This window comes from Pasteurellaceae bacterium RH1A, assembly GCA_012221805.1.
Taxonomy (GTDB): domain Bacteria; phylum Pseudomonadota; class Gammaproteobacteria; order Enterobacterales; family Pasteurellaceae; genus RH1A.
Window position 1 is genome coordinate 803,828 of the sequence record CP015195.1, and the last position, 230,686, is coordinate 1,034,513.

Below are 230,686 nucleotides of genomic sequence, written 5' to 3' on the forward strand. Positions count from 1 at the left end.
CTGGAACATCTTTGGTTTTGAAATCGAAAAAGTAGGCTACCAAGGCACCGTTATCCCAACCCTGGTTTCTGCCTGGGTACTGGCCACCCTTGAAAAGGGCTTCCGCAAGTTCGTACCAAGCTACTTAGATAACCTGGTTACCCCGCTTTGCTCCCTCTTTATTGCAGGTGTGCTCGCCTTTACCGTAATTGGCCCTATCGGCCGTGAAGCAGGCTCCCTCATTTCAGCCGGCCTCACCTGGTTATACGACAGCATGGGCTTTGTGGGCGGTGCGATTTTTGGTACCTTCTATGCCCCAATCGTGATTACTGGTATGCACCAAACCTTTATTGCGGTGGAAACCCAGCTTCTTGCAGAAGTGGCCAACACGGGCGGCACCTTTATCTTCCCAATCGCTGCTATGTCTAACATTGCCCAGGGTGCGGCCTGTTTAGGTGTAGCCTTTGCCCTTAAAGATGCTAAGGTGCGTGGTTTGGCCATTCCATCTGGTGTGTCTGCCCTCCTTGGTATTACTGAACCTGCCATGTTCGGGGTCAACCTCCGCTACCGCAGCCCGTTTATCGCCGCCATGATTGGTGCAGGTACAGCCTCTGCCTTTATCGCCTTCTTCAACGTGAAAGCAATTGCCCTTGGTGCAGCAGGCCTCATCGGTATTCCGTCTATCAAACCAGACAGCCTGGCCATGTACTCTGTGGGTATGGTGATTTCCTTTGTAATTGCCTTTAGCCTTTCAGTTATCCTAACCAAGCGTTCAGCCAATAAGGCCTAAGACTTGTCAAAAGTACGCCCCAGCTTGTAAAATCTGGGGCGTTTTTTTATGGGTGATTTATGCGACAAGCCAAACTTTATTCCTACTCCATCCCCTTTCAAAGCAGTCTTATTCTAAGAGGGCGGGAAATCAGCCACCGCCAGGGCCTGATCCTGCATCTGGAGCAGGGTAATTTGCAAGGATGGGGCGAAATTGCCCCGCTTGTCGGTTTTAGTCAAGAAAGTCTAGAAGAGGCGACAGAACAGGCCATAGATTGGTGCCGGGCCTGGCAGACAGGGCAGGCCGAAGGCGATTTGGATAGGCTGGTTCCCTCTGTGGCCTTTGGAATTAGCTGTGCCTTGGCTGAACTTGACCAAAGCTTGGGGCTTGAGGCCGATTTTGGCACCGTTCCCCTCTGCTTGTCTGAACTGGATTTTCCTAAATTAGAACAGGCAAGACTGGCCAAAATTAAGGTCGGCCTGCAAGCGGTAGAAAAAGAAGGAAAATTTGCAAATGATCTCCTCAACCGCCTGCCCCAGCTAAAACTGCGTTTAGATGCCAACCGCAAATGGAGCCTAGAGCAGGCTCTGGCCTTTGCCCAAGAAATTGAGGCCCATAACCGTACTCGCTTTGATTTTATTGAAGAACCTTGCCCCAGCCCTGATCTCTCCCGCAATTTTGCCCAACAAACAGGCCTCCCACTAGCCTGGGATGAAAGTGTCAGGGAGCCTGGTTTTATTGTGCGGGCAGAGCCTCACTTATCCGCCCTGGTGCTTAAGCCTAGCCTGATAGGTTCTCTTGATAGATGTATCCATTTAATTCAGCAAGCTCATCAAGCAGGCTTGCAGGCCGTGATAAGCTCTAGCCTTGAAAGCTCCTTGGGCCTGACCCAACTGGCCCGTATAGCCAAGCAATACACGCCTGAAACCCTTGCAGGCTTAGATACCTTAAATTTGATGGGCTGCCAAATAATCAGAGGCTGGCAGGGGAGGGGGTTGCCGATTGTGGGAGTGGATGGGTTAATTAGGCTCTTCTAATGAGCCAAGCCCCTCTCCTGTTAGCAAGAGAGGGGCTTGAAGGCTGGCTATTGGGCATAAATATCCCTGCCATCCCGCTGGGTTTTAAGCAGGCGCAGGATCCAAACATATTGTTCAGGATGTTTGGTAACAAAATACTCAATAGCCTCATTCATTTGGCGGGCTGATTGCTCGGGGCTGCCGTCAAATTCCATAGGGGGCAGGATTTCAATCAGGTATTTTCCACGTTCTGCATCATAAATGGGAAACATGGGAATAACAACTGCATTGGTAACCCGTGCCATTTTATTGAGGCCTGGCAGGGTGGCTTTTTCCGTGGCGAAGAAGGGGACATAAACGCTTAGCGCCTCGCCATAGTCTTCGTCAGGCAGGAAATAACCGAGCTCGCCCTTTTTAACATCCGCTAAAAAAGGTTTGATACCATTTTGGCGGGCGTGCATTTTGCCGCCAAAGCGTTCACGGGTACGGTTCCAAAGCCAATCGACCAGCGGATTGCGGTGGGGATTGTACATGGAGGTCATGGCCATGCCATGGGTATGCATAATGATGCCAGAGGCGTCAATAGACCAGGTATGCGGCACCAACAAGATAACATTCTTGCCTGCCTGGCGGGCTTTTCTCACATGATCCAACCCAATAAACTCCGAGCGGGCTTGCAGACGTTTGGTGGGTCGCACCGCAATTTCGCCAATAGACAGCATGGTTTGGGCCACGGTAACAAACATCTTTTCAATCACCTCAGCCCGTTTTTCTGCCGACCACTCAGGAAAGCAGTAACGCAGATTGATATCAGCACGGTGGGTTTGTTTTTTGGCAAAACAAGCGGTACGTTTTCCGATAAAAGCTGCAAATTTATCCCGCAGGCGGAAGGGGACATAGGCTAAGATAATCAAGGCCAAAATCCCCAGCCACACACCCCAATATTTGGGGTGGAGGAAGGCCTTGGAAAAGCCGTGCTGGTAGCCCACTTGGGCAGTTAAACGTGACATCGCTTATTTATACTGATGAATGGCGTTGGCAATTTCGTTGTCTTGGTAGATGGCCTGTACTGCATCGGCATAGGCCTGGCCTAGCACATTTTGGATTTCTTCATTGCCTGCACCAAAGGCACCTTCATAGCCACGGGTGGTGTTGAAGTTCTTGCTGTAGGTGCCGCGGCTGCCTTGAACGACCACCTCAATCCCAACATTGGCATTGATTTTATAGCGTAGGTTGCCCTGGGTCACATCTGCAAAGAAGGTTTTGACATTAACCGCTACATTGGCATTGGCCGGGCCTTGTACAAGGGTAAAGCCCTTGCCGTTGAGATTTTGCTGCATAACCTGTTGGAAGAGCTGGGTCACAGCTGGTTGAGCGTTAAGGCGGATGGCTTCGCCATTTTTGGTGTAGTTAGCGATTTCAGTTGATGGGCGCAGATCATAGGCCGCAACATTGACCGTTGCAGTTTGATTGGCCGTGTTGAACATCACATTGGGTGCAGGGGTGTTAAATGAAATCGTGTTGGAGGTGGAGGCTTGACAGCCTGCAAGCAGGGCAGCGGCCAAGGTTGTGGTAACAAGGACAGTTTTCTTAACGAATTTCATAAAAGCTCCTTTGGAATGAAAAACTGGTGTATTATACCCCGTCATTTTTCAAATAGGGGAATAAAATGTCTGTTGAACAAACAATTATTGCCAAATTGACGGCAGAATTTGCACCTAGTGTATTAAATATTGAGAACGAAAGCCATATGCACAGCTCTGGTCGGGGTTCAGAATCTCATTTTAAGGTGACTCTTGTCACTGAACAATTTAGTGCCATGCGGACGGTTGCCCGCCATCGGGCGGTTTATGCCTGCCTGGCTCATGAGCTGGAAAATGGGGTACACGCCCTGGCCTTGCACACTTATTCGCCACAAGAATGGCAGGAAATGGGCGGCCTTGTGCCTAAATCGCCTAATTGCTTGGGAATTGGTCAGTAAATCGTGGCTTTGTGCTAAAAAGGCTTGCGTGTTGGTAAGGAAATCGCTAATATAGCCAACCTGTTAGGCCTGAGGCCTAAAACAAAATTTAGGTGAGATGTCCGAGTGGTTGAAGGAGCACGCCTGGAAAGCGTGTATATGGGAAACCGTATCGGGGGTTCGAATCCCCCTCTCACCGCCATGATTTCATGTTTTTCATAGATTTCCTTATTAAGATTAGTTTAAGTAATGTATCCCCAAACCTACTTGGTTTAGGGATTTTTTTATGTCGGCATATAGGACAGGCTTTAGCCTGCCACTAACTTTTGGCATATAGGACAAAATAGTTGGTCTTTTTGCACTTTATGCCTCTATAGGACAAAAAAGTTGGTAAAGATTATTTTAACAGATCCTTACCAACTCTTTTTGTTCAAAAAGTCCTGTATAAACAAGATCTTATGCTTTCTTGTTAAACCGCTGTGCGGACGTAATTTGTCTTTTAGTTCCTTAAATAAACCTTCAATCCTATTTGTTGTCTTTTCAATATTTAATTCAGGATATTTCTCATAAGTAAAAATATATTCATAATAACGCTTAATACTCGCAGCAGCACTTCTTACACTTCGATGTTTATAAGGGTATTTCCCTTTTTCATTTGGTTTATCTGACCGTTCACTTAAAAACTCCTGGTGTTTTCTCTTCCATTCATATATTTTTAAATAAAATTCATTTTTAGAGCTGGTTTTAAGCGTCTTAATAATACTTTTTAATTCTCTTCCTGCATGTGATTGATGTTTCTTTCTCAATGCCCTCATTACGATTGCTACAAGATGAAACTGACACATCTGTGTTGGTGTATTGAACAAATCTTTTAAGAGGCCTCTACGCCCATCACAGGTAACTGATTGAATAATATAATTTCTTTCCCTTAAACGGTTCATGGCCTTCTTGTAATAGATATCTTTTTCTGTTTTGACTATTTGGTGATAAACCACCTTTTTTGTAGAGCTATCAATAAACACCATTACACCAAAATCTCGGTGAAAGAATGTTGTATCAATAATTAAGTTCAAGTATGTATTTTGAGGTTTATTTAAGGAGGATTTAGGGTGCTTCTCTAAATATCTTCGAATAGTTCGAGAAGAGCAAGAATATTTTTCTGCTAACTGTACTTGTGTTTGTTTTCCAGATGAATAATCAAGCCAAATTTTTTCAGGATCTAATTTATTCTTAAAGGTAAATGTTTTATTACAGCTAAGACATTTGTAACGCTGTACATTATTTTGTTTGCCATACTTCTGGATCGGGGAATGTTGGCAGAAAGGACAGTTTTTTGTGCATATTTCAAAAAGAGGGCTTAAAGCCTTGTACTATAAGGCTTTAAGCCACTTTTTACCAACTATTTTGTCCTATATGCCTAACTTTTAGGCAAGAAAAAGGACAGCGGGTTTTCCTCGCTGTCCTTTTTGTTGTTACAGATAAGCCTTATTTGGCGAATTCTTTGCTGTCATCCACATAAGCATCTTCATCACGGTTGCCCATTGGTTTGAGCAGGGTGAAGAAGGCGATGAGGCAGGCTGCGGTAATGCCTAGGCCGATGTAAACAGAAAGTTGGTAGTCTAAGCCGAAACCAATTTTGTTGTAGGCCAGATAGGTAAAGCAGACTGTGCTGATGAAGGTGGCTGGCACGGTGCATACCCAGTGGAACTTGTTATAGCGGTAGAGGTAGGCTGCTGCCGTCCATAACATCACCATAGCTGTGGTTTGGTTGGCCCAGGTGAAGTAGCGCCAAAGGATTGAGAAGTCGATTTTTGACACAATAAAGCCAATCGCAAATAATGGAATCGCAATCATCAGACGTTTAGCCAGGGTGCGTTGTTCAACCTTGAAGAACTCTGCAATAATTAGGCGGGCTGCACGGAAGGCTGTGTCACCTGAGGTGATTGGGAGCACCACAACACCTAGTACGGCGAAGATACCACCGATAAAGCCTAAGAAGTGCATGGAAGAGTCGTAAACCACTTTAGATGGTGAACCTGCTTTGATGGCTTCTAAAAGACCTGTGAGGTCATCGTAGAAGCTCAAACCAACCGCACACCATACAAGGGCAATCACACCTTCAGTGATCATGGCACCATAGAAAATGAAGCGACCTTCTTTTTCGTTTTCTGCACAACGAGCCATGAGTGGGGTTTGAGTGGCGTGGAAGCCTGACAATGCACCACAAGAGATGGTTAAGAAGAGCAGTGGCCAAAGTGGTAACTCTGGGCGAGTTTCAAAGTTCATAAAGAATTTTTCAAAGCTCATGCCATCGACTGAACGGTAGAAGGAAATTGGATCAGCAGAGTTTAAATCAGCAGTCACCAAGCCATAAACCATACCTACAGACATAAAGAGTAGGAGGGCACCGAAGATTGGGTAGATGCGGCCAATGATTTTATCAATCGGAAGCAGGGTGGCTAAGATGTAGTAGCAGAAGATAATGGTTGTCCAAAGTACAATCACCGTTGGCTTGTCCATGCCCCATACAGTAATGTTGCTGGCAGCAACGGCTTGATGCACTTCTTCTGCATTGTTAAGAGAAAGGCCAGTTGAGGCAGCACCGAAAACGTCCATGGTGATGGTGCTTAATAATTGTGCTGGGCTGGCAACGAATACCACACCCACTAAGAGTAGAAGTACAACGGCAAGCAGGTTGATAAAGGCTTTAACAGGCGCACCTAAGTATTTGCCCGCAAGGTTTGGCATGGAAGCCCCGCCGTTACGCACACTTAACATCCCGCAGAAGTAGTCGTGCACTGCACCTGCGAAGATACAGCCGAGAACGATCCACAACATGGCAACAGGGCCATAAAGGGCACCAAGGATTGGGCCGAAAATCGGGCCGGTGCCAGCAATGTTGAGTAATTGAATGAGCCAAATCCGAGTTTTGGACATTGGCATATAGTCCACTCCATCACGCATGGCGTAAGCTGGTGTGGTCTTGTTCGGGTTGATAACGAAGATTTTTTCGATGATTTTACCGTACACGAAATAACCGAGTACCAGTAAACCAACGCAGAAGAAAAACCATAACATAGTGACGTTTCCTAAAATGAGTAATTTGATATTAGCCTGAGCCTGAGCTTAAAAGGCGTGTCATTCTAGTAGCTAATGTAAATAAAGTAAATCAGCTCTTACAAATTATGTAGAGAAATGTGACCTTGTTCACAAAAAAGACAGGTTTGGCTCTATTCTTGGGCATTTTCTTGAGGTGTTTTTTGTAAATTTATTAAAAATTCACTTCTTTTGCATATTTCATTTTGTGCCTCTCTTGTGTAAGATAAGGGCTTTACAACTTTACACAATCGCCAGTATGAGCCAAGCCCTTATGAATGAATTTTCCCTACTTTGCCGCCTCTTTGGCAACCTTTTTTACCGCCAGCCAACCGATCCGATTTTAGCTGGCACTTTTGCTTGGTTAAAAGCGGGCAACCTAGCCCAACATTGGCCGCTGGCGACAGACAGCCAAAGCGAAAAAGTCCTTGAACACCTGGCCCAGGGGGCAGAGCCTCAAGCCCTAGAGGCAGCCTATCAGGCCTTATTCGGCCAGGCGGGTTCGGTGGATAGCCGCTTGTCTTCCTATGGTGGCGAGCTGGATGCCTTTATTGATTTCCGCAGCCAGCGGGGGATGCCCGCCCTGGAAGAGGCCGATCATGTGGCTCTCTTGCTCCTCACGGCTTCTTGGATTGAAGATAACCTAGACTCCCTCTCTGCCCAGCAGGACTTCTTTGCCCACTTCTTATTACCACTTATGGGCAAATTTTTAGGCAAGGTAGAGGCCTTTGACATGGGCTTTTACAAGGCTCTAGCCCAGCTGACCCGAGATGCTCTAGCCGCCATGGCCGATGAGTTAGAAGAAACAACAGAAACCATTTAATAAGCAAACACAAGAATAAGGATTACCTATGTTAAAAAATAAAACCCTCGGCAGTGCCTTGATGATTGCAGGCACAACCATTGGTGCCGGCATGTTGGCCATGCCGCTAACCTCCGCAGGTATGGGCTTCGGCTTCACCGCCTTTTTGTTGGTGCTGATTTGGCTGGTGCTGACCTTTAGTGGCCTGCTCTTTGCCGAAGTCTATCAAACCGCCAAACAGAAAGACGATGGCGTGGCTAGCCTGGCCGAACAATATTTCGGCATGGGCGGCCGGGCCATTTCTACCATCAGCCTTTTGGTCTTGCTCTATGCCCTTTCAGCAGCCTATATCACGGGCGGCGGCTCCCTCTTATCAGGCCTCCTGCCCGATTTTGAATACAAACTGGAAACAGCCATCATCTTATTTACGGCCATTCTCGGTGCTTTTGTGGTCTTGGGGACTAGCTCGGTGGATGGCATTACCCGTGTGCTCTTTATGGGTAAGATTGCTGCCTTTGCCTTCGTGCTCTTTATGCTCCTGCCTAAGGCTTCTGTGGATAACCTCATGGCCCTGCCGCTGGATTACGCCTTTGTTTTGTCCGCCGCCCCTGTTTTTGTGACCTCCTTTGGCTACCACATCATTATGGGCAGTGTGAACAATTATCTTGATGGCGACACCAAACGCTTCCGCACCGCCATTATCTTGGGCACCTCTATTCCGCTGACTGCCTACCTACTTTGGCAATTAGCCACCCATGGGGTGCTGAGCCAGTCTGAATTCGTGGTATTACTGCAAGATGATCCAACCCTCAACGGCCTGGTCAATGCCACCCGCCAAATTACCGGCAGTAACCTCATGGGCGAAGTGGTGCGAATCTTCTCCTCCCTGGCCTTGATTACCTCTTTCTTGGGCGTAATGTTGGGTGTGTTTGAGGGTTTAAGAGATCTCTTTAAACGTTTTGGCATGGCCAACAACCGTTTGGTTATTAGCATTGCTGCCTTTACGCCGCCGCTGGCCTTTGCCCTCTTTTACCCACAAGGCTTTATCTTCGCCCTGGGCTTTGCAGGCATTATTTGTGCCTTCTACCTAATTATGTTGCCGATTGGCCTGGCCTACCGCACCCGTAAAGCCCATCCAAACCTGCCTTATCGGGTAGCAGGCGGCAACCTTTCTCTAATTTTGGGGATGATTTTTGCCTTTGCGGTTATTATTATTCCTTTCTTAAGTGAGGCAGGGATTTTGCCTAAAGTGGCAGGCTAACAAGCGGTCAATATTTTTCCTTTTTTTGCAAATTGAGATCAGGGTATGACAAGTCAATATCAGAACAAAACCATTACCATCATTGGGCTAGGCAAAACAGGCCTGTCTTGTGTCACTTACTTGGCCGATAAAGGCGCCAAGTTACAGGTTATCGACACTCGGGAAAACCCAGCAGGAGCCGATCAGCTGCCTGCCCATATTCCCTTGCACACAGGCGGCCTCAACCTAGATTGGCTTTTAGCCTCCGATCTGATTGTGATTAGCCCCGGCTTGGCTGTGGCCACGCCTGAAATCCAGCAAGCTATTGCTCAGGGCGTGGAAGTGGTGGGTGATATTGAACTTTTCTGCCGAGAAGCCGAGGCCCCCATCATTGCCATTACGGGGTCTAACGGCAAGAGTACGGTGACCAGCCTGACGGCGGACATGGCCCAGCAGGCCGGCCTCAAGGTCGGTATGGGGGGCAACATTGGCGTGCCAGCTCTCAGCCTTTTGGAAGAAGACTACGATCTCTATGTTTTGGAGCTGTCTAGTTTCCAACTGGAAACCACCTATTCCCTCAAGGCCAAGGCTGCCACCGTGCTTAATATCAGCGAAGATCACATGGATCGCTACGACAGCTTAGAACACTACCGCCAGGCCAAGTTGCGGATTTACCAAAATGCCGAACATATCATCGTAAACGGCGAAGACAGCCAAACCTACCCTGATCAAGCGGTCAAAAATCTTATTCGTTTTGCAGAACATAATGCAGAATATACCCTGCGTAATGGCCAGCTCTTTGCTGGCGAAACCGCCATCATTGGCTGCAAGCAGATGAAGCTGACCGGCCGCCATAACCAGATGAACGCCCTGGCTGCCCTTGCCTTGGCGGAAGCGGCGGGTGTGCCAAGAGAAGGCATTATCAAGGCCCTGCAAACCTACGGTGGCCTGGATCACCGCTTCCAACCTGTGCCAACTCAAGATGGCGTGAGTTGGATCAACGACTCCAAGGCCACCAATGTGGGCAGCACCGTGGCTGCCCTCAACGGCTTACAGGTGGCCGGCACCCTCTATCTCCTCCTAGGTGGTGATGGAAAGGATGCCGATTTCACCGAGCTCAAACCCCTTATCAACAAGCCCAATATCATTTGCTATTGCTTCGGCCAAGATGGGGCCAAATTGGCCCAATTAAGCAGCCAAAGTGTGCTGGTAGAAACTATGCAGGAGGCAGTAGAGCAGATCCGCCCTCGCCTCAAAGCAGGCGATATGGTCTTGCTCTCGCCCGCCTGTGCAAGTCTAGATCAGTTCCCGAATTTTGAAGTGCGGGGCAAGGTCTTTAGCCAATTAGCCCAAGGAGTTTGCTGATGTTAGCTGCCCTTAAACAAGAATGGGAAAAATGGACTCACCTGACACCCAGCAATGCCCTTTACGACCGCAGCCTAATCTGGCTATTTATCGGCCTTCTAACCATCGGCTTTGTTATGGTTAGCTCAGCCTCCATTCCTGTTAGTACCCGCTTATTTAACGACCCCTTCCACTTTGCGGTGCGTGATGGGGTCTATGTCCTGATCTCGCTCTTGGCCTGCATCTTCTTTGTGCAGGTGCCTATTGAGAGCTGGGAAAAATATAATATCGTGCTCTTTGGCCTTTCTCTCTGCCTCTTAGGGGCGGTGCTAGTGATAGGCAAAGAGGTGAATGGCTCGGTGCGTTGGATCCCCATTGGGCCGATTAACTTCCAGCCCGCAGAATTAGCCAAGCTGGCCATTATCAGCTATTTTGCCGGCTTCTATGTAAGACGCTTTGACACTATTCGTACAAGGGCTATGAGCTTCTGGCGGCCGTCGGCTATTTTAGCCATTTTTGCTGGTTTACTCTTATGGCAGCCTGATATGGGGAGTACCTTTGTACTCTTTATTCTAACTTTTGCCATGCTCTTTGTTGTAGGGGCGAAAGTTATCCAATTTATCTTGGTCATTGGTGTCGGCGTGCTGGCCTTTGTCTTCTTGGTGCTGACCTCGGAATACCGCCTGAAACGGGTCACCTCCTTTATGGATCCCTTTGCGGATGCCTATGGCGATGGCTTCCAGCTCTCCAATTCCCAAATGGCCTTTGGCCAAGGGCAATTCTGGGGACAAGGCCTGGGCAATTCGGTGCAAAAATTAGAATACCTGCCCGAAGCCCATACCGACTTTGTCATGGCGGTGATTGGGGAAGAATTCGGCTTCTTGGGCATTATGGTGGTTATTAGCTTGCTGGTGGCGCTTTCTTTGAGAGCCTTAAAAATCAGCCGAGAGGCTCTTATCTTAGAAGAACGTTTCAAAGGTTTCTTTGCCTTCGGCATCGCCATGTGGATCTTCCTGCAAGGCTTTGTAAACCTGGGCGTAGCCTCTGGCCTCCTGCCAACCAAGGGCTTGACCTTCCCGCTCATTAGTTACGGCGGCTCCAGCCTCATCATTATGTCCATTGCCATAGCCATTCTGATTCGGATCGACTATGAAAACCGCCTCAGCCGTATGGGTAGTGTCCGACCTAAGAAGGAACAACCACCTGTGGCAGGTTAGTTTGCAAAAAATCCCTAAAAAATAACCGCTTGTTGTGATGACAAGCGGTTTATTTTCCCTTCTTTTTAACAAATCTGGCCTGTCGAAATAGCCAAATCTTCGTCCACTTTAAGGGCGGTTTCAATGGCCACCTTCAGGCCCTTTTCTAAGCTCTCTAGCGACATGCTGGGCATATTGGCCTGGCTAGCCACTTGTTCTGGCAGATAAGGAATATGAATAAAGCCGCCCTTGCAGCGGGGGTAGTGTAGGGCCAGGTGGTGGAGCAGGCCGAACATTACATGGTTGCAGACATAAGAGCCAGCCGAGAGCGAGAGGGAGGCGGGCAGGCCGGCTTCTTGCATGGCTTTGACCATGGCCTTACAGGGCAAGCTGGTAAAATAGGCCAGCGGGGCGTTTTCAACTACGGCTGTGTCAATGGGCTGGTTTTGTTGGTTGTCGGGAATGCGGGCATCGTTCCAGTTGATGGCCACCTTTTCTACCGAAATGCTGGCTCGCCCGCCGGCTTGGCCCAGGCAGATGACCAGATCAGGCTGAATTTCATCAATTTTTTCATAGAGCTTTTCCAAGGACAGGCCGAAAACGCAGGGCAGTTGCGTGATAAAAATAGTCTGATCCGACCTGTGGCCTTCAAGTCTTTTCACAACCTCCCAAGAAGGGTTGATGGCCTCTCCACCAAAGGCTTCAAAGCCTGTTAGAAGAATTTTTTTCATGATTTACTTTTCCTTTACATAAAATTAACATTTGTGGTAGTTTATTGCACAAACTAACCAGATACAAGGGAAGACCATGAAAAAACGCCAATTCTTACTGACCGCACTTGCCACCCTACTCTTTGCCCAATTTCCCAGCCAGGCCCTGGCTCAAGCCCAGGCCCAGGCCGAGAAACTGCGGGCAGTGCAGGAAATCCGTATCAATAATGGGGTGGAACCCGTTTCTTTAGACCCACACAAGGTGGAGGGAATTGCCGAGGCGGTCATTATTCGCCAGATTTTTGAAGGCCTGGTGGTGCGTGATCAAACCGGCCAAATTGAGCCAGCCGTGGCCACCGAGTGGAGCAGCAATGAAGATTTCACCCAGTGGACTTTCAAGCTGCGGGAGGCTAAATGGTCTGATGGTTCGCCTTTGACTGCTCATGATTTTGTGTATGCCTGGCAGCGTTTGGCCGACCCTAAAACGGCCTCGCCTTATGCCAGCTACCTGGATAAGATGAAATTAAAGGGGGCAGCAGAGATTATTGAGGGCAAAAAGCCAAGCTCAGACTTGGGTGTCAAGGCACTTGATGATCATACCCTGCATTTAAATTTAAGCTCGCCAGTTCCCTACCTGCCTGCTATGCTGGTTTCCCATTCCCTCGTACCCCTGCACAAGGCCACCATTGAGCAATTTGGTGACAGGTGGACATCGGTCAAAACCTTTGTGGGCAACGGCGCCTATGATTTGGCTGAACATGTTCCCAATGAAAAGCTGGTCTTCAAGCGTAATAAGGCCTATTGGAACGATGCCAAAACCATCATCAACAAGGCAACCCTCTTGACCATTAGCTCACCGAATGCCGATGTGGCCCGCTACCGTGCCAATGATTTGGAGATGACCAATTCCACCATTTCGCCAGAGCTTTATCCAAAACTCAAGCAGGAAATCCCTAAGGAACTGCACACCACCCGCACCATCGCCACCTATTATTATGCCTTTAATAATGAAAAATTCACTGATATTCGGGTGCGTAAGGCGCTCAATCTTGCCCTTGATCGCAGTGTGATTACCGATAAGGTCATGGGCATGGGGCAAACCCCAACCTACACTTATACGCCAAACTATGTGGGCGGCGGGGAGAAAATTGTTAATCCTGATTATGCAGCTCTGCCACAGACCGAGCGCAATAAAGAGGCCATTGCCCTCTTAAAAGAAGCTGGTTTTAGCAAGAGCAAGCCCTTGAAATTTACCCTCTTGTACAACACCTCTGAAAACCATAAGAAAGTTGCCATTGCGGCTGCTTCTGTGTGGAAGGCCAATACCCAAGGCTTGGTTGAAGTGGAGTTGAAAAACCAAGAATGGAAGGCCTTTTTAGACGCCCGCAACCAGGGCAACTATGAAGTGGCTCGGGCAGGTTGGCAGGGCGAGTACAACAACCCAACTGCCTTTCAAAATAACTTCTTGAGCAACAGTTCCAATAACGATGCAAGGGTCAAAAATGCCCAGTTTGATGACTTGATTGCCCAGTCCTATCATGCCAAAACCGAGGACGAGCGGGCCAGCATTTATGCCCAAGCAGAAAAGGCCTTTATGGATCAATACCCGATTGTGCCCATCTATAACTATGTCAATGTGCGCCTAGTCAAGCCTTATGTCAGGGGCTTTAGTACCCAGGATCCGCAGGATTACTTCTATATTCGTAACCTCTATTTGGTGGAATAAGTAAAAAATAACCGCTTGTTACACAACAAGCGGTTTATTTTTAGAGGTTTTCTGCAAACTTAAGCAGCAACCATCACCATAGCAGGGCGTAACACACGGCCTTGGAGGGTGTAGCCTTTTTGTAATACCTGGCTGAGGTGGTTGGCTTCCACACCTTCTGCTGGCTGCATGGAAATGGCTTGATGGAGTTCAGGGTTAAAGGCTTCACCCACCACACCAACGGCTTCCACACCAAAGCGGGCCAGGGTGGACACCAATTCCTTATGGGTGAGTTCCACGCCTTCTGCCAAGGCCTTGACGCTGTCATCGGCATTTTCCAAGGCATTTAAGCCACGTTCTAGATTATCTACCACATTTAAGAGATCTTTGGCGAACTTCTCCAAGGCGAACTTGTGGGCCTTTTCCACATCTTGCTCGGCACGGCGGCGGATATTTTCCACCTCAGCACGGGCGCGCAGTTGAATGTCTTGTTCACGCTTGTCAGCCTCGGCAATGTAGGCCTCTAAATCTTGCACACGGGCAATGGCATCGGCCAGTGGGTCGAGGGCGTCTTCATTTGCAGGTTCTGGCTGATTTTCTACCGCTTGTGCTTCCGCTGTTTGTGCTGCGGCGTCTTGTTCTAATTCGGCTTGGGTGTTTTGTTCGGTTTGATTGGTCATCTTGAATCCTCATTAACAAAAAAATCTTGGCTAATATAATAACATATTTGGGTAAATCAAGGCGAAATGCTACAATTCGCCCAATTTTTCCCAATTTTAGCGAAATAATGAAAACAGAACGTCAATTTAACACCATTGCCATCGTGGGCAAGCCCCGCCATGAGATTGCCTTGGAAACCCATTTTGCGGTCTATAATTGGCTTAAGGACAGGGACTACGATGTCTTGGTAGAAGCCAGTATTGCCAAGCAGCTCCACCTTCCCAGCGGCAAGAGCTTGGAGGAAATTGGCGAAACCGCCCATTTGGTCATCGTCATTGGCGGCGATGGCAATATGCTGGGAATGGCCCGCCAACTGGCCAAGTATAAGGTGCCGCTGATTGGCATCAACCGTGGTAACTTGGGCTTTTTGACCGACATCGCCCCCCAAACCGCCTTTGAACAGCTCTATAACTGCCTGGAGCGGGGCGAGTTTATGATTGAAGAGCGCTTTTTGCTGGAAGCCCAGGTGGAACGCAACGGCAAGATCATCTCCGCCAATAATGCCCTTAATGAGGTGGTTATTCATTCCAGTCAGATTGTCAAAACCATTGATTTTGAGGTGGCCATTGACGGGAAATTTGCCTTTGCTCAGCGGGCAGACGGCCTGATTATTTCCACCCCAACCGGCTCGACAGCCTATTCCTTGTCAGCAGGTGGGCCGATCTTAACTCCCAATATGAATGCCATGGCACTTGTGCCTATGTACCCGCACAGCCTGTCATCCCGCCCCCTGGTGATTGATGGCGACAGTCAGATATCTCTGCGTTTTGCCCAGCATAATCTGCGTAATTTACAGGTCAGCTGCGACAGCCAAATTTACCTGCCCTTTTTACCAGAAGACCGGATTATTGTGCAAAAAAGCAGTGATAAACTCCACCTCTTGCATTTAAACGATTACAACTATTTCACGGTTTTAGGCTCCAAATTGGGTTGGTTGAATAAGTTATTTTAATTGCTAAAAATGAGTGCTAAGGCTTGCATCAAAGCCCTAAATCCGCTAGAATTTTAGCCGTTTTGCTCAAGTTGGAGCAAGGAAAAAACATCTGCGGAATGCAGAAGAGAAAGACAAATTACAAGAGGAAAAAATTATTAAACCTGCAAAACGTGTTCAGACTAACCGTGAACATCGCTTAAATGATGAAATCCGTGTTAAAGAGGTTCGCTTAACCAATCAGGATGGTGAACAACTGGGTATTATGCCAATTAAAGAGGCCTTGGCCCTGGCAGAAGAAGCAGAATTAGACTTGGTGGAAATCAGCCCGAATGCCGTGCCACCAGTCTGCCGTATTATGAACTACGGTAAATTTATTTACGAAAAAACCAAGTCTGCCAAAGAACAAAAGAAAAAGCAGAAAGTGGTTCAGGTTAAGGAAATCAAATTCCGCCCAGGGACTGACGATGGCGACTATCAGGTCAAACTTCGCAGCATTGTCCGCTTCTTAGAAGATGGCGATAAAGTGAAAATCACGGTTCGCTTCCGTGGCCGTGAAATGGCCCACCAAGACATCGGTTTAGATGTGCTTGAACGTGTGAAGGCCGACACAGCCGAGCTTTCTGTGGTGGAATCAGCACCAGGTAAGCTAGAAGGCCGTCAGGCGGTGATGGTTATTGCGCCGAAGAAGAAATAATCTAAAAATGCAATCGACTTTTAAAGGTTGATTGCATTTTTTATTGGGGATATGCTCTAGGGGTTGTTGATAATTTAATTAAAGTTAGCTAAATCCCCCTAGCCCCCTTTTTCAAAGGGGGGAATGATTAAATGTTTGCGAAGTATCGTGCTCTAACACCTTCTACGATCAGTTCCCCTCTTTGAAAAAGAGGGGGTAGGGGAGATTTTTAATGATATTAACAAACAGAAATTGCTAATTTAACACTCGTTTATGAATTATCAACAGCCCCTAGCCAAAATGAGCAATTAAATCCAATCAGCTTGGCTGGTGGCATTTTTTTATGTAAGAGTACAAGTTAGGTTATTTTAACCATTTCTTTTTGTGGAATGGTCATAAATCATTTTCAGACAAGTAGGAGTATAATGATGGCTATAGACCGTATGGATTGGCATTATGACGCAGAAGATTTCCCCAAGGATATTCCCACAGAAAACGCTGGTGTTCACATTGGTTTTTTCTTGGCATGGGCATTTGAACAGGGTATGGCAGGCGAACTTCATATTGAAGATGATCAAGAAGCTCTTGAACAGTTGGCCAAGCGTGAAATCACAGGTGTCGATTTTTTGATAAAATGTTGTGATGAAAAGCTTTGGGGCGAAGATTTTAATGAAGAAGGCGAAGCCTTTGCTGTGGATTATTATGAAAATGACGACAGTGATTTTGCCCAATCTTTTGGTAACTATTTGTCTGATTTTAATGAAGTTTTCAGTGAATATGATGCTTATCGTGTCCCCAATGATTGGGAACATTTTGAAAGGATTAAGCCAATTTTGAACGAGCGTTTTGTGCAATGGCAAAATTTTCAGGCGACTTAAAACAGACTAATTTATTTCCTTGCCAAAAACGAGCAATTCCTGTAGAATTCGCTCGTTTTTCTTTATGGAAAACCCAAAACACATCAGGCAGACTCAGCAGCCTGATGTTTTTGTGCAACTAACCTTGAGTTGGTTTATCTCACGATATTCAGTGCTTCCAAGTAGGGCCGCAAGGCTTTCGCCTGGCTATCTATCTTTAACAAAACAATGCGGAGTTTATTAAACAATGCCTAAAATTAAAACAGTACGTGGTGCTGCTAAGCGTTTCAAGAAAACAGCTTCTGGCGGTTTCAAACGTAAACAATCTCACTTACGTCATATTTTGACTAAAAAGACAACTAAGCGTAAACGTCACCTACGTCACAAATCTATGGTAGCGAAAGCTGACCAAGTTTTAGTAGTCGCATGCTTACCATACGCATAAGCGTTGCACAGTCGTACGATTAGTTATTTTAGTATTTAAATTAGACAACAGGAGATTAAATAATGGCTCGTGTAAAACGTGGTGTTATTGCAAGAGCACGCCATAAGAAAGTTCTTAAGGCTGCTAAAGGTTATTATGGTGCGCGTTCACGTGTTTATCGCGTTGCGTTCCAAGCAGTGATTAAAGCTGGTCAATATGCTTACCGTGACCGTCGTCAGCGTAAACGTCAATTCCGTCAATTATGGATTGCTCGTATCAACGCTGCCGCCCGTCAAAACGGCTTATCTTACAGCAAATTCATCAATGGCTTGAAAAAAGCCTCTGTTGAAATCGACCGTAAGATTTTGGCTGACATCGCTGTATTCGACAAAGTGGCTTTCGCAGCCTTAGTTGCTAAAGCTAAATCTGTACTTTAATCAGTAGAGATAAGAAAGGACGCCCTCGGGCGTCCTTTTGCTTTTTAGGGGTGCTTATCTAGCACCAGTTGTCCAGGGTCTTGCTGGCAGTTTAGTTCAGCAATCACAGCTGTTTCAAAATGTACATGGGCCTGGCCAGCACTTAGACCTTGAGCCAGGCGATAAACCAGCGGCATATGGCTGACGATAAGCAGGTTCTTGGCGCCTTCTTCCCGCAGGAAATGAAGGTAGTTCATGGCATTTTGCGGGTCGCCATCTGGGGTGATGCCCTCCCAAAGCTCAATAAGGGAGGATAAATTTGCAAATTTTTGTCCCTTATCCACCGCTTGCATGCCTTCAAAGACCCTGGCCCAGGTTTGCTGGGTGCGGACATAGGGGCTGACGATAATTTTATCAAAGCAAAGGCCTCTTTCTAGTAGGCTTTGGCCCAGCCATTTTCCCTGGTTAAAGGCATCTTGGCGGCCTTTTTCGGTTAAGGTTCGTTCAATGTCTGTGGGCGTATAAGGGCCAGCCTCACCGTGGCGCATGATCCATACATTCATCGCTCTTATTCCTATTCTGTCAAATAAGGCGTATAATGCACCTCGTTTTTGAATGATTCAAGCCCTGAATCGAAAAGATTTCACATAAATTTACCAAATCAAGATATGGAGTAAAACCAATGGCTAAACTTAGAAGAACGAAGATTGTTTGTACGATGGGTCCTGCGACCGACCGTGGCGACAATTTAGAAAAAATTATCGCAGCGGGCGCAAACATGGTGCGTATGAACTTCTCGCACGGTACACCTGAAGATCATATCGGTCGTGCTGAGCGTGTTCGTGAAGTCGCTGCTAAATTAGGCAGAACCGTGGCTATTTTAGGCGACCTACAAGGCCCTAAAATCCGTGTTTCTACCTTTAAAGACGGCAAAATTTTCTTAAACGTTGGCGATAAATTCATCTTAGATGCTGAAATGCCAAAAGGCGAAGGCAACCAAGATGCTGTTGGTTTAGACTATAAAAACCTACCAAACGATGTGGTGCCAGGCGACATTTTGCTCTTAGACGATGGCCGTGTGCAACTGCGTGTATTAGAAAGCCAAGGGGCAAAAGTCTTCACCGAAGTTACCATCGGTGGCCCACTTTCTAACAACAAGGGGATTAATAAATTAGGTGGAGGCTTATCTGCTGACGCCCTAACCGAAAAAGATAAGGAAGACATCAAACTAGCCGCCCGCATTGGCGTGGACTACTTGGCTGTGTCCTTCCCTCGTTCAAGTGCAGACCTCCACTATGCTCGTCAGCTAGCCCAAGAAGCCGGCCTTGAAGCCAAAATCGTGGCCAAGGTTGAGCGTGCTGAAACGGTAGCAACCGAAGAAGCCATGAACGACATTATCCTTGCTTCTGATGTTATCATGGTAGCCCGTGGTGACTTGGGTGTGGAAATTGGTGATGCTGAGTTGGTTGGCGTACAGAAAAAACTGATCCGCCGCTCCCGCCGCCTCAACCGTGTGGTCATCACAGCAACCCAGATGATGGAATCTATGATCAACAACCCAATGCCAACCCGTGCAGAAGTGATGGACGTGGCCAATGCGGTCTTAGATGGTACAGATGCGGTGATGCTTTCTGGCGAAACGGCAGCAGGCCAATACCCAGCTGAAACCGTGCGGGCCATGGCTGAAGTGTGTGCAGGGGCTGAAAAAATGCCAAGCATTAACATCTCTCGCCACCGTGAAAACCAAGGCTTCACCACACCTGAAGAAGCCATCGCTATGTCAGCCATGTATGCGGCCAACAAAATGGAAGGCGTTGCGGCCATTATCGCCCTTACTCAATCTGGCGAAACCGCAAAACTCATGAGCCGTATCAGCTCTGGCCTGCCAATTTTCGCCCTTTCACGCAACCCGAAAGCCCTCAACCTGGCGGCGCTTTACCGTGGTGTTACCCCTGTTTTCTGTGAAGAAGTCAGCCGCACCATTGAAGGCGCTAAAAAAGCCCTTGCCCTCTTAAAAGAGCAAGGCTACCTCATGCGTGGTGACCTAGTGCTTTTAACTCATGGCGATGAAATGAAAGAAGGTGGCACCAACACCTGCCGTATTTTACGGGTTGAATAATCCCCGAAAATCTTGCAAAATCCACGCATCTGCGTGGATTTTTTATTTCGAGAACCCCTATGTCTAAACCGCTTTCTATCTGTATCCTCCGCCTGTCTGCCATTGGCGATGTCTGCCACACCCTGGCCGTGGTGCAAGCCATTTTAGGCCACTACCCCAATGCTCAAATCGACTGGATCATCGGCAAAACCGAAGCCAGCTTGTTGCAGGGAGTGCCTAATATCAATTTTATTCCCTATGATAAAAAATCAGGCTGGAAAGGTATCTTTACACTTTGGCAACAGCTCAAGCACAAGCGGTATGATTTCCTCCTCAATCTGCAAACCGCTTTTCGAGCCTCCATCCTCTCTTTGGGGATTAAGGCAGACAAGAAAATCGGCTTTAATAAGGATCGTGCCAGGGAAGGCCAGTGGCTCTTTACCAACCAAAAGGTGGAACAAACAGCTTCGCCCCATGTTTTAGATGGCCAGATGATGTTCGCCAAGGCCATAGGTGTGACCGATCTGACCCCTAGCTGGCATTTACCTATTTCAGAGGAAGATTTAGCCGTGGGGGCAGGTTTTATTGATAAAAGCCGTCAAAACGTGGTTATCGCCCCTTGCTCCAGCAAGAAGGAAAAGGACTGGCTGCCAGAGCGTTATGCAGAAATCGCCAATTTTCTGACCGCTTGTGGGGTAAATGTTATTATTGCAGGTTCACCCTCCGCTTACGAAATGCAAACTGCGGCTAAAATTCAGGAACTGGCGCCGAATTGCTTAAATTGTGCAGGAAAAACCACGCTGAAACAGTTGGCTGGGCTTATTCAACAAGCCGATCTGGTTATTTCTTCCGATTCTGGCCCGGCCCATATTGCCACCACCCAGCATACCCCTGTGATTGGGCTTTATGCCATTCACAACCCCCGCCGCACAGGCCCTTATCAGGACTTGGACAAGGTGGTTTCAGTCTATGATGAAGCCATCTTGCAAACCTACGGCAAGCCTTGGCAGGAATTGCCTTGGGCCACCAAGGCCAAGGGGGAAAATTTGATGGCCAATATTTCAGTTGATATGGTCAAGCAAAAAGTGCTTGCAAGCTTGGGGCTAAATGTGTAAAGTTCGTCGTATCAAAAATTTTACACAACAGGAAAGAAAAATGAACAATGTAGTTAATCAAGACAGCGTCCACAACGTTAATATTTGCGATGAAAAGGTCTTACTTACCCCTAAAGAACTCAAGACAGAGTTTCCCCTAACCGATGACTTACGCCAGCAAATTGAAGCCTCTCGCAAGGTAGTTTCGGATATTATTCACAAGCGTGACCCACGAAAACTGATTGTAGTCGGCCCTTGCTCCATTCACGACCCTCAAGCGGCCTTGGAATACGGCCAAAAACTCAAGGCCCTTAGTGAAAAAGTGTCAAATAAACTTTACATCGTTATGCGGGTTTATTTTGAAAAGCCCCGCACCACCGTGGGCTGGAAGGGCCTGATTAACGACCCACAGCTCAACGGCTCCTTTGATGTGGAAAGAGGCTTACGCATCGCCCGTAAATTACTCTTAGATCTAGCCCAAATGGGTTTACCCCTGGCTACCGAAGCCCTTGATCCGATTAGCCCCCAATACCTAGCCGATCTCTTTAGCTGGTCGGCTATCGGGGCCAGAACCACCGAATCCCAAACCCACCGAGAAATGGCCTCGGGCCTATCTATGGCGGTTGGCTTTAAAAACGGCACAGACGGCAATTTGGCTGTTGCGCTTAATGCCATGCAGGCCGCGGCCCAAGGCCATAGCTTTATCGGTATTAACCAAAAAGGTCAGGTCAATTTGCTTCACACCAAGGGCAACCCAGACGGCCATGTGATTTTACGGGGCGGCAAGCAGCCGAATTTCGAGGCCCAATACGTTCAAGAATGTGAAGAGGCCTTACGCAAGGCGGGGTTAGCTGAGGCCATTATGATCGATTGCAGCCACGGCAACTCCAACAAGGACTACCGCCGCCAGCCCCTGGTCGCTCAAAATGCCCTGGAGCAGATCTTGGCCGGCAACCAGTCCATTATCGGCCTCATGCTAGAAAGCCACCTCAAGGCCGGCAACCAATCTTCTGAACAACCTTTTGAGCAAATGGAATACGGTCAATCCATTACCGATGCCTGTATTGACTGGCAAACGACAGAGGATTTGTTGGTGGATTTTGCAGAAAAATTATACTAACACTTGAATATATCCCAAATTGGGATATCATAAGCAGCATAGATAGATATGGATGAGCAATGCGAATAATATCAACCGCCAAAATTATTGAATACTATACAAAGCACCCGGAAACAGAGCAGCCCTTAAAGGCTTGGGTTGCAGAGGTAAAAAGGGCGAATTGGCAAACTGCTAATGATGTCAAGGCCCAATATCGAAATGCTAGCATACTGAAAAATCGGCGAGTTGTATTCAATATTAAAGGAAATGATCACCGCCTTGTTGTGGCTATTGCTTACAAAATGGGGGCTGTTTACATCAAATTTATTGGTACTCATCAAGAATATGACAAAATCAATGCGAATACAGTGGAAGGCTGTTAGGGGGAATAATGGATATTAAACCAATTAAGACTGAAGAAGACTATCAAAAAGCCCTGCAAATCATAGAACCTTATTTTGATCGTGAAAATTTAAGTGAAGATGAGGCAGATTATTTTGAGGTAATGCTAACTCTTATTGAAAAATATGAAGCGAGGCATTTTCCCATTGATCCACCTAACCCTATCGAAGCGATTAAATTTAGAATGGAGCAAGAAGGCCTTGAAATTAAGGATCTTGAAGGGATTATTGGCAAGCCTAACCGAGTTTATGAAGTCTTTAATAAAACTCGTCCACTAACCTTGAATATGATTAGAAATATTCATCAAAAAATGGGGATTAGTGCAGATGTACTTATCCAGCTTGCATAAAAATTAAAGGCGGACTGATTTATGAACCCTCTCACCCCCATTCGAGAACAGATCGACACTATCGATCAGCAACTGATTAACCTGCTTACCCAGCGCCTGGAGCTGGTGGCTGAGGTTGGGCGAATTAAGCACCAGCACGGCCTGCCTATTTATGCCCCTGACCGAGAACAGGCCATGATCAAGGCCCGCCGTGAGGAGGCCGAAAAACAGGGCCTGACTGCTGATTTGATTGAAGATGTCCTGCGCCGTGTTATGCGGGAGTCCTATATCAGCGAGAACCAACACGGCTTTAAGCAGGTCAATCCCGAGATTGAAAAAATGGTTATCGTGGGCGGCCTGGGTAAGCTGGGTGGTTTGTTCGCCCGTTATTTCCGCAATTCAGGCTACAGGGTTGAGGTGCTGGATCGGGACGATTGGGGGGAGGCTGAAAGCATTTTAAGCGGGGCCAATGTGGTGATTGTATCCGTGCCTATTAACCATACCCTGGAAACCCTTGAGCGACTCAAGCCCTACTTGCGGGAAGACATGATCTTGGCTGATCTGACCTCGGTCAAAGCCCAACCCCTGGCCAAGATGCTGGAGGTGCACCAAGGGGCGGTGGTCGGCTTACACCCTATGTTTGGTAGCGATATTGCCAGCTTCGCCAAGCAAGTGGTGGCCTGCTGCCACGGCCGCTTTGCCCAGCGTTACCAATGGCTGCTAGACCAAATCCAAATCTGGGGGGCGAAAATTGAGGTGATTGATGCGGCCGAACACGATCATGCCATGACCTACATTCAGGCCTTACGCCATTTTTCCACCTTTGCCTTTGGCCTGCATTTGTCGCAACAACCGGTCAAACTCTCCCAGCTCTTAGCCCTGTCCTCGCCCATTTATCGCTTAGAACTGGCCATGATCGGCCGGCTCTTTGCCCAAGATGCTGGGCTTTATGCCGATATTATTGCCGATAAACCTGAAAATTTAGCGGTGATTGAGTCCCTTAAAAATAGCTTTGAACAGAGTTTAGCCTTTTTTGAGCAGGGCGATCGGGCTGGCTTTATCCAAGCCTTTGAACAGGTTCACCACTGGTTCGGCGATTATTCGGAGCAGTTCCTGCAAGAAAGCCGCAACCTGCTGCAACAGGCCAACGATTTGCGAAAATAGGTAAAAAATAACCCGCTTGCGTAAACAAGCGGGTTTCTTTTTCACAAAATTTGCAAATCCTTAGAAGGAATATTTGACCGTAGCGTAGTAGGCGCGGCCTGGTTCGTTGTAGGAGGCGGCAGAGCCTGACTCACGGTAAACACGTTTATTAAAGAGATTGCTCACCCCAACACGCACACCGATGGTATCACGCCAGTTGTAGCCTGCATTGAGGCCGAAGACGGCGTAAGAGCCTAGTTCGGTGCGGTTCATATTGGTAATGGTGTAATTGGTTACGTTGCCTTGGCGATCTCTTTCAGCCCCGCGTTCCAAATTGGTGAAAGGAACTTGGCTTGGTTTTTGACGGCCGTATTGGGTATAAACCAAGTTAGCATCTAGGCTTTCGGTAATATTCCAGTTGAGGCTAGAGTTCCAAGTATAACGAGGAATCACGCTCAATGGGTTGCCTGTATCCTTGTTGATAGACTTGATCATATAGGTAAAGTTATTTACTAAACGTAACTTTTCAGGCACAAGTGGAATAGTTAAGTTTCCTTCTACCCCTTCAACTAAGGCACGTTTGGCATTTTCCCAACGGTAAAGGGCTGGATTTTTGCTTGGTGCATAGTTGATCATCCCTGTCGCAATCTTGTTGCGGTAGTCATTGTGGAAGTAGGCGATGGAGGCTGACCATTCATCCTTGCTATATTCCAAACCGATTTCCTTGTTCCAGCTGATTTCTGGCTTGAGGTTCTCATTCCCGATCACGTTACATTGGGCATCACCGTCATAGCAACCGTTGCCACGGCTGCCTACAATGTAGTTGGGGTTCATTTGGTAGAGGTTTGGTGCTTTATAAGCACGGGCTAGGCCACCTCGAACCAAGAGGCCATCTTGGATTTCATAAGAAGCATTAAGACTACCACTGACATTGGATTTAGACTTGCTATTGGCATCAAACCGAACGGTTGGGGTTAAGAAGAATTTATCCGTTACAGCAATATTGTCTTCCACAAACACAGCCCAGGTATTTTGAACAGCCTTGGTTGGGCGGTTTGTGGCCGCAATGCCAGCTTCATCGGTTAATGAGGCTGGGAGTTCAGCCCTCAAGGAGCTTGGGTCGTCAAGGCTGCTACGAGTGGCTTCAAGGCCAATGGTCAGCATTTGATCAAAGCCTAGGCGGAAAGGCACATAGAACTCGGTGCTAAAGCGGGTGTTTTTAAGCACGCTGTCTCGAATCCCTGAATCAGCCCCTGAAATAGGTGAACCTTCTGGGCCGCCTGCTAAACCTTCAGCATAGCGGCTATTCACTGTTTTATCCCACATAAAGTAGGTGCGGCTTTCCCCCCAGCGGTATTTGCCTTGGTGGGTCAGTGCATAGTTTTGACGGTATAGACGGGCAGTTTCAGCCTTGGCGTTGGCTAAATTGGTGGTTTGGTTAGGCACTTGTGAAGCGGCTGGGCAGGTTTGTCCTCGGCCAACAGTAACCAAGCAATCAGTTAAATTATATTGATTGCTGTTTTGGGTGTCGCCATTATAGATATTGCCCTGGCGGCTAAAACCTGCATCGACTGTCCAAGTGTGATTTTCGCCCGCTTTTAATTTGATTTGGCCATTGATATCCTTGTTACGCACACCCTCACGGCCTGCCACGGCGTTTGAACCATTATTGGCTCTGGCATTGAGATCTAAAGCATCTGCCTGGGTTTTATTGTAGTTACCATAGAGACGGAAACTCAGCACATCATTAATCATTGGGCCACTCAAGTTAAAGCCCACACGGTTGGTTGCCCCTTCCTTGCTATTTTCTGGTTGATTGGTGTAGTAGGTGATATGGCCGTGGAATTCATTGGTAGCAGGCTTGGTTTTAATATTGACCACCCCGCCCATGGCACCTGAGCCATAACGGGCTGCCGCTGGGCCACGGATAACCTCAATCGACTCAATCATTTCCACCGGCACCCAGTTGGAATCGCCACGGGTATTACGTTCGCCCCGCATGCTGTAACGCTCTGCATTACGAGAGGTAACTGGCTTGCCATCAATAAGAATGAGGGTATTTTCAGGCCCCATACCACGCAGGTCGATCTGGCGTTTATTGCCCCGCTGGCCTGTAGCCGAGTTACCTGTCAAGTTTACCCCTGGCATGGTACGCACCAATTCTGACACATCGTTGGCCACAGGGCGTTTTTCCAAGTCTTCCTTGCTGATTTTGGATACACCCAGGGATTGTTTAACCTGTTCTTCGGCCGTTACGGTCACAGTGTCCAGCACAAGCGTGTCTTGGGCATAGGCAGAAAATGTCAGGAGGAGGCTTGCACTTAGCAGGCTAAGGTGGGGAGTTTTACGCATAAATGAGTTCCTTAAGTGAGTTGTATGATTTGTAAATTGCGAATAATTTACATTTGTTAGTTAGTCTTGTAAATAGGAACTATTGTTATTTGTAAAGATTGGGCAGGCTGATTTTTCTTATTCCTATCAGGCAAACAAAGGCATTGGCAGGGAAGAATAGAGCCAAGTGATCCGACAAGCGGCCTAAAAATCACAAAAATTTGCAAATATTTACAAAACTTTCCCCGCTTGCTTAAAGAATACCTTTAGCGCCTTGATATTTTTGTTGAGAAGTCCAACGCTTTAGGTCAAAATAGTCACAAATTTTTCACATTTCTTGGATTAAAATAAATAATGAATAGCATCGCAGATAACAACTGTATCGTCATTTTCGGCGCCTCTGGCGACTTAACCCACCGCAAACTGATTCCTGCCCTCTATAACCTTTACAAAATCGGCAAACTTACCGAGCATTTTTCCGTCTTGGGCGTGGCCCGTTCGGAGCTAACAGACGAGAGCTTCCGTGAAAAAATGCGTGAAGCCCTGATCAAGCACGAAAAAGCAAGCGGGGAAAGTTTAGATAATTTCTGCAAACACCTTTATTACCAAGCCATCAACACCTCAGATGCGGTGGACTACGGCAAGTTGGTTCCCCGCTTGGACGAGCTGCATGATGCCTACCAAACTGGCGGCAACACCCTCTATTACCTCTCCACCCCGCCAAGTCTTTATGGGGTCATCCCAGAATGCCTGGCTGCCCACGGTCTCAATACTGAGGAATTTGGTTGGAAGCGGATCATTGTGGAAAAGCCTTTCGGTTACGACATGAAAACCGCCAAGGAGCTGGACGTGCAGATCCACCGCTTCTTTGAAGAACACCAGATCTACCGTATCGACCACTACTTGGGCAAGGAAACCGTGCAAAACCTCTTGGTGCTACGCTTCTCCAATGGCCTCTTTGAACCCCTTTGGAACCGCAATTTTATTGACTATGTGGAAATCACTGGGGCGGAATCCATTGGCGTGGAAGATCGTGGCGGTTACTATGATGGTTCAGGGGCCATGCGGGATATGTTCCAAAACCACCTGCTCCAAGTGCTGGCTATGGTGGCTATGGAGCCGCCGGCCATTATTAATGCTGATTCCATGCGGGATGAGGTGGCCAAGGTGCTTTACTGTCTGCACCCTTTGAGTGCGGAAGACGTGAAAAACAACCTGGTCTTGGGCCAATATGCCCCAGGCAAGGTGGATGGAGAAGAGGTCAAGGGCTACTTGGAAGAAAAGGGCGTACCGGCTGATTCCTTAACCGAAACCTATATGGCTCTGCGTTGTGAAATCGACAACTGGCGTTGGGCGGGCGTGCCTTTCTATGTGCGTTCAGGCAAACGCCTGCCAACCCGGGTGACCGAAGTTGTGATTCACTTTAAAACCACCCCGCACCCAGTTTTCAGCCAAAATGCCCCAGAGAACAAGCTCATTATCCGCATTCAGCCAGACGAAGGCATTTCCATGCGTTTTGGCCTCAAAAAACCAGGGGCAGGCTTTGAGGCCAAGGAAGTTTCCATGGACTTCCGCTATGCAGACTTAGCCTCCCCAAGTCTCTTGACCGCCTATGAACGCTTGCTACTGGATGCCATGAAGGGCGATGCCACCCTCTTTGCCCGCACAGATGCGGTACACGCCTGCTGGAAGTTCGTTCAACCGATTTTGGACTACAAGGCTGCCCGAGGCCGTGTTTATGAATACGAGGCCGGCACCTGGGGGCCAACCGAGGCCGACAAACTGATTGCCAAGCACGGCCGAGTCTGGCGTAAGCCGACTGGGGTGATGAAGAAGAAAACTTAAATCTTTTTTGATCCCCTCCCCCGCTTGCGGGGGAGGGTTAGGGTGGGGGGATTGCCTTTAGGTAACAAGCGGAAAGCAAAATACGAAAATTTGCAAAAATTCTCAAAAAATCATCCGCTTGTATCTTGAGCTTCGCTCAATCCCCCACCCCCGCCCTCCCCCGTAAACGGGGGAGGGAGTTTAAACATACATAGGAAGCAAACATGAACACCAAAATTTTCCCAACCGCCCAAGCAGCCGTTGAACAAATAGCCCAAGAATTTAAGGCCCTTAGCCAAGAAAACCGCCCTGTGCATATCTCCCTTTCAGGCGGTTCAACCCCAAAACTTTTATTTAAAACCCTGGCCCAAGCCCCTTTTAATACTGAAATCCAGTGGAAGAACCTGCATTTCTGGTGGGGGGATGACCGTATGGTGGAACCGGCAAGCCCCGAAAGCAACTATGGCGAAGTCCAAAAGCTCCTTTTCGACCACATTCAAATTCCTGCGGAAAACATCCACCGCATTCGGGAGAAAACGAAGTAGAAGCCGAACTTGCAAGATTTTCGCAAGAATTGACCGCTTGCTTGCCAAATCTCTCCTTTGACTGGATTATTTTAGGCATGGGCACAGACGGCCACACCGCATCCCTCTTCCCCCATCAAACCAACTTTGCTGATGAAAATGTCGCTGTGATCGCTAAACACCCTGAAACAGGGCAGATCCGCATTTCCAAAACGGCTAAGTTGATTGAAGGTGCTAAACGTATTACCTATTTGGTAACAGGTAGCTCCAAGGCGGAGATCCTCAAAGAAATCCAAACCCAACCTGCGGAAGATTTACCTTACCCAGCGGCCAAGATTAAGGCTAAAAATGGACTGACGGATTGGTATTTGGATCAGGAAGCGGGGGCTTTGCTTAATCTTTAAGGTCACAAATTGTGATCTTAAACAGGGATAGGTCATTTTGAGGTCACAATTTGTGATCTCAAACTAACCATAAAATGATAATGTGTACTTTTTTATTCCACGCACGGCAAGCCGTACGTGGTTACGTATAAGTGAGGGGCCTTGCCCCTCCAAGATGCAACAGGGGCAAAGCCCCTGACTTATTCGTAACCGATTGCGACGAAGTCGCTGTCGGACAGAAACTTAAGGAACCCCAATGAACCTCAGACAAAAAATTGATAACAGCCCAATGGGCGCTTACCAGTGGGCCATTGTGATGATGGCCGCAGTGATGAACTTTTTAGACGGCTTTGATGTACTGGCCATTGCCTTTACGGCCACCAATATCACCAAGGAATTTGGCCTTAGCAAGACCGAGTTTGGTATGTTGGTGAGTGCGGGCCTTGTCGGAATGGTAATGGGATCGATGATTCTGGCCCCCCTTGCCGACAAATTCGGCCGCCGCCCGATTTTACTTTTATCGGTTGCCTTTTCTGGCATTGGTTTAACCATTTCGGGCTTCTCCGCCTCAGCCGAAATCATGGCCTTTTCTCGCCTTATTACAGGCCTGGGCGTGGGTGGCATTTTGGTGGGCACCAATGTGATTACCAGCGAATACTCCTCCAAAAAATGGCGGAGCTTTGCCATCAGCGTCTATGCCGCAGGCTTTGGTATTGGGGCAATGGTGGGTGGCCAAATCGCCAAATCCCTGCAAGCAGCCTATACCTGGCATTCGGTCTATTTTGCGGGAGCGGCCATGACCGCCGTCATTTTTGTGGTCTTATGGATCTGGTTGCCTGAATCCATCGACTACCTCTCTTCCAAACAGCCGAAAAATGCTAAAGAACGCCTAAATAAAATTGCCCATAAATTAGGCTTTGAGGGCCGCTGGGAGCTGCCAGAACAAGTGCAAAACACTCAAGCAAAACTACCGATTTCCCAACTCTTTGGCGAAAAATACCTGCGTGCCACCCTGCTCTTATGGCTTTCTTTCTTTGCCATTATGTTCTGCTTCTACTTTATCAGCTCCTGGACACCAGCCCTCCTCAAAGAAGCTGGAATGACCGTGGAAGAAAGTATCAATGTAGGGATGATGATTTCCCTAGGCGGTGCCGGTGGCTCGCTGGTTTACGGCCTGATCGCCAGCCGCTGGTCGGCCAAAAGCGTGCTCATGCTCTTCACCGTGGCTTCATCCGCGGCCATTGTGGTCTTTATTCTTTCGGCCAATAACTTAGGCGTAGCCATGATTTTAGGCGTGGTGGTCGGCGCCCTCATTAACGGCTGTATCAGCGGCCTTTACACCATCAACCCTGCCACCTACGATGCCGACATCCGCAACACCGGCGTGGGCTGGGCCATTGGTGCCGGTCGTGCAGGTTCCGTTTTAGCCCCAACTGTGGCGGGTATGCTCCTAGATTCAGGCTGGGAAAAACAAACCCTTTATATTGCAGTAGCAGGCGTGATGCTTTTAGCAACCGTGGCCTTGGCTTTTAAGAAGTCTAGAACCGAAATCCGAGCCGCCTAACAAGCGGCCTTAAAGAGGGAAAATGCCATGCCTTATGTTAATATCAAGCTCACGGGCGGAAAAGAGGCCCCAACGGTGGAGCAAAAAGCCCAATTAATTGCAGGTGTAACCGATCTTTTGGCTCGTGTGCTCAATAAGAACCCAGCAACCACCGTGGTCATTATTGATGAAATTGATATGGATAACTACGGTCTGGGCGGTAAGTCCATCACCGAAAAACGTAAGGAGCAGGCATGAAAACCCTAGGCATTTTGGGCGGAATGAGCCCTGAAAGTACAGCCACCTACTATTTGGAAATCAATCGAGCAGTTAATCAAGCCCTAGGCGGCAACCACAGTGCCAAGCTCTTACTGGCCAGTGTTGATTTTGAGGAAATTGCCACTTGCCAACGCTCAGGCGACTGGCAGCAAGCGGGCCAAATTTTGGCAAAACTTGCAAAAGACTTAGAGCAGAGTGGAGCAGAGGGCATTTTGCTTGCCACCAACACCATGCACAAGGTTGCCTCACAAATTATAGAGGCCATTAATGTGCCCTTCCTGCATATTTTGGATGTGGTCGCCAACCGTATCAAGGCCCAGGGCTTCAGCCAAGTTGCCCTACTGGGTACGCAATTTACCATGAGCGATGCCTTCTATAAATACGGCCTATTGGAGCGGGGCATCAAGCCACTTGTTCCCTCTAGTGAGGTGCAGGCTGAAATCCACCGCATTATTTTTGAAGAGCTGTGTGTGGGCAAGATCTTACCCGCCTCCAAGGACTTCTACCTGCAAACCATTGCCGATTTACAGGCCCAAGGGGCAGAGGGCGTGATTTTAGGCTGTACGGAAATTGGCCTGCTGATTGAACAAGGCGATTCTGCCCTGCCTTTCTTTGATACTGCCAAGCTCCATTCAGACATGGCCGTTGATTTTATTTTAAGTAAATAGAGGAAAAAGAGATGAAACCGATTGTTTACTACGCCTCTTGGTGTCCGGATACCGCCCCTTTTTTGGCTGAATTAGAGGCTTTAGGGGTAGAATATGAAGCCTTGGATATGGTTAATGATCGTCTAAATTTTAAGGCTTTTTTGAAATTAAGAGATACACACCCCGCCTTTGATGATGCCAAGCAAAAGGGCTATATTGGTATTCCTGCTTTGGTCTTGGAGAGTGGAGAGGTGATCTTGGATAAGGATGAATTGAAAAAACTTTTAAACAAGATAAAATGAAAAAATGTCTATATAAATTTCTGATGCTAGGTTTAGTGATATCATTATTATATTTATTCAATGAAAATTATAATCAAAACTTATTGCTAAACTATAAATTGCGAGCAGAACATCTTATTTCAATACTTGAAGAGTATAAGCTGAAGAATGGCAATTATCCAGAAAACTTAAAAAATATTCTGATAAGGTATGATATATCCAACAATGAAATGTATATTGTTAAAGAGCCAAAATTATCAGGAAGGGGAAATGTAGATTATGCATTTTATAGTGAAAATAATAGTTATTTTTTGACTATTGGTGATTATTATCCGCCAAATTTGACATATCGTTCAGATTCTAAATACTTTGAATATAATGATAATACTTTAGATTAAATTTTATTGATAGGCATATCTGATTTAGCATTGAAAACGTCCTTTCTCCGTTTTCACTACTGCCAAATCTCCCCTAACCCCTCTTTGCTAAAGAGGGGGATCAGATTGCGAGTATTTATGTTTTATCTTTCTAAATATAGATCTTAATGAAGAAAGATGAGTTCAAATTTTGCATAATATAATTCCCCTCTTTGAGCCTTGAGGGGTTAGGGGAGATTTGGCAGAAGAGATAACGTAGTGAGGGAGCTATTAAACGAAGATAAGATTGGAGATAAAATGGATCGCACATTGATTGTTTTTGATATGGATACACATTGTTTAGAACGGAACGACCACAATCCCAGCTGGCGGAATGCCTATGCGGATATTCAGCGTATTCTGAAAAAACACGGCTTCAATAACATTCAAGGCACAGTTTATCTAAGCGAGGTCGGGATAAAACAAGCCCACGGTACACTGGCCCTACAAGAAGTCGCTGCCCGTTTTGAGTGGTTTGCCCTCTGTGCCTCTAATATCCAATTTTATGAACTAAAAGACGATTTTAACGCCCAATTTATTGTCGAAGGCGTACAACAAGCCCGCCAAGCCTTTTATCGCTCTTTGGATAATTTACGAAAGGAATTGTTAGAAGCAGGATTAACAGAAGACAAAGTTGAGGAAATTGTCAATAAACGGCAGTTTTCTTTGCAGTATGTACAGTAAATAATACTATGAGATAAGAAATGATGAAAGATGATATTTATATATATTTTGATTCAAATATTTTTCAGTATATGAAAAACCAACCAGCAGATATTTTCTGGAGTGATTTCATAAGAGTTTTTAATACATTGAAAAGAAAATATAAATTTCCTTTATCCTATGCTCACTTAAGAGATCTAGCATTATCGCCTATACCGAGTTTTGATACAGGAGACATAGTGCATTTAAATAATATAACTGAACATAATTATATATTAGAGGATTTGAGTATAATTCAACAGGATCTTAATGCTTTTTATGATAAAGAAGAAATCAAAGGAACCTTTTTCAAAAGGCAAGATGATAATAAAACAAATAGCATTAAGGAAATAATTAATAAAAATAAATCATCTGATATGCTCTTAAAAGAGTTAATATATTTTTTACCATTAAACATTTCCAATCCAAATGTATATAAAGAATTTAGAGTTATAATTCAAAAAATGAAAAAGGATTTTAATAAGAATTCGACTATTGATGTTGGTGGCGATCTTTTTAAAAATCTTTTGCCTTTATTAGATTTTCTGATTTCTCAAGATGTATCTTGCTCTTCCTTTAAAGATGCTTTAAATATAATTATGTCTTTTAATGAAGCAAATAAGGAAATTGATTATAAACAAATAGAAGCTGGATACTTTTTGTTAGATTTTAATCAAAAAATGAGAGATAAGATAACTAATGGAAACACTATTAATAATATGTTGGTTGATGTAGCTCATTTATGTTATGCCAGAAAGGCAAAATATTATGTTACTGCCGATAAAAAACATTTTGAAAAATCAAAATTTTTATTTGAATGTTTAGATATTAAGGTGCAAGTAATTAGCCCAAAAGAATTTTTAAGTAAATTTAATGTTTTATAAAACAGGAGAAAACAATATGTCAGTAAAAGGTGATATCGGCCTTATCGGTTTAGCGGTAATGGGTCAGAACCTGATTTTAAATATGAACGACAAGGGCTTTAAGGTAGTGGCTTATAACCGTACTACCTCTAAAGTCGATGAGTTCTTAGAAGGGCCAGCCAAGGGCACCAATGTGATTGGGGCTTATTCTTTAGAAGATTTGGCTGCCAAATTGGAAAAACCTCGCAAGGTTATGTTGATGGTGCGGGCTGGTGAAGTGGTCGATCAGTTTATCGAGGCACTTTTACCGCACTTGGAAGAGGGCGACATCATTATTGATGGCGGTAACTCCAACTATCCAGACACCAACCGCCGTGTTAAGGCCTTGGCTGAGAAGGGCATTCGCTTTATCGGTTCTGGTGTGTCGGGCGGTGAAGAAGGCGCACGCCACGGGCCGTCCATTATGCCAGGCGGTAACCAAGAGGCCTGGGAATTTGTGAAACCTATCTTCCAAGCTATTTCCGCCAAAACCGAGCAGGGTGAGCCTTGCTGTGACTGGGTGGGCGGCGAAGGGGCTGGCCACTTTGTCAAGATGGTGCATAACGGCATTGAATACGGCGATATGCAGCTTATTTGCGAAGCCTACCAGTTCCTTAAAGAGGGCTTGGGCCTCAGCTATGATGAAATGCAGGCCATTTTCCAAGATTGGAAAAAGACCGAGCTAGACAGCTACCTGATTGACATCACCACCGACATCTTGGGCTATAAGGATGAAGATGGTCAGCCGCTGGTTGAAAAAATTCTCGACACCGCTGGCCAAAAGGGCACGGGTAAATGGACAGGTATTAACGCCTTAGACTTCGGTATTCCTTTAACCTTGATTACCGAATCTGTTTTCGCCCGTTGCGTTTCGTCCTTCAAAGATCAACGTGTGGCCGCTTCCAAGCTCTTTAACAAGACCATCAGCCCAGTGGAAGGCGACAAGCAAGTCTGGATTGAAGCAGTGCGTAAGGCACTCTTGGCTTCAAAAATCATCTCTTACGCCCAAGGCTTTATGCTTATTCGTGAGGCCTCTGAACAGTTCGGTTGGAATATCAACTACGGTGCCACCGCCCTCTTATGGCGTGAAGGCTGTATTATCCGCAGCCGCTTCCTCGGCAACATCCGTGATGCCTATGAAACCAACCCAGATTTGGTTTTCTTGGGGTCAGACCCATACTTCAAGGGCATTTTAGAAAATGCACTTGGCGACTGGCGTAAGGTGGTGGCTAAATCGATTGAAGTGGGCATTCCAATGCCGTGTATGGCCTCTGCCATCACCTTCTTAGACGGCTACACCTCAGAACGTGTGCCAGCTAACCTGCTCCAGGCCCAGCGTGACTACTTCGGTGCGCATACTTACGAACGCACCGACAAACCACGCGGCGAGTTCTTCCACACCAACTGGACAGGCCGTGGCGGTAACACTGCTTCAACCACCTATGATGTCTAGCTAAAACAAGCGGTCAGAAATTTGCAGGTTTTTGCAAAAAACTGACCGCTTGTGGGTGCAAAAAGCAGGCCTGGCCTGCTTTTTTGCTTTATCCAGACTGCTTGAGCAAGGCCCTGGCCACCGGTCCAAAACTCTTGCGGTGAAAGGGTGTCGCCCCAAATTCTGCCAGTTTTTCTAGGTGGAGTTTGGTTGGGTAGCCCTTGTGTTGGGCGAAGGCATAGTGTGGAAAGTCCTTATCTAAGGCCTCCATTTCGGCATCTCGGGCCACCTTGGCCAAAATCGAAGCCGCACTGATTTCAGCCACCAAACTATCGCCCTTGACCACAGCCTGGGCAGGCATGGCCAATTCTGGCACTCGATTGCCATCCACCAAGACAAAATCAGGCTGAATGGCAAGGCCTGCAACTGCTCGCTGCATGGCCAGCAGGGTGGCCTGTAGAATGTTAAGCTCATCAATTTCCTCAGGTTCAGCCCTGCCCAGGCTCCAGGCCAGGGCCTTGTCCTTGATTTCTTGGGCCAGCAGTTGGCGTTTTTTATCCGACAGCTTTTTGGAATCGGCCAAGCCCTCAATGGGCTGATTAGGGTCTAAGATAACAGCAGCCGTAACCACAGCCCCCACCAGGGGGCCTCGTCCGACCTCATCCACGCCCGCAATCAAATGGGCATGAGGGTAAATAAAAGGAGTGATCATTTGTTCTTTCCTATCAATAAGGGGCTTATTCAGCTATTTTTTTAGCGACTGTCAGCATAGCAGAAGCAGGGCTGGGGGATGGCAAAACTTTACAAAAAAATCTGAAAAAAAACTATCTGATCTTTCAAACACTTACTACGAGCGAATCGCAAAGGGTGATTTGTCAAGGGCTTGAAAGACAAAAAAATATGGCTAGAATACTGACCCAATTATAGCAATTTACCTTAAATCCCGAAGCATTATGTCCAGAAATCTATTCGAAAAACGCATTCAAATTAAGCCTTACGAATACCCTGAACTGCTTGAATTTAAAGATGCCATCCGCCATTCCTACTGGCTGCATACCGAATTCAATTTCACAGGCGATATTCAAGACTACCGCACAAATATCAACGATCACGAACGCCATGTGCTGACCCGTGCCATGTTGGCCATTTCCCAGGTAGAGGTGAACGTGAAGCGTTTCTGGGGCGAGCTTTATCGCTACTTCCCTAAACCAGAAATGGACGATGTGGGCGGCACCTTCGCTGAAAGTGAGGTTCGCCATAAGGATGCCTATTCCTTCTTGCTGGAAAAATTGGGCCTAAACGAGATGTTTACCCAAATCCACGACATTGAGCCGCTTATGAACCGTATTCGTTATATGGAAGACTTCATGCGGGAAAAAGATGCCGGCAAGGGCCAGTTTGTGCTTTCCTTGGTCTTGTTCTCTCTCTTTGTGGAGCATATTTCCCTCTTCGGCCAGTTCATTATTATGATGTCCTTCAACAAGCACAGAAACCTCTTTAAGGGGATTTCCAATGCGGTTGAAGCTACCTCAAAAGAGGAAGAAATCCACGGCCGTTTCGGGATTGCCCTCTATGAGATTTTGCGTGATGAACACAGTGAGTTGTTTACGCCAGAATTTTATGTGGAATTAGAGCAACTTTCCAGCCAGGCCTTTGAGGCAGAACGCTCCATCCTAGACTGGATTTTTGAGGAAGGTGACTTGAGCTTTATCAGCAAGGCCACAGTGGAAAACTACATTAAGAGCCGTTATAACAATTCCTTAATGGCCTTGGGCTTAGAGCCTCCACACAATATTGATCCTGACTTGCTCAAGGAAACAGAGTGGTTTGATATTGAAATCCTTTCCACCAAAGAAACCGATTTCTTTAACAAACGTAGTACCGATTACAGTAAAAAAATGAAACAGATTACCGCCGATGACTTATTCTAATACCGACCGCCCAGATTTTGCTTGGCTGAACGAAGACAGCCGTTTATTTTTACAACGTGGCTACCTGCTTGAAGGCACAACTGCCCATGATCGTATCCGCTTTATTGCTGAACACGCTGAACGTAAGCTCGGCCTGGTGGGCTATGCGGATAAGTTCTTCCACTATATGGCCCGGGGCTATTTTTCCCTTTCCTCCCCAATTTGGTCTAACTTTGGCTTAGATCGTGGCCTGCCTATTTCTTGTTTTGGGAGCTACATTGGCGATTCCATCCACGAAATCATGGTCACCACTGCTGAAGTGGGCATGATGAGCAAGATTGGCGGCGGTACTTCGGCCTATTTTGGCGACATCCGTCCACGGGGTTCAGCCATTAAAAATAACGGCAAATCAGACGGCTCTTTTAACTTTAGCAAGCTCTTTGACACCGTGATTGATGTTATTTCCCAAGGCACATCACGCAAGGGCCAGTTTGCTGGCTATATCGACATTGAACATGGCGACATTGATGAATGGTTGGATATTCACACCGAAGGCAACCCTATCCAGCTTATGTACTATGGCGTGTGTGTAGGCCACGATTGGTTGCAGTCTATGAAGGCCGGCGACCCTTACAAGCGGCAGCTTTGGGCCAAACTTTTGCAACGCAAGACCGAAACGGGTATTCCTTACCTCTTCTTTAAGGACAATGCCAACGCAGGCCGCCCAGATGTTTATAAGGATTTGAACATGACCATTCATGCTTCAAACCTCTGTACCGAAATCATGTTGCCATCTAACGAAGATGAGAGCTTCGTCTGCTGTCTGTCTTCTATGAACCTGCTCTATTTTGATGAGTGGAAGGATACCGATGCCCCAGAAGTGCTAACCTACTTCTTGGACGTGGTCATGAGCGAATTTATTGAGAAGAGTGAAGAAATTCCTTTCCTCCACCGTGCCAACCGCTTTGCCAAACGCCACCGTGCCCTAGGTCTTGGTGTCCTAGGCTGGCACAGCTACTTACAGGCCAACAACATTGCCTTTGACAGCTTCCAGGCCATGCAGAAAAACAATGAGATCTTCAAAACCTTGCAGGAAAAGACCCTCAAGGCCTCTCAAGAGCTGGCACAACGCTTTGGCGAACCTGAAATCTTAAAAGGTTACGGCCGCCGGAATACCACCTTATTATCGGTTGCCCCAACCAAGTCCAGCAGCTTTATTTTGGGCAGCGTTTCGCCATCGGTCGAGCCATTTAAGTCCAACTACTATGTGAAAGACCTAGCCAAGATCAAAACGGTTTATAAAAATCCTTTCTTGGAAAAACTCCTCCAAGAAAAAGGCCTAGACACGGAAGAAACCTGGGAAAGCATCTTACTTAACGATGGTTCCGTCCAGCACCTAGAAGCCTTAAATGAGCATGAAAAAGAAGTCTTCAAAACCTTCTCAGAAATCAGCCAATTAAGCGTGATTCAGCAGGCCGCCCAGCGTCAAAAATACATCGACCAGGGCCAGAGTATCAACATCATGGTTCACCCCGCCACCCCGGCCAAGGATTTGAACCAGTTATACCTCACCGCTGAAGAACTAGGGCTTAAGTCCATTTACTACCAATACTCCATGAGTGCGGCCCAGGTCTTTAACCGCAATCTCTTAAGTTGTAGTAGTTGTGAAGGGTAATTTGTAGAGAGTAAAAAACCGCTTGTTTTTAACAAGCGGTTTTTTATGGGGCATATAGGCCAAAATAGCCGTATTCTCAAATCAATGGGTTAGCTATTCTAGGTAAAAAATGAATTTACTCTCCTGAGTTTAGATTAGATGTAATTTGCATTTTGCCCCAGGGCTGGCAATATTAGATGGAAGGATATCCAAAATATATTGAAGGAAAATGGTATTGTGCAAAGTATGTTGAGAAAGGGAAATTGCTTGGATAATGAGGGTAATGGAAAGTTTGACAGGGGATTAAAGACGAAATGTTAATTTGGCAAGCGTTTTGAGAACTTGGGTGAGCTCGAAAAGGTGATTCACGAGTACATTTATTATTGCAATCATAAGTGTAGAGTAGAACTAAAAGGACTGAGCTCTGTGGAGTACAGAACTCAGTCCTTGAATTGAGTCAATCTAAGTTTTTTGGGGCATATCAAGGGCAATTTTTTTAGGAAAATATAATGGCAGAAATATTGATAAAATACGTTACTTCATTTTTTGTAATATTTTTATTAGTTAATGAGGTTTCTTTTGTCACTATTATTCTTGGGGCACTAGTTTTAGTTGTTCTTTATGTCCCAATATTAAATCTGATAAAAAAGGTGAAAATTACTTTTTCAAGTATGGTCGTATTGATTATTTTCTCTGAGCTTATCTTCTTTTTTACGAGTTATTTTTTTACAAAAAATATAGAAGGTATAGAGACTATTACACAAGCGATTGCCTTATATACAATCCCTATCTTAATAAATATTCTTATTCTCTATACATTGTCTAACCATAAAATAAACAATAGGGTATTGATTACTCTAATCTATTCTACAATAATAACTATTGGTTATTATTTTTACTATTTGATTCCTAATGATATTGTCAGAATAACTCAGATTGGAACCTATATATTTTCTGACTTATATCAGCTTATCATTTCCTTCCTCTTTTTCTTATTTTTACTTGCTTTAGTTCTTGCAGGCTTTCTTCCATTAACGATAATTCTAAGCTATATGAATCTAACTTCTAGTTTAGTTTATCCTAAAGAGGTTAAATATAAGATTAGATGGAAAAAGAAAATTGGTGTTATCCCTGTATTATGTTCAGTTTCTTTTGGTATTAATGTTCTATTACTAGAACATGAAATAGATAAGATGAGGACAGATTATTATATTGCTAATATGTTAGTTTACCTGTTTTATATGGATAAGTTACCAGTTAGATGTGATCAAAATGTTTTATACTATCCAGAGGAAGATAAGTTTATGTTTGTTGATATAAATAATATATCTCTTGCATATAAGAAAGGGGATAGTTACGAATTTGGAATAGGTCAATGCCAAGTGGACTTTAAACCATAGGCATTTACAGTACAAACTTTTAAAAAGGGCATAGTAGACAAAATAGTTGCTAAAAAGTGGCTTAAAGCCTTATAGTACAAGGCTTTAAGCCCTCTTTTTGAAAAATGAACAAAAAACTGCCCTTTCTGCCAAAGCACGAATATCAAGAAACATGGCAAACAAAATAATATTCAGCGTTATTATTGTAATCAATGTAATAAAACCTTTACCCATCATAAGAAATTAGATCCAATAAAGATCTGGGGTGATTACACTTCAGGAAAACAAACCTATCAACAGCTTGCCAATAAGTATCATTGTTCGGTTAGAACAATCCAAAGATATATTGATAAAGCCCCTAAAACATTATTACATCCACCTCAAAGCACATCGCTTAATATAATTATGGACACTACCTTTTTTAAGCGTAATTTCGGCGTATTAGTGTTAATGGATTCTCATACAAAGAAAGTGGTATTTCACTGTTTTGTAAGAACAGAAAAAGACGTTTACTATAAGCTGGCACTTAATAGATTGAGAGAAAAAAGCTATATAATACAATCCATTACTTGTGATGGTAGGCGAGGCCTGATGAAGGACTTGTTCAATGCACCTGTACAGATGTGTCAATTCCATATGGTTGCAATAGTGATGAGAAAACTCAGGAAGAAGCATCAATCACAAGCGGGAAAAGAATTAAAAATTATTGCAAAAACACTGGTAGAGAGTTCAAAAAATGAATTTTACAAACGCCTTCATTATTGGCATTTAAAACATGAAGAGTATTTAAAAGAAAGAAGTGATAAGCCAAATGAAAAGGGATATTTACCTTATAAGCATCGTAGTGTTAGAGGGGCTTATGCAAGCCTTAAATGGTATATGAAATATTTATTTACTTTTGAAGAATGGTCAGATTTAAATATAGAAAGGACAACAAATAGGCTTGAAGGGCTATTTAAACATATGGAGCGACAGTTAAATAATCATAATGGATTAAGCAAAAAACATAAAGCCATGTTTATAAAGGATTTTTTGAATAAAAATAGCTGCTAACATTTTAGAAAATAAACATTAGCAACTATTTTGTCCACTTGGCATAGTTTTTGACGAATCAGCAACTATTTTGTCTACTATGCCTCCAAAAAACATATCTTTAGGCAAAAAAAGATGCCGTTAAGCATCTTTTCTTCAGCACTTGTGGTAGCTTACGCCTTTAAGCAATATAGTTTTTTTATAATTGAGTACAAGTGTCTAAGTAAAATGATTTCTGATGGAGCCACCTTTTTACCAAAAGCCGACTACGTCACAATCGGTTAAACAGGGTTGAGTGGCTTTTCTGCTCTGGATTTCACAGCCCCAGATAGAGCCAGCGGGGTTGTAGGGACGAATCACATTCGCCCTGATGGTTTTGGATTGATTAGAGGCGGGTAATTTGTCCCTACTTGTCCCTCTGATAGTGCAAGAAAACTAAAGGAATCCTTGCAAGTTTTTATAAAAATTTAGCCGCTTGTGATATATTGGAGGTGGTCTTAAAGTAGCCGTTTTAATACAAGGCCTTTTCTAAACAGGCCGATAAGAGCCTAAATCAATTTCTTCATCTGCTAAAGCAGCCAATTCCTCTTGGTGGGAAATATAAACCACACTCGCCTGCGGTAATTCCTCTTTCAATAACTGCATTAAAGCAAGGGCTGAATCCTTATCTAAATTAGACGTTACCTCATCTAAATAAATAACTTCAGGTTTATTTAAGAGAATACGGGCAAAGGCAATCCGTTGTTGTTCGCCTCCAGAAAAAATATGTTGCCAATTATGGACTTCATCTAAGCGATTTACCCATTGGTTTAATTTTACTTTTTCCAAGCAGGCATTTAATTCCGCCTCGCTATATGTATTACAATTAGGATAACTTAATAGCTCAGCCAGGCTCCCATCATTTAAATAAGGACGTTGAGGAATAAGCAGGCCTTGTTTTTTAGGCAAGCGGTAGGAACCTTGATAAAAATCCCAGATGCCACTTAAAACCCGTAAAAAAGTTGATTTGCCTAAACCACTTTGGCCCTTTAAACGCACCCATTTATTTGGTGCAAGGCTAAGGGAAATATCTGCCAATAGTCGCTTATTTTCTGGCGTAAAAACAGTGAGCTTTTGTGTATCTACTATATTTTCCGTCAGTTCAACTTCGGCCTTTAATTCTTTCTCAAGGGCTTCCATTTCAGCCTTCAATTGACTTAAACGGGAAATAGCCGCCGACCATTTAGGCAAAATAGAATAGGCAAAAATAAACCAGCTAAAGGTATTCAGCACCACCCCAAAGGCACTGCGAATCTGCATTAGGCCACCAAAGGTAGCAATTTTGGCAATGAGAAGCGGAATGGAAAAGAGCACCGGCAAAATGAGCGAGAAACGATCATACCAAACCGTAAAGAAGCCCAGGTTACGTTCCCGGTTCATCAAAAGTCGCCAGTTGCCGACAATCTGCTTAAATTCATTGGCCAGGCTGGCCTTTTCGGTTTCCTGGCCCTTGTAGAGGGCGATTTGCTCTGCATTATCCTGCTTGTGAATCAGGCTGGTACGGAAGTTGGCCTCAAAGACCTGTTGCCTATAGTTTAAGTGATGGAGCTTATTCCCGATTAGGTGGGTAATAATTGTTCCAAAGATAGAATAAATCAGGGCCACCCAAACCAAATATCCCTTAACCACAAAGGTATGGCCGAAAAAGGTAAATTCTGGCTGCCCTGATAAATTCCACAAGATCATGAGGAAGGAATAGAGCTGAATTAAGTTAAAGATTAAGGAAATGGTTAATTCAATGCTGTATTCCACAAATAAGCGAATATCCTCTGCAATCCGCTGATCGGGGTTGTCCATTTGCTTACGCTGGGCCAGCTTATAGAAAATATTATTGGCCAGCCATTGGCCAATAAATTGTTCGGTCATGGATTCCCGCCAGCGGATAATCAATAACTTGCGTAACCAGGTGCGATAGACGTTAATCACCACAAAAATGGCAATATAAATAAAATATTCGGTTAAGAGGGAATAGATTAAATTGATGTCAATATCGCCAATTTTGGCCAAGGCATCGTAAAAACCCTTCTGCCATTCGTTAATTCTGACATTGATATAGGCAATGCCCGAGCCAATGCCAATCACGACAGCAAAAATAAGCCAGGACAGCCAGTTGGCCTTATTGCCCCAAAAGGGCTTAATCAGTGAATAAAGTCGTTTAAGAAATTGTTTCATGATTTTTCCTATTTCTTTTGCCCCACCACAAAGACCTTCTGATTTTCCGCATTGAAGATCTTGGCTGCCATGGCCCTGGCATTTTCCAGGGTGATATTATCGGTCAAGCCCTGCATATCCGTCAGGTAACGGGGATCGCCATATTGGTTTTCGCTAAGAATCAAGCGATTAAACCAGGTATCAACCGACTTCAGTCTCTCCCCTTCCGCCCGCTTAAAGCTGGCCTGGGCGGATTTAATATCGGCCTCGGTGATCTGGTTAGGCAGATCCCTTAAGACCGCCTTGGCCTGGGCAATCAGTTTCTCTGTATTGGCTGGATTGGCGGTAAATTTTAGCTCACTTTCCACCCGATTAGTGTCTGGATTAAGGGTGCTTTCCAGTCTCAGGCTGTACACACCTAAGGACTGATCCCGCAGGCTTAACTTGAGCTTGTCGGCCGCAATCTGGCGGAGGATGGCCACCATGGCTGCATCCTTGCCCTGCCACGCATGCTCACTAAAGAGCCACAAACGCACATCATCTTTGGGTTCAGGATGGCGATCAAAACGGGCCTGGCCTAGGCCCTTGACTGGTAAATTTTGCTCAAACTCAACCCGCTTGTCATTGCGTGGAATAGGGGCCAGGTACTGGCTCACCAGTGCTTTTAGGCTGGCCTCATCTTGGTTGCTGGCAATAAAATAGGTGGTTGGAAGGGTCGTCATCTGCTGCCAAATTTGGTTGAGATCCTGATCCAAAATTGGCCCTAAACTGGCCTTGGTCGGCAGGCTATCATCTGCCTCCTTGCCAAAACGCAGTTTGGCGACCATCTGCATTTGCAGGTTGTCATCATTCTTTTCATTTTGCAGATCAATGCTACGGCCCATGGCCTCTTTGGCCTCATCTAAACCATCCTTGACAGTCGTTTCCAACTGATAGGCATAATAGAGACGGAAGAGATCGGCAAGCTTGTCGCTCTCCACTGTGCCCTTAAAGAGGAGCTTATTGGCCTTCTGATCTAGGGATAAATTGACCTTATTGATCTTTTTCCATTGGTTTAACTGCTCAATTTCCCAATCCAGTGGGGCATTTTGGGCAATCATCTGGGTGGCCAGCTGGCTCTGCCACTTGCCTAGGCCCTGCAACATAAAGCCTGCCTGGCTCTGGGCCTGGAAGTAGGTTTTGTCTTCAGCAAGCGGAGTTTTGAGCCAAACCACCTTATCACCGTTAGAAAGTGTCCAATGCTGCACATTTTGCTCTGGAAAGACTTGGGTGGAGACAATTTTGCCCTGGCCTTTCACATTCTCCAAGGCCATCGGCACAATCTCTTTTTCAGCCTGTGGGGCAGCAATCTAGGCTTGAGCCGTTTCTGCTAGCAGTTTTTCTACTGTAGCCAGGCTGATGTCTAACTGGGTATCTCTCGGTGGTTGGTACTGCACCAGCCGATCCAGCTGGCTAAACCAATGATTCAGGCGGGCGTTAATTTCCTCAACCCTAATGTTGGCTAAGAGCGGTTCGGTTGTTTTGCCTAATTCTTGTTGGCTCTTATAGGGCTTGTCCAGCAAGACAGTATTGACCATGGCCTGCATCCAGCCAGAAAAATCCCGATCTTCTGTCCGCTTCTTGGCGGCTTCAATCTGTTCTTGAATTGGGACCTTTTGCTTGTCTAGCTCCTTTTGTGTAATGGGGAAGCGTTTGACTCGCTCAATTTCGGTCAAGACCTGCTTAAGACCTAGCTCATGCTCAGTTGAACTGACACTAGCATAGATGGCCAGAGCCACGGTATTTTTGCCGATGTCAGACTTACGCACCCCTACATGGCTCACGCCCTTGGGTAACAACTCTTTTTGATTGCGTAAGCGTTGGTTGAGGGCAGCCAGAGCCAGCCTGTCCACCAGGCGTTCATATCTGCCCTGCTCGGTTTGCTCCCGCTGACGGCTTTCATCAAAGCGGAAAATATAGGCAATTTGGCTCACGCCACTGCGTGGATCCTGAATTTTGCGGATTTTCAGATTTTGATTTAAGGCAGGTTCATAATAATCCCGCTTAGGCAGTGCCTTGGCTTGTGCCTTGCCAAAATAATCGGCAATTAGCTGCTTGGTCTGCTCTGGTTCAATATCGCCCACCACCAAAAGCTGCATATTATTGGGCACATACCAATTCTGGTAATAGGCCTGCAATTCGGTGGCAGGCATAAGGTTAATGCTGTCCATAGTGCCAATCACCGGATTGCGGGCATAGCGGGAATCGGCTCGCAGACTCTCAATCCGCAGGCGGTTCATGGTGTTCCCCACCCCCTGGCCCTGCCGCCATTCTTCCAGAATAATCTTGCGTTCCTTGTCTAGGTCGGCCTGGGTCAGCTTGGCATGAAAGAGCATTTGCGACAGGGCCTCAAAGGCCTGATCCAGTTTGGCGGTTTGCGGCGGAGTCATCATATAGGTGGTATGCTCGGCCGTGGTGACAGCATTATAGTTCCTACCCCTCCCCCATTTTTGGGCGTGGAGATGCTCCATCACGCTGGCATATTTGTCAGTCGCTCGAAAGACCAGGTGCTCGACCATGTGGGCCACGCCGGCTTGGCTGTCTGTTTCGTCCACCGCCCCAGCATCCACCTTCATCCGCAGCTCAACCCGGCCCTTTTCTTTATGAAGAGGGACAAGAGTATAACGCAGGCCATTGGCGAGTTCGCCCTGAATAGGCTGGCTCACTTCCGCCCAGCTTGAGCCAGCAAAGGCGAGGATAGAAAGGGAAAAAATAAATCGTTTTATCATGAAATTTGCTTGTCCGTAAAAATAGCAACAAGCGGTAGGATTTTTGCAAAAATTTGCAAATTTCTTACCGCTTGGAAAAGGGTTGAGGCTTACCAGTTGTAGCTTGCACCTAGCCAGAAGTTACGGCCTAAGGTATATTCACGTCTTACCGTGCTACCAGATCCTTTACGAGTGCTTTTAGCTTTAGCATTAAGAACATTATTAACATCTAACGTTAATTCTAAATACTGGCTTTTGAAAGTTGGTTGCTTATAGGTAAAACGCCAATCTAAGGTTAATAACTTGGCCTTCTCATAGTCACGATAGACACGGGCTTTTTTCTTATAATCACCACAAATGGCTGCATAACTAGCGTAAGAACAGTCTACTGTTGAATCGTCAGTGGCAATAAATCGTGTTTTACCTGTATATTTAATAATATGATCCCATTGCAAACGCAGTGCTGGGAATTCTGTATTAATATTTAAAAAGGCAGTATATTTATTATTGAAATCATTTGGGGAAGATTCCAAATATCCAATAATTGGTCACGATAAATTGCTTTTGATATATCATCTTCAGGGTCATCATTATAGGATGAATAGTTGGTTTTATTTTTAGCATAAGCTAAACCTAATTTCCAATTAAGATTCATAAAACCAAGTTTATACTCGTTCAAATTAGACACATCTAGAGTCACAGTGTTGGCTTTTGTCCAACCTCCATTTGTCATAATCCGTTCAATGCCTTGACCTTTTTCGCGTGTAAATTGATCCTTACCATGGCGATGAACCCATTTAACTGTCCATTGAGTCCCCAGTAACTTCTGTGAAAGGCCTAAAACAGATTCATCATTATAAGGGGTTTTAAGATCACTTTTTACTGAGAAATTATTACCTAAGGTTGATTCTCTATCTAGATACCAGTCAGCTGTTGTGCTGCGTTTATAAATATAATTTCCACCAATATTCGCTCTTAAAGCATAGGCCAACATGGAATTGGAATAATAACGACTTAGGCCACCAAATAGACGAGTATTTTGATTACCAAAAACATCATATGAAGCAGAAAATCTTGGTGAGAAATTCAGATTCTTTAAATATGCACTATAGTCTAAACGACCACCAAGGTTAATATCTAGATTTTTCCAGCTAATATTATCTTCAATATAAGCAGAATAGGAATCATCTTTTACCTTAACTTGGCGTTGTGGATAAAGCCGTGCCTCATAAGCATATTGCTGGCCATCAATACATTCATTTGCACCATTACAAGTCAGACTTGAAGAACCAGGTGTGTAAAGATATTGGTATACATTTTGGTAGCGTTTATATCTGGCTTGTGCAAGATTGGCATCCCAGCCAAAAATAATTTTATGCTCGCTTTGTCCCCAATCAAAATGAAGACCACTAAAATTTTGTTTAAGGGTATAGGTAGCTTTTTCAGTCTTATATTTACCAAAACCACCACGGAGTGCAAAGCTATTATTTGTATTGAACCATTCTAATAGCTCTGAAGCCTCATAACGACGGTAGCTATCTTCTTCATGCTCAACCGTATCGCCTGTGCGTTTATAGCTAAATGCAGTAGTCATTTTTAGGAGATCAAACTGTTTTTCCCATTCTAGTAGGCCGCTGACTCCGCCGCCTGTGCTGTCCATCTGGCCTTTATAGAAATTATTTTTAACAACACGTGACTGGTGTGGCGAATAAATAACCGTTCCTTTAAAGGTATTACCATGATCGCCAAAATAGATCCCTTTTAAAAGGAAGATTTCATTGCTTCGATCATTTAGGCGAGTGACGGTTTTGGTTGGATCAGCACGATAACGAAGACCTGAGTGATTGCTTAATAGATCAGATGTTTCTTTAGAATAAGAGAAAAGAATACCAAAGCGATCACTTAATGGCTGATTTAATACCACATCATAATATTCTTTTTTAAATTGTGGCTGGGCACTATAAGAAGTTGCGGCTTCAAAGGAGGCGCGATCTTCATCATTGATATTATATTTTGCCCAGGCACTGCGGGTTGTACGATAAGAAATAGAACCACTGGCTTTTTCTAAATCGGGATCTTTTAATTCTGCATTGATGACCCCGCCCATAAAGTTACCGTATTTGGCAGAAATATTACTGTCAAACACCTCAACATTTTTGAGCAATTTGGTATTAATCCATAAGGATTGTGTCCCTCCAGCAGGTAAATCATAAGCATTGGTTCCTGCAATGAGTTCGCCTGCACCTGCACGAGCTAAGTCACCTGGGTTGAGGTTATCATTATTTGAAATTCCATCGATCATAAAGTTATTTTCATAAAACTTTTGACCATGAAAAGACACTTCATCAGGTCGAATTTCCCCAGCAGTACTGGCAGAATTGACTGTGTTTGAGAAATTCACATTTGGATTCAGTTTAAGTAATTCTGTGATTTTGCCATTGGTACTTGGCAAGCGTTTGATTTGGTCTGCTGAAATTTTTTGTGTGCCAACCTGTTGGCTAAAAGCAGTTTCTTTAACGATAACTTCATCTAATACTAGGTTTTCATTTTCTTCTGCAACGGAATAGCCTGCAATAAGCAAAACATTGCAAAAAATAGCAATCTGTGTCTTTTTCATATGATTTCCTTGATGGCGCCTGAAATTAGGAAGAGGGGATGATCTTCATCCCCCTAAAATATTTATTGTTTTGTTCCGCTAAATGCACCTTGTCCAGAAGCACCATCAGCTTTTTCTGTCGTAGTAAATGTACCCACCACTTCTTCTGCATTTGCCCCTGCAAATTGACCTTGGTAAGTGCCTGCTTCAGTACCAAAGAAAGTAGTATTAAATGTAGCCGAACCATTAAATGTAACTGCATTATTTTCCGCAGCAATAGTACCTTCGTTAAAGGTTACAACAGCCTGGCCTTCAGGATACTTATTACTTGGAGCAGTCACAACCTTACCTGCCACAGCATTATCTTTAACTGTTAAGGTAAAGTTATCTTGTAAACGTAAAGTTGTCACCGCGGCTAAGTTTTTAGCCGTATACGTTGCCTGCCCTTTATAGGTTGCATCCACTACCATCGCTTTATCTGTCGTTGGCGTTGTTACAATAGCAACATAACTGTTTGCTGGGTTAGCTTTGTTTGCTGCATCATAGGCCTCACGAATTACCGCGTAGCTTGAGTAGCTTTTTTTATGTGAGGCCATAATGGTTCCTTGAGCAACCGTGGAACCACTAAAAGTAGAGGCTTTTGCCTCTGAAATATCCGCTTGATCTTTAACAGTATTCAATAACTCTGCATATTTTTCACTATTCGTCACATAGTTATAGCCAAGCGTGCCATCTGTTGCTGTGGTGCTTGAAGCCAGTACTTTTACTATTTGAGGTACTGGTGTTGCAGGTGTTGGCTCTACAGCGGGTGCAGCATTATTCGATGAACCACCAGAAGAAGAGCAAGCCCCCAAACCCAATGAGATCATAATAGCCAATAGAACAGAAACATTTTTTTTCATAAAGAAGCCCTTAATAAGGTTGATAAATAAAAGCCATCACAATTAAATTGTGATGAGCCAAGAAATTATTTAGTTGCAGAAAATGCACCTTGAACAGAGGTTGCTGAAACACTCGGATCCGTTTCAAAGGTTCCGACCACTTCTTCAGCATTCGTGCCTGCAAATGCACCTTTATACGTGCCTGCGACCGTTCCCATATTATCTTCTGCTGACGTATTAAAATAACGATTTAAGAAATTAGCTGTTCCTGAGAAGGTAGCTCCTGTATCAGAAACAGTAATATCAGCAGTATTAAAGGTAATAGCGTCATAGGTTACGACATTGGTGTTCCCTTGTGTTCTTGTCGCCACGCCACTAACTTGACCATTTTTAACAGTCATGGTCAAGCTATCATAGGTATTGATAGCAGGGCCGTTACCCCTAGTCCAAGACACCTGCCCCTTGTAGGTCGCATCTAAAATAGCTGCATTATTTGTGGTTGGCGTATCCACATAATAGGCAAAAGCATTGGTTGGAATGCCCTGATCTGCCAGTCCATGGGTTTCACGAATGGCTGCATAACCTGAATAGCTGTTGTTTTTACCACCAATTACTGTACCAACTTCAACCGTACCTGCCCGACATCTACTGGTTCCAGCATTACTACAAATTGCTGGTAGGGCTTCAGCTGCTTTAGCCTTAGATACGAACTCATTATATTGAATCGCATCTGTTAAATATTTATAGCTGGCAGAATCTACTTTATCGGCAAAGTAGCTTGTTACTTGTGCTGTTTTATTAAAGATCTCAGGCTCAGGATCTGGGGTTGGCGTCGGGGTTGGCGTCGGAGTAAGGTCAGTACTCATACTTCCACCTGATGGCGGTGCAACAGGGTTATTATCGCTGCTGCCATTAGAGGAACAAGCAGACAATCCCATAGAAAAAAGAATGGCGATTGCAAGAGGCATTTTTTTCATAAAGAGTCCTTTAAGAGAGATTAAAACGATTTTTCAAAAATAAGTTAAAACTTTTATCCGTGTAGGAATAAAGCGTGTCGAAATTGCTTTGCTGTTGCTTCCACATAAACCCAAGTTTCGGTGTAATGCCCCAATAATGCCAATCTCTTTTCCACAAGCTTAAATTTGCGGAATAAATTTTATCTTCCCGTTTTTTATCAAAACGAAAAACATTACCCAAGACAAGATTGTCTTGGTAGTTACGTTTAGACAGGGAAAGGTTCAAGCGAGAAGAAATCCCCCAGCCCCATTCCTGGCCCCAGCCCAAACGCAGAGTTTTGAGCACATAGCCATACTGCTTGACCTGTGCCTGTTCTCGGCTCACGTCACCGCCGACATACCAAAACTGTCTTGCGTTTGGCTGCCAAAGGAGGGTGGCCGAGGCTAATTTATGGTTGCCCTTTAGATAAGTGCGCTCGTGGTAATCCTGTTTGGCATATTCGCCTGCCAAAGAAAGTTGCCAGTTGGTATTAAGCCAACGATTGTAAGCCAAACGCAGGCCTATTGCCTTTTTGTAGCGGTGATTACCATACCATTGGCGCTCATAAAAGGGCAGGATCTGCCAATTTTGGCGAGCACTTTTGTAGGCATAGCCCAAATAGGTACGATTACTAATGTCGTCGTAGTCATGATTGGTCCAATAGGTCTTGCCATAAAGCTGATTGGAAAAATGCAAATAGTGGGCATTGACTAGGTTAAAGTCACGGCTAAGGCCCACTGAATAGCCTACTCCCTTGGCCTTTTGAGGCAACATACTTTCGTTTTTGACAAAGGCTGTGTTTTCGATTTTGGGTGCTGAAGACACATTATTGACATTGCTTTCATTGAGGTAACGTAGACCAAAATCGACATTCCAGCCCTCACGTTGCTCAAGGGCTTGGAGGTATTGGTCGATCACATAGGCAATATCTGGTGGGAGATCGGCTTCAGCACGGGCCTTTTTGAACTGCTCTACTGCTGCCTTATTTTGTTGTTCTAAGAAAAACACCATGGCCAGCTCAATCCGCACCGTGTTAAGCGAAGGGTTTTGAGCCAAGATCTCACGGAAATAGGCAATGCTTTGGGCATAATTTCCCTGGCTCTTGGCCAGTTTTGCCTTGGCAAAGAGAACGAGGATAGGATCTTGCTGGGAAAAGGTTTGATAGATCTTGAGCAGTTGCTCAATGGCCTTGGGCTGGTTTTTGATAATGGCCTGATCAAGCAAAGCACGGGTTAAAGGCTCATTATTAGCCAATTCTGCTTGAGAATAGCCAAACTCAAGGGCTTCTGGCTTACCTAATTCAGGTAGAGCTTCTGGCGCCTCAAGCACTTGTGCGCTAACAACTTTCTGCTCAGGTTCTGCTGCGAAAAGATTTTTAGAATAGGTTATGCTTGCTAGCAAGGCAAGGCAAGGCAAGGCAAGGCAAGGCAGTTATTTTGGCGCATGACATTAAAAGAACCCAAGAAATAAGAACAATTATTGTTTAATTATAAATCGGATTTCTTAAAAAGTATGCAGCTAAAACGTTTTAGCAGTTCAATCGAACATTTTTTGACCTATCAATGAATCATTCAAGGAACTTTTAAAAACCTACCGAGAAAAAGCGAAATGGACTCCAAATGCCCCGTCTGTGGGAACATATCAATCATTGCAGATTTTTCCAGTTTATAGCCCGCTTGTATAAGTTTTTGGGCATCCCGCACCAGGGTGGCGGGGTTGCAGGAGACATAGACAATCCGCTCGGGCTGGAGTTGGCAGAGGTGATCCAGGGCGAAATAGGCCCCGTTGCGGGCGGGATCCAGCAAGATCTTGTTAAAGGCTTCCCTGGCCCAGGGCTGGGTGTGGAAGGGTTCATCTAGGTTGGTTTGGTAGAAGGCGACATTTTCTAACTGGTTGAAGGCCGCATTGGCCTGGGCCTGTTCCACCATAGGGGCAACGCCCTCAACGCCCACCACAAAACCTGCCTTTTGGGCCAGGGGCAGGCTGAAGTTGCCCATGCCACAGAAGAGATCCAGCACCCGGTCTTGCGGGCTTAGCTCCAGCCAGTTGAGAGCGGTTTGCACCATCTTTTGGTTGAGCTCTCGGTTGATTTGGATAAAGTCCCGAATGGAGAAATGCAGGCGTAGGTCGCCCAGGGAATAAAAGGGTTGAGCACCTGCCCACAGGTCAATCTGATCCTCACCCAACATCACAAATAAATTCAGGGCATGAGCCTCTGCAAAGGCTCGCAGGGCGGTTTCGTCCTTGTCAGTCAGTTTGCCCAAGTGGCGGAGCAGGAGGGCGACCCCGTTATCCGCATGAACCAGTTCAATATGGCCCAGGGCCTTTTTATTCTGCCAGCTGGCCAGCAGGGTTTGAAGAGGTTGAAGCAGGACTTCTAACGCTTTTTCCAAAACCTCACAATGCTCCAAGGGGATAATCTGTTGGGAGGCCGCCTGGCGAAAACCGACCACTAGCTGGTTCTTCTGTAGGGCTATACTGAGCTTGGCCCGGCGGCGGTAGGCCTTGCTCTCGCCCACCAGCATGGATTGGAAGTCGATAGGGTCGGCCTGTAATTTTTGCAGGCGTTGAAAGAGGGCATCCTGCTTGGCCTGGCGTTGCATATCCAGCGGGATATGCTGCATTTGGCAGCCGCCGCAACGGCCGTAATAGGCACAAGAAGCTGTTTGACGATGTGCAGATTTTTGCAGGATCTTGACCGCTTGGGCCCGGCCGTACTGACGTTTTTCCTCCAGCACCTGGACTTCTACCCGCTCCTCCGGCAGGGCGTTTTCCACAAACCAGGTCTTGCCCTCCCGTTTGGCCACGCCCAAGCCCTGATAGTCTAGGGATTGGATCTGGAGCGGGAAGCGGGTTTGCGTTTTTTTGGCGAGCTTGGTCGCCTTTTCTGAATAAAAAAGTGCCATAGGGTCTAAAATTTGCAGTCAAATAGGGGTATTATAGCCAAAATTGCCTGTAACCATAAGGAGATTCTATGCTCAAGCCCTGGACAGACCGTTACCAAGCCGATCCGCTTCGCCCCAATGATCACCGCTCCCCCTTCCAACGAGATCGGGGCCGGGTCTTGCATTCGGAAGCCTTCCGCTGTTTACAGGCTAAGACCCAGATCCATGCCGTGGGCGAGGACGATTTCTACCGCACCCGCCTGACCCATTCCCTGGAGGTGGCCCAAATTGGCAGCAGCCTACGGGCAAAATTAGTGGAAGATGTGGCCGGCTTTCAAGTGGCTGCCCCTGAGCCAGAATTTGCAAATTTCCGGCAAAATCTTACCGCTTTACTGCCCTCCAGAAGCCTGATTGAAACCCTCTGTTTCGCCCACGACATCGGCCATCCGCCCTTTGGCCATGGGGGCGAAATGGCCCTTAATTACAAAATGCGGGAGCATGGCGGCTTTGAGGGCAATGCCCAGTCCTTCCGTATTGTGACCCAGTTAGAACCCTATACGCCCAAGTTAGGCATGAACCTGACCCGCCGCACCCTCTTGGGCATTATCAAGTACCCTGCCCTGCTCTCCCAAACCCAGCCGCAGGCAAGGCAAATCTTGCCTGAAAATCGCTATATTAACCTCCACCATTTCCCAACGGCCAAGGGGATTTATAATAGTGATGCCCGCTTTTTTGACTGGGTCTTGGAACCGCTTTCTGTCAGTGATAGGGAGGAATTTTGTCAGGTAGTACAGGCCAATCAGCCGCAAGATCCTAACAAGACCTGCTATAAATCCCTAGACTGTAGCATTATGGAACTGGCAGACGACATCGCCTACGGGGTGCATGATTTGGAAGATGCTATTGCCGGCGGCATGATCAGCCCTCAAACCTGGCAGGTGGCTGAAGAGCGACTCAGAAATTGTGCCTCAGACTGGATTCGGAGCAAGCTGCCCGAGCTTTCCCACAAGCTCTTCTCCCACCACCGCTATGAACGCAAGGATGTGATTGGCTCCTTGGTCAATTTCTTTATTACTAACGTGCAGTGGAAGGTGCTTCCCCAATTTGAAAGCCCGCTTCTACGTTTTAATGCCTATCTGCCTGATGAGGTCAAGTGCGTGCTTAATATTCTCAAAACCTTTGTGTATGAGTATGTGATCTGCGATGCCAAGACCCAGCAAGTAGAGTTTCGCGGCCAGCGGATTCTGATGGATTTATTTGATATTCTAACCTGCGATCCCCTCCGCCTCCTGCCCCAAGCCGTGCGGGAAAGCTGGAGGGAGGCCGATGAATACGGCCGCCCACGGGTGATTTCGGATTACCTGGCCAGCCAGTCGGACAGGCAGGCTTTTAAGTTGTATGAAAGACTTTAACCCCCTCCGCCTTCGGCACCTCCCCCCGCAAGCGGGTGGAGGGAAGTATTTAATAAAAATCGAAGACAGCCTGCCAATCCTGAGCTTTATTGGCCACCATCACAAAGTGAGGGTTGATAAAGCTCTCCCTTTGGTTGTAGGTCAGTGGTTGGAAGTTGAGATCAAAAATCTGCCCGCCTGTTTCGGCCAGCAAAACCTCGGCCACGGCCGTGTCCCATTCGCCCGTGTCACCAAAGCGGATATAGCAATCAGCCTTGCCCTCGGCCACTAGGCCAGCCTTGAGGCTGCTGGAGCCATATTTCATCAGCTCTGCCTGATAGGGGGCTTGAAGGCTGGCAGCAATTCTTTGTGGATTAGGCGTGCCCATGGCGATTAAAAATTGTTCTTTTGGCTGAGTAGCTCTTCTTACAAGCGGGCGAATTTGGCCCTTTTCTTGCAAAAAGGCGCCAGCACCTGCCAGGGCATAATAGGTCTTGCCCAAAATGGGAGCGTGGATCACGCCCAGCACAGGACGATTGTTCTGCACCAAGCCAATAACCACAGCAAACTGATCGGTTCTGTCGATAAATTGCTGGGTGCCATCCAGGGGATCGACAATCCAATATTCCTGCCAATTCTGCCGTTCACTTAAGGGGATCTTGCAACTTTCTTCCGATAAAACTGGCACCTCAGGCGTAAGGGCCTTGAGCTGCTCCACCACGAACTGGCTGATAAAGAGATCGGCCTCGGTTACTGGGGTTTGATCGGCCTTGATATGGACGGCGACAGATTGGGCGTAAAAGTTGGTCAGATGTTGGCCTGCTTGGTGGGCAAGGTCGAGAACGGCTTGAAGCAGGGAGGAATTGAGGGTTTGCATAATGATTTGGTCTGGGCTATGAATGGTGAAATTTTAGCAAGAATTTGCGGGCGAAAAAAGCCAAAAGGGCACCCAAGTGCCCTTTATTTTACCTATTTTAGGTTAATTTCTGCGGCCATAATGGCTTCAGCAATCCGCTGTGGATTAACCCCGCCCTTGGCTGCCCGTTTGTTGAGGCAGGATTCCAGGGCCAGGATTGGGTAAACATCTCGATCAATCACGGCATGGAACTGCTTAAACTCGGCAATGGTTAGCTCTTCCAGGGCCTTTTGTTGCTTGATGGCATAGACCACGGTCGCCCCCACAATATGATGAGCCTCACGGAATGGAATACCTTTTTGCACCAGGTAATCGGCCAATTCTGTGGCATTGGCGTAGCCCTGTTGGGCTGCCTCACGGGTGCGTTTGGTATTAACCTGAATATCCTCTAGCACCAGGCTGGCCATATCCAAGCAGGCATGCCAGGTGTCCACCGCATCAAAAATCCCTTCCTTGTCTTCCTGCATATCCTTGTTATAGGCCAGCGGCAGGCCCTTGATGGTGGTCAGCAAGCCGGTCAAAGCCCCAAAGACTCGGCCAGTTTTACCCCGAATCAGCTCACAAGCATCGGGGTTTTTCTTCTGTGGCATAAGGGAAGAGCCAGACGTTACCCGATCAGAGAGCTCCAAGAAACCGGCCTCGCCGCTATTGAAGATGATCAGGTCTTCGGCAAAGCGGGAAAGGTGGGCCATGCTGATGGAGGCGGCTGAGAGCAGTTCAAGCACATGGTCACGGTCAGACACGCTGTCTAGGCTGTTGCGGGTGGCAGTTTCAAAGCCTAGATCACGGGCTAACTGATCCCGATCGATTGGGTAGGCCGTACCAGCCAAGGCACCCACGCCCAGCGGGCAGGTGTTCATGCGGTTGAAGGCATCGGTCAAGCGGCTGTGATCCCGCTCTAGCATTTCATAATAGGCCAGGCACCAGTGGGCAAAGGTGACCGGTTGGGCCCGTTGCAGGTGGGTATAGCCCGGCATAACGGCTAATTGATGGATCTTGGCGGTTTCAACCAGCTTGGTCTGCAAGTAGCGGATAGATTCCTGGAGCATTTTGACCTGGGCCTTGCACCAGAGTTTGATGTCTAGGGCCACTTGGTCGTTACGGCTCCGGCCGGTATGGAGCTTCTTGCCCAGATCGCCCAGTTTTTTAATCAGTTGGGTTTCCACCCAGCTGTGGATGTCTTCGGCATCGTCTTGCAGAATGATGGCCAGGTCAAGCTCCACCTCTTGGCGAAGCTCTTTTAAAGCCTTGATGAGATCTTGTAATTCCTCATCATTGATAATCCCGACCGAATGAATGGCCTTGGCCCAGCCCACTGAGCCGTCAATGTCTTGCAAGGCCAGGCGATAGTCAAAGGCCAAGGAATCGTTAAATAGTTTAAATCTTAAGTCCGCAGAATCGGTAAAGCGTCCGCCCCAAAGTGCCATAGTAATGTTCCAGTTATTTAAAAATGCGGTTATTTTGCATAATTATGCAAAATAATGCAAGTTTTTTGTTTTGCTTGCCCTAAAAGATAGCGCCAGCCTCCAGGCTGGTGCTTATATATCTAGGTATAAGGCACCAGCGAGGACGCTGGCGCCATCACAGATGTAAATTATAGGTTTGAAGCCTCAATCAATCGCTTGGTATAGGCTTCTTGCGGGTTTTGGAAAATCTGCTTCACATCGCCCGCTTCCACCACTTCGCCCTTGCTCATCACGATTACCTTGTTACTCAAGGCCCGTACCACGGCCAAGTCGTGGCTGATAAAGAGATAACTTAGCCCGTATTTTTGCTGGAGTTTATTGAGCAGATCAATCACCGTGAGCTGGGTTGAGCGGTCAAGGGCGGAGGTTGGTTCGTCCAATAGCACGAATTTCGGCTCTAAAATCATGGCACGAGCAATGGCAATCCTCTGGCGTTGGCCGCCTGAAAATTCGTGCGGGTAGCGGTTGATCATGGCAGGCGATAAATTGACCTCTTCCAACATCTTCATCACCTTGGCCCGGCGTTCGTTCTTGCTTAATTGTGGAAAATGCACGGTCAAGCCTTCGCCGATAATTTCGCCCACGGTTAAACGAGGGGAAAGAGAGTTGAAGGGGTCTTGGAAAACCATTTGCATATTGCGTTTAAGCAGTTGGCGGTCGGCTCTAGACAATTTGCTGATTTCCAAATCATCAAACTTAATGGAACCACGGCTTTCTAAAATCTGCATCACCGCACGGCCCAAAGTAGATTTGCCCGAGCCAGATTCGCCCACAATCCCAAGCGTTTCGCCCTCTTTAAGATCAAAAGAGATATTTTTGACCGCATTAAAGACCTTTTTCGGCTTACCAAAGAGGGTGCGTTTTAGCACATAGTCCACATCAACATTATTAGCCTTAATCAGGGTTGGCACGCTGTCTGGGATTTCTGGCTTAATTTGATCAGTAATCGGGGTCAGCAATTCCACGGTGTAAGGGTGTTGTGGATTATGGAAGACGGTTTCCGTGTCGCCCCGTTCGATGATCTGGCCGTTTTGCATCACACAAACGTAATCACTGTATTTCTTGACCAAACGTAAATCATGCGAGATCAAGATAATGGCCATGCCCATTTCGGCTTGGAGGGCCAACATCAGATCCAAAATTTCGGCCTGGGTGGTGACGTCTAAGGCTGTGGTCGGTTCGTCCGCAATGAGGAGATCAGGCTTGTTGATAATGGCCATGGCAATCATGATCCGCTGTAATTGGCCGCCTGAGAACTCGTGCGGGTAGCAGACCATTTTCTTTTCTACATCCGGGATTTTAACCTTTTGCAGGGTGCTAAGGGCCAGGGCTTCTGCCTCTTTTTGGGAGATTTGCGGGTTGTGGGTCATCACCGCCTCGACAATTTGCTCACCAATCCGCAGGTAAGGATTAAGCGAGGTCATGGGCTCTTGGAAGATCATGCCGATACGGTCACCCCGTAGCTCACGCAGCTGCACCTCGTTGAGTTTTAAGATCTCTTTTTCCTCAAAGAGAATGGAAGAATCTGGGGCGTAGGACACAATGTTCTTTGGCAGTAACTGCATAACGGCCATAGAGGTTACAGACTTGCCCGAACCTGACTCGCCCACCAAGGCGATGGTTTGGCCCTTTTCCACTTCAAAGGACACGCCACGGACGGCGTGAACATTTTCTTCATCGGTTTTGAGATAAACGTGTAGGTTTTTTACTTCTAGTAATTTGCTCATAAATTTATTCCTATCAATTATTTATCTTTCGGGTCTAAGGCATCACGCAAGCCGTCGCCGATAAAGTTAAAGCAGAACAAGGTTAAACAGAGGAAGAAGGCAGGGAAGCCAAGCAACCAAGGCGAGGTTTCCATTTGGGCTGCACCGTCACTTAAAAGCGCACCCCAGCTACTCATTGGCTCTTGGGTACCTAATCCCAAGAAGCTCAAGAAGGATTCAAAGAGAATCAGGGCTGGCACTTCTAAAGAAGCATAAACCACCACAATGCCTAACACGTTTGGAATAATGTGTCGCCAGATGATTTGACGGCGGGAAACCCCACAAACAATGGCGGCTTCCACAAATTCCTTGTTTTTCAAGCTCAAGGTTTGGCCCCGCACGATACGGGCAAGGCTGAGCCAGGCAATCATCCCGATGGCCACAAAAATCAGGAAGATATTTTGGCCGAAGAAGGTGACCAAGAGGATAACGAAGAACATGAAAGGGAAGGAGCCTAGGATTTCAACCAAGCGCATCATGATCATATCCACCTTGCCACCAAAGTAGCCTGAAATGGCCCCGTAGGCTGTACCAATAAGCACAGCAATAATGGCACCAGCCACCCCTACCATAAGGGAAATGCGGCCACCAATGGCAGTACGCACCAGCAGATCTCGGCCTGAGGAGTCGGTACCAAAGTAGTGGCCCGATTCAAAACTCGGGGCCGCACTCATCATGTTCCAGTCGGTGTCCTCATAGCTAAAAGGCATGAGCATTGGGGCAAAGGTAATGAACAGTACCACTAAAAAAAGCACAATTAGGCTGGCCACGGCCGCCTTGTTGCGGAAGAAACGACGGCGGGCATCCTGCCATAAACTTCTGCCCTCAAGCACCGCTTCACGGCTGTTTTCCGCTAAACGGTCGGAAAGTTCTTGGGTGTTTTTGTTGTCTATTAACATAATATTTCCTTACGAATAACGAATCTTCGGATCAATCACCGCATATAAAATATCGACAATCGCATTAAAGACGATGGTCAGGGTGCCGACCAAAATGGTCAGGCTAAGCACCAAGGAATAGTCACGGTTAAGGGCGCCATTTACAAAGAGCTGGCCTAGGCCTGGCAAGCCAAAGACGCTTTCAATCACCATGGAACCGGTAATAATCCCCACAAAGGCAGGGCCTAGGTAGGTAATCACAGGCAGGAGGGCCGGACGCAGGGCGTGTTTAAAGATAATTTTGCGGGTGGAGAGCCCCTTGGCCTTGGCAGTGCGGATAAAGTTGGAATGCAGCACCTCAATCATGGAGCCACGGGTAATACGGGCAATCCCTGCGGTATAGGCGATGGTTAAGGACAGGACTGGCAAGACCATATAATAGAGCTGGCCGCCGTTCCAGCCACCTGCTGGCAACCATTTGAGATAGATGGCGAAAATAAGGACGAGGAGCGGAGCAAAGACGAAACTTGGCATAATGATCCCCGTCATGGCAAAGCCCATCACGATATAGTCCCATCGGCTATTTTGCTTGAGGGCAGCAATGGTACCTGCCGACACGCCCAAAATCACCGAGAAGATAAAGGCCACAATCCCCAATTTAAGGGAAACGGGGAAGGCCGAGGCCACCAAGTCGTTTACGGTTTGATCCTTATATTTGAAGGAAGGGCCAAAATCGCCCTTGGCCAGGTTTTCCATATAAAGGAAATACTGCTTATAGAGCGGTTCGTTGAGGTGGTATTTGGCCTCAATGTTGGCCATCACTTCAGGCGGATAGGCCTTTTCAGAGGTGAAAGGGCTACCTGGTGCCAGACGCATCAGGAAAAAAGAAAAAGTAATTAAAATAAACAGGGTTGGAAGGGCTTCCAAAATCCGTTTAAAAATAAACTTCAACATAGGGACTCCAAGTTCGAGTTTATAGGAATAGGCAAGCGGGGGAAACTTTGCAAGTTTTTGCAAAAACGGCCCCGCTTGTTTCTTATTGCTTAATGATATAGAGGTTGCGGATTAAGATGTCATCTCGTGGATCTTTACCTGAATACCCCTTCACAAAAGGCTTAACCAAACGTGGGTTCACATAGTTGTAGATAGGTAGCACGGCTGAATCTTTGGCCAGGATTTCCTCTGCCTTGGCATAGGCTGCCTCACGCACGTTCACATCATCGCTGTAGGAAGAGGCAATGGCCTCGTCATATTCCTTACTTGCGTAGTAAGCAGTGTTGTTGCTTGAGGTGGATAAGAAAGTATTGGCAAAGGTGGAAGCCTGGTTGTAGTCGCCTGTCCAGCCTGCACGGGCTAGCTCGTAGTTCTTGTTACGGCGGCTTTCAAGGTAGGTTTTCCATTCTTGGTTTTCCAATTTGACCTCAACCAAGCCACCTGTATTGGCCTTCCAGATAGAAGCGGCCGCAATGGCAATTTTCTTGTGGCTTTCATTGGTGTTGTAAAGCAGGCTGAATTTAAGCGGGTTAGACTTGCTAAAGCCAGCTTCTTGAAGGAGCTTGATAGCTTCTTCGTTACGGGCCTTTTGATCTAACTTGGCATAGTCAGGCTGTTGGATCTTGCCGCCCTCTTGAATGTAGTCTGGGGTGAAGACATAGGTTGGGGTTTGGCCTTGGCCAAGCACCTTGTCGGTAATGATGTTGCGGTCTAAGGCTAAGTTAAGGGCCTTACGCAAGCGTACATCATTAAATGGCGGTTTGGTGTGGTTAAATTCATAGAAGTAGGTGGCCAGGGTTCTGGCGGTGAACACCTCATCAGGGATTTCTGCCTTGAGTTTCGGGAACTGTTCAGGCGGAATGGCATAGTTGGTGATATGCACATCGTTGGCACGGTAACGAGAGACATCTGTGGTTGGATTAACAATGGCCAAGAAGGTGGCACGGTTGATCACAGTTTCCTTATCGTTCCAGTACATTGGGTTGCGTTCAAAGACAATTTTTTCATTGATCACATGCTGGGCCAGGGTATAGGCGCCATTGCCCACAAAACTTTCTTTCACCCAGGCATCGCCAAATTTTTCTAAGACATTTTTATTTAATGGCGAAAGAACAGGGTGGACGGTCAGGCTCACTGCATAAGGCATTGGGTTAGACAATTGCACCACAAAGGTGTGATCGTCAAGGGCTTTTACGCCTAGTTCTTCAGGCTTTTTCTTGCCTTCAATAATGTCTTGGGCATTTTCAACCTGGAGGTAGTTGAGGTAGCTGGCATAAGGAGAGGCGGTCATCGGGTTGGCTAGACGCTGCCAGGTGTAAACGAAATCGTGGGCGGTCACTGGCTCGCCATTAGACCATTTGGCATCCTTACGCAGGTGGAAGGTCCAGGTTTTGAAATCGGGCGTATTTTCCCAGCGTTCTGCCACGCCTGGCTCTGGATTGCCATCGCTGTCCTTGGTTACTAAGCCTTCAAAGAGCTGGAGAGTGATTTTGGCTTCAGGCGCCCCCTCTGCCTTGTGGGGGTCAAAACTTTGTGGCTCTGCACCATTGTTGATAATAACTTCTTGTTTTTCGGCCAAAACCGTGCCTTCTGGCACCTTGGCAGCAAAAGCAGAAAAGGACAAGCCTAAGGCAAGGCTGGCTGCAATCACAGACGGGGAAAAAATGGTTTTCATACAATTTCCTTAATAAATTTACTTCAACCGCTAATTAGTAACTGAAAAACGACCTTTTGTAAAGAGTTGTAACAAATCGGTTGCTAAAAGTATGAACTAGCTCTCATTATTGGCTCACAACCGCTTGTTTTTCATACACTTCAACCACATAAAAAATGGGAGCTAACCCTTTTGAATTAGCTCCCATTTTTGCTGGTTTAGGCCTGATATTTTTGGAAGACCAGGCAGGCATTTGTGCCGCCGAAACCAAAGCTGTTGGACATCACGGTGGTCAATTGCTTGTCTTGACGCTCGGTCACAATATTAAGCCCCTTGGCCTGCTCGTCCAGCTCTTCAATGTTGATGCTTGGGGCAATAAAATCATTGTCTAACATAAGCAGGGAATAAATGGCCTCATGCGCACCTGCCGCCCCGAGAGAGTGGCCTGTCATGGACTTGGTGGAAGAAATGGCCGGGCTTTTCTCGCCAAAGACATTCTTAATGGCGCCCAGTTCTTTGACATCGCCCACTGGGGTGGATGTACCGTGTACGTTGATATACTCCACCTCACCTTGAACGGTAGCCAAAGCCTGTTTCATACAACGCTCAGCACCTTCGCCACTTGGGGCCACCATATCATAACCATCTGAAGTGGCACCATAGCCCACGATTTCGGCATAGATTTTGGCACCACGAGCTAGGGCGTGTTCGAGTTCTTCAACCACCACAACCGCACCACCACCTGCAATCACGAAGCCATCACGGTTGGCATCATAGGCACGGCTGGCCTTGGTTGGGGTGTCGTTGTACTTGGTTGAAACGGCACCCATGGCATCAAATTCTGTGGCACATTCCCAAGAAAGCTCTTCTGCCCCGCCGGCAAAAACGATGTCTTGCTTGCCTAATTGGATAAGCTCCATAGCGTGTCCAATACAGTGGGCAGAGGTGGCACAGGCTGAACTGATGGAATAGTTTACCCCACGGATCTTATAAGGGGTGGCCAAGCAGGCTGACACGCTCGAGGCCATGGTTTTGGTTACGGCATAAGGGCCGATGGCTTTTACACCACGTGGGCCACGCACGGCATCACAGGCAATCAACTGGTTGTGGGCAGAACCTGTACCTGCGCCGATCACCAAGCCTGTGCGGTCGTTAGAAACCTGATCTTCGCTGAGTCCCGCATCTTCAATGGCTTCTTTCATAGAAAGGTAGGCATAGGCTGCGGCATCGCCCATAAAGCGGTAAACCTTACGGTCAATCAATTCCGCTGGGTTTAATTTAATGGTGCCGGCAATGTGGCTACGCATACCCATTTCAACAAACTCTGGCACTAATTCAATGCCTGATTTCCCCGCCTTGAGGGACTCAAGCACTTCTTCTTTGTTGTTACCAATACTGGAGATAACACCTAAACCTGTAATTACAACTCTTTTCATTCGGATTCCCTTTTAAGTGGAGATAAAAAAATCTTGGCTATTCTACACAATTTTGCCCCTGGGCTGAACCTTTGTACGCCAACAAGCGGCCTGATCCGAGCTGTTTTTTGCAAAAATTGTGTTTTTTCCAACCGCTTGTCACGGTCTATTTTGCCTCTTCTGGCAATTTATATAAGCGGTTTTGATATAAGTAAGAGCCTAAAAGCGCATGGGCCAGGGCCTCTTTTTTCAGGGCTTCTGGCACTTGGGCCTCAATCAAACTCTCCGTCTTTTTATCATAACGGTAGCCCTTGGCCACAACTTTAGGGGCTTGAATCACCACCTCTGTGCCCTTCATCATGGCCTGAACCTGATCATACTGCATAAAGGCACGATTGGGGTCGACAGGCTGGGTTAGGTCAAAGCCTATCATGGGGTAAGCCCCACTCACACCCGCCAAGGACAGCAAAGTGGTTGGCATATCAATCTGGCTGACCAAGCGGCTATCTCGCCGAGCTTCAATGCCCTGGCCCAGCAAGAGGGCGGGAATATGGAAGTGCTTAATCGGCACCAAGCTGGCCCCTGCCACACGGGAGTCGTGATCGGCTATAATCAGGAAAACCGTATCCTGCCAATAGTCGGCCTGCTTGGCCAGGCGGAAGAAGTGGCCCAGGGCATAATCGGCATATTTGGCCGCATTATTGCGGGTTTGTTTAGGTTCTTCATACAGCGTAATCTTACCATCAGGGAATTCAAATGGATCGTGGTTGCTGGAGCTAAAGACCAGGCTAAAGAAGGGCTTGCCCTCCTTATGGAGCTGGCTAAAGGTTTCATGAGCCTTGTCGAACAAGTCCTCATCGCTTACCCCCCAGGTGGCGGTAAATTTAGGGGATTTGTAGTCGCCTTGGTCAATAATTTGCTGGAAGCCGTTACCATAGAAAAAGCTGGCCATGTTGTCAAAATGCTTTTCCCCACCATAAATAAAGGAAGTGTGATAGCCCTGTTGAGAAAGCAGATGAGCCAGGGTAAAAAAGCCTGTTTGGCTGTTGTTGAGCTTGACCACCGCACGGGCAGGCGTTGGGGTGAAACCCGCTGTCACGGCCTCAATGCCCCGCACCGAACGGGTGCCTGTGGCATAAAGATTATCAAAGAGCCAGCCCTCTTGGGCGAGTTTATCAAATTCAGGCGAAAGCGGCTTGCCGCCTAAGCTGCCAACAAATTGGGCGCCAAAACTTTCTTCCAACACAATCACGATATTTTTGGGCTTGCCCTGGTAGCTGGCCTGGTTTTGGGTCAGGGTTGGTAAGTCTTGAGAGATATAGTCACTGTCAGGCCGGCCTCGGCTTTGTTTGACGATGCGGAGCATCTCCTCAACTGGCATCTTGCCGTACATTTGGGAAGACTTGCCCTCATCCTTAAACTGTTGGGCTGCATAGATGACCGAATAGCCCGAGTTAAGCACCAGGGAATTGACCAAGCCATCCGAGGAAAAGGCCACCATAGCCGGGTTAATGCCCCGATGTTGCAGGCTGGAGCGAGCGCCCACAAAGCTGACTGCAATCACAAGCAAGGCCACCACAGGCCGCCATTTCCAGCTCATGGGCCGTAAATCCTTGACCAGGCAAGCGGTGATTTTCCAGAAGAAAATTGCAAATCCTGCGGTAATGGCCAGGCTCAAAACCGAGGCCAACAAATGCCCTTCTATGAGCATGGAAAAGACTTCTTTAGGATAGATGAGGTATTCAATAAAGAGGCGGTTGGGGCGGAAATCGTAGGTTTCAATAAAGGCAGGGGTGGACAGCTCCATAAAAACAATAAAGGTGCTAGTGAGGGTAAACCAAACCCTTAAGAAGCCCAGCCAAGCCTTGCCCAAGGCATTTTTATGATAGAGCAAGACAGTTAAGAGGGCGGGCAAGCCCAAGAGGTAGCAAAGGGCCACAATATCAATGCGTAGGCCCTGTAAAAAGAGATCCAGCCAGCCATTTACGGCACTCACCCGCTCGGCCTGCCAAAGGGCCAGGCCCAGGCGTGAAAGGGTGAAAATGATGAGATTGATGAAAATAAATACAAAGAAGGGAAATAGCACGGGGCGACTTCTGTCCTTGGCTAAATTAGCCATGATGTCTCCTTAAAAATCATAAAAATAAATAAATGCGCTCTTTGGACAAGTGGCTTACAGAATAATTGCGGCAGGTTGGAAATATTTTTGTAAACTTTATTCTTATTTTACCGACAGCGACTGCATCGCAATCGGTTAAGCATAATTCAGGGGCTTTGCCCCTGTCTGTTCACAGAGGAGCAAAGCCCTTCAAACGCTTACCTCTCCACCTTCTCCTTCTCCGCCACCTTGCTAAAAACCTGCTCCTTGAGCGTGCCTAACAATTCTTGGCGGATAACCGACAGCTTCGGCCGTTCTTGGGCACTAAAGGCCACAGGGCGACAGAATTCCATGGCTTTAATACCAAGCCGTGCCGTCAGCAGGCCCACGCCAATGCCTTGAGCAGCCCGAATGGACAGGCGGGCAGTCAGGTTTTGAGAGAAAAAGTCCATGCCCACATCGCTGGCAATTTCAGTTGCTCCGGCAAAGGCCATATTGGTCAGCACCATCTTAAAGAGCTTGAGGCGGCTGAAATAACCTAGTTCCATGCCATATAAGCGACTGATTTTATTGACCAAGGCAATATTTCGCCAGGCCACCATAAGCACATCAACAATAGCCAGAGGGCTGACGGCCACGATAATGGCGTTTTCCGTAGCACTTTTACTAATCAGTTTCTTGACCTGCTTGTCCAGCGGTTTGAGCACATTCTCGCCAAAGAGGAAAAGCACCTCTTGGCCATTGTAGGCTTCATCCAGCTGCTTGTGCCATTGTTCCTGATAAACCGCTGGCAGGTTGTGCATATTGGCCAAGACATCCTTGCAAAATTGAGTGGCTTCAGCCCCGCTTGTGGAGGACTTATCATCCAGTAAGGCTTGGCTGCGGGCCTGTTCCTGCTGGTGCTTACGCAACTTGCGAAGCTTTCGCCATTCCGAACCCAGCACGCCCAGGCCTGCCAGGCTCATGCCAAAAAAGGCGATAGAGAAGGCAAAATAGATCCACTGCTTGGCCTGCCAGGTGTCAATCAGCCATTGAATGCTTTGGGCAAAGACGGCCACTCCAAACAAGACCATGGCCACCAAGAGTAGGCGGATCCAAAAGCGGGGCGGCTTGAGGCTTTCTTCAATAATCAGCTCGGCCTCTACCTCTCGTGGGCTTTCTTGCTCCAGCTCAATATGAGCCGCTTCATCAAATTCTTGTTTGGGCTGAAAGGCCTGCTGACTCTCTAGCTCCTGCGTGTCAAAAATACGTTTTTCCATAACAAGCGGCCTAGTTTTTCAATAAATTTGCAATTAATCCCTCAAAACGCACCGCTTGCGAGGCCTGCTTGAGGCGTTCAGCCGTTAAAATACTTTTGAGTTCATTCAATGCTGTTTGGAAATCATCATTAACAATCACATAGTCAAATTCATCATAGTGGCTCATTTCTGACACGGCCTCCGCCATACGCTTGGCGATGGTTTCAGCCGAATCCTGGCCACGGCCAATCAGGCGTTTTTCCAATTCCTCACGGCTGGGCGGGAGGATAAAGACGGTTTTGACATTATCCAATTTTGCCCGAATTTGCTGGGCGCCCTGCCAGTCGATATCCAAGAAGACATCAATGCCCTTTTCTAGGCTCTGTTCAATCATAGGCAGGGAGGTGCCGTAGTAGTTACCAAAGACCTCTGCCCATTCCAGAAAATGGCCCTTTTCAATCAGGGCTTCAAATTCGGTATGGTTGGTAAAATAGTAATGCACGCCGTTTTCCTCACCAGGGCGAGGGGCACGAGTGGTATGGGAGATGGATAATTGCACCTCTGTGCGAGGGAGATCCTTTAAAAGGGCGTTGATTAGGGAGGACTTGCCCGCCCCACTGGGGGCGGAGATGATATAGAGATTGCCTAAGTTCATAAATTCTTCCTCTTACTCGGGCTTGCCGCCCAAGGGTATGATTAACCTAAATATTTTTTGGCCACTTCCTGATCGGAAAAGTGGTACTTCTTGGTGCCGATGATTTGGTAGTCTTCATGGCCCTTGCCGGCGATAAGGATTACGTCTTTGGCCTGGGCTTGCTTAATGGCCTCTTCAATGGCATATTCTCGGATATGAACGACTTTCACAGCCTCTGGTTTTGCAAAGCCGGCCAGAATGTCGGCCATAATGGCGGAAGGTTCTTCGGTGCGGGGGTTGTCGTCTGTGGCAATCACCTTGTCCGCCAGTTTTTCTGCCACTTGAGCCATTAGTGGGCGTTTGCCCCGATCTCGGTCGCCACCACAACCGAAGATACACCAAAGCTCGCCTTCACAGTGTAGGCGGGCAGCCTCAAGAGCCTTTTCAAGGGCATCTGGCGTGTGGGCATAATCAACAATCACCATGGGTTTATCATCAGCTGTAATGCATTCCATTCGGCCACAAACCCCACTTAAAAGCGGTGCGGTTTCGACCAATTTTTGCAAATCTACGCCTAAGGCCAAAAGGCCTGCAAGGGCAGTTAAAAGGTTGCTCACATTGAAAGCCCCGATTAAACGGCTCTTTAACTCGCCCTTGCCCCAGCTGGAATCAAAGGCTATGGTTGCCCCTTGCAGGGTAAATTTAACCTCTGTGGCCTTGAGCCATTTTTCGTTGGTCGGCTCATAGTCAGGTTTGGTGCTAACCGCAATCGCATTTGGCAGCTGGGATAGCCACTGGTGGCCAGTTTCATCATCTGCGTTAATCACCTGAGCCTTAGCTTTTAGCTCACTAAAGAGACGGAACTTAGCCTGGGCGTATTCTTCCATGGTCTTGTGATAGTCCAGGTGATCACGGCTGAGGTTGGTAAAGATGGCCACATCAAAGTCCAAGGCCTCGGCCCGGTATTGGGCCAGGCCGTGAGAGGAGACCTCCATGGCACAGAAGTCCGCCCCCTGCTCAACAAAGGAGGCCAGATTAGCCTGGATTTCAACCGCAGAACCTGTGGTATTAACCGCCTCAGTCACCTGGCCATATAAGCCATTACCAATAGTGCCCATTACGGCTGATTTACCGCCCAAGAGATTATGCCACTGGGCCAAGAGCTGGGCAGTGGTGGTTTTGCCGTTGGTGCCGGTAATGCCGACTAACGTGAGTTTTTCGGCAGGCTGGCCGTAAAACAATCCTGCCAGTTCAGAAAGGATTTGATGTAAATGAGGAACAGAGGCCACAATAGGAGCGTTTGGATCTAAATTATATTTTTCATAGCCCGCTAGAAATTCGGCTTCAACCTGGCCCTCATCTGCTTCTGCTAAAATCAGGCTGGCGCCTTGTTCAAGGGCCTTGGGAATAAAGGTTCGGCCATCGACATTGTGGCCCTTGAGCGCAATAAAGACATCGCCTTTTTCAACGGCACGGCTGTCTAGGGTCATCTTGTTAAGAGCTGGGAGTTTTTGCCAGCTCCAGACGGCAAGTTCGGGAAGGAGGGGGAGTAAACGGTTCATGGTAACCTCTTGTATTTCATGTAGGGGCGAATCACATTCGCCCTGATAATAAGAGAGGGCGAATGTGATTCGCCCCTACAATAACAGGGAATTATTCAACCCCTAAATTATCAGGCTTGATGTTTTTGGCCTTGAGGGTATAGCCCATAATGCTGGAAAAAAGCGGGGCGGAAACCGCACCACCATAGTAGTTGCCAGCAGTTGGTTCGTTGATGAGCACCACTAAGGCAAAGCGTGGATCGCTAGCAGGGGCCAGGCCTGCAGTGTAGGCAATGTATTTTTCTACATATTTGCCCTTTTCTAACTTTCGTGCCGTACCCGTTTTAATGGCCACACGGTAACCATCCACAGCCGCCCGATGGCCGCCCTCGCCCTTGTGGGCCACGGTTTCCATCATCTGCACCACATCCTTGGTAATTTTTTCAGGCAAAACTCGCTCACCAATCACAGGTGGATCAACCTTGGTAATGGAAAGCGGGCGGTAGATCCCGAAGCTGCCGATGGTGGCATAGGCCCGCGCCAGTTGCAGCGGGGTCACATTCAAACCGTAGCCATAGGCTAGGGTTGCACGTTCAATTTCCGACCAACGTTTGCGATCACCATTGGAGCCTCGCTGCTCACCCAGGCCCAGGCCCGTATCCTTGCCGAAGCCCACCTTGCTGTAGGTATCGACCAAGGCGGTATGTGGCATTCTAAGAGCCAAACGGCTAACCCCGATGTTACTGGATTTCTGCAAGATCCCTGTTAGGCTCAAGCTCTCACGAGGGGCTACGTCCTTGATGGTGTGGCCATTGACGGTAAAAGGCCGGGTGTTGATAACCTCATCTCGGTAGGTAACGCCATTTTGCAGGGCAGTTAGCACCACAAGGGGCTTAACGGTGGAACCTGGCTCAAAAGTATCGGTAATGGCACGATTACGGGCCAGTTCCGCCTTAAAATCCTTACGGTTATTGGGGTTGAATGAAGGGGCGTTGGCCATGGCCAGAATTTCGCCCGTTTGCACATCCACCAAAACCGCCGTGCCTGATTCGGCCTTATTATCCACCACAGCTTTTTTGATTTCACGGTAAACCATGGATTGCAATTCTTCGTCAATACTAAGCAGAACATCTTGCGGATCGTATTGTTTTTCATCCCGCACATTTTCAATCACATTGCCACGGGCATCCTTACGAATTACCTGTTTGCCTGACTTGCCCACCAAGAGGGAGTCAAAGCTACGCTCCAAGCCCTCTGTCCCCTTTTTGCCATCAGTATCGGTAAAGCCCACCAGCTGGGAAACCTCCTCCGCCATAGGGTAAAAACGGCGTGGCTCAGCCCGCAGAACCAGGCCATAAATATTGAGGGCTTTGGCATAATCAGCGATGGTTTCTGACTCGTGGCGGGAGATATACATAAAGCGTTGCTTGGCCGCCTTATAGAGATTGTTCATCAGATCGCTGTGCTTAAGCTCCACACTCTTGGCCAGGGCTTTCATCTTCTCCTGCTCCTGCTCGTGGGCCTGTTGTTCCAGCAAGAGAAACTCGGAACTCGGATTATTTCGCACCTTGGTGATTAAATCCTGATAATCTAAGCCTGTGATTTGAGCTAATTGGGTCCAGTAGCCCTCGGTCTTGCTGTTAAGGCTATCCCGTGGATCGTATTTTTTCTCCTTGTCCTTCAAGAAGTTACTCACATTTTTCTCAATTTTACTGGCCGAACTGCCCATAGCCATGGCCAATTTACGCCAGCGTTCCTTATTGCGGCGAACCTGGGCATCGAAATACTCTTTGGGGTCAATGGTAATCGAATACATAGGCACACTAACCGCCAGCACCCGCCCATCACGATCTAGGATCTTACCCCGTGTAAAGGGCACTTCCTTGGTTCGCAGGGAACGGTTATTGGCCTCACCAATCAAACGGTCAGAGTCCACCAGTTGGATATAAGCGGCCATGCCCACCAAGCCGGCCACCATCACAAATAAGAGGGCATAAACCAGCCCAAAACGCCAGGGGATAAAGCTCTTAACGGGTTTATCATCCTGGGATGCGGTGCGTTTTTTTACTTTTTTTGCAGATACCATTATTCTTCCAAAATCACTTCTTGTTCTTTACTAATTGGTGCCAGGCCAAACTTTTTCGACACGGCTTCTACTCGGGTCTTTTCACTCTTGGAATTTTCCTCCAGCTGCAAATGAACATACTGGTTTTGCAGCTTCTGGATAACATAGGTCAGCTTGCCCTGCTCGGCCGTCAAAAGACGGGTTTGATGGGTCACCCAAATGGTGCCTAAAGCCGTGATAATCACAGCAAGCAGCAGGATCAGAGCCACCTTATTATGGGCAAAGAGATCATCTAAGATGACCTGTCTTAGGGGGAATTTTTCGTTAGACATTATCTTTTCTCCGCTAAACGTAAGACCGCAGATCGAGAGCGTGGGTTGGCGGCAATTTCGGCCTCACTGGGCATAATGGCCTTGCCAATGGCTTTAAGGGGAATATTCTTGGTCAGTTCACTCTCTAAAATCGGCAGGCCCTTTGGCACGCTCTCGCCCTTGGAGTGCTTTTTAATGAACTGCTTGACCATTCGGTCTTCCAATGAATGGAAACTAATAATAGACAAACGCCCTTGAGGAGCCAGCACGCTCAGGGCTGAATTGAGAGCCTTTTCCAGCTCGTCTAATTCGCTGTTGATGAAAATCCGAATGGCCTGAAAGGAGCGGGTGGCCGGGTGCTTGTGCTTATCCTTAAAGGGCACGGCTTGGGCAATGATTTCAGCCAGTTGCAGGGTGCGGGAAATCTTCTCACTTGCAGATTTATTGTAAGAAACGACCGCTTGTGCAATTCGTTTGGCAAAGCGTTCCTCACCAAACTCCTTGAGCACCCAGGCCAAATCCTCCACTGAAACCTGAGCCAGCCAGTCGGCTGCCGACAGGCCCTTGGTGGTGTCCATCCGCATATCCAACGGCCCATCCCGCATAAAGCTAAAGCCCCGCTCGGCCTCGTCTAATTGAGGTGAAGATACGCCCAGATCCAGCAAAATACCGTCAATTTTTCCCATTAAACCTTCTTCTTCACAAATTTCAGGCAGGGCGGAAAAGGCTGAATGGAAAATTTGAAAACGGGGATCGGTAATGGTCTTGGCCTCGGCAATGGCACGAGGGTCGCGGTCGGTAGCAAGCAAACGCCCCTCTGGCCCCAGTTGGCTTAAGATCAAACGTGAGTGCCCGCCCCGCCCGAAGGTGCCATCAATATAGGTGCCGTTGGGCTTGAGATTCAGCCCCTCAACGGCTTCATGAAGGAGGACGGTAATATGTGCAGGTGGGGTTGTCATGGCCTTGCCTTTAAAGAGTAATAATAGCCGTAAATTCTAGCGATTTAGCCCTGCTACATCAAGCGGTTTTATTGTACATTTATCCTCTTTTGGGCTAAAATCTTCTGCTTTAAGTTTTGGGAAAAAGGGAAAGTAGTGAAGCAGGCACAATTCTATATCTTACAGGCTGAACAAGCGGGTGAATTAAGTACCGCTGAAGCACTTGCCTGCGATTTAGCCGCTCAACTTTGGCGGGCCAACAAGCGGGTGCTGATTGTCTGCGAGAACGAAGCACAAGCCCTCACGATTGATGAAGCCCTCTGGGCTAGAGATCCCGATTCCTTTGTGCCCCATAACCTTTCAGGCGAAACCACTACCTTTGCCACCCCGATTGAAATCTCTTGGGCTGGAAAACGTAACGCCCAAAGGCGGGATGTGCTGATTAACCTGCAAAATCAGTTGCCTGATTTTATTAGCAGTTTTAACCAGATTATTGACTTTGTGCCGACAGAAGAAGTCCAGAAGGCCGCCGCACGGGAACGCTATAAGCAGCTCCGCCAATTAGGCTGGCAACTGGCCACCCAACAAGCGGCTTAAAATCGGCAAATTTTTACAAAAAGAGGATATATGAAACTGGCTCAAGCCCTAATGGAACGAGCAGACGCCCAACGCAAGCTAGCCCAACTGGCCCACCGCCTGCAACAAAACGCCAAATATCAAGAAGGCGAGCTGCCCGCAGAAGATCCAGAGGCCCTGCTAACCGAATATCGGGCCACCGCAGACAGCCTTGAAAAACTGGTGGTGCAAATCAACCAGGCCAACCAACAAATCCGCCTGGCCAATGGGCTAAGTATGCTGGAAGCCCTGGCCAAACGGGACAGGCTCAAAGAAGAACACGCTACCCTGCTGGCCTTGGCCGACAGTGCCCTGCCTGAACAGGCACGTTATAGCCGCAGCGAAATAAAAATGGTCGCCGCCGTGGACATCAAGGCCCTTCGCAAGCAAGCAGATTTGGTTGCCAAGCAGCACCGAGAACTGGATTTGCTGGTGCAAGAGGCGAATTGGCTCTTTGAGCTATAAGATTTAGGTATTTTATTCAGAGGCGAACACAAAATCTCAACCTAGGGGACGAAGAGCCGTCATTCCGACACAGCTTCCGCTCCGTACAAGTGATTGAGAACCGTTTATAAAGCACATATTACGACCAAGTGTTGATCTGAATAAAATGGGTGGGATGGGGGATATAAGCGGTAAAATTTACTGCAATTTTTGCAAAAGGTGTGATTATGACCAAAGAAGAAATCATTAAACAACAATCAATGCTACAAGCCTTATGGAAAGCATTTATTGCTGAAAAGCAGAAAACAGAAGTGCTGACTTTTGGGAAACAAGATGGGCGAATTGTAGAGTCCTATCCTGATGGTACGGAAAAAGTAGTGGGTTATGCAAAATAAATTTACAACAGAAGGATTGATTATGGAATATTCAGCTGAGGAAATATTTAAAAATGCTCTTATAATAGGTGGCATGTTTGCTATTTTTGTATGTTTATATTTAGTTTATATCTTTTTAAAAGACAAGGAGAGAAAGAAGGCAAAATTAAAGATTGATACAATGGGAGTTATTAATAAAATAAATTACCCTAATAAAAAAAAGCTGTTGCAAAAGCAATAGCAGAAGCAGAAGCAACAAATATACCTATTGAAGAGTTTTATATGTTTGAAAATGAAAGAGAAAGAAAAGCATATGAGTATATTTATTCAAAATTCTTTATTGTATCAATATCACTATCATTAATCACATTATCATTAGCTGCGATAATTCAGTGTCTTGATTTTTTTAAAGAGTATAAGGTAATTATTGAAAATATTGGATTATGGGCTGGAAAATATGTAATATTTAACTCAATTTTGGCAGGTTTAGATATATTTGTAATAGGACCCGTAATAGAATCATTTAAAAACTGGAATAAAAAGAGAAAAACCAATGACAAAAACCTTTGAAATGGCAGATCGTTTCACGCCGTCGGCAGTGGAACAGGCACTTTATCAACACTGGGAATCGCAGGGTTATTTTAAACCGAGCGAAGATATCAACGCACCGAGCTATTCGATTGCGATTCCGCCACCGAATGTAACAGGCTCGCTCCATATGGGGCACGCCTTCCAGCAAACCCTGATGGACACGCTGATTCGCTTTAACCGTATGGAAGGGCATAACACCCTTTGGCAGGCGGGGACTGACCACGCCGGGATTGCCACCCAAATGGTGGTGGAGCGTAAAATCGCTGCTGAAGAAGACAAAACTCGCCACGACTACGGGCGTGAAGCCTTTATCGACAAGATTTGGCAGTGGAAGGAATATTCTGGTGGCACCATTAGCCAACAAATGCGTCGCCTAGGCAACTCCATTGACTGGGATCGTGAGCGTTTTACTATGGACGATGGCTTGTCGGAAGCGGTCAAAGAAGTCTTTGTTCGCTTGCACGAAGAAGGCTTGATTTACCGTGGCAAACGCCTGGTAAACTGGGATCCAAAACTCCACACGGCTATTTCGGATTTAGAAGTGGAAAATAAAGAGAGCAAGGGCTCGCTTTGGCATTTCCGTTATCCGCTTGCAAACGGGGCAAAAACCGCTGAAGGCAAGGATTACTTGGTAGTAGCGACCACTCGTCCTGAAACCGTGCTAGGCGATACGGCGGTGGCGGTTCACCCTGAAGATGAACGCTATCAATCTCTCATTGGCAAGAGCGTGATTTTACCGCTTGCTAACCGTGAAATCCCGATTGTAGCGGACGACTATGTGGATCGTGAGTTCGGTACAGGTGTAGTAAAAATCACTCCAGCCCACGACTTTAACGACTACGAAGTAGGTAAACGCCATAGCCTGCCGATGGTCAATGTGATGACCTTAAACGCCGATATTCGTGAACAAGCGGAAGTGGTCGGTTCAGACGGCAAACCATTAACCACCTACGATGCCCAAATTCCAGCCGACTACCAGGGCTTAGAGCGTTTCGCTGCCCGTAAAAAAGTGGTGGCAGACTTTGAAGCCCTAGGCTTGTTGGACGAAATCAAACCCCACGATCTGAAAGTGCCTTACGGCGACCGTGGTGGCGTGCCGATTGAGCCAATGCTGACCGATCAATGGTATGTAAGCGTGAAACCACTTGCCGAAGTGGCGGTAAAAGCGGTGGAAGACGGCGAAATCCAATTCGTGCCGAAACAGTATGAAAATCTCTACTTCTCTTGGATGCGTGACATTCAAGACTGGTGTATTTCTCGCCAACTTTGGTGGGGGCACCGCATTCCAGCCTGGTATGACGAAGCAGGCAATGTTTATGTGGCTCGTGATGAAGCCGAAGTGCGGTCAAAATATGGCTTAAATGCGGACGTGGTACTCAAGCAAGATGAAGATGTGCTCGACACCTGGTTCTCATCAGGCTTGTGGACTTTCTCCACCTTAGGTTGGCCGAAACAAACGCCAGATCTGAAAATGTTCCATTCCACGGACGTGCTGATTACGGGCTTTGACATCATCTTCTTTTGGGTGGCTCGGATGATTATGTTCACCATGCACTTTGTCAAAGATGAAAACGGCAAGCCGCAAGTGCCGTTCAAAACTGTCTATGTCACGGGCTTGATTCGGGACGAACAAGGTCAAAAAATGTCCAAATCCAAAGGTAACGTGTTAGACCCGATTGATATGATTGACGGCATTTCCCTTGAAGATCTCTTGGATAAACGCACGGGTAATATGATGCAGCCGCAACTGGCTGAGAAGATCGCCAAGGCAACACGCAAGGAATTTGCTGACGGCATTTCCGCCCACGGTACGGACGCATTGCGTTTCACCTTGGCAGCACTGGCCAGCAACGGCCGTGACATCAACTGGGATATGAAACGTCTGGAAGGCTACCGTAACTTCTGTAATAAATTGTGGAATGCCAGCCGCTTTGTGCTGACCAATGACAAGTTAGACCTAGGCGAAGGCGAGGTGGAATTATCCCTTGCCGACCGTTGGATTCAGTCCGAATTTAACCGCACGGTGGAAACCTTCCGCAGTTCGCTTGCTCAGTTCCGTTTTGACTTATGTGCTAACGCCTTGTATGAATTTACTTGGAACCAGTTCTGCGACTGGTATTTGGAGCTGACCAAGCCTGTGTTTGCCAACGGCACAGACGTACAAAAACGTGGCGCAAGCCGCACCTTGATTTCCGTGCTTGAGGCTCTCTTACGTTTAGCCCACCCAGTGATTCCATTTATCACTGAAGAAATCTGGCAGAAGGTCAAAGGCTTTGCCGGCATTGATGGCGACACCATTATGTTGCAACCTTTCCCGAAAGTGGATGCAACCAAGCTAGACGAGCAAGCCGAAGCTCAAATCAACTGGCTCAAAGACGTGATTATTGCAGTGCGTAACATCCGTGCAGAATCCAACATCGCCCCAAGTAAGGGCTTGGATTTACTCTTGCGTAATCTTTCCGAGCAAGATTGCAAAATCTTAGCCGAAAATGACCGCTTGCTGAAAACAATGGCCAAGTTGGATAGCGTGAAGGTGCTAGCAGACGGCGAAACAGCCCCACTTGCAGTAGCGAAGTTGGTCGGCAATAGCGAATTGCTTGTGCCAATGGCAGGCTTTATCAACAAAGATGCAGAACTAGCTCGCTTGACCAAGGAAATGGAAAAATACCAAAATGAAGTCAAACGCATTGAAGGCAAACTTTCCAACGAATCCTTCGTCGCCAAGGCTCCACCAGCCGTGATTGAAAAAGAACGGGAAAAAATGGCGGAGTATCAGGCTGGGCTTGAGAAGATTCAGAGTCAGTATAAGGCGATTGAGGCTTTGTAATTTTTACATCTAACTGCCCCGCTTAATTATTATTAAGCGGGACTTTTTAAGGCATAGTAGACAAAATAGTTGCTGATTCGTCAAAAACTATGCCAAGTGGACAAAATAGTTGCTAATGTTTATTTTCTAAAATGTTAGCAGCTATTTTTATTCAAAAAATCCTTTATAAACATGGCTTTATGTTTTTTGCTTAATCCATTATGATTATTTAACTGTCGCTTCATATGTTTAAATAGCCCTTCAAGCCTATTTGTTGTCCTTTCTATATTTAAATCTGACCGTTCTTCAAAAGTAAAATAAATATTTCATATACCATTTAAGGCTTGCATAAGCCCCTCTAACACTACGATGCTTATAAGGTAAATATCCCTTTTCATTTGGCTTATCACTTCTTTCTTTTAAATACTCTTCATGTTTTAAATACCAATAATGAAGGCGTTTATAAAATTCATTTTTTGAACTCTCTACCAGTGTTTTTGCAATAATTTTTAATTCTTTTCCCGCTTGTGATTGATGCTTCTTCCTGAGTTTTCTCATCACTATTGCAACCATATGGAATTGACACATCTGTACAGGTGCATTGAACAAGTCCTTCATCAGGCCTCGCCTACCATCACAAGTAATGGATTGTATTATATAGCTTTTTTCTCTCAATCTATTAAGTGCCAGCTTATAGTAAACGTCTTTTTCTGTTCTTACAAAACAGTGAAATACCACTTTCTTTGTATGAGAATCCATTAACACTAATACGCCGAAATTACGCTTAAAAAAGGTAGTGTCCATAATTATATTAAGCGATGTGCTTTGAGGTGGATGTAATAATGTTTTAGGGGCTTTATCAATATATCTTTGGATTGTTCTAACCGAACAATGATACTTATTGGCAAGCTGTTGATAGGTTTGTTTTCCTGAAGTGTAATCATCCCAGAACTTTATTGGATCTAATTTCTTATGATGGGTAAAGGTTTTATTACATTGATTACAATAATAACGCTGAATATTATTTTGTTTGCCATGTTTCTTGATATTCGTGCTTTGGCAGAAAGGGCAGTTTTTTGTTCATTTTTCAAAAAGAGGGCTTAAAGCCTTGTACTATAAGGCTTTAAGCCACTTTTTAGCAACTATTTTGTCTACTATGCCTTTTTGGAAAAGAATAATGAGTGACAAATTAAAACTATATCGAATAAAAGAACATTATCTTGATTTTTTAAGAGAAGTAGAGCCAAAAATCCCAATGAATAAGGATAATGGAAAGGGAGGGCCCTTTGTTGGTATTGTACTTTCTATTAATGGCGTAAAATATATAGCCTCCTTATCTTCTAAAAAAGAAAGGGGCAGAGTGATTTTTAAAGTGAAAATTGGTGATGAACAAAAAGCGACTATTCGGTTTGCTTATATGTTCCCAATTGTAGCAGATGCTTTAATTGAAATAGATTATACAGAAGAATTTAAACTTGATTTTAAGTACACCGCTTTACTCATCAATGAAGATTTATACATCAATCAGTATTGGGAGCGGATTTACGAAATTGCCACTAAAACCTATACCAATGCAGTGACCAAACGCTTTGGGTTTGATGGATTTTGCTGTGATTTTGTTGCATTAGAAGAAAGGCATATGTCTTAATGTAGCAGCGCCTTAGATCGTCCTCTTCCCCAGAGGGGACGGTTGGTAACCGTGGGTAATTCGTTACCCACGTTAACAAGGGCCCGCTGGCGCTATCTGGGGCTGTGAAATCCAGAGCAGCAAAGCTGCTCAACCATGCTTAACCCAGTACGGGTTTGCCGTGCTGGGGATAAAAGATTTGATACCCACCCCCATCAACCCAAAACCATCAAGGCGAATGTGATTCGCCCCTACAATCTCGCTGGTGCTATCTGTACGTTCTAGGTTAGCTATTTATGTTCGCTAATGCGGTAAGCTACATAAGCAAAACCGACCATAATACAGGCGAAGATGGCGAGTCCGAAAGTTGCTTGCATTATTGAGCCTCCTCATTTTTGGCTTTTCTGAAATATCTTGTAGCACATAAGCCTGCATAAGCAGCAAGGCCAAGTAAAGCAGAGTTGATGATTTAGTTGATGATTTTAATATAAAGAGGATCTTTATTATAAAGCATAACAGGTATCGCCAAAATTGCAACTTTTGCAATATCAGCCGTAATTTTTGCCCAGTCGTCTAGGGTTTCCTTTTCAAAAGGGTGTTTAAATATATTCCACATAGTTATTCCTCTTCTATATGTATTTAATCCTATGTTGGGAAGAGAAAAATGTCAATTTTTCTTGCCCCCTCGCTGGTGCCTTATATATCAACAAGTTACCAACACCAGCCTAGAGGCTGGCCCTATTCTTAGCTTGAGTAAGCTCACCAATCTTTCGAGCAATTTCTGATTTTGTGATCCCGATCACAGACCTTTTTTACCAAATATGCTTTAATAAACCTTAGAACATCAGTATTAAGGTTTAATCTATGTTATCTCAACAACACGTCTTTTTCTTCCCAAACCCTAATATTCCATCCTCGCTAAATGGCTTAATGTAGCAATACAGTAAGTTGATGTTATTTTTGTCCCATTTACTTAATTTAGGAGTTCCTATGATCTTAGGGTTATTTTGCGGCATCTTATTGGGCTTTGTAATGCAACGTGGCCGTTTTTGCATTACAGGCGCTTTCCGAGATATGTATCTGACCAAAAGCAGCAAAATGTTTGTTGCCTTTTTAATTGTTATTTGCGTACAAACAGTTGGCCTACTTTCTTTGCAAGAAATGCGCATACTGGCCCCTAAAGTGAAAAATTTTGCTTGGCTGGCCACCCTCATCGGTGCCTTTATTTTTGGTGTGGGGATTGTTTTAGCGGGTGGCTGCTCAGCGGGTAGTCTATATCGTGCGGGTGAGGGCCTGATTGGTAGTTGGATTGCCTTTGTAGTTTATGCCATTTTTAGTGCCCTTTTCCGTGTTGGCCCCTTAAAAGAGGTAACCAATTCACTACGAGGAATTCAAGTCGAGCAAACCACCCTATATGGAAGCCTAGGGCTTTCCCCTTGGGTGCTTGCTGGAATCTTGGTGCTTGTCACCTCATATTTGGTCTATCGATTTAATCAAAAATCAGGCAAGCCCATCAGCCTTCCAGCCAAGAAGACAGGACTGGCCCACCTCCTCTTTGAAAAACGCTGGCATCCTTTTATAACCGCCCTTTTGATTGGCCTGATTGCAATTTTAGCTTGGGTAACCAGTGTACAAACTGGACGAAATGGCGGCTTGGGGGTAACAGGCCCATCAGTCCAGGCTCTGCAATATATCACAACAGGTGAAAGCAAATTCGTCAATTGGGGAACCTTACTGATTTTAGGGATCTTTATCGGCGGTTTTATTGCGGCTAAATTCAGTAATGAATTCCGCTTGCGTGTTCCCACGGCCAAAGATGCCATCAACAGTGTCTATGGTGGTGCCCTGATGGGAGTAGGTGCAAGCCTAGCAGGTGGTTGCTCCATTGGCAATGGTTTAGTTGAAACCTCTCTTTTTTCTTGGCAGGGCTGGGTGGCCTTGCCGCTGATGATCCTGGGCACCTGGGTGACAGCATATTTTCTTTTTATTCGTTCAACCAACTAAGGAGTACTTATGCACATTGAATTAGATACTGTCGGGCACCTCTGTCCCTTCCCCCTTGTTGAGGGCAAAAAAGCAATGGCCAAGCTCAATAAGGGCGACTCGCTAACCATCCACTTTGACTGCGCTCAAGCAACCGAAAATTTGCCGAACTGGGCGGCTGAAGAGAACTATCAGGTCAGCCACTTTGAGCAAACGGGTGAAGCCCAGTGGACAATTACTCTGATTAAGTAAGCTAGGACACACTGATGGCGCCAGCGTCCTCGCTGGTGCCTTATATATCAACAAGTTACCAGCACCAGCCTGGAGGCTGGCGCTATCTTTGCCAAAAAAGGCCTCGTTATCACGAGGCCTTTCTTTTCTCTCTATCCCACCCAAACAAACTTGGCGATAAAGAGCAGGGAAACCACTGCAACGGGGGCGTTGATTTCCTTCCAACGGCCGGTGCAGAGCTTCATCACACAGTAGCTAATAAAACCAAAGGCGATGCCCTCTGTAATAGAATAGGTGAAGGGCATCATGGCCGTGGTGATAAAGGCGGGCGTGGCTTCGGTTAAATCGTCCCATTTGACCTCAATCAGGCTGGAGGCCATAAGAATACCCACGAAGACCAAGGCACCTGCTGTGGCATAAGGAGGCACAACCGCAGCCAGGGGCGAGAAGAAGATGGTCAATAAGAAGAGCAAGCCAACAACAACCGCCGTTAAACCTGTGCGGCCACCCACAGACACGCCAGAGCCACTTTCAATATAGGTTGAAATGGCCGAGGTGCCCATGTAAGAACCGGCCATGGCGCTGACACTGTCCACATAAAGGGCCTGTTTCATTTTAGGGAAGCGGCCTTTTTCATCGGTAATGCCGGCCTTGTCGGTCACGGCCAAAAGGGTGCCTGAGGAGTCAAAGAGATTGACCAACATAAAGGAGAAGATAATCCCTAGAAGTGCGGTATCCAGTGCGCCGGCCACATCCACCTGGCCAACCACGGCCTCTAGGCTTGGCGGGGCAGAAATCACGCCCGTGAATTTGACATCAGGGTCGAAAACCAAGGCCAGGCCTGTCACCACCACGATAGAAATCAAGACGCCTGAGTGGAAGCCCTTGGCAGCCAAGGCTACGATGATAAAGAAGCCTAAGATCCCCATCAGGACTTTGGGATCGTGCAGTTCGCCCAAGGTCACCAGTGTTTCAGGGTTAGCCACCACCAGCCCCATATTCTTAAAGCCAATTAAGGCAATAAAGAGGCCGATACCCGCCCCGATGCCCACTCGCAGGCCTAGCGGAATGGAGGACATAAGCCAGTAACGCACTTGGAAGAGGGTAAAGAGGAAGAGGCCAACCGACTCCCAGAAAATGGCGCCCATACCGACCTGCCAGGAGTAGCCCAATTTTTGCACCACCACAAAGGCAAAGAAGGCGTTCAGCCCCATGGCAGGGGCAAGGGCAATGGGCAGGTTACTGAAAAGCCCCATGGCGATGGTGCCAAAGGCGGCAATTAAACAGGTGGTCACAAAGACCACTTGGGTGTCCATGCCAGCCACGCCTAGAATAGACGGGTTCACGAAGACGATATAGACCATGGTAAAGAAGGTGGTAATGCCTGCCACAATTTCTGTTTTGACATTAGAACCCTTGGCCTTGAGTTGGAAGAGTTTTTCTAACATAGTTTGTCCTTTAAAGAAGGGAGAGGAGAACGGAAAAAAGACCGCTCAACAAGCGGTCTTAAGACTTAAATTTCTTGCAAGTTAGACCCGTTGCATATAGGCAAGACGGGCATTGTCGTCAAAGAGCTGGCGGTTTTCATCTAAGACAAAGCCGCCCAGATTTTGAGCCAGGTTTTCCACGGTGTTGATCATAAGCCGCAGATTGGCCTGATCGTTGCCAGAAGACGGCACATTCATAAAGAAGACCAAGCCCACCGTGCTAAAGCGGTGCAGGGTGTTGAGATCGAAAATCCCTGGCTGGAGCATATTGGCCACACTAAAAATGACTGGGCTGGCCGCGGTGTCAATATGGCGGTGGAAGATTTGGTATTCGGTGTCGTATTGGAAGCCCATGGCCTCAAGCTGGGCCACCACCACTTCGCCTGAGAAGGCCTGGTTTTCAGGGGCCACCATATAAAGCATAAGGGTTTGATTTGCAAGATTTGGCTCATTTTCCACCGCTTGCATAGGTACTTCAGGCTCTAAATGCACCTCTGGCGCCACCACAGCTTCAGGCTTGGCCAGGCTGGAATAAACCTGCTCCACCACCTGCGGCTCAGGCACGGGGGCATTTTCTTGGCCAGGCAGGCGGATGGTGATGCCCTTGGCAGCCTGCTCAATTTCTTGGGCGATTTGGGCCTCGGTCAAATCCGTTTGGGCGGGCTGGCTTGGAGCGTAGTCTGGGCCTTGGGCGAATTCAGGCACACTGCCTGGGTTGCCTTGCTCGGTTTGCAGGCCACGGGTGGCAAAGCTGTTGGAAAAGACGCGGGATTTCTCACGGCGGGCCGACCAAATGGAATAGCCAACCAGCACCGCAATCAAAAGTCCTGCTAAAATAAAGAAAAGAATATGGAGTTCCATGTTATCCTCTTAGCCTCAAGTGATTTTGTACTTTGCGAAAATGTCACATTAGCTTACCATATTTATTCATTTTTTTGAGCAGAAAAAGGAAAAGTTATGACTTCACCCTTTGATTCCCCGCAAAATCCCCTTGCAGCGGGCTTTCACTATTTTATTTACGGCTGGAAGCTGATGATGCAGCGTTCCCTCCTGCCCTTTATTGTCCTGCCCATTCTCATTAACGTGGTGCTGATTGTGGGCTTAATTTGGCTCTTTTTGTCTTATTTATCGGGCTGGATGGATGTCTTGGTCAGCTTTACCCCAAGCTGGCTAGACTGGTTGAGCTACCTGATTATTCCCCTGGCGCTCTTGCTCCTCCTGGTGCTGTTTTACTTTGCCTTTACCACCCTGGCCAACTTTATCGCCGCCCCCTTTAACGCCCTCTTATCAGAAAAGGTGGAGCTGCAATTAACGGGCGAAAGCTTGGGCGACACCTCCATCGCTGCCATGCTCAAGGACGTGCCTAGAATGCTCAAGCGGGAATGGCAAAAGATGTGGTACAGCATTCCCCGCCTGATTGCCCTCTTTCTCCTGGGCTTTGTGCCGGTGCTGGGCCAGAGTGTTGTGCCCGTCTTGGCCTTTATGTTTAGTGCCTGGCTGGTGGCCATTCAGTATTGTGACTACCCTTTTGATAACCACAAGATCAGCTTTGGCCGTATGCGTAATGCCTTAGCCGAAAAACGCACCCTGAACTTTACCTTTGGATCCTTGGTCAGCCTCTTTACCATGCTGCCCTTTGTCAATTTGGTGGTGATGCCGGTGGCCGTATGTGGGGCAACGGCCATGTGGGTCAAAGAGTATCGCCATCGCTTTGTGGGCCAAGATTTGAAGCCAACTTTTAGTCGTTCGGCCTCTAAGGAAGTGGCTACCCGCAGTGCTTCTAAAGATCTGACCAAGCCATGATAAAACTATTCCGCAAAGTGCCGAATTAGGCTAGACTAGCCAACCAACATAAAGAGGTGATAATTTGAAAGGTCTTGCCATTCGGCTTATTTTAGGTATTGCGCTCCTGCTCTGGGCCTGGGATATGGTTTACCCCTGGCAGAAGATCATGCAACGTGAAGATAATCAGTACTCCCGTGTCCTGCAAGAAAAGCAGCTCACGGTGGGCATGATCAACCATCCCCTGTCCTATTTTGTCGGGCGGGAAGGCAACGCTGGCATTGAATACGAGCTGGCCAGTGCCTTTGCCGATTACTTGGGCGTGAGCCTGGCGGTCAAAACCTATGATCACAGCGAACAGCTCTTTGACGCCCTGCGCAATAACGACATAGACCTGGCCGCCGCTGGCCTGGTTTATCAGCCCCAACACAGCCAAGAATTCCAACTGGGGGCCAGCTACTACAGCAGCCAGCTCCAAGTGGTTTATCAAAAAGGCACTCAACGGCCCTATCAGGTCAGTGAGCTGATGGACGAGCTGCTTGTGCCAACAGGGGCCAATATTGTCCCCCTGCTGGAAGCCCTGCAAAAAACACAACCCAACCTCAAATGGCAGACCAGCGATAAATTCACCCAAGAAGAGCTGCTTATTCAGGTGGCTGAGGGCAAGATCCCCTACACAGCGGCCCTGTCTGTGGATGTGCGGGCGGCCCAGCATATCAACCCTAACCTGGCCGTGGCCTTTGACTTAACCGACAAGCTGCCTGTTTTATGGTACTTGCCCAACAGTTCCTACAGTGAACTCCAGGCTGCCCTTTTAGGTTTTATGGACGAGGCCCAAAAAAGCAGCCTCATTGCCCGCATTGAGGAAAAATACTTCAACCACCTAGATAATTTCAACTATGTGGACATTCAGAGCTTCCACCGTGCCATTGAAAACACCCTACCCAAATACCAGCCCCTCTTTGAAAAATACAAGGGCAGCCTAGACTGGCAGACCCTGGCCGCCATCGCCTACCAAGAATCCCACTGGAACCCCAATGCGGTTTCACCAACAGGCGTGCGGGGCATGATGATGCTAACCCGAGATACGGCCGAACGGATGAACGTAACCAATCGAACTGACCCAGAACAAAGCGTCAAGGCCGGTTCAGACTATCTCCATCTCCTTATCAGCCAGCTGCCCACCACCATTGCAGATGAAGACAAGATCTGGTTTGCACTTGCCGCCTACAACATGGGCATGGGCCATCTCATCGACATCCGCCGCCTGACCAAGGACTTGGGCGGCAACCCTGATGACTGGTTGGAGGTGAAGAAAAACCTCCCTCTTTTGGCGGAAAAACGTTATTATCAAAGGCTCAAATATGGCTACGCCCGAGGCTTTGAGGCCTTTCAATATGTGGAAAACATCCGCCGCTACCTCAACAGCCTCTTAAATTACCAACGGGTCAAGGCACAGGCTAACACCCTTGAGCAGGAAGAACTGACGAAACAAGAAAGCCAGCCCCAAGACGAGGCCACCTTGCCCCAAACCCCCACAACAGGAGCAGAACAATGAAAAAGAAAACCTTTCTAAAACGCCGTGTACAACGCCTACGCAGCACCAACCGCCACCACCGAATCCTACAAATTCGGGCGAGAAAGCACACCATTGCCCAACGCCAGCGGGTGGGGTTTATGATCAGGAATGATGTGTAGGATATATAAAAAGGCATATAGGACAAAATAGTTGGTAAAAAGTGGCTTAAAGCCTTATAGTACAAGGCTTTAAGCCCTCTTTTTGAAATATGCACAAAAAACTGTCCTTTCTGCCAACATTCCCCAATCCAGAAGTATGGCAAACAAAATAATTTACAGCGTTATAAATGTCTTAGCTGTAATAAAACATTTACGTTTAAAAATAAATTAGATCCTGAAAGAATTTGGCTTGATTATTCATCTGGAAAACAAACACAAGCACAGCTAGCAGAAAAATACTCCTGCTCTTCTCGAACTATTCGAAGATATTTAGAGAAACACCCTAAATCCTCCTTAAATAAACCTCAAAACACATACTTGAACTTAATTATTGATACAACATTCTTTCACCGGGATTTTGGTGTAATGGTGTTTGTTGATAGCTCTACAAAAAAGTAATTTATCACCAAATAGTCAAAACAGAAAAAGATATCTATTACAAGAAAGCGATGAACTGCTTAAGGGAAAGAAACTATATTATTCAATCAGTTACCTGTGATGGACGCAGAGGTCTATTAAAAGACTTATTCAATACACCAACACAGATGTGTCAGTTTCATCTTGTCGCAATCGTAATGAGGGCATTGCGAAAGAAGCACCAATCACATGCGGGAAGAGAACTAAAAAGTATTATTAAGACACTTAAAACCAGCTCTAAAAATGAATTTTATTTAAAAATATATGAATGGAAGAAAAAACATCAATCATTTTTAAATGAACGGTCAGATAAACCAAATGACAAAGGGAAATACCCTTATAAACATCGAAGTGTAAGAAGTGCTGCTGCGAGTATTAAGCGTTATTATGATTATATTTTTACCTATGAGAAACATCCTGAGTTAAATATTGAAAAGACAACAAATAGGATTGAGGGTTTATTTAAGGAGTTAAAAGACAAATTACGCCCGCACAGCGGTTTAACAAGAAAGCATAAGATCTTGTTTATACAGGATTTTTTGAATAAAAAGAGCTGGTAAAGATCCTTTAAAATAATCCTTACCAACTTTTTTGTCCTATAGAAGCATAAAGTGCAAAAAGACCAACTATTTTGTCCTATATGCCTATAAAAAAGAAGGGTAGATTGAACCAACCTGCCCTTCTTAGCATTATGAAGTTAGAACTTCATTTCTAAACTCGCCGTATAGTTACGCCCTGGCGCAGCATAACGGGCAAAATTGCCGTCACTTGAGTGCTGATTAATGGCCCCCACTGCCGTTTGACGAACAGACTCCCACATGCTGTAGCGGTAGTTCATCAGGTTATAAACGCCTGCACGCAAGGTGATGTTTTTATTCACATTCCAATAACCGGTTAAATCCACCACTGTCCATTTACGAGTACGTTGTGGCGTGACGGCCACATTGACCTCACGATTTTTAACCACATAACGTGATTTCAACTCGTCTTCACTTTTGGCCTTAGAGTGGGTGAAGGTTAAACTTGCCCCCCATTTTTCACTTGGGCTGTCGTAATTTAGGCCAAGTACATATTTAGGTGGCTGTAAGGTATCAAGAAAATAAACATAACCATTGGTTAGCCCCTCATTTGTGCTAACCTTATCTGGTCTAGAGCGGCTATAGCCAAAGATAAGAGTGACCCCTTCAGGTACTTTACCCCACATACTGTTAAGATCTAAGCCCCCTTGAATATTGATCCCTTTCACGGAAATATTCTGGAAATTAAAATAACCAAATTGATTCAAATCTTCACGGAAGGCTGCCGCAATCAGATCACGATATTGGCTCTTATAATAAGCCAAGTCAATATAGCCCCAGTTATTATTAAGACTTAAACCCACTTCATGGCTGGAGGATTTCTCTGGAGCAAGATCACTTTTGGCAGTATACCTACCATCAGTTCCCTCTATTAAGTAACCAAAGGTTTCTTGGAAGCTTTGCACACGGAAGCCCGTTGAGTGACGGTAAGAAGCAGCAATATTCTCTGTTGGCTTTAAGACAATCCCCGCATTATAGGACCAAACACGGTGCTTTTTGTTGATAATATGCTCATCATCAGAACGGAAAGAGTAAGTGTCATAACGGCCACCCAATCCTAAATCCACATATTTACCCAAAGCAATCTTATCATTTAAGCCGACAAAGCGGTTTTCCCCCTTAACCACGAGCGGGGCACAACGCACATTTAAACCACTGCTATGCACACAGCCATCAAAGTGTCTCATCACATTATTTGGCGTATAAATCTCCTTGCCACCAACCTTTTGTACGGTATTATTACCCTGAGTCACCTTTCTAATGTGATGTTGTTTGCTATGAGTAGATTTATACCAGTCCACACCCGTTAAAAGTTGCATATTGTGCTGACTAAAGCCAAGATCAAAACGTTTTTGCCATTTAAAACTTAAACGGCGGTGTTTCTCTTTGTAGTGGTTTTGGCGAATATCTTCTTGCGAACCGACTTTTTCAGTGATGGCTCGGCAATTTTTGTCTGCCGTGGGATAAGGCGCACAATTTAAGTAGTAATTGGTCGTATCCAGCTTGATCCCTTGAAAGTCTAAATTCACTTCAAATAAATCTGCCCAAGTCTTATCACCATTATAGCGGTAAATGATACCCTGACGGGTTTTATGGTGACGTTCATCAATAAAGTGAGTTCTTGTCCAGGCTAGTATGCCGCCCGTACCTTCATCTGGACTATTAACCCAATAGCTACTGCTTGCAATATCGCCAGCATACCTTCTACGCTCCTTCAAAAAGTCCTCTCGGCTACCACTATAATAGGCTTGGTAATGCATATCACGAATGTCATAGCGTTGGCGAGTATCCTCTACAATCCCTCCTAAGTAATGTTGAGGTGAGAAGTGATATCCCAAGCGGACTAACATGGAACCCGTTTTATATTCCATTGGGTTAGGTGCAATTCTATTCTTTCCAGTATATTCTTTGGGAGAAAGGTATTCCACAGGTGAATGCTGGTTACGAATTTGTTCTAGCTCTTCAGGTGTCCAAGGTTCCGTTCTGCCAGCAGGCAAGGCAATATGACTTGGATCACTTAAGGCGCTTTCCTCAGCAGGGAAACGGATGTGCTCATCCGTACATGAAGCCAGCGTTGCTGCTGAACAGCCATTGGTTGAAACATAAAATCCATTATTCTTATCAGGCTGAGAATGATCATAGGTGCCATCTAGGGTATTAGGAATCTTTGCTAGAAGATCATATTTTCTCTCATAAGAACGATAACGCTGGATTTGATACTGGGTCGCCTTTTCCGCATCAGGGTGTATGCTGATTTCATGGCCCTTACGGCCCGTGTATTGAATCAAGCCCTCAAAACCATTATGGCGGAAGGCCCCACCCACAGTTTGACCAAAGCGTTTATCTTTACTGCTGTAAACGCTTTTACTGGTTAGCCCCCAGCTCTTATCGTCAATAATGAAATCATCAACGTCCTTGGTAGCAAAATTGACCGAACCACCCATCGCCCCGCTGCCGCTGTAGGCCGAGTCGCTGCCCTTGGCAAATTCAATGGCCGAGACGTTTTCATATTCAATTTCATTAATCGCTCCACTACTTGAAGTCGAATGGGCCTGGGTTGGATCTACATAAGACTGAATTTGTGGAATGCCATCCACACTAATGGCTACACGGTTTTTATCGACACCACGAATGGAATAGCCCGTAGAAGCACCATTACCCTGTTCCACCACAGAAATACCAGGATCATAGCGAGTGGCATCACGAATGCCGATCACCTGATCCTTATTGAGCTGTTCACTGGTCTTAATCACACGGCCCAGGCCTGTGACATCCTTATCTTGTTTACCAATCTTGTTATAGGCCTTTACTTCGATGGTATCTAACACTTCATCTGCAAAGAGGCTTGGGCTTAGGCAGATGCTGGCAATGGCCAAACTTAAGGGAGCAATCTTGTACTGTTTCTTCATGTTTTGATTCTCAAATTTGTAAATTCTTGGTTGATTTAATCCGCTTGTTAGTCTTATTCAGCCTTTTGCTGTCTAGCACCAAAGACCACAGATGCTTTTCCATCACTGCCACCGTCATGGCTGAACTGGCCACCTAGCTCAAGAGCATTAGGGCCATAGAAGCCACCGGTAACAGGGACATCTTTAAAGTCCACCTTATAGAGCTGGTTTTGGTTGCCCTTGTCCAACACAATACCGCCTTCTTTGGCTACACTGGCTTTCACATCCTTAAAGCCATTGCCCTCAATACCACCTTTCAAATTAATCGCCACCAGATAATCGTCCTCTTGGAAAAGCTCTCCAGCCAAGGTTTTATTGCCAAAATCGACATCAAATTTGGCTTCCCCCTTGCCGACTTGCATGCTGGCTTCTTGCTCAAGCGTAATAGTGTTGGTAAAGCTACCCTGCCAGGTGCCTGCATATTTAGCAGTACCGGCCGTTGGCACGCTTTCACTTCGCTCGCCCTGTAAGAACAAGGTGTCTTGGCCCTTATCATACATTCGGCCAAAACGTACATAATTTAAATTACTACAGCAAACGGTAATCTCTTGGTTATTGGCAACAGCCTTGATAACCTTGCTATGGGTTCCTTCACTTACGCTGCCATTTTCATCGCCTGAAAAGGCTTTCCAAGCAGCCGCAAGTTTGTCTTTATTTAAGAGAGGTAGGGTCTTACCCTTATAGTAGAGGTACATGGCATTGCCATAATTATCTAGGGCAACCGCCTTGGCATTGGAGCTGTCAATCTGATAGGCATCAAAGAGTTTACGCACAGTTTCGCTTACTTCTTCCTCACGTTTAGCACCGAATACGGCGAAAAGGGTATTCTTATCTGTTAAGAATTTGCCCGCAAGTTCCTGAGCCTTATCACCATAGAAACCACCTTCAACACTGCTGGAATCGCTGTCTGCCCAAGTAGAAAGAGGGTTATTTATATCCCTGTTAGCCTTGGCGGTGCCAATAAAACGGCTACCTTTCATATTGGCATCAATTTCATAGACCAATACTTCAGGCTCAAAAGTACTTTGCCCTGATCGTTTTTGAGCATAATTCAATTTACCTTTCACAGTTTTATCCGCAAAATTCACATCAAATCTTGAAGCCAATAAGTAGGCAGCTTGCGTATCGGTTCTTGCTTCTTTACCTGATGAGAACATCAAGCCACTAGTATAATTTCCTATGCCTGACGCTCTGTCTGTTCCAGACTTAACATGATCAGCAAAGACCTCATTTTCCATACTCTTGTCTTTGGAACTATTGGATATAAATAGCCATTCACCTACATAGGTAAATGTTTTATTTTCAGTAGGAATAGCAGAAGATGGGTTTTCGCCTAAATAGTAAGCAATAATATGCGGCCCATTCATCCAAATCCTTCTATTTTGCCCATTAACAGAATGATTTTTTATTCCTTCTGTAAAGCTACGATATAAATATCCTGCCTTGATATGTTTGAAGTCGTTAAGAACAGCCATTTCATATCCGTCAGATGATGCATAGTTGCTTGCATTAGCTTCTTTAGTTTCTTGATTAACTAAATGAAGTATTGAATCAAAAAGTTCCTTATCTTCATTAGAAGCACCCGCATTAAGTCTTACATCATAATGAAAGGTATTATCTGCCGGCCACGGACCATTTGGGTCAGAGACATCTGTAGTTGAAATGGCTTTTAAATTTTGAGGGCTTAAATTTGAAGTGGCACGGTTTCTTAAATTCCAACGCTCAAGACGCACGCCTGCCATGGCATAACCATTAGCCGGCTGGGTTAGGGCATCCAACTCCTCCTCTGAACGAGGTTCAGATTGAGCAAAAGACTCATCCCGCTCCTTTTGTAACTGTTCGAGTGACTTAGGTTTTTCGTTGATGACCGTAACAGGATCGGTCTCAAAACTCCCTCCGCTGCCACAGGCAGTTAAGAAGGTGCTTAAGACAATAGCAATTGAGGTGCGGCAATATTGTAGTCGCATCTGACTCTCCTTTTAGTAAACCAATATAGTTAAAATATGATGATAACAATTATCAATCACTAAGAATTGTAATCACAAATGTCAAATTTGTCTATATGGATTTACATATGTATGAAAAAGCGTAAATTTCATCAGCAAGGTAAGATTTTTGTAGGAAAGTTTGCTATCCTATTTTGCAAATTTTCCCCCTTTTCTACCCGCTTGCTGGGTAGGATTTCACGCAACCTAAAGGAGTTTTTATGGCAACCGTTACCCTTGCAGGCAATCCAATCGAATTAGCAGGCAACTTCCCACAAGTGGGCCAAACCCTAAGCCAAGTTACCCTCACCAACGGTGACTTGGCCGATGTGGATCTCACGAGCTTTGGCGCAGTACGCAAGATCCTCAACATTTTTCCAAGCGTGGATACCGGCGTGTGTGCCGCTTCTGTGCGTAAGTTCAACCAAGAAGCCGCCAACTTGGAAAACACGGTGGTGCTTTGTATTTCTGCTGACCTGCCCTTCGCTCAAGCCCGTTTCTGCGGGGCAGAGGGGATTGAGAATGTCAAATCCCTGTCCACCTTCCGCCATAAGGAAGCCCACGATGGCCTAGGCGTAAACGTGGTCACAGGCCCCCTTGCAGGCCTCACTGCCCGTGCTGTAGTGGTTTTAGATGAACAAAACAAGGTTTTACACGCTGAACTCGTGCCAGAAATCAAGCAAGAGCCAAACTATGAAGCAGCCCTAGCGGTGCTTTAATCGAAAGCCCAATAAACAAAAAGTCCTCAACCCGTTAAGGTTGAGGACTTTTTTGGCATAATAGACAAAATAGTTGCTAAAAAGTGGCTTAAAGCCTTATAGTACAAGGCTTTAAGCCCTCTTTTTGAAAAATGAACAAAAAACTGCCCTTTCTGCCAAAGCACGAATATCAAGAAACATGGCAAACAAAATAATATTCAGCGTTATTATTGTAATCAATGCAATAAAACCTTTACCCATCAAAAGAAATTAGACCCAATAAAGATCTGGGATGATTACACTTCAGGAAAACAAACCTATCAACAACTTGCCAATAAGTATCATTGTTCGATTAGAACAATCCAAAGATATATTGATAAAGCCCCTAAAACATTATTACATCCACCTCAAAGCACATCGCTTAATATAATTATGGACACTACCTTTTTTAAGCGTAATTTCGGCGTATTAGTGTTAATGGATTCTCATACAAAGAAAGTGGTATTTCACAGTTTTGTAAGAACAGAAAAAGACGTTTATTATAAGCTGGCACTTAATAGATTGAGAGAGAAAAGCTATATAATACAATCCATTACTTGTGATGGTAGGCGAGGCCTGATGAAGGACTTGTTCAATACACCTGTGCAGATGTGTCAATTCCATATGGTTGCAATAGTGATGAGAAAACTCAGGAAAAAGCATCAATCACAAGCGGGAAAAGAATTAAAAATTATTGCAAAAACACTGGTAGAGAGTTCAAAAAATGAATTTTACAAACGCCTTCATTATTGGTATTTAAAACATGAAGAGTATTTAAAAGAAAGAAGTGATAAGCCAAATGAAAAGGGATGTTTACCTTATAAGCATCGTAGTGTTAGAGGGGCTTATGCAAGCCTTAAATGGTATATGAAATATTTATTTACTTTTGAAGAACGGTCAGATTTAAATATAGAAAGGACAACAAATAGGCTTGAAGGGCTATTTAAACATATGAAGCGACAGTTAAATAATCACAATGGATTAAGCAAAAAACATAAAGCCATGTTTATAAAGGGTTTTTTGAATAAAAATAGCTGCTAACATTTTAGAAAATAAACATTAGCAACTATTTTGTCCACTTGGCATAGTTTTTGACGAATCAGCAACTATTTTGTCTACTATGCCACTTTTTTAGTATGTAGCTCTTGCACAAAACGGTTGCTGAGCTTGTCGAAGCATAAGTTTTGTGCATGAAGCTCATGCTTGGACTAATGGTTCGACTAATGCTTCGACAAGCTCAGCAACCGTCTCACCAACCGCTCCAGCAAGAGCCTTTCATCTAGAAAAATTTATTTAGTTAATTGCACCAAAATACGGCGAACTGGCTCTGCCGCACCCCAGAGGAGCTGGTCGCCCACGGTAAAGGCTGCCAGGTATTCAGGGCCCATGGCCAGCTTGCGTAAACGGCCAACAGGTACGCTTAAGGTGCCTGTTACCTTGGCTGGGGTTAATTCACGTAAGGTGGTTTCCTTATCGTTTGGAATCACTTTGACCCATTCATTGTGGGCGGCGATGATTTGCTCAATTTCGGCTAATGGTAGATCTTTCTTGAGCTTGATGGTAAAGGCCTGGCTGTGGCAGCGCAGCGCACCGATACGCACACATAAACCATCCACAGGGATTGGGTTGTCGCTTAGGCCTAAGATCTTATTGGTTTCGGCATAGCCCTTCCATTCTTCCTTGGTTTGTCCTGTTTCTGGCAGGAGTTTGTCGATCCAAGGAATTAAGCTACCACCCAGGGCTGCGCCGAAGTTGTCGGTTGGGAAGTCTTCAGCACGCATTTTAGCGGTGACCTTGCGTTCAATATCTAAAATTGAAGAAGCTGGATTGGCCAGCTCAGGGGCAACAGAATCTCTTAACTCACCCATTTGCACCAAGAGTTCACGCATATTCTTGGCACCCGCACCCGAAGCGGCTTGATAAGTCGCTACAGACACCCATTCTACTAAGTCCTTCTCAAAGAGGCCGCCGATGGCCATGAGCATAAGGCTAACTGTACAGTTGCCGCCTACAAAGGTCTTGACACCATTTTTCAGGCCTTCCGAAATCACGTTTTGGTTTACAGGATCGAGTACGATAATAGCATCGTCTTTCATACGCAGGGCAGAAGCCGCATCAATCCAGTAGCCATTCCAGCCTGTTGCCTTGAGTTTTGGATAGACTTCATTGGTGTAGTCACCGCCCTGGCAGGTTACAATAATGTCTAGTTTTTGAAGTTCGGCAATATCGAAGGCATCCTTTAAATTGCCGGCTTCCTTACCTGCAAAAACAGGGGCTTTTTGGCCCGCTTGTGAGGTGGTGAAAAAGACTGGATTGATATTGGCGAAGTCATTTTCTTCCACCATACGATCCATCAATACCGAGCCAACCATACCACGCCAGCCGATAAATCCTACATTTTGCATTTGCTGCTCCTATATATAAAAGTTAGAGTTGAAATAAAAAAAGATAGGGCGATAAATACCTGATTTAGGCACGAATTGCAATGGTTTTCACGTTTTTTTGTGCTGAATGCTTGAAAATAAGCATCTCTAAACAACAACTTCTCCCTTTCCCTATTCTAATTCAGCTATAGCAGTGAGGGGTTGGATATCGGACTAGGATTTATAATTCAGCAATGTGGGAGTCAGTGTAGGTAAAAGCCCGTAGCTCTTAATCACATTAAATGCAGCATTTTGGGTTGCGTTTGGAATACGAACATTTGCAGCAACTATGTTATTTCCTCTTTTTAAATTTATTGATAATACTTTGTTTAGAATTGGAGGAGATTACAAAAACTCTGTGATCTCCCTCTCATTTTTCAGATTTTTATTGGGCTTTTTGTGTGGAATAGGGTATATTACTGGTTATAAAATCAGTATCTATTAGGTGGCAGCATGACTCTTCCCAACTACTTTCAAGACCCTCAAACCCTGCATGTAAACACAACTCCCCATCACGCCTATTTTATTCCCTACCATAATATGGAGGCGGCAGAAAAATATGTGCGGGAGGAATCACATTTTTTTACCCTCTTAAATGGCGATTGGGATTTTAATTATTATGCCTCTTACCATCACCTGCCAGAGGATTATTTAAACACAGCCTTTGAGCATAAAATTCCCGTGCCATCTAACTGGCAAAATCACGGTTTTGATCGGCATCACTATACCAATGTTAATTATCCCTTCCCTTACGATCCACCCTATGTGCCGCAAGATAACCCTTGTGGTTTATATCATCGCACTTTGCAATTTAAGCCTGAAGCCAATAAACGTTATCTCTTAAATTTTGAGGGCGTGGATGCCTGCTTTTTTTTATATGTGAATAAGCAGTTTGTGGGCTATAGCCAGGTTAGCCATTGCACTTCCGAGTTTGATATTACAGACTTTCTGACCGCTGGTACCAACCATTTTACGGTGCTGGTGCTCAAATGGTGTGATGGGTCTTATTTGGAAGATCAGGATAAATTTCGGATGTCAGGGATTTTCCGTGATGTTTATATTTTAGAGCGGGAAAATAACTACCTTGAGGATATTTTTATCCAAACCCACTTATCAGAAGATTTAACGCGTGCCGAGCTAAGGGTTGATTTAAAATTTAAAGATAAACCTGAACAGGTTGAATATGAACTTATCTCCCCAAGCGGGGAAAAAATATTTGCAAAAAAAGCCAAACATTTAACCGCTTGTGTTGAAGATCTTATTTTATGGAACTCTGAAACACCTGCCCTTTACAGCCTCTTTTTAAAATATGGGCAGGAGGTGATTTGCCAGAAAATTGGTTTTCGGAAAATTGAAGTGAAAGAGGGCGTGGTTTTATTTAACCATGCGCCCATTAAATTTAAGGGCGTAAACCGTCACGACAGTGACCCTAAAACAGGCTATACCATCAGCTATGAGCAGGCCTTGGCGGATCTGCGCCTGATGAAAGCCCACAATATCAACGCCATTCGCACCGCCCATTACCCCAATGCCCCTTGGTTTAGCGAGCTTTGCGACCAATACGGCTTTTACCTGATTGCCGAAAGCGATTTGGAAAGCCACGGCAGCAATGCGGTTTATGTGCCTAGCCCCGAGGGCAACATCCTCTTGGGAGCCAAGGTGGACATCGACCACGAGGCCATTCGCCAGCAGGTTATCGACAACTATTGCGATCTGTCCCGTTCGCCAGACTTCAAGGCGGCCATGCTGGACAGAACCCACGCCAATGTGGAGCGGGATAAGAACCGCCCTTCTGTAGTGGTTTGGTCGCTGGGCAATGAGGCCGGCTATGGCGAGAACCTAGAGGCCTGTGCCGCCTGGGTGAAAGGCCGTGACCCTAGTCGCTTGGTGCATTACGAAAATGCCATTTTCCAGCATTCCCAGTACCAAAATGACCTGAGTAACCTGGATTTCCACAGTGAAATGTACACCAGCACGGAAGAGATTGAGGCCTATTTCGCCAACCCGGCCAACCAAAAGCCCTATCTCTTGTGCGAATACGCCCACGCCATGGGCAATTCCTGCGGCGATTTGGGCGACTATCAGGCCATCTTTGAGAAATACCCAGGGGCTTGCGGGGGCTTTGTGTGGGAGTGGTGCGATCATGCTCCGCTCCTGCCTAACGGCCAATTTGGCTATGGCGGCGACTTCGGTGACAGCCCCAATGACGGCAATTTCTGTGTCGATGGCCTGGTTTCGCCCGACCGCAAACCCCACAGCAGCCTGCTTTATTTGAAAGATGTTTTCCGCCCCGTCAAAACCCGCTTGGAGGGCAACCAGCTCTTTATTACCAACGGCTTTGATTTTATTGAGTTAAACGAGTGGGTCAGTGTTCGCTACAAAATCACCCAGGGTACCCAGCTTTTTGCCCAGGGTGAGCTGGCATTTGCAAGTTTAGCCCCAAAACAGACCGCTTGTGTGGAGGTTGAACTGCCGCAAGTAGGCCTTTCTTATGATCAGCTTGAAATCACTTATGTGTTGAAAAAGCCTTGGGGCCTGCTCCAGGCTTATGAAGAGCTGGGCTTTGAGCTTTTCAAACTGCCACCCTATAATTTGAGTGTGACCGAAATCCAATTTCCTTACCCAGCCAAGCGTCCGACCTACACGGAAGCTGCCACAGAAATTCTGGTCAAAGGCGATAAATTCTGCTATCGCTTTGACAAGCTCAAGGGGATTTTTAGCCAGCTGGAATACAAGGGCAAGCCGCTTTTAAGCGCCCCGCTGGATTTCAATATCTATCGTGCGCCTATCGATAATGATGCCTTAATCAAGCAGCACTGGCAGGCAGCAGGCTATGACCGAGCCGAAAGCCGAGCCTATGCAGTGACGGTGGAGCAAGATGAGCGGGGCATCATCATCAAGGTTCAAAGCGGGCTGGTGGCCACTTCCAAGGCACGGATTTTAAGCCTCGATTTGGAATATAAAATTAACCCTAACGGCAAAATTAGGCTCAAGGTCAAGGGCCAAAAAGCGGCTCATTTGCCCTTCTTGCCCCGCTTTGGGCTGCGTTTGATTTTGCCTAAAACCTATCAGCAAGCCCGCTATTTCGGCATGGGGCCAGGGGAAACCTATGTGGATAAGTGCAGCCATGGCAAAACAGGCCTCTATCACACCACGCCTGCCCAGAATTTCGTCAATTATCTGCGTCCACAGGAGGGCGGCAGCCACTACGGCACCCATTATGTGATCTTGGAAGATTTACTGGTAAACTGCCATCGGCCTTTTAGCTTTAATCTCTCGCCCTATCGCCAGGAAACTTTGATGGCCACTAAGCATAGTTATGAGTTGCCTGAAAGCCAGGAAACCGTCTTGTGTGTGGACTACAAAATGAGCGGGATAGGCTCCCATTCCTGCGGGCCAGCCCTTAAGGAAAAATACCGTTTTAACCCGACTGAATTTGAATGGGAGGTCACGCTTTCTTTCTTAAATGATGAAGAAGAGCTGGCCATTCTCAAAGATCAATTTAAGAACCTATTAGGAGAAGAAAATGAAGTTGCAGCATAATCTGATGATTGGGCTAACTGCCCTGGCCTTGGCCGCCTGTAGCCTAACCCCTGAACAGCAAGAGGCCAAACGCCAACGTCAGATCAAGGCCTCGCAAGACCTGTCTGTCGCCCTAGCTCGCCAATGTGACCCAGAAGCAGCAGACCTGCTCTATCAGCAATACAACCCGCCACTTAACCAAAGCGACAAGGAAAAAGCCGCCTTTCAGCAAAAACTGACCCAAAGGCTGGAAGCCCCTGTTTTTAAGGCCTGTTACGATTTGGCCTGGAAAAGCTACAAGGCACAGGAAGAGTTAGAACAAATGCGTTATCAATATTATGAGGATTGGCGTTTTAGGCCTTATTTTTGTTATCTTTGTTGGTAGCAAGAAAAATGGCACACCCTGTGGTGTGCCATTCTTTTTGGTGGCTTATAGCCAGAAGAGGTAGCCGACTGTGGCGATAACTAAGACAGAGCCGATATTGAGCCAGAAACCGACCTTAACCATTTCAGACTGCTTGATATGGCCCGTACCAAATACGATAGCATTTGGTGGTGTGGCCACTGGCAGCATGAAGGCACAGGAGGCACCGAAGCCGATAATGAGGGCTAGGCCAAGCGGTGGGGCATTAAGGGCTTGGGCAATGGAGATAAAGATTGGCACCAAGAGGGCGGCACTGGCCGTGTTGGAGGTAAACTCGGTTAGGAAGATGATAAAGGCAGCAACAATCAGGCCGATGATGAAAAAATGGCCGCCTTCAATCATAAAGACCACACCGTCAGCCAAGACCTTGCTGGCCCCAGTTTTGCCCAAGATAGAGCTGAGGGTTAAGCCACCACCAAAGAGCATAAGCACGCCCCACTCGGTGTTTTTGGCAATCTGATCCCAGGTTGCCACTCGGCTGATACAAAGGGCTGCCGCAGCGGTCAAGGCGATAACCGTATCAAAGTTCGCCATCTTGCCATCAATGCCAAAGAGGCTAGACAAAATTGGGTTGAGGCTGCTGCTGAATGTCCAGCACAGAGCGGTGATAACAAAGATTGTGAGCGTTGTGATCCGGCTACGGTTCATCTCAATTTGTTCTAGCTCAAGCTCGAAGGTTTGGTCAAATTTCGGTTTGAGGAGCATATACATCACACCAATCATCATTGGCAGGAGGATAAGCACCAAGGGAATGCCGTACATCATCCATTCGCCAAAGCTCATTTTGATGTTAGAGACCACAATGGCATTAGGCGGGCTGCCGATGATGGTACCCATGCCGCCGATACTGGCACTATAAGCAATGCCCAGTAGCACAAAAACATAGGTATTGTGGTTGGCCTTGGCATCCATCTTGCTTAAGATCCCCATGGCCAAAGGCAGCATCATAGCGGCGGTGGCCGTGTTACTCATCCACATAGAGAGGAAGGCCGTGACCCCAAAGAGATACATAACGGCCAAGAGCAAACGTCCACGGGCTAGGGCCATAATCTTATTGGCAATGAATTTGTCCAGTTGCTGAACGTGTAAGGCTGCTGCTAAGGCAAAGCCCCCAAAGAAGAGGAAGATGGTTGGATCGGCAAAGCCAGTTAGGGCCTCTCGGGTTTTCACCAGCCCCAGGGCGATGGCCAAAATAGGGATTAAGAGGGCGGTTACGGTGACGTGCAAGGCTTCGGTTAGCCAAAGCACGGCTACAAAGGCCAGCAAGGCCAAGCCCTTGTTGGCTTCAGGCGTGAAAGGCAAGATATTGAGAAGGATAAAAAACAAAATGGCATCGGCAATCAGGATGATCCCGTTGCGCATACCTGTTTTATCAAGGACTTGATTTTCTGTCATAAGACACCCCACGAAGTAAAAAGAAACGCTTGGAATATACTCAAATTTGGGTAAGTAAAAAACAAGTTTGTGACAAAAATGTGACATATATCATAAAAAATCGACAAAATTTACATAATAGGGTAAAGGCAGCTGCTAACAAGCGGAGAAATTGGGGGGATTTTTTGCAAATTTTCTGGCCAAAGGAACTAAGTGACTCAAGGCTAGTTCTAAGAAATATTTTATATAGAGGATCTCCTATGAAACAAAAGACATTCATTGCCAGCCTAGTTGCAGCAAGTGCTACAACGGCCTTTGCTGCCCTGCCGCCTGCCGCTGATCGCCTGGCTGAACAGCCCTATTTAAACCAAGCTGCACAGGGCTTTGACCTGGATTTTAAGGGCGATAATTACCAGGCCTTTGAAACCCAAGTTAATGGTCAAACCATCAAATTCCGTGCCTTTGAAAAGATTGTCTATGTGGCTAACCCTGTCGAGGCTGACTACCAAACCATCAATTTTTATGTGCCAGAAGCCTACTATCATGATGGCCAAATCAACGGTTTTAATGCTCAAACGGCGCCGATTTTCCTGCCTAATGCGGTAGGCGGTTATATGCCGGCCAAGGCGGCTGCCTTTGACAAGAAGGGCATGGGCAATTCAGACAAGCCCAATGCCATTGTGACGGCACTTTCTAAGGGGTATGTAGTCGCCAGTGTGGGCGCCCGTGGCCGCACCTTGGAAAAAGACGGGAAATACACGGGCAAGGCGCCTGCTGTGATTATCGATCTTAAAGCAGCCGTCCGCTACCTCCACCATAATGATGCCAAGATGCCAGGCGATGCCAAGAAAATCATTTCCAACGGCACCAGTGCAGGTGGGGCCATGTCGGCCCTTTTAGGGGCCAGTGGTGATCACAAAGACTATGAGCCTTATTTCAAGGCCCTAGGTGCAGCCCAGGCTAGTGACGCTATTTTTGCAGTATCGGCCTACTGCCCTATTACCAACCTTGAAAACGCCGATGCCGCCTATGAATGGGAGTTTAATGGCCTGAATGATTATAGCCGTATGGATATGAGCCGCCTAACGGCTGCCAGCTATAACGATCGCTCCCAAGTAGCGGCCAAGGCCACTATTGAGGGCACCTTAACCGAGCAACAAATCAAGGTATCTGATGAGCTTAAGGCTCTTTTCCCAAGTTATCTCAATAGCCTCAACCTTAAAGATGAGCAAGGTAATGTCTTGACCCTCGATCAAGATGGCAACGGCTCTTTCAAGGATTATGTGAAAAGCGTGATTGTGCGGGCGGCTGACAAGGCTTTTAAATCAGGTACCGATTTTTCTGATAAAAGCTGGGTGAAAACCCAAAAAGATGGGGTGACAGATATTGATTGGGCAGGCTATATCCATTCTGAAAAACGCATGAAGTCACCGCCAGCCTTCGATGCCTTGGATTTAAGTTCAGGTGAAAACAACTTCTTCGGCACAGAAAGTATCAATAATCAACACTTTACCGACTATGGCGTGAAAAATAGTGCAGTGGAAAAGGCCGGCCGAGCAGACAGCCAGCTTGTTAAAATGGTCAATGCCATGAATTATGTGGAAACCAGCCCAACCCAGCACTGGCGGATTCGGGTTGGCACTTCAGACCGTGACACCTCTCACGCCATCAGTGCCATGTTGGCGGTCAAACTGCAAATGGCTGGCAAGCAGGTGGACTATGAAACCCCTTGGGGCGTGAAACATTCGGGCGATTATGACCTAGATGAGCTTTTCCTGTGGGCGGATAGCATCACTAAATAATAAAGCAAAGGCATCGTGTGACGATGCCTTCTTTTTTAGCTTATGGGTTTAACCAGCCAGCAGTTATGAATCTGCGGATTGCGTTCAAAATCCAGTGGCAGGGTCTTATGCGAAATGTTTTCAGCCTGCAAGCCTAACTGCGCCAAGCCCTCAAAGTCCATCTTAAAGCCCCGCTTGTTGTTGGAGAAGACAATGGTGCCATTGGCGGTTAGGATACGTTTAAGTTGTTTAAAGAGCTCAATATGATCCCGCTGCACATCCCAGCTGTTTTCCATTCGCTTGGAGTTGGAGAAGGTTGGCGGATCAACAAAGATCAGCTCAAACCGCTCCCGACATTCGGCCAGCCATTGCAGGCAGTCGGCCTGGTGCAAGCGGTTGGTTTTTAGCGATAAATTGTTAAGCTCTAGGTTCTGCTCTGCCCAGTTGAGGTAGGTGTTGGACATATCCACTGTGGTAGTGGACTTGGCCCCATTCAGGGCAGCGTGAACCGTGGCCGAACCTGTGTAGGCAAAGAGGTTGAGGAAGGTTTTCCCCTTGGCCATTTGGCCGACCATCTTGCGGGTGAGACGGTGATCCAGGAAAAGCCCGGTGTCCAAGTAATCGGTTAAATTGACCCAGAGCTTGGCCCCGTATTCATTAACATAGAAATAATCGCCCTTGTTGGCCAGCTTTTCATATTGGTTGGTGCCTTTTTGCTTTTGGCGAACCTTAAGTACCAGCTTATTGGTTTCCACGCCCGTCACATAAAGGGTGGCGGAAACGGCATCCAACAAGCGTTGGCGGGCCTTGTTTTCATCAATGTTTTTCGGAGCCTGATATTCCTGCACCACAATATGATCGCCATAGCGATCCACGGCCAGATTATATTCAGGCAGATCAGCATCATAGAGGCGGTAGGCATCTAGGCCTTCCTGCTTGGCCCATTTTTCGATTTTCTTGATGTTTTTGGTTAGGCGGTTAGCGAAGTCTTGGGCCACTTGTGGGTTTTGTTCCACTTGTAAGTTTTGGCCCAAATCTGACCGCTTGTCGGCGTTTTCACTAATCTGGTAGTTCTTCTGTAAGCAGTCCAGCGGGCCATTTTTGGCCTTAAATTGGCGGTGGGAACGCAGCCTTAAACAGTTGAGCAGTTCGGGTTCGCCGCTAAAAATGGAAGCATTCCAGCCCGCAAATTGTTGTTTGAGTTTTTGGCCCAAGACCGAATAAAGGGCAATCAGGGCAGGCGTTGTGCCTAAACGTTCTCCGTAAGGCGGGTTACAAATCACCGTGCCCTTGGTTTCTGGGCAAGGGTTTTTGAGGGCAGAGACATCGCCCTGCTGGAAGCGGATAAGATGGCCCACGCCGGCATTTTGGGCGTTTTGCTTGGCCTTGGCCAGTACTCGGTGGTCGAGATCGAAGCCATAGAAGAGGGTTTCTGATGAGGCGGTTGGTGAGCTTGTCGAACCATTAGCCGAACCATCTTCGTTGCCGAAAAGCTCACGCTTCGACAGGCTCAGCGACCGCTTTTCTGTTTCCTTTTTCGCCTCCCCAAGCACTTCCTTCCACAAACCCAAATCATGCCCCTTCCAGGCATCAAAGCCCCAGTGCTTACGGCTTAATTGTGGGGGAATGTTCATCGCCATTTGGGCTGCTTCAATGAGAAGTGTGCCCGAACCGCACATTGGATCAACCAAAGGCGAACCCTTCTCCCAGCCCGACCGCAGGACAATGGCCGCTGCCAGGGTTTCCCGCAAAGGTGCCTTGCCCGTTTCTTCACGGTAGCCCCGCATATGCAGGGCATCGCCGCTTAAATCCAGCGATACAACCAAATCATCCCGATTAAGGTAAACGTGCAGGCGAATATCAGGGCGGATCTTATCCACGCTTGGGCGAGCAAAGCCCTTGCGTTCAAAGTAGTCCACAATTCCGTCTTTAACCCGCATAGCCCCGAATTGCGTGTGGCGGATTTCACGGTTGGTGCCGTTGAAATCGACAAAGAAGCAGTCACGAGGGTCGAAAATATCCTGCCAGTTGTAGCTGACAATGGCGGCATAAAGGTCGCTGTCGCTAAAAATTTTGGTGGAAATGAGCGGCAGGAGAATACGGGAGGCCAGGCGACTGTGGAGCAGGGCCTGATACATGCCCTTAGGCTCACAAGTAAAATGCACGCCCCCTTGGGCGATTTTGCAGTCGGCTTGGGTGATGTGTTCTAGCTCACTTTTGAGCATTTCTTCAAAGCCACGGGCAGTGGTGGCGAAGTAGGTATTGGGTTTGGTCATGGTTTGAATGGTTTGGAAAAATTAGCCTTAGTTAGTAGAGCAGTATAGCCTAATTAGCGGAGAGATTTGCGAATTTCTGTGAAAATTAACCCGCTTGCGGCTAACAAGCGGGTTGGTTTTTAGGCTTTTTTGCGAGCAATCAGCTGGCTTAAGACCACCAAGAGCAGTGAGAAGACAATCATCACCGTGGCCAGGGCATTGACCTCTGGGGTCACGCCAGTTTTCACCAAGGAGAAGATCTTAAGCGGCAAGACCTCATAGCTCGGGCTGGTCACAAAAGAGGAGACCACCACATCATCAAGCGAGATGGTAAAGCTCAAGAGCCAGCCAGACACCACCGCTGGCAGGGCCAGTGGGAAGATGATCTTGCGTAAGATGGTCACTTCACTTGCCCCCAAGTCACGGGCGGCTTCCAGCATCTTGCCGTCAAAGTCGCTCAAGCGTGATGAAATGGCAATCACCACATAAGGCAAGCAGAAGGTGATATGGGCGATGAGGAGCGAGAAGAAGCCCAGCTTGATGTTAATCAAGAGGAAGAGCACCAACATCGACACCGCCATCACAATATCAGGCGACATCATCACGATAAAGAGCAAGCCTGTAACTGCCTGTTTGCCCCTAAAGCGGTAGCGATAGAGGGCGACCGAGGTGAGAAAACCGATAATGGTCGCACAGGTGGCAGCAAAAAAGGCAATGGTTAGGGAATTGACGGCCGCCTGAATTAAGGTGTCGTTGTTCCACAAACGCTCATACCAGTTCCAGCTAAAGCCCTTCCAGGTTAAGCCAAAGCGGTCTGCATTAAATGAATTGACCACCAAGATGATGATCGGAATATACAAATAAGCGAAGACCAAAAACATAAAAAGGTTTCTAAATAAACGCTTCATTATTCTAACTCCACCTTTTTATTGAGTAATTTATTAGCACGATAGTAGAGGTATAACATCAAAGCCATAAGTGCCGTTAGGGCGATACTGACCGCAGAACCCAGCGGAAGCTGGTTGGTGGTCAAGAAGAGGCTCTTAATGATGTTCCCTACCAATGGGGTTTTACCGCCGCCCAAGAGGTCTGCTACATAGAACATCCCCATGGCAGGCAGAAGCACCAACAAGCAACCCGATACAATTCCCGGCATGGTAAGCGGAATGGTAATGCGGATAAAGCGTTGGACAGCATTTGCTCCCAAGTCCTTGGCCGCTTCCAGTAGTCTGCCGTCAATCTTCTCAATAGAAGAGTAAAGCGGCAAAATCATAAATGGCAGCAGGATATACACAAAGCCAATGATAATGGCCGTTTCGGTGTTAAGCACCCGGAAAGGCGTGTCAATAACCCCTAGCCAGAGCAGGCTTTCGTTTAAAATCCCTTTAACGCCCAAGAAAATCTTGATGCCGTAAATACGGATAAGCGAGTTAGTCCAAAACGGCAAGATAACCAAAAAGAGCATAATGGGCCGCCATTTGGCTGGCATTTTGGCAATCATAAAGGCAAAAGGATAGCCAATCACTAAGCAAATGATGGTCGCAATGCCCGACATATAGAGCGAGTTCCACAAGACCTTAAGATAGGTATCGTTGAAGAGCGCGGCATAAGCGTCTAGGCTAAACTCAAAATCGACAAAGTAGGCGCTTTGGCGGTTTTCGGTTAAGAAGCTGATAATAAGCACCAGCAGGTTTGGCACCAGCACAAAGAGCAGGAGCCAGCCGAAAATAATCGCAACAGTGGCGTTTTGGAAGCGATTAGTTGTAATTTTCATCGTTGAGTACAACCTCCCAGCCTTCGTGCCAGGTTAAGGCAACTTTTTGTCCAACAGAGTGATCCATATTTGGATCGTCTTCGTTAAAGAATTCGCTAACCAGTACCTTCTTGCCATTGTGGTCAAATTGTACGGTCGATTCAAGGGTCATGCCCTTGTAGGTACGGTCGATGATATGGCCAATCACCGCTTTTGAGGTTTCATTTTCGTCTAGTTCCTCAATCACGATATCTTCAGGGCGAAGGAGAACTTGCACCTCTTGGCCGATAATGACAGGCAAGTCGGTGTGAATATCACAAATCCGGCCTTCCACATTAGCCAGCACGGTATTTGGCGATTTACGCTCAATTACGGTAGCCTCTAAGACGTTGATTTCGCCAATGAACTTGGCCACAAAGAGGTTCTTCGGCTCTTCATAGATTTCACGAGGCGTGCCGTCTTGGGCGATCTTACCGCCGTTCATCACAATAATCCGGTCTGACATGGTCAGGGCTTCTTCCTGATCGTGGGTGACGAAGATAAAGGTAATGCCTAACTGACGTTGCAGGCGTTTGAGCTCGTGCTGCATTTCTTTACGCAGTTTGTAGTCAAGGGCGGATAGGGATTCATCCAGCAGCAAAACTTTTGGCTTATTAACCACCGCACGGGCAATGGCAATACGTTGTTGTTGGCCACCTGACAGTTGTGAAGGCTTTTGTTTGGCACGGTCTTCTAGCTTAACCATACGCAAAGCGTCCATCACGCGTGGCTCAATCTCATCTTCTGGCACCTTTTGCATTCTCAAGCCAAAGGCCACATTGTCAAAAATGGTCATGTGAGGGAAGAGAGCATAGCTTTGGAAAACCGTATTGACAGGGCGTTGCTCGGCTGGAATATCGGACACATCTTGGCCATCAAGAATGATGGATCCATCGGTCACTTCCTCAAAACCTGCAATTAAACGCAGGGCAGTGGTTTTACCACAGCCTGACGGGCCTAAAATGGTCAAAAACTCACCGTCGTTGATGGTGAGATCTAAATTTTCAAGAATGGTTTTGCTACCGTAACGTTTAGTGACCGAACGAAGTTCGATGATCGGTTTTTGCTCTAACGTTTCCATCTACTGAGTTTTCCCCCTAGGGCATGGTTGAAAAATCTGAATAAGCATCCAGTGTGAGTTGCGTAAAAACACGCTCTAAAAATAGCCTGTTATGATATAAGGAAAAAGGAGGAAATTAAAGTAAAAATTGTATGAATTGGAGAAAAAGGTGGCATTTTTAGGCCGCTATACAAGCGGGGGCTAAATCACTTATTTTTGCAAAGTCTATCCAAGTTGCGTTTATTGATTGCTTGCACTAGGCCTCCTCCTAAACAGGAGGGGCCCAAATATGGAATTTGAGAATATTCATGAAGAAGAGAGGGAAATACCTCTTATCTTAAACTCAATCGTTCTCGTCCAATTTTCTCTTGAATCGCTTCGGTGACAAAGGTGTTGAGCGAACGCTTACCCGCCATAAGGCTGGCCTCACGGTGCAATTCCTCGCCGATCCGCACATTAAACACGCCCTTAAAGGGTTTATCAGGTGTTTTCCCGAGTTCGGCACAATCCTGTAAATAGAGATCAACTGAGGTCTGAAATTCTTGTTCCAATTCAGGTATAGTTTGAGCCTCATAAGTGATTAAATCACGAATATAGGCTACTTTGCCAAACAAAATATTATTGTCTAAATCAGGCTCAATCGTACCGACATAGCCCTTGTAATTGAGTAACGTCATAGAATACCTACCTGTTTCAATGCTAGTTTTACGGATTTCAAGGCTCCGCCCTTGATGGTATTTTCAGGATGAGGTTTGTGGAGCAAAATGGTGTGATCGAGTTTTTCATTGTAGAACCGTACTCGAGAACCTGCCATCTCCCGTTTTTCATAGCCCTGTTGAGCCAAAAGTGTGACTAAATCAGACCAGTTAAAGGTTGCCTGTGCTTGAGCCAGTTTCTCTAAAAGCTTTCCTGCCTTGCCCATTTATCTGCTCCAATATTGAAATTTGATACCAATTATAGTTACTCTTGATTAAAAATCAATGCCTCTTATAAGGGAAAGCCCCCCAAATCCTTAAGCCGATTAACCATCTTACAAAAGAGTTCGGCCGTGCGTTCGGTGTCATAAAGGGCAGAATGAGCCTGCTTGCCGTCAAAGGGGATTTGAGCCATTTGACAGGCCTTGACCAGCACCGTTTGGCCGTACATGAGCCCAGCCAGACTTGCCGTATCAAAGCTAGAAAAGGGATGGAAGGGATCACGCTTGGCATTGATACGTTTAACCGCTGCCTGCAAAAAGCCCTGATCGAAGCTGGCATTGTGAGCCACAATTACCGCCCGCTGGCAACCATTGGCCTTGACTGCCTTGCGCACCATCTTAAACATTTCCGTAATGGCGATATTTTCCGCCACCGCTCCCCGTAGCGGGTTGTCAATATCAATCCCATTGACCTTGAGGGATTCTGGGTTGATATTGGCCCCTTCAAAGGGCTGGATATGAAAGTGGCACTTTTCATCCATCTGCAAGTAGCCATTTTCGTCCATTTTTAGCGTAATCGCAGCCAGCTCCAAGAGGGCATCGGTGCTGGCATTGAGGCCTGCGGTTTCCAAGTCAATCACCACAGGCAAATAACCCCGAAAGCGGTTTTTTAAGAGGTTAAAATCGGTTGGTTCGGTTTGTTCCATTATTGATATATCTTGCTTCTATTCAAAAAAATAAATCCCCTCCCCGCAAGCAGGGGAGGGGGGATGAGCGGTAATACTAATTCCCTAAGGCTTTTTCCGCATCTTTGTTCTCGATAAATTCAATCTTATAGCCATCTGGATCTTGGGCAAAAGCAATTACCGTTTTACCACCCAAGACCGGGCCTGGTTCACGGGTGATGGTGCCGCCGGCCTGACGAATGGCCTCGCAGGTGGCGTAAATATCGTCCACGCCGATGGCAATATGGCCGTAGGCTGTGCCTAAATCATAGCTGTCCACGCCCCAGTTATAGGTTAGCTCCAAGACGGCCGTTTCGCTTTCCTCACCGTAGCCCAAAAAGGCCAGAGTATATTTATATTGCTCATTTTCGCTGGTGCGGAGCAGTTTCATGCCCAAGATTTCAGTATAGAATTTGATCGAACGGTCTAAATCCCCAACCCGTAGCATGGTATGTAAAATTCGCATAATCAGTCCTCAAGAGTTAAAAAAGTCTGCCTATTATGGCACAGTTAGATTAGGTTCGTGAAGATTTTAATAATTGAATAATCTCATTTAAGGAAGCAATCTGCCTTTCTTTTTCTTTTAGGAGATCTTGATGATGTTTCAAGGCAAGTTTTAATTTTTCATTCTCTAGCGTAAGTGAATCATTGCCCGAGTAATAGGTGGTATTATTATGATTATCACCATGCTCATTCATCAGAAAGAAAACGCCATTTTCTTTATTATTCATAAATTCAATAGCATCCATATTAAAAATATTGGCAATCTGCTCTAATTTTTCTAGGCTAAGCTTGGTCTCTCCTCGCTCAATTTTGGCATAGCCATTAAGAGACATATTCATTTTTTCAGCCATTTCTTCTTGCGACCATTGCTTGATTTCTCGCATTACTCGGATCTTATCGTGCACACTCATTACTGTTCCTTAAACACACTCTTTGGGCAAATTTAACCACATAATGTGGGTCTTTTATCTACATTTGGTTTATAGAATAAAGCTTCTACAACCTCTATCATAATAGCACTTTTTGCCTCGTTTACAACTTATTCAACCTCCTCCCTATGAAACAGATTGAACAAAACCCCTTCAGAGTGATCGGGGTACTGGCCAACACAATGAAAAAGAGCTATTGAAGCAGAAGAATCGTTTTACAGCCTTTGCCAGAGCTAACAAATCTCTCTCTTCTGAGCTTGATTTTTCTTTTTTAACTCCCTTGTCTCGTGACAGTGAAATGATCAACAAGGCTTTCTCAGCCATTGAGTTAGCTGAAGATCGGGTTTTCCATGCCCTTTTGTGGTTTAGTAATAATACGCCTAGCGATACGATTTTTATTGATACGCTTAAAGCAGGAGAAAATGCTAAGGCACAAGAGTTGTTGGAAAAATTTACTAGCAATAGAGCAATCTCTGCTCGAAATGTTTTTAATTTTAATAATATCTCAACTCTGTATTTTTTGGAAAATAACTTTAATAAAGCCCTATCCCTTAAATTAAGTTTAATTGAATCTGAGGCTTGGGATAATTTTGTGACAGGGATAACTGATGAAAATACTCGGGTTTCTAGCCATAAGATTATTGAGAGAGTGATTGATGCCTTTGTTTCTGAAATAGAAACTTGTTTTGATACATCAGGATATAGAAATACAAAAAATAGTCTTACCATTCAAGATGGGTATGCGAGAAAATATCTTGTTAAGAAGTTTTCTGATGAAGATCTCCATTATGTGGAAGGTTTAGTAGATAAAACAGAAAAAGAACGAAAAGGTAGGCCTGAAATAGCTGAAAAATTGGCTTATAAGCTACATAAAGAATGCCAAGAAAAATTAAAAAAATTAAAAAATATTTTAGGGGAAATGGATCTGCAATACCAAATCCTAAGCGATCAGGTTGCTCAAGAAATAAATCAGTGTTCCATTGATTATTACAATTCTTCAGAAAGAAATGTTACTAAAGATTGTTTACCACTTTTGGAGCTTGCTCAACAATATGCCACCCAAGCCTCAACAAGGAATAAGATTCAAGAAGATATTGAAACCATTAATGCAAAAATTGAAGAAGAAAAAATTAGTGGGGATTTAGAATCTATTCAATTTGAAATAAAGAGAATGACAGATAATTCACACTCCACTAATTCTAGTCTTAAGAAGCACGCTGAAAGGTGCTATTATCTATTGAAAAACATTAAAAATGTAAATAAGGAACTTTATTTAAATCTATCTGATTTAATTGTCAATATTATACTAAGCAAATCTATTGAAATAGTGAATAAGGCCCAAGAAAAATTTTCTAGAGATAAAGACTTGGGGAATTTAAACTCTACACTTATCCATGCTGTTTCATTACTGAATTATCTTTCTTCTTTTGATATGGGGAATGATATAAGACAACGTTTTATAACAAACAAGAATGTATTGGATAAATTATATTCTGAAGTTTCTACAGCGTATAAATCTCAAGTATCTGAAACATATAAAAATACTTCATCTCGAAGAGCAAGTAACAGCGTACACTCTTCATCTTCAGATAACGATTCTGAATTTGGATGGGTAATTTGGGTGCTTATCGCTTTAGTTATTATTGCAGTTATGTCTAATAAATAGGTGAGTTATGCTAAATTTTAAGCGTAAAATTATTTTCATTATATTTCTTCCTTTTTTAGCCCATGCTGGCCAAAAGGAGGATGAACTTTCAAAATTAGATTATAGATTTTCTCAACAAGAGAAAAAAATTAATAAGCAACAAAGGGATATTAATTTCCTAATTAAGAAAGATCAGAATCAGAAGAAATCTATTCTTGGCTTGGAGGCGGAGAATAAGAAACTTAAGGCTCAAATTGCTCAGATTAACCAGTCTTTAAAGGAACAAGGGCTTAATTTAGAGCAAAAAGTTGCAAACGTTAGCCAAGAGACCTCTCAGCTTAGCCTAAAACAAGGGCAACAGGCAGAGGAAATGGCCTTGCACAGTCAGGAAACCAAAAGCAAGATTTTCCATCTCTCTTCTGAATTAGAAAATACATCGAGTTCCGTCCTGTCTTTGGATAAGGATCTTAATCAGCAGTGGGTTTATTCTGCTCTCGGTTTAGCAGGTGTTTTATTCGGAGGATTATTAGCCTATGGGTTGCTTTCTCGAAGAATTAGGCTCAGCAAACAAAATACCGAAGATATGATCGTAAAAACTCGTCAATCTTTAGAAGAGGAAACCGTTAAACTAGATCATAAACTGTTAGATCTCTTAGAGAATAAACTTTCCTTAAATAAATTAGGCCCTCAAGTTAATCAGGAGCAGGATCATTTTTTAGCCTTAAAAGTGGCGGATGAAATTATTCGTATTCAGAAAAATATTGCCAATATGGATTCAGCGACTAAGGGTTTAAAACAACTAGCAGGTTCAGTTAAACGAATTCAGGATAACTTCTTAGCTAATGGTTATGAATTAGTTGATATGCTGGGCAAGGAATACCACGAAGGAATGAATGTTGTGGCAAACTTTATTACCAGTGATGAAATAGAAACCAATAAACAAGTTATTACCCGAATTATTAAACCTCAGGTGAATTACCAAGGGATAATGATTCAATCTGCACAAATTGAAGTAACTATTGGAGAATAAAAATGGCTCGTACAAAAATTGACTATGGTATTGACCTCGGGACAACCAACTCTGCAATTTCACGTATGGAAAACGGTGAAATTGTGATTAAAAAAACAGAAACCCTGAAAGATACTATGCCTTCTTGTGTTTTCATCAATAAGAAGAAAATGATTCAGGTTGGAGATTCTGCCTACAATAATTTACGCCGAGATAAATTAACAGCCCTTAAAAATAATAATGGTGATGCTTCTAATGCCTTTATTGAGTTTAAGCGTACGATGGGAACAGATAAAACCTATTACAGTAGTCATTTGGGTAAGGAATTAAGTTCCGAAGAACTTTCCGCAGAGATCTTAAAAACCCTTAAATCCTTTATTAAGGATGAAAATGTTGCCTCTGCTGTCATTACCGTGCCTGCTGCCTTTAAAAATAACCAGATTGATGCAACCCGTCGTGCAGCCAAATTAGCTGGTTTTGAGTATATAGAGGTTTTACAAGAACCTGTTGCGGCCGCAACGGCTTATGGTCTAAATAATAAAAATAAGGATGGTTTTTGGTTGGTTTTTGACTTTGGAGGTGGAACCTTTGATGCTGCTCTTATCAAGGTCGAAGATGGCATTATGAAAGTATTAGATACGGAAGGGGATAACTATCTAGGTGGTAAAAACCTAGACTGGGCTATTGTCGATGAGATTATTATGCCCTATTTAGAGCAAAATTATGCAATAGATTCTTTTTTAGAAGATGATGAAAAGAAGCAGATCTTGCGTGATGCTATGAAATTCTATGCGGAAGAAATCAAGATTAAGCTTTCCTTTAATCCTAGCCACAATGTGTTATCTGATTTAGGTGATTTGGGTGAAGATGATGAGGGTGAAGAAATTGAGCTTGATATTATGGTCAACCAAGCAGATATGGAAAGGGTGCTCTCACCTGTTTTCCAAAAGGCGATTGACTTATGTAAGGTTTTATTAAAACGCAATAATTTATCAGGCCATAACCTTAGCTCACTTATTCTTGTTGGAGGCCCAACCTTCTCACCTGTTTTACGTAATATGTTAACCAAGCAAATTTGTGAGCCCGACACCTCAATTGACCCAATGACGGTTGTTTCTAAGGGAGCTGCCCTATATGCTTCAACTGTGGATTTAACAGAAGAAATCAAGGAGCAAACCCGTGATAGCCTTAAGATTCAATTGGAGATTGGACACGAAAGCTCCAGTGTTGAACGAGAAGAGTTTGTTACCTTAAAGATTTTAGACGATAAAACAGATGGAGAAATCCCTAATAAGGTTTTTGCCAAAATTACTCGTAATGATAAGGCCTGGTCTAGTGGTAATGTAGAAATCAATAGTATTGGTGAAGTGGTTGAAGTACTCTTATTAGAGGGAAAGACTAATCAATTTGAGGTTTCTCTATACGATGAAAAGGGAAATTTATTTGAAAGTGAACCTAACCAGTTCTCTATTATTCAAGGTTTATCAGGTATTAGTTCCATGCAGGTATTGCCGTATAACTATGGGATTGAAATTCACCAAAAATTAACCGGCAAAGATGTCTTTACTCAAATTCAGGGCTTAGAAAGAAATAAATCATTGCCTGTAACGGGAACCCGTAATGGCTTAAAAACACCTAAGGCCATTCGCCCAGGAATGGAAAGTGATTTTATTACCATTCCTCTTTACCAAGGTGAGCATAATGCAGATGGCACAAGAGCTATTTATAATGAACATGTCTATGATGTAAGAATATCAGGGGCAGATTTACCTGGGCTCTTGCCAGAAGGGAGTGATGTTGATTTAACAATAATGATTGATAAATCACAAAAAATTACCGTTTCTGCCTACTTCCCTTATTTGGAATATACGGCTGAGATCAAAGTGCCTGAAATCAATGCTCAAGTAGAACATGCCTTTTTAGAGGAAAAACTACAAGAGGCAAGAGAAAATATTTGGGAAATTCAATCCAATAACTCTTCTTCTAAAATTCAAAGGCTGGAAGAAAAAATTGCAGACTTAGAGGAACAATTAAACAATAACCCAAATGATGAAGATACCAAGCATCAGGTATTATCTAATTTGCGTAAAACCCTTAAAGAAATTGATAGTCATCTTGGTTCGAATGAATGGGATAATCTCGAAAGAGAGTTGCAAGAAACCTACGATAGCCTCAAAGCAGATGCAGAGAAATCCAATGATCCGTCAATGCCGAATATCATTTCTCAGTATGCAAATCAACTAAATGAGATTGTGCGTAACCAAGATATGAAATTAGGTAAGAACTTATTGGAACAGATGAACAGTACTTCTGTTCAATTAAATCTCTTCCAACATACTCTAGGTTTTATTGCTTACTGCCATCATTCATTTGATGAAATTAGTTGGCATGATCATAATCAAGCAAGAAGATTAATAGATCAAGCTATGCAAAAAGCAACTCGAGGTGCTTCTGAAGCAGAGATTCTGTTAGTTGTTCGGGAGCTAATATCTCTAATGCCTAGAGATCAACAGCAGGCTGTCAATAATAGCTCAATTCTTATTGGATAAATTATTATAAGCCCATTTATATGGGCTTTTATTTTAATCTGTATTATGTGTAAATTTTACTTATCAAAAGGGCAGGTTATAGATAACCGCTTTGAAATTAAATTTCAGATTTCAAGTAATGAGAAAGCTCAATCTTATCGAGCTTTAGATAAACAGTCTAATAAAACAGTATATCTTAAATTATGCTTAACCAATAATAATGAGGCCGAATTATTAAGAACTATCTCTCATCCTAATATTGTTAATTATCTCTGCCAAGGACAGTTTCAGGGTTACATTTATTTTTGTACAAGCTTTGTTAGTGGGGAAAGTTTAGCTTCCAAATTAAAGCGGGAAGAATATCTGAGTATTTTTGAGTCAACTAATCTGATCCTAGGCATATTAAATGCACTTAAGTACTTACATAACCTGCCTAATCCCATTAGCCATAATCAGTTAAGTACTGAAAATATCTTGTTAGAATTAAAGGGGAAGGCTGAAATTATCAAAATCTCAGGGTTTGGAAAGTCTAGTTTTCAAAATGATTTTTCTCAAGATATTCTTAGTGTAGGTAAGTTATTTTATACCATGCTGTTAGGGGAGATAGAAGAAGGAATAGAAAAACTAAAGTTTCCAGATTTTTTTGATGAGAAAACTATCTATATTCTAAAAAAATGTTTGGGGTTAAATCCTTTTGCACATTATGAAAATGTTGATCAGATTATTGAAGATATTAATTCTGAATCACTGTCGTTTACAACTAGAAAAGAAAACTTAGGGCCAAAGAAAGAGAAAGTTCTTAAAACAAAATTAAATAAACCTAAGGGGTTTTCTGCAATTGCAGGAATGGAATGTCTTAAAGCAACAATGCAATTAGATATTATAGATGCCCTTAATCAAAAAGAAAAATATGAAGAATATGGGTTAACCATTCCTAATGGTATGTTGCTCTATGGCCCACCAGGCTGTGGAAAGACCTTTTTTGCTGAAAAATTTGCTGAGGAAATTGGTTTTCAATTTTACCAGTTAAAACCATCAGATATTCAAAGTAAATGGGTGAATGCCTCACAAGAAAATGTGAAGAATCTCTTTATTGAAGCTGAAAAGAAGGCTCCAAGCATTATTTTTATTGATGAGTTAGATGCTATTCTCCCAAGCCGAGATACCGATAATATTAACCATATGAATACTGCAGTTGTCAATGAATTCCTCGCTCAGATGAATAATTGTGGAGAAAGAAATCTATTTATTATTGGGGCAACCAATAGGCCAAATGCGATTGATCCTGCTATTTTACGTTCAGGTCGTTTAGATAAGCATATTTATCTACCACCGCCTGATTTTTTAGCCAGAAAACAGATGTTTGAGCTTTATCTGTCTAAACGTCCTATAGATATCCTTGACTATGAACAATTAGCTCAATTAACAGAAAATTTTGTTTCAAGTGATATCAAATTAATTTGCGATGAAGCTTCTCGTATGGCTCTCAAACAATCTAGTAAGATTACGATGGATATATTAAGCCAAACGATTAAAGATACGCCAGCTTCACTATCACCACAACAGTTATCAGAGTATGCTGAACTTGAAAAGAAATTTTCTACACAGAGAAAAGAGAAAGATAAGAAGAAGTCTAAGATAGGGTTTGTTTAGATGTATGGAAGGGGAAGATAGAAAATCTGTAAGGAAGCATTAAATGTTAGTCGAAAATATGGCATAATTTCCAATCTCCTTATTTATCAACCTCATAATATGTCACACGAACACGATTCTCTGAAAAAACTTCAGGTGGCCACCCATGCCAGCCTGCCCATGTTGCTTATGCTCTTCCTGCAAATGGTGCTCAATCACTATTTTGCCCCGGCCCAGAGCATTTTTGTCTCGCCCTATCTCTTGGCTTTCTTTGTGCTAGGTTTGGTGAGCTTTGTGGTCTTTTTAAAAGGCGATATTTGCCCGGGCCAGAAGGGGCGATTGACCTTTGTGTTAGGTTTCTTGCTGATTTTCGCCCTGGGCAACCTGCTTTATAGCACTCTGGGTACGCCTAAGCATATTCCGCTTGTAGTGTCGGCCATCGCCAGCCTTTTCTTCCCGATTATCTTCCTGCGATTGCCCCAAGATGAAACCATTTACCGCACCCTGATTTATTGCGGCCTGGCCATTGTGGTGGTTGGAATGCTCCAGTATCTCTTGGTCTATTGGGTAGAAATTCCCTCTATCTTTAACTGGTTGCGGGCCAATAATTTTGCTCAAATTCTGTTGGGGCTCTTACTCTCAGGCTGGTATCTCATGCTGGCTAAGAGCCGTTTGGAGGCTTTACTCAAGCTCTTAGTTAAGCTGGCTATTATCGCCCTCATTTTAAATTACGCCTGGTCTGTTTTCGCCTTTTATGCCTATTTACAGGTGGCAGACCAGGTCAATTTCTTGGGCTTTATCCTCTACGGCCTTAGCCAGTTTGCCATTCTTGGCCTCTTGGGCTGGTTGCTCCTTGGAAAAAACATCAAAAACCCAACCGCTTGGACGGCTGCAACAGGCCTTTCCATGCTCTATCCGCTGGTGAATATGATCTAAATGGTAACACGCGCCCTGCTCAAGCTCTTCCTGCTGCTTGCCCTCTTATTAGGGGTAGGTTGGGCTTGGCTGTCTGGCAGCTACTTGGAAAAAAGCATCAACTGGATGCTGCCCCAGGGCTGGTCGGTTTCCCTGCCCAAGGGGCTCAAAAGCTCTTGGCAGGGGCTGGGTGTGGGCGAGTTTAGCCTGGCCTATCAAGATTGTACTCTCTTTAAAACCCAAGATTTTTCTCTGACCTGGCAGGCCAGCAATCAGGTGCTGGTGGAGCAGGCCAGCCTGGACTATGCCTGCCTAGAAAAGCTGCCTCAAAGTGAAGAAAAAAGTAGCTCATCTAGCTCACTAACTGGCCTGCTGGCCCTGATTCCCTATGGCCAGGTGCAGGTGAAATCGCTGGAATGGACTAATTTGCCTGATGATCTCAATCCTCGCTTGTCGGGCCTGCTTGGCTCTCCCGCCCAAATGAATTTGGCCTATACGCCTGAAAAATTAAGAGCAAGACTTGAGCAAAAGCAACTCAAACTAGAAGCTGAACTGGTTGATTTTGACCTGAACCTGTCTGCCCGCTACCAAGTTGAGGAGGAAGATCATCAACTAACCTTATTTGCAAAAATAGCCGATGATCTGACCCGCTTGCCCAGCCAACTTAGCCTAAATTATGATTGGCACTTGCCTGAAGACAGCCAGGGGAAAGATCTTTCCCAAGGCACTGCCCAGCTGGATTGGCAGGAACAAGCGGGGCAAAAAGTCGGAAAATTTGCATATCAATCCAAGATTAATGAGAAAAACCAGCTAACCCTGCCCCTGGTGCTGGATGAAAATAGCCTAAACATTGAACAGGGCCAGTTCTATTGGGACTGGCTGGAGAGCTTCCCCCTACAGGGTTTTGTGAGGGCCAAACTGACGCCCAAGGCCTTGGATTTTAAGGATTTCTTCCCCTTGCAAACCTATATTCGGGTCAGCCTCCTTTCCCAAGGGGAACGGGGCAAGGGCAACTTGGTGATTGAGAACAAGGACGGGGTTTGGCAGAAAGACAGCCTGGCCCTGCCCCTGCGTTTAACGGGCGAGGTCAAGTATGGCAATTCCATCTTGTATTCTGCCGTACCCCTAGACCTACAAGGCAATTTTGATGATTTAACCCTGCGTTTTTTGCCCAGCTCCCTCATTCGGGTGTCGGGCAAGGAAAGGTTTTTGACCATCAACGACTTACGTTTTCCACTGGCCGGCATTCGGGTCAATAAGCACGGCATAAGCGGCCGCTTACAGGCCCTCTTTAAGGGTGAAAGCCCCGATTTTAAAGAAATTGCCCTGCACTTAGACGGTTATGCCAACAACTTCAAGGCCGGCCAGCTAGACTTTTTTAGCGATCCTGCTGACCCCGAGGCCGTGCGTGATCAGTGGAACTGGCGTTTTTGGGGTGGTTCAAACCTAGGCTGGCAAAACCTGCCGCTTAAGGTCAGTGGGCGAGGCCATTGGCACGAAAAACTGGTGCAACTGTCTGAATTCCAAGGGGATTTGGGCAGGATCAAGCAGCCCCTTTTCGAGCTGGCTCCGATGAAACTGGTCTTAAGTGAACCTATCGACCTGGCCTATGAACATGCTTATCTGACAGGTGGTCTACGCTTGACCAGCCCGCTTCTGGGCTTTGCCTATGGCGGGGAGCTGAAAGAGCTAGAAGCCCGCCTGAATTTCCAGGGCGAGAGTGACAATCTCAACCTCAAGGGAGAGGTGGAGGCCGCAGGCATTGCGCCCATGCGGCTCTTTGCCCGCCGCCAGCTGACCGAACAGGCCAGCCACCTCAATGGGCGTATGTATTGGAATGAGCAGCCCATCAAGGCCTTTCAGTCTCTCATTCCCGTGCGACAAAATATGGTCATCAACCAAGGCAGGCTCAAGGGCGAAACAGCCTTTAGCTATAATGCCCTGCAGGGTTTTGTGGCGGGCGGGCATTTTTCGGTTAAGGACGGGGCCTTGTCCCTGCCTAATGGCGAAATTACTGGGGCGGAATTTGCCCTGCCTTATCAATTCAAGCAGGGCGAATTTGACTTTGGGGTCAAAAAACCGCTGGACGTCAAAATTCGTTCGGTCAATATAGGGCTGCCCATGACCAATGTGCGGGTTAAGGTCAATGGCCACTATCCTTATTCCCGAAAGAAACCTCTGACCCTGAGCCAGCTGTCCTTCAATCTCTTGGGTGGCCAACTGGCGGTCAATCGCTTTGCCCTGCCTCAAACCAAGGTGGCTTCTCTGGAGCTGACCAATATTGACCTGGCAGAAATTTTTGATACCGTCCAATACCAGCAAATCCAAATGAAGGGCAGGGTCAATGCCAGCCTGCCTTTCTGGCTGGAGGGCAAACCCTGCTATGTGTGCGGCGGCAAGCTGGCCCAGGTTGCCCCATCATATTTGAAATTTTCGGAGGAGTTCGTCAAGGCCATGGGCCAGGGCGGTTATACCGAGCGCATCTTGCTGGAGCTGGTCAATGGCAGCCAGCTCAATGATTTCAAGGCAGATGTAAATGTGGATGAGGAGGGCAATATGGACTTGGCCGCCCAAATCAAAACCGAGTTACTGGACAGGGAAAATGGCAAGGTAAATCTCAACTACACCCACAAGGAAAACCTATTTGACCTGTGGTTTTTGGTCAAGGCTGGCGATTATGCCGAAGACCAGATCCAACACAAACTCTATAAGAGGCTAGAAAAATAATGAAACCCGTATGTTTTGCAATTTTTTGCTTAGTTTTAACCGCTTGCACCCCCAAGGTTCAGCTAGAAACCCCCAAGGAGGGCATCACCATCAATATGAATGTGGTGGTGGATCATAAAATTGAGGTCAAGATGGACAAGGAATCCCGTGCGGTGATTGGCCGGGTGATAGAGCAGGAGTAAAAAATAAGCGGTAAGCTTGTTGGCTTACCGCTTGAAGGGCCTATTTATCGTCTAATTTAATACCGTATAGGTAGGTATAGCCGAATGGGCTTTGTTTATAATCATTCACCCGCTTGGTGGTTGGCATGATATTGACCGAGTGAGCAACTGGGATCCACGGGGCCTGCTCTTTGATGATTTCTTGAGCTTGCTCGTAGAGCTTGGTGCGTTCAGCCTTGTCAGATAAGGTGATGGCCTTGTCTAAGATGGCATCGTAGTCCTTGTTGCTGAAACGGGCGTAGTTGCTGTTGCCAATGTTGCCTGTTGAAAGCAGTGGAGACAAGAAGTTATCTGGGTCACCATTATCGCCAGACCAGCCGTAGATGGCCGCAGGGAAGTCACCAGCACGGCCACGCTTGGTGTAGTCTGCCCAGTCGATGGTTTCTAACTTGGCTTTGACGCCGATTTTTTCCCAGTCAGCCTGGATAAGTTCGGCCAAGCGGCGTGGGTTAGGGTTAGAAGAACGTACTACCGGTTGAACCCAAAGGGTGGTTTCAAAGCCGTTCGGGAAGCCTGCTTCGGCTAGTAATGCCTTGGCTTTTTCAATGTCGTGTGGGTATGGCTCGATGTTGTCGTTATAGCCCCAAACGGTTGGTGCCAGTGGGTTTTTGGCTGGGAGACCTGCTCCTAAGTAAACTACATCAATAATGGCTTTTTTGTCCACGGCCATATTGAGAGCCTGACGAACTTTGACATTATCAAATGGGGTTTTTTCATTGTTGAATGCAATATAAGACACATTCATACCCGCTTGTTTGTGGAGCTTGATGTTAGGATCTTTCTCCATGGCAGCTAGGTCTGCCTGGTTGGGGAATTCAATTAAGTCACACTCGCCTTTTTGTAATTTGGCTGAACGGGTGGTGGCGTCTGGCACGATTTCGAGCAAGATTTGGTCGAAGTCAGCACGGCCGTTCCAGTAGTCCTTGTTGGTGAAGTAACGGGCTTTTTGATCCACTTGATAGCGGTCAAAGATAAATGGGCCTGTGCCGATTGGGGTGGTGTCGATTAACTCTGGTTTGCCTTGTTTGTTGGCAAATTCCGCATATTCAGCCGAGTAGATGGAGGTGAAGTCCATACCTAGGCTGGAGAGGAAGGTGGCATCAGGCTTGTTCAGGGTGATTTTCACATTGGCATCATCCACTTTTTCCACGGATTTCAAGAGCTTATCAAACTTCATGGAACGGAAGTATGGATAAGTAGCATTAGAAACCTTGTGGAAAGGGTGGTTAGGATCTAACTGGCGGTTGAAGGAGAAGACCACATCGTCCGCATTTAAATCACGGCTTGGTTTGAAATCCTTGTTGGCGTGGAATTTAACACCTTGACGGAGTTTGAAGTTATACTCAAGGCCATCTTCGCTGACCGTCCAGCTTTCTGCCAAGGCCGGCTCAATTTCAGTCGATCCACGTTTAAACTCAACCAACCGGTTATAAACCATTTGTGAACTGGCATTGTAAGACGTGCCATCCATCACCAGGACAGGGCTAAAGGCCTGTGGGGAACGCTGGGTGCAGTAGTGTAGGGTCTTGTCTGCGGCTTGGGCAGCGGTTGCAAATAAGAGTGACGCTGCAACAAAAGAAAGTTTTGTGGTTAATTTCATAAAGCCTCCAAATAGGGCAGGTAATGGAAAATTGACCTGAAGAATAGCGTTAAAGCTCGCTCTCTACAAGAACCAAAGGTGCGTTATTATAACCAAAAGTTATAAGCTCCGCCCCCTAACAAAAAGGCGATGAAATCTAATCCATCGCCCTTAAAATTAAACATTAAAACGGAAGTGCATCACATCGCCGTCTTGAACGATGTAGTCCTTGCCTTCCAAGCGCCATTTGCCGGCTTCCTTGGCTCCGGCCTCGCCCTTGTATTGCACGAAGTCGTCGTAGGCAATCACTTCAGCCCGGATAAAGCCCTTTTCAAAGTCGGTGTGGATAACAGCGGCTGCTTTTGGTGCGGTTGCCCCAACAGAGACTGTCCAAGCCCGTACTTCTTTTACGCCAGCGGTAAAGTAGGTTTGCAGATTCAGTAAAGCATAGCCTGCACGAATCACTCGGTTAAGGCCTGGCTCTTCAATGCCCAAGTCTTGCAAGAATTCGACCTTTTCTTCATCGTCTAATTCGGCAATTTCCGACTCAATAGCGGCACAAACTGGTACCACGACTGCCCCTTCTTTTTCGGCGATTTCACGCACGCGGTCTAGGTAAGGGTTGTTATCAAAGCCATCTTCATTAACATTGGCAATGTACATGGTTGGCTTGAGGGTGAGAAAGTTATAGCCCTTGATGGCGTGGAGTTCGTCCTTATCCAAACCAACGGAGCGGATCATGCCGGCATTTTCCAGCACAGGCAGGATTTTTTCCATGATAGACAGCTCAAACTTGGCTTCCTTATCGCCACCCTTGGCCCGTTTTTGCAGGCGTTGAATGGCCCGCTCGCAGGAGTCTAGGTCGGCCAGAGCCAATTCGGTGTTGATGGTGTCGATGTCGTCCAGCGGGTCGATCTTACCAGCAACATGGACAATATCATCGTTCTCAAAGCAACGCACCACATGGCCGATGGCATCGGTTTCACGAATATTGGCCAAGAACTTATTGCCTAGGCCCTCGCCCTTGCTAGCACCAGCTACTAAGCCTGCAATATCCACAAATTCCATGGTGGTTGGCAGGACACGTTCAGGCTTGACGATCTCCGCCAAGGCGTCTAAACGTGGGTCTGGCATAGGTACCACACCTGTGTTTGGTTCGATAGTACAGAACGGATAGTTGGCGGCTTCAATCCCCGCCTTGGTCAGTGCATTAAAAAGGGTAGATTTCCCAACATTAGGTAAACCCACGATACCACATTTAAATCCCATTTTATTTTCCTTTCATCTAAATTATTTGGATAGCGCCAGCCTCCAGGCTGGTGCTGATAAACTTGCTATAGGCACCAGCCTGGAGGCTGGCGCCATCATGTTTTGTTAGGCCTTAAAACCATTAAGCCGATTAGTCGCCTTAACCATGCCTTCGCTAAAAATCAGCTCAACACAGCGACTTGCCTCATCAACCGCCGCATCAATCAACCGCTGATCATCGGGAGAAGGCTTACCTAACACATAGTTAGACACCAAATTCCGGTCTCCCGGGTGGCCGATGGCAATCCGCACTCGGTAGAAGTTATTGTTATTGCCTAAGGCTGCAATAATGTCTTTAAGCCCATTATGGCCCCCGTGGCCACCGCCTTGTTTGATCTTGGCCACACCAGGGGGCAGATCTAACTCATCGTGAGCTACTAAGATTTCCTCAGGTTTGATCCGATAGAAATTGGCCAAGGCTCCGACCGCCTTACCACTTAGGTTCATAAAGGTGGTTGGAACCAAGAGGCGAACTTCTCCTGCCTGGGTGTTGATTTTGGCCAGCTTGCCAAAGAATTTGGGTTCCTCTTTGAGGCTGACACCATACATGCGGGCCAGTTCATTGATAAGCCATTCGCCAGCATTGTGGCGGGTGCCCTCATATTTGGCCCCTGGGTTGGCCAGGCCCACGATTAATTTAATTTGCGACACAGTTTTGCTCTCAAGACTAAAAGCCCCTATTGTAGGTAAAATTAGGTCTTTAGACAAGGCAACAAGCGGTGAGCTTTTTGCAGGTTTTTGCAAATAATGGCCCGCTTGTAGGCCTATTTATACTCCTATTTATACTCCTAAATCCGCCTCATTACCCCTTTCCTGCAACCAGTTCTTACGATCTTCCGAGCGTTTCTTGGCCAGGAGCATATCCATCAATTCAAAGGTGGAAGCATTTTCTTCGCTTTCAGCTTCTTCAAAAGTTAGCTGTACTAAACGGCGGGTATTAGGATCCATGGTGGTTTCCCGCAGTTGGGAAGGGTTCATCTCACCCAAGCCCTTAAAGCGTTGTACATCCACCTTGCCATTGAGGCTGGCCAGCCGTGCCAAGGTCGCTTCTTTTTCCTCCTCGTCTAGGGCGTAGTAAACCTCGTTCTTCTTGCCCTTTTCAAAGTTGATCCGATAAAGAGGCGGCATGGCCACATAAACATGGCCCTGGCGAACCAGGTTAGGGAAGTGGCGGAGGAAGAGGGCACAGAGCAGGGTGGCAATGTGCAGGCCGTCCGAGTCGGCATCGGCCAGGATACAGACCTTGCCATAACGCAGTTGGTTGAGATCGTCTGTGTGGGGGTCAATCCCCATGGCGATGGCGATGTTATGCACTTCTTCAGATCCTAAAACCTGTTCAGAAGCCACTTCCCAAGTGTTGAGGATCTTACCCCGCAGGGGCAGGATGGCTTGATAGTCCTTGTCCCGGGCCTGCTTGGCTGAACCGCCCGCAGAATCGCCCTCCACTAAAAATAGCTCGGTCTTGCTTAAATCTTGGGATAAACAATCTGCTAGTTTACCCGGCAGGGCAGGGCCGCTGACCAGTTTTTTCCGCACCACTTTCTTTTCATTTTTCAGGCGGTTTTGGGCTGAATTGATGGCCAGTTCTGCCAGCTGCTTGGCCACTTCCACATTTTGGTTGAGCCAGAGGCTAAAGCCGTCTTTGAGGGCTCCGGCCACATAGGCTGAGGCCTGGCGGGAGGAAAGTCTTTCCTTGGTTTGGCCGGCAAATTGCGGCTCCTGCATTTTAAGTGAAAGCACATAGGAACAGCGGTTCCAAACATCATCAGCCGCCAACTTGACCCCACGGGGCAGGAGGTTGTGAATATCACAAAATTCCGCCATGGCATTAAAAAGCCCCTGGCGTAGGCCATTGACGTGGGTGCCGCCTTGAGGCGTTGGAATAAGATTGACATAGCTTTCAGCCAAGAGCTCGCCCTCTGGCATCCAGCATAGGGCCCAGCTAACCGTTTCAGTTTCGCCTTTTAAATCACCAATAAAGGGTTTTTCGGGCAGGGTTTCATAGCCCTCTAGGGCCTCGGCCAAATAAGCGGCCAGGCCATCTTCATAGAACCAGGTTTCCTCATTCTTGTTGATCTTATCGACAAAGATGATCTTAAGTTTAGGGCAGAGCACCGCCTTGGCCTTGAGCAGGTGGCGGAGGCGGCTGACCGAGAACTTGGCTGAATCAAAGTATTTGGCGTTAGGATAGAAGCGAACCGTCGTGCCAGTCTGGCGTTTGGGGCAGGTGCCGACCACGGTCAATTCTTCCACCTTGGCCCCGTTTTCAAAGGCAATGGCATAGACCTGCCCGCCCCGTTTTACGCTGACTTCTACCCGAGAAGAGAGGGCATTAACCACCGAGATCCCCACCCCGTGCAGGCCGCCTGAAAAGTTGTAATTTTGGTTGGAAAACTTACCGCCTGCATGCAGCTTGGTTAGGATCAGTTCCACACCCGAGATCTTTTCTGTGGAGTGAATATCCACCGGCATACCCCGGCCGTTATCAATGACTTCCAAGGAGTTATCTTCATGCAGGATCACATCGATCTGGGTAGCAAAGCCGGCCAGGGCCTCATCGACACTGTTATCAATGACCTCTTGGCCTAAATGGTTGGGGCGGGTGGTATCGGTGTACATGCCCGGTCGAAGTTGCACCGGCTCCAGATCTTTTAAAACGGTAATTTCATCAGCACCATAACGCTTTTCGGTCATTGGGGTCTTCTCTCTTAACACAATGTAAATAAAAACAGTATATTCTAGCGAATTCAGCCAAGGGCGACAATCTTTTCTGCAAAATTGGCAAAATCTCCAGTGGGATGCCCAAAAAAGATCCGAACTTATGGTTGGGCTTACAGCCAATTTTTCTATCCACACGGCCTGTGGATAAGTCTGTGGAATAGTCTTTTGAAAGTGTCCTCTCGCTTGATTTTATCGGGATCTTTACAGTCTTGTTTCAGTTGATTGCAAAATATCTTATCCTTATTTTTCAATATCTTATGATTTTTCTAGCAAAATTTCTCAAAAGCCTGAAAATATTTTTTGCAAGTGTTTTTACACAAAATTTTGTAAAAATTTTAGGCTAACAAGCGGTGTCAAAACGGCGATTTTTTGCAAGCCAGTCTTCCTTTAGCTATTAAAGCTTTTTCAACAAAAAACACTAGCCTTTTTCCTGCCATTCGTCTATAATCTCGCCCGTTTTTTATCTCTAAAAAACATTCACTTTTATTTTACGAAAACACATACATACTGTTGAGAATAATCGGGGTGCTGAATTTCAGTCGGTTATTTGGGTATGTAGAGGCTAAACCCCGCCCACTTCAGACAAAAAGTTGGGCATTTTTAATAGGAAAATTTAAAATGGCACAAGTTTCTATGCTAGATATGTTGAACGCAGGCGTTCACTTTGGTCACCAAACTCGTTACTGGAACCCGAAAATGAAACCATTCATTTTTGGTGCTCGCAACGGTGTTCACATCATCAACCTAGAAAAAACCCTTCCACTGTTCAACGAAGCCCTTGCGGAATTAACCCGTGTTGCTAGCAACAACGGTAAGATTCTTTTCGTTGGTACAAAACGTGCCGCTTCTGATGCAGTGAAAGCTGCTGCTATCGAAGCTGGTCAATTCTACGTTAACCACCGTTGGTTAGGTGGTATGTTGACTAACTGGAAAACTGTTCGTCAATCAATCAAACGTTTAAAAGATTTAGAAGCTCAAACTCAAGACGGTACTTTTGAGAAAATCACCAAAAAAGAAGCCTTAATGCGTACCCGTGAGCTTGAGAAATTAGAATTAAGCCTTGGTGGTATTAAAGATATGAACGGCTTGCCTGATGCTATCTTTGTTATCGGTGCAGACCACGAGCATATCGCCATCAAAGAAGCCAACAACCTTGGTATTCCAGTTATCGCTATCGTTGATACCAACTCAACTCCAGATGGCGTAAACTACGTTATCCCAGGTAACGATGACGCAACCCGTGCTATCCAACTTTACCTCAACGCTGCAGTAGCGGCTGTTAAAGAAGGTAAGGGTGCTGAAGCAGTTGCTGCTGAAGCCTTCCAAGCTGAAGAAGCTGCTGAGTAATCGTTATTAAGGCAACGCTGCCCTTAAATCACGGAAGCAGGGGCAACCCCTGCTTTCTTTTTTCTTATCTACCAAATTCTGAGGATTAAAAAATGGCTGAAATCACAGCATCATTAGTAAAAGAACTTCGTGAACGTACTGGCGCAGGCATGATGGAATGTAAAAAAGCCTTGGTTGAAGCGAACGGCGACATCGAATTAGCCATCGACAACATGCGTAAATCAGGCCAAGCCAAAGCGGCTAAGAAAGCTGGCCGTGTAGCTGCTGAAGGTGTGATCCTTGCCCGTATCGCAGCTGGTTTCGGTGTGCTTGTTGAAATGAACTGCGAAACTGACTTCGTAGCCAAAGACGCAGGCTTTGTTGGCCTTGCTAACGAAGTAGCTGATTTTGCCGCTGCCAACAAAGGTACTACTATCGAAGCCCTTCAAGCCCAATTTGAAGAAAAACGTGCTGCTTTAGTTGCTAAGATCGGTGAAAACATGAACATCCGTCGTGTTCAATACCTTGAAGGCGAGGTTATCGCTCAATACTTACACGGTGCGAAAATCGGTGTGTTAGTAGCCGGTCAAGGTTCTGAAGAAGAACTTAAGAAAGTAGCAATGCACGTTGCCGCTTCTAAACCAGAATTCGTAAACCCTGAAGATGTATCTGCTTCTGTGGTTGAGCACGAGCGTCAAATCCAAATCGAAATCGCCATGAACTCTGGTAAACCAAAAGAAATCGCAGAGAAAATGGTTGAAGGCCGTATGAAGAAATTCACTGGTGAAGTTTCTCTAACAGGTCAGCCATTCGTAATGGATCCATCCCAATCTGTAGGCGACTACCTCAAGTCAGTAGGTACTTCAGTTTCTAACTTCATCCGTTTAGAAGTGGGTGAAGGTATCGAGAAAGTTGAAGAAGATTTCGCTGCTGAAGTGGCTAAAATCACTGGCGGTAACGCTTAAGATTTTCTCAACTTTTCCAGAGCAGGCCTAAGTGCCTGCTTTTTTTGTGACCTAGATCAGAGCTTTTTGCCCCATTTGGCGTAAAATATACCCATCTTCTCCCTCCTTCATTTTTGGTATGCAGTTCAACCAACATCATTGTAAAATCAATTTTGCCGCAGGTTTAGTGGTCTTTCTTGTCGCCCTGCCACTTTGTTTGGGCATTGCCCTAGCTTCAGGCGCCCCACCGCTGTCAGGCATTGTGTCTGGCATTATTGGTGGCATTATTATTGGCTTCTTAAGCTCTTCCCATATTAGCGTATCAGGCCCTGCGGCCGGCCTGGCAGCCATTGTTTTTATGGCCATTCAGCAACTGGGTTCCTTTGAACTCTTTCTCTGTGCCGTGGTGATTGCCGGTGCCCTACAGCTGCTCCTGGGCCTCTTGCGGGCGGGCAGTATCGCTGAATATATTCCCATTGCGGTGATTGAAGGGATGCTGGCAGGCATTGGGGTGATCATTGTCTTTAAACAGCTGCCTTATGCCCTAGGTATCAGCCACTTAGCGGATATTCATCACCTACATTGGGGGGCAGCTATTATCGCTCTGATTTCTCTAGCCATTTTGATTGTTTGGGAAAAAGTGCCTGTGCTGGCTAGGTTAAAATTGCTGCCTTCCGCCCTGTTTGCGGTGTTGGTTGCTATTTTGCTCAACTTTTTTTGGCAACAAGCGGGCAGTTTTCTTGAAGTTTCTGCAAATCAGCGGGTCAATCTGCCCATTCCTGACCACTGGCAGGATCTGACCTCCCTGCTTGCCTTCCCTAACCTAAAAGGCTTTTTTCTTCCTGAAACCTGGATAACCGGGGTGACCATTGCCATTGTGGCCTCGCTTGAAACCCTGCTTTGTATTGAGGCTTCTGACCGCATCGACCCCTATCGCCGCATTACCGACAATAATCAAGAACTCAAGGCTCAAGGCATCGGCAATATGGTCTGTGGCTTGATTGGTGGCCTGCCGGTGACTTCGGTAATTGTGCGTTCTTCCGCCAATGTAACGGCAGGTGCAACCCATAAAACCGCCACCATCACCCACGGGGTTCTGCTCTTGATTTGTGTTTTGAGTATGCCCTTGGTTCTCAACCAAATCCCCCTTGCTGCCTTGGCGGCCGTACTCATTTTGGTGGGCTATAAACTGGCCAAGCCCCAAACCTTACTCCACTTTTGGCACAAGGGGCCTTATCAATTTGTACCGTTCTTGGCCACCATGCTGGCGGTGGTTTGCCTTGATCTCCTCAAGGGCGTGGGTATTGGCCTGCTGATTAGCGTGTTCTTTATTTTGCAGGGCAATATGAAACGGGCTTATTATTTGAGCCGTGAGGAATTAGAAAATGCCCATGAAATCACCCTAGACCTGGCTGAAGAGGTGTCCTTTCTTAACAAGGCCGCCATTAAAAAGACCCTGAAAAATATTCAGCCCAAGAGCAAGCTCATTATCAATGCCCAACGGACGTCCTATATTTCAACCGATGTGCTGGAGTTGATCGAAGATTTTATCAACTACACAGCCAAGGAAAGGGAAATTCAGGTGGAGATCTTGGGCTTCAAACACCATTACGACAAGAAACAGGCCAGCCATATCCATATCGGCCACCGAGGGCGTTTGTAAAGCGGAGATGCAAAAAAGCGGCCAATTCTGACCGCTTGTTTTACTTATTCAAGGGCTTGAGCTGATAGCTTAAAGCCTCTTTTTCTACCTTAAAAAGCAAGTCAATATTAGGGTGCTTGCCCACATTTTCCTTGGCGTCTGCCACATGTTCAGCAAACCACTCCAGCCCTTGACAAGCGGCGGTTTTATCCAATTTATTTGCAAATTTCTCTGCCAGGGTGTTGTAGAGTTTGAGTGATCCAAGTTTGCCCTCAATAGCGGGGATATGGTGAACCACCTCGCCCTGTTCGTTGAGTACATCTAAGCCAGAAAGATGCTCAATGGCGGGAAAAGTGGCTAAATAGTCTTTAAATTGCATGGTTTCTCCTTGATACAAATAAGGGCGGGAAACCGCCCTTGGGTTGATTAGAATTTGTAGGTGAGGTTACCCGTTACACGGCGGCCTTCGCCACGGTAGCAGTAGCTTGCATCACATGCACTAACATATTTCTTGTTGGCAAGGTTAGAGGCATTAACCTGAACAGCCCAGTTTTGGTTAATATCATATTTGGCCATAAGATCTACCAAAGTATAGGCAGGGACATATTCCGTTGCTGTGGTTGAACCATTGGTTGATGAACCCACATAACGAACGCCAGCTCCCACTTTTAAGCCTGCTAAAGCAGTATCATTAAAGGCATAATTGACAAAGGCTGAATAGGTATGGCGAGGGTAAATAGCCTTTCTTACCTTTTCTGTGCCTGTTGTGGTTGCCTTCATGTAGGTATAGGCAAGAGTGGTTGAGAGATTGTCTGTGATATTTAAATCAGTTTGAACCTCAACCCCTTTGCTATTAGCCTTACCTGTTTGTACCTGGTATTGGTAGCCAGGCAAGCTTACTAGGGCATTTTTCTCTTCTAGATCAAAGTAGGCAAGAGAGAATTGACCATTGACAAAGGATGGCAGGTATTTAAAGCCGACTTCGTGCTGTCTGGATTCGTATGGCTTGTAGTTATAGACATTGCCAGCACTATCAACTGCCCCTTCAAGCGGGCGGAAGGCTTCGGAGTAGTTATAGAATGGAGCCAGGCCTAGATCTGTAACATACATAAGGCCACCAGAAAGGCTGGTGTGGTTAGTATCGAAACCTGTTGATTGTGCACCACCGTAGAAATACTCACCCTTAGCGTAGTCACGTCTTGCCCCTAAATTGACAATCAACTTATTGTCCAAGCGGAATTGATTTTGCACATATACACCCAACTGACGGCTTTTGTTGAGAGAACCTGTTGTGTTGGTCATCTCTAAGCTTGGGTATGGGCCATAAATATTGCTAATTGCTGCACTTGGATAGGCTACATCAGATGGGTTTTTGGCGTGGGTGTAGTCAGAACCCACGGTTAGAATATTCTCAATCCGATCAGTCTTCCACTCTTTAGAAATACGGTTATCGACCGTATGGGTGAAAATTTTACCCTTAATTTGTAGGCCAGATAGGATCACGCCCATGCCCCAGGCACTAAAGTCTGCGTAAGAGCCAGAAAATTGATCCTTGTTACTGTAGGTATATTTGTAGCTGGAATTAAATTTCCAGCCATCACCAAATTTATGGGTAAATTCATAGCCTGCTGTCATTTGATTACGACGCATGTATTCGTCCATATTTTGGGCAAAGTTGGTGCGTGGTGAAAGTGATTTAGCGAGAGCAACGGTTTGTGGGAAGAAGCCTGATGATGGCACACCACTGTCATGCTGGATGCTGGCTAGAATGGTTAAATTGGTTTTATCGCTAATATCCCAAGACAGACTAGGGGCGAAGTAGTAGGCGTCTAAGTAGCTGCCCTTTGGTTCACCATCACGGCGGAGGTAGTCACCCACCACACGAAAGCGGAGGTTATCGGCTAAGGCATGGGTGTAGTCACCTGCAATACCACGCTCATTGCGGTTGCCCAGAGTAACCTTTAACTCACCTTTGCCAACCTGATCTTTATGAGGGCGCTTGCTGATAAGGTTGATGATACCACCTGAATTGGCTGTACCGTAGGTTAAAGAATCAGCTCCCTTAACCACTTCTACGCTTTCTAGGCCATACATATTCGGTTGCCAGTGGTAGAAGCCGAAGGTATACATTTGTGTACCATCAATGCGTACCGTTGGTTCAAAGCCACGAACCCGAATCCAGGTGTTGGTGTCAAGATCGCCCCCATAAGGCTGGCTCAACATACCGGCTTCATAGCGACCAATTTCATCCGCCTGTTGATAGTTCTTCTCTGCAATCTGTTCACTCGTGATGACAGCAACTGATTTTGGATCTAAATAATCCACCTTGCCAGCCTTGGCTACAGAGCCAACAACACTGATTTCATCAAGTTGCTCTGTTTCATTTGCCATCACGGGCATGGTTGCTAAAGCCACCGCAGAGGCAACTGCTGAATAAATAAAGTTTTTTTTCATTTGGATAATCCTAAGTAATAAGAAATTTTATTGCCCGTAGGGTGGGCATCCTTGCTCACCATTGCGATATTGTTTAAACGGTGGGCAGGGATGCCCACCCTACTGAGCAAATTAAACCTTCCGCACCGTCACTAAAAAGTAGGTGCCACCGATTAAGGTTGCGACCAAACCTGCTGGGACTTCGTAGGGAAAGAGCATTTGGCGGCCAAGCCAGTCAGCAAAGATCATAATAAGGCTTCCGAGTAGGGCTGAAACCCATAATTGCTGATGGGCCTTGGTCACGCCTAAGAACCTTGCCAAATGAGGCACCAGTAAGCCGATAAAACTTAAGGGGCCGATAATCAAGGTGGCAAGGGCGGTAAGGAGGGCACTGAAGAGAATCAATGTCCAACGCACCTGTTTTAAGTTTAAGCCGAGGGCCTGGGCGACTGTGGCTTGCAGGGCCAAGACTTCCAGCCAGCGGCTAAAAATTAAGCTGGTTAAAAATAACATGATGGCCAAGCCCAAGAAGGGCAGGGCATAGCTACTTTCTAAAGCCTGGGTAGAGCCTGATGTCCAAGCAATTAATTGTGAGGCCCGTGGGTCGCCGCTGGCAATGGCGATCCGCTGCAAGGTGTCAAAGAGGGCCGAGAGGCTGATCCCGGTTAGCAAGACCTTTTCAGGCAACATACCGCTTTTTTGGTTGATGGCTGAAAGCACGAGTAAGGCTAAAAAGGCCCCGCTAATTCCGGCCAGCCAGAAAATGCTTGGCTCATTGGCCGAAAAGAGGAAGAGCACTGCCAAGATCCCCATGGATGTACCTGACGATACACCCAATAATTCAGGGCTGGCCATGGGGTTGAGGGTCAGGCGTTGTAGCAATACACCTGCGGTGGAGAGCAAAATGCCCACCGCCATGGCCACCCAAACCCGGGGTGAACGGAGCTCAAAGAGATCTTGGCTGAAATTTAGGTTCCAACCCTGGCCGTTTTTGCCCAAGGTTAGGGCTAAAAAGACGGATAAGATCAGGCCTAGAGCCAAAACAAGCGGCAGGATTTTAGGCATTTTTTGCAATTCAGCCTTAGCATTTTCCGTAACCCGCCCGCTATTACCCAAGGCCCTAAACATAAGCCATAAGAGCAGGGGTGTGCCCAGTAAGGCCGTTACTGCCCCTGTTGGCAAGTTGATGCCCTGGGCCAGGCTGAGAATTTGCAGGGCCAGATCGGTGACTGAGAGTAGGAGGGAGCCGGCTAAAAAGGCGCCAATCAACTGCCCCTTAAAGGTACGGACACCCATTTGCCGCACTAGCGTTGCCGAAGCCAGGCCGACAAAGCCTAGCATGCCTACGGCACTCACCACAGCGGCGATCAGATAGGCACTCACCGCAATGCCGATAAAACGTAACTTGCCTACTGGCACCCCCAGGCTTTGGGCATTGCTGTCATTGAGCGATAAAATACTAAAAGGACGGATTAACAAGGCGATAATCAGCAGGCACGGCAGCATATTGAACAATAAAATCTGGCTGTCCCGCCAGCTTTCCTGCACCAGCGATCCTGCCCCCCACTGGGCCAGCCCCCGGCTCTCTTCAGGGTAAAACAACATGATCATAGAGCTAAAGGAGCCAAAATAGAGATTGACCACCAGGCCGGCCAAGATGAGCAAAAGCGGCGACATGGTTTTTCGCCAGGCTAGGCTGATAACCAAGATCAAGCTCAAGCCCGCCCCGAGCAGGGCAATCATACTTGAGCCATTTTCCAGCCAGCTAGGGGTAAAAAGGGTGGCTAAAAAGAGGGTAAACTGAGCACCGCTGCTAATGCCCAAGGTGTTATCAGAGGCCAGCGGATTGTTCATCACCTGTTGTAAAAGCAGGCTGGAAAAGCCTAAGGTTCCGCCTGCTAAAATGGCCATGGCCACCCGGGGCAGGCTGTAGCTTTGGATTAAGAGCAGATCGAAATTGTCGCTCGGCAGAAAGAGATCCCAAGGGGAAGCCGTGCTAGGCAACTGAACCTGGACCAAATAGGCAAAGAGCCCGGCAAAGCAAGCAGTTAAAATCAGGGCAAAACTTACAAAGGAACGGTTTACCATGCTTCACCTCCATTTTGTAGCCCATTTGAAAGCACTTCGGCAAACCGCAGGGCAGAAGGCAGGCCGCCGAAGGTCCAAACCGCAGGCAGGACCAGCGGATCTTGGGCCAGAGGCAGATGCTGCCAGAGGGTATTGTATTTGAGAGCTGTGCCAATATTGGCTGGATAGGGCTTGACCACCACCAAACGGCTCTTGGCCGGCAGTTTGGCCAGTTGGGTGACCTCAATATTTTCCGTTCCCCACATATTGTGCGAGCCCTGCCAGGCATTTTCAAAACCGAGCTGATCCAAAATAGCACCAAAGGGGCTGTTTTTAGCATAAATCCGCAAGTGGCGGCTGTCGGCAAACTGAACCAGGGCAATAGGGCGATCGGTAAAGGGGGCGACAAGCGGTTTAAGTTGGGCCATTTTTTGCGAAAAGTCCGCAATTAACTGCTGGGCAGCTTGGAGCTTGCCCACATAGTCGGCAATCTCTTGGGTGGCAGCCAGCACATTGAGCCAGCTATCGCCCTCTTTATAGAAATCCACGATCTTGACCTGGGCGAACTTCTCCAAGATAGGCGTGTTGGCCGCATAAAAGGAGGAGTTGATAAAGTGCAGGGGCTGGTGCTTGGTCTCTGTTTGTAGGGCTAAAATCTGCTCGGGGTTGGGCTGGTTGCGTAGGCCCAGATCGAACTGGGTGGCCAGTTTTGGCTCCTTGACCCAGCGGTCGTAGCCGGCCAGATCGCCCACGGCCAGTGGTTCCTCCCCTAGGGCGACTAGGGTTTCGGCGACTGTCCAGTCTAGGGTGGCGATAGATTTGGCTTGGGTAAGGGAAGAGCCTGTCAAGAGTGATAAAAGCACGAACAAAGTCCCCAGTGTAACTTTCGCTCCCCCTGCTTGCGGGGGAGCTGCCGAAGGCTGAGGGGGGAAGTTTCTCCCCCCTCCCTAGCCCTCTCCCGCAAGCGGGGGAGGGGATTTTATGTAGCAAGCGGGTCAATTTTTGGAAAAACTTACACATCATCAAAAAAAACTCACTGGTCGATCACATTCTGGGTGCTTAATCACATTCAGATCAATGCCGTAAATGGCCTTGAGCGAAGGCGGGTTGATAATGGCCTGACTGTCTCCTTGGGATAATAATTTGCCACTGTGAAGGGCAACCAGTTCATCGCAAAAACGGGAGGCCAGGTTGATGTCGTGAATCACAATAATCACCCCCAAATTGAGCTCCCGGCTAAGTTTTTGGATGAGTTGCATCACCTCCACCTGATGGGCAATATCTAGCGGAGCCAGGGGTTCATCCAGCAGTAAGAATTTGCTTTGTTGGGCAAGCAACATGGCCAGCCAAATGCGGGAGCGTTCCCCGCCTGAGAGCACATCAACCAGTTGATGGGCAAATTTTTCGGTGTGGGTGAGGGCTAGGGCTTGATCGATGGCCTTTCTATCTTCTTCTGTTTGGCGACCAAATAAGCCATTCCAGGCATAACGTCCCATGGCTATCAGCTCACGGGCGGTGAGTTGGGTGGCGGTGGGTAAGTGCTGCGGCAAATAGGCCACTTGCTTGGCAAAGTCACGGCTAGACCAAGCCTCTAAGGGCTTATGGTCAAAGCAAATCTGCCCAGAAGAAAGGGGCTGTTGGCGGGCCAGGAGCTTAATGAGGGTGGATTTTCCCGAACCGTTATGCCCAATGAGGCCATAGACCTTGCCCTGTTCAAAGGTCAGCGAAACAGGGTGCAAGAGGGTTCTGTTGGGAATGGTGAATGAGGCATTGGTTAGGGTAAACACAAGAAGCTCCAAAAATAAAAACGCTGCATTCTAGATGAAATTTATTCTTATTTAAAGGGCGGCTGGTCAATATTTACCTATATATACAAATATCTTGGAAGTAGGACTAAATCGGTTTAGTTATTGGGGAGAGGATAGGGAGAAAGATATAAAAAAGCAGAGATTGCTCTCTGCTTTTTGTGAACGAAAATAAAATTAACGTTTTGAGTATTGTGGACGACGACGTGCTTTGTGTAAACCCACTTTCTTACGTTCAACGCGACGGGCGTCACGAGTAACGAAGCCAGCGGCACGCAATGCAGGACGTAAAGTCTCATCGTATTCCATTAAAGCGCGTGTAATACCGTGACGGATTGCACCAGCTTGACCAGAAATACCACCACCTTTAACAGTGATGTAGAGGTCTAATTTATCAGTTAATTCAACCAATTCTAAAGGCTGACGAACAACCATGCGGGCTGTTTCACGGCCGAAGTAAACTTCTAAAGAACGTTGGTTGATAGTGATGTTACCACTGCCCGGTTTGATAAATACACGAGCTGAAGAGCTTTTGCGGCGACCTGTGCCGTAGTTTTGATTCTCTGCCATTTTATTGCCTCGTGATTAAATATCTAAAACTTGTGGTTGTTGTGCTGCGTGATTGTGCTCTGCACCTGCATACACTTTTAACTTACGGAACATTGCACGACCTAATGGGCCTTTTGGCAACATACCTTTAACCGCAATTTCAATCACTGCTTCAGGGCGGCGAGCGATCATTTCTTTGAAGGTTGCATCTTTGATACCACCTACATAGCCAGTGTGCCAGTAGTAGATTTTATCGTCAGCTTTTTTACCTGTTACAGCAACCTTGTCTGCATTGATAACGATGATGTAATCACCTGTATCAACGTGTGGAGTATATTCAGCTTTGTGTTTACCACGAAGACGACGTGCTAATTCAGTAGCTAGACGACCTAAGGTTTTACCTGTCGCATCAACTACATACCAGTCGCGTTGTACCGTTTCTGGTTTTGCTACAAAAGTTTTCATTAATTTAAATACCAATAATAAAAAAGTTTAACCCAGTGCTAAAAAGCACTACCTAATGTTAGAAACTAACCCCTTCGAGTTCTTCTAACCAACTTGTTCGGCGGGAAAACCAAACAAAAAACAGGGTGGACGGATTATACAGATAAATTGCCTAAAAATCTAACGCTTTTTGTGGGAAATGTGAAATTTGCAGGAAATATCAAAAAATTGACCGCTTGTTGCAAAATTTGCTTCTCAAAAAATCTGGAAAATGGTAAAAAAGAGGCGACTTATTCACCTAAAGGGGGAAATTATGGAAACCATCACGACCACCAATGTTTGGATTATTGCCGCCATTGCCTTTATTATCGGGCTTTTCGCAGGCTATATTGTTTTGCGAGCCACCAAGGGCAGTGTGCAAAAACAGTTACAGTTGGAAGCGGACTTAAAAGCCACCAAGGCCAAGGTTGAGGAACAAAAAGTCCAACTTGAGCAACATTTTTCACAAAGTGCCGATTTATTGGCAACCTTAGCCGCCGACTATAAAAAACTCTACACCCATTTGGCCAAGAGCTCTGAGCAGCTTCTGCCTGATGCTGCCAAGCAGATTGAGTTTTTCAAGCAAGAGCAGTTGGTACAGAAATCTGTTGAAAAAGACCAACCTAAGGATTACTCAGAAGGTTCATCTGGCCTTTTAAAACAACAATAAATCTTTCCAAAACAAAGGGCTTTCATCTGAAAGCCCTTTTTCTTACTTAGATGTTACTGCAAGATAACAAACATATTTGACCCATCACGAACGATGTTCAGGGCCACGACAGACGGTTTTTGCTCCAAGGCCTTGCGCAGCTGGCTGATGTTATCGACCTTGGTGCGGTTTACACCAATAATCACATCGCCCTTTCTTAAGCCTCGCATTTCAGCCTGGCTGGCTCGTTCAATCTCTGAAATTTCCACGCCCTTCACGCCCTTGCTATCGAAGTTGCTGTAGCGGGCGCCCTTGAGGTTAGGGATCAGGTCTTGGGCCGAGGTTTGGCTTTGCTCGTCAGATTGGAGGGTGACCTTGGCCTTTTCAGCCTTGCCGTCACGCAGGTAGGTCAGCTCAATTTCTTTGCCTACACCTGAGGTGGCCACCTTGGCCCGCAGTTCGCTGAAGCTGGCAATGCGTTTGCCGTTGATTTCAGTGATCACATCGCCTGCCTTAATGCCTGCTTTGGCCGCCGCAGAGTTTGGTAAAACCTCGCTCACAAAGGCCCCTTGTTGGGCATCCACATTAAATTCCTTGGCCAAGTCAGCATTGAGTTCGCCACCCTTGATGCCTAACATTCCCCGCTTAACTTCGCCAAATTCTAAGATTTGTTGAACCAGATTGTTGGCCATATTGCTTGGAATGGCAAAGGCGATGCCCGCATTGCCGCCACTTGGGGAAAGAATGGCAGTATTAATTCCGATCAGTTCACCTTTTAGGTTGATGAGTGGGCCGCCAGAGTTACCCTGGTTGATGGCTGCATCGGTTTGAATGTAGCTTTCATAGCCCTGATCGCTGTAGCCTGTTGAACGGCCAAGGGCTGACACAATGCCCGAAGTCACGGTTTGGCCCAGGCCGAATGGGTTGCCGATGGCCAGGGTGAAATCGCCCACCCGCAAGCTGTCCGAGTCGGCAATTTTTATCTCGGTCAGGTTTTTCGGGTTTTCGATTTGAATGAGGGCCACATCTGAAAGTGGGTCGCTGCCGACTAATTTGGCCTTAAATTCACGGCCGTCTTCAAGTTTGACGGTGATCTTATCCGCCCCGTCAATCACATGGTTATTGGTGATGGCATAGCCTTTTTCGGCATTGATGATGACACCTGAACCCTGGCCACGGAACTGGCGAGGGCTGTTGCTACGGTCGCCAAAGACATCAGGGCCGAAGAAGAACTCAAATTCATCAGGGATTTGTGAACGGCGGGAACGTTGATCTACCTTGGTTTTGCCCTCCACCACAATGCTGATTACCGCAGGTTTTACCTGCTCAAGCATAGGGGCTAGGCTTGGCATTTCTTGGCCATTGCCTAAAAAAGGCAGGCTGGCCTGGCTGCTGGTTGCAAAGCTGGCCACACCAAGGCCTAAAACAAGGGAGGTTAAAAGGGATTTTTTTAATGTTTTGGTCATAGGGTTTCCTTATAAAATCAGGTTAATTTGTGGAGCTTAAGACAAGATTTTTATACATCAGTTCGAGAAAAGATATGTAAAAGATGTGTAAAAGACATATAAAAGAGGTAAAACAGGTGAAAATTTACTCGTCTTGGCTTTTGCTTTTCAACCCTCTCAAGTTCAGGTAAAATTGCCCGATTATTTTCTGACAAGCGGTTGAGTTTTTGCAAAAACTTGCAAATATTCGACCGCTTGCAGCCCTTAACTCTTAGCAATAGGACATTTCTTGCCCTTATGAATATGAAGAACATTCGTAACTTTTCGATTATTGCCCACATTGACCACGGTAAATCGACCCTGTCTGACCGCCTGATTCAAACCTGCGGCGGCCTGTCTGACCGTGAAATGGAAGCCCAGGTCTTGGACTCTATGGATCTGGAGCGTGAACGTGGCATTACCATCAAGGCCCAAAGCGTAACCCTTAACTACAAGGCCAAAGACGGCGAAACCTATCAACTCAACTTTATTGACACCCCAGGCCACGTGGACTTTTCCTATGAGGTTTCTCGCTCCCTGGCTGCCTGTGAAGGAGCACTATTGGTGGTGGATGCCGGCCAAGGCGTAGAAGCCCAGACACTTGCCAACTGCTATACGGCCATTGAAATGGACTTGGAGGTGGTGCCGATTTTAAACAAGATCGACCTGCCAGCCGCCGATCCAGAGCGGGTAGCCGAAGAGATTGAAGACATTGTTGGCATTGATGCCATGGAAGCCGTGCGTTGTTCAGCCAAAACAGGCGTGGGGATTGAGGATGTGCTTGAAGAGATCGTAGCCAAGATCCCCGCCCCTGAAGGCGATCCTGAAGCCCCATTGCAGGCCTTGATTATCGACTCCTGGTTCGACAACTACTTGGGCGTGGTTTCCTTGGTGCGGGTTAAAAACGGTACGTTGCGTAAGGGCGACAAAATTAAAGTGATGTCCACGGGCCAATCTTATAATGTGGATAGACTGGGTATTTTCACCCCGAAACAAGTCGATACTACCGAACTCAATTGCGGCGAAGTGGGCTGGGTGGTTTGTGCTATTAAAGACATCTTGGGTGCACCAGTGGGCGATACCATCACCCACCACCACAAGCCTGCCGAAGAAGTGCTGGCTGGTTTTAAAAAGGTTAAGCCACAGGTTTATGCTGGCCTCTTCCCAATTAGCTCTGATGATTATGAAGCCTTCCGTGATGCTCTGGGTAAACTCAGCCTGAACGATGCCTCCCTTTTCTATGAGCCAGAAAACTCAACCGCCCTAGGCTTCGGCTTCCGCTGTGGCTTCTTGGGCCTGCTCCATATGGAAATTATCCAGGAGCGTTTGGAGCGGGAATACGACTTAGACCTGATTACCACTGCCCCAACCGTAGTTTATGAGGTGGTGCAAACCAATGGCGAAACGGTTTATGTGGACAGCCCGTCCAAGTTGCCACCAATCAGCAATATTGCGGAAATCCGTGAGCCAATTGCTGAATGTAATATGCTGGTGCCGCAGGAATACCTGGGCAATGTGATTACCCTCTGTGTGGAAAAACGGGGCGTGCAAACCAATATGGTTTACCACGGCAACCAAATTGCTCTAACCTATGAAATCCCAATGGGGGAAGTGGTCTTAGACTTCTTCGACCGCCTCAAGTCCACCTCCCGTGGCTATGCCTCCTTGGATTATGGCTTCAAGCACTTCCAGGCAGCCGATATGGTGCGGGTGGATATTATGATCAACGGCGACCGAGTGGATGCGCTTGCTCTTATCGTACATAAGGACAACGCCCAGTATCGTGGCCGTGAATTGGTGGAAAAAATGAAGGAGCTGATCCCTCGCCAGCAATTTGACATCGCCATCCAGGCTGCCATTGGCAACCACATTATTGCCCGTTCAACCGTGAAACAGCTGCGTAAGAACGTATTGGCCAAGTGTTACGGCGGTGACGTCAGCCGTAAGAAGAAACTCTTACAGAAACAAAAAGAGGGTAAGAAACGGATGAAGTCCCTGGGTAACGTGGAAGTGCCGCAAGAGGCCTTCCTGGCTATCCTGCACGTTGGAAAAGACTAGGTTTTCTGTTTTTTGATAGGCACAAGCCTTTTGCTTGTGCTTTTTTTATGGGCGGAACTTTATCTTTTGATGGCGCCAGCCTCCAGGCTGGTGCCTTATATATCAATGAGTTATCAGCACCAGCCTGGGGGCTGGCGCTATCTTAGGTAGTCGCTATCGGTAAAAAAGCACCAGTCTGGCCCTATCTTAGCCTTATCTCATTACAACAAAAAAAGCCCCTTTACGGGGGCTTGGTTCACTTCTTGTATATTATTGTAATTCAGCACGCAATTTCTTGGTAACATCCACCATCACTTGCAACTGCTCGATGGTTTCCTTCCAACCACGGGTTTTGAGGCCGCAGTCTGGGTTTACCCAGAGGCGTTCTTTCGGCACAACTTTCAAGGCCTTGCGGAGTAGGTGCTCGATTTCTTCAGCCGTTGGTACACGTGGGCTGTGGATGTCGTACACGCCAGGGCCGATGTCGTTCGGGTATTTGAAATCACCAAAGGCGGTTAAGAGTTCCATATCTGAACGTGAGGTTTCAATGGTGATCACGTCCGCATCTAGGCCGGCAATGGCTGGCAGGATGTCGTTGAACTCGGAGTAACACATATGGGTGTGGATTTGAGTGTCGTCCTGCACACCCATATAGCTTAAACGGAAGGCTTCGCCTGCCCATTGCAAATAAGCGTCCCAATCTGCCCGCTTGAGTGGCAAGCCTTCACGGATGGCTGGCTCATCAATTTGAATCACCTTGATACCCGCTTTTTCCAGATCTAACACTTCATCAGACAGGGCCACGGCGATTTGCTTACACACGATTGAACGTGGAATATCGTTGCGGACGAAAGACCATTGCAGAATCGTCACAGGGCCCGTCAACATCCCCTTCATCACCTTCTTGGTCAGACTTTGAGCATAGGCAGACCAGCGAACGGTCATTGGCTCTGGGCGAACCACATCGCCGTAAATCACAGGCGGTTTCACGCAGCGGGAACCGTAGCTTTGTACCCAGCCGAACTTGGTGAAGGCAAAGCCGTCTAAGAGTTCGCCAAAGTATTCCACCATATCGTTACGCTCAGCTTCACCGTGGACAAGCACATCTAAGTCCAATTCTTCTTGGCGGCGAACCACAAGCTCGATTTCCTTCTTCATTGCTGCTTCATAGTCTGCTAGGCTTAAATCGCCTTTTTTGAAGGCGGCACGAGCCTGGCGGATTTCGCTGGTTTGCGGGAAGGAACCGATATTGGTGGTTGGTAAAAGCGGTAGATTTAACCAGGCATTTTGCAACTTGATCCGCTCTGCAAACGGCGATTTACGTTGGTCTGCTTGGGCTGGTAGGTTGGCTAAACGCTCGGCCACTTGAGGGCGGTGGATGTCAGCACTGGAGGCACGGGCATCCGCCGCTGCCTGGCTGGCATCAAGCTGGGCTTGCACAGCGGCACGGCCCTTGTTGAGGGCTTGTTTAAGCACATCCAACTCTTGGATTTTTTGCAGGGTAAAGGCCAACCAAGAATAAAGGGCTGGGTTTTTCTCTTTTAAGAGAACTTCCACTTCCAAATCAAATGGGGTGTGGAGCAGTGAGCAGCTTGGGGCCAACCATAAACACTCGCCCAATTTGGCCTTGAGCGGCTCAAGCACATCTAAAACCTGGTTGAGGTTGGCACGCCAGATATTACGGCCTTCGATTACGCCCGCAGAGAGAACTTTACTGTAGTCTTCAAAGGCGGCAAGTTGTTCAGGGGCACGAACCAGATCTAAATGTAAACCGTCCACTGGTAAGGCTTTCAAGAGTTCAGCGTGTTGGGCAACGGAACCAAAGTAGGTCGCAAGCAGGATCTTGGCCTTGACCTGACTTAGGGCAGCATAAACGGCCTTGTAGGCTTCAACCCATTCGGCTGGTAAATCAAGGGCCAGGGCTGGTTCGTCAATTTGGATCCATTCCACACCTTCAGCCACTAAGGCTTCTAGGATTTGGACATAAACAGGCACTAAGCTATTGAGCAGGTCAAAGCGGTTAAAGGCCTCGCCCTTTTCCTTACCCAACCAAAGGAAGGTAAGTGGGCCGACAATCACGGGTTTAACCTGGTGGCCGGCAGCCTTGGCTTCACGCACTTGGTTTACATAGTGAGCTGGGTTGGCCTTGAATTGGGTGTTTTTGTGGAATTCTGGCACGAGGTAGTGGTAGTTGGTGTCGAACCACTTGGTCATTTCAATGGCGAATTGGCCCTTGTTACCACGGGCAAGTTCAAAGTATTGATTAAGGCTTAGGTTTTGGCTGTCGAAGCCGAAACGGGCAGGAATGGCACCAGTGGCCACTTGGAGATCGAGGATATGATCGTAGAAGGTGAAATCGCCCACAGCCACGAAGTCCGCATTGGCTTCGGCCTGGTGTTTCCAGTTCTTTTCACGCAGGGCTTTGGCTAAATCTTGCAAGTCTTGCTCGGCAATTTCGCCTCGCCAAAAACGTTCTTCAGCAAATTTTAATTCACGTTTTGCACCCACACGAGGGAAGCCTAGGATATGTGATACGGTCATAAGAATCTCCTTAGTTTATCTTGAAATCAGGATTTAGACGTTTAGCCGTCTAAACTTCTGGAAGCCATCATCTACAATTTTTGTTTATTATGCAACTTCATAATTTTCACACTGAAGATGAAAAATTTTAATAAAGGAGTGTTTAAGAAAGGAAAGGCGGATTTGAGATAGGAAAAAACCTACCAAGCGGTAGGTTTTTCTTCATTTCTTGCAAATTTTACTCTTCGCCCAGTAGCTTCAACTCACGGCTGCGTACTTGGTTTTTGAGGATTTCGGCAAATTCAGCCACGGTGTATGTGCCTAAATCTGCCCCACGGCGGGTACGCACCGATACCTTGCCTTCGGCGATTTCCTTGTCGCCACAAACCAGCATATAAGGCACACGGCGGAGGGTGTGTTCACGCACCTTGAAGCCAACTTTTTCGTTGCGGAGGTCTGATTTCACACGCAAACCAGCGTCTGAAAGCTGTTTAACCACCTCTTGAACGTAATCGGCTTGGCTGTCGGTAATGTTCATCACCACTGCCTGCACTGGGGCTAACCAGGCTGGGAAAAAGCCAGCGTATTCTTCGGTGATAATGCCGATGAAGCGTTCGATAGAACCCAAAATAGCACGGTGGATCATCACAGGTGTGCGGCGGCCGTTGTCTTCTGCCACATAAGAAGCGTCTAAACGCTCTGGCAGGAAGAAGTCCAACTGCACCGTGCCACACTGCCAGGCACGATCTAGGCAGTCGTAGAGGGTGAACTCAATTTTCGGGCCGTAGAAGGCGCCTTCGCCCTCTTGGATTTCAAATTCCAAGCCATTGGCCTTAAGGGCGGCGGCCAAGTCAGCTTCAGCCTGATCCCACATTTCATCTGAGCCAATGCGTTTTTCAGGGCGAGTAGAAAGTTTAACCACAATGTTGCTAAAGCCAAAGGTGCTGTAGATGTCGTAAACCATCTTGATACAAGAGGTCACTTCAGCTTCCACCTGATCTGGCGTACAGAAAATGTGGGCATCGTCTTGGGTAAAGCCCCGCACCCGCATAATGCCGTGCAGGGAGCCAGACGGCTCATTACGGTGGCAAGAACCAAATTCAGCCATACGCAGCGGCAGATCACGGTAGGATTTAAGCCCTTGGTTGAAGATCTGAACATGGCCTGGGCAGTTCATTGGCTTGATGGCATATTCACGGTTTTCTGATTGGGTAGTGAACATCATAGCGCCATAGTTTTGCCAGTGGCCGGTTTTCTCCCACAAGACACGGTCCATCATAAATGGGCCTTTGACCTCTTGATAATCGTATTCCTTGAGTTTGGTCCGCACAAAGGTTTCTAGCTCACGGAAGATGGTCCAGCCATCATTGTGCCAGAAAACCATACCTGGCGCTTCTTCCTGCATATGGAAGAGATCAAGTGCTTTACCAATTTTGCGGTGGTCACGCTTGGCTGCTTCTTCTAAGCGGTGGAGGTAGTCGGCTAATTGTTTTTTATCAGCCCAGGCTGTGCCGTAAATCCGTTGCAACATCTTGTTCTTGCTGTCGCCCCGCCAGTAGGCCCCTGCCACTTTTTGCAGTTTGAAGTGGTGGCAGAAGCGCATATTTGGCACGTGTGGGCCCCGGCACATATCGATATATTCTTCATGATGATAGAGGGCTGGTGTGGCGGTGCGTTCGATATTTTCATCTAAAATCGCCATTTTATAAGGCTCGCCACGCTTCTCAAAGGTATCACGGGCTTCCTGCCAGCTCACAGGTTTTTTCACGACATCGTAATTGGTCTTGGCCAGCTCCAACATCCGTTTTTCCAGGGCATCTAAGTCTTCTTGGGTCAGCGAACGATCCAAATCCACATCATAGTAGAAGCCATTGTCGATGGTCGGGCCAATGGCCATTTTGACATCTGGGAAGAGCTGCTTGATGGCATGGCCCAACAAATGGGCAGTCGAGTGGCGGATAATTTCCAGGCCGTCTTCGTCCTTGGCCGTAATGATTTCAAGGCTGGCATCTTCAGAAATGATGTCGCAGGCATCACGGCGGACACCGTTTACACGACCGGCAATAGTGGCCTTGGCCAAGCCTGCCCCAATGTTTTGGGCAACTTCGAGAACAGAAACAGGATGGTCGAATTGACGTTGTGAACCGTCAGGTAAAGTAATAATTGGCATAAAAGATCCTTACAGTGGTCGCCCCAACAATGGGCGGACTTGTGATTGGGTTAATTATCTTAAAGAAAAAACCGCCTGCAAGCGGTTGATTTTCTAAACATTTTTGCAAATTTCGCTTACTTTCACCCCAACAATGGGTGCATGAGAAGCAGGTGAATTTTAGCATAGAATTGGAGGGGAGCAAAATGTAGAATATAGTATTTTTATACAGTATAATAGGGAGCTTAGATTGTTACATATTTACTTTAATAGATGATGCATACAGATTTAACACATATAGCCAACAATAATTATGAATTTTCTTTTTTTGATGAAGACTGGCGGATGAAGCCTTTCTCTTCACCTAATGCTCATATACGCTTAGCAACCGTTTTTAGTGGTATAGGAGCTATTGAACAAGCAATGAAGCGTCTAAATCTTAATCACTCCATTGTTTTTGCTGGTGATATTGATCCTCATGTTAAAAAAAGTTATTTAGCCAATTATGCTTTATCAGAAGAACGATGGCACTCAGATATTACAACTTTTGATGCAAGCCCTTATTTAGGAAAAGTTGATATCTTAGTTGGAGGAAGTCCTTGTCAAGCCTTTTCAATGGTTGGTAAGAGATATGGTTTAGAAGATACAAGAGGGACATTATTTTATGATTTTGCTCGAGTTGTTAATGAAACCCAGCCTAAAGTATTCATATATGAAAATGTAAAGGGATTGCTTAATCATGACAATGGAAATACTTGGAATGTTGTAAAAGAAGTATTTGAAAGTTTAGGGTATGATCTCTATTTTCAAGTATTAAATAGTAAAAATTATGGTATTCCACAACATCGGGAACGTATTTTTGTAGTAGGATTTAGAAATTCGCCTTATAATGGATTTATATTTCCAAATGAGATTCCTTTAGAACATACCATGCAGGATTTTCTAGAGGATTATATAGACAGTAAATATTTTCTAAAAGAAAAAGGTATCAAGTTTGTTACAAGTTCAAAAAATAGACAAAAACGTTATACTCAGATAAATGGTGATGTTATGCTGTGTCAAAAAGCAAATCAACAGTTTAATTGGCATGGCGATTTTGTATTTGAGCTAGCAACCAATGATCATAGTTTTGATGAGTTCATATTTAATGTAAATGATGTGGAAGAAAAATATTATTTATCTACAAAGGTTAAAGATTATGTTTTAGCTGGTGGAACAAAAAATTTTAAAACTAGTAAAGAAACTGACCTATCTGTAGCAAGACCACTTTTACAAACTATGCATAAAATGCATAGAGCAGGAGTAGATAATTATGTAACTCATAATAAAGGTCGAATTAGAAAACTCACTCCTAGAGAGTGTTTAAGATTAATGGGCTTTCGAGATGATTTTCAAATCGTTGTAAGTGATACTCAAACCTATCGTCAAGCAGGAAATAGTATAGTTGTTGATGTGTTAATTGCTTTATTAAAACAAATGGATATTACACAGTATGGAGAAAATTATGTTAATTGAAGGTAAGAAATATATACCTATTGATACTAAAGAAAAAGTTACCATTGCTGATTCTTTTGTTGTTAGAGCCAACAAAATTGGCTCAGGAAATGGGGAGGCAAAATTATATGTAGGTAATGATAACCAAGAGACTCGTAAGTTCTTTGGTGAGGAAGGGTTTTTAAGTAAGTGTTTTTTATTAAAGCAAGACCTCATTAAATACCTTAATGAAACAAAAGAAGAGTATCTTCATCCCGAGCAACCCTATAACAATCCTCATAAGCTTCCTAGTTTATGGCTAGAGCGTATGGAAAAAATAAAATCATTACCCGAAGTTATTTGGTTTTATATTCAAGAACAAAAACAAATATTTGGTTCTAGAGTATATGTTAAATATGAAGATGCTAGGTCAAGAATAGGATATGAGCTAATTAGAGAGCTTTCATTACCCAATATAACATATATTTCCATGGTGAAGCTAATTGATGAAAGAAAGGTTAATTATGTTTTCTATGTTAGGCTATTCGCTGATTATTTTGGTAATGTGGTTCATCCGTCTATTATTGAACAGGAAGAAAATAGCATTCTTAGTGAAGAAAACACTCCTGAAAGAAAAGAAAAGTTAAGAGCAAGACAAGGACAAGGTGAATATAGGAGAAAATTGTTAGAACAATGTCCATTCTGCCCAATAACTTCTATCTCAGATGATCGTTTATTAATTGCCAGCCATATAAAACCTTGGGCTAAATCAAATGATTTTGAAAAAACTGACCCGTATAATGGGTTCATGTTTACTCCAACAATAGATCATTTATTCGATCGAGGATTTATTACATTTACAGATAATAAAGAGATGCTTTTATCTCCATTTTTATCTAAAATGACCTATTCAAAATTAGGATTAAGTGATCATAAAAAATATCCATTACTGAATATTGATGGTAGAGAACACTATTTAGAATATCATAGGCGAGAAATTTGGAAAGGATAGATTATACCTCCTTCTTAAGGAAGGAGGTGCTTTCTTTATGCATAAGCTCAGGCTTATTTCACCTGCATACCCGGCCGAATCCCCTCATCGCCTGAAAGCAGGAAGAGATCCGAACCGCCTGTGCCAGCTGAGAGGATCATACCTTCTGATAAGCCAAACTTCATTTTGCGAGGTGCGAGGTTGGCCACCATAATCACAAAACGGCCATTGAGTTCTTCTGGCTTAGAATAGGCAGCCTTAATACCCGAAAATACTTGGCGTTGATGATCGCCTAAATCAAGCTGGAACTTGAGCAGCTTGTTGGACTCTGGCACGGCTTCACAACTAATGACCTTGGCCACCCGCAGGTCGAGTTTGGCAAAATCATCAATAGTGATTTCAGGGGCGATTGGCTCAATGCTTTCATCACAAGCGGTTGCTTTTTCCGCTTTTTCTGCAACCTGACCAGAGCGGGCCTGCATCAGGGCAAATTCGGCCTTGGTTTCCTCAATCACGGCATTGATCTGCTTCATATCCAAACGCTGGAAGAGCGGTTTGAATGGGGCGATTTGATGGCCAAGGAGCGGCTGGCCGATATTGGCCCAGGTCAGTTCAGTCTGTAAGAAGGCCTCAATTCTGGCCACCAATTCTGGCATAACTGGCTTGATAAAGGCGGCCAGCACTCGGAAGAGGTTGAGGGACTGGGAGCAAACTGCCCGCAATTCTTCATCACGAGTTGGATCCTTGGCAATCACCCAAGGGGCCTTGTCGTCCACATACTTATTGGCCTTGTCAGCCAAGGCAGTGATTTCACGAATGGCCTTGCTGTACTCACGGCTTTCATAATAGGCGGCGATCTGCTCCGATTGGGCAACAAATTCAGCGAAAAGGGCCTCATCGTCGAGTTTTTCGGCCATCACGCCATCAAAACGCTTGGTTAAGAAGCCTGCTGAGCGGGAGGCGATATTCACGAACTTATTGACCACATCGCTGTTAAGGCGTTGGACGAAGTCGTCTAGGTTGAGGTCTAAATCTTCAATCCGGTTGTTGAGCTTGGCTGCGTAGTAGAAACGCAGGCATTCAGGATCTAAGTGGCGTAAATAGGTGCTGGCCTGGATAAAGGTGCCACGAGACTTGGACATCTTGGCCCCGTCCACGGTGACATAGCCGTGGGCAAAGACGTTGGTTGGCTTGCGGTGGCCAGCTCCCTCTAACATGGCTGGCCAGAAGAGGCTGTGGAAGTAAACAATGTCCTTGCCGATAAAGTGGTAGAGTTCGGCATCGCTGTCCTTTTTCCAGAAGTCCTCAAAGTTGAGGCCAGTGCGGTCGCAGAGGTTTTTGAAGGAGGCCATATAGCCGATTGGGGCATCTAACCAAACGTAGAAGAACTTGTTGTCGGCATCTGGGATTTCAAAGCCAAAATAAGGGGCATCACGGCTGATATCCCACATCTGCAAGCCGCTTTCAAACCATTCCTGCATCTTGTTGGCGATTTCAGGTTGAAGCGTGCCTGAACGGGTCCAATCCTTGAGCATGCTTTCAAAGGCCGGCAAGTCAAAGAAGAAGTGCTCTGATTCCTTGACCACAGGCGTTGCACCCGACACGGCTGAACGTGGGTTGATCAGATCCATTGGGCTATAAGTGGAGGCACAGACTTCACAGTTGTCGCCATACTGATCTTCCGCCTTACATTTTGGGCAGGTGCCTTTCACAAAGCGGTCTGGCAGGAACATATTTTTTTCAGGGTCGAAGAGCTGGGCAATCACCTTGCTCTTGATAAAACCATTAGCCCGCAGTTTCTTGTAGATTTCTGCTGTTAACTCACGGTTTTCTTCACTGTGGGTGGAGTGGTAGTTATCAAAGCTAATGTTAAAGCCGGCGAAATCCCGCACATGATCGGCCTTGGCCTTTTCGATCAGCTCTTCAGGGCTGATACCTAGCTTGTCGGCATTGAGCATAATAGGCGTGCCGTGGGCATCATCGGCACAAACAAAGTGCACCTCGTGGCCCCGCATCCGCTGGAAACGCACCCAAATATCGGCCTGGATATGCTCTAGCATATGGCCCAAGTGAATGGCCCCGTTGGCATAAGGCAGGGCACAGGTAACTAACATTTTTCTTTTGGCTTGTGACATGGTACTTCTCTTGAATAAAAAATTTGGGGCAGATTGTAGCACAAGCGGGGGAAATTTTTGAGGTTTTTGCAAGGCCATTTGATACATGTTCTTTCGAGAATTGGGGCCTTTATGCTAAAATCCAGCCATTTCAGTCTATAAAAGCCTAATTTATGAAATTTATTGTCAAACTCTTCCCTGAAATTATGATTAAAAGCGATTCAGTGCGTAAACGCTTTATCAAAATTCTGACCTCTAACATCCGCAATGTCCTGACCCGGGAAACCGAGGAAGTGGCTGTGATTCGTCACTGGGACTTCATCGAGGTACGGGCAAAAAATCCCAGTCTTGCCCCGCTTGTACTAGAACTCCTGCAACGTACGCCCGGCATTCACCATATTTTAGAGGTGGAAGAAACGCCTTTCACCGATATGCACGATATTTTTGAGCAGACCCTCAAGGCCGTGCGGGAAGAGCTGGAGGGCAAGACCTTCTGCGTGCGGGTCAAACGCAAGGGCAAGCACGATTTCCGCTCTTTAGATCTGGAACGCTATGTGGGCGGTGGCCTTAATCAGCATATCGAAACGGCCAGCGTGAAACTGACCAAGCCAAATGTGACGGTGCGGATTGATATTGATAACGACAAAATGCTCCTCATCAAGGCCCGCCACGAGGGCTTGGGCGGCTATCCAATCGGCACCCAGGAAGATGTGCTGTCCCTGATTTCAGGCGGCTTCGATTCGGGCGTGTCCAGCTATATGCTGATTCGCCGTGGCTCACGGGTGCATTATTGCTTCTTCAATCTAGGCGGAGCCGCCCACGAAATTGGCGTCAAGCAGATGGCCTACCATATCTGGAGCCGTTACAGCACCTCCCACAAGGTTCGCTTTGTGGCCATCAATTTTGAAGGCGTGGTGGGCGAGATCTTGGAAAAGGTGGACAACGGCCAGATGGGCGTGGTGTTAAAAAGAATGATGGTGCGGGCGGCCAGTCAAGTGGCGGAACGCTTTAACATTCAGGCCATCGTCACTGGCGAGGCCTTGGGCCAGGTGTCCAGCCAAACCCTAACCAACCTCCGCTTAATTGACAAGGCGGCCGATACCCTGGTTTTACGCCCGCTGATTACCCACGATAAGGAGCAGATTATCTCTATGGCCAAGGAGATTGGCACAGACGATATTGCCAAGTCTATGCCTGAATTCTGTGGGGTGATTTCTAAAAATCCAACCGTTAAGGCAGTGGAAAGCCGTATTATTGAGGAAGAGGGCCACTTTGATTTTGCCGTGCTGGAAGAGGCGGTAGCTAATGCCCAGTATTTGGACATTCGGGATATTGCCGAGCAGACCGAACGAGAGGTGGTCTCGGTTGAAACCACTTCTGAATTTTCAGCCACAGATGTGGTCTTGGATATTCGTAGTCCTGAAGAAACGGATGATCATCCGCTGGTGCTGGAGGGAGTGGAAGTCCAGCAAATGCCTTTCTATAAGCTCTCAGGCCAGTTTGGCAGCCTTGACCAGAGTAAGACCTACTTGCTCTATTGCCAACGAGGTGTGATGAGTAAGTTGCAGGCTCTTTATTTGAAAGAGAATGGGTTTAGTAACGTAAAAGTATTTAGAGTTTAACTTTCGCTCCCCCCGTTTACGGGGGGAGCTGCCCGAAGGGCTGAGGGGGATTTCGCATAAATACATATTGCCCCCTCCGCCTTCAGCACCTCCCCCGTAAACGGGGGGAGGGAAAAAGATACAAATTAAAATTCAAAGGAAAAAATCATGACCAAACTAAGCGTCGTTATTCTTGCCGCAGGCAAGGGAACCCGGATGTATTCAGACCTACCAAAGGTCCTCCATCCAATTGCCGGCAAACCTATGGTAAAACACGTTATCGACACGGTTAAGCAATTAGGTGCAGACAATATCCACCTGGTTTACGGCCATGGGGGCGATTTGATGCAGGCTCGCCTTAAGGATGAGCCGATTAACTGGGTGCTACAAACCGAGCAACTTGGCACGGGCCACGCCATGCAGCAGGCCGCTCCCTTCTTTAAGGACGATGAAAATATCCTTATGCTCTACGGCGATGGCCCGCTGATTACGGTGGATACCCTGCAAAAACTGATTGTTGCCAAGCCTGAAAACGGTGTGGCTTTGCTGACGGTGGTGCTGGATAACCCAACGGGTTATGGTCGGATCATTCGTGAAAATGGTTCTGTGGTGGGCATTGTGGAGCAAAAGGATGCGACTGAAGAACAACGTAAGATCCAAGAAATCAACACCGGCGTGATGGTGGCCAGCGGGGCCAGCTTTAACAAGTGGTTAGCCCAATTAGATAACAACAATGCTCAGGGCGAATACTACATTACCGATGTGATCGCCATGGCCAACCGTGATGGCTTTAAGGTAGAGGCCGTTCAGGCCAGCGACCTGATGGAAGTGGAAGGGGCCAACAACCGCCTGCAACTGGCCGCTCTTGAGCGTTACTACCAAAAAACACAGGCCGAAAAATTGCTTTTAGCCGGCGTGACTCTGGTTGATCCTGCCCGTTTCGATCTGCGTGGCACGGTGGAGCATGGCAAGGATGTCTTTATTGATGTCAATGTTATCCTAGAAGGCCAGGTTAAATTAGGCAATCGGGTCAAGATTGGGGCTGGCTCCATCCTCAAGAACTGCGAGATTGGCGATGATGTGGAAATCAAGCCTTATTCTGTGATTGAAGATGCCCAAATTGGCACCAAGGCCGTGATTGGCCCATTCTCCCGCCTGCGTCCAGGCACTAAGCTAGCCGAAGAAAGCCATGTGGGCAACTTTGTGGAAATCAAAAATGCCAGCCTGGGCAAGGGCTCCAAGGCCAACCACTTAACCTATATTGGCGATGCGGAAATTGGCCATACGGTCAATGTGGGAGCAGGGGTCATTACCTGTAACTACGATGGTGCCAATAAGTTTAAGACCATTATCGGTGATAATGTTTTCGTAGGTTCTGACAGCCAATTAGTCGCACCTGTGACCATCGCCAGCGGGGCAACCATTGGGGCCGGGGCGACCGTGACCAAGGATGTGGGCGAAAATGAGCTGGTCATCAGCCGAGTGCCACAACGCCATATTCAGGGCTGGCAGCGTCCAACTAAGAAAAAATAAGTCCCTTCCTTTTGATAGCGCCAGCCTCCAGGCTGGTGCTTGTAATGAATAAGGGCACCAGCCTGGAGGCTGGCGCCATCTTTTTAGCTTATCAATCAAACCACTATGAATACCCTCAACCCCCTCACCCTCCCCCTAAACCAAACCAGCCTGATCGAAGCCTCGGCCGGCACGGGCAAGACCTACACCATGGTGCGGCTCTACCTCCGCCTGCTCTTAGGCATTGGCTGCCAGCCCCTAACAGTGGAGCAAATCCTGGTGGTAACCTTTACCAAGGCGGCCACCCAGGAGCTGCGGGATAGGATTCGGGAGCGGGTGGGCCAGGTGGAAAAACTTTTCCGCCAATGTGAAGAAGCCGGCAACCTTCAGGCCCTAGAGGGGGATAATTTTCTTGAGGGCATTTATCAGGCCTTAGTGGAACAAGACCAGCTACAAGCGGGTCTGCTTCGCCTAAAAATTGCAGAACAGGAAATCGACTTGGCGGCTATTTTCACCATCGACAGCTTCAGCCAAAAAATGCTCTACCAGTTCGCCTTTGAGTCTGGCATTCGTTTTGACCTGGAGCTAACAAGCGATGAAAGTGACCTGCTCACACGCCTTAGTCAGGAGGTTTGGCGGGCGCTCTTTTACCCGATGGATTTGACAGAAACGGCCATCGTGGTGGAAGAACTAGGCTGGCCTGATTATGCCCTAGACCAAGTTCTCCCTTTTCTGGCGGGCGAGCTTCCTGAACTAACCCAAGAACAGGCCTGGATAAGCCAAAACATCAGCCTCTATCTCAACCAGTGCCAGGCCTTTATGCAGGAGGCCAAGGCTCATTGGCAGGCCAATCGGGCAGAAATTGCCAGCCTGATCTGGGCGGAGCTAGACAAAAAATACCCAGCCAAAACAGCCAAATCCCTTAGCCGCCAGTCCTACAAACGCCCGTCTGTGGAAAATTGGTTGAGCCAGTGTGATGAGTGGGCGCAGGGGGCTTCACTTAGCCTGCCAGCCAATTTTGAACGTTTTTGCCAGGCCTTCTTGGCCAGCAAGGCTGAGGAGGGGGCAGAGCCGCTGGGCCATGCTTTATTTGCAAAAAATCAGCAGATTTTAACCGCTTACCAGACCCAATATTCGGGCACCAAGGCCGTCTTGCTCTATCAGTTCCTCTTGGCCCTACGCCAAAAAATCGCCGATTACAAGGCCCGCCACAAGGAACGCAATTTTGACGACATCCTGCAAACCTTCAACCAAGCCCTTAAGGGCAACAAGGGGCAGATCCTAGCCAGCCAGATCCGCAACCTCTACCCCTTTGCTATGATTGACGAGTTTCAGGACACCAACCTGACCCAGTATCAGGTCTTTAGCCAGATTTTTATGGCAGATACGTTGGAAAATCAGGGCTTTATTATGATTGGTGATCCCAAGCAGTCCATCTACCGCTTCCGTGGGGCGGATATTTTTTCCTACCTCACCGCCGCCAAGCAGGTTCAGCTGAAAAGTACCCTCAACCGCAACTTCCGCTCCCACCCCGAGCTGATTGCCTTTACCAATGGCCTTTTTGACTTTGCCAACCAGCCCTTTATTTATGAGGATATTCCCTTTGAGCCGGTGCTGGCCAAGGAACATTACAGCGAGGATCTGGAGGGAGCCAGCCATAGCACCTGCTACCTGCACAACTTCCAAAAGGATCAGGAAATCGCCCAGCTCTGTGCCCACCAGATCCAGCAACAATTTAAGCAGGCTGAGGCGGGGGAGCTGGCCATTTTGCAAGAAAATGGCCAAAAACGCCCGCTTGTAGCTCAGGATGTGGCGGTTTTAGTCCGCACCGGCAAGCAGGCTGACTTGATCAAGCAGGCCCTGGCCCAGCGGGGCATTCAGGCAGTTTTCCTGTCTGAAAAAGAGAGCGTTTATGAAAGCCAAGAAGCCCAAGATCTGCGTTTTGTCCTCAAGGCCTGCCTCAACCCTGAGAACGAACGAGCCTTGCTGGCGGCCATGGGGTCTGGCCTTTGGAGCCGTACCGCCCAAGAAATCTTCCAACTCAAGCAGGATGAAAATCTTTGGGATGCCTGTGTGGAACGCTTTAGCCACTACCAAACCACCTGGCAGAAGCAGGGCATTTTGCCCATGCTGCATCAGATCTTCATGCAGGAGGACATTATTCCTCGCTTACGGGCGCAAGCTCATGCTGACCGCCGCATTACTAATCTTCTCCACTTGGCCGAACTTCTGCAAGAAGCCATGCCGACCCTGGAAAATGAAACGGCCTTGGTGCGTTGGTATGAAGAGCAGGTGGCCAACCCGCAAAGCAGCCAGGAAAGCCAAACCCTGCGGCTGGAAAGCGAGGCCAAGCTGGTTAAGATTATCACCATTCACGGTTCCAAGGGCTTGGAATACCCAGTGGTTTGGCTGCCCTTCTGGAACAGTCAATTCCGAACCTCCAACAAACTTTTCGACTTCTATCGGGATCAACACAACCAAACCCGCTGGGCCTTTCAGGCAGAAGAAGAGGTCAAGCAGGCACTTATCCAAGAGGACTATGCCGAACAGCTCCGCCTGCTCTATGTGGCCCTAACCCGGGCCAAACTCCAGATCAACCTCCTCCTGCCACAAACCTTTGATAACAAGTGGGATCCGATGTGCTATCTTTTGAGCCAGGGCCAAATCGGGCTGGGCGAGGAGGAGATCAAGCGGCTGCCAACGGCCGATTATTTGCAAGCCAAGGGGCTGAATACTCAGATTATTGTCTGTGAAGAAAACTTAGCTCTAGATGATTGGAAGCCTAGCCTGCCTCAAGACCAGCAGCCCCAAGCGGCCATTTTCCAGGGGAGGATCAGACAAACAGGGCGGATCACCAGCTTTACCAGCCTACACGCCTTGTATTCAGCTCAAGAGGAAAGGGCAGGGGGCAGGATCATGATTTGCTCCCGCAAACCCCGCAAGATCAGAGCGAATTGGAAGAAAAGAACAGCATTTTAGGCTTCCCCCACAGCATGAAGGTGGGGACAATCTTGCACGCCTTTTTGGAAAAATGTGACTTTAGCCAGCCGCTTGATGAAGCAGCCGTGGCCGAGGTCTGTCAAAGCCTGGGCTTGGGTGAAACCTGGCTGGCCCCAACCCAGGCCTGGTTTGAACAAGTCTTGGCTACGCCGATGAGTGAGGGGAGCTTCTGCCTAAGCGATATTGGGCCGGCCCAACGCCTTAACGAATGGCAGTTCTACCTCCGCCTGGCCAATCCTAAGGCCTTGCCCCAGCTCAACCAGCTATTAAAAGACAAGAGCCGCCTGGCCAAAAAACTGCCTGATCTGGAACTCTACCAAATGGAGGGCTTTGTGCGGGGCTTTGTGGATTGCATCGCCCAGGTTCAGGGCAAGTTCTATATTTTCGACTATAAGTCCAACTACCTAGGCAGCCTGGCCCAGGACTATTCAGCCGCCAGCCTTGAGCGTGCCATGGGCCAATTCCGCTACGACCTCCAATACCTGCTCTACACTCTAGCCCTGCACCGCTACCTCCAGCAGCGTTTGGGCGAGAGCTACGATTATGAGCGGGATTTCGGCGGCGTGGCCTACCTCTTCCTACGGGGGATGGACGGCCAGCCAGGTGCTGGGGTCTTTTTTGATCGGCCTTCAAGAGAGCTGATTGAGGGGATGGATGGCTTGTTTGGTTAGGGTCTGTTGATAATTCATAAACGAGTGTTAAATTAGCAATTTCTGTTTGTTAATATCGTTAAAAATCTCCCCTAACCCCTCTTTTTCAAAGAGGGGAACTGATCGTAGAAGGTGTTAGATCACGATACTTCGCAAACATTTAATCATTCCCCCCTTTGAAAAAGGGGGGCTAGGGGGGATTTAGCTAACTTTAATTAAATTATCAACAGCCCCTAGAGATCTTGCTGTCTAGTACACAAAAAACTTGAAATCTTTATTTTGCACTAGTATAGTAGTACAAAATAAAATTTCTAAGGAAAGCCTATGTTTTTAGAGACTAGCACCCAACCCCTACCCTATTATGCAGATACCACAGCAGCCTTTTACCATCTCTGTGGCAACCAGCCTCATACCTTATTGCTTGATTCAGCAGAAATCCAGAGTAAAAATAGCCTTAAAAGCCTGCTCTTTGCCAAGTCTGCCCTGCATATTTTTTGTGAAGGCAATCAGGTAACCTTTGAGGCCTTAACCCCTAACGGCAAAGCCGTTTTGCCTGAAATTGAGCAAGCCCTAAACCAGCTCCAGCCTGCGCCCCTTTGCAAATTTTCAGAAGAAACAGGCCGCTTGCAGGCCACTTTTCCAGCCCTGCCTTTTGAGTTAGATGAGGACAGCAAGCTCAAAACCACTACCATTTTTGATGCCCTACGCACCACCAGCCAGCTCTTTGCGGGTGCAGACAAGTCCATTTATTTGGGTGGGCTGTTTAGCTATGACTTGGTTGCCCAATTTATCCCTATGGAAGGCCTTGAGCTCAAAGATGATGGCCTACACTGTCCAGATTATAGCTTCTACCTAGCTGAACAGTTGGTCTTTATCGACCACCAGGCCGAAGAAGCCAGCCTGCATACCTTCTGTTTTGATTCACAAGAAAAAGAAAATTTAACCCAACAAGCGGGGCAATTTTCGCAAAAACTTGCAAATCACCAGCATGAAAGCCTTGAGCTGGCCATTCAAGCAGCCTCAACGGAAGCCAGGGCTGATTTAGAAGATGAGGCCTTTAAGGATATTGTTAAACGCCTCAAACACCATATCAATGTGGGCGATGTCTTCCAAATTGTGCCAAGCCGCCGTTTCAGCCTGCCTTGCCCTAACACACTGGCCAGCTACCGCCAGCTTAAAATCAACAACCCTAGCCCCTATATGTTCTTTATGCAGGGGGAAAATTTCACTCTCTTTGGGGCTTCGCCTGAAAGTGCGCTCAAGTATTCTGAACATAACCGCCAGCTGGAGATCTATCCCATTGCTGGATCTCGCCCACGTGGTTTTGACGAGGCCGGCAATATCGACCCTGAATTAGATTCTCGCTTGGAGCTGGAATTACGTTTAGATCAAAAAGAGCTGGCCGAGCATTTAATGTTGGTGGATCTGGCCCGTAATGATGTGGCTCGGGTTTGCGTGTCAGGCTCTCGCAAGGTCGCTGATCTGATGCAGATCGACCGTTATTCCCACATTATGCACTTAGTTTCTCGGGTGATTGGCACGCTTCGCCCTGACTTGGATGCCCTCCACGCTTATCAGGCCTGTATGAATATGGGCACGCTGACCGGTGCCCCAAAAATCAAGGCCATGCAGCTCATTTATCAATTCGAACAACAAAAACGCCACAGCTACGGCGGGGCAGTGGGCTATTTGACTTCGGACGGCAATTTAGACACCTGTATCGTGATTCGATCGGCCTTTGTGCAAGATGGCCAGGCTTATGTGCAGGCAGGTTGCGGCGAGGTACTGGATTCCGATCCACAATTAGAAGCTGACGAAACCCGCCACAAGGCCCGAGCGGTTTTGAAGGCTATTGCACAAGTAAACGGACAGTAAGGGGGATTTATGGCTAATATTTTGTTTGTAGATAACTTCGACTCATTCACCTATAACCTAGTCGATCAATTCCGTGAGCTGGGTCACTCGGTTACCGTTTTTCGCAACGACTACCCCCTACAAGCCTTTTTAGACAAGGCACTTTCCACCGAAAATTGCATTGTTGCCCTCTCTCCAGGGCCGGGCAATCCAGAAGAGGCGGGCAATTTATTGCCCATTATTCGCTACCTTAAAGACAAAGTGCCTATGATCGGCATCTGCCTTGGCCACCAGGCCATTATTCAAGCCTTGGGCGGCGATGTGGTGCACACGGGGCAGGTTTTGCACGGTAAGGTCTCCAAAATCGATCACGACAACCAGGCTATGTTTGTAGGGCTAAACAACCCTATGCCTGTGGCCCGTTACCACTCTCTTATGGGCGAAAATCTGCCTGAAGAACTTGAGGTAAATGCCCGTTTTGGGGAAATTGTGATGGCCATCCGCCACAAAAGCCTGCCTATTTGTGGCTTCCAATTCCACCCTGAATCCATCTTAACCGTGGAAGGCACTAAGCTCTTGAAGCAGAGTGTGGAGTGGTTGTTGGCTTTTTCCGACAGCGACTCCGTCGCAATCGGTTACTGATAAGTCAGGGGCTTTGCCCCTGTTTAGGCAGAGGGGCAAAGCCCCTCATCTATTCGTAACCATGTATGGCTTGCCGTGCATGGATTGAAATAAGATAAGGAAATACTATGCAACTCGACCATCTCTTAGAAAAACTCTTTACCCATCAAACCCTTAGCCAGGCTGAAAGCCATTTCCTCTTTGAACAGGTTATGCAGGGCCAGCTTTCCAATGAACAATTGGTTGGTGCGCTCATCGCCCTAAAAGTCCGTGGCGAAAGCATTGAGGAAATCACTGGGGCTGTTACTGCAACCCTAGCCAACGCCCAACCCTTCCCCCGCCCGGATTATGCCTTTGCTGATATCGTGGGCACAGGGGGGGATGGCCAGAACACCATCAATATTTCCACCGCCAGCAGCATTGTGGCTGCCACCCTAGGGCTTAAGGTGGCCAAGCACGGCAGTCGTAGCGTATCTAGCAAGACTGGAGCCAGTGATGTTTTATCCCAACTTGGGATTACAGTTGGGATGTCGGCTGAGACTGCCCGCCAGGCTCTGGATGAAATCGGCCTGTGCTTCCTCTTTGCCCCTCATTATCACACTGGCTTTAAGCACGCCGTCCCCGTCCGTCAGGCCCTTAAAACCCGTACGCTCTTTAATATTCTAGGCCCATTGGTCAATCCTGCCCGCCCTAAACATCAGTTACTGGGTGTCTATTCGCCAGAGCTGATTAAGGTTTATGCCCAAACGGTGCAGAGCCTAGATCACCAACACACTATCGTGGTACACGGTTCAGGCCTAGACGAAGTGGCTGTGCATGGCGAGACCCAGGTGGCAGAAATTGAGAATGGTGAGATCACTTATTTTACGCTTACGCCTGAAGATTTCGGCATTGAACGCCACCCAATCGAAGCCTTACGAGGCGGTGAGCCTGCCGAAAATGCCCAGAAAATCACGGCTCTCCTGCAAGGCAGGGGAGAAGCTGCCCATATTGATGCGGTGGCAGTCAATACGGCCATGTTGATGCGTTTATTCGGTGAAAGAGATTTGAAGGCCAATGTGGCCAAGGTCAAGGCCCTGCTTGTCACCGATCAGGCCTATCAAACCTTGCAGAAGTTGGCCCAGTATAAATAGATTGACAAAAGCGGTTTAAAGCGCGATAAATAGGTCTCTTAAAAGAGGAAAATCTATGCCAAGTCTTGTTTTAACCAACACGGTTGCCAGTATTACTGAACTCAAAACCAACCCCATGGCCACAGTTAATGCGGCCGCAGGCCAGGCTATCGCCATCTTAAACCGCAATGAACCTGCCTTTTACTGCGTTCCGCCAGCCATTTATGAATACCTGATGGAACTTGCTGATGATGCCGAGCTGGCTAGGATTGTAGAAGAGCGGCAAGGCGAGGAAAGCTATCCTATCGATCTAGCGGACTTGCTCAAATGACCTATGCCATTGAATTTATCCCTTCAGCAGAAAAAGAGTTTCGCAAGCTCGATCTCAGTTTAAGAAAGCAATTTGTCGAAAAACTGAAAGAACGGGCCCAAGCCCCTCGAGTACCCAGTGCCAAACTGCATGGTATGAAAGATTGCTATAAAATTAAATTACGCAATGCGGGCTATCGTTTGGTCTATCAAGTAATTGAGGAGCGTATTGTTGTGAAGGTAATTTCTGTTGGCAAAAGAGAAGGTAATGCGGTTTATACCAAAGCTCAATCACGTTTAATATCTTAATAAGGACTGCCATGCAACTCTACATCAACCCACCCAAATCCTCTTGGTCGCTGCGGGTCTGGGCCTTATGCCGCCAGCTTAATATCCCGATTGAAACCAAAATCGTGCGTTATTTAGCCGACAAAGACGCCCAACGCCAGCAATTTTTGGTCTTTTCGCCCACGGCTAAAATCCCTGTTTTACACCATGAGGGCAGAACAATTTGGGACAGCCTGGCCATTGTGGAGTATTTGGCTGAGGATTTCCCTGCCATCTGGCCCCAGGACAAAACCGCTCGGGCCTGGGCACGCTCCGCCTGTGCTGAAATGCACGCAGGCTTTGCCCTTTTGCGGGAAATTTGCGATTTTAAACCGCTTGAACGCATTCAACTGACCGAAATTTCCCCTGAACTTAAAAAAGAACTGGCCCGCCTAGATCAGCTTTGGCAGGAGGGCTTAAGCCGTTTTGGCGGCCCGTTTTTGGCAGGCAATGATTTTACGGCGGCCGATGCCTTTTTCCTGCCTGTGGCCGGCCGCATAGAAACCTATGGCCTAGAGGCCCATTTCAGCCCTCAATCCCTTGCCTACCAGCAAACCTTACTTGCCTTGCCTGCCTATCAAGCCTGGCTCAAATTGGGCTAACAAGCGGGTCAAACATCACATATTTTTACAAGGAATAGCATGAACAGCCAACCAACCATCCTGCAAAAAATCGTCCAAGATAAGGCCCTCTGGGTTGCCGCCAAGCAGGCGGACTTTCCCTTAGAGAGCTTTATTGATGAGCTTAAACCCAGCGACCGTGATTTTTATGGCCAGCTTGCCCAGGGTTCTCACCAAGTCCCAGCCTATATTTTGGAGTGCAAAAAAGCCTCGCCTTCTAAGGGCTTGATTCGGGCGGATTTCGATTTGGACGGCATTGCCCAAACCTATAAAAACTATGCCTCGGCCATTTCGGTTTTGACCGATGAACAATATTTCCAGGGCGATTTTCGCTATATCAACCAAGTCCGCCAGCAGGTTACCCAGCCCATCTTGTGCAAGGATTTTATGATCTCGGCCTATCAGGTATATTTAGCTCGCTACCACCAGGCCGATGCCATTTTGCTTATGCTGTCGGTGGTGAGTGATGAAACCTACCGTGAATTGAGCCAACTGGCCCACAGCCTAGGCATGGGGGTGCTGACCGAAACCAGCACCGAGGCTGAATTTGAGCGAGCCTTGGCCTTGGGGGCGAAGGTGATTGGGGTCAATAATCGCAACCTGCATGATCTCTCCATTGACCTAGGCCGAACCGCCCGCTTGGTGCAGGAATACGCCAGCCAAATTCCACCAGAGGTGCGTTTAATCAGCGAATCTGGCATCCATTCCCATAAACAGGTGCAGGCTATCAAGCCCTTTGCTCACGGCTTTTTGATTGGCAGTAGCCTTATGGGCAGTGCCGATCTCAACTCTGCTGTGCGATCCATCATTTTCGGGGAGAATAAGGTCTGTGGACTGACTCGCCCGCAGGATGTGCAGGCGGCCTATGCCAACGGGGCCTTGTATGGCGGCTTGATTTTCGCTGAAAACTCCCCCCGCCAGCTCTCCCTCCGCCAAGCCCAAGAGCTGGTGGTGCAAGCTCCCCTACGTTATGTGGGAGTCTTCCAAAACCAAGCGGTCGAGTTTATCGAAAAAATGGCAAAACAGTTGGAGCTTTACGCCGTGCAGCTGCATGGCTCGGAAGATGAGCCTTTTATCGCTGAATTGGCTGAAAAACTGCCCAAGACCCAAATTTGGCAGGCTATTTCAGTAAGCACAAACGATTTGCAAATTTCTGCCCCAAATAACCCGCTTGTCAGCCGTTATGTCTTAGACAGTCGCACAGCCCAGCAACAGGGCGGCACAGGCCAGGCCTTTGATTGGTCACTTATTCCTGCTGAACTCAAGGATAAGGCCCTGCTTGCAGGCGGCATTAGCCTGGAAAATATCGATCAGGCCTTGGAGCAAGGCTGCCTGGGCGTGGATCTGAATTCGGGGGTGGAAAGTGGTAAGGGCGTTAAGGATGAGCAAAAGCTAAGAGAGATTTTTAAGAAAATAATCGCTTTTCCTTTATCATAAGTAGGAGGGCATAAAAACCGCCACTTAATTCGCTTAAGTGGCGTTTTGCTTTTTATTTCACCCAAGTGACCATTTCACTTAAAGGTCTGCGGCTCTTCCTGGCAATTTCTTTAGAGCGATAACCAAAGGTCACTGCCACAGACACGCCATACTCTTCAGGGTTAAACAAGCCTTCTTGGGCCAGTACCTCATTCATTTGGGCATAGTTAAAGCCTTCAATCGGGCAGGAGTCAATGCCTACTGCCGCTGCACCTGTTAGCATATTGGCCAAGGCAATGTAGGTTTGCTTGCAGGCCCAGTCAAAGAGAGCTTGTTGGCTATGGGCGATAGGTAGATCATTAACCTGGAAGTTCTCGTATTTTTCCAAGGCCTTTTGAATTTGTTCCTCATTTAACCCCTTACGCTTGGCAACCTCTAGCATAAATGGGGTGTCAAAACGGGCATTTTTCTTGGCTAGAATAACCACTAGGTGGCTGCAATCGTCAATTTGGGTGGCCATGCCCCAGCTAAAGGGTTTTAATTTGTCCCGCAGGGCCTGGTTTTGGATAACTAAAAACTGCCAAGGTTCAGACCCCACCGAACTTGGCGACAGGCGGCCTAGTTCTAAAATATAGTTAAAATCCTCATCGCTGATTTTCTTGCTTGGGTCGTAGTAGCGGGTGGAGCAGCGTTGGCTGAAAACAGCCAACATTTGTTCTTTGGTGATTTGGGACATGTGCTTTTCCTTATAAATCAAATAGTTAAGATTCTAATTTCAGGGCCTGTGAAAAACTTTGTAGGCCCTTTACATTGCCGTCTTTGGCCATGGCTTGCAGGGCCTGGGTGGGGCTGTGCAGCAGGTTATTGGTTAGTTTATAGCTGAGTTCATTCAGCACTTTTTCAGGCTCTTGGCCCTGTTGCAGGGCTTGCAGGGCCTTTTCCAAGAGGCCTTGGCGGCTGTCTTCGGCAGCCTGGCGGAAGCGTTTAATCAGGTCGCTGGATTGCTGCTGCTTGAGCCATTCAAAAAAAGCCTTGCATTCTTCTTCCACAATTTTAGCTGCTTCTTCTGCCGCCTGTTCCCGTTGGGCCAGGTTGCGTTGAATGATGTTTTGAAGGTCGTCCACACTGTAGGCATAAACGCCGTCTAGCTGGCCGGCTTGCTCGTCAATATCCCTTGGTACAGCGATGTCGATGAGGAGCAGTGGGTCAAAATGGCGTTGCTTTTGGGCCGTTTCCACCATTTCCTTGCTGATTAAGAGATCGGGGCTGCCGGTGGAGCTGATAACCACATCGGCCTGATTTAAGCCCACCTGCAAGGCACTCAAGGACAAAATCTGCATCGGGGCAACTTTTTCGGCCAGCATTTCAGCCCGCACCTGGGTGCGGTTGGCAATCATAATATTGGTGGCCCCGTGTTGAACCAGGTAGCGGGCCACCAGCTCAATGGTTTCACCCGCCCCGACCAGCAAGAAGCGGAGCTTGCCAAAGTTATCAAAAATCTGCCGGGCCAGGCCACAGGCCGCATAGGCCACGGACACAGCACTGCTGCCGATGTCGGTTTCCGACCGCACCCGTTTAGCGGTGGCAAAGGTTTTTTGGAAGAGGCGGGAGAGCTTGCTGGTAATTTGCAAACCATGGGCTTGGTGGAAGGCCTCGCTGTATTGGTAGGCCTGTTTGACCTGGCCTAAAATTTGCGGCTCGCCCAAGATGAGAGAGTCCAAGCCACAGGCTACCTTCATCAAGTGGCGGGCGGTGTCCATATTTTGCTTGAAGTAGAGGCATTCCCGCAGCTCTTGGCGGTCTAGGCCATGGATTTCGGCAAACCAGTTAAAGCACTGTTCACGCCAGGCCTGATTGGCGGGGCTGTCTTCCTGAGGGGGGATTTCCGAATGGTGGAAATAGAGTTCGGTGCGGTTGCAGGTGGATAAAATAACGGCACTTTCGGCAAGGTTTTGGGCGCGAATCTGCTCAAAGGCCAGCTCACGCTTGCTATCGACAAAGGCCACCTTTTCACGCAAGGCCACCGAAGCCGTTTTGTGATTGATGCCAAGTGCTAAAATCGTCATTTTTCCCCACGAAAACCCAAAATAAAAAGAGGGTTATTGTAATCAATCGGCCTGATTGGTGCAAATAATTGTGTTGATAGGCGGTTAAGCGAGCTTCTTGACCAAGAGAGTTATCCCATCCACCCTTTCCACCTCAACCACATCGCCTAGGGCAAAAGAACCGCCAGCCACCCGCCAAGTGGTGTCGCCAAACTTGCCTCGGGCTGTGCCGTTTTCTAGGATTTCCACAATGGTGCCCTTGGCGCCGATGAGGGCGCGTTCACGTTGGTTGAGCGGCTCGGTTTGGTCTGCTTGGAGGTCTTTCTTGTGTTGAATTTTCCACCAAACCAGGCTGAAGGCGATGGCCAAGAGGGCAAAAATAATGGCTTGGGAGCCCAGTGCCAGTTCAGGCATCAGGTAACTTAAGCCCGCCACTACCAAGGCGGCCAGCCCCCACCACATAATAAATACACCAGGAATGATGGCTTCTAAAATTAAGAGAACAAAGCCTGCACATAGCCAGGCTGTCCAAGCGGAAAACCAGTTCATTTATTTCTCCTTTCTTTGGGGCAATGAAGTTCGGCTTATGGTTCGACAGGCTCACCAACCACCTCACTTTCTTTCATCATTACCCCATAAATTTGCAAATTTTTCTTGAAATTCAACCGCTTGTTAGGCCTTCTTATCGCCCTTAAGCAATTCAGCAATACCAGCCACCGAGCCGATCAAATTACCGGCCTCAAGCGGCATAAGTACCACTTTGCTGTTGTCGGCAGAACCAATTTCCCGAATGGCCTCGGTGTATTTTTGGGCGATAAAGTAGTTGATGGCCTTGGTATCGCCTGAGGCAATGGCTTCAGACACCATTTGGGTGGCCTTAGCTTCGGCTTCAGCCGCACGTTCCCGGGCTTCAGCCTGCAAGAAGGCTTCCTGCCGTTCCCCTTCCGCCTTGAGAATACGGGCCTGTTTTTCCCCTTCGGCTCGGAGGATTTCGGCCTGACGGATACCCTCGGCTTCAAGAATATCAGCCCGCTTATTCCGTTCGGCCTTCATTTGGGCGTTCATGGAATCGATCAGCTCCTTTGGCGGGCGGACATCACGAATTTCGATCCGAGTGACTTTTACGCCCCATGGGTTGGTGGCTTCATCAACAATGGTCAGCAGGCGGCTATTGATTAAGTCCCGCTGGGAGAGCATATCGTCCAAGTCCATAGAACCTAGCACAGTCCGCATATTGGTCATGGTCAGGTTGATAATAGCCTGATCCAAATAAGTCACCTCATAGGCCGCCCGGCGGGCATCAATAACCTGCACAAAGCAAACTGCATCAATGGAGACGCTGGCGTTGTCCTTGGAAATCACCTCTTGTTCAGGAATATCCAAAACCTGCTCCATCATATTGATTTTACGGCCAATTCTGTCAATAAAAGGAACAACAATATTTAAACCTGGTGTTAAGGTCTTGGTATAACGGCCGAAGCGTTCCACCGTCCAGTGGTAGCCCTGGGGTACGGTTTTGATGGTGGAAATTAAGACAACCAGGGCCAAAATCACAAAGAAAATAGCGGGGGCGAAATCGAAGATTTCAAACATAGGCGGCTCCTTGAAGTTGGGGTGGAACAAATAAAGACTACTTGAAAGATAGGCCTAATGGCTTGAAATTTCAAGGGAAAATAAGGCTTTTTGTTAAATTTTTCCTAAGCTGGCCAAAAAATCTGGCTATTGGCCCAAATTTGTTCTGCGATCTGGTCTGAGCTTTCGCTTCGCAATTCACACAAGGCCTGAAAGCTAACCGCCAAGCGTTCTGGCCGGTTCATTTGGCCTTGGAAGCCAAAGACAGGCATGTCAGGTGCATCCGTTTCCAAGAGCAGGCAGTCCAGCGGAAGTTTACTGATGGTTTGGCGGGTTTTGTTGGCTCTAGCATAGGTAATGGTACCGCCCACGCCGATTTTGTAACCCAAATCGACAAAACGTTTGGCCTGATCATAACTGCCTGCAAAGCCGTGTACCACGCCAGTTTGGGGAAGACTAGCCCGTTTGAGGAAGGCATAAAGCTGTTCGTGGCTCTTGCGGCTGTGCAAATTAACTGGCAAGTTAAAGCGTTTGGCCAGGGCCAGTTGGGCTTCTAAAAAGTCGCACTGTTTTTGCCAGAGCGCTGGCGTGATAACCGCCTCCACTGCCCGCTCTAGGCCGATTTCGGCGATTGCTGTGCAGTGAGGATCCTTCTCTGCTAAACGCCTTTCCAGCAATTCAAGATCGGCTAGTTTGTGCCTTTCAATATAAAGCGGATGCAGGCCCAGGCCATAGACAATATATTCAGGTTCTGCCCGGCTACAAGCGGTCACTTTATCGAAATTTTCTGCAAAAACGGCCACCACCAACATCCGCTCGACACGAGCAGCCTGAGCATTGTTAATGAGGCGAGAAAGGCTTTCACCTGTGTCTTGGGCTAAGAAATCAAGATGGGTGTGGGTGTCGAAAAAGGGCATAATTTTCCTAATTTGATGGAGCCATCACTTTTACCCTTTCAACCTAAACCGCCCCCGGCTATAGCGGGTTTTCATCAGGGCTAAAATCTGCTCCCGTTCACTGCTGACAGCCTGGCTACTCTGCTTAGCAACCGTCAGGGAATGTTGAATAGAATGGGCGTGGGTGATAGCGATGGCCAGGGCATCGGCGGCATCGGCCTGGGGCTTGTCGGACAGTTGCAAAATGCGGGTTACCATATCCTGCACCTGCACCTTGTCCGCTGAGCCAATGCCCGTTACGGTTTGTTTGACCAAGCGGGCGGCATATTCAAACACGGGTAAGTCCTGATTGACCGCAGCCACAATGGCTGTGCCACGGGCCTGGCCCAGCTTGAGGGCGGAGTCGGCATTTTTGGCCATAAAGACCTGCTCAATGGCGAACATATCTGGCTGAAACTGGGTAATGATTTCGCTCACGCCAGCATAGATCTTTTTAAGCCGGCTAGGTAAGTCCTCCACCTGGGTACGGATGGCCCCGCTGCCCAGGTATTCCAAGTGCCGGCCCGTCTGACGGATAACCCCGTAGCCTGTGACCCGGGAGCCAGGGTCTATGCCTAAGATAATGGGCATTAGGCTTCCTCGTGGCTAAAGAGGGCTTCGATAAATTCGTCCGCATTGAATTCCCGTAGGTCGTCAATTTTTTCGCCCACGCCGATGTAGCGGATTGGCAGCTTGAACTGGTCAGCAATGGCGAAAATCACTCCGCCCTTGGCTGTGCCGTCCAGTTTGGTCAGGGTAATGCCGGTCAGCCCCACTGCCTCATTAAAGAGCTTGGCCTGGCTAATGGCGTTTTGGCCGGTGCCTGCGTCTAGGGTCAGCATAATTTCATGCGGGGCGGTTTCATCGTATTTTTTCATGACCCGTACGATTTTCTTGAGCTCGTCCATCAGGTTATTCTTGTTCTGCAAACGGCCGGCGGTGTCGGCAATGAGAACATCAATCCCCTTAGCAGAGGCTGATTGCATGGCATCGAAAATAACCGAGGCCGAATCTGCCCCTGTTGATTGGGCCACCACAGGAATATTATTGCGTTCGCCCCAAACCTGTAACTGCTCCACCGCCGCTGCCCGGAAGGTATCGCCAGCGGCCAACATAACCGATTTGCCCTCAGCCTGGAACTTGCGGGCTAATTTGCCGATGGTGGTAGTCTTACCCACACCGTTTACGCCCACCATCAAGATCACATAAGGTTTCTTGTCTTCCAAAACCAGGGGCCGGGCCACGGGTTTGATCACCTCGCCCAGTTCAACCTTTAATTGTTGGTAGAGCAGGTCGGCGTCCCGTAACTGTTGTTTGCTGGCATGCTGGGTCAGGTTGTTGATGATTTTGGTGGTGGTTGGCATGCCCAAATCAGCCACTAGGAGCTGTTCCTCTAGCTCTTCAAAGAGCTCATCATCGATCTTCTTGCCTCGGAAGAAGTTGCGGAAGCCTGAGCCGATATTCTGTTTAGTTTTAATTAGCCCCTTGATTAAACGGCTGAAAAATCCCCCTTCACTAGGTTTTTCTTGGTAGTCGTCTGAAGTGCTTTCAAGTTCTTCTTCAGGTTCATTTGTAGGCTGGATATCCTTGCCCACCACTGGCTCAAGCTCCTCCACAAGATCAGATGAAGTATCTGAATGGTGGGCAGGGCTCTCACTTGCAAGATCTTCGGTGTTTTCAACCGCTTGTTCAGGCTCCTCTTCAAAAACCTGGCTGATTTCTTGGATTTTTTCTTCTACAAATTCTTGAATAGCTTCCGCCTTTTCTTCAACAAAATCAGCAGGCACTTCTAATTTTTGCTCGACCAAGGCTTGGACGGCTTCTGCTTTTTCCTCAATGGCTTCTTCAAGGGCCTGGGCTTCTTGCTCAAGAGCGGCTTCAACCTCTTCAATTTTTTCTTCTGCCTCTTGGGCAAACTCTTCAACTTTTTCTTTTAGATCTTGAGCAGGTTGCGTATTTTCTTGAATACCTGCTTCATTTTCTTGTACTTCAGGCTGGGCTTGGGCCTCTTCCTCTTTCTTGCCAAAACCAAGCCAAGACCAAAACCCTTTTTTCTTTTTCTCTGACATAATTTGCTCTCTTAATCATGAATAACGTAAAATGCCCGCTAGTTTACCATTGAATAGAAAGACTATGAAAAAAAATCGTACTTCCTCCCCACAAAATCGCCCGCTGGGTGAGGTGCGGGTGATTGCAGGCCTCTGGCGGGGGCGGAAATTGCCCGTCCTGAATGCCGAGGGGCTGCGGCCGACCACTGATCGGGTCAAAGAAACCCTCTTTAATTGGCTGATGAATGATGTAGCCGGCAGCCGATGCTTGGATTGTTTTGCGGGCAGTGGCTCACTGGGCATTGAGGCCCTCTCCCGCCAGGCGCAAGCGGTGGTCTTTTTGGAAAAATTTGCAAATGCGGCCAAGTTGCTTAAACAGAATTTGGTGAGTTTGAAGGTGGAAAATGGCAGCGTGGTACAGACCGACAGCCTGGCCTATCTGGCTCAAAAAAACAGTGGCCAGCCCTTTGATCTGGTCTTTGTTGATCCGCCCTTTCATCAAGGCTTAGTGCCCCAGGTCTTAAAAGATCTGGCAGAAAATGGCTGGCTGGCAGATCAGGCCCTGATATATGTGGAAACTGAAAAGGATCACCCGCCTTTAGCCCTGCCTGAAAGCTGGCAGGTCATCAAAGAAAAAACGGCTGGACAGGTCGTCAGCCGTTTGATTGAAGTGAGCCTATTTTCGGACTAGGCCATAAACCCATTTGAGCAGGCCTAGCGGGAGCAGGCGGGGGATAAAACGCAGGAGGAAGGTGGCAAAGCCTGCAAAAAATCCCTGCATTTTGACCGCTTGTTTGAGCTTAAAAAGCCGCCACTCGGCCTTGGCCTGCTCCAGCCCTCGGCGGCGGCCGACCATGCCATTGCCCACTCGGGCATAAACCAATAAATCTGGCAAATTGGCCACGGCTTGGGGGTGGCGGGCGACTAGGTTTATCCAGAGGTAGTAGTCCTCCTGCAAGTCCTGATAACCGCCGGCCTCCAGTACCTTGTCCCGCTTGTAGGTCACGGTCATGTGGTTAAAGGGGCAGCGTTTTTGGGTAAAGGCCACAATCTCTGGGGCTGAGGTTGGTACTCGGCGGTAGCTGACAATATCCTCAATATCCCGGCCAAATTCAGCAATCTGGCCACCAAAAATCACGGTATCAGGCTGTTTCTCAATAAAGGCCACCTGTTTGGCAAAGCGGTCTGGCAGGCAGATGTCGTCCGTGTCCATCCGAAAAACCCAGTCATATTGGCAGTGTTTCAAGCCCTCATTCAAGGCCTGGCCGAGTCCCCGATTTTGCGGCAGGCGGACTTCCACAAGCGGTAAAAGATCCTTATATTTTTGCACAACCGTTTCAAGTTCATCGGTAATCGGCCCATCAAACACCAAGACAATTTCAGTCGCAGGCAGGCTTTGTTTGGCTAGGCTTTGGAGGGCTTCATCCAAATATTGAGGGTTTTCCTTGATATAAAGGGACATTAAAACAGAAAATTTCATTAGAAGAACCTTTTTAAATTCAGGGCCAGTTTAGGCGAAATCAAAATAATTAAACTAATCAAGGCCATTTTGATATTTTTACTTAATTTAAACATGGCCCAATAATGGCCGGCTGCCCGGCGGGACAAGTTCATCATTTGCGGATAGGCCAGCATATATTGGCTGTTAAGGGCAAAATTGCGGGCCTGTTCCTCGGTTTGAATATAGGTGGCGGTAATATAATCAATGGCCTTTTGGGTGTTGGTGTTGTCGGTTGAAACGCTGGCCCGTTTGGTGTGGAAAGCACAAAGGGTCAGGGCCTCATCAATATAAAGGGGCTGGAAGCCTGGAGCCGACACCACCTTGAGGAGGAAGTCATAATCCTCCAAAGAGCGTAGTTGATCCGACAGGCCGCCCACTTGGCTAAAAAAGTCCTTCCTAATCCCAATCATGGGCATGCCGCCGATCTTATTAGCCCGCAGGATGTTCTCAAGGGTTAAGTCATTGACATCCTCATAGGGCTGGGTCACATAGCTAAAGCCCTCATTAACCATCTGGCATTTGGCTGGGTGATAGACGAAATTGGCATGTGGAGCTTGGGCTAGCGCCTCGGCCAAACGCTGGCATTTTTGTGGCATAAAGCGATCATCGTCATCTAAAAAGAGCAACCAGGGCTGGCCTGCCGCTTGAGCCCCGATATTACGACTCTGGGCCGCCCCCATATTGGTTTGATTGCGGATAAGTTTGACGGCAAAGGGATAATTCCCCTCTACATTGACTGGAGTGAGGGAGCAATCATCCACAATCACGACCTCAAAATTAAAGCAGGTTTGCTGGGCCAAACTGCCTAATAAATCCACAATCTCCTGCTGGCGATTGTAGGAGGGAACAATAATACTAAACACCCTTAACCTCGCTTAAATAAAATCATTTGCTTGCCCGCTGGGCCAAAGAGGGATAAAAACATAATCAAAACCAACATAAGCCCCGGGAAGGCATAGGTGTCGGCCTTAATATGGCAAATGGAGAGAATAAACATCAGGGATAAAATAAATTTCCAAGAGCCATTAAACCAATTTTGTGCCAGTCGATAAACAAAATAAAAAGTAAAAGCCGCACAGGCCAATAAATAAGGAACACCACCATAAAGCACTTGGCGAATAAAGCCTGAATCAGTTGCCCCGTAATATTTACCCTCTGACGTGTAATAATAGCCATCGCCCATTAAAAGTTGTTTAGGCTCTGGCAAATAGAGGTGGTTTTGCACTAAATTATCGGCCGAAGCACTGAGGGTAATTGTTTCTACTGGGAAGCCAAAAAACCTAATCTTAATCATCTTGATAATATTAATCAGCGGCTCTAAGGCGTGTTCAACATAGCGATGTTCTGGCATATAGAGGGCCAGGCCAATAATTAAGAGGCCAAAGGCAATCAGGGCTGGTAAATAGCGCCATTTGAAATAGAGTAAAATGCTGATAACCGACAGCATTAAAAAGGTTCGGCCTGAAATAAGGCCAATACAAAGCATTAAAAAAAGGAAAAGGCTGGAAATGCTATTATGTTTAGCATTATAGGCCAATAAAAAATGTAAGAGCACCAAATAAAAAAGACTGAGCTGGAAAAAGGCCGAGGAGGTAATATTATATAAACGATATTCCTGCTCGGAGCCAAAAAAACGCGGCATCATGGCATTGGTGCCTAAGAGCATATCCACCATAAAAGGTAGGCCCATTAGGGCCAAGAAACCAATTAGAGCCTGAAGGCCAATCCCGATTTTAAGATCTCTAATCACTTGAAGCTGGCCGGCTGGGTGGCAGTAAAAAAGCTGGTAAATCCCCAACCCAAAGGTAAAGAGAATGAGGATCTTACTATATTGGATAACCACCGAAAAATCCTGGCTGCCGTTGATTAGAAGCGGGATAAAGCTAAAGCCAATCAAGCCTAAAATAGCACCCAGGCTGTCTAGGGGGATATTTAAGCCCTGGGGTAAGTCTTTTTTCAGGTATTTAAGACCTAAAATGGCCAAGGCCAAGAGGCCAACCACAAAGGCCATTCGTAAAACATGAAAGAACCAGGGGTCGTAAATATAAAATAAATTAAAAAGGGCTGACATGTTATTTTCCTAAATTACGCTTAAAGGCCAGGGCTTTCTTTAGGGGATACTTGGCTAATTTTTTAAGGAGATTATTACGTTCAGATCCTCGGGCTGCCTGTAAATTACTTTGCAAAGCTGGGTTTTCAATGGCCATGAGGGGGCGGACGACCTTTATCGCTAAGTCTGCCTTTTGTTCAAATAAAATAAAATCATCGGCTAACCAGTAGGGCTTCCCCCCTCCGCCTTCGGCACCTCCCCCGCAAGCGGGTGGAGGGAAGGAGATCTTTGCACATTTCGCTCCCTCCGTTTACGGGGGAGCTGCCCGAAGGGCTGAGGGGGGGAATTATCAATCCCGCCCAAGGCTAAAATCTTGTTAGCCGCCGATTTTTTAATTAAATAAGCCACCGTGCCAGCAAAATAATTCTTATAAGGATAGGCCACTTTAAAGCCCGTCTGGCCAATTTTTTTCGCCAAACCAGCAAAAATCGGGTAATTGATTTCTAGCTCCCAGTCCGTAAAATCAGCGATTTTGGATTGGCCAACCAGAATTAAATCAGCCTGATTTTCCACCTGCATAAGGCTGGCTAGGGTTGAGTGAAAATCGGCATGAAAGAGAGCATCATCTTCGCAAATGAGGCAGTATTCTTGATCAGCAATATCCTGATCTTGAGCGATTAAGGCATAAAGGCCCAAATGGCTTAAGGTACAGCCAATTTCGCCCTTGGTTACTTCCCGCCCATAGTGGCTTTTAAAGGCCGCCAGATTAAAGGCCTGAGCCAGTTCTTCCCAATCCTTTTGCATGGTATTGATGGCGGAAAAGACCTGAAAATCTTGGGTCTGATCCTGCTTAAAAAAAAGCGCCCGCCGCTGGCTGTCCTTGTCCAAGGAAATTAAATATTTCTTCATCTTATTTCTCAATATTCACAATATTTATGCCCATCTGCTCAAATAATTTATAGGTGGCCTGGTAGGCCGGTACATCGGTTTCAACCTTGAGGGCAATAATTTCCACATTAGGATTATTCATTACATTTAAAACTGCACTGCTGATATAGGTATAAACCCTAACCCGCTTATTCTTACACTCTTGGGCCAGATAGTCCTCAAAAATATAGGGGGTGTCAATGTAGGTTACGCCCTGAACCTGATATTTTTCCCGAGGGTGGGGCAGGTAATGGTTAATATTAAATGCTTTAACCACTTTTTCAGCCAGCTCAATATTAGCCTTATCCTCATCAAAAAGCGGCTGGCCTAATAAAAGGGCGATTTCCTCTTGAGGTTCGCAAGCGGTTAAATTTGGCATAATATTCACAAATTGAGTATTGGCAATAATATTGGGCAGGCCTGCATATAGGGTGTAATGCTTTTGGGAAATAGCCTTTAATTTCTCTAAACTATATTTATTGCCCAAGCAGCAATTTGTTAATTTACGCACCCAGCCATTAGGTTCTGGCTGATAAAGAATACTGCTTTGAATAATATTGGCCGTGCCATCATCTAGGGTATTGAGCTGCTTAAAACTAATGGCACTTAAAAGAAATTGAATTTGTAGCTCATTAAGATTGGCCACAAAAACCTGATCAAATTGTTTGCCCTTAAATTTCTTTTTGAGCAAGAGAATTTGTTTGAGCAGGTTTTTTCTGTCCTTTAGTTGAACCATGGAAAAGAAGCCCGCACATTTTTGGGCTAAACGTTCCTTATAATAATCAAACTTTTTATTAGATACGGTTGAAAGCACTACCCCAAAAAAGGCTTGCTTGGGGTGAAGATCAATAATTTTTTCGGCAATCAACACCTGTAAGGGCGTGCAGCAGATAATTAAATTCATAGGCTTTTGCTTACCTTGGCTGTCATAAAATATAAAATAGGAATAAGGCTTAGTGACCCGATCATACCCGCAAAAGGAATATATTGGATTTGGGTCAGGGTCAAAAGCATCAAACTTACTACATAAATAATAGTAGATAAGACCGAGCAAAGTGAAATAAGTTTATTTTTGCCATAATAAAAAAGGTAATTGACCAAGATTAAATAGGGCACAACTAGCATGGTGGAAAGCAAAAATAAGATAATATAGTATTTGGTGCCCACAAATTGGCTGCCCAAGATCCAAGTCACCAGGCTTTCAGGAATTAGCCACATGATAAGGGCGGGCAGTGGCACCAGTAAGAAGGAGGCCCACATCCACTTGTGCACCTCTTTAATGCTGATTTTTCCTTTTTTTAAGGCCTCATAAAAATGCGGCAGGGTGGCTTTATTGATGGCTTGAATGGCCACCATTAAGACAAAGGCAATTTGCGCTCCCATGGCATATAGGCCTAAATCCGCCTGACTAAATTGGTGGAAAATAAAAATACGGTCTAATTGGCCCTTTAAAAAATGGCTGGCCTGGTGTAAAACCAAGGGCAGGCCAAAGCCTAAAATATAGAAAAGGGCAATCTTATATTGCTTAAAAGAGAAGGCTTTAAGCCTGGTTTTTTGACGATAAAGCAAATAAGCCAGCACAAAGGTAAAAAGGCTGCCAAATAACATGGCCAATAGGCGTTTTTCCACCAAATCTGTTTGGAAAAATTCCAGCATAGCCACAGTAATCAGGGCTGACACAATAGCCAAAACCAATTGAATAACCATATAGGCCAGGGCCTGTTTTTGGCATTGCCGCACACTTAATTGCACATTTAAGAGGGCTTGAACCAGGGCATTGAGGGTCACATAGGCCATGATTTCAGACTTGAAAAATAAGCAAGCGGCCAAGAACAGGCTGCCCACCGTCAAAGTGTAGGCATAGCCTGTGGTCAGCACCAAGTTCAGGGAGCGTTTGCCATAAAAGTAGAAATAGCGGGCAATGGCCCCGTCTTGGCTCAAGCCCAGCACAATGGCAAAGAGCATGAGGTAGGTTTGGTAGTAGGACAGTTCCCCAAAGCCTTCTACCCCTAATTTGCGGGACAAATAGGGTAGGAGCAGGAAGGGGAACATTTTGGCGGTCAGCTCTCCCACCAAATAAATCAGGCTATCCTTAACAGCTTTCATTTAAGGTTTGCTCAAGGATGTTTTCTAATAGCTGATAACCTGCCTCATTTAAGTGCAGGCCATCATAGCTATAGGCCAAATCTAATTTATGATATTTATCGCTAAAGGCTCGGTCTAAATTCACCCAAACCACCTCTTTTAAATTATCTTTTAAATAACGGTTTAAGAGGCGAATATCATTATTTTGCCGATCTACCCTAAAGGCTGTTGGGGTAATTTCAAGGAAATAGAATTTTACAGCAGGATTAAGGGCTTTTAAGCCTTCAATAACCTGCTTAATATCAGCCAAAATTTGCTGGTCACTCCAATTGGCTTTAGTAATATCATTGGTGCCAAACATCAATACCACTTTTTCACCTAATTGCTTAATTAAGCCTCGCTCCAAAATCCAATCAATATATTGCTTGGCCGTAATGCCTGCCACACCCAAGTTATTCACTGCTTGGCCATTTAATTGCTTAATTGGCCAGTAGTCTAAAATAGAATGGCCAATCAGCGTAATGGGTTCAACCTGATTAAAGTTGGCAATTTTGACTTGAATATTACGCTGGATAATATCTTTTAAGAAAGCCTCTCTATTTTGTTGTTGTAAGAGAAAGAGAAAATATTCAAAATCAAGCTTTTCATCAATATCAATTGAAACAGCCTTAGGCATAAAATAAGCCAAGCATTTGGCCCCGTAAAAATGCTTTTGGGCTAAATAAGCCTGTGGTTTGGCACTAAAAATCGCCCCATTTGGCGAATATTCAGGGTGGTGTTGCTGGCGGGTGTAGTTGGAATAGTCCAGTTGAAAGCGTTTGAGGCTCTCATCTTGGTCAATTTCACGGGTCAGGGTTGTTGGCTTATGGGCATCAGAAACCGAAACCAAGAAATCAAACTTGTCGAAGTTATCTTCAAATTTGGCATTGGCTTCCCGAATATGTTGAGCGGTACGCAGGGGGGAGGTTGGTTGAAGCAGGACAAAATAGTCAAAGTCCAAGTCAGAATACTGTTGTAGCACATCTTCAATCACCACAAAGGAGCTGGCCTTATCGGATGCCAAGTGTTCCGCCCGTTTGATAAACTCAATCGGGTAGTGGGAAAGCAGGTCGATATACTCCTGCGAATCGGTGCTGACGATGATCTTTTCAAATTCGCCAGACTCCAGGGCCGCCTCAATGGAATAGGCCATGAGCGGCTTGCCATCGGCTAAGAGAACGTTTTTATTAGGCAGGCCCTTAGACCCTGCTCGAGCTGTAATAATTGCAATTTTTTTCATGGTTACTCCCGCTTGTAGGCTGAAAAGAGGGCGTATTTTAGCAACATTCATATAGACAAGCCATAAGGATTACAGAATAATAAGTCCTCTTTCCCTCTTATTTAAGTCTATGTTTGAATTAACCAAAATTATCACCGCCATGATCATGCCGCCCTTTAATGTGCTGCTGCTCTGGCTTTTAGCCCTTATTTTGGGCTTTTTCGATTTCAAGAAACTGGCAGCCACCGCCACCTTCTTGGGCATTTTTATCCTTTATGCCTTTAGCATTCCCTACACTTCCCAAAAATTAGGCGACAGCCTGGTGGAAGAAGATGGCTTGAGCCTAGCCGACTACCGTTCTGCCCAGGCCATTGTGGTGCTGGGCGGCGGTCTTCGGGACAGCAAGGAGCTTTACCATAAACTGGCCACCAACGCCATTCAGCTTGAACGCTTGCGTTATGCAGCTTACCTGCAAAAGGAAACAAATCTCCCCCTCTTGGCCACAGGATCGGCCGCCAATGGCACCTCTGAAGCTCAAGTTATGGCCCGTGAATTGCAGGACTTCTTCCATGTGCCGACCAAATGGGTAGAAAGCCAGGCCAAGACCACTAAGGAAAATGCCCGCTACACCAAGCAGATCTTAGAAAAAGAAGGGATTAAGCGGATTATTGTCGTTACCAATCAATGGCATATGCAAAGGGCCAAAATGCTCTTTGAGCGGGAGGGCTTTGAGGTATTACCTGCCAGCGTAGGTGCAGGTGTCACCCCAGATTTCTATGGCCTTAACGTTATGCACTTCGTCCCACAAGCAGGGGCCATGCACAGTAATATGCTGGCTTTGAAGGAGTGGATTGGTTATTGGAAGGAGAAGTATTTGTAAGCTTTATGTCAAGAAATTCAGGAAAAAGCGAAAACCCAGCGACTTTTCCCTAAAATAGGCTTAAAATAGGCAGGATTTTTTGACTTAATAATAAAGGAAGACGCCATGCAAATTATTGAAGTAAAACACCCGCTTGTTAAACATAAACTTGGTTTAATGCGTGCAGCCGATGTCAATACCAAAGACTTCCGTCAATTAGCCACCGAGGTGGGCAGCCTTTTGACCTATGAGGCCACCAAGGATTTAGAAACGGAAGTGGTCACCATTGATGGCTGGAATGGGCCGGTTGAAATTGAGCGTATCAAGGGCAAAAAAGTGACCGTGGTGCCGATTTTACGGGCCGGCCTAGGCATGATGGATGGCGTGCTTGAGCATATTCCAAGCGCCCGTATCAGCGTGGTGGGGATTTACCGTGATGAAGAAACCTTGGAGCCGGTGCCTTATTTCCACAAGCTTGCTAATGATGTAGAAGAACGCTTGGCCATTATTGTTGATCCTATGTTGGCTACAGGTGGATCGATGATTGCGACCATCGATCTTCTCAAAAAGGCAGGCTGTAAGCAGATTAAGGTGCTGGTTTTAGTTGCCGCCCCTGAAGGGATTAAGGCACTGGAAGCGGCTCATCCTGATATTGAGCTTTACACCGCCTCAGTGGATAGCCACCTCAATGAAAATGGTTACATTATCCCAGGCTTGGGTGATGCGGGCGATAAGATTTTTGGTACCAAGTAATTTTATGCCCTCCTAGGGTAACAAGTTACCCTACTTTAAACATAAACTTGCCCCTTTGGGGCAAAGAAGCAAACAAGAACAACCATTCCCCAAAGGGGAATGATGATATTTAACCGTGGGTAACTTTGTTACCCACGGCGTCAACTCCCAAGGATTTGCAAAAAATCAGCTCTTTCTGACCGCTTGTAAATCCTTTTTTATTTGAAATTTTATGCATTATCAAGATACTTCTCTCTCAGTCCTGAAACTGGGTCAAAAAACCGATTATAAAAGCCAGTATGATGCCAGCCTCTTGCAGGCCGTGCCCCGTAAGCTTAACCGTGATGGCTTGGGCATTACAGAAGCCCAGCCCTTTAGTATTGGCGCCGATATTTGGACCCTTTATGAGCTGTCTTGGCTCAACCCCAAGGGCCTGCCACAGGTGGCTATTGCCGATGTTGCCCTTGATTTTCAAAGTGAAAATCTGGTGGAGTCCAAGAGTTTTAAGCTCTATTTAAACAGTTTTAACCAAACCCGCTTTGCTTCCAAAGATGAAGTGGAAGCGGTCTTAGCTCGGGATTTAAGCCAGTGTGCCAAGGGAGCGGTTAAGGTAAACATTCACTCATTGTCTAGTTATACAGGCCAGGCCATTGCTGATTTGGCGGGGGAGCTCTTAGATGAGCAGGATATTGCCATCGATAGCTATGATTTTTGTGACCAGCACTTGCAAGATGTGGCCATGGGCGAAGTCTGTGAGGAAACCTTGGTCAGCCACCTGCTCAAATCCAACTGCCTCATTACCAACCAGCCAGACTGGGGTTCGGTGCAAATTCACTATGTGGGCAAACGCCTAGACAGGGCCAAGCTCTTGCGTTATTTGGTTTCCTTCCGAGAGCATAATGAGTTTCACGAGCAATGTGTGGAGCGGATTTTCTGTGACTTGATGAAATTCGCCGAGCCAGAAAAACTGACCGTTTACGCCCGCTATACCCGCCGTGGTGGCTTGGATATCAATCCATTTCGCTCTAATTTTGAGCAAATACCGCAAAATTTACGCCTGGCCCGCCAATAGTCGGATTTGCTAAACAGAAAAAATAGGCTAAATTGCAAAATGTTTCGGTTTTGGAACCGCTTGTAAAAGGAGAACACATGCTTAACCAACCCCTACAAATTTATTCTTTGACCCCGCACCCAACCTTGGAATACTGGTCGGTCTGCAAGGTTGAGGCTTTATTTGAAATGCCTTTTTTGGATTTAGTCTTTAAGGCCGCCCAAATCCACCGCCAAAATTTTAACCCTCAGGCCATTCAGCTTTCTACTCTTATGTCCATCAAAACTGGCGGCTGCCCAGAAGATTGTGGCTATTGCCCCCAATCTGCCCGCTATCAAACTGGCGTGCAGAACCAAAAACTCCTAGAAATTGATGAAATTGTGGCCAAGGCTAAGATTGCCAAATCCCGTGGAGCCAGCCGCTTCTGTATGGGGGCAGCCTGGCGGGGGCCGAAGCCCAAAGATGTGGCCAAGATCACCGAAATTATCAAGGCCGTTAAGGGCTTGGGCCTGGAAACCTGCGGCACTTTCGGTATGTTACAAGACGGCATGGCAGAAGATCTGAAAGAGGCCGGCCTGGACTACTATAACCATAACCTGGACACAGCTCCTGAACATTACAGCGAGATCATCGGCACCCGTACTTTTGACGACCGTATCCACACCCTAGGCAAGGTGCGCAAGGCAGGCCTGAAAGTCTGTTGTGGTGGGATTGTGGGCATGAACGAAACCCGCAAAGAGCGGGCAGGCTTTATTGCCAGCCTGGCCAATCTTGATCCGCAGCCAGAGTCTGTGCCTATTAACCAACTGGTCAAGGTGGAAGGCACACCGTTGGCCGATGCGGAAGAATTGGACTGGACGGAATTTGTCCGCACCATTGCCGTTGCCCGCATTACTATGCCGAGAAGCTATGTCCGCCTCTCGGCAGGCCGCAGCGGGATGACTGAGGAAATGCAGGCCATGTGCTTTATGGCAGGGGCCAATTCCATTTTCTACGGTGATCAGCTCTTGGTAACAGGCAACCCAGAGGAGGACTTGGATCAGGTCTTGATGGGTAAGCTAGATTTAATGCCTGAAACAGAAGAAAATCGTAAACTGATCTAACCCTGCTTTTTCCTCTAATTTATGCTAAAATCCGCTCAATTTTGACTGATGGAATAAGAAAATGATGATGCAATATTCTCCTCAATTTAAGCAGGCTAAGGTCTTGGTGCTTGGTGATGTGATGTTAGACCGCTATTGGTTTGGTGCAACCAACCGTATTTCGCCTGAAGCGCCTGTGCCAGTGGTCAAGGTGCAGGACATTGAAGAGCGGGCAGGCGGGGCGGCCAACGTGGCCATGAATATCGCTAGCCTCAATGTGCCAGTTACCCTACATGGTTTAATTGGCCAGGATGATGCCGGCCAGGCCTTGGACAAGCTCTTAAATGCTCACCATATTCACAACCATTGTGTTGCGGTGGATAGCCACCCGACCATTACCAAGTTGCGTATTCTTTCCCGCCACCAGCAGCTCTTACGCTTGGATTTTGAGGAGGGTTTCCACAATGTGGACAGCCAGCCTCTGCTTGCAAAATTAGCCCAAGATTTGACCGCTTGCGGGGCTTTGATCCTCTCAGACTACGGCAAGGGAACCCTGGGTGCAGTGCAGGAGATGATTAAACTAGCCCGTCAGGCCAAGGTGCCTGTGCTGATTGACCCAAAAGGTACAGATTTTGAACGCTACCGTGGCGCTACCTTGCTAACGCCTAATATGTCGGAATTTGAAGCCGTGGCCGGCCCTTGCAAAACGGATGAAGAGATTGTCGAAAAGGGCCTGAAAATGATTGCGGATTATGACTTATCCGCCTTGTTGGTCACCCGTTCTGAAAAGGGCATGACCCTACTTCGCCCTAATCAGGCAGCCTATCACCTGCCAACGCAAGCCAAGGAAGTCTTTGATGTGACAGGGGCAGGGGATACGGTTATCAGCGTATTGGCCACGGCCATTGCCGATGGTCGTCCAATGGAAGAGGCCTGCTACCTGGCCAATGCCGCGGCAGGTGTGGTTGTGGGTAAATTGGGGACTTCAACGGTTAGCGTGACCGAACTAGAAAATGCCATTCACCAACGCACGGAAACCGGCTTTGGAGCCGTGTCAGAAGCCGATCTGATTGCTTTGGTTGAGGCCTCTAAGGCTCGGGGCGAAAAAATCGTGATGACCAACGGCTGCTTTGATATTCTCCACCCAGGCCACGTTTCGTATTTGGAAAATGCCCGTAAACTGGGGGATCGCTTGATTGTGGCGGTTAATAGCGATGAATCGGTCAAACGCTTAAAGGGCGAGAGCCGCCCGATTAACGATCTCAATGCCCGTATGGCTGTCTTGGCTGGGCTGGCTTCGGTGGACTGGGTAGTGCCTTTCACAGAAGACACACCACAGCGTCTGATTGGCCAAATCCTGCCTGATTTACTGGTGAAAGGTGGGGATTACAAGCCTGAAGAGATTGCCGGTAGCCAAGAGGTTTGGGCCAATGGTGGCCAGGTGCGGGTGCTGAACTTTGAGAACGGTTGCTCGACCAGCAATGTGATCAAGAAAATTCAATCCCTCTAGGGGGAACTTTTTGCACCTTGTTTGCTCTAATGCCAAGCTAATTCGGTGGGATGCCACCCTTCATAAAAAGGAAATAAACCAATGAAATTCACTTCAGCAAAATCTTTTTTTGTTGCTTTTATTGCCCTCTTTAGTGCCAGCCAGATTGTGGCGGCGGCTGAACGTGTGGTTGCCATTGTTGATGATTATATGATCATGGAAAGCCAGGCCAAGCGTTTTAAGGGCAAGGGCGTCAGTGATCAACAAGCTATCGACAAGGCCATTGATGACTACTTGGTGCAACGTGCTATCCAGCAATCTGGCGTCAAGGTAAATTATGCTCAGGTTGATCAAATCATTGAAAATATCGCCATTCAAAACGGCATCACCTATGGCCAATTATTGGATGCCCTAGACTACCAAGGCATTACCTTGCAGGCCTATCGCAGACAAATTGCCAATCAGCTTATGATGCAGCAGGTGCAACAGCAAGCTATTGGCCAATCCATTCAAGTAAGCGCCGAAGATGTGCAAGCCAAGGCCATGCAGATGATTGAACAAGCCAAGGCCAAGGGTAACTTGAAAGCTGTGTCTGGCACAGAACACCGAGTTAGCCATATTCTGATTAAGACTAACCCAATCTTAAATGATGCCCAGGCTAAGGCTAAATTAAATGAAATCGTGGCTGACATCAAATCAGGCAAGACCACCTTTGAAGCCGCTGCACAGGCTAATTCTTTAGATTATTTATCAGGTGCGGATGGCGGTGACTTGGGCTGGAACTTCTTAGATGCTTACGATCCTGCCTTTGCCAAGGTGGCCAGAGCCAGCAAAAAAGAGGTGATTTCTGCGCCTTTTAAATCTCAATTTGGCTGGCATGTCTTGAAAGTGACCGACACCCGCACAGGTGACCGCACAGAAGACGCCTACCGCCAGAAGGCCTATGAGCAAATTGTTAATTCCCAAGCGGCAGAAGCCTCTAAAGACTGGGTCAAGGCCTTGCGCAAGGTTGCCCATATTGAATATATAAAATAAGATTTGTGAAGTGAAGAACCTCGCCCTTGAGCGGGGTTCTTTGCTTTCTTTAAAATAAGGAAAAAAATGAGCAATAATTCTAAAAAACACCTAGGCCATACGGCCCGTAAACGCTTCGGGCAGAACTTTTTGCACGATCAAAACATCATTCACGGCATTGTTTCCGCCATTCACCCTCAAAATGGCCAGCATCTCTTGGAAATCGGCCCAGGTTTGGGCGCTTTAACCGAGCCTGTGGCTGAACGTGTCGATCACCTCACTGTGGTGGAGCTAGACCGTGACTTGGCTGAACGCCTCCGTCATCACCCTTTTTTAAACCACAAGCTGACCATTATTGAGCAAGATGCCCTGCGTTTTAATTTCCGTGACTACTTTGAAAGCCTGGATTTAAGCGAGCAACGGGTGCGGGTTTTCGGCAACCTGCCTTACAACATTTCCACCCCGCTGATGTTCCATCTCTTTAAGTTCCACGACTTAATTCAGGACATGCACTTTATGCTGCAAAAAGAGGTGGTCAAACGCCTGTGTGCCGGCCCTAACAGCAAGGCTTACGGCCGCTTAACCATTATGGCCCAATATTATTGCCAGGTTATGCCTGTGTTGGAAGTGCCACCAACCGCCTTTAGGCCTGCTCCAAAGGTGGATTCTGCCGTGGTACGCCTGGTGCCTTACAAGACCCTACCCCACCCAGTCAAGGATGTCTATTGGCTTAACCGTGTCACCACTCAAGCCTTCAACCAACGCCGCAAGACCCTGCGTAATGCCCTTTCAGCCCTCTTTAGCCCAGAAGAGTTGGAGGCCTTAGGGATAGACTTAAACGCCCGAGCCGAGAATTTGAGCTTGGCGGATTATGCCAAGTTGGCTAATTACCTGTGCGATAACCCGCCGCAAGTTGAGAAGGTGGAAGAAGACGATTTACTTGAGACTGAAGAGTAGATTGGCGGTATAAAACACAAGCGGTCTGAATTTGTTAAAAACCTGCAAATTCAGACCGCTTGCTGATCCTAGGCCTGGGCCTTGTTAATTAAGAACTGGGTCAGGAGGGAAACTGGCCGCCCTGTTGCGCCTTTGGCGGCGCCTGATTTCCAGGCTGTGCCGGCGATGTCTAGGTGGGCCCAAGGGTATTTCTTGGTGAAATTGGACAGGAAGACCCCTGCGGTAATAGCCCCGCCCAAACGCCCGCCGATATTGGCCAAATCCGCAAAGTTGGATTTGAGTTGCTCCTGATATTCCTCGCCCATAGGCAGGCGCCAGGCCTTGTCGTCAGCCTGTTCGGCGGCATTGAGGAGGTCGTGGGCCAGGCCGTTGTGGGGGGAAATCAGGCCGCTGTTGTGATTGCCGAGTGCCACCATACAGGCTCCTGTCAGGGTGGCGACATCAATCACTAATTCAGGCTCAAAGCGTTCCACATAGGTTAGGGCATCGCAGAGCACCAAACGGCCTTCGGCATCGGTGTTAAGCACTTCAACCGTTAGGCCAGACATGGTGGTCAGAATATCACCTGGGCGGTAGGCATCGCTGCCCAACATATTTTCGCAGCCGGCTAGCACGCCAATTACATTAAGGGGCAGGCCTAACTCGGCCACGGCCTTCATGGTGCCGTAAACAGCTGCCGCCCCGCACATATCGTATTTCATTTCATCCATGCCATCAGCAGGCTTGATGGAAATCCCGCCTGAATCGAAGGTCATACCCTTGCCTACTAAAATAATGGGCTTGGCCTCAGGGTTGGGGTGGTTCTTATATTCAATAATGGACATAAAGGCCGGGTTTTTGGCCCCTTGTGACACGCCCAAATAGGCATTCATACCCAGCTGGGCCATGGCGGCTTCATCAATAATCTGGGTTTGGACGCTGGCATAATCTGTGGCCATGGCCTGGGCCAGCTTGGCCAAATAGGCAGGATTGCAGACATTAGGCGGGCAGTTGGACACATCTTTCGCCACTTTTACCCCCAAGGAAACCGCTTTGGCCTGCTCTAAAGCTGCTTCAGCCAGGCTTAAATCCTTGCGGTTAGCCACGTTAAAGACGACTTTTTTCAGTTCTCGGCGAATTTCGGGCTTAATGCTCTTAAATTCATTATAAGCATAAACACTCTCTGCAATGGCCTCAATGGCAAAACGTACGTTCCAATAGACATTTCTGCCCTTAACGTGCAGTTCGGTCAAGAAGCTGATGGCCTCCATAGAGCCTGTATCATTCAGGGTTTGCACCATTTTTTGCACAATTTGCTTGTACTGGCGCTCGGTCAATTCCCGCTCCTTGCCACAGCCGACCAAAAGCACACGATCGGCCAGCACATTAGGCACATTATGCAGTAAAAGGAATTGGCCAACCTTGCCTTCTAAATCCCCTCGGCGGAGCAGAGAACTCAAATAGCCCTCACTGAGCTTATCCAGTTGTTCAGCCGCTGGAGACAGGCGGCGAGGCTCATAAACCCCCACCACTAAACAGGCCGTGCGTTGTTTTTCCACACTGCCATTTTTCACACTAAATTCCATGATTAACCCTCTTTTTAAGTGAATAGGCTTAAAATGCGGGATTTTGGCCAAAAATGCAAGCAAAAAAGCGTAAAGAGCCTTTTTTGCAAAAAAATGGCGGAACTTACCCGCTTGTTTGGCCACAAAGAGGCGGTAAGCGGCCATGTTTTTGCGTGATTTTTTCCGCCAGTCAGGCTAAAATAAGCCGTTTAAGAAATAGATTTTTACTTCCAGCCAAACAAGGGAAGCTTGTGATTTTAAGCCGATATTTAACCAAAGAGATTTTTAAGAGCCAGCTGGCTATTTTGTTTATCCTGCTGCTCATTTTTTTCTGTCAGCAGCTAGTAAGGGTGCTGAGTTCTGCTGTCAGCGGCAAGGTGCCTGCTGATTTGGTGGTCAGCCTTTTGGGCCTGGGTATGCCGACCATGGCCCAGCTTATGCTGCCCCTTTCCCTCTTTATTGCCCTCTTGCTGACCCTGGGCCGTTTTTATGCCGAAAGTGAAATTACGGTTATGAAGGCCGTGGGCGTGGGGCAGGGCATTCTGGTCAAATCTGCCCTCTTGTTGTCTGTCCTTACCACCGCTTTGGCTGTCTATAACGTTTTTTGGCTGACCCCTTGGGCCATTAATAAGCAGAGCGAAATGCTGGCCGAAGCCAAGGCCAACCCTCGTTTTGCTGCTCTTTCCGCAGGCCAGTTTATGTCGGCAGGTGGCTATGTGCTTTTTATTGAGAACATCAGCGAAAATACCCTTAATGATGTCTATGTTTTCCAGCCAGATCAGCAAAAGAAAAACCGTCCGTCTGCAGTGGTGGCTGAATCGGGCAGCTTACAAGGCTTGCCTAATGGCGACCAGCTCTTGACCCTGACCAACAGCACTCGCTATGAAGGCACGCCCAAAACGGCAGACTTCCGCATTTCCCATTTCGACCAATACTCGGCCTACTTAGGCTATCAAAACGTGGAATCCAATGAAAAATTGGTTCAGCGGGCTGATTTTATGAAGTTGATTGATGATCCAAGCCCTGAAGCACGATCTGAATTGCAATGGCGCTTGGCCTTGATTTTGGCTGTTCCCCTCATGGCACTCTTGGCTGTGCCTATGAGCAGCGTAAACCCTCGCCAGGGCCGTTTTGCCAAACTCTTGCCGGCTCTCCTGCTCTATTTGATCTACTTCTTGCTGCAAAGCTCGCTAAAATCATCAGGCTCGGCAGGCAAGTTGGATGCCAGTATCTTGATGCCGCTGGTGTCGATTGCCTTCTTGATTTTAGGCCTGATCTTGAACACTTGGGACAGCCGCACCATGTCGGCACTTCGTTATCGTTTAACCAGTAAAAAAGCGGTGGGCTAGGAAATGAATGTTTTAGAGCGTTATATCGGCAAGACCATTTTAGCCTCCATCATGCTGACCCTCTTTATGCTGGTGGGCCTGGGGGCCATTATCAAATTTGTGGAAGAGTTTCGTGATGTGGGCAGAGGCTCCTATGATGGGCTGAAGGCTGCCTACTACACCTTCCTGACCATTCCCCGCGATGTGGAAACCTTCTTCCCCATCGCAGCCCTCTTGGGGTCTTTGATGGGCCTAGGCACTCTAGCTAGCCGTAGCGAACTGGTGGTTATGCAGGCCTCGGGCTTTTCCCGTTTCCGCATTGGTTTGGCAGTGATGAAAACTGCCATTCCACTGGTAATTTTTACTATGGTGATTGGTGAATGGGGCGTGCCACAAACCGAACAATTCGCCCGTAATATGCGTTCCATTGCCCAAAGTGGCGGCACCATGCTGTCCACCACCAACGGCTTCTGGGCCAAGGATGGCAATCAATTTGTCTATATTCGCCGAATTAATAGCGAAACCGATTTGCATGGCCTAACCATTTATGAGTTTGAAGATCGTGAATTAAAATCGGTCTTACAGGCCAATCAAGCGGTTTATGAGGCGGATAAATGGATGCTCAAGGGCGTGGAAAAGTCTGAAATTGCTGAGAATATGATTGAGCAAGGCAAACAGGCCGATCTGCCTTGGCAAACCACTATTACCCCAAGTAAGCTAGGGATTGTTTCCCTCAAGCCAGAGTCTCTGTCCATTTCGGGCTTGGCCGACTATGTGGGCTTCCTCAAGGATACAGGCCAAGACCCAAAACGTTTTGAGATCACCTTTTGGCGCAAGGTCTTCCAGCCTGTTTCTATGGCAGTTATGATGCTCTTGGCCATTTCCTTTATCTTCGGCCCGCTTAGAAGCTCCACCATGGGGGCGAAAGTCGTTATCGGCATTATCGCCGGCTTCGTTTTCTATGTGGCCAATATCGTCTTTGGCAACATGAGCCTGATTGCCACCTGGCTGCCAGTTTCCATCGGCACCCTGATACCAAGCCTTCTATGCCTGATTATCGTTTGGTGGCTTTTGAGTAAAAAGCGGGATTAGCAAGCGGTCGGAAATGGCCAAAAATTTGCAAAGAAAAACCGAGTAGATATTTACTCGGTTTTTTGTGTTTAACTGGCTCGCTGGGCCACATAATTGGTTGTTAAGGTTGGGCAACCATATTGCTGTAACTTGCTTCGTGTGAAATTGGCCCTGGCATTTGGCCCCCGATTATTTAAGCTAATCACCCCAATAATGGCCTTGTTGCACTTATATTTATTAACAAACACCAGATTATAGCCCGACTCCCGAATATAGCCGGTTTTATTGACCGCCGCCTCAAACAATTCTTCCCTCACCAAACGGTTGGTGTTTTCCATCAAAATAATCTTGTTGCCTGCCCGAATATAGGTTGATTTGGTGTTAGACAGAGCCTGGATTTTAGGCTTTTGCATGGAATATTTGGCCAGCTTAACCAAGTCCATGGCATTAGAAACATTGCTCGCAGACAGGCCAGAACTGTCGCTAAAACGGGTGGATTTCATGCCAATTTTCTTGGCGGTTTTGTTCATCTGCTCAATAAATTTGGCCCGGCTCATGCCTGCTGCACGAGAAAGAGCGTGGGCGGCGTAGTTGTCGGAGTGGATCAACATAGCCTTGAGCAATTCATGGCAGGAAATAGGTGTATTTCTTGGCAGGCGAGTGCCCGTGCCCTTGATATGATCCGCATCCTGGCTGGTGATGGAGGCCGTGCAATTTGGGTTCTTATTGTGTTCTAAAAAGACATTGGCCGTCATCAGCTTGGTCACAGAGGCAATGGGCTGGATATGATTAGGCAAGTGGCTTTCTAAGACCTTGTTATGGGTAAAGTCATAGACGACATAGGATTGCGTCAAGGCCAGGCTAGGGCAGAGGGCAAGGGCGGAAAGAGAAAGAAATTTATTTAACATGGTCCGAGTTTATCTTGATCAAAAAGGGGGCTATTCTAGCCTGAATTGAGGCTACTGGCAATTATACCTCTTCCTTGCTGTTTAGAACCAAGTAATCTTTTAGGATGACTTGAAGGGTAAAGAAAATGAACATGGCAGGGTAGAGGAAAAGCATATATTCAATACTATAGCCGAAAGGTAAAAGAATTAGCAATCCACCAATAAAAAATTCAAATAAAAACCACATACTTTGTGTTTGGCTATAATACTTTTCGCATAGAGCAGGTAATAATAAAACACCCAACAATAGCGCATAAAATGATTGTGAGATAGCATAAAGAGAACGTTTTTCTACAGGAGCATGATCTCGAAAGGTGTCTTTTATCTTTTTCATGAATTTTTCTAACTTCTCTTGGCTATAATATAATAGGTATAGGTTGATATTTACCCAAATCATAGCAAGGTTAATGATGTAAAATTCCCTTATTTGTAACACCTCTTTTAAGTATATGAAAAAAGGCAATAATCCTATGGTGCTTAGCATAAGAACAAATAGTTTTCGATTGCTATGTTTGGGTACAAGCGTTATTGTTCCCCACACACTGAGGATAAGCGTAGAAATTTCCCCAGCACGTGTGTTGCCTATTTCTAAAAGTGACAAAATAGGAATTGCACAAGGAATAATAAAGCTCATAAATAAAATATATATTTTGTTTGATAATATCTTGTCGAAAAAGGGAAGGATGGCAGATGTTATGAACTTTATTTTAATCAATATACCACCTATGATAAAGAAAAGAAAAGCTATCGCTCCTCCATATAGCATAAATGAACTTAACCCTGTATTATCAACGTTATTCCTAAGCATTATCGTATAGACTATAGGAATGGGTAAAACTGAAAAAAGGATACATCTTATATCATGGGCTCGTTCAAAATATCTGTTAAAAAGAAAACCGTATCTATGTGATTTAATTCTTTTTTCTATAGAGGGTAACTCATAACGAAGCCACGGCATGAGTATCACCATCATAAAAATAGAACAAAGTTTTCCAGTTCCTTCAGCTAGATAAGTTAATATAGCTTTTGTTACTTGTGACTTCTCCATTTTTTCTTGATTTACTTTTTCTTGATGAGCAAGCATTAAACGTTCATGAATGAAATGAATTTCCTCAATATTGAGCCGTTCAGCCAAACGGTAATCATTATGCCAACCAAAATAGTGGATAAATTTCTCCCATATATATGAGTTTTCTACTTCATGTTCTTTTAAAAAACGATAGCATTGTAAAGAAATAAACTCACTTTCTTCAAAAGGAATACTTGCTAGAAGTTGAGTAATTTGATCCCAATGTTTAATTAAACCGTCACTTTCTTCTGTTTGAAAAATATAGGCCAGGTGTTGAATCATATCTTGAGCGGTAAAGTCTTCAAAGGCTGAAGGGCTTAAGGCTTGTTGGATAATTTTTTCTTGGGTTTGTCCTACAATAGTATGTAATGCTTGCTTTAAGTAAGCTGGAGTTTCTGAAAAATTCAGTAAAAAACGAAAATATTTTTGTAGATCTCTTTGGCTATCCAAATCGAAATGGGCAATATAAGGGCTTAACCTTTCCCAGTTGTTTTCAAGGGCTTGCGGTGATTGTTTGATACGCAGGCGCTCACAGTAGGCAATAAAATGTTCTGGCGAGCGAAGGTAAATAAGATCATTTTCTCCTTGCTTAAAATAAGCGGGGCTAAAATTGAAATGCTGAATCCAATATGCACGTAGTGTTTCACTGATCTTATCAGGGTGTTTTTTAAGGATAAGCGCAATAAATTGTCGGAGATGGTTCTTTTGTTTAGCACTCAAAAAGGCTGTTTCATGCTGAAAATAGTACCATAAATCACTTATCCACTCTTGACTTTCTTCTGATTGAATAAGATTATCTAAGTGATTTTTTAAAATATTTAAATTAAATTTAAATAAAGCAAAAAATTGATAGAGAGGGAGTGAGTTTAATTCATTTGAATTGAGTTGAGTCGCATAATGGGTGTTATTATTAAAGGCGTAATGTTTATCCATTTCTGCCCATAAAGAAGGAATTTCGATGGATTGTTCTCGCATAAATTGGAGAAAAAGCCTAAGGGCTTGCTCTTTATCATGCTTTACCATTTCCTCGAGTTTTAAACAGAAGTAAGAATAGAAGTCTGCTAATTTTTGTTTTTGGTAAGCAGAGGTTAATTGTTCAACTAAATTATTTAACTCATCTTTCTGCTCATTGGGCCAGTGCCAATTAAAATTACTTTCTTCAGAGAGAGTATGTTCTTCTTCCATTTGGTAGGGAGCGAGTCGAAGTGCTTCATCAAAGCCTTCCCTTAAGGCCTGATAGCCTTCGGCATCCTCATCAGGACGAGTGGTTTTCAGCTTTTTAGCGTAGGCTCGGCGAATTTCACGTTCGTCATTAGTTGGCTCAATACCTAATATTTGCCAGCAAGTCATTTTTCTCTCCTTATAGCCACCAGCCATCATCATAGCGGTTTAAAATTTCTTCAAACCATTTTCGGCGTTTTTGGATAAGGGAAAGATCTTGGCTTTCTAGAACAACCTCAAAATGGGCTAGGGCTTCGCTGATAATTTTACGATCATCACCAACATATTCAGCATAAATACGTTTAGCCTTTTCCAGTAAATAGACATTTTCTTGCTGATCTCTTGGATGAATTTTTAATTTCGCTAATTTTTGGCGAGAGTCTTCCAATTCCTTAGGCGAAAGATTTTGGGTATTTTGTTGGAAAACTTGGTTAATTTGAATATTAAGCTCTTGGTTAAATATATCTACTTCTAATAAACCGTTGATATCATAGCTAAAGCGGACATCAACATAAACTTCGCCCTTAGGCCCTTGGGGAATTTTGACTAATATTTCGCCTAAATGAAGGTTTTCTTTAGCAAGAGCTGATTCTCCCTGTAAGACTTCAACCTGGATTTGGGTTTGATTATCATGAGCTGTCCAAAAGCGTTCTACTCGTGAAATAGGCACAGGCATATTACGCTCAATAATGGGAGCAAAACGCCCACCAACTAAACGTCCATTTTCTAGTTCTTGTACTGTTTGCGTCCCTAGGCTAAAAGGCATGACATCGGTTAGTACCACTTCTTCTAATGTTTGATGGCGAGCAATCAGCCCCGCTTGAACAGCAGCACCGCGGGCAATGGCTTCATCTGGATTTATGCTGGCTTGGGCTATTCTTTTAAATAACTGGCTTACAGAATGTCTGATCATAGGCATTCGGGTTGCACCACCGACTAACATAATACCGTCAATTTGGCTGGGGGTGAGTTTCGCATCACGCAAGGCTCGCTCTAGGGGGTGGCGTAGTCTCATTAATAGCGGTTGAGCTGCTTGTTGGAAGTCTTCTTGACTAATTTTGGCTTGGTATAGTTTTCCATCTAGCGTGATTTCAATCTCAACCTGTTTTTCTCGGCTTAATTGACGTTTGGCCTGCTCTAATTTTTGCCAAAACTCCTGATGAGTTTGTAATTTATGTCCGATTTCCTCGTTGAGGCTGGCGCATTTTTTGATAAAGGCTTGAGCAAGTGCACGCACAAAGTCCTCGCCACCTAGGTGGTTATCACCTGCACTAGCAGACACCTGCACCACGCCATCAAAATAATCTAAAATGGATACATCAAAGGTGCCTCCACCCAAATCGTAGATTAAAAATCGGGTATTATCTGGCTTTTCTTGTAAATTATAGGCTAATCCTGCGGCAGTTGGTTCATTGAGTAAGCGCAATACGTTTAAACCAGCCAGCTCCGCAGCATTTTGGGTGGCTTGGCGCTGAATAGCATTAAAATAGGCGGGAACGGTGATCACCACATCCGTGATCTCTTGCCCTAAAAAGATTTCTGCATCTTGCTTTAAACTTTTTAAGACCAGTGAGGATAGCTCTTCAGCACGGAAGCGGTGTTTGCCTAATTGAAACTGTTTATCTGTTCCCATAAAACGTTTAAAGGCTGATGCGGTTAGCTGTGGCGCAGTAGTTAATCGCTCTCTTGCTGGCAGGCCAACTAAAATTTGTCCATCATCTGCAACACTCACAACGGAGGGTGTCAGAGTATGCCCGAACTGATTAGGAATTAAACGAGTTTCTCCATCAATAAATTGTGCAATTAAACTATTTGTTGTGCCAAGATCAATACCAATTTGTAAACCCATATTCCTATCCTAAAATAATTCAAGTTTAGTTTTATTTTAAGTGGATTTTAAGGAGAAGCAACCCATTTCTGTTTTAATTTTCTCTTTGCTATAATAGCTTTTTCCAAACTCTACCAAAAATAGGAAACCCATGCCAGCCCCACGTTTTGTCCACCTTAAAGTCCACAGTGATTTCTCCATGATTGATGGCATCGCCAAGGTTAAACCCTTGCTCAAGGCCTGTGCGGCCCATGAGATGGTGGCCATGGCTCTGACGGATTTCACCAACTTCTGTGGCCTGGTCAAGTTTTATGGGGAGGCCCTGGGGCGGGCATTAAGCCTATTATTGGGGCGGATGTGCTGGTGCAGGCGGGGGAGGGCCAAGAGCCTTTTGAACTCACCCTTCTGGCCAAAAATAATACAGGTTACCATAATATTACCCTGCTGATTTCCCAAGCCTACGAGCAGGGCTATGTGGAGCTGCCTATGGTGCAACAAGCCTGGCTGGCGGAGAAAAGTGAGGGCATTATCGTGCTTTCCGGTGGCCGTAAGGGCGATGTGAGCAGGGCCTTACTCAAGGACAATCAGGCAGAAGCCGAGAGCCTGCTGGCCTTTTATCAAACCCACTTTCCCAACCATTATTACCTCTCCCTCTGCCGTACTGGTCGGGCAGAGGAAGAACGCTATATCCAACAAGCGGTCAAATTAGCTCAACAATTTGCAATTCCCTTGGTGGCGGTCAATGATGTGGTCTTTCTCAAGGAAGATGATTTTGATGCCCACGAAATTCGGGTAGCCATCCACGACAGCTATACCCTAGACGACCCTAAACGCCCGCAAAAATACTCCCCCCAGCAGTATTTCCGCTCTGAGGAGGAGATGTGCCAGCTCTTCGCTGATCTGCCTTCGGCCCTGGAAAATACGGTGCATATTGCCCAGCGTTGTAACGTGACCATTCGCTTGGGTGAATACTTCCTGCCTAATTTCCCAACAGGGGATTTATCCACTGAAGATTATTTGGTGCAGAAATCCCGTGAGGGCTTGGAGGAGCGGCTGGAATTCCTCTTCCCCGATCCAGAAGTCCGTAAGCAACGCCGGCCAGAATATGATGAACGGCTACAAGTTGAGCTAGATGTGATTAACCAGATGGGCTTCCCGGGCTACTTCCTGATTGTGATGGAGTTTATCCAGTGGTCAAAAGATAACGATATTCCGGTCGGCCCTGGCCGGGGCTCGGGGGCAGGCTCCTTGGTGGCCTATGCCCTGAAAATTACTGACCTAGATCCGCTGGAATTTGACCTGCTCTTTGAGCGTTTCCTCAACCCTGAACGGGTCTCCATGCCCGATTTCGATGTGGACTTCTGTATGGACGGCCGGGACCGAGTAATCGAGCATGTGGCCGATACCTACGGCCGGCAGGCGGTTTCACAAATTATTACCTTTGGTACCATGGCGGCCAAGGCGGTAATTCGGGATGTGGGCCGGGTTCTGGGCCACCCTTATAACTTCGTGGATCGGATTTCCAAACTCATTCCGTCTGACCCGGGCATGACCCTGGAAAAAGCTTTCCAAGCCGAACCCAAATTGCAGGAGCTCTATGATGCGGATGAGGAAGTCCAGGCTTTAGTTGATATGGCTCGCAAGCTGGAGGGCGTAACCCGAAACGCCGGTAAGCATGCTGGGGGGGTGGTGATCGCCCCAACTGCCATTACCGATTTCTCTCCCCTTTATTGCGACTCCGAAGGCCTGCACCCCGTTACCCACTTTGATAAGAATGATGTGGAATATGCTGGCCTAGTCAAGTTCGACTTCTTGGGCCTGCGGACACTGACCATCATCAAATGGGCCTTAGAGATGATCAACCAAAGGCTGGAGCGTGAAGGCAAGCCACAGGTGCGGATTGAAAGCATTCCCCTGGACGACCCTAAGGCCTTTGATGTCCTGCTCAAGGCCCAAACGACAGCCGTTTTCCAGTTGGAATCTCGGGGCATGAAGGACTTAATTTCCCGCCTCAAGCCCGACTGTTTTGAGGATATTATCGCCTTAGTGGCCCTCTTCCGCCCAGGCCCGTTGGAATCTGGCATGGTGCAGAACTTTATCGACCGTAAACACGGGATTGAGGAGGTCTCCTACCCTGATAAGGTCTATCAGCATGAGTCCCTCAAGCCTGTCTTGGAGCCGACCTACGGGGTCATTGTTTACCAAGAGCAGGTGATGCAGATTGCCCAGGTTTTGGCCGGTTATAGTCTGGGTGGAGCCGACTTGCTCCGCCGGGCCATGGGTAAGAAAAAGCCGGAGGAGATGGCCAAGCAGCGATCGGTCTTTGAAGAGGGGGCCAAAAACCAAGGCATTGATACCGAACTGGCCATGAAGATCTTTGACCTGGTGGAAAAATTTGCCGGATACGGCTTTAACAAGTCCCACTCGGCCGCCTATGCCCTGGTTTCCTACCAGACCCTCTGGCTCAAGGCCCACTATCCAGCTGAATTTATGGCGGCGGTGATGACCTCGGAAATGGATAATACCGACAAGATTGTCGGCTTCTATGATGAATGTATCAATATGGGCCTGACGGTCGTGCCACCTGATGTCAATAGCGGTAAGCACCGTTTTAGTGTCAATGAAAAGGGCGAGATTGTTTATGGCTTGGGGGCCATTAAGGGGGTAGGTGAAGGCCCGATTGAGGCCATGTTGGAGGCCCGCAATTCGGGCGGGATCTTCAAAGACCTCTTTGATCTGACCGCCCGAGTGGATCTGAAAAAAATCAACCGCCGCACCTTTGAAGGCCTGATTATGTCAGGGGCCTTTGACAAGCTAGGCCCCACCGCGCGGCCCTGATGAAGAATTTGGAAGATGCCTTGAAAGCCTCCGATCAACACAGCAAGATGGAGGCCTTAGGTCAGAGCGATATGTTCGGCGTGCTGACCGAAACGCCTGAAGAGGTGCAAAATGCCTATGCCAACACGCCAAAATGGTCGGAGCAAAAAATCCTGGAGGGCGAAAAAGCCACCCTGGGCCTCTATTTAAGTGGACACCCAGTTGGCCGCTTCCTCAAGGAGCTGGCCCACTATGCCCCGAATCGCCTCAATGAACTACAGCCGACCCGCCGGGGCCAAAGCACCACCATTGCCGGCCTGATTATGGACAGCCGGATTGTGACCACCAAAACCGGCAAACGCCTAGGCATTGCTACCCTGGAAGACCGTTCCGGCACCATTGATATTACCCTTTTTGCCGACAGCCTAGATAATTTCGGCCACCTCTTGCAGAAGGATCAGGTGGTTTTGGCCGTGGGTTCGGTCTTAACCGATGACTTCCGAGGCGGGCTAAAAATGATCGCCCGGGAAATCATCAGCCTGGATGAGGCCCGCAGCCGCTTTGCTAAAAGTCTAGCTCTGGCCATCAAGCAGGAACAACTCACACCACAGTTTATCAAGCAACTGCAAGAGCTGATTGCACCTCATAAGGAGGGCACCTTGCCGCTTCATTTCTACTACCAAAGCCCAGAGGGCCGTGCCTTGCTCAAGGGTGGGGTAGAATGGCGGGTGACCCCAAAAGAGAGCATGATGGAGGCTCTTAAGGATTTCTTAGGGGAGAATGCAGTGGAGTTGGAGTTTGACTAGGCCTAAGATCTGGCTAGTCTTCTGATGCCGCTGTCTAAGATCCAACCGACTAAACCAATCAGTACAATGGCCGCCATAAGCTCTGAATAGGCCAGGCGGTCACGGGTGTCGAGAATGAAATAGCCCAGCCCTTCATTTACGCCTAGCATTTCGCAGGGCACCAAAATCACCCAGGCAATGCCAATGGCCACCCGCAAGCCTGATAAAACGTGGCTGCCAATGGCGGGGACGATAATGTGGCAGAGCTGTTCTTTTTTGCTGGCAGCCATGGAGCGGCCTAGCTCTAGCCATTTTGGGTCAATACTTTTTACGCCGCTGGCCGTGGCAATAATCAGCGACCAAACGGTGGCAAAGGCCAGCAAAAAATAAATGGGCAAGTCGCCAATACCCAGCAGCATAACCACAATGGGCATCCAGGAAAGAGGTGAGATCATGCGTAAAAATTGCATAGAGGGCGTGGCGAAGGCTTCTAGCTGCTTTGAAAACCCCAGCAGCAGGCCAAAGGGAATGCCGACTGCCAGGGCGAGAGCTAGGCCAATCAAGATTCGCTTAAGGCTGGCCAAGAGGTGGGGGAAGATTTCGCCACTGCCCAGCAGCCAGCCGAAACTCTTGGCGGTTTCCAGCGGAGAGAGCAGGGCAGCAAGGGCGAACTGCTCTTGCAGTAGGGCGACGCCAACTTGCCATAAAACCACCAGCAGGCCTAAACCTGCCCAGCCCAGTAAAAATTTCTTTTCAAGCATATTCTTTCCTTTTCTTAAACCACGATTTCTTCTGTTCGGCTCCAGCCAGCCTGCAAACCAAAATAATCGACCCAGCCGCCTGCTTCAATGGCCTGGCGGGCAAACTGTGGGGCATTGAGTTCACGAATGACCTGTCCAGGCCTGAGTTGGGTCAGAAAATCGTTACGCCCTGCCAAGTGGGTTTCTTGTAGCATTTCGAGCAGCTTGCCCAAGTAGCTATCAAAGGGATAGGGCTGAAAGCCAATGCGATTTTGCTGCCATTCAGGGTGTTGAATGATCCCTTGTTGGGCATAACGCTGCCACTGTGTCTGATCGGGGGCAAGCACCTTGGCCAGCACGGCTGGATCGTGGGGCGTATAGCCGCTGCCCCGCCCGATCATGGCTGGAATAGCAGCCCGATGTTCCAGGCTGTAAACCTGGGCTTCGGTTAGGGCATTGACCACCTTTTGCACCCATTCTGGGCGGTGCTGAATATCAAATTCCTGCATAAGCGTCACGCAGCAAGCATGATCCCGCCAGACATCGCCACTAAAACGCAAGACCTTGCCCACTCCCTTGCTTTCGGCAATGGCATTGAAGGGTTCTGCCACAATAAAGCCTGAAATGGCTTGGTTAGCTAGGGCAACTACCATGTCTGATGGCGACATTACCGTCACTTTCACTTCACCCGCTCCAGGCCTTTTTTCCGTTACCCTCAAGCCATTGGCACGCAGCAAATGCTGTAAAACGATATTGTGGATGGAATACCAAAAGGGAATGGCCACGGTTTTGCCTGACAGATCGGTAATGTGATTGATGTCGGGCGAAACGGTCAAGGCCGAGCCTGCTAGGTGGTTCCACATCACGATTTTAACGGGGGCTTGGGAGCCATATCTGGCCCATAAACTCATGGGCGAGAGAATATGCACCAAGTTCACATTGCCACTGAAAAAGGCTTCCACCAGTTGCGACCAGCTGCGGAACATAAGGGGCTTTTCCACCTTCAAGCCCTGTTTTTCAAATAAACCTTGGGCGTGGGCTACCAAGAGGCTGGTGGCGTCAGTAATGGGCAGATAGCCGATTTTAAGCGGTGCGTTTGGGTCAGTTTTTTGCAATTTTTCACAGGCTGAGAGCAGGGGTAAACTGCCACTTAAGCTAAAGAGGCTTAAGAGTTTTAGAAAATCACGGCGTTCCATTTTGCCTCCTAAATCATAAATTCAAGGCTTTCTTGCTGTTTGAGCGATTGGCTATGATCCTGCATAACCTGCAAGATCTCGAGGCGGATATGATTAAGCGCTCGCAGATCTGCTCGTGGAAAAGGCTGGTTCAATCGCCACTGTTGAGCGACCGTTGCAGGTTTGCCGCCACCCAAGAGCAGGATCTGATTGGCAATCAAGAGGGCCTCATCAATATCATGGGTCACCATTACCGCTGTGGCTTGGTGGTGATCGATTACTTCACGCAAGAGCTGCTGCATTTGGCTGCGGATAAGGGGATCGAGGGCAGAAAATGGCTCATCCAGCAAGATCAATTTTGGCTGACGAGTCAGAGCTCGAGCCAGATTAACCCGTTGTGCCATCCCGCCCGACAGTTCACTGGGCAGGGCCTTGGCCGCGTCTGCCAGGCCGACTTCTTCTAGCACAGCCTGGACACGCTTTTGAATTTCGGCCTTGCTCAAGGGGTCACGGCAGGCAAAATCTAAGCCTAGGGCGACATTTTTCTCCACATTCAGCCAGGGCAAGAGGTTGGCAGACTGAAAGACAAAGCCAATATCAGCCGTGGGTTGGGTAATGGGCTGGCCAAAGAGTTCCACCTGGCCGGCCTGTGCTTTTTCTAAACCAGCCAAGATCCGCAAGAGAGAGGATTTGCCCACCCCACTTTGGCCCAAAATACAGGCCAAATCGCCTTGTTGAACCCGAAAATTGGCCTTGGCCAAGAGCGTGCGTTGGCCATAGCCCAGGGATAGATCGCTGACCCTAAGCATAGCTCTTCAGCACCAAGCGTAATTGCACCGCACTTGGGGTCACAATTGGCAAGAATGCTGCCTCTCGCCAGCGGCGAATAAAGCTGGAGCCTGTATTTGTTAAATATCCTCTGCCGCCGCCCGCTTGCAGTTCCAGTAACACCGCATTGGCTACTACATCGACAATATCAATCCGCAGCTGAAAGAGGGCTTTGGGATCGGTGAGGAAGCTGCCAGCAGCAAGGCCTGTTTCCAGTGCCTGCTGAATACGGGCTAAATCAGCTTGGGTCTGCTGCCATTCGGCCTGCAAGACATCACGGCTAGCTCCAAAGGTTTTTTCTACTTCGCTTAAGGCGCGTTCGGCTAAGCCAAAGGCCATACCGAATTGCAAACCAAGGAATGATGGGCGGATTTGTGGCAAATAATCCAAGAGGTTATCAGCGATGATCCAGTCTGGGTTTAGCTCAAGGTTGTCCAGCACCACGGGGTGCGTGTGGCTGCCTTTAAGGGCGACCAGCGGCAATTCTTCTTGCAGCTGTAAACCTGCTTCAGAAGGAATGGCCAGCACAAGGGGCGGGCGGCTGTTATCTTCATAAGAGGCGGCAAAAATAAGGGCGAAACGATCTGCTCTTAGGTTAGTAATCCAAGGCAGGCGGCCATTTAAATAGAATTTTTCGCCCTTTTGGCTAATGCTCACATTCAAGGCTTCCACGCCCGAGGTAAATTTGACCGCATTGGACAGTCCCGTTCCGCCAGCCCGCTTGCCCGAAAGCAGTTCAGGCACCAGGGCCTGATGCAGGGGGCTGCGGCTTTGGCGTAAGTTTTCAATCAGGGTGCGGTGTCCCCAGGCACAGAAGGCAGCGGTTAAGGAGTAGCGAGCCACTTGACTGATGGCCTTAATGGCAGATTGCAAATCACCGCCTAGGCCGCCCAGCTCTTCGGGCAGACCGTGACGGAAGACGCCACCTGCCACCAGTTGATTAAGCACTTGATCAGCATATTGATTGGATTGATCCAGCGAATCGGCGTGTTCAGTCAGCCAATCAATCAAGTCTTGCGAGAGATAAGATACACTCATGCTAGCCTCCTTGCTTAGGCAAAAGGTTGAAGTTCAGGGTTGATAGGCGTTTCGGCAATGTTATTGACATAGTTACAAAGCGTGGCCAGGCTGACCCCTAAAATCACATCAATGGCGTTTTGCTGGGTGTAACCTGCCTGGAAGAATGCCTCTAGTTGGGCTTGGGTTAATTTGGCTTTTTGTAAAATCACCGCCAGGGTAAAACGGGCCAGGGTGTCGTATTTTGGGTTACTTTCAATGCGGGAAACAGAACGGATTTGATTGACCACTTCCTCTTCCATTTTCAATAATTTAAGCGAAATTTTGGTGTGTCCTGCCACACAGAAACCACAGCCATTGACCACTGCCGCCGTAATTTGTACCACTTCACGTTCTTCAGCCGTTAAGCTGTTGCGTCCGTTAATGCCACCCACCGTGCGGTAGGTTTCCAGGGCAGTCGGGGCATTGGCCAATACACCGATTAAGTTGGGAATAAAACCGTTGGTGGCCTGGACGGCTTTCAAGGCTTCTTGGGCGGCTTCTGGGGCAGTTTCGATGGTGTGGATTTGAAATAAAGACATGATGGGTTCCTCTTAATCATAATGGATGGAATCATCATACGAGGCTTGGCAGAAAATGAGAAAGAGAGGAAATTTATGTAATATGAGGAAAAGTTATGAAGCAAGCGGTGCCATTTGCAAAAAAATCTGCAAATGGCACCGCTTGTCGGCTTAGTGAAGTTTGGTCGAAGGCCGCAGGAAGCGGTTGATGCTGCCAACCAAGACAATCAAGCCCGTTTTAATGCAGCCGTGCAGGGCGGCTTGATGCATGCGGTAGAGGGAGAGATAGGCCAAGCGGGCGATTTTGCCCTCAATAAACATATCGCCCTTGGTTAAGTTCCCCATCAGGCTGCCAATGGTGCCGAAGCGAGAGAAGGACACCAATGAGCCCTTATCCATAAATTTAAAGGGCTTGAGCGGCTTGCCTTCAACGGCGGCCAGGATGTTTTTGCCACAGCGACTGGCCATTTGGTGGGCAGCTTGGGCACGGGGTGGTACAGGCTTGCCGTTTTCTTGAATGAGGCAGGCACAGTCGCCCAGGGCAAAGACCTTATCATCTAACGTGGTTTGTAGCGTATCCTTGACCATAATTTGGTTAATGCGGTTGGTTTCAAAGCCAAGCGTTGCCAAGAAATCAGGCGCCTTAATGCCCGCCGCCCAAACCATAATATCGGCAGGGATTTCTTCCCCATATTGGGTAATAAAACCGCTTTCCGTGGCTTCAGTTACCGCCGTTTTCACACTGACATCCACACCCAGCGAACGTAATTCCTTGAGAGCGGCCAGTGACACCTTTTCAGGCAGGGCAGGCAGGAGGCGTTCGCCCGCTTCAATCAAGGTCACTTTAAGGCTGGCATTGTTGAGTTTGCCATAGCCATAGGAATGAAGGTGGTTGGCAACATTGTAGAGATCGGCGGCCAGTTCAATCCCCGTTGCCCCGCCGCCGACAATGGCAATATGCACCTGCTTGTCGTTATTGTTGGCGAATTTAAGGTAAAGCTCCATCATCTGCTTATGAAAGCGCTTGGCCTGATCGGTGCTGTCTAAGAAAATACAATGTTCCGCCACCCCCTTGGTGCCAAAATCATTGGACTTACTGCCAATGGCCAGCACCAGTTTGTCGTAATGGATTTCACGTTCTGCCACCAACAGTTCTTGCTCATCATTATAAATAGCGGCCAGTTGAATGGTTTGAGCCTCACGATTGACCCCGATAAGATTGCCGATTTGGAACTCAAAATGATGGTTCTTGGCATGGGCCCGATAGCTTAGGGCATCGGTGCCAATGTCTAAAGAACCTGTGGCCACCTCGTGCAGCAGGGGTTTCCAAAGGTGGCTGTCGTTACGATCCACCAAAATAACACGGGCTTTTTTCTTAGCCCCCAACTTGTTGCCTAGGTAGGTAGCCAGCTCCAAACCGCCAGCCCCGCCTCCAACAATCACAATGTTTTCCATGATTTCTCCAAGGTAAGATTAAATTAAAACTAGGGAGAATTTTAGGGGCTTGTGGCTTGATGTCAATCTGAATTAAGTGAAAATGATTACTATCTGTTAGATGGTTATGATATGAAGAGCCTATCGTTGGTAGGAGGGGAGAGGGAGGTTATATAAATAAAAAAACCGCTAAAAAGCGGTTTTTGTGTTGATTGGTGCTCTGGGCGAGACTCGAACTCGCACATCCTATGGACACTACCCCCTCAAGATAGCGTGTCTACCAATTCCACCACCAGAGCGTAAACTGATTTTTTATTGAGGAATATCGCTGTTTTCTGTTTTAGCTGGAGCAGGTTTTTGCTCAACTTGGCTTAAATCTTCAAACTGGCTTTTTGGTGCACTTGTGTGGCTGTTTAGATTGCCTAACACCAGGCTAATACCAAAGAAGATAATGGCTAAAACGGCTGTTGTTCTTGATAAGAAGTTGGCTGAACCAGCTGAACCAAATACTGTTCCTGAAGCACCCGCTCCGAAAGAAGCACCTGCGTCAGCACCCTTACCCTGCTGCATAAGCACGAAGCCAATAATCGCAACAGCAACAACCAAATAAGCAACAGTAAGTAAGTTTATTAACATTTCTTTCTCAATCAAATTAGGTTGCTAAATTAAGTTCCATTCAGTGGAACAATGCAATGGCGTGCATTATAGAGATTTCTGCCTGGCTTGCAAGCAGAAATTTTTAGTTTTGGTTTACTCGCCTTTTTTTTGGTCGCTTTTGCGATATTTTGTCGTCTTCTGGCCTGCAAGCGGTTGGATTTTGGCCAAATTTTGCAAAACCTGTCGATTGGGGCTGTGCAACAAACCTGGCAGGCGTTGGGTCAGATCCCACATAAACTGCTGGTAAGTGGCTTGTTTTTTGCTGATGTCGGTTAGCTGCATTTCCCAATGGGCGGTCATATCCGGCAGGGTGGCACTTTCAGGCAGGGAGAAAATCAGGGTTCTGCCGGCCTCAGTGCTGTGAATGGTTCGGCCTTTTTTAATCAGGAATCCGCGTTTAAAGAGCAATTCAATAATGCCGGCTCGGGTGGCTTCTGTGCCAAGTCCGTCCGTTTCACGCAGGACTTTTTTCAGTTGCTTATCCTGCACAAAGCGGGCAATCCCTGTCATGGCCGACAAAAGCGTAGCATCGGTAAAATGGCGGGGCGGTTGGGTTTTCTTCTCGACAATTTCCCCTTTTTCGCAGTGCAAGACCTGGCCCTTTTTGACCACTGGCAAGAGGGGCTCAAGCACCTCATCGCTGTCTTCCTTGCCCAGCAAGGCCTTCCAGCCAGCTACAATCAAGTTGCGAGCCGAAGCAACAAATTTCCCGCCGGCAATCTCTAGCTCAATCTTGCCCTTGCGATATTCGGCCTCGGGGCAGAATTGAATCAGGTATTGGCGGGCGATAAGCTGGTAGATCCGCCGTTCGTTTTCGGTCAGTTGTACTGAACCTTGGCGAGCGGTTGGGATAATGGCATGGTGGGCTTCAACCTTGCTGTCGTTCCAGCAGCGCCCCTTGATGTTGGGATCGACCACCTCAGGCTTGTCAGCATATTCGCTCAAATGATGGGCAATGGCCCCCATCACCTTAAAGCGATCGGCATAATGCTCATTGGGCAGATAGCGGTTGTCGGAACGAGGGTAGGTGATGAGCTTGTGGGTTTCGTAGAGCTTTTGGCAGATGTCTAGCACGGCTTGAGCCGACAATCCATAACGGCGGGCAGCGTCGATCTGCAAGACCGATAAAGAATAAGGCAGGGGAGCGGCCTCTTTTTCGATCTTATTTTCATAGTGGGTCACAGTGGCAGGCTGATCGGTAATGCGTTTGACCACATTTTCGGCCAGGCCACGTGACAGCACCCGCCCTTCTTCGTCCTGATAGTCCTCACAGGCCTTACTGGGCTGCCATTGGGCGGTAAAGCGGTCTTGGCTTTCAGGCACTAAAATATGGGCCAGCACCTCGAAATAATCCTTGGGCACGAAGTTCTCAATTTCCAAGTCTCGCCGCACAATCAGGCCTAGCACAGGCGTTTGCACCCGCCCAACCGACAGCACGCCCTTGTAGCCCGCCCATCGGCCTTGCAGGGTATAAGCCCGAGTCATATTGATGCCATAAAGCCAATCGGCCCGAGCACGTGCTAGAGCAGAGGTTGCAAGCGGGACAAAATCCCGATTATTTTGCAATTTTTCGATGGCCTTTTGCACGGCAGCTGGGTTGAGATCACTGACCAAACAGCGTTGAATTTGGTTGCGTTTCTCGGCTGGCAGATTGAGGTAGCTAAAAACTTCATCGATCAAGAGCTGCCCTTCACGATCCGGGTCACCTGCATTGACCAGCACATCCGCCTGCTTGACCAAACGCTCGACTACTTTCAGTTGCTTGAGGGTATTTTTCTTGGGAATGAGCTTCCACTGTTCTGGCACAATGGGCAAGTGCTCCATTCGCCAGAGCTTAAAGCGTTCATCGTAAGCGTCTGGTTCCGCCTGTTCCAGCAGGTGGCCGATACACCAGGTCACCACATCGTCCTTGCCGCATTGAATAAAGCCTTCCCCACGGTTATGGGGCTTGGGCAGGACATCGGCAATGGCACGGGCCAGACTGGGTTTTTCGGCAATAAAGAGACGCATAGGCTTTGGGGTTGAGAAAACAAGCGGTCATTTTAGCGGAATTTTTTGCAAAAAATAACCCTGCTTCTTTTGGTTGCAGGGTTTTTAGAAAAATAAGGTTTAGGCCTCAGGCTTATGTCCAACCTCTTCCCGTTTATGGCCTTCTTGCAGGTGAACAAAGTTCACAAGGTCATCTGGGCTGACTTGGAAGGCTTGGCCGAAGCCTTTTACGAAAAGGCCTTGCTTGGGTTCAAAGGCGAAGACTTTGAAGTCGGCGTTTTTGGCGAGCTCTGGGATCATCTCGCCAAAACGGGCGGTTAAGGCCTCTAAGGCACTTTGGCCTTCTTCAGACTGCTTGTCCCACACGCTTGCCCTGGCGTCAAAACTTAAGCGGCGGCGAGCGAAGATTTGGCGGCTTTGGCTCTCATCTTCAATCAACATTAGGGATACTTTTGGCACTTTTTGTAGGTTGCGAGCGTGGCGGGCGATTTCAGAAATCAAGACCACATATTTTCCATTATGCACCACAAAGGGGGCGTAGCTCACATTTGGGTTGCCCTCTTCATCTAGGGTGGCCAACATAATGGTTTTGCAGGCCTCCTTCATTTCTTGAATTTGTGGGCCTAGGCGGTTTTGTAAGACTTCTTGACGATCTGTCATAACTTGCTCCTATTGATAATTTTTAAATTTTTCGACTTGTTCTGGGAAGAGCTGGCGTTTTTCATCCCGCCCTAGGTAGATTTTGAAGATGGTTTCACCGCTATGGGCGATAAAAGCGATGTTATAGCTTTCCTTGCCACGGAAGGGCAGGCTAACAAAGGCCACTTGGCGAACCTTATCTAATTTTAGGTGGCCGTGGATGGCACCTTGGTCGTCCTTCATATTGAGGTTGTAATAACCATGTCCCAGCGTGCCTGTTGGGAAGCGATCCTTAATTTCAAAAATCGAGCCTTCCTTTTCAATAATGGTGGTAAAGGTTCCCCATTCAGGTACATCTTCTAGAATGGCTTGGGCCTTATCGGCTGGGAAAACCCGCACAAATTGGTCTGGCAGATTCACCAGAATATCCCCCTCTGGCTGCTGGAGCTGCTTGGCTATATCAAGGGTAATAGCATGGGGATTTTCAGCTAAAAAATCGGCGACTTGCTGTTTGAGAGTGGTCATTTGGTTCCTCGTAATAAAAATAGTTAGCGTTTAGAAGTGTAATATTAAATGTCAGTTTTGTCTAGGTTGTCAATTTGTTTATGGTATAGAATAATAAGATGTCTTTTGTGCTTTACAATAAGCCCACGCACGGCAAAGCCGTACGTGGTTAAGCATAGTTGAGGGGCTTTGCCCCTCGGATTTCAACAGGGGCAAAGCCCCCTGAATATTAGTAACCGATTGCGACGAAGTCGCTGTCGGATTAACATTCAACTCCATCAAAAAATTAACGGTTGGTGAGCCTACTGAACCAACTGTTAATTTTATTCAATAAACTGCCCATACCAAGCCCCCCATTTCCCCCGTGCGGTGCGGATTTCCCAGCCATTGGGTTCAAAGTTCACCTCCACCATGCCTGTTCTGGCCGTGTTCATTTGCAAGATTTTATGTTTTTCCAACCGCTTGACCACGGTCTGATTGGGCATTCTCCAGGGGTTAAAGCGGCCGGTAGAAATAATGGCGGTATGGGGTTGCGTTGCATTCAGCAAGGTTTCACTGGTGCTGGTTTTGCTGCCGTGGTGGGGGACTTGTAGGAAGTCTATTTTGCCTATTTTGTGGGCGATTTGCCGCTCTTGCTCCAGGCCCAAATCGCCCGTTAAGAGGATTTTATAGCCGTGAATATCGGCCAAGAGGGTGCAGGAATCCTGATTTTTGGCCCTAAGCTGCTGGCTTTGAGGGTAAAGGGCCTTGAGCTGGAAAGGGCCGAAAGTCCAATGCAGGCCTGCCTGACAGCTTTCAGGCGGCTTGTTGGCATAAGGAATGTTGCCGGCAGAAATCAGCCGAGCCTGGGGATATTTTTCTAGCAAATGCGCCACCCCGCCTGCGTGATCATTGTCATCATGGGAGAGGAAAATGGCCTCCACTTCTAGCCCCTTGCGGGCCAAATAGGGCAGGATTTCTAACTTGGCCATGGAATTATCCCCCCAGCTGGCTCCCGTATCAAAAAGCACTATCTTATCCCCATAACGCAAGCCTATGGCCAGGCCTTGGCCGACATCAAAACTGATCCATTGAGTTTGGGGCTGGAACCTTTCATAGAGATAAAAGGTAAGATTAAAGCCCAGGGGCAAGATCAGCAGATAGGGCCAGGCGGGCTTGCGGTTTATCCAATAATAAAGCCCCAGTAAAGTCAAGAGGTTAAGGCTTAAGAGCTGCCATTGCCAGTAAAGGCTTAGCTCCCACCAGTGATGAGAAAGTGGCTCAAGCAGGCCTAGGCTCAGCTGGGCCAGCCAGTCGGCCACTTGCCAGCTACCCAAAAAATTATGGGTGAGCAGGGACAAGAGGACAAGGGGAACCAATAAGAAACTATAAAGGGGCACAATGATAAGGTTGGCTACAAAGGCTAGGGGAGATGAGCCCTCAAAAAAGAAGAACTGCACGGGGGCAAAGACTAGCAAGATCCCAACTTGCAGGTGCACAAGTGAGGCCAACAAGCGGGGGAATTGGGCCGAAATTTTGCAAAAATGTTTGAGGGGAAAGTAGCGATACCAAATAATCAGGCTGAGCACGGCCAAAATGGATAGCCAAAAGCTATCAGACAGGAGGGCCAGCGGGTCTAGCACCAAGAGCAGGGCTACCACCCGCCACCAAAGCTGGAAAGGTGTGTAATAACGCCGCAAGAATTGAACAAGCAGTAGGAAACAAATGGCCATTAAGGCTCGCTGGGTGGGCAAGGCAAAGCCAGCCAGATAACTGTAACCCAGAGCAAGGGCCAGCCCTGCTATTCTTGTAAAAAAGAGGGAAAAACCAACCGCTTGTAGAAGCTGAAAACGAAGCAGGAGCCATTGAACAGACTTGGCCAACCAAAAGCCAAAACCGAAGGCCAGGGCGATATGCAGGCCTGAAATGGCGATTAAGTGGGCAGTGGCGGTATGTTGAAAAAGTTGCCAGTCGGTGGCCTTGAGCCAGGCTCGTTCCCCAAAGGCTAGAGCCAAGAGGAGGCCTTGGCTAGGTAGGCCTTGGGTTTGGCCTCTCACACTTTCCAGCCATTGGGTGCGCAGGGGCTTAGCTTCACTGGCCAGCATTTCCGCCCTTTTAACCGTGCTGATGGCCTGAATATGGTTGGCAAAATACCATTTTTGGCGGTCGAAATTGCCCATATTCAAACGGCCAGACACGGGGCGGAGGTTAAGTTCGGCTTTATAGGTTTGATGGAGTTTTAGAGGCGTGTCGCTCTGCCAATTGAGATAAATCTGCCTGCCCTGTTCATCTTGCCCGATGGCCGTTTGGTAGCCCTCCTGCTTGAGGATACGGGTGATGGTAAGCAGGCCGTTTTGCCTGCCTTGGGGGATGGATTTGGCCTCATCAAGGCTTAGGCCAACTTGCAGGTAGGCAAAAGCGGCCAGCAAGCAGCTTGCCATCCATAACCACTTACGCAGGCTTAAGCAAATCAAGGCAAGCCCAGCCAAGCACCAGGGGGCAAGTTTAAGGCCAGCCTCTGGCAGAAATAAGATGGGGAGAAGGCCTAAAACCAGGCCAAGCACAGCACGATCCAAAAGCGTTACTCAAGAGGGAAAAATATGCCTAGTATGGATCAGGGGGAAATTTTCTGCCTTAGAGAAAAGTGATTTTTGCGAGCGGGATCGAGGAATTGAAATTTAGGGATTGACAAGTCTTATCTTTTTTATTCTAGCTCTAGAATTATTTCTGTTATTTCAGTTAAAATATAATTAATCATATTTTTGTCTAAGGAATATTTATGTCGCAGATTGATTATTGCCAACATAGGAAGAAATTATTAACATGGGTTCGCAAGCAATTGATTGGCAAGGAATGTGTTCCTCAGCAGATGTCTGAACCTCAAGAAGATGAGATTAAGGGGATTCGCCCAACAGAACGCTATCCTTGTGCAGTGCTTTATCCTCAAATGTCTTCAAATGAGGTAGATTATGTGGTTGAAAATAATGATGAGGATGAAGATAAATCTAACCCACCACCTCCTTCTATAAAACGCTTTTACGCCCCACCTTCTGCCATTAGCCAGTCCTTTTTTATTTCAAGTCCAGAATGGGAGATTGAAGTCTGGTTTTCAGGCCGTTGTTATGAACTTGATACCCATCCACAAAATAACCAGAATGTTTATCGCCCCTATTTTATTGGTGGTGATAAAAAAGCTCTGACAACCAATAAACCTACTCGCAAGCTAATTATTGATCCTAAACTACAAAAAGAAAGGTTAGGGATCGATGTACAAGCCCGGCCACATGGAGCAGGAACAATAATTACGGTTTCCCTATTTAACCTTCTTGTGATTGATGAAAACCAAGATATTCAAGCCCTTGTAACCGACCAAGAAACCTCCGCCTTATTCGCAACTAGACTACATTGTTTTATTCGCCAAGGGGAGGTTGATACCTATCCTACAGCAGAATACAGCCTCTTATCTGAAGAGGAACAGGAACGGGTTTTACAATATGCCAATAATAAGGTTTTTGCAGTTGGGCATGGAGCTGCTGTGCAATGGAACTTTGATTCTCTAGAGAAGAAAAAAGTTTGCGAAATTTATACTGATTTTATGCCGCTTGTTGAAGTGCCACAAGTGACAGCCGACACCTCTGATGGTGCTTCTCCGGTCTTAAATCTAAGTTTTTTGAGCAGCCTCTTAGATAAGCCTGAATCAGTGTGCGATGCCCTAGAACAATTTGTTGTAGGTTATTCTCGCTGGTTTCTAGAGCAAGAAGAATATGTCCAGCAATTAGCCATCATGCAGGAGGCCGGAGGGCGACTGTTAGCCAGGATGAAAATAGCCATTGCTAGAATGAAGGAGGGGATTGAACTCTTGAGGAATGACCGCCTTGCAGCCAAGTCCTTTGCCCTGGCCAATCAGGCCATGCTTAAACAGATGCGGCAAGCATCTGGGCGTTCAGCCGATAAGATCAATTGGCGGCCCTTCCAGTTGGCCTTTATCTTAACTACTTTAAGCTCAAGTATTAATGAGGAAGATGAATATCGTGATACGGTAGATCTGATCTGGTTTCCAACAGGTGGTGGTAAAACAGAAGCCTATTTGGGGCTTATGGCCTTCCTGATTGTCTATCGTCGCCTAAAATACAAGCGTTCAGCTGGTGGGGTAAGTGTCTTAATGCGTTATACCCTACGTCTTTTAACTACCCAACAGTTTTTGCGGGCAACCAAGCTGATTTTAGCACTGGAATTACTACGTCAGGAACGAGAAGATCTGGGCCAGGAACCGATAAGCATTGGCCTATGGCTGGGTTCTGCTACCACTCCCAATACCTATCAAGAGGCACAAGGGGTAGTTAACAGCATTAGGTCGGGTGATGAACAAAATATGTCCAAGTTTATTTTGACCTCTTGTCCTTGGTGTAAGGCTCCTTTCAAGGCTGCTAATTTGGATGTGAGTTGGGACAAGACCCTTTCAAGAGGGCATTTTATCTTCCGTTGTTCAAATAAAGACTGTGATTTTTGCCAGCAAGCCCTCCCTTGTCATGTGGTTGATGCTTCGGTTTATGATAATCCGCCTACTCTTTTGATCGGAACAATGGATAAGTTTGCTCGTCTGCCTTGGGATGAGAGAACTAATGTATTTTTTGGACAAAAGGGCAATCGTCCACCAGAATTGGTGATACAGGACGAATTACACCTAATCGCTTCTGAATTAGGCTCTATTGCGGGCTGCTATGAAGCAGCCCTTGAAACTGTTTTACACATGAAGGGGGTTCGCCCTAAATATATTGCTTCAACAGCTACTATCAATCAGGCCTCTGAGCAGATTAAGCGTCTTTATGGCAAGGAAGCCTTGATTTTCCCACCTTCTGGTATTAGTGCAGATGACAGTTATTTCGCCAAAACTGTTCCTCTGGATAAGCGGGCAGGCCGTTGCTATGTAGGTTATTTTGCCCCTAATCGTAACCGCCAGCATAATCTGGCCCCACTTGCGGCTGTCCTCTCCCAGGCTCCACAGGTCTTATTTGGACAAGATCAATATAAAGATGATTTGCTTGATGCCTGGTGGACACAGGTAATTTACCATGGAAGCCTACGAGGGGTCAGTACCAGCCGCAACGCTTTTAGTACGGATGTGGGGGAATTTATTAAGCTTTTGTCCTCCAAGCAGGTTGATGAAAAGCAGGTTGAGCGGGAAATAAAGACCATTAAGCAACTGACCAGCAAGGCCCAAGCCTATGAAAATGCGGCTATCTTTAAGCAACTGGAAGCCAGCCAAACCGATCCCGAGGTTGTGGATGTCCTTTTAGCCACCAATATGATTTCAGTTGGCCTAGATGTCGGGCGATTAGCTCTTATGATCATCAATGGGCAGCCACTTACAACCGCAGAATATATTCAGGCCAGCAGCAGGGTGGGGCGGAGTGAGGTTCCTGGCATTGTCTTTGTCAATTATTATCGGGATCAGGCCCGTAGCCTATCCCATTATGAGGATTTTAGGGCCTACCATGAATCCTTTTACCGCTTTGTTGAACCAACCAGTGTTACGCCCTATACCTATCAGGCTCGAAAGAGGGCTCTGGCAGCTGCCTTGATTCTCTGTATCAGGCACAGTATGCCTGAGCTATTGCATAACGAAGAGGCCAGAAACTTCGAGGCCAAACATGAGAAGATCAGGAAAACTCTCGAAACCTTTTATTTACGTTGCAAGGAGGCTGATTTGGAACGGGAAGCTGAAACCAAGGCACACCTGGAGATGCTGGTTGAAGAATGGGATAAATTGTGTTGTGATTGTCGCAATAATCGAAATGCTTTGCATTATGTAGCAAGGAGTAAAGAGGCTATTTCTCTACTTAGAGCCTATGGTGAGGAAGAATCAAGGGGAAAATGGCCTATTTTAAATTCCATGCGTAATGTTGAGGCTAGTGCCTTATTTGACTTGAAATAGGAAAAAAGCATGAAGAAAAAAGATGAATTTTATGTGCCAGTTCGCTTATCCCATTTATTCAGTTATTCTGCCCCAGGTGCGGTGACTCGCCCCAAGGACTTCCTTATCGCAGTTCATGACACCCGTTCTTGGGGGAAGGAGGTGATATTATCCCTTATGTCGAGCAGGCTAAAATCAGTTTGGGCATTCCTCGTCATATCCTGCTTCGCAAGCCCCCTCTGGCACAAATCAAGGAAAGTGATGGTCGCAAGTTTATTGATGGTACAGTTATTCCAGCTACCATTTTTCCCAAGTGGGCTATTTGCAGTAAATGTAAAAAATTACATTACCGTCCTTGGAAGAAAACAGCGGAAGCAGACTATGTAACCTCAGATAAGCTACGTTGTGGGGCGTATGATCAAAGGCGAGACCAAAGATGTGACGGAAATCTAAGCCAGGTTAACTATGTACTTATACATTCAGAAAAGGGCTATCTATCCGATCTTAATTGGCATGCACTGGCTCATAGAGGCAGGCTTAGCCAGTGTGGATATGAGGCCGATGAGGCTTACTTAACCTTGGGCAGAGATCTTGATAATCCTAACGATCCTAAGCTTTATATTAGCTGTACTAAATGTTCCTCCAAAGCAGAACTTAACCTATACGAAAATCCCTCTTTTACCGGCAATATCCAGCCCTGGATTTATGATATAAGGGCAGAAGCAAACCTGACAGATGCCGAAATTGTTGAAATCAACGACACTCGCCTGCACACCCCTTATGCGGTTGATGCTCTGATTATTCCGCCTGAATCTCGCCTTTCAAATAGTCTAGAGGCAAGGGTTTTAGTTCATTCTCAGGAATTAGCCCAGCTGGATCAAGCTAGAAATCTCTTGCAGCGTAAAAATATTCTCAAGCGTTTGGCCAAGTCATTGGATTGCTCACTACCTGACCTAGAAATAGCTCTCAAGGCAATTAAACAGGGAGGGAATAGTCTACTCTTTGATCTAACCCCAGGCCAGCTGCTACAAAAAGAATATCAGGCCTTGATTACACCACTTGAGGCCCTTTCAGAAGATGAGGATTTTGTCCCCTATCACTTAAGTGAGAAATGGAAGGCCCTATTAACAGATCTTGAACCTAAAAGTTATGCGGGGAAAGTTGTGAAATTTATTGATAGAGTGGTTTCTGTCGCACGCTTAAAAGAGCTTCGGGTGCTTAAGGGCTTTAGCCGGGGCTTTAGTGAGGGAGAACAGATTACGCTCTTGCCCCTAATGTTATTGGTGAACCAACTTGGCTTCCGGCCTTAGATCTATATGGAGAGGGTATTTTTCTGGAGTTTAACCACGAGCTACTGGAAAAATGGGAGAAAAATCCTGCCTTATCCCAGCGGATAGCCTATTTTAAGGATCGCTTAGCCACCCTAGGTGCGGCCACTAGCCCGCACTTTGAAGAACTTGAGCTTTCGCCAAGATTTATGCTCCTACATGCTCTCTCCCACCAGTTTATCCGACTTTTAGAAAGTAAGGCTGGCTATCCTGCCGCTTCCTTAAAGGAGCGAATCTATAGTTATTTAGGTAAAGATGATTCCGCTCCTATGGCCGGGATCTTAATTTATACCTCAGTGCCTGATGTTAGTGGAACCTTGGGCGGACTAGCTGAACTGGCTGAGCCTAAAAGACTCTTAGCCCTCTTAACTCAGGCCTTTGAGAAGGTTAATTGGTGCTCGCTTGATCCTATCTGTTCAGAACATGAGGGCCAAGGGCCTAAGCAATTAAATAAGGCAGCCTGCCATGCCTGCCAGCTTTTGCCCGAAACATCTTGTTGTTATGGAAATATCCTCCTTGATAGGATCTTTATCAAGGGAAATGGGCAGGATATTCCCTTTATTTTGGATGAGGTTGAATAATGGAAAATCGAGAATTTAGACTCCCTGATGCGGATGAACTTAATCGTGATCAGATTTATGTACGAGACCTGCCCCTAGATGGGGTACATCTGATTGTAGGCGGGCCGGGAACAGGTAAATCAGTTATGACCCTCTTGAGGGCAGGTCGGCTAGAAAGGGCTAAAAAAGACTATATCTACCTAGCCTACAATAAGCTTTTGATTCAAAGCAGTGTGCAGATGACCCAAAGCTTTTTGAAAGAGGGTTTGAAGATAGCCCAGTGGCAATCTTGGTTCTGCCAATATGTTAGACAATATTTGGATCTGGATAATATTCCAACCAAAGAAGGAGCTAGCTCTAAATTTGACTGGGATTGGCAGGCGGTTCTTGCTCATATTGATTCCTTGCCATTTGAAAAATTAGAAATAGCTGATAAACCCTACCTTATTATTGATGAAGGGCAAGATATGCCTCCTGAGTTTTATCGAGCATTAATTAGTATTGGCTTTGAGAATTTTTATATTGCAGCAGATCAGAATCAACAAATCACTGAAAGGAATAGTAGTATTAAGGATCTAAAGGATGAGTTTTCTTTAGAAGCTGATGAAGTAAACTATATTTCCATGAACTATAGAAATACCAGCCGAATAGCCAAACTGGCCAATGAGTTTTATACCGATGAGGCCAGTAATAAACCTGAAATACCTGATAGGGATAATGAGCTTATCCCTGTGCTTTATACTTATCATAACCCAGAGCTGATTTACCAAAAGATCCTGAACACTATGACCTTAGATAAGTCTAAGCTAGCAGGTGTTATTTGCCCTAATAATAAAATAAGAGAACAGTTTTATAAGCACTTAAAAAATAATGAAAAAGGTATTTTGGTTAGGACTTATGCACATGGTATTCAAGAAAGTCTTAACTTTAATCAGGGAGGTATTATTGTTATTAATGGCCAGTCCTGTAAGGGCTTGGAATTTGATTATGTTTTTTTAGGTGATGTCAATAAGTACTATTTTAACCCCAATGATCCTAAGATTGTGAGCGACAGTAAAAAACTCTTTTATGTAATGACCTCTCGACCCAAGGAACAACTGATTCTCCTACAACATGGGGAGGAATCTCATATTAAATCCATTCTTCCAGATAATGAAAACATTTTACGTAAGGTAACAGGCTATGAGTGAACAATTAACGTTAGGTGCAATAAATGCATCAGATAGACAGGTTTTAACCTATAAAGAATTAAAAACCTGGTATAAATTAACTAGTCATAATAATCTGGCTATTATGTTGGCAGAGGGCCTTATTTATAATATCAAAGATAAGGATTGGGATATTAACCATTATTTCCCACATTACACACTCCTGTTTCCTCAAAAAATTTCTTTGGAAGAAATTGCAAATCATATGGCTGAAAAAAACCAAGAGGGAACCAAGCGTAAACCTAATTATATTGATTGTTTCTTGCAGGTGGATTTTGTAGCTTATCAAGGAGAGATTTATCTTTATCGAAATGGAGTCTGGGCACAAGAAAGCTTTAATGAAAAAACTAATTTCACTGATGTTGAAGCTGTTTTATTACCTGAATACCTGCCAAGTGCCTGGATTAGAGAAATTAACTATCTTGAACAGGATGATAATAAAACCAGAATCCAAGATCTGGCTATTGAAACTCGAAATGTTCCTGAAACATATTTTAATAGTCAATTAAAGAAAATGCCTCATCGCTATTATAATACCAAAAATAAATTAGATCTAAATGACTTAGTTCGGGCTTGGAAAGATAAGACGTTTTCTGAACCTAGTATTGATGGAAATAGATTGAATTGGGCCAAATCAGTAGGGGCCATTATTGCTTCCCTATATGAATTTAGTCGGCGTTATCCATTGGCAAATAAGCTTTTGGCTAGCCTTGAGGGCGGTCAAGCTCTTGTCTTTTCAGAAGGAGAACGGATCTTATCTCACCTTTCTACTTGGATTAGGGGGGAGCTGGAGATAGATAAGTTAGATACTTCTTCTCGTCTTTTCTGGAAACTGGCAGAAAATCTTCTTCCATCAGCTGAGGTACATTTGGGTAACTCAGTTATTGCAACTTTTAGCCAAGAAATTGAAGAAAGCACCGATAAACAACATTTCTATAAACAAAAAGTTATTGAAGCCTTGACAGGTATTAATGAAAAATTAGCAAGTAATTCATTATCGTCCTACTTGGAGGAAAATAAAAGTTCTAGAACAGTTAATAGCCTTATTTTACTCTTGGCCAAAGATGGGCTTGAAAAGCTCTTTGGTTTGGAAGATGAACATGCCTGTCTAAGGGAAACAGATATCTTACAAGCGGTCGTTTTAAGGGCAATTTTTACAGGTTTTAATAAGCTTTCTGGAAAATTAAAATCCCAACAGGCAATTATTAATCCTGTATCTTGCTTTATGGCCGGGGTAATTTATCCATCTCTTGCTCTTGAGACTATTCATCTTCCTAAAACCCTCTATAGCCTATTTAATACACCAAATTGGAATAAGGCCCAGGAAAAATGTGCCCTTGGCTTAGTTAAGAAATTTAAATGGACAAGCTGTATAAAGGCTCAAATTGATATAGTAGGTCTAGCGAAATTACAGGGCACTTTACAAGACGGTAAATTATGGGTGGAGGCTTATATTGATCCTGAAAAATATATTCAAACTAAAATTGATATACCTGCATTTTTAGTCCAACTGGCTCATGCTGAAATAGATGAAAAAACCGAAGCTAGGGTTCGAGAGATGCTAGGAGGCTGAATATGAAAATGATTCCCTCAACTCCCTACAGAACTCAGTCTGATGCAGAAAGGAAAATTTTTGATCAACTGCGACAGAGTTTTTCTTCCCAGGATTATTATGCCCTGCATTCGCTCAACCTCACCCACCATGAATATAAGCGTTTTGGTGAGATTGATTTTCTAATTGTTTGTCCTCTGGGGCTCTATGTGCTTGAAATTAAGGGAGGCTTGGTAAAATGTATTGATGGTATTTGGGAATTTACCAACCGCTTTGGTGAAAGTAATACCAAGAAAGAAGGCCCCTTTAAACAGGCTGAAAGTGCCCTACATGGTTTATTGGATAAGATGGCGGAGAAATTACCCCCGCATTTAATGAATTCTATTACGAGGGGATATGGTGTTATTCTGCCTGATTGTAAATTAAATAGTGTGGGGGCAGAATGGGATAGGGCCTTGCTATGTGATGATGGGAGACATCGAAATTTAGAGGGATGGCTGAAGGCTCTTTTTAGCTATTCTCGCCAAAAGGAGCATGGGGATAAGACCTTATCTAGCCAGCAGGTCAAGGATATTGTCCATTTCCTTCGGCCAGACTTTGAGTCTATTATCCCTCTTCATAGCTATGCAGATCAGGCAAACGATGAAATTATACGATTGACCCAGCAGCAATTTATGTTTTTAGATGTCATTGAGGCATGTCCCCGGGTGGTTTGTGAAGGAGGGGCAGGAACAGGAAAAACCTTTCTAGCCCTTGAACTAGCAAGACGTTGGGCAACAAAAGATATCAAGATTGGACTGGTCTGTCATTCTGTTTGGCTTAAGAACTATCTTGAGGAGCACCATCCCCTGCCAAATGTGGTTTATTCAACCCTATCAGGCTTAAAGCAAAATCTAAAAAGAAGGGGCTGGGCAAGCTTAGATAAGCTTATTGTTGATGAAGGGCAGGATCTACTTAAATTAGACTTACTAGATAGGTTAGATACTTGTTTAGTGAAGGGGCTAGAGCAGGGAGATTGGTGTTTTTTCCTTGATGTAAATAATCAATCAGGACTTTTTAATGAGCTTGAGCAGGCAGCTCTAGATTATTTACTAGCCCTCAATCCCGCCAAGGTGCCCCTAAAAAGGAATTGCCGTAATACGGCGACTATTCTGAGTACTATCCAACAATCCTTAAACCTTGATGTGGGTACAGAAGGAGCAGGGAGGGGAGTTGATGTTAAGGAGGTTAAGGGACTTAATCTAGCTTCTTTATCTCAGACTCTCGAACAAGAATTGTCCAGACTAATCAAGGATGAAGGCTTGACCTATTCTCAAATCACCCTTTTAAGTGATGATGCAACATTAGAAAAACTTGCTAGTCTCTCTCTAAAACATGTCTGTGAATTAGATGAGTATTCAGTTAAGTCCTTCCCTCTTCCTGAAGCAGCACTGGTTTCAGTTGCAAACTTTAAGGGCCTAGAAAACGATGTCATTATTTATGTTTGCCCTGCTCAATCCGTCTTAGAACAAAAAAATCTATCCTATGTGGCTATGAGCCGGGCAAAATCCATCCTTATCATTCTCTACTTGGACAGCTAAGCGGTAATTTCCACTCAATCGGCTCTATTCCTTGGTCTATCAAATACTGATTGGCCTTGGAAAAATGCCGACAGCCAAAGAAGCCCCGGTGGGCAGAAAGGGGGAAGGATGGGGGGCGGTCAGCACACAGTGGCGGGTGCGGTCGATAAACTGCCCCTTTTTCTGGGCGTGGCTGCCCCAGAGGATAAAGACCAGGTTGTCCCTGTGTTGGTTGAGCTGGGCGATAACCTTATCGGTAAAGGTCTGCCAGCCTAAATTGGCGTGGGAATTGGCCTTGCCGTGCTCAACGGTTAAGGCGGTGTTGAGCAAGAACACGCCTTGTTTGGCCCAGTCAATTAAATAGCCATGTTGAGGAATTTGAAAACCCTCAATATCGGTGGCCAATTCCTTATAGATATTAACCAGCGAGGGCGGCGCAGGCACGGGCGGCTTGACCGAAAAGGCCAGGCCGTGGGCTTGATTGGGATTGTGATAAGGATCTTGACCCAAAATAACCACCTTCACTTGATCAAATTCCGTCAAAGAAAAGGCACTAAAGACCTCCTGGTGGGGAGGGTAAATGGCCTTGCCGGCCTGTCTTTCCTGATGGACGAATTGGAGGATGTTTTTAAAGTATGCCTGTTCTTTTTCAGGCCCGATTGCTTCTGTCCAGGTCTTCATTTGTTAAGCCTCTGTTATGATAGGGTTTCATCTGTAACGAGATGCCTATTTTTAATGCGTTAAATCAAAAAATAGACAAGTTTTGCTCGAAATCTTTCTAAATAGGGGTAGAATATTCAAATATATTTGAAAATATAAACTTTTTTCATAATTTTCCCAACTAAATATAGAGGAGTTTTCCATCATGATCAAAGGTGTACAAATTACCGAATCTGCCAACAACAATCTAGTCAATTCTTTCTGGTTGCTAGATGAAGAGAAAAACGAAGCCCGCTGCCTTTGTGCAAAAGGTGACTACGTTGAAGACCAAGTGGTGGCTTTAAACGAGTTAGGCTCAATCGCCTACCGTGAAGTGCCAGTAAACGTTGCCCCAACCATCAAGGTTGAAGGTGGCCAACACTTAAACGTAAACGTGTTACGCCGTGAAACCCTTGAAGATGCGGTTAAAAACCCTGAGAAATACCCACAATTAACCATCCGTGTATCTGGCTATGCCGTGCGTTTCAACTCACTCACGCCAGAACAACAACGTGATGTCATTACCCGTACTTTCACAGAAAGCCTATAAGTAAGATTTTGTTCTCCTTGTGAAGCAAGCCCCCAGTGTTGGGGGCTTTTTTGTGGCTGTATTTTACCATTAAAAAAACTAATCCTAACCCTCAATTTATATCCAGTATTGCTTTTGCAAAATATGATCTAGTTCACATTTTTATTTTTCGTTCATTGTTATCATATTGTTACTAAAACAACCCCTATCTTAAATGAGGAAAAATTATGAGCGATGTACGCATTGAAGTCGATTTATTAGGTGAACGTGAAGTGCCAAATGAGGCCTACTGGGGCATTCATACCCTGCGGGCGGTGGAAAACTTTAAGATCTCAAAAAACGTGATCTCTGATGTGCCTGAATTTGTGCGTGGTATGGTCATGGTCAAAAAGGCTACGGCTCTGGCCAATGGCGAATTAGGTGCCATTCCGAAGAAAGTAGCCAAGGCCATTGTGCAGGCCTGTGATGAAGTTTTGGTTAATGGCCGCTGCATGGATCAGTTCCCATCAGACGTTTACCAAGGCGGGGCAGGCACTTCTGTTAATATGAACACCAACGAAGTGATTGCCAACCTAGCCCTGGAAATTCTTGGCCACAAAAAAGGCGAATACCACATTATCAACCCAATGGATCATGTAAACGCCAGCCAATCCACCAACGATGCCTATCCAACGGGCTTCCGCATTGCCGTTTACAACAGCGTCATGCACTTAATCGCCAAGGTGCTTTACCTCCAACAAGGTTTTGAAGCCAAGGCCAATGAATTTGCAGACGTGCTCAAAATGGGCCGTACCCAACTGCAAGACGCCGTACCGATGACCGTTGGCCAAGAATTCAAGGCCTTCTCTGTACTTTTAGATGAAGAAGTCCGTAACCTTAAACGCACGGCCGAACTCCTGCTGGAAGTAAACCTAGGCGCAACCGCTATCGGCACAGGCCTCAATACGCCTGAAGGCTATTCAGCCTTGGCCGTTAAATACCTCAGCGAAGTGACCCAGCTGCCTTGTGTGCTATCCGAAAATCTGATCGAAGCCACCTCCGACTGCGGGGCTTATGTGATGGTACACGGCGCCCTTAAACGTGCAGCCGTTAAACTTTCCAAGGTGTGTAACGACTTACGCCTACTTTCCTCCGGCCCTCGTGCAGGCTTAAACGAAATCAACCTGCCAGAGCTGCAAGCAGGCTCTTCCATCATGCCAGCCAAGGTCAATCCAGTTGTGCCTGAAGTAGTCAATCAAGTCTGCTTCAAGGTGATCGGCAACGACACGGCTGTGACCTTTGCGGCGGAAGCCGGCCAGTTACAGCTCAACGTGATGGAGCCTGTTATCGGCCAAGCCATGTTTGAGTCCATCGACATTCTCGCTAACGCCTGCGTGAACCTGCGGGATAAATGTATCGACGGCATCACCGTAAACCGCAAGGTTTGTGAGGATTACGTCTTCAACTCCATCGGCATCGTCACCTACCTCAACCCATTCATCGGCCACCACAATGGCGACATCGTGGGTAAAATCTGCGCCACCACAGGCCGTAGCGTGCGTGATGTGGTGCTTGAACGTGGTTTACTAACCGAAGAACAGCTTGACGACATCCTCTCGCTTGAAAACCTCATGAACCCGAAATACAAGGCCAAACGCTTTACGGATGAAGACTAACAAGCGCTCAAAAACCGCATAATTTTTGCAAAAAATGCCCTCAAGCTAACCCCTTGGGGGCGTTTTTTCTTGCTCTTTTTCTAGCCTTTTTTCTCACCCAAAACTGCCTGTAAATTAAGCGTTTAAATTATCGCCATCTTTTGTGTAAACTTTATTGCTCAAAAAAAAACAACTTAAAATAGCAAACGTTTGCATGCCTTATGCAAGCGAATTGTCTAATTTTTATCTAAGGATCATTTTTATGAGCGAACAAACCCCAGCTTCTGCACCTCTTGCAGACAATCAACACAAAAATATTGTTTTAATTACCTATGGCCTCTATGTTCTAGGCATCTTCCTAGGCCTGCCAGCTCTTATTGGCCTGATTATTGCCTATGTTAAACGTAAGGATGCAGAGGGCAGCGTTTATCACTCCCATTTTACCTATCTTATTCGCACCTTTTGGATTGCCTTGCTGGGTTGCTTCTTAGGCGCTCTGCTTCTGTTTGTTGTTGTAGGTGCCTTTGTGCTTATCTTGGTCGGCATCTGGTTTATTATTCGGGTGATTTATGGCTTTGTGAAGGCCAACGATCAAAAAGCCATCAACCCAACCACTTGGTTCTTAAACTAATTCTTTTATGGCGGGCCACCTTGCCTGCCCTTTTTATACTTAACAGGGAGTGACGATGAAAAAACTACTGACCACCCTTCTGGCCTGCGCCCTGGCCACAGGGGTTGCCCAAACTGCCTTTGCACAAGATTTTAAAAGTATGGATCAGGACAGGCTGACCTTCTATGCCAAAAATGGGGATAGGGAGGCTCAATCTTACTTAGGAGAAAGATATTATGCTCAAAATTATTATACTGAGGCTGCTAAATGGTATATGAGGGCAGCAGAGCAGGGGCATGTAGTAGCTCAACATAATCTTGCTACCATGTATTTCAAAGGGCAAGGCGTAAATCAAGATTATGCACAGGCGCTCAAGTATTATCAACAAGCTGCTGAACAGGGAATGGTAAATGCTCAATTTAGTATTGGGGAGATGTATTATTATGGTGAAGGAGTAAAACAAAATTATAAGCAGGCACTAATATGGTATCAAAAAGCTGCAGAGCAAGGATATGTATCAGCCCAATATAATATAGGTGTAATGTATTTCCAAGGGCAGGGGACAAAAAAGAATCTTGCTCAAGCAATTAACTGGCACACTAAAGCTGCAGGACAGGGGTTTAAAGAATCTCAAGCTTATTTAGGCCATCTGTACTATAGCGGGAAAGAAGTAAAGCAAGATTATAAGCAAGCCGCTAAATGGTATGTTAAGGCAGCAGAACAGGGGGATGAAAAAGCACAATTTAATCTCGCTTTTATGTATGAGGAAGGTAAAGGGGTTAAGCGGAATTATGCTCAAGCAGCTAAATGGTACACCAAGGCAGCAGAACAGGGGAATAAATATGCACAATTTTCTCTTGGTATGATGTATTACGAAGGTCAAGGGGTAAGCAAGGATTATACTCAAGCAATTAAATTGTACACCAAGGCAGCAGAACAGGGACATGAACTAGCGCAATTTACTCTTGGTATGATATATCACGAAGGCGGTGAAGGGGTAAAACAAGATTATGCTCAAGCAGCTAAATGGTACACCAAGGCGGCTGAACAAGGGCGTGTTGATGCTCAAACAAGCTTAGCCTTTATGTATTTGAATGGAGAAGGGGTAAAACAAGACATCGAACAAGCCTTCTATTGGTTTACACAGGCCGCAAACCAAGGTGAGAAAAGGGCGCAATTTATGCTTGGTGTTATATATGAAGAAGTGGAAGATGATAGCCAAGCGGCAAAATGGTACTTAAAAGCTGCGGAACAAGGTGTTTATTTGGCACAAGATAAGATTGGTAATCTGTATTACCTTGGCAAGGGAGGCCTGAAAAAAGACCGCGCTAAGGCCAAACACTATTGGAATTTAGCTTGTAAGCAAGGTTCTACTGACGCCTGTCAAAGCCTAAAAAAATATTTTTCTAAATAATGCCATCAATTGAGAGGATTCACCATGAAAACCAAGCTCTTCCTTAGCCTTGTGGCATCGCTTGCCCTTACAGGCTGTAACCTTATCACCGCCAACCCGCATTTTGAGGCCAACAGCCTGCCTTCAGGCCTCTACCATAAGTATTGGGCCATGGAGATGCAAGATAATATGGCCAATATTTTTCAGGTGTCGCCTGATGGCCGGGCCACTGTTTGGCGTTATAGTTGCGATAAATACCGCAATTATGTCTCTAGAACCAACCCTCAGGCTTCCCAAGTTGAGCACTACCAGCTTGAAAGCCAGGGGCAGAATGCCTTCCGCCTCCATTCCAGCCGAGCGGGCGCCTGGGCCAGCCTTCGGGTGCATGAGGTTTCAAGCCAGCGGCTGGTTATGAGCCAGCAGATGCCCCGCCAAACCCAGGCTCTTGAAATCCATTATCAAGCGGTGGCCAGCCACGATAAGCCCCTATGCAAATAAAACAAGAGGAAACCATAATGAAACTAAAAAATACCCTTATTGCCCTTTCCCTAGCCCTTGGCTTGGCCAGCCTAAACCCAGCCCAGGCCTTTTTTGACAAAAAAGAGGAAAACCCTGATAAAAATTTGGCCGATATGATTGAGCAGGTTAAGCCTTCTATGGTGACTGTATGGAACCTAAGCAATCTTGATTTTCCTGCCTTTAAGGGGAATTCGGAAAATAAGTATATGTGCCAGTTAAGGGAAACACATAGCAAGTCGAATAATCCAGAAGAAAAAGCGAAGAAGGAATTTATTGAAACACAGGAGGCCTTTTATAAGTGGGTTGATAGGGAGTTTCAAAAAGTGAAAAAGAATGCCATTCCACCCTTAAGATTGATTAACTATACTGATAATGTTTCTGAGGGCTATAAGCTAGACAGCAGCGGTTCAGGCGTGATTATAGACGGTGAAAATGGCTACATCTTAACCAATAATCATGTGGTGGTATCAGAATTTATGGAGCCTGATTGCAGAACAGTTGAACCAGAAGCAGACTTGTTATTGGTTCAGTTTGGCGATGGCAATGTCTATCGGGCTTTCGTGATTGGGCGGGATGAGAAAACGGACTTGGCCCTCTTAAAATTAGTCAATGCCCCGAAAAACCTTAAATCTATTCCTTTTGCTGATTCCGACAAGCTACGGGTGGGAGAAACCTCTATCGCTATTGGCTCTCCATTACGCTTGGAGCAAACCGTGACCAAGGGCATTATCTCAGCCCTCGACCGTAGCCAGGGCGGTGGGGTTTATAAGCTGAAAATGAATTTGGAGGTCAATCAGGAGCCAGGTGAGGAGCAGTTGATTAGTTATATCCAAACCGACACACCGATTAATAGCGGCAATTCAGGTGGCGCCCTGCTCAACCTCAAGGGGGAGCTGATTGGCATTAACACCGCCAAGCACACCGAGGGGGAAAATATTGGCTATGCTGTGCCGGCCAATATTGTCCGCAGTATGCTGACCCAGCTTAAGGACTATGGCTTTGGTAACTTTGGCAGCCTTGGTATCAAAGGGGTTCAAATTACGGAGGCCATAAGAAAGATACAGAAATTGCCTAGCCAAGTGCAAGGCTTGATGGTGCAAGGCACCTCTCCTGACTCTGCGGCCTTCAAAGCGGGCTTGAAAGCAGGGGATTTGATTACCGCTTTTAACGGAAAGCCCATAACCGATCCTTTCTCTTTGGTACCATGGTTGCCACCAGTGGGGCGAATACTGAAGTTACCCTCAAAATATTACGCAAGGGAGACAATGGTCAATATGCGGAGAAAGATCTTAAGGTTAGGCTTGGTGATCGCCCTTTAGATAAGTCTTTGAATTCTACTAAAGGTTATGACCATCAGGGGCTTGAATTTGGTTATGATCCAGTATCTAGAACAGGTTGTATTCTCACGCCTCATACAGATCTATTGAAAAAGATAGGCTTTAAAAAGGGTGATCGGGTTTTAGAGATTAACAATAAGGAAGTTCGCCAATTTAGAGAATGTGTTGCAGCATATTTTGAAGCCTTTGATGTAAATAGGCAGGATCTTCAAATAAAGATTGAGCGTAATGGCATGTCGGAAATCATTCCTGTACAAAGAGCAGCATTGGCCAACTAAGGCTAAATTTACCCCATTCACGGAGAATGCACATGAAAAAATTATTTTCGCTTATGGCCCTTACGCTTGTCTTAGGGGCTTGTGGTGATATCACCCTAAACGAACTGGCCAATGCCCCGCAGGCTGAGGTTGAAAAAACCATGCAGGCCCTGGCAGAAGACTATTCAACCAATAAGCTGATGAAATTGGGCTTTTCTATCGGAAATTGCCATGATTCTGTCGCACAATTTAACAATGGACGAAAACCTGACTATTGTGAGATGAGCGTAAAAGACTTTTTGGACAAATAAGAAGCCAGCAAGCGGTTAAAAACTGCATAATTTTTGCAAAAACTAGCACCTCTTTGGTGCTAGTTTTGTTATATTAGTGGCGTTTTTAATAAGGAGAAACCCTCATGAATTTTAAAGCCCAACTTATCCAACGCTTGGTCTCCTATGCCAAGGTTTACACCACCTCTGATCCAACCAGTTCAACCACGCCCAGCACCCCGCAGCAGTGGGATTTGCTCAACCAGCTCAAGCAAGAAATGACCGAGCTGGGCCTAAGCGAGATTAGCCTAGATGAAAACGGCTACCTTTTTGCCACCATTCCTGCCACCTCCGATAAGCCTGTGCCAGTGCTCGGCCTCTTGGCCCATGTGGACACTTCGCCTGATTTTAACGGCCAGCATGTCAAACCGCAGATTATTGAGGCCTATTCAGGCGGCGATATTGCCCTGAAAGGCTCAGGTGATGTGTTGTCGCCAGCCGATTTCCCGGCCCTTAATCAGCTTATCAACCATACCTTAATTACCACCGATGGCACCTCGCTCTTGGGGCAGATGATAAATCAGGCGTGGCCATTATTTTGACGGTGGCCGAATACCTCTTGGCTCACCCTGAAATTCCGCACGGCAAGATCCGTATCGGCTTTACTGTGGATGAGGAAATCGGCCGAGGGGCGGATAAATTCAATGTTGCGGCTTTTGGTGCGGATGTGGCCTATACCCTAGACGGCGGGCCTGTAGGCGAGTTGCAGTATGAAAACTTTAATGCCGATAAGGCCGTGGTGACCCTTTATGGCCGCAGCGTTCACCCGGGTTCGGCCAAGGATAAATTGGTCAATGGCTGGGCCAGAGCTTGCGAATTCCAAAGCCGCCTGCCAGCCCATAAGACGCCTGAAACCAGTGAAGGACGGGAGGGTTTTCTCCACCTCCACCACATCACGGGCAGCCTTGAAGCCTGCCAGCTCCACTATATTTTACGCAGCTTTGATCGTGAAGAATTAGAGGCCTATCGTGCCATGCTAACCGACACCATGGCTGCCATGCAGGCTCAATATGGCCAGGCCTGTGGGCAAGTGGAAATTGTTGAGCAATACCGCAATATGGCCGAAATTTTGAAGGACTACCGCTACTTGGTGGATATTGCCGAAAAAGTGATGAAAGAGCAGGGCATTGAGCCTTTGCTAGAGCCAATCCGTGGCGGCACAGACGGCTCCCGCCTGTCCTTTATGGGCCTGCCAACCCCTAATCTCTTTACAGGCGGGGAAAACTTCCACGGCAAGTATGAATTTATTTCCGTGGATGTGATGAACCAGGCCGCCAATGTGGTGATTGGGATTGCCCAGGCTTTCGTGGAGCATGATTTTAGTTAGAGCTTGACACAAGCGGTCAGAATTTGCACTTTATCTTGCAAAAACTGACCGCTTGTAGGCTGAATATGTATCTTGATCAAATTCCCCCTAAATTTTTGTGAACCTGCTCACATTTTAGAAGACAAATTTGATAAACCGCTTTAAAATACTGACAATTCTTTTATTAACACTCAATCTAGAGGACATCAACAATGGCTAAAATTGTTAAAGTAATTGGTCGTGAAATCATCGACTCTCGTGGTAACCCAACTGTTGAAGCAGAAGTTCATCTTGAAGGTGGCTTCGTAGGTTTAGCAGCTGCGCCATCAGGTGCATCAACTGGTTCACGTGAAGCCTTAGAGCTTCGTGATGGCGACAAATCACGTTTCTTAGGTAAAGGCGTGTTAAAAGCGGTTTCTGCAGTAAACAACGAAATCGCCGCTGCCATCGTAGGTAAAGACGCTGACAACCAAGCTGAGATCGACCAAATTATGATCGACCTAGACGGCACAGACAACAAGTCTAAATTCGGTGCCAACGCTATTCTTGCCGTATCTCTTGCTAATGCTAAAGCTGCTGCCGCTTCTCAGGGCCTTCCGCTTTACGCTCACATCGCCAACCTCAACGGCACACCAGGCGTTTACTCTATGCCATTACCAATGATGAACATCATCAACGGTGGTGAGCACGCCGACAACAACGTGGACATCCAAGAATTTATGATCCAACCAGTGGGTGCTAAAAACTTACGTGAAGCACTCCGTATCGGTGCTGAAGTCTTCCACAACCTTGCTAAAGTATTAAAAGGCAAGGGCTTAAACACTGCTGTGGGTGATGAAGGTGGTTTCGCCCCTAACCTAGCATCTAACGCAGACGCTTTAGCTTGTATTAAAGAAGCGGTTGAGAAAGCTGGCTATGTATTAGGTAAAGATGTTACTCTTGCTATGGACTGTGCTTCTTCTGAGTTCTACAACAAAGAAAACGGCTTATATGAAATGAAGGGTGAAGGCAAATCATTCACTTCACAAGAATTCACTCACTACCTAGAAGGCCTCTGCAAAGAGTACCCAATCGTGTCTATCGAAGATGGTCAAGATGAGTCTGACTGGGAAGGTTTCGCCTACCAAACTAAGGTTTTAGGCGACAAGGTTCAATTAGTCGGTGACGATTTATTCGTAACCAATACTAAGATCTTGAAAGAAGGTATCGAAAAAGGTATCGCAAACTCTATCTTAATCAAGTTCAACCAAATCGGTTCTTTAACTGAAACCCTCGCTGCAATTAAGATGGCTAAAGATGCAGGTTACACTGCGGTTATTTCACACCGTTCTGGTGAAACTGAAGATGCGACTATCGCAGATTTAGCAGTAGGTACAGCAGCCGGCCAAATCAAAACGGGTTCTATGAGCCGTTCAGACCGTGTGGCTAAGTACAACCAATTAATCCGTATCGAAGAAGCCTTAGGTGATAAGGCTCCGTTCCACGGCTTAAAAGCGGTGAAAGGCCAAGCCTAATTAAGCTCTGATTAGTTGAGTTACTAAAAACACTGTATTTTGAAAGAAATGCAGTGTTTTTTTATTGTAGTTAGTCAGGCCTTTGGCCATAAAAAATGGCGAACCTCAGTCCGCCATTTATTTACCTATTCTTTATTGCTTAAAATGCTACGCTCTCTTTCAAACTCACAGTCAAGTTAAAGACCAAGCGATCGGCCGAGCCATCCTTGCTGTCTAAGCAGAAGTAGCCCTCACGCTCGAACTGGTAGCCCTGTTCAGCCTGGGCTGAAACCAAACTGGCCTCAGCAAAGCCTTGTTTAACCACCAAGGAAGTTGGATTTAAAACCTCTTCCATATTTT

The 230,686-nt window shown here is 46.6% G+C and carries 184 protein-coding genes, 2 tRNA genes and 10 pseudogenes (2 of these 196 cut by a window edge); 102 read left to right on the plus strand and 94 right to left on the minus strand.

All coding sequences use genetic code 11. The features are described from left to right. Nucleotides 1-769: the 3' portion of a PTS maltose transporter subunit IIBC gene (locus A4G20_03850; protein QIW15522.1), read on the plus strand. Its footprint begins 653 nt before the window's first position; only the last 769 of its 1,422 coding nucleotides appear in the window; its start codon lies beyond the left edge, outside the window; the stop codon is at nt 767-769. Nucleotides 770-828: 59 nt separating this feature from the next. Continuing rightward, nucleotides 829-1,785, plus strand: coding sequence for an o-succinylbenzoate synthase (locus tag A4G20_03855; GenBank protein QIW15523.1), 957 nt, complete (start codon nt 829-831; stop codon nt 1,783-1,785). Nucleotides 1,786-1,832: 47 nt separating this feature from the next. Here the strand turns inward: A4G20_03855 and A4G20_03860 are convergent, their stop codons facing one another. Both A4G20_03860 and A4G20_03865 read right to left on the minus strand, forming a co-directional pair. Beyond that, nucleotides 1,833-2,774, minus strand: a complete 942-nt coding sequence (locus A4G20_03860) for a lipid A biosynthesis (KDO)2-(lauroyl)-lipid IVA acyltransferase (GenBank protein ID QIW15524.1) — start codon at nt 2,772-2,774, stop codon at nt 1,833-1,835. 3 nt (nt 2,775-2,777) lie between these two features. After that, nucleotides 2,778-3,368, minus strand: coding sequence for a hypothetical protein (locus tag A4G20_03865; protein ID QIW15525.1), 591 nt, complete (start codon nt 3,366-3,368; stop codon nt 2,778-2,780). Nucleotides 3,369-3,433: 65 nt separating this feature from the next. Here A4G20_03865 and A4G20_03870 point away from each other — a divergent pair, with 65 nt between their 5' ends. Beyond that, nucleotides 3,434-3,745 (plus strand): transcriptional regulator, encoded by a 312-nt coding sequence (locus tag A4G20_03870; GenBank protein ID QIW15526.1) that lies wholly within the window; start codon nt 3,434-3,436, stop codon nt 3,743-3,745. A gap of 91 nt (nt 3,746-3,836) precedes the next feature. After that, nucleotides 3,837-3,926 (plus strand) — tRNA-Ser (locus tag A4G20_03875). Nucleotides 3,927-4,137: 211 nt separating this feature from the next. Here A4G20_03875 and A4G20_03880 read toward each other — a convergent pair. Together A4G20_03880 and A4G20_03885 are read right to left on the minus strand one after the other, a co-directional pair. Next, complete coding sequence (locus A4G20_03880; GenBank protein QIW15527.1) at nt 4,138-4,749, minus strand: transposase; 612 nt, start codon at nt 4,747-4,749, stop codon at nt 4,138-4,140. Nucleotides 4,750-5,209: 460 nt separating this feature from the next. Then, the gene (locus A4G20_03885) at nt 5,210-6,802 is read right to left on the minus strand and encodes a carbon starvation protein CstA (protein ID QIW15528.1); all 1,593 of its coding nucleotides are present in this window, start codon (nt 6,800-6,802) and stop codon (nt 5,210-5,212) included. Nucleotides 6,803-7,079: 277 nt separating this feature from the next. Here A4G20_03885 and A4G20_03890 point away from each other — a divergent pair, with 277 nt between their 5' ends. From A4G20_03890 to A4G20_03905, 4 genes are read left to right on the plus strand one after another with little or no spacing between them, the layout of a single operon-like run. Beyond that, nucleotides 7,080-7,643 carry a hypothetical protein gene (locus A4G20_03890; protein ID QIW15529.1) on the plus strand — a complete coding sequence of 188 codons (564 nt, stop codon included), beginning with the start codon at nt 7,080-7,082 and terminating at the stop codon, nt 7,641-7,643. A gap of 28 nt (nt 7,644-7,671) precedes the next feature. Next, nucleotides 7,672-8,883: a tyrosine transporter gene (locus A4G20_03895; GenBank protein ID QIW15530.1), complete on the plus strand. Its 1,212-nt coding sequence runs from the start codon at nt 7,672-7,674 to the stop codon at nt 8,881-8,883. A 45-nt stretch (nt 8,884-8,928) separates the two neighbouring features. Beyond that, entirely contained in the window at nt 8,929-10,227 is a 1,299-nt protein-coding gene (gene murD, locus A4G20_03900) for a UDP-N-acetylmuramoyl-L-alanine--D-glutamate ligase (protein QIW15531.1), read from the plus strand. Continuing rightward, a complete protein-coding gene (locus A4G20_03905) occupies nt 10,227-11,423 on the plus strand; it encodes a cell division protein FtsW (GenBank protein QIW15532.1) in 1,197 nt (398 codons plus the stop codon). The genes murD and A4G20_03905 overlap by 1 nt, the downstream gene beginning before the upstream one ends. Nucleotides 11,424-11,488: 65 nt before the next feature. On the opposite strand, the gene A4G20_03910 is transcribed toward A4G20_03905, so the two are convergent. Then, complete coding sequence (locus A4G20_03910; GenBank protein QIW15533.1) at nt 11,489-12,133, minus strand: pyroglutamyl-peptidase I; 645 nt, start codon at nt 12,131-12,133, stop codon at nt 11,489-11,491. Between the two features lie 76 nt (nt 12,134-12,209). Between A4G20_03910 and A4G20_03915 the strand changes: the two genes are divergently transcribed. Then, nucleotides 12,210-13,838: an oligopeptide ABC transporter substrate-binding protein OppA gene (locus A4G20_03915; protein ID QIW15534.1), complete on the plus strand. Its 1,629-nt coding sequence runs from the start codon at nt 12,210-12,212 to the stop codon at nt 13,836-13,838. Nucleotides 13,839-13,897: 59 nt separating this feature from the next. On the opposite strand, the gene A4G20_03920 is transcribed toward A4G20_03915, so the two are convergent. Further along, nucleotides 13,898-14,497: a nucleotide exchange factor GrpE gene (locus A4G20_03920; protein QIW15535.1), complete on the minus strand. Its 600-nt coding sequence runs from the start codon at nt 14,495-14,497 to the stop codon at nt 13,898-13,900. A gap of 107 nt (nt 14,498-14,604) precedes the next feature. Between A4G20_03920 and ppnK the strand changes: the two genes are divergently transcribed. From ppnK to A4G20_03940, 4 genes are all read left to right on the plus strand, one after another. Then, entirely contained in the window at nt 14,605-15,489 is an 885-nt protein-coding gene (gene ppnK / locus A4G20_03925; protein QIW15536.1) for an NAD(+) kinase, read from the plus strand. A 244-nt stretch (nt 15,490-15,733) separates the two neighbouring features. Continuing rightward, a complete protein-coding gene (locus A4G20_03930) occupies nt 15,734-16,165 on the plus strand; it encodes a translation initiation factor IF-3 (protein ID QIW15537.1) in 432 nt (143 codons plus the stop codon). 404 nt (nt 16,166-16,569) lie between these two features. Next, nucleotides 16,570-17,022 (plus strand): hypothetical protein, encoded by a 453-nt coding sequence (locus A4G20_03935; protein QIW15538.1) that lies wholly within the window; start codon nt 16,570-16,572, stop codon nt 17,020-17,022. A 486-nt stretch (nt 17,023-17,508) separates the two neighbouring features. Then, on the plus strand, nt 17,509-17,862 hold the full coding sequence (locus A4G20_03940; GenBank protein ID QIW15539.1) for a 50S ribosomal protein L20: 354 nt from the start codon (nt 17,509-17,511) through the stop codon (nt 17,860-17,862). Between the two features lie 44 nt (nt 17,863-17,906). Here A4G20_03940 and A4G20_03945 read toward each other — a convergent pair whose 3' ends face one another. Further along, nucleotides 17,907-18,404, minus strand: a complete 498-nt coding sequence (locus A4G20_03945) for a phosphohistidine phosphatase SixA (protein QIW15540.1) — start codon at nt 18,402-18,404, stop codon at nt 17,907-17,909. Nucleotides 18,405-18,559: 155 nt separating this feature from the next. Between A4G20_03945 and A4G20_03950 the strand changes: the two genes are divergently transcribed. The 6 genes from A4G20_03950 to A4G20_03975 are packed head-to-tail and all read left to right on the plus strand — an operon-like array spanning nt 18,560 to nt 24,026. Beyond that, nucleotides 18,560-19,960 (plus strand): pyruvate kinase, encoded by a 1,401-nt coding sequence (locus A4G20_03950; GenBank protein QIW15541.1) that lies wholly within the window; start codon nt 18,560-18,562, stop codon nt 19,958-19,960. A gap of 59 nt (nt 19,961-20,019) precedes the next feature. Continuing rightward, the gene (locus A4G20_03955) at nt 20,020-21,054 is read left to right on the plus strand and encodes a glycosyl transferase (GenBank protein QIW15542.1); all 1,035 of its coding nucleotides are present in this window, start codon (nt 20,020-20,022) and stop codon (nt 21,052-21,054) included. Nucleotides 21,055-21,094: 40 nt separating this feature from the next. Then, nucleotides 21,095-22,153, plus strand: a complete 1,059-nt coding sequence (locus tag A4G20_03960) for a 3-deoxy-7-phosphoheptulonate synthase (GenBank protein QIW15543.1) — start codon at nt 21,095-21,097, stop codon at nt 22,151-22,153. A gap of 59 nt (nt 22,154-22,212) precedes the next feature. Then, nucleotides 22,213-22,515, plus strand: a complete 303-nt coding sequence (locus tag A4G20_03965) for an addiction module toxin RelE (GenBank protein QIW15544.1) — start codon at nt 22,213-22,215, stop codon at nt 22,513-22,515. An 8-nt stretch (nt 22,516-22,523) separates the two neighbouring features. Beyond that, the gene (locus tag A4G20_03970) at nt 22,524-22,883 is read left to right on the plus strand and encodes a transcriptional regulator (GenBank protein ID QIW15545.1); all 360 of its coding nucleotides are present in this window, start codon (nt 22,524-22,526) and stop codon (nt 22,881-22,883) included. Between the two features lie 21 nt (nt 22,884-22,904). Beyond that, the gene (locus A4G20_03975) at nt 22,905-24,026 is read left to right on the plus strand and encodes a bifunctional chorismate mutase/prephenate dehydrogenase (GenBank protein ID QIW15546.1); all 1,122 of its coding nucleotides are present in this window, start codon (nt 22,905-22,907) and stop codon (nt 24,024-24,026) included. A gap of 60 nt (nt 24,027-24,086) precedes the next feature. Here the strand turns inward: A4G20_03975 and A4G20_03980 are convergent, their stop codons facing one another. Further along, on the minus strand, nt 24,087-26,357 hold the full coding sequence (locus A4G20_03980; GenBank protein QIW15547.1) for an outer membrane receptor protein: 2,271 nt from the start codon (nt 26,355-26,357) through the stop codon (nt 24,087-24,089). Between the two features lie 333 nt (nt 26,358-26,690). Between A4G20_03980 and A4G20_03985 the strand changes: the two genes are divergently transcribed. The 10 genes and pseudogenes from A4G20_03985 (at nt 26,691) to A4G20_04030 (ending at nt 35,290) form a co-directional block, all read left to right on the plus strand. Next, the gene (locus A4G20_03985; GenBank protein QIW15548.1) at nt 26,691-28,181 is read left to right on the plus strand and encodes a glucose-6-phosphate dehydrogenase; all 1,491 of its coding nucleotides are present in this window, start codon (nt 26,691-26,693) and stop codon (nt 28,179-28,181) included. Between the two features lie 203 nt (nt 28,182-28,384). Next, nucleotides 28,385-29,088: pseudogene (locus A4G20_03990) on the plus strand (6-phosphogluconolactonase). A gap of 235 nt (nt 29,089-29,323) precedes the next feature. After that, nucleotides 29,324-30,631 carry an MFS transporter gene (locus A4G20_03995; protein QIW15549.1) on the plus strand — a complete coding sequence of 436 codons (1,308 nt, stop codon included), beginning with the start codon at nt 29,324-29,326 and terminating at the stop codon, nt 30,629-30,631. Between the two features lie 27 nt (nt 30,632-30,658). Next, nucleotides 30,659-30,868, plus strand: a complete 210-nt coding sequence (locus A4G20_04000) for a tautomerase (GenBank protein QIW15550.1) — start codon at nt 30,659-30,661, stop codon at nt 30,866-30,868. After that, on the plus strand, nt 30,865-31,557 hold the full coding sequence (locus tag A4G20_04005; GenBank protein ID QIW15551.1) for an aspartate/glutamate racemase: 693 nt from the start codon (nt 30,865-30,867) through the stop codon (nt 31,555-31,557). Before A4G20_04000 ends, A4G20_04005 begins: the two co-directional genes overlap by 4 nt. A gap of 11 nt (nt 31,558-31,568) precedes the next feature. Next, nucleotides 31,569-31,838 carry a hypothetical protein gene (locus tag A4G20_04010; protein ID QIW15552.1) on the plus strand — a complete coding sequence of 90 codons (270 nt, stop codon included), beginning with the start codon at nt 31,569-31,571 and terminating at the stop codon, nt 31,836-31,838. Beyond that, complete coding sequence (locus A4G20_04015; GenBank protein QIW15553.1) at nt 31,835-32,215, plus strand: hypothetical protein; 381 nt, start codon at nt 31,835-31,837, stop codon at nt 32,213-32,215. Before A4G20_04010 ends, A4G20_04015 begins: the two co-directional genes overlap by 4 nt. Before the next feature lie 276 nt (nt 32,216-32,491). Further along, a complete protein-coding gene (locus A4G20_04020; GenBank protein QIW15554.1) occupies nt 32,492-32,917 on the plus strand; it encodes a virulence factor in 426 nt (141 codons plus the stop codon). A 23-nt stretch (nt 32,918-32,940) separates the two neighbouring features. Next, nucleotides 32,941-33,819, plus strand: a complete 879-nt coding sequence (locus A4G20_04025; GenBank protein QIW15555.1) for a hypothetical protein — start codon at nt 32,941-32,943, stop codon at nt 33,817-33,819. 16 nt (nt 33,820-33,835) lie between these two features. Next, nucleotides 33,836-35,290, plus strand: a complete 1,455-nt coding sequence (locus A4G20_04030; GenBank protein ID QIW15556.1) for a phosphogluconate dehydrogenase (NADP(+)-dependent, decarboxylating) — start codon at nt 33,836-33,838, stop codon at nt 35,288-35,290. 88 nt (nt 35,291-35,378) lie between these two features. Here A4G20_04030 and A4G20_04035 read toward each other — a convergent pair whose 3' ends face one another. Then, entirely contained in the window at nt 35,379-35,981 is a 603-nt protein-coding gene (locus A4G20_04035; protein ID QIW15557.1) for a ribonuclease HII, read from the minus strand. A 241-nt stretch (nt 35,982-36,222) separates the two neighbouring features. Here A4G20_04035 and A4G20_04040 point away from each other — a divergent pair, with 241 nt between their 5' ends. From A4G20_04040 to A4G20_04055, 4 genes are all read left to right on the plus strand, one after another. Next, the gene (locus A4G20_04040) at nt 36,223-37,200 is read left to right on the plus strand and encodes a ribonucleotide reductase (GenBank protein QIW15558.1); all 978 of its coding nucleotides are present in this window, start codon (nt 36,223-36,225) and stop codon (nt 37,198-37,200) included. Beyond that, nucleotides 37,187-38,854: a ribonucleoside-diphosphate reductase, alpha chain gene (locus A4G20_04045; protein ID QIW15559.1), complete on the plus strand. Its 1,668-nt coding sequence runs from the start codon at nt 37,187-37,189 to the stop codon at nt 38,852-38,854. The genes A4G20_04040 and A4G20_04045 overlap by 14 nt, the downstream gene beginning before the upstream one ends. 488 nt (nt 38,855-39,342) lie before the next feature. Continuing rightward, the gene (locus tag A4G20_04050) at nt 39,343-40,233 is read left to right on the plus strand and encodes a hypothetical protein (protein ID QIW15560.1); all 891 of its coding nucleotides are present in this window, start codon (nt 39,343-39,345) and stop codon (nt 40,231-40,233) included. A 429-nt stretch (nt 40,234-40,662) separates the two neighbouring features. Further along, the gene (locus A4G20_04055; protein ID QIW16848.1) at nt 40,663-41,265 is read left to right on the plus strand and encodes a transposase; all 603 of its coding nucleotides are present in this window, start codon (nt 40,663-40,665) and stop codon (nt 41,263-41,265) included. Nucleotides 41,266-41,772: 507 nt separating this feature from the next. Here A4G20_04055 and A4G20_04060 read toward each other — a convergent pair. The 7 genes and pseudogenes from A4G20_04060 to A4G20_04090 all read right to left on the minus strand — a co-directional run bounded on the left by A4G20_04060 (nt 41,773) and on the right by A4G20_04090 (nt 53,560). Continuing rightward, nucleotides 41,773-43,455, minus strand: coding sequence for an ABC transporter ATP-binding protein (locus tag A4G20_04060; protein ID QIW15561.1), 1,683 nt, complete (start codon nt 43,453-43,455; stop codon nt 41,773-41,775). 8 nt (nt 43,456-43,463) lie between these two features. Further along, nucleotides 43,464-46,199, minus strand: a pseudogene (locus A4G20_04065) (peptidase M16). A 92-nt stretch (nt 46,200-46,291) separates the two neighbouring features. Further along, a pseudogene (locus tag A4G20_04070) lies at nt 46,292-48,798 on the minus strand (hypothetical protein). 62 nt (nt 48,799-48,860) lie between these two features. Beyond that, nucleotides 48,861-49,679, minus strand: a complete 819-nt coding sequence (locus A4G20_04075; protein QIW15562.1) for a hypothetical protein — start codon at nt 49,677-49,679, stop codon at nt 48,861-48,863. A 65-nt stretch (nt 49,680-49,744) separates the two neighbouring features. Beyond that, complete coding sequence (locus A4G20_04080; protein ID QIW15563.1) at nt 49,745-50,635, minus strand: hypothetical protein; 891 nt, start codon at nt 50,633-50,635, stop codon at nt 49,745-49,747. Between the two features lie 10 nt (nt 50,636-50,645). Beyond that, nucleotides 50,646-51,983: a hypothetical protein gene (locus tag A4G20_04085; protein ID QIW15564.1), complete on the minus strand. Its 1,338-nt coding sequence runs from the start codon at nt 51,981-51,983 to the stop codon at nt 50,646-50,648. 242 nt (nt 51,984-52,225) lie between these two features. Next, entirely contained in the window at nt 52,226-53,560 is a 1,335-nt protein-coding gene (locus A4G20_04090; GenBank protein ID QIW15565.1) for a 23S rRNA methyltransferase, read from the minus strand. A gap of 68 nt (nt 53,561-53,628) precedes the next feature. On the opposite strand from A4G20_04090, the gene A4G20_04095 reads away from it, so the two are divergent. Further along, the gene (locus tag A4G20_04095) at nt 53,629-54,951 is read left to right on the plus strand and encodes a dGTPase (GenBank protein ID QIW15566.1); all 1,323 of its coding nucleotides are present in this window, start codon (nt 53,629-53,631) and stop codon (nt 54,949-54,951) included. A gap of 49 nt (nt 54,952-55,000) precedes the next feature. Here A4G20_04095 and A4G20_04100 read toward each other — a convergent pair whose 3' ends face one another. From A4G20_04100 to A4G20_04165, 14 genes are all read right to left on the minus strand, one after another. Continuing rightward, nucleotides 55,001-55,807 (minus strand): 3'(2'),5'-bisphosphate nucleotidase, encoded by an 807-nt coding sequence (locus A4G20_04100; protein ID QIW15567.1) that lies wholly within the window; start codon nt 55,805-55,807, stop codon nt 55,001-55,003. A 92-nt stretch (nt 55,808-55,899) separates the two neighbouring features. Further along, nucleotides 55,900-57,273 carry an argininosuccinate lyase gene (locus A4G20_04105; GenBank protein QIW15568.1) on the minus strand — a complete coding sequence of 458 codons (1,374 nt, stop codon included), beginning with the start codon at nt 57,271-57,273 and terminating at the stop codon, nt 55,900-55,902. A 167-nt stretch (nt 57,274-57,440) separates the two neighbouring features. Then, nucleotides 57,441-59,039 carry a microcin ABC transporter ATP-binding protein gene (locus A4G20_04110; GenBank protein QIW15569.1) on the minus strand — a complete coding sequence of 533 codons (1,599 nt, stop codon included), beginning with the start codon at nt 59,037-59,039 and terminating at the stop codon, nt 57,441-57,443. 17 nt (nt 59,040-59,056) lie between these two features. Continuing rightward, entirely contained in the window at nt 59,057-59,977 is a 921-nt protein-coding gene (locus A4G20_04115; protein QIW15570.1) for a peptide ABC transporter permease, read from the minus strand. A 9-nt stretch (nt 59,978-59,986) separates the two neighbouring features. After that, the gene (gene oppB / locus A4G20_04120) at nt 59,987-60,910 is read right to left on the minus strand and encodes an oligopeptide transporter permease (protein ID QIW15571.1); all 924 of its coding nucleotides are present in this window, start codon (nt 60,908-60,910) and stop codon (nt 59,987-59,989) included. An 82-nt stretch (nt 60,911-60,992) separates the two neighbouring features. After that, nucleotides 60,993-62,624, minus strand: coding sequence for an oligopeptide ABC transporter substrate-binding protein OppA (locus tag A4G20_04125; protein ID QIW15572.1), 1,632 nt, complete (start codon nt 62,622-62,624; stop codon nt 60,993-60,995). Nucleotides 62,625-62,821: 197 nt separating this feature from the next. Then, entirely contained in the window at nt 62,822-64,039 is a 1,218-nt protein-coding gene (locus A4G20_04130) for a beta-ketoacyl-[acyl-carrier-protein] synthase I (protein QIW15573.1), read from the minus strand. Between the two features lie 145 nt (nt 64,040-64,184). Then, on the minus strand, nt 64,185-66,137 hold the full coding sequence (locus A4G20_04135; GenBank protein QIW15574.1) for a hypothetical protein: 1,953 nt from the start codon (nt 66,135-66,137) through the stop codon (nt 64,185-64,187). A 197-nt stretch (nt 66,138-66,334) separates the two neighbouring features. Further along, on the minus strand, nt 66,335-67,375 hold the full coding sequence (locus A4G20_04140) for a TIGR01620 family protein (protein ID QIW15575.1): 1,041 nt from the start codon (nt 67,373-67,375) through the stop codon (nt 66,335-66,337). A 10-nt stretch (nt 67,376-67,385) separates the two neighbouring features. Further along, a complete protein-coding gene (locus A4G20_04145; GenBank protein QIW15576.1) occupies nt 67,386-68,009 on the minus strand; it encodes a guanylate kinase in 624 nt (207 codons plus the stop codon). Between the two features lie 41 nt (nt 68,010-68,050). Beyond that, nucleotides 68,051-69,550, minus strand: coding sequence for a UDP-N-acetylmuramoyl-L-alanyl-D-glutamate--2,6-diaminopimelate ligase (locus tag A4G20_04150; GenBank protein ID QIW15577.1), 1,500 nt, complete (start codon nt 69,548-69,550; stop codon nt 68,051-68,053). A 91-nt stretch (nt 69,551-69,641) separates the two neighbouring features. Further along, the gene (locus A4G20_04155) at nt 69,642-71,615 is read right to left on the minus strand and encodes a cell division protein FtsI (GenBank protein ID QIW15578.1); all 1,974 of its coding nucleotides are present in this window, start codon (nt 71,613-71,615) and stop codon (nt 69,642-69,644) included. After that, nucleotides 71,615-71,929, minus strand: a complete 315-nt coding sequence (locus A4G20_04160) for a cell division protein FtsL (protein QIW15579.1) — start codon at nt 71,927-71,929, stop codon at nt 71,615-71,617. The genes A4G20_04155 and A4G20_04160 overlap by 1 nt, the downstream gene beginning before the upstream one ends. Beyond that, the gene (locus A4G20_04165; protein ID QIW15580.1) at nt 71,926-72,864 is read right to left on the minus strand and encodes a 16S rRNA (cytosine(1402)-N(4))-methyltransferase; all 939 of its coding nucleotides are present in this window, start codon (nt 72,862-72,864) and stop codon (nt 71,926-71,928) included. Before A4G20_04165 ends, A4G20_04160 begins: the two co-directional genes overlap by 4 nt. A 135-nt stretch (nt 72,865-72,999) precedes the next feature. Here A4G20_04165 and A4G20_04170 point away from each other — a divergent pair, with 135 nt between their 5' ends. From A4G20_04170 to A4G20_04190, 5 genes are all read left to right on the plus strand, one after another. Continuing rightward, nucleotides 73,000-73,440: a DNA polymerase III subunit chi gene (locus tag A4G20_04170; GenBank protein ID QIW15581.1), complete on the plus strand. Its 441-nt coding sequence runs from the start codon at nt 73,000-73,002 to the stop codon at nt 73,438-73,440. 30 nt (nt 73,441-73,470) lie between these two features. Beyond that, nucleotides 73,471-73,923 (plus strand): hypothetical protein, encoded by a 453-nt coding sequence (locus tag A4G20_04175; protein ID QIW15582.1) that lies wholly within the window; start codon nt 73,471-73,473, stop codon nt 73,921-73,923. A 396-nt stretch (nt 73,924-74,319) separates the two neighbouring features. Beyond that, nucleotides 74,320-74,517, plus strand: coding sequence for a hypothetical protein (locus A4G20_04180; GenBank protein QIW15583.1), 198 nt, complete (start codon nt 74,320-74,322; stop codon nt 74,515-74,517). A 41-nt stretch (nt 74,518-74,558) separates the two neighbouring features. Then, on the plus strand, nt 74,559-74,846 hold the full coding sequence (locus A4G20_04185; GenBank protein QIW15584.1) for a hypothetical protein: 288 nt from the start codon (nt 74,559-74,561) through the stop codon (nt 74,844-74,846). Beyond that, on the plus strand, nt 74,830-77,694 hold the full coding sequence (locus A4G20_04190) for a valine--tRNA ligase (GenBank protein ID QIW15585.1): 2,865 nt from the start codon (nt 74,830-74,832) through the stop codon (nt 77,692-77,694). Before A4G20_04185 ends, A4G20_04190 begins: the two co-directional genes overlap by 17 nt. A 134-nt stretch (nt 77,695-77,828) precedes the next feature. Here the strand turns inward: A4G20_04190 and A4G20_04195 are convergent. After that, nucleotides 77,829-78,630: pseudogene (locus tag A4G20_04195) on the minus strand (transposase). A gap of 220 nt (nt 78,631-78,850) precedes the next feature. Between A4G20_04195 and A4G20_04200 the strand changes: the two are divergent. Next, the gene (locus tag A4G20_04200) at nt 78,851-79,321 is read left to right on the plus strand and encodes a hypothetical protein (GenBank protein QIW15586.1); all 471 of its coding nucleotides are present in this window, start codon (nt 78,851-78,853) and stop codon (nt 79,319-79,321) included. Between the two features lie 355 nt (nt 79,322-79,676). Here A4G20_04200 and A4G20_04205 read toward each other — a convergent pair. Then, nucleotides 79,677-79,916, minus strand: a pseudogene (locus A4G20_04205) (hypothetical protein). Between the two features lie 374 nt (nt 79,917-80,290). Between A4G20_04205 and A4G20_04210 the strand changes: the two are divergent. After that, nucleotides 80,291-81,304: a sulfur transporter gene (locus A4G20_04210; GenBank protein QIW15587.1), complete on the plus strand. Its 1,014-nt coding sequence runs from the start codon at nt 80,291-80,293 to the stop codon at nt 81,302-81,304. 9 nt (nt 81,305-81,313) lie between these two features. Beyond that, nucleotides 81,314-81,535 carry an oxidoreductase gene (locus A4G20_04215; protein ID QIW15588.1) on the plus strand — a complete coding sequence of 74 codons (222 nt, stop codon included), beginning with the start codon at nt 81,314-81,316 and terminating at the stop codon, nt 81,533-81,535. Between the two features lie 131 nt (nt 81,536-81,666). Here the strand turns inward: A4G20_04215 and A4G20_04220 are convergent, their stop codons facing one another. Together A4G20_04220 and A4G20_04225 are read right to left on the minus strand one after the other, a co-directional pair. Beyond that, nucleotides 81,667-82,962: an adenine permease PurP gene (locus A4G20_04220; protein QIW15589.1), complete on the minus strand. Its 1,296-nt coding sequence runs from the start codon at nt 82,960-82,962 to the stop codon at nt 81,667-81,669. Nucleotides 82,963-83,043: 81 nt separating this feature from the next. Next, nucleotides 83,044-83,862, minus strand: coding sequence for a cell division protein ZipA (locus A4G20_04225; GenBank protein ID QIW15590.1), 819 nt, complete (start codon nt 83,860-83,862; stop codon nt 83,044-83,046). A gap of 96 nt (nt 83,863-83,958) precedes the next feature. Between A4G20_04225 and A4G20_04230 the strand changes: the two genes are divergently transcribed. The 3 genes and pseudogenes from A4G20_04230 (at nt 83,959) to A4G20_04240 (ending at nt 87,497) form a co-directional block, all read left to right on the plus strand. Then, nucleotides 83,959-84,804, plus strand: a complete 846-nt coding sequence (locus A4G20_04230; protein QIW15591.1) for a sulfate transporter CysZ — start codon at nt 83,959-83,961, stop codon at nt 84,802-84,804. Between the two features lie 64 nt (nt 84,805-84,868). Further along, nucleotides 84,869-86,341 (plus strand): lytic transglycosylase F, encoded by a 1,473-nt coding sequence (locus A4G20_04235; GenBank protein ID QIW15592.1) that lies wholly within the window; start codon nt 84,869-84,871, stop codon nt 86,339-86,341. Between the two features lie 545 nt (nt 86,342-86,886). Beyond that, a pseudogene (locus A4G20_04240) lies at nt 86,887-87,497 on the plus strand (transposase). Nucleotides 87,498-87,634: 137 nt separating this feature from the next. Here A4G20_04240 and A4G20_04245 read toward each other — a convergent pair. Further along, a complete protein-coding gene (locus A4G20_04245; protein QIW15593.1) occupies nt 87,635-90,424 on the minus strand; it encodes a hypothetical protein in 2,790 nt (929 codons plus the stop codon). 53 nt (nt 90,425-90,477) lie between these two features. Then, a complete protein-coding gene (locus A4G20_04250; GenBank protein QIW15594.1) occupies nt 90,478-92,430 on the minus strand; it encodes a hypothetical protein in 1,953 nt (650 codons plus the stop codon). A gap of 239 nt (nt 92,431-92,669) precedes the next feature. Between A4G20_04250 and A4G20_04255 the strand changes: the two genes are divergently transcribed. Together A4G20_04255 and A4G20_04260 are read left to right on the plus strand one after the other, a co-directional pair. Continuing rightward, nucleotides 92,670-93,167, plus strand: coding sequence for a lipid hydroperoxide peroxidase (locus A4G20_04255; GenBank protein QIW15595.1), 498 nt, complete (start codon nt 92,670-92,672; stop codon nt 93,165-93,167). 264 nt (nt 93,168-93,431) lie between these two features. Next, complete coding sequence (locus A4G20_04260) at nt 93,432-94,226, plus strand: transposase (GenBank protein QIW15596.1); 795 nt, start codon at nt 93,432-93,434, stop codon at nt 94,224-94,226. 248 nt (nt 94,227-94,474) lie between these two features. Here A4G20_04260 and A4G20_04265 read toward each other — a convergent pair whose 3' ends face one another. Continuing rightward, complete coding sequence (locus A4G20_04265) at nt 94,475-95,590, minus strand: aspartate-semialdehyde dehydrogenase (protein ID QIW15597.1); 1,116 nt, start codon at nt 95,588-95,590, stop codon at nt 94,475-94,477. A 471-nt stretch (nt 95,591-96,061) separates the two neighbouring features. Between A4G20_04265 and A4G20_04270 the strand changes: the two genes are divergently transcribed. Together A4G20_04270 and A4G20_04275 are read left to right on the plus strand one after the other, a co-directional pair. Then, entirely contained in the window at nt 96,062-99,151 is a 3,090-nt protein-coding gene (locus tag A4G20_04270) for a beta-galactosidase (protein ID QIW15598.1), read from the plus strand. After that, entirely contained in the window at nt 99,135-99,515 is a 381-nt protein-coding gene (locus A4G20_04275; GenBank protein ID QIW15599.1) for a hypothetical protein, read from the plus strand. The genes A4G20_04270 and A4G20_04275 overlap by 17 nt, the downstream gene beginning before the upstream one ends. A gap of 45 nt (nt 99,516-99,560) precedes the next feature. On the opposite strand, the gene A4G20_04280 is transcribed toward A4G20_04275, so the two are convergent. Next, on the minus strand, nt 99,561-100,949 hold the full coding sequence (locus tag A4G20_04280) for a transporter (GenBank protein ID QIW15600.1): 1,389 nt from the start codon (nt 100,947-100,949) through the stop codon (nt 99,561-99,563). 239 nt (nt 100,950-101,188) lie between these two features. On the opposite strand from A4G20_04280, the gene A4G20_04285 reads away from it, so the two are divergent. Continuing rightward, nucleotides 101,189-102,730, plus strand: a complete 1,542-nt coding sequence (locus A4G20_04285) for an alpha/beta hydrolase (GenBank protein ID QIW15601.1) — start codon at nt 101,189-101,191, stop codon at nt 102,728-102,730. Between the two features lie 35 nt (nt 102,731-102,765). Here A4G20_04285 and A4G20_04290 read toward each other — a convergent pair whose 3' ends face one another. From A4G20_04290 to A4G20_04330, 9 genes are all read right to left on the minus strand, one after another. Next, complete coding sequence (locus A4G20_04290; protein QIW15602.1) at nt 102,766-104,985, minus strand: 23S rRNA (guanine(2445)-N(2))/(guanine(2069)-N(7))-methyltransferase; 2,220 nt, start codon at nt 104,983-104,985, stop codon at nt 102,766-102,768. Between the two features lie 119 nt (nt 104,986-105,104). Beyond that, complete coding sequence (locus A4G20_04295) at nt 105,105-105,872, minus strand: spermidine/putrescine ABC transporter permease PotC (GenBank protein ID QIW15603.1); 768 nt, start codon at nt 105,870-105,872, stop codon at nt 105,105-105,107. Further along, nucleotides 105,872-106,738: a spermidine/putrescine ABC transporter permease PotB gene (locus tag A4G20_04300; GenBank protein QIW15604.1), complete on the minus strand. Its 867-nt coding sequence runs from the start codon at nt 106,736-106,738 to the stop codon at nt 105,872-105,874. Before A4G20_04300 ends, A4G20_04295 begins: the two co-directional genes overlap by 1 nt. After that, a complete protein-coding gene (locus A4G20_04305; protein QIW15605.1) occupies nt 106,722-107,837 on the minus strand; it encodes a putrescine/spermidine ABC transporter ATP-binding protein in 1,116 nt (371 codons plus the stop codon). The genes A4G20_04300 and A4G20_04305 overlap by 17 nt, the downstream gene beginning before the upstream one ends. 311 nt (nt 107,838-108,148) lie before the next feature. Next, nucleotides 108,149-108,493 (minus strand): pilus assembly protein HicB, encoded by a 345-nt coding sequence (locus tag A4G20_04310; protein QIW15606.1) that lies wholly within the window; start codon nt 108,491-108,493, stop codon nt 108,149-108,151. Continuing rightward, the gene (locus A4G20_04315; protein QIW15607.1) at nt 108,490-108,738 is read right to left on the minus strand and encodes a HicA; all 249 of its coding nucleotides are present in this window, start codon (nt 108,736-108,738) and stop codon (nt 108,490-108,492) included. Before A4G20_04315 ends, A4G20_04310 begins: the two co-directional genes overlap by 4 nt. Before the next feature lie 65 nt (nt 108,739-108,803). Continuing rightward, the gene (locus tag A4G20_04320; GenBank protein ID QIW15608.1) at nt 108,804-109,439 is read right to left on the minus strand and encodes a ribonuclease T; all 636 of its coding nucleotides are present in this window, start codon (nt 109,437-109,439) and stop codon (nt 108,804-108,806) included. A 76-nt stretch (nt 109,440-109,515) separates the two neighbouring features. Continuing rightward, complete coding sequence (locus A4G20_04325) at nt 109,516-109,923, minus strand: lactoylglutathione lyase (GenBank protein ID QIW15609.1); 408 nt, start codon at nt 109,921-109,923, stop codon at nt 109,516-109,518. Between the two features lie 49 nt (nt 109,924-109,972). Beyond that, nucleotides 109,973-110,371 (minus strand): transcriptional regulator, encoded by a 399-nt coding sequence (locus tag A4G20_04330; GenBank protein ID QIW15610.1) that lies wholly within the window; start codon nt 110,369-110,371, stop codon nt 109,973-109,975. Nucleotides 110,372-110,687: 316 nt separating this feature from the next. Here A4G20_04330 and A4G20_04335 point away from each other — a divergent pair, with 316 nt between their 5' ends. The 7 genes from A4G20_04335 (at nt 110,688) to A4G20_04365 (ending at nt 121,027) form a co-directional block, all read left to right on the plus strand. Then, nucleotides 110,688-112,055, plus strand: a complete 1,368-nt coding sequence (locus tag A4G20_04335) for a hypothetical protein (protein ID QIW15611.1) — start codon at nt 110,688-110,690, stop codon at nt 112,053-112,055. A 127-nt stretch (nt 112,056-112,182) separates the two neighbouring features. After that, nucleotides 112,183-113,064 carry a hypothetical protein gene (locus A4G20_04340; GenBank protein ID QIW16849.1) on the plus strand — a complete coding sequence of 294 codons (882 nt, stop codon included), beginning with the start codon at nt 112,183-112,185 and terminating at the stop codon, nt 113,062-113,064. 2 nt (nt 113,065-113,066) lie between these two features. After that, nucleotides 113,067-115,592 (plus strand): heat-shock protein Hsp70, encoded by a 2,526-nt coding sequence (locus A4G20_04345; protein ID QIW15612.1) that lies wholly within the window; start codon nt 113,067-113,069, stop codon nt 115,590-115,592. A 45-nt stretch (nt 115,593-115,637) separates the two neighbouring features. Further along, nucleotides 115,638-117,224 carry a hypothetical protein gene (locus A4G20_04350; GenBank protein QIW15613.1) on the plus strand — a complete coding sequence of 529 codons (1,587 nt, stop codon included), beginning with the start codon at nt 115,638-115,640 and terminating at the stop codon, nt 117,222-117,224. Nucleotides 117,225-117,323: 99 nt separating this feature from the next. Then, the gene (locus A4G20_04355; protein ID QIW15614.1) at nt 117,324-118,139 is read left to right on the plus strand and encodes a hypothetical protein; all 816 of its coding nucleotides are present in this window, start codon (nt 117,324-117,326) and stop codon (nt 118,137-118,139) included. Continuing rightward, a complete protein-coding gene (locus A4G20_04360) occupies nt 118,140-120,845 on the plus strand; it encodes a hypothetical protein (GenBank protein ID QIW15615.1) in 2,706 nt (901 codons plus the stop codon). It abuts the gene before it with no gap. Next, a complete protein-coding gene (locus A4G20_04365; protein QIW15616.1) occupies nt 120,842-121,027 on the plus strand; it encodes a YnbE family lipoprotein in 186 nt (61 codons plus the stop codon). Before A4G20_04360 ends, A4G20_04365 begins: the two co-directional genes overlap by 4 nt. 40 nt (nt 121,028-121,067) lie before the next feature. Here the strand turns inward: A4G20_04365 and A4G20_04370 are convergent, their stop codons facing one another. The 4 genes from A4G20_04370 to A4G20_04385 form a co-directional block, all read right to left on the minus strand. Then, nucleotides 121,068-122,666: a peptide transporter gene (locus tag A4G20_04370; GenBank protein QIW15617.1), complete on the minus strand. Its 1,599-nt coding sequence runs from the start codon at nt 122,664-122,666 to the stop codon at nt 121,068-121,070. Nucleotides 122,667-122,822: 156 nt separating this feature from the next. Beyond that, nucleotides 122,823-123,914: a redox-regulated ATPase YchF gene (locus A4G20_04375; GenBank protein QIW15618.1), complete on the minus strand. Its 1,092-nt coding sequence runs from the start codon at nt 123,912-123,914 to the stop codon at nt 122,823-122,825. A gap of 105 nt (nt 123,915-124,019) precedes the next feature. Then, nucleotides 124,020-124,604: an aminoacyl-tRNA hydrolase gene (locus A4G20_04380; protein QIW15619.1), complete on the minus strand. Its 585-nt coding sequence runs from the start codon at nt 124,602-124,604 to the stop codon at nt 124,020-124,022. A gap of 129 nt (nt 124,605-124,733) precedes the next feature. Continuing rightward, a complete protein-coding gene (locus tag A4G20_04385; GenBank protein QIW15620.1) occupies nt 124,734-126,647 on the minus strand; it encodes a DNA topoisomerase IV subunit B in 1,914 nt (637 codons plus the stop codon). A gap of 645 nt (nt 126,648-127,292) precedes the next feature. Here A4G20_04385 and A4G20_04390 point away from each other — a divergent pair. The 3 genes from A4G20_04390 to A4G20_04400 all read left to right on the plus strand — a co-directional run bounded on the left by A4G20_04390 (nt 127,293) and on the right by A4G20_04400 (nt 130,607). Continuing rightward, nucleotides 127,293-128,021, plus strand: a complete 729-nt coding sequence (locus A4G20_04390) for a 30S ribosomal protein S2 (GenBank protein QIW15621.1) — start codon at nt 127,293-127,295, stop codon at nt 128,019-128,021. A gap of 92 nt (nt 128,022-128,113) precedes the next feature. Then, nucleotides 128,114-128,965 carry a translation elongation factor Ts gene (locus A4G20_04395; GenBank protein QIW15622.1) on the plus strand — a complete coding sequence of 284 codons (852 nt, stop codon included), beginning with the start codon at nt 128,114-128,116 and terminating at the stop codon, nt 128,963-128,965. Nucleotides 128,966-129,083: 118 nt separating this feature from the next. Continuing rightward, a complete protein-coding gene (locus tag A4G20_04400; GenBank protein ID QIW15623.1) occupies nt 129,084-130,607 on the plus strand; it encodes a carbonate dehydratase in 1,524 nt (507 codons plus the stop codon). Nucleotides 130,608-130,647: 40 nt separating this feature from the next. Here the strand turns inward: A4G20_04400 and A4G20_04405 are convergent, their stop codons facing one another. The 7 genes from A4G20_04405 to A4G20_04435 all read right to left on the minus strand — a co-directional run bounded on the left by A4G20_04405 (nt 130,648) and on the right by A4G20_04435 (nt 137,905). Beyond that, nucleotides 130,648-130,965: a hypothetical protein gene (locus A4G20_04405; GenBank protein QIW15624.1), complete on the minus strand. Its 318-nt coding sequence runs from the start codon at nt 130,963-130,965 to the stop codon at nt 130,648-130,650. Nucleotides 130,966-131,012: 47 nt separating this feature from the next. Beyond that, entirely contained in the window at nt 131,013-133,040 is a 2,028-nt protein-coding gene (locus A4G20_04410) for a ferrioxamine B receptor (protein ID QIW15625.1), read from the minus strand. A gap of 111 nt (nt 133,041-133,151) precedes the next feature. Beyond that, nucleotides 133,152-135,107 (minus strand): Fe3+-hydroxamate ABC transporter permease FhuB, encoded by a 1,956-nt coding sequence (locus A4G20_04415; GenBank protein ID QIW15626.1) that lies wholly within the window; start codon nt 135,105-135,107, stop codon nt 133,152-133,154. Then, complete coding sequence (locus A4G20_04420) at nt 135,101-135,964, minus strand: iron ABC transporter substrate-binding protein (protein ID QIW15627.1); 864 nt, start codon at nt 135,962-135,964, stop codon at nt 135,101-135,103. Before A4G20_04420 ends, A4G20_04415 begins: the two co-directional genes overlap by 7 nt. A gap of 144 nt (nt 135,965-136,108) precedes the next feature. Further along, complete coding sequence (locus A4G20_04425; GenBank protein QIW15628.1) at nt 136,109-136,873, minus strand: iron-hydroxamate transporter ATP-binding subunit; 765 nt, start codon at nt 136,871-136,873, stop codon at nt 136,109-136,111. A 195-nt stretch (nt 136,874-137,068) separates the two neighbouring features. Then, nucleotides 137,069-137,461 carry a 30S ribosomal protein S9 gene (locus A4G20_04430; protein QIW15629.1) on the minus strand — a complete coding sequence of 131 codons (393 nt, stop codon included), beginning with the start codon at nt 137,459-137,461 and terminating at the stop codon, nt 137,069-137,071. 15 nt (nt 137,462-137,476) lie between these two features. Continuing rightward, nucleotides 137,477-137,905 carry a 50S ribosomal protein L13 gene (locus tag A4G20_04435; GenBank protein ID QIW15630.1) on the minus strand — a complete coding sequence of 143 codons (429 nt, stop codon included), beginning with the start codon at nt 137,903-137,905 and terminating at the stop codon, nt 137,477-137,479. A gap of 292 nt (nt 137,906-138,197) precedes the next feature. Between A4G20_04435 and A4G20_04440 the strand changes: the two genes are divergently transcribed. Continuing rightward, the gene (locus tag A4G20_04440) at nt 138,198-138,593 is read left to right on the plus strand and encodes a hypothetical protein (protein QIW15631.1); all 396 of its coding nucleotides are present in this window, start codon (nt 138,198-138,200) and stop codon (nt 138,591-138,593) included. 53 nt (nt 138,594-138,646) lie between these two features. On the opposite strand, the gene A4G20_04445 is transcribed toward A4G20_04440, so the two are convergent. Next, nucleotides 138,647-140,038 (minus strand): serine peptidase, encoded by a 1,392-nt coding sequence (locus tag A4G20_04445; GenBank protein ID QIW15632.1) that lies wholly within the window; start codon nt 140,036-140,038, stop codon nt 138,647-138,649. A 282-nt stretch (nt 140,039-140,320) separates the two neighbouring features. Between A4G20_04445 and A4G20_04450 the strand changes: the two genes are divergently transcribed. Beyond that, nucleotides 140,321-142,114 (plus strand): elongation factor 4, encoded by a 1,794-nt coding sequence (locus A4G20_04450; protein ID QIW16850.1) that lies wholly within the window; start codon nt 140,321-140,323, stop codon nt 142,112-142,114. A 249-nt stretch (nt 142,115-142,363) separates the two neighbouring features. Here the strand turns inward: A4G20_04450 and A4G20_04455 are convergent, their stop codons facing one another. Further along, nucleotides 142,364-144,634 carry a 5-methyltetrahydropteroyltriglutamate--homocysteine S-methyltransferase gene (locus tag A4G20_04455; GenBank protein QIW15633.1) on the minus strand — a complete coding sequence of 757 codons (2,271 nt, stop codon included), beginning with the start codon at nt 144,632-144,634 and terminating at the stop codon, nt 142,364-142,366. 217 nt (nt 144,635-144,851) lie between these two features. After that, complete coding sequence (locus A4G20_04460) at nt 144,852-146,783, minus strand: threonine--tRNA ligase (protein QIW15634.1); 1,932 nt, start codon at nt 146,781-146,783, stop codon at nt 144,852-144,854. Nucleotides 146,784-147,035: 252 nt separating this feature from the next. On the opposite strand from A4G20_04460, the gene A4G20_04465 reads away from it, so the two are divergent. Together A4G20_04465 and A4G20_04470 are read left to right on the plus strand one after the other, a co-directional pair. Then, nucleotides 147,036-148,277, plus strand: coding sequence for a DNA (cytosine-5-)-methyltransferase (locus A4G20_04465; GenBank protein QIW15635.1), 1,242 nt, complete (start codon nt 147,036-147,038; stop codon nt 148,275-148,277). Beyond that, nucleotides 148,267-149,247, plus strand: a complete 981-nt coding sequence (locus A4G20_04470; protein QIW15636.1) for a restriction endonuclease — start codon at nt 148,267-148,269, stop codon at nt 149,245-149,247. The genes A4G20_04465 and A4G20_04470 overlap by 11 nt, the downstream gene beginning before the upstream one ends. Nucleotides 149,248-149,300: 53 nt before the next feature. On the opposite strand, the gene metG is transcribed toward A4G20_04470, so the two are convergent. Then, nucleotides 149,301-151,361, minus strand: coding sequence for a methionine--tRNA ligase (metG, locus tag A4G20_04475; GenBank protein QIW16851.1), 2,061 nt, complete (start codon nt 151,359-151,361; stop codon nt 149,301-149,303). 152 nt (nt 151,362-151,513) lie between these two features. On the opposite strand from metG, the gene A4G20_04480 reads away from it, so the two are divergent. The 10 genes and pseudogenes from A4G20_04480 to A4G20_04525 all read left to right on the plus strand — a co-directional run bounded on the left by A4G20_04480 (nt 151,514) and on the right by A4G20_04525 (nt 164,383). After that, nucleotides 151,514-152,962 carry a tRNA 4-thiouridine(8) synthase ThiI gene (locus A4G20_04480; GenBank protein ID QIW15637.1) on the plus strand — a complete coding sequence of 483 codons (1,449 nt, stop codon included), beginning with the start codon at nt 151,514-151,516 and terminating at the stop codon, nt 152,960-152,962. A gap of 147 nt (nt 152,963-153,109) precedes the next feature. Next, nucleotides 153,110-154,474: a UDP-N-acetylglucosamine diphosphorylase/glucosamine-1-phosphate N-acetyltransferase gene (locus tag A4G20_04485; protein QIW15638.1), complete on the plus strand. Its 1,365-nt coding sequence runs from the start codon at nt 153,110-153,112 to the stop codon at nt 154,472-154,474. A gap of 105 nt (nt 154,475-154,579) precedes the next feature. Beyond that, nucleotides 154,580-158,124, plus strand: a pseudogene (locus A4G20_04490) (exodeoxyribonuclease V subunit beta). Between the two features lie 303 nt (nt 158,125-158,427). After that, complete coding sequence (locus tag A4G20_04495; protein ID QIW15639.1) at nt 158,428-159,978, plus strand: anthranilate synthase component I; 1,551 nt, start codon at nt 158,428-158,430, stop codon at nt 159,976-159,978. 9 nt (nt 159,979-159,987) lie between these two features. Beyond that, nucleotides 159,988-160,599 (plus strand): anthranilate synthase component II, encoded by a 612-nt coding sequence (locus A4G20_04500; protein ID QIW15640.1) that lies wholly within the window; start codon nt 159,988-159,990, stop codon nt 160,597-160,599. 107 nt (nt 160,600-160,706) lie between these two features. After that, complete coding sequence (locus A4G20_04505) at nt 160,707-161,711, plus strand: anthranilate phosphoribosyltransferase (protein ID QIW15641.1); 1,005 nt, start codon at nt 160,707-160,709, stop codon at nt 161,709-161,711. Between the two features lie 55 nt (nt 161,712-161,766). Then, nucleotides 161,767-162,021, plus strand: coding sequence for a plasmid stabilization protein (locus A4G20_04510; GenBank protein QIW15642.1), 255 nt, complete (start codon nt 161,767-161,769; stop codon nt 162,019-162,021). Then, complete coding sequence (locus A4G20_04515) at nt 162,018-162,308, plus strand: addiction module toxin RelE (GenBank protein QIW15643.1); 291 nt, start codon at nt 162,018-162,020, stop codon at nt 162,306-162,308. The genes A4G20_04510 and A4G20_04515 overlap by 4 nt, the downstream gene beginning before the upstream one ends. An 11-nt stretch (nt 162,309-162,319) precedes the next feature. Then, on the plus strand, nt 162,320-162,928 hold the full coding sequence (locus tag A4G20_04520) for a glutathione S-transferase (protein QIW15644.1): 609 nt from the start codon (nt 162,320-162,322) through the stop codon (nt 162,926-162,928). Nucleotides 162,929-162,967: 39 nt separating this feature from the next. Next, nucleotides 162,968-164,383 carry a bifunctional indole-3-glycerol phosphate synthase/phosphoribosylanthranilate isomerase gene (locus A4G20_04525; protein QIW15645.1) on the plus strand — a complete coding sequence of 472 codons (1,416 nt, stop codon included), beginning with the start codon at nt 162,968-162,970 and terminating at the stop codon, nt 164,381-164,383. 52 nt (nt 164,384-164,435) lie between these two features. Here the strand turns inward: A4G20_04525 and A4G20_04530 are convergent, their stop codons facing one another. The 7 genes from A4G20_04530 to A4G20_04560 form a co-directional block, all read right to left on the minus strand. Then, nucleotides 164,436-165,098 carry an NAD(P)H-dependent oxidoreductase gene (locus A4G20_04530; protein QIW15646.1) on the minus strand — a complete coding sequence of 221 codons (663 nt, stop codon included), beginning with the start codon at nt 165,096-165,098 and terminating at the stop codon, nt 164,436-164,438. Between the two features lie 25 nt (nt 165,099-165,123). Next, the gene (locus tag A4G20_04535) at nt 165,124-166,428 is read right to left on the minus strand and encodes a glutamyl-tRNA reductase (protein ID QIW15647.1); all 1,305 of its coding nucleotides are present in this window, start codon (nt 166,426-166,428) and stop codon (nt 165,124-165,126) included. 84 nt (nt 166,429-166,512) lie between these two features. Further along, nucleotides 166,513-166,956: a hypothetical protein gene (locus A4G20_04540; protein QIW15648.1), complete on the minus strand. Its 444-nt coding sequence runs from the start codon at nt 166,954-166,956 to the stop codon at nt 166,513-166,515. Between the two features lie 123 nt (nt 166,957-167,079). Continuing rightward, nucleotides 167,080-168,000 carry a paraslipin gene (locus A4G20_04545; GenBank protein ID QIW15649.1) on the minus strand — a complete coding sequence of 307 codons (921 nt, stop codon included), beginning with the start codon at nt 167,998-168,000 and terminating at the stop codon, nt 167,080-167,082. A 104-nt stretch (nt 168,001-168,104) separates the two neighbouring features. After that, a complete protein-coding gene (locus A4G20_04550) occupies nt 168,105-168,896 on the minus strand; it encodes a deoxyribonuclease (protein QIW15650.1) in 792 nt (263 codons plus the stop codon). Nucleotides 168,897-168,926: 30 nt separating this feature from the next. Further along, a complete protein-coding gene (locus tag A4G20_04555) occupies nt 168,927-169,505 on the minus strand; it encodes a crossover junction endodeoxyribonuclease RuvC (GenBank protein QIW15651.1) in 579 nt (192 codons plus the stop codon). After that, entirely contained in the window at nt 169,505-170,983 is a 1,479-nt protein-coding gene (locus A4G20_04560; GenBank protein ID QIW15652.1) for a signal recognition particle-docking protein FtsY, read from the minus strand. The genes A4G20_04555 and A4G20_04560 overlap by 1 nt, the downstream gene beginning before the upstream one ends. A gap of 64 nt (nt 170,984-171,047) precedes the next feature. On the opposite strand from A4G20_04560, the gene A4G20_04565 reads away from it, so the two are divergent. Further along, nucleotides 171,048-171,653 (plus strand): 16S rRNA (guanine(966)-N(2))-methyltransferase RsmD, encoded by a 606-nt coding sequence (locus A4G20_04565; protein QIW15653.1) that lies wholly within the window; start codon nt 171,048-171,050, stop codon nt 171,651-171,653. Here A4G20_04565 and A4G20_04570 read toward each other — a convergent pair. The 7 genes from A4G20_04570 to A4G20_04600 form a co-directional block, all read right to left on the minus strand. Then, complete coding sequence (locus A4G20_04570; protein QIW15654.1) at nt 171,639-172,442, minus strand: amylovoran biosynthesis protein AmsE; 804 nt, start codon at nt 172,440-172,442, stop codon at nt 171,639-171,641. The genes A4G20_04565 and A4G20_04570 overlap by 15 nt on opposite strands. After that, nucleotides 172,442-173,326 (minus strand): glycosyltransferase, encoded by an 885-nt coding sequence (locus tag A4G20_04575; GenBank protein QIW15655.1) that lies wholly within the window; start codon nt 173,324-173,326, stop codon nt 172,442-172,444. Before A4G20_04575 ends, A4G20_04570 begins: the two co-directional genes overlap by 1 nt. 2 nt (nt 173,327-173,328) lie before the next feature. Further along, entirely contained in the window at nt 173,329-174,534 is a 1,206-nt protein-coding gene (locus tag A4G20_04580; protein ID QIW15656.1) for a hypothetical protein, read from the minus strand. A gap of 198 nt (nt 174,535-174,732) precedes the next feature. Next, nucleotides 174,733-175,422 (minus strand): hypothetical protein, encoded by a 690-nt coding sequence (locus tag A4G20_04585; GenBank protein QIW15657.1) that lies wholly within the window; start codon nt 175,420-175,422, stop codon nt 174,733-174,735. A gap of 1 nt (nt 175,423) precedes the next feature. Further along, nucleotides 175,424-176,344, minus strand: a complete 921-nt coding sequence (locus A4G20_04590) for a CMP-N-acetylneuraminate-beta-galactosamide-alpha-2, 3-sialyltransferase (GenBank protein ID QIW15658.1) — start codon at nt 176,342-176,344, stop codon at nt 175,424-175,426. Further along, entirely contained in the window at nt 176,341-177,546 is a 1,206-nt protein-coding gene (locus tag A4G20_04595; GenBank protein QIW15659.1) for an Lsg locus protein 1, read from the minus strand. Before A4G20_04595 ends, A4G20_04590 begins: the two co-directional genes overlap by 4 nt. Then, nucleotides 177,533-178,804 (minus strand): acylneuraminate cytidylyltransferase, encoded by a 1,272-nt coding sequence (locus A4G20_04600; protein QIW15660.1) that lies wholly within the window; start codon nt 178,802-178,804, stop codon nt 177,533-177,535. Before A4G20_04600 ends, A4G20_04595 begins: the two co-directional genes overlap by 14 nt. A gap of 109 nt (nt 178,805-178,913) precedes the next feature. Between A4G20_04600 and A4G20_04605 the strand changes: the two genes are divergently transcribed. The 7 genes from A4G20_04605 (at nt 178,914) to A4G20_04635 (ending at nt 185,967) form a co-directional block, all read left to right on the plus strand. Then, on the plus strand, nt 178,914-179,663 hold the full coding sequence (locus tag A4G20_04605; GenBank protein QIW15661.1) for a hypothetical protein: 750 nt from the start codon (nt 178,914-178,916) through the stop codon (nt 179,661-179,663). Between the two features lie 105 nt (nt 179,664-179,768). Beyond that, a complete protein-coding gene (locus A4G20_04610; protein ID QIW15662.1) occupies nt 179,769-180,395 on the plus strand; it encodes a uracil phosphoribosyltransferase in 627 nt (208 codons plus the stop codon). A gap of 211 nt (nt 180,396-180,606) precedes the next feature. Beyond that, complete coding sequence (locus A4G20_04615; GenBank protein ID QIW15663.1) at nt 180,607-181,446, plus strand: NADPH-dependent 7-cyano-7-deazaguanine reductase QueF; 840 nt, start codon at nt 180,607-180,609, stop codon at nt 181,444-181,446. Between the two features lie 77 nt (nt 181,447-181,523). Next, complete coding sequence (locus A4G20_04620; protein ID QIW15664.1) at nt 181,524-182,528, plus strand: biotin synthase BioB; 1,005 nt, start codon at nt 181,524-181,526, stop codon at nt 182,526-182,528. 61 nt (nt 182,529-182,589) lie between these two features. After that, entirely contained in the window at nt 182,590-184,017 is a 1,428-nt protein-coding gene (locus A4G20_04625) for a bifunctional heptose 7-phosphate kinase/heptose 1-phosphate adenyltransferase (protein ID QIW15665.1), read from the plus strand. A gap of 81 nt (nt 184,018-184,098) precedes the next feature. Then, nucleotides 184,099-185,031 carry a peptidylprolyl isomerase gene (locus A4G20_04630; protein QIW15666.1) on the plus strand — a complete coding sequence of 311 codons (933 nt, stop codon included), beginning with the start codon at nt 184,099-184,101 and terminating at the stop codon, nt 185,029-185,031. Between the two features lie 66 nt (nt 185,032-185,097). Next, nucleotides 185,098-185,967, plus strand: coding sequence for a 16S rRNA (adenine(1518)-N(6)/adenine(1519)-N(6))-dimethyltransferase (locus A4G20_04635; protein QIW15667.1), 870 nt, complete (start codon nt 185,098-185,100; stop codon nt 185,965-185,967). 68 nt (nt 185,968-186,035) lie between these two features. Here the strand turns inward: A4G20_04635 and A4G20_04640 are convergent, their stop codons facing one another. After that, nucleotides 186,036-187,532 carry a leucyl aminopeptidase gene (locus tag A4G20_04640; protein QIW16852.1) on the minus strand — a complete coding sequence of 499 codons (1,497 nt, stop codon included), beginning with the start codon at nt 187,530-187,532 and terminating at the stop codon, nt 186,036-186,038. Between the two features lie 230 nt (nt 187,533-187,762). On the opposite strand from A4G20_04640, the gene A4G20_04645 reads away from it, so the two are divergent. Then, the gene (locus tag A4G20_04645; GenBank protein ID QIW15668.1) at nt 187,763-188,860 is read left to right on the plus strand and encodes an LPS export ABC transporter permease LptF; all 1,098 of its coding nucleotides are present in this window, start codon (nt 187,763-187,765) and stop codon (nt 188,858-188,860) included. Between the two features lie 3 nt (nt 188,861-188,863). Beyond that, nucleotides 188,864-189,931, plus strand: coding sequence for a lipopolysaccharide ABC transporter permease LptG (locus A4G20_04650; GenBank protein ID QIW15669.1), 1,068 nt, complete (start codon nt 188,864-188,866; stop codon nt 189,929-189,931). Between the two features lie 68 nt (nt 189,932-189,999). Here the strand turns inward: A4G20_04650 and A4G20_04655 are convergent, their stop codons facing one another. The 3 genes from A4G20_04655 to A4G20_04665 form a co-directional block, all read right to left on the minus strand. Next, the gene (locus A4G20_04655) at nt 190,000-190,818 is read right to left on the minus strand and encodes a D-alanyl-D-alanine endopeptidase (GenBank protein ID QIW15670.1); all 819 of its coding nucleotides are present in this window, start codon (nt 190,816-190,818) and stop codon (nt 190,000-190,002) included. Between the two features lie 61 nt (nt 190,819-190,879). After that, nucleotides 190,880-193,276, minus strand: a complete 2,397-nt coding sequence (locus A4G20_04660) for a hypothetical protein (GenBank protein QIW15671.1) — start codon at nt 193,274-193,276, stop codon at nt 190,880-190,882. Between the two features lie 10 nt (nt 193,277-193,286). Continuing rightward, entirely contained in the window at nt 193,287-194,996 is a 1,710-nt protein-coding gene (locus tag A4G20_04665; GenBank protein ID QIW15672.1) for a molecular chaperone HscC, read from the minus strand. Nucleotides 194,997-195,126: 130 nt separating this feature from the next. Here A4G20_04665 and A4G20_04670 point away from each other — a divergent pair. Next, nucleotides 195,127-198,598 (plus strand): annotated as a pseudogene (locus A4G20_04670) (DNA polymerase III subunit alpha). Between the two features lie 2 nt (nt 198,599-198,600). Here A4G20_04670 and A4G20_04675 read toward each other — a convergent pair. The 12 genes from A4G20_04675 to A4G20_04730 form a co-directional block, all read right to left on the minus strand. Beyond that, on the minus strand, nt 198,601-199,338 hold the full coding sequence (locus A4G20_04675; protein QIW15673.1) for an ABC transporter permease: 738 nt from the start codon (nt 199,336-199,338) through the stop codon (nt 198,601-198,603). Nucleotides 199,339-199,352: 14 nt separating this feature from the next. Next, a complete protein-coding gene (locus A4G20_04680) occupies nt 199,353-200,513 on the minus strand; it encodes an ABC transporter substrate-binding protein (protein ID QIW15674.1) in 1,161 nt (386 codons plus the stop codon). An 8-nt stretch (nt 200,514-200,521) separates the two neighbouring features. Continuing rightward, a complete protein-coding gene (locus A4G20_04685; protein ID QIW15675.1) occupies nt 200,522-201,301 on the minus strand; it encodes an ABC transporter ATP-binding protein in 780 nt (259 codons plus the stop codon). After that, the gene (locus A4G20_04690; GenBank protein ID QIW15676.1) at nt 201,294-202,358 is read right to left on the minus strand and encodes a dehydrogenase; all 1,065 of its coding nucleotides are present in this window, start codon (nt 202,356-202,358) and stop codon (nt 201,294-201,296) included. The genes A4G20_04685 and A4G20_04690 overlap by 8 nt, the downstream gene beginning before the upstream one ends. A gap of 14 nt (nt 202,359-202,372) precedes the next feature. Continuing rightward, complete coding sequence (locus A4G20_04695) at nt 202,373-202,918, minus strand: alkylhydroperoxidase (GenBank protein QIW15677.1); 546 nt, start codon at nt 202,916-202,918, stop codon at nt 202,373-202,375. A gap of 150 nt (nt 202,919-203,068) precedes the next feature. Beyond that, nucleotides 203,069-204,352 carry an NADH dehydrogenase gene (locus A4G20_04700; protein ID QIW15678.1) on the minus strand — a complete coding sequence of 428 codons (1,284 nt, stop codon included), beginning with the start codon at nt 204,350-204,352 and terminating at the stop codon, nt 203,069-203,071. Between the two features lie 192 nt (nt 204,353-204,544). Beyond that, nucleotides 204,545-204,630 (minus strand) — tRNA-Leu (locus tag A4G20_04705). Between the two features lie 13 nt (nt 204,631-204,643). Next, complete coding sequence (locus tag A4G20_04710; GenBank protein ID QIW15679.1) at nt 204,644-204,967, minus strand: preprotein translocase subunit SecG; 324 nt, start codon at nt 204,965-204,967, stop codon at nt 204,644-204,646. 114 nt (nt 204,968-205,081) lie between these two features. Continuing rightward, complete coding sequence (locus A4G20_04715) at nt 205,082-206,998, minus strand: DNA topoisomerase III (GenBank protein ID QIW15680.1); 1,917 nt, start codon at nt 206,996-206,998, stop codon at nt 205,082-205,084. Between the two features lie 99 nt (nt 206,999-207,097). Further along, on the minus strand, nt 207,098-207,637 hold the full coding sequence (locus A4G20_04720; protein QIW15681.1) for a heme utilization protein HutZ: 540 nt from the start codon (nt 207,635-207,637) through the stop codon (nt 207,098-207,100). A 9-nt stretch (nt 207,638-207,646) separates the two neighbouring features. Further along, nucleotides 207,647-208,141, minus strand: a complete 495-nt coding sequence (locus A4G20_04725; protein ID QIW15682.1) for a heme iron utilization protein — start codon at nt 208,139-208,141, stop codon at nt 207,647-207,649. A 302-nt stretch (nt 208,142-208,443) separates the two neighbouring features. After that, entirely contained in the window at nt 208,444-210,675 is a 2,232-nt protein-coding gene (locus A4G20_04730) for a DNA internalization-related competence protein ComEC/Rec2 (protein QIW15683.1), read from the minus strand. 203 nt (nt 210,676-210,878) lie between these two features. Between A4G20_04730 and A4G20_04735 the strand changes: the two genes are divergently transcribed. From A4G20_04735 to A4G20_04765, 7 genes are all read left to right on the plus strand, one after another. Next, entirely contained in the window at nt 210,879-214,034 is a 3,156-nt protein-coding gene (locus A4G20_04735) for a hypothetical protein (GenBank protein ID QIW15684.1), read from the plus strand. 9 nt (nt 214,035-214,043) lie between these two features. Next, nucleotides 214,044-214,400 (plus strand): hypothetical protein, encoded by a 357-nt coding sequence (locus A4G20_04740; GenBank protein QIW15685.1) that lies wholly within the window; start codon nt 214,044-214,046, stop codon nt 214,398-214,400. A 191-nt stretch (nt 214,401-214,591) separates the two neighbouring features. Further along, nucleotides 214,592-215,323 carry a hypothetical protein gene (locus A4G20_04745; protein QIW15686.1) on the plus strand — a complete coding sequence of 244 codons (732 nt, stop codon included), beginning with the start codon at nt 214,592-214,594 and terminating at the stop codon, nt 215,321-215,323. 167 nt (nt 215,324-215,490) lie between these two features. Beyond that, a complete protein-coding gene (locus tag A4G20_04750) occupies nt 215,491-215,922 on the plus strand; it encodes a hypothetical protein (GenBank protein QIW15687.1) in 432 nt (143 codons plus the stop codon). Next, nucleotides 215,922-217,091, plus strand: coding sequence for a hypothetical protein (locus A4G20_04755; protein QIW15688.1), 1,170 nt, complete (start codon nt 215,922-215,924; stop codon nt 217,089-217,091). Before A4G20_04750 ends, A4G20_04755 begins: the two co-directional genes overlap by 1 nt. Beyond that, complete coding sequence (locus A4G20_04760; protein ID QIW15689.1) at nt 217,084-218,682, plus strand: hypothetical protein; 1,599 nt, start codon at nt 217,084-217,086, stop codon at nt 218,680-218,682. Before A4G20_04755 ends, A4G20_04760 begins: the two co-directional genes overlap by 8 nt. A 2-nt stretch (nt 218,683-218,684) precedes the next feature. Next, nucleotides 218,685-220,241: a hypothetical protein gene (locus tag A4G20_04765; GenBank protein ID QIW15690.1), complete on the plus strand. Its 1,557-nt coding sequence runs from the start codon at nt 218,685-218,687 to the stop codon at nt 220,239-220,241. Here A4G20_04765 and A4G20_04770 read toward each other — a convergent pair. Further along, nucleotides 220,219-220,901: pseudogene (locus tag A4G20_04770) on the minus strand (uracil-DNA glycosylase). The gene A4G20_04765 and the pseudogene A4G20_04770 sit on opposite strands and share 23 nt — an antisense overlap. Nucleotides 220,902-221,085: 184 nt before the next feature. Here A4G20_04770 and A4G20_04775 point away from each other — a divergent pair. The 10 genes and pseudogenes from A4G20_04775 to A4G20_04820 all read left to right on the plus strand — a co-directional run bounded on the left by A4G20_04775 (nt 221,086) and on the right by A4G20_04820 (nt 230,347). Continuing rightward, nucleotides 221,086-221,469, plus strand: a complete 384-nt coding sequence (locus tag A4G20_04775; protein ID QIW15691.1) for an autonomous glycyl radical cofactor GrcA — start codon at nt 221,086-221,088, stop codon at nt 221,467-221,469. Nucleotides 221,470-221,675: 206 nt separating this feature from the next. Beyond that, nucleotides 221,676-223,103 carry an aspartate ammonia-lyase gene (locus A4G20_04780; GenBank protein QIW15692.1) on the plus strand — a complete coding sequence of 476 codons (1,428 nt, stop codon included), beginning with the start codon at nt 221,676-221,678 and terminating at the stop codon, nt 223,101-223,103. A gap of 241 nt (nt 223,104-223,344) precedes the next feature. Beyond that, nucleotides 223,345-223,713 (plus strand): hypothetical protein, encoded by a 369-nt coding sequence (locus tag A4G20_04785; GenBank protein ID QIW15693.1) that lies wholly within the window; start codon nt 223,345-223,347, stop codon nt 223,711-223,713. A 55-nt stretch (nt 223,714-223,768) separates the two neighbouring features. Further along, nucleotides 223,769-225,106 carry a hypothetical protein gene (locus tag A4G20_04790; protein ID QIW15694.1) on the plus strand — a complete coding sequence of 446 codons (1,338 nt, stop codon included), beginning with the start codon at nt 223,769-223,771 and terminating at the stop codon, nt 225,104-225,106. 24 nt (nt 225,107-225,130) lie between these two features. After that, entirely contained in the window at nt 225,131-225,583 is a 453-nt protein-coding gene (locus A4G20_04795; GenBank protein ID QIW15695.1) for a hypothetical protein, read from the plus strand. 17 nt (nt 225,584-225,600) lie between these two features. Beyond that, nucleotides 225,601-226,923: a hypothetical protein gene (locus tag A4G20_04800; GenBank protein ID QIW15696.1), complete on the plus strand. Its 1,323-nt coding sequence runs from the start codon at nt 225,601-225,603 to the stop codon at nt 226,921-226,923. An 8-nt stretch (nt 226,924-226,931) separates the two neighbouring features. After that, entirely contained in the window at nt 226,932-227,219 is a 288-nt protein-coding gene (locus tag A4G20_04805) for a hypothetical protein (protein QIW15697.1), read from the plus strand. 32 nt (nt 227,220-227,251) lie between these two features. After that, nucleotides 227,252-227,509, plus strand: a complete 258-nt coding sequence (locus A4G20_04810; protein ID QIW15698.1) for a hypothetical protein — start codon at nt 227,252-227,254, stop codon at nt 227,507-227,509. 104 nt (nt 227,510-227,613) lie between these two features. Beyond that, nucleotides 227,614-228,854 (plus strand): annotated as a pseudogene (locus tag A4G20_04815) (peptidase T). 191 nt (nt 228,855-229,045) lie between these two features. Then, nucleotides 229,046-230,347, plus strand: coding sequence for a phosphopyruvate hydratase (locus tag A4G20_04820; protein ID QIW15699.1), 1,302 nt, complete (start codon nt 229,046-229,048; stop codon nt 230,345-230,347). Between the two features lie 139 nt (nt 230,348-230,486). Here A4G20_04820 and A4G20_04825 read toward each other — a convergent pair whose 3' ends face one another. Continuing rightward, nucleotides 230,487-230,686, minus strand: partial view of a glutamine--tRNA ligase gene (locus A4G20_04825; GenBank protein ID QIW15700.1) — the 3' end only. It continues 1,471 nt past the right edge of the window; the window shows 200 of its 1,671 coding nt (coding positions 1,472-1,671); its start codon lies off the right edge, out of view; the stop codon is at nt 230,487-230,489.

Bases quoted from the DNA above. Each gene is read 5' to 3' on its own strand.
- A4G20_04795 (QIW15695.1), top strand. From the start codon at position 225,131: ATGAAAACCAAGCTCTTCCTTAGCCTTGTGGCATCGCTTGCCCTTACA.
- A4G20_04485 (QIW15638.1), top strand. From the start codon at position 153,110: ATGACCAAACTAAGCGTCGTTATTCTTGCCGCAGGCAAGGGAACCCGG.
- A4G20_04440 (QIW15631.1), top strand. From the start codon at position 138,198: ATGGAAACCATCACGACCACCAATGTTTGGATTATTGCCGCCATTGCC.
- A4G20_04455 (QIW15633.1), bottom strand. From the start codon at position 144,634: ATGACCGTATCACATATCCTAGGCTTCCCTCGTGTGGGTGCAAAACGT.
- A4G20_03905 (QIW15532.1), top strand. From the start codon at position 10,227: ATGTTAGCTGCCCTTAAACAAGAATGGGAAAAATGGACTCACCTGACA.
- A4G20_04595 (QIW15659.1), bottom strand. From the start codon at position 177,546: ATGAAAGCTGTTAAGGATAGCCTGATTTATTTGGTGGGAGAGCTGACC.
- A4G20_04450 (QIW16850.1), top strand. From the start codon at position 140,321: ATGAAGAACATTCGTAACTTTTCGATTATTGCCCACATTGACCACGGT.
- A4G20_04055 (QIW16848.1), top strand. From the start codon at position 40,663: ATGGATTCTCATACAAAGAAAGTGGTATTTCACTGTTTTGTAAGAACA.
- A4G20_04030 (QIW15556.1), top strand. From the start codon at position 33,836: ATGTCAGTAAAAGGTGATATCGGCCTTATCGGTTTAGCGGTAATGGGT.
- A4G20_04685 (QIW15675.1), bottom strand. From the start codon at position 201,301: ATGCTTAGGGTCAGCGATCTATCCCTGGGCTATGGCCAACGCACGCTC.
- A4G20_03895 (QIW15530.1), top strand. From the start codon at position 7,672: ATGTTAAAAAATAAAACCCTCGGCAGTGCCTTGATGATTGCAGGCACA.
- A4G20_04215 (QIW15588.1), top strand. From the start codon at position 81,314: ATGCACATTGAATTAGATACTGTCGGGCACCTCTGTCCCTTCCCCCTT.
- A4G20_04790 (QIW15694.1), top strand. From the start codon at position 223,769: ATGAAAAAACTACTGACCACCCTTCTGGCCTGCGCCCTGGCCACAGGG.
- A4G20_03945 (QIW15540.1), bottom strand. From the start codon at position 18,404: ATGAATGTATGGATCATGCGCCACGGTGAGGCTGGCCCTTATACGCCC.
- A4G20_04370 (QIW15617.1), bottom strand. From the start codon at position 122,666: ATGAAATTAACCACAAAACTTTCTTTTGTTGCAGCGTCACTCTTATTT.
- A4G20_03880 (QIW15527.1), bottom strand. From the start codon at position 4,749: ATGGTGTTTATTGATAGCTCTACAAAAAAGGTGGTTTATCACCAAATA.
- A4G20_04725 (QIW15682.1), bottom strand. From the start codon at position 208,141: ATGACCACTCTCAAACAGCAAGTCGCCGATTTTTTAGCTGAAAATCCC.
- A4G20_04460 (QIW15634.1), bottom strand. From the start codon at position 146,783: ATGCCAATTATTACTTTACCTGACGGTTCACAACGTCAATTCGACCAT.
- A4G20_04540 (QIW15648.1), bottom strand. From the start codon at position 166,956: ATGAACTGGTTTTCCGCTTGGACAGCCTGGCTATGTGCAGGCTTTGTT.
- A4G20_03955 (QIW15542.1), top strand. From the start codon at position 20,020: ATGTCTAAACCGCTTTCTATCTGTATCCTCCGCCTGTCTGCCATTGGC.
- A4G20_04315 (QIW15607.1), bottom strand. From the start codon at position 108,738: ATGGGCAAGGCAGGAAAGCTTTTAGAGAAACTGGCTCAAGCACAGGCA.
- A4G20_04080 (QIW15563.1), bottom strand. From the start codon at position 50,635: ATGAAAAAAATGCCTCTTGCAATCGCCATTCTTTTTTCTATGGGATTG.
- A4G20_04640 (QIW16852.1), bottom strand. From the start codon at position 187,532: ATGGAATTTAGTGTGAAAAATGGCAGTGTGGAAAAACAACGCACGGCC.
- A4G20_04035 (QIW15557.1), bottom strand. From the start codon at position 35,981: ATGATCACTCCTTTTATTTACCCTCATGCCCATTTGATTGCGGGCGTG.
- A4G20_04565 (QIW15653.1), top strand. From the start codon at position 171,048: ATGAAAAAAAATCGTACTTCCTCCCCACAAAATCGCCCGCTGGGTGAG.
- A4G20_04245 (QIW15593.1), bottom strand. From the start codon at position 90,424: ATGAAGAAACAGTACAAGATTGCTCCCTTAAGTTTGGCCATTGCCAGC.
- A4G20_04525 (QIW15645.1), top strand. From the start codon at position 162,968: ATGAACAGCCAACCAACCATCCTGCAAAAAATCGTCCAAGATAAGGCC.
- A4G20_03910 (QIW15533.1), bottom strand. From the start codon at position 12,133: ATGAAAAAAATTCTTCTAACAGGCTTTGAAGCCTTTGGTGGAGAGGCC.
- A4G20_04345 (QIW15612.1), top strand. From the start codon at position 113,067: ATGGCTCGTACAAAAATTGACTATGGTATTGACCTCGGGACAACCAAC.
- A4G20_04125 (QIW15572.1), bottom strand. From the start codon at position 62,624: ATGAAAACCATTTTTTCCCCGTCTGTGATTGCAGCCAGCCTTGCCTTA.
- A4G20_04775 (QIW15691.1), top strand. From the start codon at position 221,086: ATGATCAAAGGTGTACAAATTACCGAATCTGCCAACAACAATCTAGTC.
- A4G20_04305 (QIW15605.1), bottom strand. From the start codon at position 107,837: ATGGAAACGTTAGAGCAAAAACCGATCATCGAACTTCGTTCGGTCACT.
- A4G20_04090 (QIW15565.1), bottom strand. From the start codon at position 53,560: ATGGCACTTTTTTATTCAGAAAAGGCGACCAAGCTCGCCAAAAAAACG.
- A4G20_04605 (QIW15661.1), top strand. From the start codon at position 178,914: ATGTTTGAATTAACCAAAATTATCACCGCCATGATCATGCCGCCCTTT.
- A4G20_04050 (QIW15560.1), top strand. From the start codon at position 39,343: ATGGCAGAAATATTGATAAAATACGTTACTTCATTTTTTGTAATATTT.
- A4G20_04335 (QIW15611.1), top strand. From the start codon at position 110,688: ATGATCAACAAGGCTTTCTCAGCCATTGAGTTAGCTGAAGATCGGGTT.
- A4G20_03855 (QIW15523.1), top strand. From the start codon at position 829: ATGCGACAAGCCAAACTTTATTCCTACTCCATCCCCTTTCAAAGCAGT.
- A4G20_04140 (QIW15575.1), bottom strand. From the start codon at position 67,375: ATGGAAAAACGTATTTTTGACACGCAGGAGCTAGAGAGTCAGCAGGCC.
- A4G20_04720 (QIW15681.1), bottom strand. From the start codon at position 207,637: ATGACAGATCGTCAAGAAGTCTTACAAAACCGCCTAGGCCCACAAATT.
- A4G20_04495 (QIW15639.1), top strand. From the start codon at position 158,428: ATGTTTTTAGAGACTAGCACCCAACCCCTACCCTATTATGCAGATACC.
- A4G20_04620 (QIW15664.1), top strand. From the start codon at position 181,524: ATGCTTAACCAACCCCTACAAATTTATTCTTTGACCCCGCACCCAACC.
- A4G20_04680 (QIW15674.1), bottom strand. From the start codon at position 200,513: ATGGAACGCCGTGATTTTCTAAAACTCTTAAGCCTCTTTAGCTTAAGT.
- A4G20_04020 (QIW15554.1), top strand. From the start codon at position 32,492: ATGGATCGCACATTGATTGTTTTTGATATGGATACACATTGTTTAGAA.
- A4G20_04045 (QIW15559.1), top strand. From the start codon at position 37,187: ATGACTTATTCTAATACCGACCGCCCAGATTTTGCTTGGCTGAACGAA.
- A4G20_04535 (QIW15647.1), bottom strand. From the start codon at position 166,428: ATGACGATTTTAGCACTTGGCATCAATCACAAAACGGCTTCGGTGGCC.
- A4G20_04060 (QIW15561.1), bottom strand. From the start codon at position 43,455: ATGAAACAATTTCTTAAACGACTTTATTCACTGATTAAGCCCTTTTGG.
- A4G20_04015 (QIW15553.1), top strand. From the start codon at position 31,835: ATGAAAAAATGTCTATATAAATTTCTGATGCTAGGTTTAGTGATATCA.
- A4G20_04005 (QIW15551.1), top strand. From the start codon at position 30,865: ATGAAAACCCTAGGCATTTTGGGCGGAATGAGCCCTGAAAGTACAGCC.
- metG (QIW16851.1), bottom strand. From the start codon at position 151,361: ATGTCACAAGCCAAAAGAAAAATGTTAGTTACCTGTGCCCTGCCTTAT.
- A4G20_04040 (QIW15558.1), top strand. From the start codon at position 36,223: ATGTCCAGAAATCTATTCGAAAAACGCATTCAAATTAAGCCTTACGAA.
- A4G20_04320 (QIW15608.1), bottom strand. From the start codon at position 109,439: ATGGAACAAACCGAACCAACCGATTTTAACCTCTTAAAAAACCGCTTT.
- A4G20_04800 (QIW15696.1), top strand. From the start codon at position 225,601: ATGAAACTAAAAAATACCCTTATTGCCCTTTCCCTAGCCCTTGGCTTG.
- A4G20_03985 (QIW15548.1), top strand. From the start codon at position 26,691: ATGAATAGCATCGCAGATAACAACTGTATCGTCATTTTCGGCGCCTCT.
- A4G20_04555 (QIW15651.1), bottom strand. From the start codon at position 169,505: ATGCCCATTATCTTAGGCATAGACCCTGGCTCCCGGGTCACAGGCTAC.
- A4G20_04295 (QIW15603.1), bottom strand. From the start codon at position 105,872: ATGAAGCGTTTATTTAGAAACCTTTTTATGTTTTTGGTCTTCGCTTAT.
- A4G20_04735 (QIW15684.1), top strand. From the start codon at position 210,879: ATGTCGCAGATTGATTATTGCCAACATAGGAAGAAATTATTAACATGG.
- A4G20_04350 (QIW15613.1), top strand. From the start codon at position 115,638: ATGTGTAAATTTTACTTATCAAAAGGGCAGGTTATAGATAACCGCTTT.
- A4G20_04505 (QIW15641.1), top strand. From the start codon at position 160,707: ATGCAACTCGACCATCTCTTAGAAAAACTCTTTACCCATCAAACCCTT.
- A4G20_03940 (QIW15539.1), top strand. From the start codon at position 17,509: ATGGCTCGTGTAAAACGTGGTGTTATTGCAAGAGCACGCCATAAGAAA.
- A4G20_03965 (QIW15544.1), top strand. From the start codon at position 22,213: ATGCGAATAATATCAACCGCCAAAATTATTGAATACTATACAAAGCAC.
- A4G20_04690 (QIW15676.1), bottom strand. From the start codon at position 202,358: ATGAGTGTATCTTATCTCTCGCAAGACTTGATTGATTGGCTGACTGAA.
- A4G20_04445 (QIW15632.1), bottom strand. From the start codon at position 140,038: ATGACCAAAACATTAAAAAAATCCCTTTTAACCTCCCTTGTTTTAGGC.
- A4G20_03870 (QIW15526.1), top strand. From the start codon at position 3,434: ATGTCTGTTGAACAAACAATTATTGCCAAATTGACGGCAGAATTTGCA.
- A4G20_04190 (QIW15585.1), top strand. From the start codon at position 74,830: ATGACAAAAACCTTTGAAATGGCAGATCGTTTCACGCCGTCGGCAGTG.
- oppB (QIW15571.1), bottom strand. From the start codon at position 60,910: ATGTTGAAGTTTATTTTTAAACGGATTTTGGAAGCCCTTCCAACCCTG.
- A4G20_04400 (QIW15623.1), top strand. From the start codon at position 129,084: ATGCAGTTCAACCAACATCATTGTAAAATCAATTTTGCCGCAGGTTTA.
- A4G20_04600 (QIW15660.1), bottom strand. From the start codon at position 178,804: ATGAAAAAAATTGCAATTATTACAGCTCGAGCAGGGTCTAAGGGCCTG.
- A4G20_04405 (QIW15624.1), bottom strand. From the start codon at position 130,965: ATGCAATTTAAAGACTATTTAGCCACTTTTCCCGCCATTGAGCATCTT.
- A4G20_04635 (QIW15667.1), top strand. From the start codon at position 185,098: ATGAGCAATAATTCTAAAAAACACCTAGGCCATACGGCCCGTAAACGC.
- A4G20_04610 (QIW15662.1), top strand. From the start codon at position 179,769: ATGCAAATTATTGAAGTAAAACACCCGCTTGTTAAACATAAACTTGGT.
- A4G20_04230 (QIW15591.1), top strand. From the start codon at position 83,959: ATGACTTCACCCTTTGATTCCCCGCAAAATCCCCTTGCAGCGGGCTTT.
- A4G20_04415 (QIW15626.1), bottom strand. From the start codon at position 135,107: ATGGTAAACCGTTCCTTTGTAAGTTTTGCCCTGATTTTAACTGCTTGC.
- A4G20_04300 (QIW15604.1), bottom strand. From the start codon at position 106,738: ATGAAAATTACAACTAATCGCTTCCAAAACGCCACTGTTGCGATTATT.
- A4G20_04675 (QIW15673.1), bottom strand. From the start codon at position 199,338: ATGCTTGAAAAGAAATTTTTACTGGGCTGGGCAGGTTTAGGCCTGCTG.
- A4G20_04100 (QIW15567.1), bottom strand. From the start codon at position 55,807: ATGCAAACCCTCAATTCCTCCCTGCTTCAAGCCGTTCTCGACCTTGCC.
- A4G20_04435 (QIW15630.1), bottom strand. From the start codon at position 137,905: ATGAAAACTTTTGTAGCAAAACCAGAAACGGTACAACGCGACTGGTAT.
- A4G20_04095 (QIW15566.1), top strand. From the start codon at position 53,629: ATGCTCAAGCCCTGGACAGACCGTTACCAAGCCGATCCGCTTCGCCCC.
- A4G20_04465 (QIW15635.1), top strand. From the start codon at position 147,036: ATGATGCATACAGATTTAACACATATAGCCAACAATAATTATGAATTT.
- A4G20_04760 (QIW15689.1), top strand. From the start codon at position 217,084: ATGAGTGAACAATTAACGTTAGGTGCAATAAATGCATCAGATAGACAG.
- A4G20_04395 (QIW15622.1), top strand. From the start codon at position 128,114: ATGGCTGAAATCACAGCATCATTAGTAAAAGAACTTCGTGAACGTACT.
- A4G20_04480 (QIW15637.1), top strand. From the start codon at position 151,514: ATGAAATTTATTGTCAAACTCTTCCCTGAAATTATGATTAAAAGCGAT.
- A4G20_04180 (QIW15583.1), top strand. From the start codon at position 74,320: ATGGAATATTCAGCTGAGGAAATATTTAAAAATGCTCTTATAATAGGT.
- A4G20_04390 (QIW15621.1), top strand. From the start codon at position 127,293: ATGGCACAAGTTTCTATGCTAGATATGTTGAACGCAGGCGTTCACTTT.
- A4G20_04665 (QIW15672.1), bottom strand. From the start codon at position 194,996: ATGGGTTTACAAATTGGTATTGATCTTGGCACAACAAATAGTTTAATT.
- A4G20_04570 (QIW15654.1), bottom strand. From the start codon at position 172,442: ATGAAATTTTCTGTTTTAATGTCCCTTTATATCAAGGAAAACCCTCAA.
- A4G20_04470 (QIW15636.1), top strand. From the start codon at position 148,267: ATGTTAATTGAAGGTAAGAAATATATACCTATTGATACTAAAGAAAAA.
- murD (QIW15531.1), top strand. From the start codon at position 8,929: ATGACAAGTCAATATCAGAACAAAACCATTACCATCATTGGGCTAGGC.
- A4G20_04325 (QIW15609.1), bottom strand. From the start codon at position 109,923: ATGCGAATTTTACATACCATGCTACGGGTTGGGGATTTAGACCGTTCG.
- A4G20_04255 (QIW15595.1), top strand. From the start codon at position 92,670: ATGGCAACCGTTACCCTTGCAGGCAATCCAATCGAATTAGCAGGCAAC.
- A4G20_03995 (QIW15549.1), top strand. From the start codon at position 29,324: ATGAACCTCAGACAAAAAATTGATAACAGCCCAATGGGCGCTTACCAG.
- A4G20_04765 (QIW15690.1), top strand. From the start codon at position 218,685: ATGAAAATGATTCCCTCAACTCCCTACAGAACTCAGTCTGATGCAGAA.
- A4G20_04360 (QIW15615.1), top strand. From the start codon at position 118,140: ATGGTAACACGCGCCCTGCTCAAGCTCTTCCTGCTGCTTGCCCTCTTA.
- A4G20_04710 (QIW15679.1), bottom strand. From the start codon at position 204,967: ATGTTAATAAACTTACTTACTGTTGCTTATTTGGTTGTTGCTGTTGCG.
- A4G20_04560 (QIW15652.1), bottom strand. From the start codon at position 170,983: ATGTCAGAGAAAAAGAAAAAAGGGTTTTGGTCTTGGCTTGGTTTTGGC.
- A4G20_04275 (QIW15599.1), top strand. From the start codon at position 99,135: ATGAAGTTGCAGCATAATCTGATGATTGGGCTAACTGCCCTGGCCTTG.
- A4G20_04115 (QIW15570.1), bottom strand. From the start codon at position 59,977: ATGTTAATAGACAACAAAAACACCCAAGAACTTTCCGACCGTTTAGCG.
- A4G20_04355 (QIW15614.1), top strand. From the start codon at position 117,324: ATGTCACACGAACACGATTCTCTGAAAAAACTTCAGGTGGCCACCCAT.
- A4G20_04785 (QIW15693.1), top strand. From the start codon at position 223,345: ATGAGCGAACAAACCCCAGCTTCTGCACCTCTTGCAGACAATCAACAC.
- A4G20_04630 (QIW15666.1), top strand. From the start codon at position 184,099: ATGAAATTCACTTCAGCAAAATCTTTTTTTGTTGCTTTTATTGCCCTC.
- A4G20_04200 (QIW15586.1), top strand. From the start codon at position 78,851: ATGAGTGACAAATTAAAACTATATCGAATAAAAGAACATTATCTTGAT.
- A4G20_04010 (QIW15552.1), top strand. From the start codon at position 31,569: ATGAAACCGATTGTTTACTACGCCTCTTGGTGTCCGGATACCGCCCCT.
- A4G20_04225 (QIW15590.1), bottom strand. From the start codon at position 83,862: ATGGAACTCCATATTCTTTTCTTTATTTTAGCAGGACTTTTGATTGCG.
- A4G20_04155 (QIW15578.1), bottom strand. From the start codon at position 71,615: ATGGTATCTGCAAAAAAAGTAAAAAAACGCACCGCATCCCAGGATGAT.
- A4G20_04000 (QIW15550.1), top strand. From the start codon at position 30,659: ATGCCTTATGTTAATATCAAGCTCACGGGCGGAAAAGAGGCCCCAACG.
- A4G20_04210 (QIW15587.1), top strand. From the start codon at position 80,291: ATGATCTTAGGGTTATTTTGCGGCATCTTATTGGGCTTTGTAATGCAA.
- A4G20_04585 (QIW15657.1), bottom strand. From the start codon at position 175,422: ATGAAGAAATATTTAATTTCCTTGGACAAGGACAGCCAGCGGCGGGCG.
- A4G20_04655 (QIW15670.1), bottom strand. From the start codon at position 190,818: ATGTTAAATAAATTTCTTTCTCTTTCCGCCCTTGCCCTCTGCCCTAGC.
- A4G20_03960 (QIW15543.1), top strand. From the start codon at position 21,095: ATGAACAATGTAGTTAATCAAGACAGCGTCCACAACGTTAATATTTGC.
- A4G20_04220 (QIW15589.1), bottom strand. From the start codon at position 82,962: ATGTTAGAAAAACTCTTCCAACTCAAGGCCAAGGGTTCTAATGTCAAA.
- A4G20_03865 (QIW15525.1), bottom strand. From the start codon at position 3,368: ATGAAATTCGTTAAGAAAACTGTCCTTGTTACCACAACCTTGGCCGCT.
- A4G20_04110 (QIW15569.1), bottom strand. From the start codon at position 59,039: ATGAGCAAATTACTAGAAGTAAAAAACCTACACGTTTATCTCAAAACC.
- A4G20_04660 (QIW15671.1), bottom strand. From the start codon at position 193,276: ATGACTTGCTGGCAAATATTAGGTATTGAGCCAACTAATGACGAACGT.
- A4G20_04590 (QIW15658.1), bottom strand. From the start codon at position 176,344: ATGAATTTAATTATCTGCTGCACGCCCTTACAGGTGTTGATTGCCGAA.
- A4G20_04715 (QIW15680.1), bottom strand. From the start codon at position 206,998: ATGCGTCTCTTTATTGCCGAAAAACCCAGTCTGGCCCGTGCCATTGCC.
- A4G20_04185 (QIW15584.1), top strand. From the start codon at position 74,559: ATGTTTGAAAATGAAAGAGAAAGAAAAGCATATGAGTATATTTATTCA.
- A4G20_04550 (QIW15650.1), bottom strand. From the start codon at position 168,896: ATGCCCTTTTTCGACACCCACACCCATCTTGATTTCTTAGCCCAAGAC.
- A4G20_03930 (QIW15537.1), top strand. From the start codon at position 15,734: ATGCCAATTAAAGAGGCCTTGGCCCTGGCAGAAGAAGCAGAATTAGAC.
- A4G20_03890 (QIW15529.1), top strand. From the start codon at position 7,080: ATGAGCCAAGCCCTTATGAATGAATTTTCCCTACTTTGCCGCCTCTTT.
- A4G20_04290 (QIW15602.1), bottom strand. From the start codon at position 104,985: ATGACCAAACCCAATACCTACTTCGCCACCACTGCCCGTGGCTTTGAA.
- A4G20_04330 (QIW15610.1), bottom strand. From the start codon at position 110,371: ATGAGTGTGCACGATAAGATCCGAGTAATGCGAGAAATCAAGCAATGG.
- A4G20_04285 (QIW15601.1), top strand. From the start codon at position 101,189: ATGAAACAAAAGACATTCATTGCCAGCCTAGTTGCAGCAAGTGCTACA.
- A4G20_04615 (QIW15663.1), top strand. From the start codon at position 180,607: ATGCATTATCAAGATACTTCTCTCTCAGTCCTGAAACTGGGTCAAAAA.
- A4G20_04265 (QIW15597.1), bottom strand. From the start codon at position 95,590: ATGCAAAATGTAGGATTTATCGGCTGGCGTGGTATGGTTGGCTCGGTA.
- A4G20_03860 (QIW15524.1), bottom strand. From the start codon at position 2,774: ATGTCACGTTTAACTGCCCAAGTGGGCTACCAGCACGGCTTTTCCAAG.
- A4G20_04250 (QIW15594.1), bottom strand. From the start codon at position 92,430: ATGCGACTACAATATTGCCGCACCTCAATTGCTATTGTCTTAAGCACC.
- A4G20_04025 (QIW15555.1), top strand. From the start codon at position 32,941: ATGAAAGATGATATTTATATATATTTTGATTCAAATATTTTTCAGTAT.
- A4G20_04750 (QIW15687.1), top strand. From the start codon at position 215,491: ATGCTCCTACATGCTCTCTCCCACCAGTTTATCCGACTTTTAGAAAGT.
- A4G20_03950 (QIW15541.1), top strand. From the start codon at position 18,560: ATGGGTCCTGCGACCGACCGTGGCGACAATTTAGAAAAAATTATCGCA.
- A4G20_03920 (QIW15535.1), bottom strand. From the start codon at position 14,497: ATGACCAATCAAACCGAACAAAACACCCAAGCCGAATTAGAACAAGAC.
- A4G20_04625 (QIW15665.1), top strand. From the start codon at position 182,590: ATGATGATGCAATATTCTCCTCAATTTAAGCAGGCTAAGGTCTTGGTG.
- A4G20_03970 (QIW15545.1), top strand. From the start codon at position 22,524: ATGGATATTAAACCAATTAAGACTGAAGAAGACTATCAAAAAGCCCTG.
- A4G20_04105 (QIW15568.1), bottom strand. From the start codon at position 57,273: ATGGCACTTTGGGGCGGACGCTTTACCGATTCTGCGGACTTAAGATTT.
- A4G20_04150 (QIW15577.1), bottom strand. From the start codon at position 69,550: ATGAACCGTTTACTCCCCCTCCTTCCCGAACTTGCCGTCTGGAGCTGG.
- A4G20_04740 (QIW15685.1), top strand. From the start codon at position 214,044: ATGAAGAAAAAAGATGAATTTTATGTGCCAGTTCGCTTATCCCATTTA.
- A4G20_04755 (QIW15688.1), top strand. From the start codon at position 215,922: ATGGAAAATCGAGAATTTAGACTCCCTGATGCGGATGAACTTAATCGT.
- A4G20_04075 (QIW15562.1), bottom strand. From the start codon at position 49,679: ATGAAAAAAAATGTTTCTGTTCTATTGGCTATTATGATCTCATTGGGT.
- A4G20_04165 (QIW15580.1), bottom strand. From the start codon at position 72,864: ATGACAACCCCACCTGCACATATTACCGTCCTCCTTCATGAAGCCGTT.
- A4G20_04695 (QIW15677.1), bottom strand. From the start codon at position 202,918: ATGTCTTTATTTCAAATCCACACCATCGAAACTGCCCCAGAAGCCGCC.
- A4G20_04545 (QIW15649.1), bottom strand. From the start codon at position 168,000: ATGTTTGAAATCTTCGATTTCGCCCCCGCTATTTTCTTTGTGATTTTG.
- A4G20_04310 (QIW15606.1), bottom strand. From the start codon at position 108,493: ATGACGTTACTCAATTACAAGGGCTATGTCGGTACGATTGAGCCTGAT.
- A4G20_04430 (QIW15629.1), bottom strand. From the start codon at position 137,461: ATGGCAGAGAATCAAAACTACGGCACAGGTCGCCGCAAAAGCTCTTCA.
- A4G20_04580 (QIW15656.1), bottom strand. From the start codon at position 174,534: ATGTCAGCCCTTTTTAATTTATTTTATATTTACGACCCCTGGTTCTTT.
- A4G20_04520 (QIW15644.1), top strand. From the start codon at position 162,320: ATGCAACTCTACATCAACCCACCCAAATCCTCTTGGTCGCTGCGGGTC.
- A4G20_04780 (QIW15692.1), top strand. From the start codon at position 221,676: ATGAGCGATGTACGCATTGAAGTCGATTTATTAGGTGAACGTGAAGTG.
- A4G20_04515 (QIW15643.1), top strand. From the start codon at position 162,018: ATGACCTATGCCATTGAATTTATCCCTTCAGCAGAAAAAGAGTTTCGC.
- A4G20_04270 (QIW15598.1), top strand. From the start codon at position 96,062: ATGACTCTTCCCAACTACTTTCAAGACCCTCAAACCCTGCATGTAAAC.
- A4G20_04810 (QIW15698.1), top strand. From the start codon at position 227,252: ATGAAAAAATTATTTTCGCTTATGGCCCTTACGCTTGTCTTAGGGGCT.
- ppnK (QIW15536.1), top strand. From the start codon at position 14,605: ATGAAAACAGAACGTCAATTTAACACCATTGCCATCGTGGGCAAGCCC.
- A4G20_04280 (QIW15600.1), bottom strand. From the start codon at position 100,949: ATGACAGAAAATCAAGTCCTTGATAAAACAGGTATGCGCAACGGGATC.
- A4G20_04145 (QIW15576.1), bottom strand. From the start codon at position 68,009: ATGAACTTAGGCAATCTCTATATCATCTCCGCCCCCAGTGGGGCGGGC.
- A4G20_04135 (QIW15574.1), bottom strand. From the start codon at position 66,137: ATGGCTAATTTAGCCAAGGACAGAAGTCGCCCCGTGCTATTTCCCTTC.
- A4G20_04130 (QIW15573.1), bottom strand. From the start codon at position 64,039: ATGAAAAGAGTTGTAATTACAGGTTTAGGTGTTATCTCCAGTATTGGT.
- A4G20_04375 (QIW15618.1), bottom strand. From the start codon at position 123,914: ATGGGATTTAAATGTGGTATCGTGGGTTTACCTAATGTTGGGAAATCT.
- A4G20_04175 (QIW15582.1), top strand. From the start codon at position 73,471: ATGAAACTGGCTCAAGCCCTAATGGAACGAGCAGACGCCCAACGCAAG.
- A4G20_03975 (QIW15546.1), top strand. From the start codon at position 22,905: ATGAACCCTCTCACCCCCATTCGAGAACAGATCGACACTATCGATCAG.
- A4G20_03980 (QIW15547.1), bottom strand. From the start codon at position 26,357: ATGCGTAAAACTCCCCACCTTAGCCTGCTAAGTGCAAGCCTCCTCCTG.
- A4G20_04530 (QIW15646.1), bottom strand. From the start codon at position 165,098: ATGTCCCAAATCACCAAAGAACAAATGTTGGCTGTTTTCAGCCAACGC.
- A4G20_03915 (QIW15534.1), top strand. From the start codon at position 12,210: ATGAAAAAACGCCAATTCTTACTGACCGCACTTGCCACCCTACTCTTT.
- A4G20_04820 (QIW15699.1), top strand. From the start codon at position 229,046: ATGGCTAAAATTGTTAAAGTAATTGGTCGTGAAATCATCGACTCTCGT.
- A4G20_04700 (QIW15678.1), bottom strand. From the start codon at position 204,352: ATGGAAAACATTGTGATTGTTGGAGGCGGGGCTGGCGGTTTGGAGCTG.
- A4G20_04385 (QIW15620.1), bottom strand. From the start codon at position 126,647: ATGACCGAAAAGCGTTATGGTGCTGATGAAATTACCGTTTTAAAAGAT.
- A4G20_03935 (QIW15538.1), top strand. From the start codon at position 16,570: ATGATGGCTATAGACCGTATGGATTGGCATTATGACGCAGAAGATTTC.
- A4G20_04510 (QIW15642.1), top strand. From the start codon at position 161,767: ATGCCAAGTCTTGTTTTAACCAACACGGTTGCCAGTATTACTGAACTC.
- A4G20_04650 (QIW15669.1), top strand. From the start codon at position 188,864: ATGAATGTTTTAGAGCGTTATATCGGCAAGACCATTTTAGCCTCCATC.
- A4G20_03885 (QIW15528.1), bottom strand. From the start codon at position 6,802: ATGTTATGGTTTTTCTTCTGCGTTGGTTTACTGGTACTCGGTTATTTC.
- A4G20_04500 (QIW15640.1), top strand. From the start codon at position 159,988: ATGGCTAATATTTTGTTTGTAGATAACTTCGACTCATTCACCTATAAC.
- A4G20_04410 (QIW15625.1), bottom strand. From the start codon at position 133,040: ATGAAAAAAAACTTTATTTATTCAGCAGTTGCCTCTGCGGTGGCTTTA.